Raw genomic sequence first — 229,848 nt, forward strand, 5'->3', positions numbered from 1 at the left:
CAGAAACGGTATTTAAATCAGTCGACAACTGTGGTCTTGGTGATCCTTGTTTATTAACGAGTGTATGAGGACCGCCCGTAGCATCAGTTAAAATAAGGTGGGTAACGGCTTCTGGATATAAATATGTTAAATTTAGAGAAATTTCTCCGCCCATTGAGTGGCCCAATATTGCAAACGAATCGTAACCTAGTTTTTTCATTAATTTATAATACAAATTTGCATGGGTTGGGAAAGAATAATAAAAATCCATCGGCTTAGATGAGCGCCCGAATCCTAAAGCATCTACAGAAATAATTGTATGATCTTTTGCTAAGTCTGAGTAAATCTTTTGAAAACCATCTGATGATCCTCCAAATCCATGGATCATAAGTAAAGGTGGCTTTTCGTTACCAATCTGCTTAAAGTAAATGGTTTGACCATCTACTTCCACCATCTTTTCCTCAGTAGCTAGTTTCGCTGTAAGTGTATTTTTAACTTGTTTTACTTGTTCTACTGGTTTTTCTGCTGCACTACATCCTACTAATAGTGTAAGAGTAAGACAACCTACCATAAAATAGCTAAATCGCCTCAATTAGGTGTCCCCTTTCTAACATAACGCTGTATCTATCATAGCAAATAGCATATTACGATTTCCAGGAAGTTGGCTACCATTTTTAATCATAAGAGGTGAAAGGAGCGTTTCTTGGAAATTTTCTGTTTGAAGAAATTTGCGAAATGAAAATTGTGAATGTGGGACATCAATTCTTACTGTGCCATTCCAACATTCACATATGTTTTGTAGTAATTGAATAGCATCTTCTTCTCGTTTGGCGATAAGTGGATTGATACATAATGTATTACCTTTTTGTATGCATAAGGAAAAAGCTTCTATACAGTTATGTCTCTCAATTTTAAAAGAGTGGCTTGTTCTTGGTAATAGTAATGAATACAGTAAAGAACGATCGGCACCAGTTGTAATTTGATCGAGAGAAATAAGCGATATAATGTCTTTTTCTTTTACTTGTTGTGTATGAGTGATATGTGTCTTAGTAGTTTGTTTTTCAAAACGATGAATCGTCGTTACTGTTTGAAATCCGCATGATGTATAAAGAGGCTCGCCAGCTTTTGTTGCAATAAGTGCAATTGGTTGTTTTGTAAGAGTGTGTTCTAAGCAGTGATTAAGCAAAATACGCCCGATGCCTCGGCCTTGAAAATGAGGATGGACGATTAACATACCAATAGTAGAAAACCTATCTTTAAAAGGAAATACGCCTCCAGCTGCAATCAGTTTATTTTCATGCATATAACCGACAAGTGTACCGAGAGAAAGATACATTTCGAATTGTTTTTTCATAAATGCTTTATTTTGTAACCATCCAATAGCTTTACAAAGGTCGAGTAAATCAAAAATAAAAGATTCATCAAGCTTTATTATTTTCATAAATGCTCACCACATTTCTATTAATTTTCATAAAAGTAGATGGAAAATGTTAAATAAGAGATTTACGTTAAATGAAATCCAACTTGTTTATATTTTGATTGTAAAGGAGAAGATGGTTGATATGAAAAGACAAACTTATACAAATTATAACTGATATTTACATAAGTTAACAAAAAATTTACATATAACTAATTTTCTCTTAACAGTCTTCTATTAAATTTGATAGTGGGAAATGAATAACCTAATTAGGGGGACAAGACAGTGAAAAAGTTTGTGAAAAAAGCATGGCCATTTACAGTTGTGGCATCATTAGCAGTTACTTCGGTAGCAACATGGAATTTTACACGTTCTAGTGAAGTGAGTGCAGATGAGAACGCAAGCAATGCAAAGATTAAAAATGTCATTGTATTAATTGGGGATGGTATGGGCCCTTCATATATGACAGCTCACCGTTATATGAAAGATAATCCAAAAACTTTTGAGATGGAATCTACAGAGTTTGATAAACATCTTGTAGGAACACAAAAGACATATCCAGAAGATGAACATGAAAATATCACAGACTCTGCATCTGCAGCAACAGCTATGTCAGCAGGAATTAAAACATATAATGCAGCAATTGCAGTTGATAATGATAAAGCAGAAGTGAAAACTGTTCTTGAGCAAGCGAAAGAGAAAGGGAAATCAACAGGATTAGTTGCTACTTCTGAAATTACACATGCAACACCAGCTGCTTTCGGTGCGCATGACATTAGTCGTAAAAATATGGACGCAATTGCAAATGATTATTTTGATGAGAAAATTAAAGGGAAGCATAAAGTAGATGTTATGCTTGGCGGCGGCGTAAAAAACTTTGTTAGAAAAGATCGCAATCTTACAGAAGAATTTAAGAAATCTGGTTATAGTTACGTAACAGATCGAGATCAATTGTTAAATGATAAAAATGATCAAATTCTTGGTTTATTTGCACCAGGCGGTTTAGATAAAATGATTGACCGCAATGAGAAGACACCTTCATTAGAAGAAATGACAAATGCAGCAATTGAGCGTTTGAACAAAAATAAAAAAGGTTTCTTCTTAATGGTTGAAGGAAGTCAAATTGACTGGGCTGGACACGATAATGATATCGTTGGCGCAATGAGTGAAATGGAAGACTTTGAAAAAGCATTTAAAGCAGCGATTGAGTTTGCGAAAAAAGATAAAAATACGTTAGTTATTGCAACGGCAGACCACGCTACTGGTGGATTATCTTTAGGTGCAAATGGTGAGTATAACTTTAAAGTAGATCCAATTAAAGCTGCAAAACGCACACCAGACTTTATGGCAAATGAGATTGCAAACGGTGCAAATGTAGAAGAAACATTGAAAAAATATATTGATTTACAATTAACACCTGAAGAAATTAAAGCGGTAAATGATATTGCTCCTTCAAAAGATGTAACAAAGATTGATAATGCGATTGAAGATATTTTCAATAAGCGTTCGGTTACAGGATGGACAACAGGTGGACATACAGGAGAAGATGTAAACGTATATGCATTTGGCCCTGGTAAATACTTGTTCTCTGGCGTTCAAGAGAATACAAATATCGCGAAACGTGTCTTTGATATTGTTGGCGGTGGCGACCCGAATAAAGGAAGACGCTAATTATAAACGAAAGTGAGGCGAAATGCCTCACTTTTCTTTTTAGGAGATGGGAAGATGAGAGCTTTTTTCAGGGGGATAGGACCCATTCTAATAGGTGTATTATTGCTAGTTGGATGTCAATCCAAAGAGAATCAGATAGAACAAAAAGCTACTACAAAAGCTGAAGGAAAAGTACAAATAAAGAAAGAAGAAGAGAAAACGATTCAAGGTGTGATAGAGAAATTTGTACGGACGACAAATGAAAAAAATCTTATTGAACATATGGAGTTATTTTCAAAGAACATGCCTAGTGCTGAAGACTTAAAAACGCAAAAAGAAGCAGCTTTTCAAAAGGGAAATAAAAAAATTGAATTGGAACATATAGACATAAAAGCTAGTAAACCAGGATATGTTGTTGTTGAAACAAAAGAAAAGGAAATAGAAGGAGAGGTCACTATTCAGAAGAAAGTACAGTATGCACTTGGAAAAGAAGAGGATGGGTGGAAAATTGAAGAGGTTCGCACGATAGAGAAGAAATAAAGTGAAATTTTCCGTAAATAGCGCAAAAAGGTTCTCATTGGCGAGAACCTTTTTTTATAGTGGTAACATAATTTGATCTGAGCATGCTTCGATATCATCAATATCTTGGCGAATGGTTGCCATTTTATTATCAAGATCTTCAGCTTTCATTGCGGCATCATGTAGTTCATCTTTTAAATACTCAGGTATTTTCCCTTCATATTTATAATAAAGTTTATGTTCTAAACTTGCCCAAAAGTCCATTGCGAGCGTACGTAACTGAATTTCTGCAAAGACTTCTTTTGTACCAGAATTCAGTGATAAAGGATATTTAATAATCATGTGTAAACTTTTATATCCATTTTGTTTTGGATTAGCGATATAATCTTTTACCTCTATGATTTCCATATCTTCACGCTTTTGAATGACTTCTTTCAAATGATAGATATCTTCTACGAAGCAACATGTAATACGAATGCCAATGATGTCTTGTAAATGCGTTTGCGCATTTTCAACTGTCGGTAATAAATTTTTACGCTCAAGTTTTTTAATAATACTTTCAGGTTGTTTTAATCTTGTTTTTATATGTTCAAACGGGTTGTAATCCTCTAAAAATTGGGCTTCCCGGTTCATAATTTCAAATTTAGTTTTTAACTCTTCTAAAGCAAATGTATATGGTAGTACAAAAGCTTTCCAGTAGTTAACTGTTGATTGATTATATTCCATTTATATACACACCTTTTCCTATTTACAAGTGAGGTTGTTATTATACTAAACACCAAATCATGTAGGCGCAAGCAGCAAATGATGAGATCATAAAACGATATTTAGTTTTCATACTTTCAACTCCTTTCAAATAAAATTTTATATAAATAAACGTGATTGTTAATAAGTTCACTATGTACAGTTTCTATAGTAATAGATTCGTGTGAATTTCGTATGAACTAATTGTTTCAGCTTTTTGTCTTTTTTTGCAAATCATCATTATTCTCCATAATTTAAAGTGTTTTTATTTGATTTATTCATTTGTATAAATTAATGTATATTTGAATTTATAGTTATTAAGGAGGCTATACGGTGAACTTTGAAGAATTAGCAATTGCTAGACGTTCTGCAATGAAATTTGTACAAGGAATAGAAATCCCAGATGAGGACTTTAAAAAAATATTTGAGCTTACAAAGCTTTCTCCATCTTGTTACAATTTGCAACATACACATTATGTTGTAATTCGTGATCAAGAGCGCAAAGAAAGATTAAAAGAGTTAGCCTTCGGACAATATAAAGTATCGAGTGCATCTGCGGTAATACTTGTTTGTGGTGACAAGAGAGCATACCAAAATGTCGAAAATATTTATTTCGGTATGAAGGTTTTAAAGATGATTGATGAATGTGAGTATGAAGATACAATTAGGCAAACGAAAGGGCTATATGAAGGAAAAGGAGAACGCTTCATGGAAGAGGAAGCGATAAGAAATGCTTCGTTAAGTGCGATGACTTTTATGTACGCAGCTAAATATTATGGATATGATACGTGTCCAATGATCGGTTTTGATGAGAAAGCAGTACAAAGTGAATTGAATATGCCAGAGCATGTAGTACCTGTTTTAATGATTACGATAGGAAAAAGTGATACTACTAAAATTCGCCCACGAGGATATAGAAAACCAATTAGTGAGTTTGTTACATATGAGACATTTTAATAAAAAGTATAAAGTACTAAAAATAAAAGGGGGCTGTCCCATAAGTCTCTTTCGAAGTAAGATCACATGAAATTGAAAAGGCAGAAACGTTATAAAATCAACATTTCTGCCTTTCACTTTTTATACGATTTTGGCTAAAAAGCACCTTTTGGGACAGCCTCTTTTTGTTTTGCAATTGACAAATAGAATGAAGTTATATAATATTTAAATCGTAATCATTACGTTTTAGTTTGCGATTTTTAAAAGAAAGGAGAATTACATATGCGTGTAAATATTACATTAGCTTGTACAGAGTGCGGTGATCGTAATTATATTTCTAAAAAAAATAAACGAAACAATCCAGAGCGCATCGAACTAAAAAAATATTGTCCACGATTAAAGCGAGTAACGTTACATCGTGAAACGAAGTAGAAGACTAGAGATATCTCTAGTCTTTTTTCGTTTATCCCGCTATTTGCCGGGCAGTAAGACCTTTACCTCAAAATTCAGCGAAAGCAAAGAAGGTAGGTGGGGGTCTTACTGCCCGTAAAATCCCGATTGGTGAGGGCTGATTAAAGTTTCACTTTATATTTCTTTTGTTTGTTATAATTACCTTAAATTGTAATAAAGGGAGCGGTATGATGAATCAAAAAGATAAAGAAAGAAAAGAGCAAGTGGCTCATATTATGGACATTCCAGATGATTATAGGCTTGTTGTAGATGATCAAGAAGGTGTGGATGACCCATATCATCTATTATGGTGGGAACATAAAGGGGATGGGGAGAGAACGATACAGATTACGTTGAATAGACATACTGGTAATTTAATTGACTTTAGGATAGAGGATGAAAAAGCTTTTTCGAGCGGTAAGGAAGCGATAGAAGAGAATAAAGCAAGAGAGGTTGCAAATACATTCTTAAAAAAATATACAAAAGAAGGATATGAATTTTATACATATGTAACTGTTAAGGATGATTGGCGCGGTTGGAAAGAAGTAAATTATATGCAAGAAGTGAATGGCTATCCATTGCCGAATACGGGGTGTGTTGTGCAAGTACATCCATTAGGTGATGTGATGCATTTTCATTATAATGGACAAAAAGCTATCGAGAAAAAACCGTTATGGCCAAGTGATATTGTTGAGGAGAACGTCGTCTTAGAAAATTTGAAGGCTAGACAAGATATGAGACTTGCATTTGTAGATTTAACACACTCCTCATGTGAGTATGAAAATGGAGAAGAAGTAAAAGGGTACCATCTTGTATATGAACCAGATCCTAGCCATGCGTTTATTAAAGCAAGTACAGGCAAAGATTTGTTTGGGCCAGAACATTATAAATTACCGGCAACAGTAGTTGTTGAAAAAATAGAAGAAGGTAAACGGCAAGATGACATATTTGAATTATTTGACTGGGATAAAGAAAGTTTTGCAAAAGTAGATGAGACGGAAAATGATAATGAAATAAGGATGAAATTTGTTTTGAAGGAGGAATTACAAAAACAGAAAGAAGAAAAGAATCCATATTTAATGAATGAATTCTTTAAAAAGCATTTACCGATGCTGAAATATAATAATCTAGTTAGCGTTACAATTGATAAATTAACTAATGAATTAACTGGTTTTATAAAATTGACAGATGATAAAGAAGTAAAGCAAATACTACCTAGAGAGGAATGTTTACAAAAAGCACTTCAATTTTTGGAACAAGTTATTCCAGGTATCACACAATATCTGCGTCTTTGGGAGGAACGTGAAGAAGCTGAAGATGGGATTGAAAGATTTATTTTTTCTATATATATAAATGATATTCCGGCAGAGTATAACCAATTTATGATTAACATCAATGCGGAAAACGGTGCTGTGATGCACTACTCTGGAGAGTCTAGCAATTTTATAAAAGAATTGCTCACATACGAAACAACACCAAAAGTAACAAAGGAAAAAGCGTTAGAAATATACAGAGGGGCCATGCGAGTTCATTTAGAATGGTTTTTAGAAAATGAGGTAGAGGAAACAAATTACGAACTATTGTATAAACAAACAACGGATGAAAATCATAAAGAATCCTTCGACTGTAGTCGAGAAATTCGTTATATTGATGCGCATACTGGTGAGAAAATTTGGAGCAAGTAAAATAAAAAGAGTTATTTTTCAAAGAAAATAACTCTTTTTATTTTTATAATTTGCCTGTTCGTTTTTCAAATGTAAATGTGATAGGAAGGTTGGAAGGAGAACTATCACTTTTAAATGTTACTTTCCATTCTTTAGAGTGGGCTTTAATTTCGAAATCAAGAAGATTCATTGCTCTACGTTTATCTATTTCTAAAAACATATTATGAATTTCTGGTTCCTGCTGTAAATTAAGAGCCTTTAGTGTGACTGTTAATGTGAAAAAATCTCGCCCTTCATATACTATTTTTGATATTTTTGTTTTTTGTGTATTTAACAGTATATAAAAACGGTCTGATGGAGTTAATTGTACAGAGTCATCAGTAATTTCATCCTCCATATTATGAAGTTCAACTAAGAAAGATGTACTATGGGAAGAATCTTTTTTGCTTGTAATCTGTAATTCAGTAGGAATCATCGGTATTTCATAAAAATCATTCCTTATTATGTTGTTGTAATCCTCCGAAAATTTACGGACTTCTTTTGGGAAAGAGTCTTCTTCTTGTGTATTTAAAAAAGTTTTATATTGTTTTGGAATTTTTTTACTAAACTTTAATGTTTCTTTAAAGTAATAATTGGATCCAGTTAAAAATAAAAAACTACAAATTAATAAAAAAATTCGATAGGGATTTTGAAAGTGAAAGAACAATAGTATACATGTAATAAATCCAATTACATAGAAAATAAAGATAAGTAGTTCTAATTTTGAGTGAAAGGAGAAACCATAGTTATGAAAAAATTTCATTCCAATTATAATTTGAGCTCCAAAAAACAAGGAAATTCCAAATTGAAAAAATAATAAATCAGGCCCTTTCTTAATAACAAAAGTAATGAATGAAATGAAAAGTAAAAATACCCCTAAATAAATTGTTACATTTAATAATCGATCTAATGTGAGCATGAATAGTGTCCCCTTTAATAGCATATTCATATATAAATAACAATTTTATATAATTATAATATAACAATAAAGTATTTTAAATGTTGGAATTGGTGAGTTTTATAAATAAACTGTACAGACACAAACAACCTCATGCCTACATACACTTAGTAAAGACCACTATTTTGGCGGAGGTGAAAGGTTTGAGTCTATTCGCCGCAATTGGATATATGGTTCGAGAAGTGTTTGTTTTTGTTTCTTATGTGAAGAACAATGCGTTTCCGCAGCCATTATCATCAGACGATGAGAGAAAGTACTTAGAGTTAATGGAGCAAGGTGATGCTCAAGCGAGGAATCTGTTAATTGAACATAATTTACGGCTTGTAGCTCATATCGTTAAAAAATTTGAAAATACAGGGGAAGATGCAGAAGATTTAATTTCAATTGGTACAATCGGGCTCATTAAAGCAATCGAGAGCTATTCGGCAGGAAAAGGTACAAAACTTGCGACGTACGCAGCACGCTGTATTGAAAATGAAATTTTGATGCATTTACGTGTATTAAAGAAAACGAAAAAGGACGTTTCACTTCATGATCCAATCGGGCAAGATAAAGAGGGGAATGAAATATCACTTATTGATATATTAAAATCAGAGTCTGAAGATGTAATTGATATGATCCAGCTTAGTATGGAGTTAGAAAAGATTAAAGAGTATATCGATATTTTAGACGAACGAGAGAAAGAAGTAATCGTGAAGCGTTTTGGACTGGGGCTTGATAAGGAGAAGACGCAACGAGAGATTGCGAAGGCACTTGGTATTTCCAGAAGCTATGTATCAAGAATTGAAAAGCGCGCTTTAATGAAAATGTTCCATGAATTTGTAAGAGCAGAGAAAGAGAAAAAAGCAAAAGAATAATGTACATTACAAGCAGCCGTATTTTAAAATGGGCTGCTTTTCTTTTTGGAAATAAGGAAAGAAAAAGAGTTGTGTTCAGAAGAAATCCATGTTCACTGTTGAAAATGACGGATTCTATCTGTAATATTAGAAGGTGCTAAACAATTTAAGAATGATACCGTACTTAGTTTTCTGCATGTATAATATGGCGGTTCTATATGATATGTGGGAATAAGAACTAATTTTACATATGATATAGAAGGAAAAGAAGGGGAAGCTAAAGTTATAGACTGATTAGGAGGTTCCGCAATTTGCGACGTACATTATATCGACTTATGATCGAACTTACAAATGGTCGTTTTACTTCTTATATATTACGTAAATTTGCACAATCTCGTTTGAGCTCTATCATTATTCCATCGTATGCGAAAGTATTTCAAATTAATCAAGATGAGATGGAAAAGGGTTTGAAGGAATATAGAACATTGCATGAATTATTTACACGTAAGCTAAAAGAAGGAAAGCGTAGTATTGATACAGATGCATCGAGTATCGTTAGTCCTGTTGATGGTGTTTTTGCTGATCACGGTCCTATTGAGGACACAAAAACATTTGATATTAAAGGAAAGCGTTATTCGATTGTGGATATGCTAGGTAATGAAGAACGTGCACAGCGATATGCAGGTGGTACATATATGGTTATTTATTTAAGCCCAAGTCATTATCATCGTATTCATAGTCCGCTTTCTGGTTCTGTGACTGAAAGATTTGTACTCGGTAGAAAATCATATCCGGTAAATGCAGCTGGTATGGAATACGGGAAAGAACCATTGTCAAAAAACTATCGCTCCGTTACAGAAGTGAATAGTGATGGTGAACATATGGCGCTTGTAAAAGTAGGAGCTATGTTTGTAAATAGTATTGAGCTGCTGCATGAAAGAGACACTGTTCAAAAAGGTGAAGAAATGGCATACTTTACATTCGGTTCAACAGTTGTGTTATTGTTTGAAAAAGATATGATAGAAGTAGTGCAAGAATTGAAGAGTGGACAAGAGCTTCGCCTTGGTGAAAAGATTGCTACTCGATTGGCTCATAAGTAAAAAAGATTTTATAACTGTAAGCAAGATTTATGGACAAAGATGCGTAATGATGAAATTCCCTAGATGGGAGTACTTGTTTATTCGAGAGCCATCGCAGGATGGCTCTTTTTACAAGTTAGTTACTTAAAATTTCACTTTATATGTAATCAAGACGATTTGACGAGCTTGTCCTCTAATGAGCGTCTAATAATTTCTTGTTTTATAAGTAAAATGAAGTCGGGATTTAATTTTAGTTCTTTTGCTTTATAATAAGACTCAGTGAGTAACTCAGTAGATAACTGTTCCATATGTTTTGTTTTCAAGGTGAGTCACCTCCTAATAATATAAGGATTGATTCGTTGTTGCATTTAATGTACCAAAAAAATATGACAGTCACAAACGGGTGGTTATCCACATACCTAGGTGGATAAAATGTGTATAGATTGTTAGTAAATTCCAAATTAACCGAAAAATTAATGTGGAAAATGTGTACAATTTTATCCACAGGCCATATATCGAAATATGTTGTCGAAAAATTTTTATGAAAACTCCTCAAAGAGGTGAAAGAAATTGAAACTATTTTTACCAAATGAATATGTGAAAAATGTATATCATGTTCAACCAGAAGATTTGAAGAAACGTGGAATTAAAGGTGTTATTACTGATTTAGATAACACTTTAATTGAATGGGATCGTCCAAATGCAACGCCACAACTTGAAGAATGGTTTTTGAAAATGAAAGAGCAAGGCATTCAAGTAACGGTCGTTTCAAATAATAATGAGCAACGAGTGAAAGATTTTGCTGATCCATTAGGCATTCCATTTATTCATAGTGCGCGTAAGCCATTTGTTCGTGCGTTTAAGCGTGCGATACGAGAGATGCAGTTGCAACCAGATGAAGTTGTAGTAATTGGGGATCAGTTACTGACAGATGTGCTAGGTGGAAACCGAGTTGGACTGCATACAATTTTAGTTGTACCAGTAGCACAAACAGACGGATTAGTAACGCGCTTTAATCGAAAAATTGAACGAAGAATTATGAGAAACATGAAGAAAAAAGGTTTAATTAACTGGGAGGAATAAAGTTTGACTGAAACAATTAAATGTATTGGTTGCGGTGTAGAAATTCAAACAGAAGATAAAAATGAAGTGGGATATGCTCCTGCCTCATCTTTAGAAAAAGAACAAGTAATTTGTCAACGCTGTTTTCGATTGAAACATTATAACGAAATTCAAGATGTCTCATTAACAGATGATGATTTCCTACGTATTCTAAACGGTATTGGAAAATCGGATGCGTTAGTAGTTAAAATTGTAGATATTTTCGACTTTAATGGTAGCTGGTTACCTGGCTTACATCGTTTCGTGGGAAATAATAAAGTATTACTTGTTGGGAATAAAGCTGATTTAATTCCTAAGTCAGTAAAACATGATAAAGTAAAGCATTGGATGCGCTATAGTGCAAAGCAGCTAGGATTAAAGCCAGAAGATGTCTTTTTAATTAGTGCAGCGAAGGGACAAGGGATTGCTGAGCTGGCAGATGCGATTGAGTATTACCGCGGCGGAAAAGATGTTTACGTTGTTGGATGTACAAATGTAGGGAAATCAACATTCATTAATCGGATGATTAAAGAATTTAGTGATGAGACTGAAAATGTAATTACAACATCTCATTTCCCAGGAACAACGCTTGATTTAATTGATATCCCGTTAGACGAAGAATCTTCTTTATATGATACGCCAGGTATTATTAACCACCATCAAATGGCTCATTATGTTGGAAAACAAAGCTTAAAGCTTATTACACCAACAAAAGAAATTAAGCCAATGGTATTCCAATTAAATGAAGAACAAACATTGTTCTTTAGCGGATTGGCACGTTTTGATTACGTAAGTGGCGGTCGTCGCGCATTTACTTGTCACTTCTCAAATCGTTTAACAATCCATCGTACAAAGCTTGAGAAAGCAGATGAATTGTATAAAAATCATGCAGGGGATTTACTAAGCCCGCCAACACCAGAAGAATTAGAAAATATGCCAGAGCTAGTGAAATACGAGTTTAATATTCGTGAACCAAAAACGGATGTTGTATTCTCTGGATTAGGATGGGTTACTGTGAACGAACCGGGAGCAAAAATTGTTGCACACGTACCAAAAGGAGTAAGTGTTTCATTGCGTAAATCTTTAATTTAATATGGAGAGGGATTTATGAAACAATTATATGGTGTAATCGGAAATCCAATTGGACATTCATTATCACCCGTTATGCATAACGATGCATTTGAACACTTGAATATGGATGCCCATTATCATGCCTTTCTTGTTAAAGAGGAAGAGCTAGGGGAAGCAGTAAGAGGTTTAAAAGCGTTAGGTATTTCAGGATTTAATGTAACAACTCCGCACAAAGTTGCGATTATGGATTATTTGGATGAGATTGACCCGCTAGCAAAACAAATTGGTGCAGTAAATACGGTGGTTCATAAGGATGGGAAATTGATTGGCTACAATACAGATGGAATTGGTTTTGTCCGAGCGCTACAGTCAATTAGTAGTGAACCACTTCAAGAGAAACGTATTTTATTGCTTGGCGCAGGTGGTGCTAGTCGAGCTATTTATTTTTCACTTGCTGATGTAGGTGTGAAAGAGATTGATGTAGCGAATCGTACAGTAGATAAGGCGAAAGAACTTATTACTGCATGTACGGCTACTGTTCATTCTGTTGCTTTATCGTTAGAGAAAGCAACAGAAGAACAAGAGAATTATGATATTATCATTCAGACGACAACAATAGGTATGCATCCACGTGTCGAACATACGCCGTTACAAATTTCTTCGTTGAAAAAGGGAACGATTGTATCAGATATAATTTATAATCCATTTGAAACGAAAATTTTATGTGAGGCGAAAGAGCAAGGTGCAATGATTCAAAATGGTATTGATATGTTTGTTTATCAAGGAGCGCTTGCATTTGAAATGTGGACAGGGCGCACGCCAAATATCGAACGAATGAAACAATTAGTTATAAGAAAGCTTGGAGGCTAACATATATGTTAACAGGAAAACAAAAAAGATTTTTACGTGCACAGGCACATCATTTAACACCAATTTTTCAAGTAGGAAAAGGCGGAGTAAATGAAAATATGATTAAACAAATCGCAGATACTTTAGAAGCTCGTGAGCTATTTAAAGTAAGTGTGCTACAAAACTGTGAATTCGATCGCCGTGAAGTTGCGGAAGAACTTGCAAAAGGTGCACGTGCGGAAATCGTTCAAGTAATTGGAAGCACAATCGTTTTATACAAAGAGTCAAGAGAAAATAAACAAATTAAGCTTCCTCGATAAAAAGATTAGCATGCGCTATTTTTATCGTTGATGCGTAATGATGTAGAGAGCGAAACCAATTGAACTTTTATTAATAGCAACTCTCTTCTGTTAGGAATGAAGAGAGTTGCTGTACGTAAAAGGAAGGGGCGTTTCTTTTGAGGAAAATTGGCATCATTGGCGGTACATTTGATCCACCACATTATGGACATTTGCTCATTGCAAATGAAGTATATCATGCTTTGAATTTAGAAGAAGTATGGTTCTTACCGAACCAAATTCCGCCGCATAAACAAGGGCGGAATATTACAAGTGTAGAAAGTCGCTTACAAATGTTAGAACTTGCGACTGAGGAAGAGGAACATTTTTCTATTTGTTTAGAAGAGCTAAGCAGGAAGGGCCCATCTTATACGTATGACACTATGCTACAATTAACGAAGAAGCATCCGGGTGTGCAGTTTCACTTTATTATTGGTGGAGATATGGTTGAGTATTTACCGAAGTGGTATAACATTGAAGCGTTACTTGATCTTGTAACGTTTGTTGGGGTTGCAAGACCGGGTTATACATTGCATACACCTTATCCTATCACCACTGTGGAAATTCCGGAGTTTGCAGTTTCTTCATCTTTATTACGTGAGAGATATAAAGAGAAGAAAACATGCAAATATTTACTTCCTGAAAAAGTACAGGTATATATCGAGAGGAATGGGTTGTATGAATCGTGAGGAAGCACTTCATATTGTGAAACAACAAATGCATGAAAAACGTTATATACACACAATTGGTGTAATGGAGACGGCAATTGAACTTGCTAAATTATACGGTGTGGATGAAAAAAAGGCTGAAGTTGCAGCTATATTCCATGATTATGCGAAGTGTAGAGCGATTTCAGAGATGGAAGAGATCATTAAAAGTGAAGGTTTGCCGAAAGATTTACTTTGTTATAACAAAGAGTTATGGCATGCACCTGTTGGGGCATACTTAGTAGAAAAAGAAGTAGGTATTACAGATCCTGAAATCCTGCAAGCTATTACATATCATACAAGTGGTCATGAGAAAATGACGATGTTAGATAAAGTAATTTATGTAGCTGATTACATTGAGCCTGGGCGAAAGTTTCCAGGGGTGGAGGAAGCTCGTAAACTCGCATATACGGATATAGATCAAGCTTTATTATTTGCGCTAAAGAGAACAATTCAATTTTTAATGGAAAAAGATCAAACGATTTATCCATTAACATTCCAAACATACAATGCAGTTATCAAGGAGGAAATGAGTAAATGAAAGATAAAGATTTATTAGTATTAGCAGCAAAAGCAGCTGATGATAAGAGAGCAGAAGATATGGTTGTCCTAAATATGCAAGGTATTTCACCAATTGCAGATTATTTCATTATTTGTCACGGTAACTCAGATAAGCAAGTGCAAGCAATTGCACGTGAAATTAAAGCGAAAGCACACGAGTTCCAAATCGACGTACAACGTATGGAAGGTTTTGACGAAGCTCGCTGGGTATTAGTTGACCTTGGAGATGTAGTTGCTCATGTATTCCATAAAGATGAGCGTAATCACTATAATTTAGAGCGTCTATGGGGCGATGTGCCACGTGAAGATATTACAGAAGAGTTAGGCCAATGAACTACGAGCAATTTGCGTTGCTGTACGATGAACTAATGAATGATGTCCCTTATGATAAATGGGTGGAATTCACAGAGGAAAGCTTGCAGCAAGCGGATATGAAAGAGGCGAAGATTCTTGATGTAGCATGCGGTACTGGTAATGTAACGCTTCCGCTTGTACAAAAGGGTTACGATGTAATCGGTGTCGATCTTTCGGAAGAAATGTTAGCAGTCGCACAGCAAAAACTAGGCGAGGCAGGATATTTTATTCCTTTTTACCAACAAGATATGCGGGAGCTTGATGTTCCAGGTGAGTTTGACTGTGTAACTATCTTTTGTGATTCATTAAACTATGTATTGCAAGAAGATGGAGTGCAAGAAACATTCCGAAGAGTGTTTCATCATTTACGTCAAGATGGTTTGTTTTTATTTGATGTACATTCTTTATATAAAATACATCATGTATTTCAAAATGAAACATACACAGTGAATGGAGAAGAAATATCTCTTATTTGGAATTGCTTCCCTGGTGAAGATTCAAACAGTGTAGAACATGATTTAACATTCTTTGTTCAAGACCCAGAAGAAGATGTGTACCATCGTTTTGACGAATGTCACGTACAACGTGCATATCCGGTTGAAGAGTTAACGAAATGGCTTGAAGAAGCTGGTTTTACAGTGCTTCGTGTAACTGGTGACTTTGAGCGACTTGAAGTTACAGAACAAACAGAGCGTATTTTCTTCATGGCGAAGAAAAACGGATAAAACAAAAGCAACCGAGAAGGTTGCTTTTGTTTTGTGAAGAAGCTGTAATTTTAGTTCTAGGATAATAAGAAAATGACATACGTGAATTGTGAAAATGCTAGTTTAAGTAAAAATGTAATGTGAAAAATTAAGTATTTATAAAAAGGATTTGGAATGACGATGACGTATTTATTATGTGTGTTTATTGAATTGCTGATCAATGCATTTTAAATCTTCATCAAATTTCTCGTGTGTCCGCTCGATTAATTTATGAAACATATCTCCAACATGTTCTTCTAAAACCCGAATACCTTCTCCTGTAACGCCGCCTTTCACACATACTTTTTCTTGTAAAGTAGGCAATGTGAAAATTCCTTTTTCGAGTAGTTTCCCCATTCCAACGACCATTTCACTTACTAAAGTAGTGGCTTCTTCATGTGTAATATTTGTTTTATCTACAGCAGCATTAATGAAACATTGTAATAAATAACTAAAGAATGCAGGGCCGCAGCTTGCTATATCAGATGAAACGCGCGTTATATCTTCTTCTATTACAAGGGGAGTAGAAATGTTTTTGAATAAGCGAAATAGTTTTTGTTGCCATTCTTCAGAGCAGTTACTTCCAAATGTAAATAGTGATGCGCCGGACAGGGCGCGGTTTGTAATGCTCGGAATAATACGAGCAACATGGCAAGGTACAAGTGTCTCTAATTGTGATGGAGATATTGGACTTGTGATAGAAACTAAGCACTTTTCATCAGAAAAATGTTCGGCGTATTTTTGTAAGATTGGGTATATATCTATCGGCTTTACACAAATAAAAATAAGATGCGATCGTTCGATTACCTCATCAATAGTTTTGGCTATATGAACAGAAGGGTATTTTTCCTTTATATGATATGCTTTGGCGGGCGTTCGATTAATGATCGTAAGGCACGAAGGTTTGGTAGCACGGGTTTCTAAAAATGCATCGATTAGTATATTCCCCATGTTTCCTGTCCCTATAATTCCTATGTTCAATGTTTCATCCCTCCTTCGTAACAGCTTTCTCCTAAACAATATGAATGATGTTATAAATTTATGATTAGAGGTGAAAAATGATGTGGGATTTTCCAAAGAAATGGTTAGGATTAGCAGCTATTATTGGAACTGTGCTTTTTCTTCTTTTCTGGAAAACGAACGAGCATACAGAGCGATCAGCTATTGCAACGGATGCTCAAGCGAAAGATATAGAGAAGAAAAGTAAACCGAAAATATCGGATACAAAGCAGCAGAAAAAAATAATTGTAATTGATATGAAAGGGGCTGTTGTTAAAGAGGGGGTGTATGAAATGAAAGAAGGGGACCGGGTCAAGGATGCCGTTGAAAAAGCAGGTGGTTTTTTGCCTGAGGCAGATAGGATGAAGGTAAATTTAGCGCAAATGGTACAAGACCAAATGCTTCTTTATGTACCGAATAAAAACGAACAAGTGCAAGAGGTAGCGGCTGTTTCAAAGGGAGAGGGAAAAGTTCAAATAAATGCAGCTTCTAAAGAACAACTTGAAAAAATTACAGGTATTGGTTCTCGGAAAGCAGAAAGTATTTTGAAATATCGAGAGGAACATGGTCCGTTTCAAAAAATAGAAGATTTGTTAGAGATTGATGGGATTGGTGTGAAGTCTTTGGAGAAAATAAAAGATCAAATTATTATTCCGTAAAAGATTGACGAAGTTTTTCTTCATTCGCTACACTACAAGTAGACAAAAAAGTAGGTGAAGAATATGGAACGAATTTCATGGGATCAATATTTTATGACGCAAAGCCATTTGTTATCTTTACGTAGTACATGTACAAGGCTTGCAGTAGGAGCGACAATTGTTCGTGATAAACGAATTATTGCTGGTGGATATAATGGTTCAATTAAAGGTGGCGTACATTGTATAGATGATGGATGCTACGTTATTGATAATCATTGTGTTCGTACAATTCATGCAGAAATGAATGCTTTATTACAGTGTGCAAAATTTGGCGTGAAAACGGAGGAAGCGGAAATTTATGTTACGCATTTTCCTTGTTTACAATGTTGTAAGGCGATTATTCAAAGTGGTATTACAGCAGTTTATTATGCACAGGATTATAAAAATCATCCGTATGCCGTAGAGTTATTTGAAAAAGCGAATGTAACAGTGAAACACGTTCCGCTAGAATACGATATTGCAGCATTAGAGGATCAAAAGCGTCATATGGAGTTAAAAGAACTATTTGCATCTTTAGAAAAAGAGAACTTATCAATGGAAGAATTACAGCATGTATTCACGAAAGCAAAAATGATGCTATAAGGAGTGAGTATGAGTTGCAAGGACAATGGGGCTATGTTGCAATCTCATTTATAATTGGGATTGCAATTGCCTTCTCCTCTTCAGTTGTATGGCTAATTTGTTGTCTCGTTCTAAATGTTTTCTTTTGTTTGTATCGTACTTCGCGTAAAACCTTCTTTTATTGTATGATAGCGTGTTTAAGTGGCGCTATGTACACCACGTATGTTCAAGGGCAAAACAAGCCTCTGGGAAAGTCCTACGAAGCTACAAGAGGGATGATACATAATACACCTCTTATTAATGGAGATCGCCTCTCGTTTCAAATTGAAGATCAGAATAAAAATATAGTGCAGTTAAGTTACAAAATGAAATCAGCCTTGGAAAAGAAACAGATGCGACAATTACATGCAGGAGTATCATGTGTATTCGAAGGTGAGAGGAAAGAACCACAAATAGCTCGGAATTTCCATGGGTTTAATTATCGTGATTATTTATATAAGCAAAATATTCATTTCATATTGGACGCTACATATATTTCTGAATGCCATAAAACATCGTTGTCACTCGTGCAATGGATTCTTCTTTTGAGGCAACAAGCAATCTCAGAAGTTACAGAAATGTTTCCAGAACAATCAGGTGCTTTTATGAATGCATTAGTATTTGGTGATAGACAACAAATGACATTTGAAGTTGAAGAGCAATATCAACAATTCGGTCTCGTGCATTTGTTGGCGATTTCAGGATCGCATATCGTATTGTTAATGGTAATCGTGTATTTTATTTTGCTAAGAAGCGGTGTGACAAGGGAGGTAGCAACAGTATGTCTTATCTTCTGCATTCCGCTATATATGATTTTAGCAGGAGCGTCACCATCTGTTATAAGAGCTTCTATAACAGGAATTTTCATGTTAATTGCTTTTATGTGTTCTATTCGTTTATCTAGCTTAGATGCTTTAAGTATAACAGCTATATGTATGCTTATATTTGATCCATATCTCGTGTTTAATATTGGTTTTCAGTTTTCTTTCGTCGGTAGTTTTGCTTTACTTTTATCTGCCCCGCTTTTACTAGAGAGTGGTAATGGAGTAATTCGAAATTCTATTTATATTTCTTTCATTTCACAGCTCGTTAGTACTCCGATTTTGTTATATCACTTCGGTTATTTTTCTCCATATAGTATTTTCTTAAATATCCTATACGTTCCGTTTTTATCTCTCGTTGTATTGCCGTGCAGTATTGTTATTTTGATATGTATACCGATCATTCCGTTTCTTGCAAAAAGGCTTGGGAATGTATTATCAATAGGTTTGAATCTTTCTAATGATTTTTTAAGTTATTGCGAAAACTTACCATTTACCCGTCTTAATTTCGGACCAACACCTATACTTCTTGTAGCCCTATATTGCGTGAGTATTATTAGTATATTGATGGTTTGGGAAAGGCGAATGACGAAGGGGATTCTGTTTATATCTGCGGGTGTATTTCTTTTTATTAGTACATGCCATTATGTATATCCGTATTTTCGAGAAAGTGGGAGTGTTACCTTTCTCGATGTTGGACAGGGAGATGCAATATTAATTCGCCTCCCGTATGATCAAGAGATTTACCTTATTGATACTGGTGGAACAATTCGTCCAAACAAGGAAGAATGGCAACGTAAAAAGCATGAATTTTCTGTCGGAAATGATATTTTGATTCCTTATTTACAAAAGGAAGGTATTAAAAAGATCGATAAATTAATTATAACGCATGGAGATGCGGATCATATAGGTGCTGCGCAACAGTTATTATCAAATATAACCGTAAAAGAAGTTGTATTTGGCCGAAAGGAACAAGATGCGGAATTAGAAAAAATAGTAAAGAAACAGGCTTTAGAAAAGGAAGTGAAAATAAGAGAAGTGAGAGAAGGAGAAAGTTGGAGCATAAATGGAGCGGAATTTTTCGTATTAGCGCCAACAGGGAAGGAGAGCAGTGAAAATAACGCTTCAATTGTAATGTTGGCAAAATTAGGAGGACTAACGTGGTTGTTTACAGGTGATTTAGAAGAAGAAGGTGAGAAGTTCTTAGTAGCTACGTATCCAGAGTTGCGAGCGGATGTTTTAAAGGTTGCTCATCATGGGAGTAATACGTCATCTACAACAACTTTTCTGAGCGTCGTACAGCCTAATATAGCGGTTATTTCTGCCGGTGAGCGTAATAGGTATGGGCACCCTCATAAGGACGTTATAGAGCGTTTTGAGAAGAGGGGGATTGAAATATGGCGTACGGATAAGCAAGGGGCTATCTCCTATGTTTTTAAAGGGGAAAACGGAACCTTTCGCAGCAAAATCACATATGATGAAACACATAATAGATAAAAAAGACTGCCAGTAAGCAGCAGTCTTTAAGAACCGATAAATTTAATAACAGTTGCAATGATGAAAAGTGTTGCGAAAAAACCAAATGAGACGATAAATCCTACCCCTGAATCAATAGCGTCATTGCGTTTACTTTGAACGTTTTGTTCAAAATCATTCATTTAGAATCCCTCCCCAACATTCCACTTTAGTATAAAATATTGTCAGAAAAAAATCTACAATTTCCATGTGAGGAGAAATAGAGCGTTTTTACTACTTTTAGATCATGAAGTAATGCGAATTTTTGTTTCCAAGCATGTTAACAGTTGGCACTTATACTCGAATTTTTATTGCGAATAATAAAGGGAAGGTGATTACCGCACACCAATAAGAAACCCGGGGCTTATTGCGTGGCGTTTAATATAAATAAAGGGACGGGTTATATTGCCTGTTCCTTTGTACTTGTAAAACAAAAGCTAGGGCATTAGTATAAATATATATTGCCAAGTTAGGGAGTAGGAAAAAGTATGAGTGATATACATAAAAAGATTAAAAAGAAGCAGTTTGCTCCGTTATATTTACTGTATGGAACGGAAGCGTTTTTTATAAATGAAACGATAAAGCTTATTACAACAGAAGCGCTTGAAGAGGAAGATCGCGAGTTTAATGTTGTTACATATGATTTAGAAGAAGCATATTTAGAAGATGTGGTTGAGGATGCACGTACACTTCCTTTTTTCGGAGAACGTAAAGTGTTATTAATAAAATCACCACTCTTTTTAACTTCACAAAAAGAAAAGTTAGAACAAAATATAAAAATTTTAGAAGAATATATCGGGGAACCTTCTCCCTTTTCTATTCTTGTTTTTGTTGCGCCTTACGAAAAGCTGGATGAACGAAAAAAAATTACAAAACTATTAAAGAAAACAGCGGATGTAGTAGAAGCGAATGCAATGCAAGTGCAAGATGTTCAGAAGTGGATTGTTGCTCGGGCAGATGAAGTGCATGTGCATATTGATCATGCGGCTGTTAGTTTGTTGTTAGAGCTTGTGGGAAGTAATGTAACGATGTTGGCGAAGGAAATGGACAAGTTAACGTTATATGTCGGTATGGGCGGAGACATTACACCGAAACTCGTTGCAGAGCTTGTGCCAAAATCAGTTGAACAAAATGTGTTTGCTTTGACAGAAAAAGTGGTAAAAAAAGATATCGCGGGTGCGATGCAAATTTTGGATGGATTATTTACGCAGCAGGAGGAACCTATTAAATTGCTTGCGTTATTAGTAAGTCAATTCCGTTTACTGCATCAAGTGAAAGAGTTACAGCAGCGTGGTTACGGCCAAAATCAAATCGCGTCTCATATTGGTGTGCATCCATATCGTGTAAAATTAGCGATGAATCAAACGAAGTTTTTCTCTTTTGAAGAATTAAAAAAAGTGATAATGGAATTAGCGGAAGCTGATTATAGTATGAAAACGGGAAAAATGGATAAAAAACTTGTGCTCGAGTTTTTCTTAATGCGGTTAAATCATATGTGATGAAACAAAAAAGTTCACGTGCTAAGAGCGTGAACTTTTTTGTATATAAAAAAACGATCCGAATGGATCGTTTTTTAAACGCCTTACGCGTTTACTTGTTTCGCTAAGCGAGATTTTTGACGAGCTGCAGCGTTTTGGTGGATAAGACCTTTACGAGCTGCTTTGTCAAGTTTTTTAGAAGCAGTTTTGAAAGCTTCTTTAGCATTTTCAAGATCGTTATTAGTAACTAAAGCTTCTACAGTTTTAACAGCAGAACGCATGTCAGACTTGATAGAAGCGTTATGTGCACGACGCTCTTCGCTAAGTTTAGCGCGTTTGATAGCAGATTTGATGTTTGCCATACTTTTCACCTCCCTGGTGCAATCGAATGACTCGATTCTTAACATAGAACAAGTGATATTCTATCAAACGGTGAAGAGAATTGCAATAGTATATCTATGAAATTTCACGTAAAGGAAAGAATGACCTTATATAACTTTGGGAAATCTAACGATATTTACTATGAATGACGGAGGAGATACGATGAAAGAACCATTAGATTTAAGTAAATATAGTGTTAGAACGGATCTTGCTGTAGAGGCGCATCAAATGCTGCAAGAGCGTCAAGAAGAGCAAAAAGGGATACAAGGCGTTATTGTAAAAGAGAGGGAAGAAGAAGGTATTACCATTACAAAAGTTACAATTGATGAAGCTGCCTCTGACTCGATGGGTAAAAAACCTGGAAATTATTTAACGCTTGAAGTACAAGGTATACGTCAACAAGATACGGAGCTGCAACAAAAAGTAGAGCGTATTTTTGCAAAAGAATTTTCTTATTTCTTAGAAGAGGTTGGCGTTACGAAAGAAGCGAGTTGTTTAATTGTTGGTCTTGGAAATTGGAATGTAACGCCGGATGCGCTTGGACCGATAGTTGTAGAAAATGTATTGGTAACGAGACATTTGTTTCAATTGCAGCCTGAAAGTGTAGAAGAAGGGTTTAGGCCTGTTAGTGCAATTCGGCCGGGGGTAATGGGGATTACAGGAATTGAAACGAGCGATGTTATTTATGGAATCATTGAGAAGACAAAGCCAGACTTTGTCATTGCAATTGATGCATTAGCTGCTCGTTCTATTGAAAGGGTAAATAGTACGATACAAATTTCTGATACAGGAATTCATCCAGGGTCGGGTGTTGGGAATAAACGTAAGGAACTCAGTAAAGAAACATTAGGTATTCCTGTTATCGCAATTGGTGTTCCGACTGTGGTGGATGCCGTTTCGATTACAAGCGATACAATTGATTTTATTTTGAAACATTTTGGACGGGAGATGAAAGAAGGAAATAAACCTTCCCGATCTTTGTTGCCGGCTGGTTTTACATTTGGAGAAAAGAAAAAATTAACAGAAGAAGATATGCCGGATGAAAAGAGCCGAAATATGTTTTTAGGTGCTGTAGGTACACTGGAAGATGAAGAGAAGAGAAAATTAATTTATGAAGTGTTATCGCCTCTAGGTCATAATTTAATGGTGACTCCGAAAGAAGTGGATGCCTTCATAGAGGATATGGCAAATGTAATAGCAAGTGGTTTAAATGCAGCGCTGCATCATCAAATTGACCAAGATAATACAGGAGCATATACACATTGATGGGAAGTGACGATAATCATGTAAGCCGCTTTTCGCTTTTATGTATATGTAGTGTGGCTATATGCTTACTTATGGTAATAGCAGGGGTGGCACTTGCAAATCATGGGTTGAAAAGTATGAAAGGTTATCAGCAAATGTCGTATGAACAAATCGCTCATATGACAGGAACAAAAGGTGAGGCCGCTGAATCAGAAATTTTGGAGAGTTCGTTTTCCGCTACTGAAAAACAAAAACAATTAGAAAGCTTAAAAAGTTTTAATGTTGTAGAAGGAATGGGTATGGCGATAGCAAGTGTTGCCTACGAAATAACGAAGTTTGGAACAGATATAGTTGTCGGGAAAGTAAAAGGGATTTTTAGTTAAGAGTCAAACGGAGGACGGTTGTTTTACAGATTTGTAAGACGACCGTTTTTTAATTTGAAAAAGGTTTGTCTCTTATGGTTTGTTCGCATAAGATATAGATAGAATGATTTGTATTGTAAGCAGCACGAGTTTTCATTGAATCTTTGCTGCTCTATTGATATAATCAGTGCTAGTGTATATTGGCGAGACTATTAGGAGTTGAGAACATAGATGAACAAAGAAGAAAGAGCAAAAAGACAGTCCAAAATTCGTAATTTCTCTATCATTGCTCATATTGACCACGGAAAGTCAACGTTAGCAGACCGTATTTTAGAGAAAACAAACGCGTTAACACAACGTGAAATGAAAGCTCAGTTGCTTGACTCTATGGATTTAGAGCGTGAGCGTGGTATTACAATTAAATTAAACGCAGTACAATTAAACTATAAAGCAAAAGACGGCGAAGAATATATTCTTCACTTAATTGATACACCAGGACACGTCGACTTTACGTACGAAGTATCTCGTAGTTTAGCGGCTTGTGAAGGTGCGATTCTTGTAGTAGATGCAGCGCAAGGTATTGAAGCGCAAACGTTAGCGAACGTATACTTAGCGCTTGATAACAATTTAGAAATTTTACCGGTTATTAATAAAATCGATTTACCAAGTGCAGACCCAGAGCGTGTACGCCAAGAGGTAGAAGATGTAATTGGGTTAGATGCATCAGAAGCTGTACTTGCTTCGGCAAAAGCTGGGATTGGTATCGAAGAGATTTTAGAACAAATCGTTGAAAAAGTACCAGCACCAACAGGTGATTCTGAAGAGCCATTACAATGTATGATTTTTGACTCTTTATATGATCCGTACCGCGGTGTAATTGCTTATATCCGTGTTGTAAATGGAACGGTAAAAGTTGGCGATAAAGTACGTATGATGGCAACTGGTAAAGAATTTGAAGTAACAGAAGTAGGTGTATTTACACCGAAAACTACGCAACGTGACGAGTTAACAGTAGGTGATGTAGGTTTCTTAGCAGCATCGATTAAAAATGTTGGTGATACACGCGTTGGTGATACGATTACACACGCGAAACGTCCAGCAGCTGAGCCGTTAGCAGGTTATCGTAAATTAAACCCAATGGTATTCTGTGGTTTATATCCGATTGATTCTGCACGTTACAACGACTTACGTGATGCGCTAGAGAAATTAGAATTAAACGATTCTGCTCTTGAGTTTGAGCCAGAAACATCTCAAGCGCTAGGATTTGGTTTCCGTTGTGGATTCTTAGGGCTTCTTCATATGGAAATCATTCAAGAGCGTATTGAACGTGAATTTAAAATTGATTTAATTACAACAGCGCCAAGTGTTATTTATAAAGTATTCTTAACGAATGGTGAAGACATGATTGTCGATAACCCGTCTAATATGCCGGATCCACAGACAATTGATCGTGTTGAAGAGCCATTTGTTAAAGCAGCAATTATGGTTCCGAATGACTATGTTGGAGCTGTAATGGAAATTTGCCAAGGTAAACGCGGAACGTTTATTGATATGCAATATTTAGATGAAACGCGTGTTACATTGACATATGAAATCCCATTATCAGAAATCGTATATGACTTCTTCGATCAGTTGAAATCAAATACGAAAGGATATGCATCATTTGATTATGAGTTAATTGGTTACAAGCCATCTAAACTTGTGAAAATGGATATTCTTTTAAATTCTGAGCAAGTCGATGCTCTATCATTTATCGTACACCGTGATTCAGCGTATGACCGTGGTAAAGTAATCGTAGAAAAATTAAAAGAATTAATTCCAAGACAGCAGTTCGAAGTGCCAATTCAAGCGACGATCGGAAACAAAGTTGTAGCGCGTTCTACAATTAAAGCGATGCGTAAAAACGTACTTGCGAAATGTTACGGTGGTGACATTTCTCGTAAGCGTAAACTTCTTGATAAGCAAAAAGAAGGTAAAAAACGTATGAAGTCTGTTGGTTCTGTAGAAGTACCGCAAGAAGCATTCATGGCTGTACTGAAAATGGATGACAACTAATAGTTGGAATGAAAAAAAGAAGTCGTTTATGCGGCTTCTTTTTTACGTATAACTACTTTTTAGACATCTGAGTAGCTCTCATTTACAATAGTGAGAGAGCTTTTTAGTTCATATAAAGTTAGGAGTTTGTTAATGTCCGAAAATATTCGAAAAGATATTCAAGAAAAAATACAAAATGGCAATTTTAATTGTGAAAAGGAATTGACGCTTTCTATTATTAGTGGAAAGTGGAAAGTTGTAATATTGTGGCATCTTGGTGTGGAAGGGCCTCATCGTTTTAGTGAATTACAGCGATTATTTCCGAGCATTTCTCATAAAGTTTTATCAAACCAATTAAAAGAGTTAATGGAAGATGGGATTGTTGATCGAACAGTATACCCAGAAATTCCACCGCGAGTGGAATATTATATGACGGAATTAGGCATGTCGCTTTTACCAATCGTTGAAATGATGTATGATTGGGGAAAAATGCGAATGGAACAAATTCGTAATACGTTAGAGAAGTAAAAGAAGCCTCCCGAGCGCGGAGGTTTTCTTTTTAGAAAGGTAGGAGTTATTTTTGGTGCAAGCTGCATATATTCATATTCCGTTTTGTCAGCATATTTGTCACTATTGTGATTTTAATAAAGTGTTTATTGAACGCCAGCCGGTCGATCAATATTTAGAGTATTTAGAGAAAGAAATAATAAATACAGTTCAAAAGGTACCGTTTGATAGTATGAAAACGATTTTTGTTGGCGGGGGAACTCCAACAGCATTAAATATGGAACAGACAAAGAAATTATTAAATATTATAAATCGTCGTTTACGTCCGTTTGCCCCGAATTGTGAATTAACATTTGAAGCGAATCCAGGTGATTTGCCGAAAGAGAAATTAAATGTATTGCTAGAAGGTGGAGTGAACCGAATTAGTTTTGGGGTGCAAACATTTCGAGATGAATTGCTTGAGAAAATTGGACGTAAGCATACGAGAGAAGATGCGTTTGTAGCAATTAGAGAAGCGCAGGAAGTAGGCTTTAAAAATATAAATGTAGATATTATTTATGCTCTGCCAGGACAGACGATAGAAGATGTAAAAGAAACATTAGACATTGCTTTTACGCTTGGTGTACAACATTTCTCGGCATATTCATTAATTGTGGAACCGAAAACAGTATTTTATAACTTAATGAATAAAGGGAAATTAAGACTTCCAGGTGAAGACCATGAAGCGAAAATGTACGAAATGGTAATGGATGAAATGGAGAAACATGGCTATACCCAGTATGAAATTAGTAATTTTTCAAAAGGTAATAATGAAAGTAGACATAATCTCACATACTGGAATAATGAAGAGTATTATGGATTTGGAGCTGGAGCGCATAGTTATGTAAATGGAGAACGTATCCAAAATGTAGGGCCGCTCAAGCAATATTTCAATAAAATCGATGAAACCGGATTTCCGTATTTAGATGTTCACGTGGTGACGGAGAAAGAAAAAATGGAAGAAGAGTTGTTCTTAGGACTCCGAAAAACAAAAGGTGTATCTAAAATAGCGTTTCAAAAGAAATTTAATATGGAAATGGATCAAGTTTTCGCGAAGCAGTTACAAAACAACCAAGAACAAGGATTGCTTGAAGAGAGCGATGGATATGTTCGTTTAACGCGAAAAGGAAAATTATTAGGGAATGAAGTATTCCAATCATTTTTGATTGACTAATTAAATGTTCCATTAACGTGAAAAAGTTTCATTATTTCGTGACGTTTCCGTTGACAATTGAATGTCAATTTTGGTAAGTTATTAATAGATTTAGCACTCGAAGACAAAGAGTGCTAACAGAGGTGATGATGAGATGCTTACGGAACGTCAGCTCTTAATTTTACAAACAATTATTGATGACTTTATTGGATCAGCGCAACCTGTTGGGTCAAGGACGTTGGCTAAAAAAGATGAAATTACATTTAGTTCAGCTACTATACGAAATGAAATGGCTGATTTAGAGGAACTAGGATTTATTGAGAAAACGCATAGTTCTTCTGGACGTGTTCCTTCTGAAAAAGGATACCGATTTTATGTAGACCATCTTTTAGCGCCGCAAAATTTACCGAACGATGAAATTGTACAAATTAAAGATTTATTTGCCGAAAGAATTTTTGAAGCGGAAAAGATTGCACAACAATCAGCTCAAATTTTATCAGAGCTTACAAATTATACGGCCATTGTTCTTGGACCGAAGTTAAGCACAAATAAACTTAAAAACGTACAAATTGTTCCGCTTGATCGTCAAACCGCAGTCGCTATTATTGTAACGGATACAGGGCATGTACAAAGCAAAACGATTACCGTTCCGGAATCTGTTGATTTATCAGATTTAGAAAAAATGGTTAATATTTTAAATGAAAAGCTATCGGGCGTACCAATGTCGGAACTCCATAATAAAATCTTTAAGGAGATTGTTACGGTATTGCGTGGGTATGTTCATAATTACGATAGTGCAATAAAAATATTGGATGGTACATTTCAAGTTCCGTTATCGGAAAAGATATACTTTGGAGGGAAGGCAAATATGCTTTCGCAACCAGAGTTTCATGACATTCAAAAAGTTAGATCTTTACTTACCATGATTGATAACGAAGCTGAGTTTTATGATATTTTGCGTCATAAACAAGTTGGTATTCAAGTGAAAATTGGTAGGGAAAACTCTGCGACAGCCATGGAAGATTGTAGTTTGATTTCTGCAACATATTCGATTGGAGAAGAACAACTTGGAACAATTGCAATTTTAGGTCCAACGAGAATGCAATACTCTCGTGTAATTAGTTTGTTGCAGTTATTTACAAGGCAAATTACAGATGGACTAAAAAAATAAAGAATAAAGAAGAATACATTCGCTCAAGTGATAAGCAATACATCACTGTGTGTAATATATAACTATACTTAGGTAATCATGCTATGCATGATACCTAATACCTTTTAAGGAGGTGAAAATTGTGGAAGAGCGTAACGAACAAGTTGTAGAAGAAGTGAAAGAAGAAGTAAAAGAAGCACAAGTTGAAGAAGCCGTAACATCTGAAGACAGCGAAGAAACTGTTGAAGAAAAAAGTGAGGCTGCTCTTTTACAAGAAAAAGTAGATGAATTGCAAGCGAAACTGACGGAAACGGAAGGCCGTATGCTACGTCTACAAGCTGATTTTGAAAATTATAAGCGTCGTGTTCAAATGGATAAACAGGCTGCTGAAAAATATAGAGCACAAAGTCTTGTTTCAGATATTTTGCCAGCTCTTGATAATTTTGAAAGAGCGATGCAAGTGGAAGCAACTGATGAGCAAATGAAGTCCTTATTACAAGGGATGGAAATGGTATATCGTCAATTGTTAGAAGCGATGACAAAAGAAGGTGTAGAAGCGATTGAAGCTGTTGGTAAACAGTTTGATCCTCATGAACACCAAGCTGTTATGCAAGTAGAAGACAGCGAATTTGAATCAAATGCGGTTGTGGAAGAATTCCAAAAAGGTTATAAATTAAAAGACCGTGTAATTCGCCCATCGATGGTAAAAGTAAATCAATAATTTACATAAAAGTAGGAGGATTCGCCATGAGTAAAATTATCGGTATTGACTTAGGTACAACAAACTCTTGTGTAGCTGTTATGGAAGGTGGAGAACCAAAGGTTATCCCAAATCCAGAAGGAAACCGTACAACACCTTCTGTTGTAGCTTTCAAAAATGAAGAACGTCAAGTTGGGGAAGTAGCAAAGCGTCAAGCAATTACAAACCCAAATACAATCATGTCTGTTAAACGTCATATGGGTACAGACTACAAAGTAGAAATCGAAGGTAAAGAATATACACCTCAAGAAATTTCTGCAATCATTTTACAAAACTTAAAAGCTTCTGCTGAAGCATATTTAGGTGAAACAGTAACGAAAGCTGTTATTACAGTACCTGCATACTTCAACGATGCAGAGCGTCAAGCAACGAAAGATGCTGGTCGTATCGCTGGTTTAGAAGTTGAGCGTATCATTAACGAACCAACAGCAGCAGCGCTTGCTTACGGTTTAGAAAAACAAGATGAAGAGCAAAAAATCTTAGTATATGACTTAGGTGGCGGTACATTTGACGTATCTATCCTTGAGTTAGCAGATGGAACATTTGAAGTTATTTCAACTGCTGGTGACAACCGTCTTGGTGGAGATGACTTTGACCAAGTTATCATTGATCACTTAGTAGCTGAGTTCAAAAAAGAAAATAACATTGATTTAAGCCAAGATAAAATGGCACTTCAACGTTTGAAAGATGCAGCTGAAAAAGCGAAAAAAGATCTTTCAGGTGTAACACAAACACAAATTTCATTGCCATTCATTAGTGCTGGAGCTGCTGGTCCATTACACTTAGAATTAACATTAACAAGAGCGAAATTCGAAGAGCTTTCAGCAAACCTTGTTGAAAGAACATTAGAACCAACTCGTCGTGCTTTAAAAGATGCTGGTCTATCTGCAAGTGAATTAGATCGCGTTATCCTTGTAGGTGGTTCTACTCGTATCCCAGCTGTACAAGAAGCTATTAAACGTGAAACTGGTAAAGAACCATATAAAGGTGTAAACCCGGATGAAGTTGTAGCATTAGGTGCTGCAGTTCAAGGTGGGGTACTTACTGGTGATGTAGAAGGCGTACTATTATTAGATGTAACTCCACTTTCTTTAGGTATTGAAACTATGGGTGGTGTGTTCACGAAATTAATCGAGCGTAACACTACAATTCCAACGAGTAAATCACAAGTATTCTCAACAGCTGCTGATAACCAACCAGCAGTAGACATTCACGTATTACAAGGTGAGCGTCCAATGTCAGCTGACAACAAAACGTTAGGACGTTTCCAATTAACGGATATCCCACCAGCACCACGTGGTATTCCACAAATCGAAGTAACATTCGATATTGATGCGAACGGTATCGTTAACGTACGTGCAAAAGATTTAGGAACAAGCAAAGAACAAGCTATTACAATCCAATCTTCTTCAGGTCTTTCTGATGAAGAAGTAGATCGTATGGTAAAAGAAGCAGAAGCAAACGCTGACGCTGACCAAAAACGTAAGGAAGAAGTTGAACTTCGTAACGAAGCTGACCAACTTGTATTCCAAACAGATAAAGTTGTAAAAGATTTAGAAGGTAAAGTAGATGCAGCTGAAGTTGCAAAAGCAACAGAAGCGAAAGAAGCATTACAAGCTGCGATTGAGAAGAACGAGCTTGAGGAAATCCGTGCGAAAAAAGACGCTTTACAAGAAATCGTACAACAACTAACTGTTAAACTATATGAGCAAGCTCAAGCAGCTGCAGGGCAAGCAGAAGGTGCACAAGGGGCACAAGATGCTGGCGCGAAGAAAGACAATGTAGTAGACGCTGAGTTTGAAGAAGTAAAAGAAGACAAGTAATTCAACTTTAAACATAATAAGTAAGATGACAAAAAGTCAAAGTCAAGCGTGCCTTGGCTTTGGCTTTTTTCACGAATGAGAAGGAATGTGTGAGGGTCTTAAGTTTTTTACTTTGCATACTGTAAGTGAGGAAACTTTGTTGCAAAGCACTTTCTTTCGGTGTTAAAATTACGTTTATGTGAAAGATTCGGGGGTTGTAAATTTATGAGTAAACGAGATTATTATGAGGTCCTTGGACTTAGCAAGGGTGCTTCAAAAGATGAAATAAAAAAAGCGTATCGTCGTTTGGCTAAAAAATACCATCCAGACGTAAGTAAAGAAGAAAATGCAATTGAAAAGTTTAAAGAAGTACAAGAAGCATACGAAGTATTAAGCGACGATCAAAAGCGTGCGCAATATGATCAATTTGGTCATGCTGGTGCTAATCAAGGCTTCGGTGGCTTTGGCGGCGGAGGAGACTTCGGCGGTGGCTTCGGTTTTGAAGATATCTTTAGTTCATTCTTTGGCGGCGGTGGCGGCAGACGTCGTGATCCAAATGCTCCGCGCCAAGGTGCTGACTTACAATATCAAGTCACTTTAGATTTTGAAGAAGCTATTTTTGGTAAAGAGTTAAATGTTGAGATTCCAGTAGAAGATCCATGTGATACTTGTAAAGGTAGCGGGGCAAAACCAGGAACTTCAAAAGAAACATGTAAACATTGCTCAGGATCAGGGCAAGTAAGTGTAGAACAAAATACACCATTTGGTCGTATCGTAAACCGTCAAGCTTGCGGTCATTGTTCAGGAACTGGGCAAATCATTAAAGAAAAATGTACGACATGCCACGGTTCTGGTAAAGTTCGTAAACGTAAAAAAATCAATGTTAAAATTCCAGCAGGTATCGATAATGGTCAACAAATCCGCGTATCTGGAAAAGGTGAAGCGGGCGTAAATGGCGGCCCAGCAGGAGATTTATATGTTGTTGTTCATGTAAGAAATCATGAATTCTTTGAGCGCGAAGGAGATCACATTATTTGCGAAATGCCATTAACATTTGCGCAAATGGCACTTGGTGATGAAGTAGAAGTTCCTACTGTTCATGGTAAAGTGAAGCTGAAAATTCCAGCAGGAACACAAACAGGAACAGAATTCCGCCTAAAAGGAAAGGGTGCTCCGAACGTACGTGGATACGGTCAAGGAGATCAATATGTAGTCGTGCGTGTTGTTGTACCGACGAAATTAACTTCACAGCAAAAAGATTTATTGCGTGAATTTGCAGGACAAGAAGAGCAGGATGATAGTTTATTCGGAAAGCTTAAACGTGCTTTCAAAGGGGAATAATGGAAATAAAAATTGGAGTTGGTAAATTGTGAAATGGTCAGAAATTAGTATTCATACAAAAGAAGAAGCAGTAGAAGCTGTCTCTCATATTTTACATGAAGCTGGTGCTAGTGGAGTTGCGATTGAGGATCCAGCGGAATTGACGAAAGAGCGCGAGCAACAATATGGTGAAATTTATGCATTGAACCCAGATGAGTACCCGGCGGAAGGTGTGTTAATAAAAGCCTATTTCCCACAAACGGATTCTTTACATGAAACAATTGCAAGTGTAAAGTCATCTATTGATGCTCTTCCATCTTACGGCATCGAAATTGGTACTGGAAATATTACCGTTAACGAGGTCAATGAAGAAGATTGGGCTACAGCTTGGAAAAAATATTACCATCCAGTACAAATTTCTGATACATTCACAATTGTGCCGACGTGGGAAGAATATACACCATCTTCTCCGGAAGAAAAAATTATTGAATTAGATCCAGGTATGGCATTTGGAACGGGAACTCATCCAACAACAACGATGTGTATCCGTGCTTTAGAAAAAACAGTACAGCCAGGTGATACGATCATTGATGTAGGAACAGGTTCTGGTGTACTGAGTATTGCAGCAGCAAAATTAGGTGCGTCTTCTGTTCAAGCATATGATTTAGATCCGGTTGCAGTTGAAAGTGCAGAAATGAATGTACGTTTAAATAAAACAGATGATATCGTATCTGTTGGACAAAATAGTCTTTTAGAAGGTGTTGAAGGTCCTGTTGATTTAATCGTAGCTAACTTATTAGCAGAAATTATTCTTTTATTCCCTGAAGATGCAGCGAGAGTTGTGAAGTCAGGCGGATTATTTATTACATCGGGCATTATTGCTGCGAAGGAAAAAGTAATTTCTGAAGCGCTAGAAAAATCTGGATTTACAATTGAAGAAGTGTTACGAATGGAAGATTGGGTAGCAATTATTGCACGAAATGCGTAATATAGATTTTAGTCTATAATGAAAAGGGGGAGTCTCTCACTATAGGGTGAGGGACTTGCCGTTTGTTATATGAAAAATGATAACGTTTCGTTCTTTTCGTAAGTATTGACTTACGAAAAGAACGAAACTCTACTAAGGTGATTATATGCAACGTTATTTTGTAGAAGAGAAATATGTAAATGAGACAAGTATTCGCATTGTAGGTGATGACGTACATCATATCGCAAGAGTGATGCGTATGTCAGCTGGTGATCACATTTATTGCTGTGTAAACGGAAAAACAGCCGTATGTTCAATTGATGAAATTACCAGTGAATTTATTCATACGGCTATTGTAGAATGGGTAGAGGCGTCAAGTGAACTTCCTGTTTTCGTGACGATTGCAAGTGGACTGCCGAAAGGAGACAAGCTAGAGTTAATTTTTCAAAAAGGAACTGAGCTTGGGGCAGCTGCATTCTTACCATTTCAAGCATCTCGCTCTATCGTAAAATGGGATGCGAAAAAAGCGGATAAAAAAGTTGAACGTTTAAGAAAAATTGTGAAAGAAGCTGCGGAACAATCACATAGAAGTGAAATTCCAGAAGTACACGCCCCAGCATCGTTTAAACAATTGCTGTCAATGAGTGGTGGGTATGATGTTTGCCTTGTTGCTTACGAAGAGGAAGCGAAACAAGGCGAGAAATCTAATTTTGCGAAAGCTTTAACGATGATGAAACCAGGTCAAAAGTTATTGATTGTATTTGGCCCAGAAGGCGGTTTGGCTGAGGAAGAGATTACAGCGCTTCGTGAACATAAATTTGTACCATGTAGTTTAGGACCAAGAATTTTAAGAACAGAAACGGCGCCGTTATATGCGTTAAGTGCTGCTTCGTATCATTTTGAATTGATGGGGTGATGATCAATGTCAACTGTTGCGTTCCATACGTTAGGTTGTAAAGTAAACCACTATGAAACAGAAGCCATTTGGCAATTGTTTAAACAAGGTGGATATGAAAGAACTGAATATGAAAAAAAAGCTGATGTATATGTTATTAATACATGTACAGTAACGAATACGGGGGATAAGAAAAGTCGTCAAGTTATTAGACGTGCTGTTCGTCAAAACCCAGATGCGGTTATTTGTGTAACAGGATGTTATGCACAAACATCTCCAGCGGAAATTATGGCGATTCCAGGTGTAGATATTGTAGTTGGTACACAAGATCGTGAAAAAATGTTAGGATACATCGAAGAATTCCGTAAAGAGCGTCAGCCAATTAATGCTGTACGTAACATTATGAAAACACGTGTATATGAAGAACTTGATGTACCTTACTTCACGGACCGTACACGTGCATCTTTAAAAATACAAGAAGGTTGTAATAACTTCTGTACATTCTGTATTATTCCTTGGGCACGTGGTTTAATGCGCTCTCGCGATGGGAAAGAAGTTATTAAACAAGCGCAGCAATTAGTAGATGCAGGCTATAAGGAAATCGTATTAACAGGTATTCATACAGGTGGATACGGTGAAGATATTAAAGATTATAACTTAGCTGGATTACTTCGTGATATGGAAGCGGAAGTAGACGGATTAAAACGTCTTCGTATTTCTTCTATTGAAGCGAGTCAAATTTCAGATGAAGTAATTGAAGTGTTAGATAAGTCTGAAGTAGTTGTACGTCACTTACACATTCCGTTGCAATCTGGATCTAATACTGTATTAAAGCGTATGCGTCGTAAATATACGATGGAATTTTTCCAAGAGCGCTTAGATCGTTTGAAAGAAGCGTTACCAGGTCTTGCGATTACATCAGACGTAATCGTTGGTTTCCCAGGTGAAACAGAAGAAGAATTCATGGAAACATACAATTTCATTAAAGAGAATCGCTTCTCTGAGTTGCACGTATTCCCGTACTCAAAACGTACAGGAACACCTGCAGCGCGTATGGAAGATCAAGTTCCTGAAGATGTGAAGAATGATCGTGTTCACCGTTTAATTGAACTATCTAATCAATTAGCGAAAGAGTATGCATCACAGTTTGAAGGAGAAGTACTTGAAATTATTCCAGAAGAACAATTTAAAGAGGGCGACCGTGAAGGCCTATATGTAGGTTATACAGATAACTACTTGAAAATTGTATTTGAAGGATCAGAAGAATTAATCGGTAAACTAGTGAAAGTAAAAATCACAAAAGCTGGTTATCCATATAACGAAGCGCAATTTGTTCGTGTCCTTGAAGATGATGTGAAAAAGGAATCAGCAAGCGCATAAAGTGAAACTTTAATGAGCGTGGGATTCATTCCCCGCTCATTATTAGCCCGCACCAATCGGGATAAAAAAGCATGCAAACGGAAACGATTTGCATGCTTTCTTTTTTTAGTGGAGAAGTTAAGTACTGAAAATGTACGAAATGAGTAGTTTCTCCGTACGTTTCTGCATGAAAAAAGGTATAATGACAAAAATATAGTTGCCTTCAGGGGAAAAGATAACAGCTATCTGCATAGTTTTTGAAAAAGGAAGAGCATCTCTTCTTCTTTTATTCTGTCAAATAGTTGACCTGAAGTGATAAAATGTATTATAATCGTAAAAGACATGCTGAAGAAGTGTTTCTTTTTGCATGCTGGAGTTAGTATGTAAGTGTGATGTTTCGGAGGGAGGGAAAGAGAATGTCAAAAACAGTCGTTCGTAAAAACGAGTCTTTGGAGGATGCACTTCGCCGTTTTAAAAGATCGGTTTCTAAAACTGGTACACTTGCTGAAGCAAGAAAGCGCGAGTTTTATGAAAAACCAAGTGTAAAACGTAAGAAGAAATCTGAAGCGGCAAGAAAGCGTAAATTCTAAGAGAGGGTGTAAGTTATGAGTCTTCTCGGTCGTTTAAACGATGATATGAAACAAGCGATGAAGAATAAACAAAAAGAAAAATTAACCGTCATTCGTATGGTTAAGGCTGCTTTACAAAATGAAGGTATTAAACTACAGCATACTCTTACTGAAGAAGAGGAACTAACAGTTTTAGCTCGTGAAGTAAAACAGCATAAGGACTCCCTCCTTGAATTTAAAAAAGCTGGTCGTGAAGACCTTGTTAATAAACTGCAAAGTGAAATTCAGATTTTAAGCGCATATTTGCCGGAGCAATTAACGGAAGAAGAGCTAGTTGATATAATCAAGCAAGTTATTTCTGAAGTTGGTGCGACGTCTAAAGCAGATATGGGTAAGGTGATGACTGCTGTTATGCCGAAAGTAAAAGGTAAAACAGATGGATCGCTTGTGAATAAGCTGGTTATCCAGCTATTAGCATAAAAAAACGTCTCATTTCGTATGAGACGTTTTTTTATGCTTTTTTCAGTTTGGACGTGATATTACAAGCTCTTTTTTCATACATATGGGATGAGAGGGGGTCTTTTGGGATGAAAAAATTAGAACAAATGAAGAATTGGTTAACGAAGCAAATAGACCTACCAGTGGATGTGCTAATGGATCTACCTCGGATCACGCTTGTTGGGCAAGTGCATATCTATATAGAAAATCATCGAGGTTTATTAGTGTTTTCAGATAAAGAAGTAAGATTGTTGTTAAAGCATGGTCAGTTATTAATTAAGGGGCAGTCCTTTGTTATTAAAACAATCCTTCCGGAAGAACTTTTGCTTGAAGGGATAATTGAGCAAGTGACGTTTTTAGAAGACGAACAGAAAGAGAAGTAAGGGAAACTTCCGTATGTGAAGTTTTTCTTCTTTATTCTAATGATTTGCCCCTACTATTTAAGTTTATCCCGCTTTAATGGACAGTAAGCCCCCGCCTCAAAATTCAGCGAAAGCAAAGAAGTTAGGTGGGGGTCGGGCTGTCCATTAAAGTCCAATTGGTGAGGGCTGATTAAAGTCTCACTTTATCCCGCTATTTATGGAAAATAAAACTCTTTATTTCATTTTCGTACGAGCTATTTTGCTAATTAAAGTGAAAAGTAGTGTGTCTACTTTTGGAAAGGTAGTGAAGGTAGTAGATGAAAAATAAATGGTTTATAAAGTGGCTTGGATATGTAAAGGTACGAATTGAAGGTAGAGGAGCGGAGCGGTTTGTTAACGAATGTGTGCGTAGAAAATTATTAGTTTGGGACGTTAAGAAAATCGCCGATGAAACGTTAGTCTTTTGTATGCTATTACGAGATGTGAAAAAAATAAAGCCGATTTATAGAAAAAATGAGTGTAAACTATATTTTATTGGGCGTTACGGTTTTCCATTTTGGAATAAGCGCTTAATTAAAAATAGTGGATTCTTAATTGGTTTTTTAATTTTCTTCTTTGGCATGATTGCATTATCGAATATGGTTTGGAAAATTGAAATTACGGGAGCGAAACCTGAAACAGAATATATATTGATGAAAGAATTGGATAAAATGGGTATTAAAAAAGGAAAATTACAATTCCAAATGCCTAGTGTAGAAGATGTACAACGTCATTTGACGGACAATATTAATGCGATTACTTGGGCAGGACTAGAAGTAAGGGGAACGACGTACCATTTTAAAATTGTTGAAAAAAATGAGCCGAAAAAAGAAAAAGAACAAAGGCCGCAAAATTTAGTGGCAAAAAAAGAAGCGATTGTTACAAAAACATTTGTTGAAGTTGGAAAACCAGTCGTTTTAAAAAATGATCATGTAGAAAAAGGGCAGCTTCTCGTATCAGGGATATACGGTAATGAGGAGAGTCCAACCATTGTTTCGGCGAAAGGTATTGTATATGGAGAAACGTGGTACACATCTGAGGTGAATGTACCGCTCAAGACGCAATTTCAAGTATATACTGGTAATACGTATAATGAGCATTACCTTACATTTGGGAGTACAAAAATAAAAATATGGGGATTTCAGCATGATAAGTATAAACGTTCTCGTACGGAAAGTGTAAAACATGATGTGAAATTATTTGGTTTTACACTGCCGATTGCATATGAAAAAGATGTAGTGCGAGAAGAGGAAGAGGCGAACCGAGAATATACAGAAAAACAGGCAATGAAAGTAGCAAAAGAGATGGCTGAAAAAGAACTAAAGAAAAAATTGGATGAACATGCTATGATTGTAAGTGATAAGATTTTGAGTAAAGAGGTTGAGGCGGATCAACTAAAAGTCACTTTGCATTATACTGTGATTGAAAATATTGCAGAGCCACAACCAATATCCGAATCCGATATTCAAGGAGACTGAGTAATGGCAGAACAATTAGTAGAAATGAACCAACAATTGGAAAATACTAACGAAGCAATCGCTCTTTTTGGAGTCAATGATGCTCATTTGAAAGTAATTGAACGGGAACTGAATGTATCAATCGTAACTAGAGGTGAAACTGTTCATGCATCTGGAGCAGTTGAAACTGTGACACTCGTAGAAAAAATCTTACAACAACTACTTGTTGTTATTCGAAAAGGTGTGTCAATTACAGAAAGAGATGTTGCGTATGCAATTCAGCTCGCACAACAAGGGAAAATTGCTCAATTTGAAGAGTTATATGAAGAAGAAATCTTTAAAACGGCAAAAGGTAAATCCATTCGTGTAAAAACGATGGGACAAAGAAGATATATTCATGCAATGAAGAAAAATGATATTGTATTTGGAATAGGACCTGCCGGGACTGGGAAAACATACTTAGCTGTAGTAATGGCTGTAAGAGCTTTAAAGCAAGGGTATGTAAAGAAAATCATTTTAACGAGACCGGCTGTAGAAGCTGGAGAAAGTTTAGGATTTTTACCAGGTGATTTGAAAGAGAAGGTAGATCCGTACTTACGTCCATTGTATGATGCTCTGCACGATATTCTTGGACAAGAATATACGCAGCGTATGATGGAGAGAGGTGTAATTGAAATCGCGCCTCTTGCTTATATGAGAGGACGTACGCTCGATGATTCATTTGTTATTTTAGATGAAGCGCAAAATACAACGGGTGCACAAATAAAAATGTTTTTAACTAGATTAGGTTTTAGTTCTAAAATGGTTATTACGGGGGACCCTTCACAAGTAGACTTACCAAAAGGGGTAAAATCAGGGCTTACGCTAGCCGCTAACATTTTATCTGGTGTATCAGGTCTTTCATTCATTACGTTAGAACAAACGGACGTTGTAAGGCATCCACTGGTACAACGTATTATTGAGGCATATGATAAAATGGAATGATCCTATTTGTCAGGATCATTTCTTTTTGTATTAAGGTTGGCGAACGGCATATTTTTTACTATCATAAAAGATAAGAGAAATAAACTATAGGTACTGGTGTATAAAAATGTTACCTAAAAGTATCGTTGGCTAGAAGAAATGAAAGCTATAAATAGTTTCACTTTATTTCTAGAGAGGAGAAGGTATTGAAATCATGTTAAGATCTCAAGAAATTTCTAAGTGGTTTCGTAATTTACAACATTCGAAAAAACTAAGTTGGATTTCTTACGTTTTATTAGGGGCGGTGCTGTTTTTTGCACTTATGAATAATGTGAAACCAGAGCAATTAGATGTTGATATGTATTCTATTGCGAAAAAAACAATTCATTCTCCTATTAAAATTGAAGATAAGGTTATAACGGAAAGAAAAAAACAAGAGGCCGCTCAAAAAGTCGGGGATCAATATACATATAGAAGTGAATATAAACAAAATAGAGTAGATATTGTAAATGATGTTTTTGCTAAGGTGAATGAAGTAATTCAGGAGATGAAAGCTGCTGGACCTGAAGAGCAAAAAAAGATGACCGATGCGAATAAATTAGAAAAGTTGAAGAAGAAGTTGCCATCCAATTTAACGAAGGAATTATCGGATGAGAATTTATTATACTTTATTAATGCAGAACCGGATCAATTAGAATTAGCAAAGAATGCGGCTTTAACGTCTGTTAGCGTTATCATGGGTGGAAATATTAAAATGTCCGAAGAAATGGCGGCGAAAGAGCGATTTGTTAATGAAATGAAAAGCCTGAATGTGAATAGCGGATTGAAAGAAGCTGTGAATGCACTAGGATCATATGCGATTACAGCAAATTATTTCTATGATCCGGCTGTAACGAAAGAGAAGAAGAAAGCAGAAGAAGATTTAGTTCCACCTGTTTATATTCTTCAAGGACAAGTTATTGTTAGAGAAGGTGAAACAATTTCAAGTGATATGTATAATCAGTTGAAATTAGTCGGTTTATTAGAAAAAGGTAATAGTTTTCAGCCTTATGTTGGATTAGCGGTGCTCATTGGTGTGTTACTATACTTTATGCATAAACAGTTTGAAGTATTTTTACAGCGGAAAAGAGAAGACAAACCGTACATTTTAGCGTATATTACAATTTTGTCTATCACGATTGTTTTAATGAAAATTATTAGTTTGTTTCAAAAGCTTGAATATGCAGGAATTGCGTATGTTGTCCCAGTTGCGATGGGAACGATACTTGTAAAACTAATGATTGGCGATCGATTTGTATTTTTAACAAGTATGATTTTTTCTGTGTGCGGAAGTATTATGTTTAATGAAGGAGTAACAAGTACACTAAATTATAGTGTAGGCATTTATGTGTTATTAAGTTCATTATCAGTGAGCATTTTCTTAAGAGAAAAAAATCGTCGTACGATGATTTTACAAGCTGGTATACTCGTTTCAATCTTAAATGTAGTCGTCTTGGCGGCGTTATTATTATTACGTAATGGGAATTTTTCGCCTCTTGAAATTGGTACCCAATTATTAATGGCTTCCCTTTCAGGAATTATCTCATCCGTTTTGGCTATGGGGATATTACCATATTTAGAAAGTGGACTTGGAATTGTATCAAGTATGAAGCTTATGGAATTATCAAGTCCGAATCATCCGCTGTTGCGTAGAATTTTATTAGAAGCGCCAGGGACATATCACCATAGTGTAATGGTAGCGAATCTTTCTGAGGCGGCTTGTGAAGCAGTTGGAGCAAATGGTGTATTAGCGCGTGTAGGGGCGTACTATCATGATGTAGGAAAAACAGTACAACCACAATTCTTTATTGAAAACCAGATGGGAATTGAAAATCCGCATGATAAATTAGATCCTGTGACGAGTAAAGATATTATCATTGCTCATGTAACCGATGGAGTAAAGATGCTCGAAGAATACCATATTCCGCAAGAAATTATCGATATTGCTGGACAACATCATGGTACAACGCTCCTGAAATATTTTTATTATAAGGCGATTAAAGAAGATAAAGAAAAATATACAGAAGAGATGTTCCGTTATCCGGGATCAAAAGCAACTTCTAAAGAATCGGCAATCGTTGGTATTGCGGATAGTGTTGAGGCAGCGGTACGTTCTATGAATCACCCAACGCCAGATCAAATTAATAATTTAGTACAAAGTATTATTAAAGATCGCCTGCAAGATGGGCAATTTAGTGAATGTGATTTGACATTTAAGGAACTACAAATCGTTGGAAAAACGTTATGTGAAACGTTAAATGGTATTTTCCATTCGCGTATTACATATCCGGAACCACCGGAAGATAAGGAGAAAGAATGAGTTTATTAATTGATTTCATTGATGAAACAGAAGAAGTGAAAGAAGAGTATGTGAATTTAATTCGTGAGATATTAGGAAAAGCAGCTCAAATGGAAAAAATAGAGGATGGTGCAGAGTTATCAGTAACATTTGTAGATAACGAACGCATTCGCGAGATTAATCGTGATTACCGAGATAAGGATCAGCCTACTGATGTCATTTCTTTTGCTATGGAAGAAATGGGAGAAGGAGAAATGGAAATTGTAGGTGTAGAGATGCCGCGTATGTTAGGTGATCTTATTATTTCTATTCCGAGAGCGAAAGAACAAGCTGAAGAGTATGGACATTCTTTTGATCGTGAACTTGGCTTTTTAGCGTTACATGGCTTTTTACATTTACTTGGTTATGACCACATGACAGAAGAGGATGAAAAAGAAATGTTCGGAAGACAAAAAGAAATTTTAGAAGCATTTGGATTAGGACGATGAAAAAAGGAAAACTTATAGATAGTTTTGGGTATGCTATAGTCGGTATATTCTTTTGTCTTCGTCATGAACGAAATATGAAAATTCATTATTTAGCCGCAGTTGTTGTTATATGCTGCGGCTTTTATTTCCATATTACAAAAGTAGAATGGATGGTATTACTTATTGTAATAGGAATTGTAATGAGTTTAGAGATGGTAAATACGGCTGTGGAAAAAACAGTAGATTTAGCGACTACCGATATACATCCGTTTGCGAAGGTCGCAAAGGATGTCGCAGCGGGAGCGGTTTTATTGTTTGCGATAATAGCCGTTATAATTGGTGCTATTATCTTTTTACCGTATGTGGTATAGTTGCATTCCAAAGCTTTTCTTAAGCTTTGAAGGTGCCGTAAAGGCCTTTAATAAGAGAGTGTATCTATTCACAGCTGTGAACAGGAAGGATGCGGGAATATGAATGGTCAACAATTAATTCAAGAAGCAATCGAAGCGCGTAAACAAGCGTACGTACCATATTCTAAATTTCAAGTAGGTGCAGCATTATTAACGCAGGATGGAAAAGTATATCGTGGATGTAATGTTGAGAATGCTTCATATGGCTTATGTAACTGTGCAGAAAGAACAGCTTTATTTAAGGCGGTTTCTGAAGGAGATAAAGAGTTTGTAGCTATCGCAATTGTGGCGGATACGAAGCGTCCAGTACCTCCTTGTGGAGCATGTCGACAAGTTATGGTAGAATTATGTAAACAGGATACGAAAGTATACCTATCAAATTTACATGGTGACGTTCAAGAGACAACAGTCGGGGAATTGTTACCAGGAGCATTTTTAGCGGAGGATTTACATGAATAGAAAAGGTTATAAATCAGGTTTTGTCTCTATTATTGGCAGACCGAATGTTGGGAAATCTACATTTTTAAATCGTATTATTGGTCAAAAAATTGCTATTATGAGTGACAAGCCACAAACAACTCGTAATAAAATTCAAGGTGTATATACAGAAAATGATTCACAAGTAATTTTTATTGATACACCAGGAATACATAAACCGAAACATAAACTAGGCGACTTCATGGTGAAGATGGCGCAAACGACATTAAAAGAAGTTGATATCGTTCTATTTATGGTGAATGCTGTTGAAGGCTTTGGTCGTGGTGAAGAATTCATCATCGAGAAGTTAAAAGAAACGAAACAACCAGTATTTTTAGTTATTAATAAAATTGACCAAGTTCACCCAGAACAATTATTAGAGTTAATTGATCAATATCGCAAATTACATGACTTTGCAGAAATCGTACCAATTTCTGCATTAGACGGTAATAACGTAGAGGCCCTAATTGGTACAATTAAAAAGTATTTACCGGAAGGACCACAATACTACCCAGATAATCAAGTAACGGATCATCCGGAGAGATTTATTATTGCAGAGCTTATTCGTGAGAAAGTACTACATTTAACACGTGAAGAAGTGCCGCATTCTGTAGCTGTTGTTATCGATGCAATTCAAAAACGCGAGGGCGGGGCAGTTTATATTAATGCAACGATTGTTGTGGAACGTCCGTCGCAAAAAGGGATTATTATCGGAAAACAAGGGAAGATGTTAAAAGAAGTCGGTAAGCGAGCTCGTTTTGATATTGAAGCATTACTTGGTTCTAAAGTATTTTTAGAAGTATGGGTAAAAGTGCAAAAAGATTGGCGTAATAAAATGTCTCAGCTTCGTGACCTTGGTTTCCGCGAAGACGAGTATTAAAATAGAGTAAAGCTGTAATCAGCGGATGTTTTGTTCATCCGCTGATTATTGGTTTTTACGAGTTTTGATAAATTAGGAAAAATTTTCCTCACATGAAAATGGACAAAATGGGTCAATTTAATAACAACAAAGGAAATTGGTTTATAGGCTACGCTTATTGAGAAAGGTGGATTCTTATGCTAGATTTTACCTGGAAGTTTTTCTCCAAAACAGGAAGCATTGAGACGTATTTGCTTTTGAAAGAAATGGAAAAAGACGTAAACGATGAGATGGATCAACATGAAGAGGAGCTAGCGCATCTAGACTCTCCAATTTCTTGACCCGTTTTGTTCAAACCTTGGATGGTGACGAACATGTTTCAAAAAGTTGAGGGCATCGTTATCCGTACGACAGATTACGGAGAAACGAACAAGATTGTTACAATATTCTCAAGAGAATTGGGTAAGGTAAGTCCAATGGCAAGAGGAGCGAAAAAACCGAAAAGCCGGTTAGCATCTGTTTCGCAACTTATGACACATGGTCATTTTCTTATTCAAATGGGATCTGGACTTGGAACTTTGCAACAAGGCGAGATTATTTCAACTATGAAAGAAATTCGCGAGGATATATTTTTAACTGCTTATGCATCATTTATTGTTGAGTTAACTGATAAAGCAACAGAAGATAAAAAACATAATCCATATTTATTTGAAATGTTATATCAAACGTTGCATTATATGTGTGAGGGTGTTGATCCAGAAGTATTATCATTAATTTATCAAACGAAAATGCTTCCGGTATTAGGGATGCGCCCGTACTTTGATACATGTGCGATTTGTCATCAAGAAACAGATTTTGTCGCCTTCTCTGTTAGGGAGGGCGGTTTTCTGTGCTCACGTCATGCTGAGCAAGATCAGTATCGTATACCAGTGGGGGAAGCCGTTCATAAATTATTGCGTCTTTTCTACCACTTCGATTTACATAGACTTGGCAATGTATCAGTAAAGGATAGCACAAAAAAACAAATGCGTTTAGTATTGAATACATATTATGATGAATATTGCGGGATTTATTTGAAATCAAGACGTTTCTTAGAACAACTTGATAAGTTTCAAATATAACTTGGGGCCGTATACGGTCCTTTTTACATCCTTTCTTTTTCGAATAGCATATTTAGTATATAATATTTAAGAGATAGTATAACTTTTTTCGTTGTGCATTAAAGGTGGTGATTATCATAGAGCTGAATAAACGGCAAGAACATATCATTCAGATTGTAAAAGATCACGGTCCTATTACAGGGGAGTCAATTGCTGCGCAATTGGGATTAACACGTGCAACGCTAAGACCAGACTTAGCAATTTTAACGATGGCTGGTTATTTAGAAGCACGTCCACGCGTAGGTTATTTTTATACGGGTAAAACTGGGGGGCAGTTATTATCTGAAGCTGTTAAGAAAATTAAAGTACAAGATTATCAATCTAGACCGGTTGTAATTGATAAAAATGTATCGGTATACGATGCGATTTGTACTATGTTTTTAGAGGATGTAGGTACATTATTCGTTGTAGATCAATCGACTCTATTAGTAGGCGTTGTATCTCGTAAAGATTTATTACGAGCTAGCTTAGGGAAGCAGGATTTAACCTCACTTCCGGTTAATATTATCATGACAAGGATGCCAAACATTGCGATGTGTCGTAGAGAAGATTCTTTATATGATATTGCGATGGAATTAATAGAAAGACAGATTGATGCGATGCCAGTTGTAAAAGATACGAAACAAGGTTTAGAAGTGGTTGGACGAATTACAAAAACAAATATTACACGTGCGTTTGTAAACTTAGTAAATAACGAATAAGTGTAATTTGTTTAAAGTGAGGTAATGTAATGGATAATAAAATCGTATATGTCGTATCTGACTCTGTAGGAGAAACGGCTGATTTGGTTGTTCGAGCAGCAATGGGGCAATTCCCATTTGCTCCTGATATTAGACGTGTGCCGTATGTAGAAGATACAGGGACATTAAAAGAAGTGATTTCGATTGCTAAGAGCAATCAAGCACTTATTTGTTTTACGTTAGTAAAGCCTGACATGCGCCAATATTTAGTGACAGAGGCTGCAAAAGAAGGTGTAGAGGCATATGATATTATTGGCCCTCTAATCGATCAAATTGAAGAAATTACCGGGCAAGTGCCTAGATATGAGCCTGGTGTTGTTCGTAGGTTAGATGAAGAATACTTTAAAAAGATTGAAGCGATTGAGTTTGCTGTGAAGTATGATGATGGTAGAGATGCACGTGGTATTTTAAAAGCAGATATCGTGTTAATTGGGATTTCGCGCACATCAAAAACACCACTTTCTCAATATTTAGCCCATAACAAACGTTTGAAAGTTGCAAACGTACCACTAGTACCAGAAGTAGATCCGCCTGAAGAATTATATCAAGTGGCTAAAGAAAAATGCTTCGGTTTGAAAATTACGCCAGAGAAGTTAAATCATATTCGAAAAGAGCGATTGAAATCACTTGGACTAAGTGATGGAGCAACATATGCCAATATTAATCGTATTAAAGAAGAGATTGATCACTTTGAGAATGTAGTTAGTAAAATAAATTGTCAAGTAATTGATGTATCGAACAAAGCGATTGAAGAAACAGCTAACATTATTGTGAATGCAGTGCAAAACCAAAAAATGTTTTAGCACATTTACCAAAGGTGAATGTGCTTTTTTCGCTCGTGAGAAACACAGTGCCTGCTGATTTCGTAATAGATGATAGCGAAGTGGTTATGCTTATATTTTTCGGTCTTTTTATTATGCTAAAGGTAGGGTTTCGCTATCCTGAAATAGAAGATGAAAAAATAAAGGGATATGTAGCGTAGTTGAAGAAAATATATTATAATAAAAAATTGTGATAAAAACCTATATTTTACGTTTAGACTTTAATTTTTCAGAATAAACTAGGGATAGGATTTAAGAAATGACATGTAATTACGTTAAATCGACAAAATCTATACAAGAAAACGCACATTATGGAAGGATTCGCAGAAGGGATGTAGAATACAGAAATATGCAAAACATCAATATGGTATGAGTTGATGCAGCTGCATATACTGTGAAGGCTGACAATTGTGCGAGCTGGAACGAAATTTCATGTCAAAATTTTGTTTGTCACATCGTATGCTCATCGTTTAAGGAAGCAGCGAGGGAATTTGGATCTATGTAGATGCTGAATAAGCAAAAGTTGATTTCTTTATATGTATCAACATGCAAAAAACAGATCTCGTGATCACATAGGATATGGTGCTTGCTAGTCTTCTTATGAAAAAGTGCATATGTATTGTCTCCATGAGGTACATTTGTAATAGATGAGCAAATGGATACAATTTTATATAGTAGGTACGTATCTGCGAAGTTACGCAGAAAAGGGTCTGCAAAATCGCTTGATAACGTGATCGACAACATTTTCTAATAAGTTTAGAAAAAATATTGTCGAATTATAAAGGAATTTTTTAATTTATATCGAATACAAAATACGACACGGAGATGGAGTTATGGGGAACAGAATTCCTGAAGAAGTTGTTGAACAAATTCGGACATCATCCGATATTGTCGAAGTGATTGGTGAATACGTTCAACTTAGAAAACAGGGACGTAACTATTTCGGCCTTTGTCCGTTTCATGGTGAGAATTCTCCTTCATTCTCTGTTTCATCTGACAAGCAAATTTTTCATTGCTTCGGATGTGGAGAAGGTGGAAATGTATTTTCCTTTCTAATGAAAATGGAAGGACTGGCTTTTACCGAAGCTGTTCAAAAGCTAGGTGAAAGAAATGGAATTGCGGTTGCAGAGTATACATCAGGGCAAGGACAACAAGAAGACATATCTGATGACACTGTCATCATGCAACAGGCTCATGAACTTTTGAAAAAGTATTATCATCATTTATTAGTAAATACAGAAGAAGGAAATGAAGCACTTTCGTATTTGTTAAAACGTGGTATTACAAAAGAGATGATTGAGAAGTTTGAAATTGGTTATGCGTCACCTGCTTGGGATGCAGCAACGAAAATCTTACAAAAAAGAGGTTTATCGCTATCAAGTATGGAACAAGCTGGTCTTCTCATAAGAAGCGAGAAGGATGGTAGTCATTATGATCGCTTCCGTGGAAGAGTTATGTTTCCAATCTATACGTTACAAGGTAAAGTGATAGCGTTTAGTGGAAGGGCATTAGGAGATGACACTCCGAAATATTTAAATAGCCCAGAAACACCAATTTTTCACAAAAGTAAATTGTTGTATAACTTCCACCAAGCGAGGCCGTTTATTAGAAAACGTGGGCAAGTGGTCCTTTTTGAAGGGTATGCTGACGTACTAGCTGCGGTAAAAAGTGGTGTGGAAGAAGCTGTTGCGACAATGGGAACAGCTTTAACTGAAGAACAAGCAAAACTTCTGCGACGTAACGTTGAAACTGTTGTTCTTTGCTATGATGGTGATAAAGCAGGGCGAGAAGCGACGATGAAAGCAGGGCAATTATTGTTGCAAGTTGGTTGCCAAGTGAAAGTTACATCCTTGCCAGATAAGCTTGATCCTGATGAATATGTGCAACAATATGGGACAACTGCTTTTGAAAATCTTGTGAAATCAAGTATAAGTTTTGTTGGTTTTAAAATAAATTATTTGCGTTTAGGGAAAAATTTGCAAGATGAGTCGGGCAAAGAAGAGTATGTGAAAAGTGTTTTAAAAGAGTTATCGTTGTTACAGGATGCGATGCAGGCAGAATCATATTTGAAGTCACTATCGCAAGAATTTTCGTATTCAATGGAAACACTTTTGAATCAATTGCACCAATATCGCAAAGAACAAAAGGTACAGCAAAAACAAGTAAAGCAGGTTTCTAAGCCGTCTCAAATTGTTCAAACAAAACCGAAGTTAACAGGTTTTGAAAGGGCAGAAAGAGAAATTATTTACCATATGTTGCAAAGTCCAGAAGTGGCCGTTCGTATGGAATCCCACATAGAAGATTTTCATACAGAAGAACATAAAGGGATTTTATATGAACTATACGCATATTATGAAAAGGGAAATGAACCTTCAGTCGGAACATTTTTAAGTTGGCTCTCTGATGAAAAGTTGAAAAATATTATTACTGATATTTCGACGGATGAATTTATTAATCCAGAATACACAGAAGAAGTGTTACAAGGCCATTTGGAGACGCTTAGACGTCATCAAGAAAAACTTGAAAAGATGGAAATCATCTTCAAGATAAAACAAATGGAAAAAACAGATCCTGTAGAGGCTGCTAAATATTATGTAGCATATTTACAAAATCAAAAAGCGAGAAAATAGCTTTTTTGATAAATTTTTAGTATAATGAATGTTTGTATCTCGCGTAAGGAGGGGAACAGATGGCTGACAAACCAGCTCGTTCTAAACAAATTGAAACTGAAATGACCCTTGAGCAAGTGAAAGAACAACTCACTGAGCTCGGAAAAAAACGTGGCGTTCTTACATATGAAGAGATTGCAGAACGCATGAATGGATTTGAAATTGAATCCGATCAAATGGATGAATACTATGAATATTTAGGTGAACAAGGGATTGACTTAGTTGGCGACAATGACAACGACGAAGGCCCTAATAATCGCCAAATAGCAAAATCGGAAGAAGAATTCGACCTCAATGATTTAAGTGTACCACCAGGGGTTAAAATCAACGATCCTGTTCGTATGTATTTAAAAGAAATTGGTCGTGTAGATTTACTATCTGCAGAAGAAGAAATTCGACTTGCAACGCGTATTGAAGAAGGCGATGAAGAAGCGAAACGTCGTCTTGCAGAAGCAAACTTACGTCTTGTAGTAAGTATTGCAAAGCGCTACGTGGGCCGTGGTATGCTTTTCTTAGACTTAATCCAAGAAGGGAATATGGGTCTAATTAAAGCGGTTGAAAAGTTCGATTATCGTAAAGGTTTCAAATTTAGTACGTATGCAACTTGGTGGATTCGCCAAGCAATTACACGTGCGATTGCAGACCAAGCAAGAACAATTCGTATCCCAGTTCATATGGTTGAAACGATTAATAAGTTAATTCGTGTACAACGTCAATTATTACAAGATTTAGGACGTGAACCATCTCCTGAAGAGATTGGTGAAGAAATGGATCTTGCTCCAGAAAAAGTACGTGAAATCTTGAAAATTGCACAGGAGCCAGTTTCTCTTGAAACACCGATTGGTGAAGAAGATGACTCCCATTTAGGTGATTTCATTGAAGACCAAGAAGCAACATCGCCTGCGGACCATGCAGCGTATGAATTGCTAAAAGAACAATTAGAAGATGTGTTAGATACACTAACAGATCGTGAAGAAAATGTTCTACGTCTTCGTTTTGGTTTAGATGATGGACGAACTCGTACGCTTGAAGAAGTTGGGAAAGTATTCGGCGTAACGAGAGAACGTATCCGTCAAATTGAAGCAAAAGCACTTCGTAAATTGAGACATCCAAGCCGTAGTAAGCGTCTTAAGGATTTCTTAGAATAGGCTACCTTTAAGTTTACTTCACTTTTGTGAAGTAAACTTTTTTATTTTGTTAATTTTTGTTAAACTTTAGCTGTCAGCAACGATTACAATTTCTTGTAATTTATTTTACAGAATTGTCTTTTGATTTGCAAATGCTCATTTTTCGATTTTTCGATTAATTTTGTTTATTCTATACAAAAATATATGTAGAAAAGTGAAAAATATGATGAGAAACGTTAATAATTATCGAAATAATAAGCGATATAACAATAAAAAACAATAAACTGAATTTATGGAATATTTTTAACGATTAGTAGTTTACTCTTTTCTGATAGAGCGTTTTCAAGTACAATGGAAATGACTGAATCATCTAACTATTTAGGGGTATAGAGGGGGGAGAAGAGATATGAAACGTAATCCGCTGATTCCGTTCGCTCTTATTGCAGCATTGGGTATTATCGTTATGTTTGTATTTTCATTTCAGGGGCTAAATAAATCTAAAGAGTTAGCTGATGCAAAAAATGGCGGGAAGCCAGCACAAACAGCATCCAAGCCAGAGGATATTGTGAAGCAAAGCTGTACGAGCTGCCACGGTGATCAATTACAAGGGGCGGTAGGACCTAATTTACAAAAAATTGGTGGGAAACTTTCAAAGGATGAAATTAAAGAAATTCTTTCGAAAGGAAAAGGCAATATGCCACCGAATATAGTTCCAGCTGATCAAGCCGCTAAAGTAGCTGATTGGTTATCGAAGAAAAAATAAAGTTCCGTATGACAAGCCTTTTGCTTAAGCAAAAGGCTTGTTTTTCTATATTTTCTAAAATACGATGAATGATAGAGAGGTGAATTGTTGTTATAGGCTTGCAACAACTACTATAAATTCATTATCATGGAGACAGACTGACAAGAGAAGGAGTAATGGAAATACATGAATGAAGTAAAGCTTTCAAAACGATTAGAAGAAGTTGTGCGTGAAATACCAGTAGGATCTACAGTTGCCGATATTGGATCGGATCATGCGTATTTACCGTGTTATACAATTATAAATAATATTGCTACTAAAGCAGTTGCTGGAGAGGTTGTAGATGGACCATTTCGCTCTGCGCAGGCAACTGTAGCTGAAAGTGGCTTACAAGATAAAGTAGATGTGCGTAAAGGGAATGGATTAGCTGTTATCGCGCCAGGAGAAGTAGATGTAATTACGGTTGCTGGAATGGGCGGAGCGTTAATTCGTGATATTTTAGAAAGTGGTAAAGAAAAATTAGAAGGTGTAACACGTTTAATCTTACAGCCGAATATTGCAGCGCATCACATTCGTGAATGGTTTATTGAGAATGGATGGGAGCTTATCCATGAAAAAATCGTAAAAGAAGATGGGAAAATTTACGAGATTTTAGTAGGGGAGCGAGGAAATATCACGGTTCCTTACTCTGAAAATAAACAGGCTGAATTATTTATGGGACCATTTTTAATGAAAGAAAAAAGTGAAGCTTTCGTTGAAAAGTGGGAAGGAGAATTAAAAAACTTCCAAAATATTTTAAAGCAGTTAGAACGTGCGGCTGATTCTGAAGAAACAAAAGCGAAGCGTGCGGAAGTAGAAGCGAAAATGAAAATGATAGGGGAGGTTTTATCATGAGTAAAATTCCAAATGGCCATGAAATTATTTCGTTATTTGAAAGTATGTATCCGAAGCATTTGGCGATGGAAGGAGATAAGATTGGCTTGCAGATTGGAGCGCTTAATAACCCCGTGCAACACGTATTAATTGCGTTAGATGTAACGGAAGAAGTTGTGGATGAAGCAATTCAATTAGGAGCGAATGTCATTATTGCGCATCATCCTTTAATTTTTAACCCGCTAAAAGCGATTCATACAGATAAGGCATATGGGAAAATTATTGAAAAGTGTATTAAAAATGATATTGCAATCTATGCCGCACATACAAATGTGGATGTTGCTAAGGGCGGGGTAAATGATTTACTTGCTGAGGCGTTAGGATTGCAAAATACAGAAGTTTTGGCACCGACATATGCAGAAGAAATGAAAAAAATTGTTGTGTTTGTGCCTGAAACTCATGCAGAAGAAGTACGAAAAGCATTAGGAGACGCAGGTGCTGGTCATATCGGCAATTATAGTCACTGTACGTTTAATAGCGAGGGTACAGGTACGTTTGTACCTCAAGAGGGGACAAATCCTTATATCGGGGAAACTGGACAGTTAGAGCGCGTAGAAGAAGTGCGAATCGAAACGATTATTCCAGCTTCACTACAACGAAAAGTGATTAAAGCAATGGTAACAGCACATCCATATGAAGAAGTAGCCTATGATGTGTATCCACTTGATAACAAAGGTGAAACGTTAGGGCTTGGAAAAATAGGGTATTTACAAGAAGAAATGACACTTGGACAGTTTGCGGAACATGTAAAGCAATCGTTAGATGTAAAGGGTGCGCGAGTTGTTGGGAAATTAGATGATAAAGTGCGCAAAGTAGCTGTACTTGGTGGCGATGGTAACAAATACATCAATCAAGCTAAATTTAAAGGTGCGGATGTATATGTAACAGGTGACATGTATTATCATGTTGCCCATGATGCGATGATGCTCGGTTTAAATATCGTCGACCCAGGACATAACGTTGAAAAGGTAATGAAGCAAGGTGTACAAAAGCAATTACAAGAAAAAGCAGATGCAAAGAAACTGAATGTACATATTCATGCTTCGCAGTTACATACAGATCCATTTACATTTGTATAAGAAAAATAAAAACCGTTGCTCATATAGGCAACGGTTTTTATTATTGTTCTTTTTTCACTTTTACACGAGGTAATATTTTTTGTAACGGTACTTTTCGAACTCTTTCCCATGTAGCAGGATTCATTGGGTCATATTGCTCTAAGAAAGCGATAACCTCTTTTGTAATTGGTGTTGGAGTAGAAGCGCCTGCTGTAACAGCTACGTTCTCGACACCTTGTAGCCATTCTAATTTGATTTCACTTACGTCCGCAACGCGGTATGCTTTCGTACCAGCGATTTCTTGCGATACTTGTGCTAAACGGTTTGAGTTATTACTTTTCGGGTCACCAACAACAATTGTCAAGTCGGCAACATCAGCTTGTTTGGCAACAGCTTCTTGGCGAACTTGAGTTGCTAAACAAATTTCCTTATGAAATTCTGCTGTTGGGAATTTTTTCTGAATGTCCTCCATTAAATGTTGCACATCCCATTGGCTCATCGTTGTTTGATTTGTAACTAAAATTTTATCCGTTGGAATTTCTAATGTTTTTAAATCATCGGCTCTTTCGATAAGATGAACGATGTCAGGTGCGATACCAACTGCGCCTTCTGGTTCTGGATGATTTTTTTTGCCGATATAAATGACATGGTAACCTTCAGCTTTCTTTGCTTCAATAAGGTCATGTGTTTTTGTAACATCTGGACAAGTGGCATCGATTGTTGTTAAACCTTTTTCTTTTGCACGTTGTTTAACTTCTGGAGAAACACCGTGTGCAGTGAAAATAACAGTACCAGAATCGATTTTATCTAAAATGTCTAATCGACTTGGACCATCTAGTGTGATGATGCCATCTTCTTCGAACGCATCTGTTACATGTTTGTTGTGAACAATCATACCTAAAATATAAATAGGTCTTGGTAATGATGTATCTAATGCGGCGTTACGTGCAATAACCATCGCGTCCACAACACCGTAGCAATAACCACGAGGGGAAATTTTAACAATTTTCATATGAGTAATCCTCTCCTTCTAAACAAGGGATACTTTTGTGCATAGTCTTTTACATTATAAAGGAGGAGTGGATAGAAAACAAAGGATTGTTACACATATAGTTTTGGTTTTGTTGCTATTTTTTGAACAGGCTCCTCTCGCACTTCTTTTTCTATAGCTGGCTCAATCACCATTTTTTTTCTTTTTCTTTTTTTTTGTGGAGGAGGTGGAGTTGCTACTTCAACCTTTTCTGTTACGTCTTCAGTTTGATCTTCGGCTGGATTTTCTTCCGTACTTTTTCCGGAGGTGAGGATTTTAACGATGCTTGGTAGGTTACGCATAATGGGACCGTACTGTTCGACGACAGGGCTTACAGATTGAACGACTTGTGATACTTTTTCGATATTATTTATCATATTAGTTGGATTCGAAATTAAATTCGAAAAAAAACTACCGATGCCGCTACTTGATGTGTCTGTAGTTGCTGCACCGCCGCGCGTGTCGTTTGATTCATACATTTGAGGAGGGATCATTTGCTCGGGATGCTGCTGCATGTATGGTTGATATTGCTGTTGATATTGTTGCGGGTATTGGTGTTGGTATTGTTGCTGATATTGCTGTCGATATTGAGGTGGCGGTTGCTGGTGCATCATTGGCGGTCCTTCCATTTGTCGATAAGGCGGAATCATTTGCATGAAAGCTTCGGTTGGATCGTGTTTTTTAAAGAGTTTAGCAAGAAATCCTTTCTTTTTTTGTGCCATCGGTGGTAGTTGTGGAATTGGATATGGTGTATAAGGTTGCTGCCCTGGATTCGGATACATTTGCCTCATGGGGGATTTTGGAAACATGTGAGAAATCCTCCTTTCTTCAGTTAGGTATATACACATACAATATGCAATAAGAGGGAAGAAGGTTAGTTTTTGAAGTAAAAACCTAAACTAAAGATGGATTTTACTTGTAGATTTCGATATAATGTAGACTTGACTGATTTGTGCGCGCAGTAGAAATTTAGAAAGAAGGTGTAACTTATGACACAACAAACTTTTACACAGTATGATTTTAAACCATTTTTAATAGATGCAGTTCGTGAACTACGCTTTACAGAGCCGACAGGAATTCAACAGAAAATTTTCCCGGTCGTGAAAAAAGGTGTAAGTGTAATTGGACAATCCCAAACAGGTTCTGGGAAAACACATGCATACTTACTTCCTACATTGAACAGAATTAACCCAGGTCGTGAAGAAGTACAACTTGTTATTACAGCGCCTACTCGTGAGTTAGCACAACAAATTTACGAAGAAATCGTGAAATTAACAAAGTTCTGTGCGGAAGATCAAATGATTACAGCACGTTGTTTAATTGGTGGAACTGATAAACAACGATCAATTGAAAAGTTGAAAAAACAACCTCATATTGTAGTTGGAACACCAGGACGTATTAAAGACTTAGTAGAAGCACAAGCGCTATTTGTTCATAAAGCAAATACTATTATTGTCGATGAAGCAGACTTAATGCTTGATATGGGATTCATTCATGATGTAGACAAAATTGCAGCACGCATGCCTAAAAACTTGCAAATGTTAGTTTTCTCTGCAACAATTCCTCAAAAACTAAAACCGTTTCTGAAGAAATACATGGAGAATCCAGAGCATATTCATATCAATCCAAAACAAGTTGCGGCTGGAAATATCGAGCATTATTTAGTGCCTTCTAAACATCGTAACAAAATCGATTTAGTGAAAAGAATGTTGCTACAATTTAAGCCGTATTTAGCAGTTGTTTTCACGAATACGAAGAAAATGGCAGATCAAGTTGCTGACGGATTAACGGAACGCGGCTTAAAAGTTGGACGAATTCACGGAGATTTATCACCTCGTGATCGTAAAAAAATGATGAAACAAATTCGTGACCTTGAATTCCAATATATTGTTGCAACTGATTTAGCAGCTCGTGGTATTGATATTGAAGGAATTAGTCATGTTATTAACTACGAACTTCCATCAGATTTAGATTTCTTCGTTCACCGAGTGGGAAGAACAGCACGTGCAGGCTATTCAGGTATTGCAGTGACGATTTATGATCCAGCAAACGAAGAAGCGTTAGATAGTTTAGAAAAACAACGTCATATCGAGTTTAAACATGTAGATTTACGTGGAGATGAGTGGGCGGATTTAGGTGAGCGTCGTCGTCGTAAGAGCCGTAAAAAGCCAAATGATGAACTTGACGTTATGGCAACAAAAGTTATTAAAAAGCCGAAAAAAGTAAAACCAAACTATAAACGTAAACTTGCAACGGAACGTGATAAAGTGAAAAGAAAATATAGCAATAAAAAAAGATAAGGGATTTCCCTTATCTTTTTTTATCCAGCTATTTACGAGGATAATAATCAGTGGAGAATGGAAAAACAATTCACTACATATTTCTACAAATTATGCTATCATTATATCTATTGTATATTGAAGAGGTGATTGTATGTTAAAGATTGGATCTCATGTTTCTATGAGTGGTAAGAAAATGTTATTAGCAGCAAGTGAAGAGGCTGTTTCATACGGTGCAACGACGTTTATGATTTATACAGGTGCACCGCAAAATACAAGAAGAAAACCAATTGAAGAATTGAATATAGAAGCAGGAAGAAAACATATGGAACAAAACGGTATCGAAGAGATTATCGTACATGCGCCATATATTATTAATGTTGGAAATACGACGAAGCCAGAAACATTCCAATTAGGTGTAGATTTCCTTCGTATGGAAATTGAAAGAACATCAGCATTAGGTGTGGCAAAACAAATCGTTCTTCACCCAGGTGCGCACGTTGGTGCAGGGGCAGACGCTGGTATTCAACAAATTATTAAAGGACTGAATGAAGTATTAACGCCAGATCAGACGGTGAACATTGCGTTAGAAACGATGGCAGGAAAAGGAACAGAATGCGGCCGTAGCTTTGAAGAAATTGCAAAAATTATTGATGGTGTAACATATAATGAAAAACTATCAGTATGCTTTGATACATGCCATACGCACGATGCAGGATATGACATTGTAAATGACTTTGACGGTGTATTAAACGAATTTGATAAGATTGTTGGTATCGATCGTTTACAAGTACTTCATATTAATGATAGTAAAAATGTACGCGGCGCAGGAAAGGACCGTCATGAAAATATCGGTTTCGGTCATATCGGTTATAAAGCATTGCATCATATTGTGCATCATCCGCAATTAATGCACGTACCAAAAATTCTGGAAACACCATATGTAGGTGAAGATAAAAAGGACAAGAAGCCGCCATATAAATTGGAAATCGAAATGCTGAAAAATGGTACTTTTGATGAAGGGCTTCTTGAGAAAATTAAAGCGCAATAAGCAATAAGGAGGGGAATATCCCCTCCTTATTTTAGTAGTTGTTGAAATAAAGTATTTACTTGTTGGGCAGTAGCGGGCGAGGTTACTTGAGCTATTTGTTTTAAGAGCGCTAGTCGTTCGTCATTATCGTAAATGTTAATATTCTTTCCTTTCATAAGTCCAACAATTTGATCAGCTTGTGCAGTCGTAATTGGAACATCATATTCTTTACTATATTTCAATAATTCCTTTGTAGAAATATGATTTAATTTTTTATTTACAAGTTGTTTAATGAGGTTCATCGAGTTATCCTCCTTCACACGTTCTTCTATCGAAATATATGAGTACGTAGCTTGTACATATTCATATAGAGCTTCTTTTTTCATGAGAAAAAGAAGCGTATGTTATAATATAAGGACAAAACTATAGAAAAAGAGTATAAGGGAGGACTTATGGAGCAGAAGCAACATCGAAAAGAAAGTGTTATCCATCTTATGTATCGTTTAGTTATGATTATTTTTGGAGCAGCATGCGCAGCGGTAGCGATTGAATTATTTTTAATGCCAAATAAAATTATTGATGGTGGAATTATTGGTATTTCTCTTATATTAGATTATCTTACTCCTAATATTTGGTGGTTAAGTTTCTCTACTTTGGTCGTTATTCTCAATATCCCATTTATGTATTCGGGTTATAAGCAAATTGGAAAAACGTTCATGTTATCTTCGGCGTTCGGTATTGTAGCTTTAGCGTTTATTGAATCAACGTTACATGCTGTTCCGCCATTTACAACAGAGCCAATTTTAGCTACAGTGTTTGGTGGTCTTATTTTAGGTCTTGGTGTAGGGCTCGTTATTCGTCATGGTGGATCAATGGACGGAACAGAAATTATGGGTATTTTATTAACGAAGAAATTACCTTTCTCCGTAGGCGAATTTGTAATGTTTGTGAACTTATTCATTTTTGCATGGGCAGCATTTGTATTTGGTGTTGAACAAGCGATGTATTCTGTTATGACGTACTACATTGCATTCAAAACAATTGATACAGTCATTCAAGGTTTAGATGAAACGAAAGCTGTTTTAATTGTATCAGATCAATATGAGGAAGTATCAAATGCGATTTTGCATCGTCTTGGTCGTGGAACTACAAAGCTTGTAGCGAAAGGCGGTTACACGGATAAAGAAAAAGAAGTTATTTATGCAGTGGTAACACGTCTAGAAGTGACAAAGTTAAAATCAATTGTGTATGAAATTGATGCGAATGCGTTTGTTACGATTATGAGTACACAAGAGACAAATGGTGGTAAGTTTAAATCGGCTATTCACTAAAAATTTATTATAATATCTTTTGAAAGCAGAGAATTTTTCTCTGCTTTTTGTTATAATAGTAAGGTTTCTTGAAAAAGTAGATATATTTTAGGCAGATTGGTTTACAACTATAATAAGCTGTACTATAATTCAAATAGATATAAATCGGAATCATTCTGAATTAAAATAGGTGAGATGCTATGAACAATATATTAGAAATAGAAGGATTGTCATTTCGATATGAAGATCGAAATGTGTTAGAAGATATAAATTTGCAAGTTCCGAAGGGAGCTTTTTTAGGTTTAGTTGGGCCAAATGGTTCAGGGAAATCCACTTTGCTAAAATGTTTATTAGGTGTTTTAAAGCCAAAACAGGGAAGCATTCGTTTGTTTGGTGTTGATAGTAAGAAGTTTAAAGAATGGAACAAAGTTGGTTATGTGTCGCAAAAGGCAAATAGCTTTAATTCTGGTTTTCCGGCAACTGTGTTTGAAGTTGTGTCAATGGGACTCGTTTCGAAAAAAGGGCTGTTTCGCTTTTTTACGAAAAACGATAAGAAAAAGGTAGAAAAAGCGATTGCTGATGTAGGAATGAGTGAGTTTCAAGGGCGTAATATTGGAGAACTTTCTGGTGGACAACAACAGCGCGTATTTATTGCTCGTGCGCTCGTTAGTGATCCTGAATTACTTATTTTGGACGAGCCCACTGTTGGAATTGATGTGAAGAATGTAGAAAGTTTTTATGAGATATTAGAGGATTTAAACAAAAGGCTAGGAATCACATTAATTCTCGTTACGCATGATATGGGAGCTGTTACCGAGAAAGTAACACATGTTGCATGCTTAAACAAACATTTACATTTCCATGGAAATGTAGAAAAGTTCCGAGAGTTAGAAGATGCAGAAATGTCCGTCTTATATGGACACCATGTTCATCGTTTAGAACACGAGCATGAGCATCACGGGAGGATATAATGATACAAGATTTTTTACAATATGACTTTTTACGTAACTCTTTATATGCAGGAATTTTAATAGGACTGGTTGCACCGCTTATAGGTGTATTTGTTGTCATTCGCCGCATGTCGCTTATTGCGGATGCATTAAGCCACGTGACATTATCGGGTATTGCTGCAAGTTTACTACTAGAAAAAACAATTTTCACAGGGGGATTTTTAAATCCGTTATATATGGGGATGATTTTTTCTATTGGTGGGGCGTTACTTATTGAAAAACTACGTACTGTATATAAACATTATCAAGAATTAGCAATTCCAATTATTCTTTCAGCAGGAATGGGGATTGGCGTTATTTTTATTTCACTTGCAAATGGGTTTAACACAGATTTATTTAGTTATTTATTTGGTAGTGTAAGTGCTGTAACAAGTACGGATTTAATAATTATCGGCATTGTAGCAATTGTTGTTATCGTAACGATTACTTTATTATACAAAGAGTTATTTTTACTATCGTTTGATGAAGAATACGCTGTATCAACCGGTTTGAGTGCAAAGTGGATTCATTTTATTTTCATTATATTGGTTGCGCTTGTCATTGCGGTATCAATGCGTGTAGTGGGGGTTCTTCTCGTATCATCATTAATGACGTTACCAGTTGCAGCAAGTATTCGTATTGCGAATGGATTTAAACAAACAATTTTCTTCTCCATTTTATTTGGTGAAATTGCAGTAATTGGTGGAATGTTTGCTTCGTATCAACTTGATTTAGCACCAGGTGGTACAATTGTTATGATAGCGGTTCTCATTTTAATTGGTGCGATTTTATGGAAAAAGAAAAAAACTGCATAAAGTAGGGATAGATATGAATCTAACAGAAGCTTTACGCCTAATGAAAGATAAAGGATACAAACATACTGGGAAAAGGGAAGAAATGCTCAGGTTATTTGCAGCTCACAATCGTTATTTAACGGCGAAGGACGTTTTAGAGCATATGAAGGATGATTATCCAGGTCTTAGCTTTGACACGATTTATCGTAACTTAACGGTGTTTGCTGAAATCGGTGTTTTAGAACAAACGGAATTAAACGGTGAAAAACATTTTCGTTTTACATGTTCTATTATGGAACATCATCATCATTTTATTTGTTTAGATTGCGGAGGGACGAAAGAGATTACTTCTTGCCCGATGGATTTTATGAATAAAGATTTTAATGGTTATGAAGTAACAGGTCATAAGTTTGAAATATACGGACGTTGTCCAAAATGTGCAAAGTAAAAGCTCGTTAGTTCTATAACTGACGAGCTTTTTTACGTAGAAAAGAAGGTTGCTCACAAATGTTGTGGGCAACCTTCTTTTTATTGTTCTTGTGTTTCTTTTTCTTTTTCTCGTTCAGCAGCCATTTCAGCAGCAATTACGTCGATTTCTTTTTTCAGTTCTTCTACCATTATTTCTTCTGGTACTTTACGAACGACTTGCCCTTTGCGGAATAATAGTCCTTCTCCGCGCGCGCCGGCAATACCGATATCAGCTTCACGAGCTTCACCAGGACCATTTACAGCGCAGCCAAGTACTGCAACCTTAATTGGTACTTGTAGTGTAGAAATGTACTCTTCCACTTCGTTAGCGATGCTAATTAAATCAATTTCAATACGACCGCAAGTTGGACAAGAAATAAGTGTTGCTGCATTAGATGCAAGGCCGAATGACTTTAAGAGTTCACGCGCAACTTTTACTTCTTCAACTGGGTCAGCACTTAATGAAATACGTAGTGTATTTCCGATGCCTTTACTTAAGATTGCTCCAAGACCAGCGGCACTTTTTACAGTTCCGGCAAATAACGTTCCAGATTCTGTGATACCTAAATGTAGTGGATAATCAAAAGCACGTGCAGCTTTTTCGTATGCTTCAATTGCCAAGTTAACATCAGAGGCTTTCATAGATACGATAATATCATGGAAATCTAAGTCCTCTAAAATTTTAATGTGATGCAGGGCGCTCTCAACCATACCATCTGCAGTTGGGTATCCGTACTTTTCTAAAATGTGACGCTCTAATGAACCTGCGTTTACACCGATACGGATTGGAATACCACGTTCTTTTGCTGCATTTACAACAGCTTCTACTTTATGGCGACGACCAATGTTACCTGGATTGATACGTACTTTATCAATGCCGCCTTCAATTGCTTTTAAAGCAAGGCGATAATCAAAATGAATATCAGCAACAAGTGGAATGTTGATTTGTTTTTTAATATCAGCAATAGCATTTGCTGCGCGTTCGTCTGGAACAGCAACACGCACGACTTGGCAGCCAGCTTCTTCTAAACGTTTAATTTCAGCAACTGTTGCTTCAACATCATGTGTTTTTGTTGTTGTCATACTTTGTATAATTAATTCATTATTACCGCCAATTGTTAAATTACCGACTTTAACTGGACGTGTTTTTGTACGATGAGTCATTTCATTCACGAATAGATCGCTCTCCTTATAAAAGAAGTTTCTTATTTAGTCCCTTATATCAATGATAGTATACGTGATACAGGGCTATAGAAACCGAAGTGCTCGGTTTCACTTTTACTATTGTATCAGCGCCTTTATGTAATTGACAAGGATTAAGTGATTGCTTATTGATATAACGGGAATTTATAAGACTTTCCAAGTTGTATTTTTGTAGCAGGTGTATTTTTATTTAATTGTTTAAAATCATCAATTACTTTTTCGATAGAAGGAATTTTCTTCTTATTAATCGCTTCTGTAATGGAAAGAACCGTATCACCTGTTTTGACTTCAATTGTTTTATAAGTGACATCTGTTTCTTTTTCCGCTTTGTTTTCTTTCTTTTGTTTTGTATTTGTACTTTCTTGTTTTATCGTTTCGGCCGCATTTGTCTTTTTATATGAACTTAACATCGGTAAAGTGCCGATTTTTATATCGTAATAAAATATATAACCAAGAACAAGCACGAATAAGAATATACCTAATCTCTTCATATTCTTCACTCCTTTGCTAGGAATATATGCTTGTCCAAAAAAAAAATGCCTATTTAGGCATTTTTTTCGTTCGGTTTTGGAACTTCTTTAATTGTTAAGTATAGAACAATTAAAACAACTGCGATATAAATGAATGTTGAGCCAGGTACAACGATTTTGAATAAATCCATAATCATAAAGAAGATGGTTGGAATTGTGTAGCTGTAGGCAGTTAACGTCCATACTTGCTTATAAGATAATTTACGTTGACCACTCATAGCAGAACCGATAAACGCAAGTAAAGTAATTCCTAAGAAAGTAATGAACAATTGGAATAGATATACTAACACTCCGATAACAGCTAGTAAAATTGGATAAATACTATCGAATACAGAAATGAAATCTTGCAAATCTTTTTTCTCAAGAGATGTCCCTAATAAATCATTGTAGGAGTATGTTTGCGTCTGGCCATTTCCTATAGAAACTACTTTATCTTTTAAAATAAATAAACCAGTTTTATTTTGATACTTTTCGATATCTGTTGTATTTGGATCAAATACGAAAAGAGCATCTCCCTCTTCTTTTTGAATAGGTTGTTCAATATCAGCTTTTAGTTCACCATTTTCGATTTTAAAATCAGGTAAATCTTTTTCAATTGCTTGATTTACCATAGTAACACTATCTTGGATAAAGCTACCGTAAAAGAATGTTCTTGGAATAGTAGTGATTAGACAAAGTAGCATAATATACAAAATGGTTTTTCCGATTTTTTGAAAACGGAATAGCGCCATATCTTTAGGCGAATATACGCTTTTGACTAATTGGGTAAATATGGACATAGATTCACTTCCTTTATGTATGTATAAAATCATTGTAACGTAGGAATCTAGGGAATCTCAAGATATATTATATTTACATATAGTAGAGATAACTAAATTTCTTTTTATTAATTTTCTTCTTTTAAATGAGAAAAATACAATTGACACTTTTCTTTTCTATATGGTAAATTTATCTTACCTTTCTTAAAGGGTATATCCGATAGGAATTCCTTTATTTGATGTATTGTTACATACATAATTGTGGACCCTTAGCTCAGCTGGTTAGAGCAGACGGCTCATAACCGTCCGGTCGTAGGTTCGAGTCCTACAGGGTCCATATCCATTTCACATGTTTATTATGTCAGTAGGAAGCTTCCTTGTAGAAGGGAGCTTTTTTTATGAAATATATGAGCATTTTAATTGAAAAGAAGTGGGAATTTTGCTACTTTAATGATAGCAAGACAATGTGATTTATTTGTTTGCACCCTATGGCAATTAGGGTAGAATGTAGTTGTATGTCACTTAAGTGGCAATACATAAACTGGGAGGAATATAACAATGGCAAAACACGAATTACCAAATTTACCTTATGCGTATGATGCTTTAGAGCCTCACTTTGACAAAGAAACAATGAACATCCATCATACAAAACACCATAACACGTACATCACAAACTTAAACGCTGCTTTAGAAGGTCATGCAGAATTAGCTGACAAAAGCGTAGAAGAATTAGTTGCAAACTTAAACGAAGTACCAGAAGCAATCCGTACAGCAGTACGTAACAATGGTGGCGGACATGCTAACCACACATTCTTCTGGACAATCTTATCTCCAAACGGCGGCGGACAACCAGTAGGCGAACTTGCAACTGCAATTGAAGCGAAATTCGGTAGCTTCGATGCATTCAAAGAAGAATTCGCAAAAGCTGGCGCAACTCGCTTCGGTTCTGGTTGGGCTTGGTTAGTAGTAAATAATGGTGAGTTAGAAGTAACAAGCACGCCAAACCAAGATTCTCCTCTAACTGAAGGTAAAACTCCAGTTATCGGTTTAGATGTTTGGGAACATGCTTACTACTTAAATTATCAAAACCGTCGTCCAGACTACATCGGTGCATTCTGGAACGTTGTAGATTGGAACGCTGCTGAAAAACGTTACCAAGAAGCAAAATAATTGTAATAACGATAGAAAAAGCTAGGAGAATGCTCCTAGCTTTTTTCTATGCTTTCCTTTTACATAATTGAGCTTGTCTTTGGAAGACTAGAACATGAAGTAAAGGAGAGTTGTGTATGAAGTGGAAACATATAATTGGTGACGTTGAAGTGAATCGGGATTTAGTGTTATTACTCCTTATTGGAGGTTTATACACGCTCGCAATTTCTTTATCGAATACGTTTGTTAACATTTATTTATGGAAACAAACACAAAATTATGTGAATCTCGGCTTGTATAATTTGGCCAGCGTTGTATTGCAGCCCCTCACATTTCTTATAGGTGGGAAATTAGCGAAGCGTATTGATCGCTCGATTTTGTTACGAATAGGCGTAGGCACGTTAGCGATTTTTTTTATCGTTGTTTTAGTAGCGGGAAAAAGCGCTTCTCACTATATTTTATTAATGGGGGCTCTTTTAGGAGTCGGATATGGTTTTTACTGGCTCGCGTTTAACTTATTAACATTTGAGATTACAGAACCAGAAACAAGAGATTTCTTTAACGGGTTTCTTGGGCTTCTTACATCCTTCTCTGGCATGATTGGACCGATAGCAGCTGGATACACAATTTCACGTATGGAGAAGTGGAGTGGTTATACGGTCATATTCTTCCTCTCGTTACTGTTATTTGCAATTGCTGTCGTTTTAAGCTTTTTTGTATCTAAGAGAGAATGTGAAGGGCGTTATGAGGTTACACAAGTTTTGAAAGAGCGACGGATTGATAAAAATTGGGGAAGAATTACACGCGCTCATTTTTTCCAAGGATTGAGAGAGGGAACATTCATTTTTGTTATTTCAGTATATGTGTACTTAGCAACCGATAGTGAGCTTGCATTAGGGAAATATAGCTTAGTAAATTCTGCTGTATCATTTGTATGTTACTATTTAGTCGCCCGTATGTTAAAGAAAGAGTGGCGAAAAAAAGCAATTTTACTTGGAGGCATTATTTTATATGCTGTTGTATTTTTAGTTATATTCAATGTTACATACACAAAATTACTTATTTATGCAGCATGCATTGCGATTGCATACCCTATTTTACTCGTTCCATATGGATCGATGACATATGATGTAATTGGTAGAGCGAAAAATGCGAGAGAGTGGCGTGTAGAGTATGTTGTTGTCCGAGAATTATGGTTAAATGCCGGGAGAATTTGTTCAGTTTTAAGTTTTTTATGTGCTGTATTATTCTTTCCGCCTGAAAAGAGTTTACCTGTCTTACTATGTATTTTAGGTGCTGGACATTTTCTTATTTATTTTGCAGTTAAAAATGTCAAATATGATGAAGGAAATGCAGGGAACACAAGTGTCGTAGCGCAAGGAACCACGCAGAATCAAACAGAACCAGAAGGTTAACTTATCGTTTGTTTTATGCTAGAATAGAAAAAGATGTAAGACAGCAGTGAGGACACCTGTATGAAGGTGTCCCTTTCAAATTACATAGCTGTTGGTAGAGGGGGTTTGTATGGGCAAGAAGCAGAAACAACAAAAGAAAAAGACTCACGTTCCTTTTCGGTTAAACGTGCTGTTTTTCTGCGTGTTTTTAATGTTCTCCGCGGTTATTGTAAGGCTTGGTTATGTACAAATTGTTCGCGGTGAGGAATATAAGAATGAAGTGGAGAGGAAAGAAAACTCGACGATAAGTAATCCTGTACCACGTGGGAAAATATTTGACCGTTATGGGCGAGCTGTAGTAGATAATGCAGCTGTACGTACGATTACATTTACAAAAATGAAAGGATCAACTGCAGAGGCTCGCTTAGAAACAGCGAAAAGATTAGCAGATTTGATTGAAGTACCGACAGATAAATTAACAGATCGCGATAAAAAAGATTATTGGCTTGCTATTCATAAAGAAGAAGCGCAAGAAAAAATTACGAAAAAAGATCGTCAAGAGTTTAAAGATAAAAAAATTGACGATAAAGAATTAGATGAGCGTCAACGAAATCGCGTGACGGAAGAAGAAGTGAATCAATTATCCGCAAAAGATTTAGAAGTGCTAGCGATTAAAAGCAAAATGGACGGCGGATATGCGATGACGCCACAAGTCATTAAAAAGGATGCTACAGAACAAGAATATGCGATTATTAGTGAAAATCTAGCAGCATTACCGGGTGTAGATACGAATGTTGATTGGGATCGAAAGTATATTTATGATGATTTATTCCGAAGTGTACTTGGCGGCGTGTCAACGTCTGATGAAGGTTTACCGAGAGAAAGACTAGATTACTATCTTGTTCGTGATTATAATCGAAATGACCGCGTAGGGAAAAGTTATCTTGAGCAGCAATATGAAGATAGTTTGCACGGTAATAAAGCGGAAGTGAGAAATATTACGGATAAAAACGGTAATATTTTAGAAACGATTAATGTATCAAAAGGGCAAAGTGGTAACAATCTGAATTTAACAATTGATATGGAATTACAAAAGCGTGTAGAAGAAATTATCACGAAAAATTTATTGAGATATAAAGGGGGACAACCTCTTTTAGATCGTGCATTCGTTGTAATGATGAATCCAAAAAATGGTGAAGTTTTATCTATGGCAGGGAAACAGTTAGTAGAAGAAAATGGCGAAACGAAAGTGCAAGATTTCGCATTAGGAACGATGACAAGTTCTTATCCGATGGGATCAACTGTAAAAGGTGCGACAGTACTTACTGGGTATCAGACAGGTGCCATTCAACCAGGTTCAGTTCAACTTGATGAACCAATCAGATTAAAGGGAACGCCACAAAAATCTTCTTGGAAGACGATGGGATACATTAATGATTTAACAGCATTAAAAATGTCTTCTAACGTATATATGTTTAAAACAGCGATGAATATCGCAGGTGTTCCATATGTAAGAGGTGGTACGTTAGATATACCACAAAAAGCATTTGATACGATGCGTTATTATTTCGGACAGTTTGGACTTGGTGTAAAAACAGGTATCGATTTACCAAATGAATCTGCGGGTCAAACAGGTAGAGGAAATCAGCCAGGTTTCTTATTAGATTTATCAATTGGGCAGTATGACACGTACACACCACTTCAATTAGCACAGTATGTTTCAACAATTGCAAATGGTGGTTACCGTATGCAGCCGCAAGTTGTAAAGGAAATTCGTCAACCGGAAGCGAAACAAGGCGAAGTTGGAAAAGTCGTTCATTCAATGGAACCAAAAGTACTAAACCGTATTGATATGCCTGAATCACAAATTAAACGTGTTCAGGAAGGATTTAGACAAGTATTTAATGAGTCTGGTGGTACAGCTGCGAAATACTTTACAGGCGCATCATATAAAGCTGCTGGTAAAACAGGTACAGCTCAAACTGTGTATGGCGGAGATAAAGAGATTGGTAGAAAAGCAAACGGTGAGCGTAAAGAAACATATAACTTAACATTAGTAGGTTATGCGCCACTTGAAGACCCTGAAGTAGCATTTTCTGTTGTTGTACCTTGGGTAGATGATAAATCAGGTATTAACGGTTATATTAGTCGTGACATTATGGACGCGTACTTTGATTTGAAAAAGGTAGAAAATGGCGAAGCTACACAAGAGGAAATAGATAAGAAAAATAAAAAGCAAGATGATGAATAAAAAAGTTGTAAAAAAAGCACACTATCTGAAAAGATAGTGTGCTTTTTTTTTGATTCATGCATACGTTTTAATAAAGTGGACAAGCAGATCATATCGGAATTTTAAGGGACCTCGCAAATAATACGTATGCATTCACTATGGAAGTTATGGACCAATCCTCAGTGAAGATGAACAGTGGCTACGGATTAATAGTTTACCTAATGTTGATTCTTGTGGAACTTTACAAAACTTTTACAAACAATTAAAACCGAATTAATAGTTTAGCAGTATTCTTATATCTGTAATCCTGTTATTTCCGGTTACTTCTAGGAGGAAGAACACGTGAAATGGATAAGTGCATCAATTAAAGTTTTCATACTGTCGACATGTTTCTTTTATGTTGGCACGTCTACTGCATTTGCTGTGAATGAAATGGGAGAAGTGAGAGTTGATGGATCCTCAACGGTTTTTCCTATTATAGAAGCAGTAGCGGAGGAATATACAAAGGTGCATCCAAACGTGAAAATTTCCATCAGTGTTTCTGGAACAGGAGGAGGATTTAATCGTTTCAGTAAAGGAGAAGTAGATATAAATAATGCTTCGAGAGTAATGAAACAAGTGGAAGAAAATGAAATGAAGAAAAACTCCATTCAGTTTACACCGTTTGAAGTCGCTTATGACGGCCTTACGATCGTTGTGAATCGTCAAAATACTTGGGTAGATAATATGACGGTAGACGAGTTACGTCTATTATGGAGTGAAGATGGAAGTGAAAAGCGATGGTCACAAATTCATTCATCATGGCCAAGTGAACAGGTAAAGTTTTATGCGCCAGGTGTAGACTCTGGTACGTATGATTATTTTCAAAATGTCATCTTACAAAAAAGTCGCATTGTAAAAAAAGTCTCTTTGTCTGAAGATGATCAAGTTATTATGCAAGGGGTAATGAATGATAAAAATGCCATTGGTTTTGTAGGATATGCTTATTATATGGCCAATCGAGATAAGGTGAGAGCAATAAAAGTGAATGGTGTACTTCCGACGAAAGATACCATCCAATCAGGTGAGTATAAGCCGTTATCTAGGTCGCTATTTGCTTATGTGAATCATGCATCTATCCGAAATAAAATGAATGTAGCAAATTATATTGAGTTTATGATTCAGCATGTTGGTAATCTTGCTGAAGAGGTTGGATATGTAAAATTACCAAAAGAAAAATACAATGAACAGCTGCGGATCTTAACAGAAATAAAAAGGTAATGTCAGGGTGGAAAGGGGTTTTCATCTTTGGCTTATAATGACAAAAGTCAAATTACATTTTCTGTACAACATTTGATTGAAAGAAATACAAAACATAGAAAAAAAACGCAGCGAATCAATCGAATCGTTCCATTATTACTAAAAATAATTGCTAGCGTGTCTATTGCGACGACACTTGGAATTATTTTTACGCTTTCTAATGAAACAATAATGTTTTTTAAAAAAATATCATTGCTCTCCTTTTTGACAGAGAAAGAATGGTTACCTTTTTTTGAAAATCCTAAATTCGGTATATTACCACTTATATGTGGAACGGTACTTGTAACAGCAATCGCTATGTGCGTAGCAGTTCCTATCGGTTTAGCGTGTGCCGTATTTTTAAGTGAATATGCTTCAAACAGTGTAAGAAAAGTATTAAAACCGATGTTAGAACTATTAGCAGGTATCCCGACAATTGTATATGGCTTTTTTGCATTAACAGTTGTTACACCGCTTTTACAACGGATTATACCTGATTTACAGTTTTTTAATGCGATTAGTCCAGGTATTGTTATTGGCTTTATGATGATACCTACAATTGCATCTCTGTCTGAAGATGCAATGAGAGCTGTAGCAAAAGGAATGAAAGAAGCTTCGTTGGCACTTGGAGCAACTCGGTTTGAGATGGTAAAACAAGTCGTGTTTCCTTCAGCTTTCGCAGGGATTATGGCAGCGATTATATTAGCTGCTTCAAGAGCAATCGGTGAAACGATGATCGTTGTAATTGCAGCAGGGTCCACACCGAACGTATCTCTCGATCCGACACACTCTATTCAAACGTTAACAGCTTATATTGTGCAAGTGAGTTTAGGTGATGCTCCGCATGGAACAATTACTTATTACAGCATGTACGCTGTAGGCGCAACGTTATTCTTGTTTACTTTTATAATGAACATCATTTCGCAGTTTATTATGCGCCGCTTTAGGAGGGTGACATAATATGCGCATGTTAAATCATAAAAAAATACAAGAAAATATGGCATCACGTTTTTTAAAAGATCGAATTTACAAATTGTTATTTTATATGGCAATTTTGTTTTCAATAGTAATCCTGCTTATTTTGCTTTTTCAAATTTTTGAAAAAGGTGTCAGTTACCTTTCGTTAGATTTCTTTACAAACTTCGCTTCGCGTAATCCGAAAGAAGCTGGGATTGCTGCAGCTTTGTCAGGAACAATATTATTTATGAGTATTGTTATACCACTCTCCTTTATATTTGGGGTCGGAACTGCTCTTTATTTAGAGCAATATGCGAAGGAATCTATATTTAAAAAGGTAATAGAAATTAATAATCAAACGTTAGCGGGAGTACCTTCCGTCGTATTTGGATTACTCGGCTTAACCATTTTTGTATACGCTCTTCACTTAGGTGAGAGTATTATTGCAGCGGCACTGACGATGAGCTTACTCGTCTTACCGACAGTTGTTGTAGCGAGTCAAGAAGCGATACGATCTGTACCGAGGTCATTATTAGAAGCTTCTTACGGGTTAGGTGCTACGAAGTGGCAAACGATGTATCAAGTTGTATTGCCATATGCGTTCCCAGGAATTATAACAGGTTGTACGTTAGCGATATCAAGAGCGATTGGAGAAGCGGCACCGTTATTAGTTATCGGGGCACTTGCATTTGCAAATTATGTTCCGTTTAGTATGTTTGATAGATTTACAGTTTTACCAATTCAAATTTTTAATTGGATGAGTAGACCACAGGAAGAATTTCAGTATGTAGCAGCTGCTGGGATGATTGTTTTGTTAGGTTTGTTGCTCTTGATCAATATAGTTGTCCTATGGTTACGAAATCGAAAATAAGTTGGAAATGGATGAAAGGGGAATTCAAATGGTAGCAACAGTAGTAAATGTACAGGTGAAAAACGAGGAGAAAATCGAGACTGCGCCAAAGAAAGTAGTATTTGATACGAAAAACTTAAATTTATGGTATGGAGAAGACCATGCTTTAAAAGATATCAACTTAAGTATTCATGAGAATGAAGTTACAGCAATTATCGGGCCAAGTGGTTGTGGTAAATCAACGTACTTAAAAACATTAAATCGTATGGTAGAGTTAGTACCAATCGTGCGAACTACAGGCGTAATTGAATATAGAGAGCGCAATATATTTGATAAATCATATCCAGTTGAAGAATTACGAACACATGTAGGAATGGTGTTCCAAAAACCAAATCCATTTCCAAAATCTATTTATGAAAATGTAGCATATGGCCCGAAAATTCATGGGATTAGCGACAAGAAAACGTTAGATGAAATTGTTGAAAAAAGTTTACGTGGAGCAGCGATTTGGGATGAGTTAAAAGATCGTTTGCATGATAATGCATACGGTTTATCTGGTGGACAGCAACAGCGTCTATGTATTGCACGTTGTTTAGCGATTGAACCAGACGTTATTTTAATGGATGAGCCAACATCAGCACTAGATCCAATTTCAACATTAAAAGTAGAAGAATTAATTCAAGAGTTAAAGAAAGATTTTAGTATCGTTATCGTAACGCATAACATGCAACAAGCTGCGCGTATTTCAGATAAAACCGCTTTCTTCTTAAGTGGAGAAGTTGTAGAGTATACAGATACAAATAAATTATTTACGACACCTTCAGATAAGCGTACAGAAGATTATATTACAGGCCGATTCGGTTGATGTCGCTAGCAAGGCTAAGAGCAAATACCCTCTTAACAGAGGGTATTTCTTATTTTTACCTTATTTAAGATAGGAGAAGTAATACTTCTCCTATCTTAAGGTTTATTATAAGTAGGCTAGGTAGGAGAGTTATATATAGTGGCACATAATATTGAGGGGGAAGAAACAATGGTACGAGAACAATTTCAATGTGATTTAAAAACGTTACAGCAAAAGGTGATTGAGCTTGGTGAACTAGCGAGAGAAGCTTTATTGCTTGCTATGGAAGGGCTTCATAAAAAGGATGTAGAGAAAGCGTTAGAGGTAATAGATGGTGATTATCGTATGGATAATTTAGAAGAGGAAATAAATGATCTTGCGCTTATGCTCATTACGAAGCAGCAACCTGTAGCGAGTGATTTAAGAAGGATTTTCATTTCAATTAAAACAGCGACAGATTTAGAACGGATTGCAGATCATGCTGTTAATATTGCGAAATCAACCATTCGTCTCGGGGAAAAAGACGTGTCTGTTAGTTTGCACAATCTTGATGAGATGTTTGCGATTGCAAATAAGATGTTACAGTTAGCGCTAGATGCGTATGAGCAAGAAAATTTAACTTTTGCGAAGCAAATTGCCGAAATGGATGATTCTGTTGATGAAATATATGGGAAAGCGATTCGTGAATTTATATCTTCAGTTCCAGAACAACCAGAAGCAATTACACAAATTACACAATTATCCTTTGTAGCGAGATATATAGAACGTGTAGCAAACCATATTACAAATATTGCTGAAAATGTTTTTTATTTAGTAAAGGGAAAGCATTACTTATTAAATGAATAAAGAAAAAAGCAGGTGAAACATCACCTGCTTTTTTTAGTCAAAACATGACAAAAAAAGCTCGTTGTTTCCTTTAGTTTATGATGATAAGATGTATCATAATATAATGGAAAAAATAGGGCGTATATGTTATTCGCTTATTAAGTAATATTTTAAAAGTTAATAGTAAGCGCTTTCTTCAATTGTTGAAAGGTGAATGTATATAAGGGGAACTTTACTGCCTGTCGGCCCGATTGGTCAAGGCTAATAATCAGTAGGGGATGAAGAAAACCCCCACTGATTAAAGTTTCACTTTATTTTATACTGCTAGTTAATGCTGGGTAGATAATATACATATCGTATATGAAGTTACTGAACATTATATAAGTGGAGGCTGAAGTATATGAAGGGGGTTATTTTAGCTGGAGGAAAAGGACGACGCCTTAGACCATTAACATGTAATACTCCAAAGCCGATGTTGCCATTATTAGAAAAGCCAGTTTTAGAATACAACATTGAATTATTGCGTCAGCATGGTATACGTGAGATTGCAATTACTGTTCAGTATATGAGTACGGCTATTAAGCAATATTTTGGTGACGGTAGCAAATGGGGCGTTAACTTGTACTACTTTGAAGACTCTCCACCGCTTGGAACTGCAGGGAGTATTAAACAAGCGGAAAAATTTTTGGATGAACCGTTTGTTGTCATAAGTGGGGATGCGTTAACTGATTTTCAATTATCAGAAGGAATTACGTTTCATGAACAAAAGAAAAGAATGGTAACTATGTTTGTAAAGGAAGTAGAAAATCCACTCTCATTTGGTTTAGTTGTAATGAACAAAGAACAAGAGGTTACACGATACATAGAAAAACCGAGTTGGAATGAAGTAGTCTCTAATATTGTGAATACAGGTATATATATTATGGAGCCAGAAATTTTTTCTTACATACCGACCCGAGAATTTTTTGATTTTAGTCAAGATGTGTTTCCGTTATTGGCAAATAAGAACGCATTATTTGCATATTTGTCAGAAGGTTACTGGTTAGATATCGGTACATTTGATCAATATCGACAAGCACAATTTGATTTGTTAACGAAAAAATTGCAAGTACCTATCCCATATACGGAAGTATTACCGATGGTATGGATGGGAGAAGGGGTAACGATTGGAAAAGGCACAAAAATTCACGGCCCTTCTTTTATTGGAGAGGGAGCAAAAATTGGTGCCGGGGCTGTAATTGAGCCGTACTCTATTATCGGGAAAAATAGTATTGTTTCGAGTTATTCTCATCTTCAAAAAAGTATTATTTTTGCAAATGCGCACATTGGGAAATATTGTGAGTTACTAGAAACGACAATAGGAGAACATACAATGGTGGAAGATGATGTTACATTGTTTCAAAAAAGCATTGTAGCGGACCATTGTCATATAGGGAAAAGTACGGTAATTAAGCAAAAGGGAAAACTATGGCCATATAAGGCGATTGATAGTCATTCGGTAGTAGGATCGGCTGGTGTTCAAGAAAGTGAGAAGAGTGCAGGATGGTTGCAAAAAAGCCGCATTGTAGGAAGAGGGAACGTTGAAATCACCCCTCAATTTATTGTAAAGGTTGCGATGGCGTACGGATCTCTTTTTACAAAAGGGGAAAGTATATTAATCGGGAGTCAAGAACATATAGAAACGACTTCTTATAAAAATCTTTTTCTTCATGCAATTCATGGTATTGGGATTCATACGATGGAATGCAAAGAAATGAACGAATCACTTTTTCAGTACAGCATTCAAGATTTGCAATGTGCGGGCGGGGTTTTCATTCAAGCGGAAAAAGAAAAAGAGATTGTTATAAAGTTGTATGGTAAGGATGGGGCACAGTTAACGTATAAGCAGCAAAAAGCGATAGAACAAGTGTATATGTCTGAGTCGTTTTATTACGTATGTGAGAAGGAAATGGGGCGGAATAAGCTAGTACACGTTTCTTTACATAATTATATAGAGGCTGTATTAGAGCGTATTGATATTGAGAAAATAAAAAAACAGAAGTTCCATCTTCTTATTAATAAGAGAAATGATATGTTACAACATCTGCTTATGCTCTTTTTGCAAAGGCTCGGATGCACAGTTACGTGGATTTATGCGGGCGAACAAAAGGATCATGTGAAAGCTTTGATGAAATCAAGTAAAGCAAATATGGCGCTTATGTTTTCAGAGCAAGGAAATTATTTCGAGTTATATGATAATCATAGTAATATTTACCAAGGGACGGATTTTGAAGAGATTGATATTCCAGATTTATTACTGGAATCGGCAGGAAATATTTACCCAATGTCTTTGAAATTAGGAGAATGTTATCTTCTATTTTATACGCAGGATGAAAAAAAATCGTTTCAAGCGAGATGGAAGCGAGATATTTTATATCGAATTGGAAAATTATTCGAGTTAATAGCATTGCAGGGAAAAACCTTTCTCAGCATAGTAGAGCAATCCCCGCCGCTTTATTTACTTTGTGATGAAGTTGTATGTTCGTGGAATGAAAAAGGGAAGGTGATGAGGAAATTATTGGCTGATATCGAAAGGAAGGAAGAAGGCATATTTGAAGGAGTACAGTTCAAATATACCGAAAAAGAGTGGTCTTATATCGTTTCTGACACAAAACAACCGAAATTTTTAGTGTATTCACATGCTAGAAACCCAGTAATAGCAAGGGAAAACATGAAAAATCTTATAGAAAAAATTAGACAATATCAAAAGGTGTAGAATTTTTATTTTAAAAGTGGTATTATAGTATAGTCTGATTTAAGTTATTAGTACTGGAGGGAAATAAGAATGCGTGTGAATATTACTCTAGCATGTACAGAATGCGGAGATCGTAACTATATCTCAAAGAAAAACAAACGTAACAACGCTGAGCGTATCGAGCTTAAAAAGTATTGCAAGCGTGACAAGAAGTCTTCGTTACACCGTGAAACAAAGTAAGCAGTAGGAATATTTTCCTACTGTTTCTTTTTTTATTCGGTTCCTCTCTTAAAAGTGATACACTATCATCGTAGAGCAAAGTATCACTGTGAGGGGGGAAATGTGTGAGAGAAGAGAAACTACGTTTACGTAAACAAATAATAGAGCACATGAATTCTTTATCAAAAGAACGGTATACAACTTTATCAGAGCAAATTGCATTTTCGTTGTATGCACAAAAAGAGTGGGCTGAAGCTAAAACAATTGGAATCACTCTTTCAATGGAAAATGAAGTGAATACATATCCTATTATCGAAAAAGCTTGGGAAGAAGGAAAGAAAGTTGTTGTTCCGAAGTGTAATAAAGAAACAAGAACAATGTCCTTTAGGCAAATTAGTAATTTTGATCAATTGGAAACAGTGTATATGAATTTACGTGAGCCAATTCCAGCGCTTACGGAAGAAGTGAATGCAGATGAAATTGACCTTCAAATTGTACCAGGTGTAGCTTATACAGAGCGAGGAGAACGGATTGGATATGGTGGTGGCTATTATGATCGTTATCTCATGCATTATAAAGGGAAAACGCTATCATTAGCTTATAGTTTTCAAATGGTAGACCATATTCCAATAGAGCCGTTTGATAAAAATGTAGAAAAAATTATTACAGAAAAAGGAACAATGGTTAAAAATGGGCTTGTATAGACAAATAAAAATTGACGAGACTTTTTCTTCTTGATTATAATAAAATATGTGAACGTTTTCTTATTATAATTTTTTATAGTAAGTGAGCATAGAGGGTGATGAAATGTTATCTATATATGATATTCAGCAATTGCTAAAGAAATTTGGTACGATTATTTATACGGGAGATCGAATTGCAGATTTACAATTAATGCAAGATGAATTGCGTGAATTAAATCAATCACAGCTAATCGATTCACAAGACTATCAAACAGCTTTATTTTTATTGAAGCAAGAAATTCAAAAAGAGCTAAATAAGAATTAGATAAAGGTAGGTAAGTAACATGGAAGAGAAATGGTTAGTTGGTGTTGACCTTGGTGGTACAACGATTAAATTAGCATTTATTAATGTATACGGTGAAATTTTACATAAGTGGGAAATCCCTACGAATACAAATGAGCAAGGAAAACATATTACACTTGATGTAGCGAAAGCTATTGATAAAAAGTTAGAAGAGTTAGGCGAATTAAAAAGTAAGTTAATCGGTATTGGTATGGGAGCTCCTGGCCCTGTACACGTGGCGTCTGGAATGATTTATGAAGCGGTTAACTTAGGATGGAAGAACTATCCGTTAAAAGATTTATTAGAAGTAGAAACAGGATTACCTGTTGTGATTGATAATGATGCGAACTTAGCAGCGCTTGGTGAAATGTGGAAAGGTGCTGGTGAAGGAGCAAAAGATTTAATTTGTATGACGCTTGGCACTGGTGTTGGCGGCGGTGTAATTGCCAATGGAGAGATTGTACACGGCGTAAGCGGTGCTGCTGGTGAAATCGGACACATTACAGTCGTTACAGAGAACGCTTCCCCATGTAATTGCGGGAAGTCTGGTTGCCTAGAAACTGTAGCATCTGCAACAGGTATTGTGCGTGTTGCTATGCAAAAAATACAAGAGACTGATAAAGAAAGTATTCTACGTTCTATGTTAGCAGAAGAAGGACGTATCACATCAAAAGACGTATTTGAAGCACATGGACAAGGTGATGAACTAGCAGGCGAAGTAGTAGAAAAGGTAGCTTCTTATTTAGGATTAGCTGTAGCGAACCTTTCTAGCACGTTGAACCCAGAGAAAATCGTTATTGGCGGAGGCGTTTCTAAAGCTGGAGATGCACTTTTAGAACCAATTCAACGCTATTTTGAGCAATATGCTTTCTCACGTGCTGTAAAGAGCACGAAGTTAGCTATTGCAACACTTGGTAATGATGCAGGTGTTATCGGAGGAGCTTGGCTTGTAAAAAAGCACAAATACGAAGCGAAGATGATATAAGTTGTGAAGTATGAAAAGAGGAAGGGGAAACCCTTCCTCTTTTTGTGCGAAATCTTGATGAAGACGAGCATGTAAATGAATTAAGCTGCTGGTGGGTACCCGTTATATAGAACAGTCATGATTGTAAACCATCCGAAAACGAGTACAGTTGCAATTGCAAAGCCGCCCGCGAGAAAATTCTTTTCGCGAAGTGTTCTAAGCTTAGCAAATACAGCTAACAGAGTGACAAGCGTAAAAATAATAACAAGGCCCATACAATATCCTCCTCTGTCTACCCATTCCTTAATATGAGTTTTTGGAATATTTACTCTTTTATATTGTACATGTTTTAAAAATGATTGTCGAGATAGCATCCTTTCTTTTCCTAAGAGAAAAAAATGTTGTATCATTGAAAGTAAGTTTAATAATTGGAGGAGATTTTCATATGAAATGGATACAAATGCCGTTAGGCCCATTACAAACAAATGCTTATATTTTAACGAATGAGCAAAATGAGTGTATTATCTTTGATCCTGGTCATGAAGGAGAGAAGCTCGTTACATATTTACAAGAAGAACAATTAAAGCCACTGGCTGTTTTATTAACACATGCTCACTTTGATCATATTGGTGCTGTTGATGCGGTAAGAGACGCTTTTCATATTCCTGTGTACGTACATAAAGAAGAAGCAGATTGGTTAGGCGATGCAACTGTAAATGGTTCTCAAATCTTTATGATGAATCGCAGCATTACAGCAAAAACAGCAGATCATATTATTGATGCAGAAGGTGCATTAGCAATTGGTTCATTTAACTTTGAAATTTTTGAGACACCAGGACATTCTCCAGGTAGTATTTCTTATTACTGTAAAGAGGCGAATGCTGTATTTTCTGGAGATGTATTATTCCAAATGAGTATTGGAAGAACAGATTTACCTGGTGGAAGTTTTGCAGAGTTGATTGGAAGTATTGAAGAGAAATTATTTGTATTACCTGATGAAACAGCGGTGTTATGTGGACATGGTCCAGAAACAAGCATTGGTTTTGAAAAAGAAAATAATCCATTTTTACAGTAAGGAGCTAGTATGGGGATGGAGCTCATTTTAAAAGAATGGATGGAAAAAGAAAAGGATTATTCAATTTCATACAGTACATATATGAACCTCGCATTATATGCAGAGGAACATGGATATTATATGAAAGAACGTGAAAAAATAGGAAGACAAGGGGATTTTTTTACAAGTAGCAACGTATCCTCTGTGTTTGCAAAAACTTTTGCTAAGTTTTTTATTCGTCTTGTTGAAAATGGTGAAGTTGCTCCACATATTTGTGAGATTGGTGGGGGGACAGGAAGGTTTGCCTATGATGTTTTACAAGAATGGAAGCAATTATCACCGGAAACCTTTATTGATTTAAACTATTCGATAATTGAAATGAGCCCTTTTCATAGAAAATTGCAGCAAAAGACTCTTTGTTCGTTTTCTAATGTGTCATATTATACGTCGCATAGTGAAATGGGAGAATCGTTCGAGGGGATTCTTTTTTCGAATGAGTTATTTGATGCATTTCCTGTTGAAGTAATTGAGAAGAGAAATGGAATATTGTATGAAGTACGTGTTACGTACACAGAGGAAGGGAAACTTGCAGAAGTATGTAGGCCGTTACATAAAAGAATTGGTCGATACTTATTGAAATATAATATTCATCTCGCTGAAGGCCAGCGTTTTGAAGTGCCAATTGCGATGGAAGAATATATAAAAGAAATTGCGAAATGGTTTCAACGAGGTGTATGTATTACAGTTGATTATGGATATACAAAAGAAGAATGGATGCATCCTGCACATCAAGAAGGTAGTTTACGAGGATATTACGAGCATAAGTTAATTCGTAATCCTTTAGCGTATCCAGGTGAAATGGATCTTACTACTCATATTCATTGGGACGAACTGAAAGAAATGTTTAGCCTGCAAGGTATGAATATGGTATGGCATAAGAAACAATCTGAGTTTTTGTTAGCAGCAGGAATACTAGAGCTGCTTACGAATCATCAAGATCGGGATCCTTTTTCTGAAATTCAAAAACAAAATCGTGCAGTTCATTCTATGATTTTGAGCGGAGGATTAGGGAGTGCATGTGATGTTGTTATACATACGAAACATATGCAACAGTTACACTTGGATCGGTATTTGAAAATATAAAAAACAAGACACAGCATAGTTCTGTGTCTTGTTTTTTAATACGACTTATGTAGCATCATATATTTCCTCTCATGATATATATTTATATTAAAGATATGAGATGAAAAATATAAAATACGTCCTTTTTCTCTGTCTATGAGTCCCTAACCCAATAATACGCGAACGAGTTGAATAATTGTCTCGTTTTCTACTTTGTAATAAATTTCCAATCCTTTTCTTTCACTTGAAACGATTTTAGCACTTTTTAACTTTGCTAAATGCTGTGAAATTGTAGATTGTGGCATGTTTAAGCCAGTGTACATTGTAGAAACGTTGCTTGGACCGCGTTCAATTAATCCTTTTACAATACATAAGCGAACAGGATGAGCAAGTACTTTCAATAATTCTGCATTGCTTTCATATAGTTCTATTTCTTTTTGAAAGGTTTCTAACATGTTCTTTTCCACCTCCGTGTGAGCTGTTATACCATACTATACATACCAAAAAATTAAAGAAAAGAAAACAGTTGTTGCAGAAAAACATTCCTAAAGTAAAGAAATTGTAAGAAAAGAGACCCTGATGTAAATAAAGTAGATAATTTAGCACGGTTTTGTAAAATGACATTTTTGGGTGAAAATTTCGATGCGTTTTAAAAATTGAAAGATATAGATATATTTGTAACACAATTTTATCATGATTTTCTTATTCTTTCAAATGAATATACGAAATTTTTAAAATAATATGACAAAGGAATTATAATGTTATATATAGAATATAAAACAGGTTAAAAGAAAAGAAGCCGAATGTAGTCAGCTTCTTTATGGTGAAAATGAAATGTTTGAATATAGCTGATACATCTTAGAATTACCAAGACGTTAGTTATGTATTCTAGATTTCATCTTTCATCAATTTTAAAAATCTGTGGTTCCATATATTTTCATAAAAATCAATTGTCTCTTTTGCGGACATAAATGGATTATTTAACGTAGAGGTTGCTTTCTGGAACATGAAGTTTTCGTACCCTAGTCCATGGGCAAATTTAATCGTGGTATCCATACAGTACTCTGTTTGGGCACCACAAAATTCAATACGATGTACAGATAATTGATCTAAAATCTCTTTCAAGTTTGTGTTATAAAAAGAATTGGCATGTGTTTTTCTTACAAAAAAATCTTGTTTTTGAACATCTAAATCTGAATGAATAGCCCAAAGGTCTTTTTCAGGTACTAAATCATCGTCACAATGTTGAACGAAAAGAATGGGTTTATTTGATTTTCTGTATGAAGAAATTCTTTTATTTACTTTTGTAAGTAAATTTTGTAAATTAAATAAATGCTCCTCACTATAACATACTCCATTTTGTAAATCGATAACGATTAAAACATCTGCACATGTATCCATTATTTTTGCCCCTTTTTTACTTCTTAATATATCAATTAATTCATTACTTGGAAATAGATAGTGATCTGTCATTTTTTTTATGAATTATACGAAGGGTTGACAAATATACTTATCAGCGTAAAAAAGAAGATATGATAACTTAATTTCATATCTTCTCTGCTTTCTATGCATTTACAGGCTCTTCTACATAAGAAAGGGCATTTTCAAAATCGGATATTAAATCGTCAACATTTTCAAGACCGACGGATAGCCGAAGTAATGAATTTGAAATCCCTCTTTCATCACGAGCTTCTTGCGATAGTGCTGCATGTGACATTTTAGCTGGGTAGGAAAGGATCGATTCGACAGCCCCTAAACTAACCGCAAAGACAGGTAATTTTACTTTTGATAAAAATTGGCGAAGTGCGTCTTCTGATTGTAAAGTGAAAGATAGGACAGCTCCTGCTGATGTAGCTTGAGATTGTTGAATGTTAAATCCAAGATGTGTTTGTAATCCTGGATAATAGACATTTTGAACTTTAGCGTGCTCTTGTAAATAGTGTGCAATTTTATTGGCATTAGCAGCTGAATGCTCAAGACGTACATGCAATGTTTTTAGACCACGAAGTACGAGAGAACAATCTTGCGGGCCTAGAATAGCGCCGAATGAATTTTGTAAAAAGCCAAGTTTTTGAGCGAGGTCGGTATCTTTTACAACTGCTAATCCGGCAGTAACATCACTATGACCGGCAATGAATTTTGTGGCACTATGAAGAACGACATCAGCGCCAAGGTCAAGTGGTTTCTGGAATAGTGGTGTCAAAAATGTATTATCAACAAAAGTAAGGGCGCCAATAGATTTTGCAAGTTTAGAAACAGCACGAATATCTGTCACTTTTAAAAGTGGATTGGAAGGTGTTTCTACATAAAAGAGTTTTGTATTTGGCTTAATGTTTTGCTTTATTTCTTCTAAATTGGTCATATCAACAAATGTATGTGAAACACCGTAACGGGAGAGAACTTCAGTTATCATTCGATAAGTTCCTCCGTATACGTCTTCTGAAATGAGTACGTGATCACCTTGTGAAAGGAGGAGGAATGCAGTAGAAATCGCTGCAATTCCTGATGCGAAGGCAAATCCTTTTGTTCCGCCTTCTAATAAAGCAATGATGTCTTCAAGAGCTTCACGAGTTGGATTGCCTGACCTGCTATAGTCATATTTCCCGAACGTATCTACATCAAATTGGTGAAATGTTGATGTGTTATAGATGGGAACGTTAACAGCTCCTGTTTGCGAGTCATGTTTATATTGGTTGTGCAGTAAGAGTGTATCTATAGAATAACTCATATTCTTACACCTTCTTTTACAAGTTTAATGGCTTGCTTTAAGTCTTGAATTAAATCGTTACTATTTTCAATACCAACGGAAAATCGAAGAAGACGATTACATACACCGTTTGCTGTTCTAATTTCTTCAGGAATATCAGCGTGTGTTTGTGTTGCTGGATATGTCATTAAACTTTCAACACCACCGAGACTTTCAGCAAATGTAATTAAGGATAAAGATTGTAAGAATGGATTAATCCATGTTTCATCTTTCAGACGAAACGAGATCATGCCGCCTCTTCCAGGATAAAATACATCTGTCACCCCATCCTCATCATTTAAATAAGCAACAACTGCTTTTGCATTTTCTTCATGTTGTCTCATGCGAAGCGCTAACGTTTTCATACCACGAATTAATAGCCATGAGTCAAATGGACTTAAGACTGCACCAGAGGCATTATGATAATGAGCGATTTCCTCACAAAGTTCCTTTCCTTTTGCAACGACAAGTCCGCTTAGTACATCGTTATGACCACCTAAATATTTCGTTGCACTATGAAGTACGATATCGGCACCTTCTGTTAATGGCTGCTGTATATAAGGTGTGTAGAATGTGTTGTCTACAATAAGAAGTAGTCCGTGTCTTTTCGCTACAGTTGCAACAGCGGCAATATCGGTAACTTGCATTAATGGATTAGTTGGAGTTTCTATGAAAATAGCCTTCGTTTTCGTTGTGATGGCTTGCTCAATTTGTTTAATAGATTGTGTATTTACGTATCTACATCGAACGTTCCACTTTTTTTCGTGCTCAGCAAATAATCGATAAGTGCCACCGTATAAATCTTCGGAAACAATAAGTTCGTCTCCAGAGCGGAATAGGGAAAGGACAAGAAGAACGGCTGCCATCCCTGAACTACAGGCATAACCTTGTTCACCGCATTCTAAGTCTGCGATTGCCTGTTCTAATAGGCCGCGCGTTGGATTTCCAGTTCGTGAATAATCAAATCCAGTAGATTTACCAATTCCTTCGTGACGATAAGCAGTTGAAAAATAAACAGGTGGATTAACAGTTCCTGTTGTAGTTTCACTCCGGTTTCCGATTTGCGCTAATTTTGTTTCGATAGTTGACATGTGAAAATTCCTCCTTTTTAAATTGAACCATTAGTTGAATATAAAATAAAAAAGCCTTCTAAGAAGAAGGCTTTCGGTTTGAATAGAGTCTTCTTCTCATCTGTCAAATCTTTCACAATTTGCTGGAATTAGCACCTTATTAACAAATGTTAATGGTTGCTGAGGCGTCATAGGGCCAGTCCCTCTACCTCTCTAGATAAGAATGTTCGTATGAAATTTTATTATGTTTTTAACTTTACAACAAAAGATAATTGAATTGCAACTTTATTTTAAATAATTTTTATTTTTCCGCAAGTGTCATTGACTTTTGTATTTGTGCGTGCTAAATTTATAAAAAAATTAACAAACATTGTTAAAAGGGGAACGCATTTCCTTTTAGCTACATAAATAAAATAATAAAGACAAACTCTTATTGAGAGCGGTGGAGGGAAAGGCCCTGTGAAACCCGGCAACCTTCAAACGAAATGTTTGAAACGGTGCTAATACCTGCAAAACGAATGTTTTGCATAATAAGAGGAGGATCGATTATGTCCCCCTCTTCAAAGTGAAGAGGGGGTTTTTATATTGATAGAAATGAGGGAGATTTGTGAAATTACTAGATTTATTATCAAAAGGAATTGTAATAGGTGATGGTGCGGTTGGGACGTTATTACATTCACATGGTTTGCAAAGTAGTTTTGAAGAATTGAATATATCTGATCCAGATTTAATTATATCGATTCATAAGCAATATGTAGCGGCTGGGGCAGATGTGATTCAAACAAATACGTACGGAGCAAATGAAGCGAAATTACGTATGTATGGATTAGAAAATCAAGTTACTGAAATTAATAGAGCGGCAGTAAAACTGGCGAAAGCATCTGTTACAGATAGAAATGCAATTTTAGGCACAATTGGTGGTATGAAACATATCGGGGCGGTTAAGACAACTGATATGGAGCGAGAATTTATGTTACTGGAACAGGCAAGTGCATTATTAGAAGAACAGGTTGATGGACTGCTATTAGAGACTTTTTATGATGAGTTTGAATTACTTCATGCTGTCCAGGTGTTACGAAAAGAAACAAATATTCCAATTGTAGCGCAATTGGCGTTACATGAGGCGGGTACGACTCAAAATGGAAATGATGTAAATGAAATATTAAAACAGCTTTTAGATTACGGTGCAAATGTTGTTGGATTGAACTGCCAACTAGGGCCACTTCATATGACGGAAGCTCTTAAAATGATATCGATTCCGAAAAATGGTTACTTGTCAGCATATCCAAATGCAGGTCTCCCAAATTATGTAGAGGGACGATACGTATATGAGGGAAGTCCAGCTTATTTTGAAGCGATGACACCGAAATTTATTGAGCAAGGTATTCGGTTATTGGGCGGTTGTTGTGGCACGACTCCAGAACATATTGAAAGTATGAAACGTGCTACTCTAAATGTTACGCCTGTAATAGAAAAGGATACGGTTCAAAGACCGAAAGTAGTTCATACACATGAGAAACGTTCAAAAGCTCATGTCACTTTAGCAGAGAAAGCAAAAAAACAAACGACCGTAGTAGTGGAATTAGATCCACCAAAAACGTTAGATACGCAGCGGTTTTTTGAAGGCGCAAGAGCATTGAAAAGAGCTGGAGCAGATGCTATTACTCTAGCAGATAATTCATTAGCATCGCCCCGTATCTCGAATATGGCAATGGGAGCATTATTAACGAAGCATGATATTCCGGTATTGACGCACTTAACATGTAGAGACCATAACGTCATCGGACTACAATCTCATTTACTAGGATTATCAGCGTTAGGCATGGAAGAAGTGTTAGCTTTAACTGGAGATCCAGCGCGCGTTGGTGATTTTCCAGGTGCCACTTCTGTATATGATTTGTCCTCTATCGAGCTCATTAAAATGATTAAAGAAATGAACGATGGGCGTTCCGTTTTAGGGAAATCCATTGGACCGGCAACAAGGTTTTCTGTGGGCGGTGCATTTAACCCGCATGTAAGACATTTAAAAGCAGCGGTTAAGCGAATGGAACGGAAAATAGATGCTGGAGCAGAATATTTCTTAACGCAGCCAATCTATGATATCGCGTTAATTGAAGAAGTGTATGAAGCGACAAAGCATTTAGAACAACCTATTTTTATTGGAATTATGCCATTAATAAGTAAACGGAATGCAGATTTTCTTCATTTTGAGGTGCCCGGTATTACTTTACCTGAAGCAGTAAGAGAGAGAATGGATGGACATGAAACGAAAGAGGCAGCAATTGAGGAAGGGATTCGTATTTCTCAAGAATTAATCGATGCGGCGATGAAATACTTTAACGGCATTTATCTTATTACACCATTTTTAAAATATGAAATTACAGAACATCTTGTTAAATATGTGAGAGAAAAGCAAGAAGTGAAAGAAGGTATTAATTGATGAAATGTATAGAAGAAAAATTACAAAATAACATCTTAATATTAGATGGTGCAATGGGAACAATGATCCAGCAAGAGGACTTAACTGCGGAAGATTTCGGAGGAGAGGAGTACGAAGGGTGTAATGAGTATTTAGTAGAAACAAGACCAGATGTTATTTTAAAGATTCATAAAGCCTATATTGAAGCTGGAGCGGATATTATTGAAACAAATACATTTGGGGCAACCAATATTGTACTAAGTGATTATGAGTTATCTCATTTAGACGAGGAGCTAAATGAGAAGGCAGCGCTTTTAGCGAAGCAAGCAGTCGAAGAAAGCGGGAAGGAAGTATATGTTGCGGGAGCAATGGGACCGACAACGAAAGCGATTAGTGTTACTGGTGGTGTAACGTTTGAAGAATTAATTGAAGCTTATACACGGCAGGCAAGAGGATTGTTGAAAGGAGAAGTGGATGTATTACTCGTTGAGACGAGTCAAGATATGCGTAACGTGAAGGCTGCTTATATTGGAATTCAAGCGGCTTTTGATGAACTAAATACAGTTGTACCTATCATGATTTCGGGAACGATTGAACCGATGGGGACGACTCTAGCTGGGCAAACAATTGAGGCTTTTTACTTATCGGTAGAACATATGAAGCCATTATCTGTTGGATTAAACTGTGCGACTGGTCCGGAGTTTATGAGAGACCATATTCGTTCTCTATCTGATTTATCGGAGTGTTACATTTCTTGTTATCCAAATGCAGGTCTTCCTGATGAAGATGGACATTATCATGAATCTCCATCCTCGCTTGCCGAGAAAGTGAAGCGATTTGCAGAAGAAGGATGGGTTAATATTATCGGTGGTTGTTGTGGTACAACACCAGAACATATAAAAGCAATGAAATCCGTATTAACGTCTCTTAAACCTCGTGAACAGCAAGAGAGAGCGGGACATGGGGTTAGTGGATTAGAGGCACTGCAATATGATGACTCTATGAGACCGTTATTTGTTGGTGAAAGAACAAATGTTATTGGATCACGTAAATTTAAAAGATTAGTAGCAGAAGGGAAATTTGAAGAGGCTGCTGAAATCGCTAGAGCGCAAGTGAAGAAAAATGCTCATATTATTGATATTTGTATGGCAGACCCGGACCGCGATGAAATAGAAGATATGGAAAACTTCTTGGCAGAAGTTACGAAAGTGTTAAAAGTACCGATTATGATTGACTCAACAGATGAACATGTGATGGAGCGAGCTCTTACTTATATTCAAGGGAAAGCTGTTATTAATTCAATTAATTTAGAAGATGGAGAAGAGCGATTTAAAAAAGTGACACCGCTTCTTCGTAAATATGGTGCTGCAATTGTAGTTGGAACAATCGATGAAGATGGAATGGCAGTAAGTGCGGAAAGAAAACTAGAAATTGCGAAAAGAAGTTATGAGTTATTGACGACGAAATATGGTATACGCCCATCAGATATTATTTTTGATGCACTTGTATTTCCTGTAGGGACAGGTGATGAAGAGTATATTGGCTCGGCGGCTGCGACGATAGAAGGGATTCGCCTTATTAAAGAAGCATTACCAGAGTGTTTAACGATTTTAGGTGTAAGTAACATATCATTTGGTTTACCACCAGCTGGTCGCGAAGTGTTAAATTCCGTCTTTTTATATCATGCAACGAAAGCAGGGTTAGATTACGCGATTGTAAATACGGAAAAATTAGAGCGCTATGCGTCAATTCCTGATGAAGAAAAACGCCTTGCAGATGCATTGCTTTTTGAAACGACGCAAGAGACGTTAGAAAAATTTACAAACTTCTATCGCGTGGCAAAAAAGAAAGATGTTGTTGTCCAAGAAACATTAACACTTGATGAAAGGCTCGCAAATTACATTGTAGAAGGTACGAAACAAGGTTTACACGAAGATTTAAGTCTCGCACTTACAGAAGGAAGAAAACCTTTGGATATTATTAATGGCCCACTTATGACAGGAATGGATGAGGTAGGACGATTATTTAATAATAATGAGCTTATCGTTGCTGAAGTATTGCAAAGTGCTGAAAGTATGAAAGCTGCTGTAAGTTATTTAGAGCCACATATGGAATCTAGTGATAGTGCGAAAAAAGGGAAAGTATTATTAGCAACTGTAAAAGGTGATGTGCATGATATTGGGAAAAATCTCGTTGAAATTATTTTAGCAAATAACGGATATGAGATTATTAATTTAGGAATTAATGTTCGCTCGGATCGAATTGTGCAAGAAGTACAAGAAAAGAAGCCTGATATTATAGGTCTTTCTGGTTTATTAGTAAAATCGGCTCAACAAATGGTAACGACTGCTGAAGATTTAAAAGCGGCGGATATTGATATTCCAATTGTTGTAGGTGGGGCAGCGTTAACGAGAAAGTTTACAGATAATCGCATTTCGCCATCTTATAAAGGGCTCGTATGTTATGCGAGTGATGCGATGACGGGGCTGGATATTATTAATAAGCTTCAAAAAGAAGAAGAGCGTGAGAAGATGAAGCAGGATAAAAAAGAACGTCATCTTCATATCGTAACAAAAGAAGAGAAGAAAGTAGAAATTCCAGCAGTAATTGAGCCATTGCCGAAGGCTGAGGTTATCGTGCCGGATTCAACAAAACGAATTGTATTAAGAGATGTTCCTGTTTCACATCTCGCGCCATTTCTAAATAGACAAATGCTGCTTGGACATCACCTTGGCCTAAAGGGAAGTGTGAAGAAACTTTTGCGAGAGGGAGATAAAAGAGCGCATGAATTAAATGATTTAATAGATGAATTATTGCAGGAAGGACAATCTTGGTTAAAACCGAAAGCAGTGTATCAATTTTTCCCAGCGCAAAGCGACGGACAGAATATTGTAATATATGATCCAGAAGATCATACGCGTGTTATAGAGCGTTTCACATTCCCAAGACAAGGAAAAGCACCATATCGTACTTTAGGTGACTATTTACGCCCAGTTGGAGATGAGATGGACTATGTTGCTTTCCTATCTGTTACGGTTGGAGAAGGTGTTCGTGACATTGCTGAAGAGTGGAAGGCGAAAGGTGATTATTTACGCAGTCATGCTATTCAATCGTTAGCGCTCGAACTAGCAGAAGGACTTGCTGAAAAAACACATATGCTCATTCGCGATCGCTGGGGGATTCCAGATTCGCCAGAATTGACGATGGAAGAACGCTTCCGTACGAAATATAGAGGGATACGAGTGTCCTTCGGTTATCCAGCATGTCCAGAACTCGCAGATCAAGAAAAGTTATTTCGCTTAATTCATCCAGAGGAAATAGGTATTTCAATAACGGAAGGATTTATGATGGAGCCAGAAGCGTCTGTAACGGCTATAGTATTTTCTCACCCCGAGGCAAGATATTTTAGTGTATTATAGTCTAGAAGGGGGAGACGTATGAAAAAAATAGTCTTTACAGGTGGCGGTTCGGCAGGGCATGTAACACCTAATTTAGCCATCATTCCACATTTACAAGAACAAAATTGGGATATTTCTTATATTGGTTCTCATCAAGGAATTGAGAAAACGATTATAGAAAAGGAAGGCATTCCGTACTATAGTATTGCGAGCGGAAAGCTACGCCGTTATTTTGATTTAAAAAATATAAAAGATCCTTTTCTTGTGATGAAGGGTGTTATGGACGCGTATGTAAGGATTCGAAAACTAAAACCAGATGTGATTTTTTCAAAAGGTGGTTTCGTATCTGTACCAGTCGTAATAGGCGGATGGTTAAACAGGGTACCAGTTTTATTACATGAATCTGATATGACGCCAGGACTAGCAAACAAAATTGCGCTCCGTTTCGCTTCGAAAATATTTGTTACATTTGAAGAAGCTGCGAAACATTTACCGAAAGAAAAAGTAATTTATACAGGATCTCCTGTACGTGAAGAAGTACTAAAGGGAAATCGTGAAAAAGGTTTAGCATTTTTAGGTTTTTCACGTAAAAAGCCAGTTATTACAATCATGGGAGGAAGTTTGGGCGCAAAAAAAATTAATGAAACGGTTCGAGAAGCGTTACCAGAACTTCTGAAAAAATATCAAATTGTTCACCTTTGCGGAAAAGGTAATCTTGATGATAGTTTACAAAATAAAGAAGGATATAAACAATTTGAGTATGTACACGGAGAACTGCCAGATATATTAGCCATAACAGATTTTGTTATTTCACGTGCGGGCTCTAATGCCATTTTTGAGTTTTTAACATTGCAAAAGCCGATGGTTTTAATTCCACTATCGAAATTTGCAAGTCGTGGAGATCAAATACTAAATGCAGAGTCTTTTGAGAGACAAGGATATGCTTCCGTATTGTATGAAGAAGATGTGACTGTGAAATCTCTTATAAAGCATGTCGAAGAATTAAATCAAAATAATGAAGTGTATAAAACAGTTCTAAAAAAATATAATGGAAAAGAAGCAATTCAAACAATCATTCAACATATTTCAGAGGCATGATGAAACAATCATGCCTCTTTTAGTAGGATGAAAGATTCCAAGAAACGGTGTTTTTATGTTACAATAGCAAATGGATTAGTAGGGAAATTCCAATTAATGAAGCGTGAAAATACGAATGGATTAGGAGTGACTGTGTTGGAGCTAAGTCTCTATGAAAATACTGCACTTATTATATGCTTTGTGTTGTACGTTGGTAGTGTTATTGTTTATATTTCAAGGAAATTTTCGCAAGAAAGAGAGCTTGAAAAATCAGAAATAACAGCTGAACTAGAAATGTTAGCTGATGAAAGTTATAAAAAACAAAAAATAAAAGAAGACCATGAGGCATCCCATCATTTAAACGCAAATAAGTTTTAAAGATGGGGATTTTTTTTGAAGGAGATGCAGCAGAATTTGCATCTTATGTTATGAATCATGTGAAATAATAATAACTACCTAAAAGGTTATAAAAGTGATCTTTTGGGTACAGTGATGATAAGAAACATATATAAAGGAGTACATAATATGAAATTAGAAAATGGATGGGAAACGAGCTTTTTAGAAGTCGTACAAAAAAGTGAATTTAAGAAAGAGGCACTTCTTAGCCAATTACTTTTTGCAGATAGTGAAGAAGTTGAGGAACTTGTAGATGATTATGGTTATGAAGAAATCATTGACCGCGAACATGATGATGAATTAGCTCATATTTTAGGAGAAGAACTTTTTAGTGAGATGGAACGACACGTATTCTTATCTTCACAGTCAGAAGAAAAACTTATTTCATTTGTAAATGGATTAGGTTTTCATGTGTTAGATTGGATCGTTCTTCTTGAAACAGAATTTGGCATCGATAGTGCACACTTTACGTCGGATGCTGTGAAAATGTTAGAAAAGCGTTTCAGACAATTTCCATACATAGAAGATAAAACAATTTTTGACATGACATTTGGAGAAGCAATGGATGTATTAGAGTCTATTACAGGATTACAACTGAAAGAAAAGATGAATGTATAATGTAAAAAAAGAACGTGAGACTATCACGTTCTTTTTTTACATTATAATAATTTTATCATCTAGTTTCGTTTGTCCGCTAAGAAGTGCGTTTAAATATTCCACTTTTCTTATACAGGCTTGTATATGTCTTTCAACCTCTTGTAACTCTGCTTGGTGATGCGTTTCAATAGGATGAATTTGTACGTTGAATTTTTCAAATTGACTACTATATGTTATTTCTGCATAGCCGCTCATAATATCTGTTTCGTTATGAAATAAAAATTGCTTCGTTTTGTCACAGAATGATACATCTTGAAATCCATATACTTTTAATGCTTCAATTACTTTTTTTATCATTTTTGTATTCATTTTTTTTAACCCTCTTTACGAAGTTCTACTTATACATTATAACATAAAAAATTACATAGAAAGCGCTTCCAAGTGTATTTTATTATAAACTTTACGTTTCAATCACAAAAATGAAACAAAGAAAAAATAATTGTAAAGAAGGAAGGACTCTTTTATTGTTTCGTCATATATATAGAGAAATAGTGCAATGAAAGGAAATTTTCCGAGGTGGAGATCGTATTTCCAATTTGAGCGCAGTAAAAGAGGTGAAGATCTTGAACTTTGATATTGTAGGACAAAAAGCATATATAAAAGATGGACCGCATCGGAACCGAATTGGAATTGTAAAGAAAAACGAGACAAAATTAGAATCGCAGTTTGCTATTGTAATTGGAGAACAAATCATTGATGTAGAGCTAAAGGATATCGTGTTAGTTGGAGTAGACGTAGGACAATTTCATAAATGGTGCGAACAAAATGGTTATTTGTGAAAAGGACGGGCTGTGAGATAATGAAGTATATGTGAGGAAAGAGAATATGTTATTGTATTCTCTTTTTCTATGTGTAAGGAGACGGAGATGAAGTATACAGAACGAGATTTTACATTGGAGTTAAAAGAGAACATTCAATGCATGGAGAAGGAAATAGAGAGAATAGCATTTAATCTATTTAAAGATTATTCACATTTGTACATAGAAAAAAACATGGAATTATTTATAGAACTCATCAGAGATAAAGAAAATCCTTTTGAAACAGGATATTCTTCATCAATTTCGATAGCTGTATTAGATGAAGAAGGAAAGATGATTGAATTTTATACAGTTCCTATCTGGGAATGTTGTAGTTATTTTTTAGGAGTACCGCTTCAAATAAGGTTTTGGGGAAGTAAGTTAAGTGGTGAACTTGTTGATGAATCTTATTGTGAGATAGAGGAGGAGTTAAAGGAGCGGTTGGAAGAATTTTTACAGTTTGCAGGTGAGGAATAATAGTTAATCTGTAGTTTATAATTAATAGTTATTAAAAAAATGAAAAACGGTGTAATTTCTTTATATCTGTACATAGTGTTTGAAACAATATGTTATGCCTTATGTATAAAAGATAAAGAGGAAGATGAAAAGAAATAAAAAGGGACGCTAACATTTTTGTTAGCGTCCCTTTTTATTATGAAGCAATTTCACCAGTTTTTGTATCATCTTGATTGTACGTATCTTGATCTAATTCACCAAGCCATTTACTAGAAATAAGACCTGCTGTCATAGAACCACTTACGTTAAGAGCTGTACGCCCCATATCGATTAATGGTTCAACTGAGATAACAAGAGCAACAATACCGATTGGTAAGTTCATTGTAGATAGTACGATTAACGCTGCGAATGTTGCACCGCCACCAACGCCGGCAACACCGAATGAGCTAATAGCAACGACAGCGATTAAAGTTAAAATAAATTGTGGTTGTAATGGATCAATTCCTACAGTTGGAGCGACCATCATTGCAAGCATTGCTGGATAAATACCTGCGCAACCGTTTTGTCCGATAGATACTCCAAATGATGCTGCGAAGTTTGCAATCCCTTCAGAAATACCAAGTTTTTCTTTTTGAGCTTCAATATTTAATGGCATTGCACCAGCACTAGAGCGAGATGTGAATGCAAATGTTAATACAGGGAACACCTTTTTCAAATATTGAATTGGATTTAAACCAGATAGAGCAATTAATAATAAGTGGATAACGAACATTACGATAAGTGCCACGTAAGACGCTAACACGAAGTTACCAAGTTTTAAAATAGCATTTATGTCGCTACCAGCAACTGTTTTTGCCATAAGAGCTAATACGCCGTATGGAGTAAGACGTAAAATTAATGTTACCATACGCATTACAATTGCATATACAGCATCAAGCATTTTCTTAAATAGCTCTGCTTGTTCTGGATATTTTCGTTTTACACCTATAAAGGCGATGCCGATAAAGGCTGCAAATATTACAACAGAAATTGTTGAAGTTGGACGAGCACCTGTTAAATCAAGAAATGGATTTGTAGGTAACAGCTCTAATAATTTATCTGGAATTGTTGTCTTCTCAATAGAAGTAAATCTTTCTTCAACTAGCTTCAGACGAGCAGATTCTGCATCACCTTGTTGCAGACCAGTTGCAGATACATCAAATCCTGCACTTGCAGCGATACCGACAGCTGCAGCAATTCCTGTAGTCAGAATTAAAATTCCGATAATAAGACCACTAATTTTACCAAGGTTTTTCGTTAACTGTAATTTTGTAAATGCTGAAATAATAGATACTAAAATAAGTGGCATAACGATCATTTGAAGTAACTTCACATAACCGTTACCGATTAAGCCAAACCAAGTATTTGATTCAATAATTACTTTAGAAGTTGGCTCATAAATAAATTGTAATATAAGACCGAAGATAATTCCGACTCCTAAAGCGGTAAATACACGTTTATTAAAAGATACATGCTTACGTTGCATATAATATAATACGCCAACTAAAATGAGCATGACTGCAACGTTAATTCCGACAAGCAGTGTATTCATGATGATTCCCCCTAATTCCAATCTGTTATATAGAATATAAATCAATAAAACCTATAAGTCAACTAGGGAATTCCGGAATTAAAAAAAAGATGGCAAAATGCCATCTTTTAATGTCCAGCCCCAGGGACAAGTAAAAATGTCGTGTAGTATGTAAATCCTATGAAGAAAACAGTTAAATATGCCCCAAATACGTATATATACATACGCTCTGTTAAATTTAAATAGCTTAAAAGTACGAAGAATCCTGTTTGTCCTAAAAATAGTAGTGCGGCCTGTTGCATATCCCCTACGTAAAACATAACCGAGAAAATTCCAGTCCAAAAGCCGAGAACGCGAAACATGCGCTCCATGCCATCTCCCTCCTTTTCTAAAAAAAGTAAACCTCACTTCATTATAGTTTATTTTTCTTACTATTGTAAATATTCGTTCATATAAAAAGAAGCCAATTATAATTGGCTTCTTTTTATATGAGAGATTAAATTGTTAGTTTATAATTACAAGATTTACATCCATCTAGTAAACTATCGTTTCGTGTTAATTCCGTGTTAGGGAATAGGATTTCAAAAATCCCTTTCATCATATCTCCGTGCATATTACAAATTTCAGTTGGGTGATGGACAGCAACTTCTTTAAATGGACAATTGTGTACATCATAGAAAATTTTCGTTCCATCTGCACTTAATTCAAATGCAGGTGATAAGCCAGCTGTTGAAAAGGCTTCTTTTGCAATTTGAATTTTTTGTTCAACTGTTAAGGCATCTTCACTCACATTTAAACGCTGCATATGTTGTTGCATTAATTCGGCCCCGAATTGTTTCCCTGTTTCGTAGAGCGCTTTTTCACCAGCAGCACCAAGGCTAAGTAAAGAATTAAACGCAATTCTTGCTAACAATTGATAGTCACGGAATGGGAATTGTAATTGGATAACATCTTCAGATAATACATATAATCTGCTTGGTCGTCCGCCTTTTCCAGTTTTCTTCGTTTCGGATTTCAGCATATGAACATCTTCTAATTTAGATAAATGTAAACGCGCTACGTTTGGATGAATTTCAAACTCATCTGCAATTTCTTGTACAGTTACGTAACTATGTTTTTGAGAAATATATTTATAAATGTAATAACGAGTTGGGTCAGATAATACACCAGTAATTTTTAAAGCTTGTTCCATGAGGATCTCCACCTTTATCACTTTATCCAAGATAATAACATTATAATACAGATAAACATGAGTATAGGTAATTTCAGACAATAATTCGGAAATTGTTCATAATTTCACAAACATATTTTTCCTTTTTAATCTAGTGAAAATACAAAAATACCGATTTTTCTTATGAATTTTTTCATGCTATATACATAGTGGGGAGGGAAAATGATGAATGGAATTGAAAGCTTTGCGAATACGATTTTGAAAGAAGCGTGCAGGGTACAAGCGTCGGACTTACATATTGTGCCCCGACAGAAGGATGTAGTGGTTCAACTGCGTATAGGAAAAGATTTAATGACGAAACAATGCATTGAAAAGGAGTTTGGAGAAAAACTTGTTTCACACTTTAAATTTTTAGCATCCATGGATATAGGGGAGAGGCGGAAGCCACAAAATGGTTCACTGTATTTACAAATGGATGGACAGGAAGTGTATTTACGTCTTTCCACGCTTCCAACTGTATATCAAGAAAGTCTCGTTATTCGTCTTCATTTACAAGCATCTATTCAGCCGTTATCTCATCTTTCGTTATTTCCAAGTACAGCGAAGAAACTACTTTCTTTTTTACATTATTCCCATGGGTTACTCGTATTTACTGGACCGACTGGATCGGGGAAGACAACAACAATGTATGCATTATTAGAGGTAATTAGAAAAAAGAAAACACGCCGCATCGTTACACTGGAAGATCCAGTTGAAAAAAGAAATGACGATGTATTACAAATTCAAATAAATGAAAAAGCAGGTATCACATATGAGGCGGGACTAAAGGCTATTTTGCGTCATGATCCAGATGTTATTTTAGTGGGTGAAATTCGTGATGAAGAAACAGCAAAAATCGCTATAAGAGCAAGTTTGACTGGTCATTTAGTAATGACGACACTGCATACGAATGATGCGAAAGGAGCAATACTTCGGTTTATGGACTTTGGCATAACAAGGCAAGAGATTGAACAATCTTTATTGGCTATAGCTGCACAGCGACTTGTTGAATTGAAGTGTCCGTTTTGTAAAAGAAAGTGCTCAACTGTATGTAAATCAATGAGGCAAGTAAGGCAAGCGAGTATTTATGAGTTGTTATATGGATATGAGTTAAAACAAGCGATTAAAGAAGCAAACGGGGAATGTGTCACGTACAAGCATGAGACATTAGAGTCTTCGTTGCGAAAAGGATACGCTTTAGGATTTTTAGAAGAGGATGTTTATGTTTAAGAAAATATGGAGTTTAAGTGATCAAGTAATATTACTGAAACGATTAGGAGAACTATTAGAAAAAGGATACTCTCTTTTGCAGGCACTAGAATTTTTACGGTTTCAATTACCTTTAGAAAAGAAAGTACAATTGCAGCGCATGATTGATGGATTAAAAAATGGAAAAAATCTACACGATTCTTTTCATCAATTAAAGTTTCATCAGGAGATGTTAAGCTATTTATTTTATGCCGAGCAACATGGTGATATTTCTTTTGCGTTGCAACAAGGGAGTGCACTTCTTTATAAAAAGGATAAGTATAGGAAAGATATGATGAAAATAATGCAGTATCCTATGTTTTTGGCGTTCTTTTTAATAATCATGATTTTGATTTTTAACCGCATTTTATTACCACAAGTTGACATGGTATATAGTTCATTTGGTTCTACAGCACCGTTATTCACAGAACAAATATTAAGTACAATTAAGCTACTACCCTATCTTATTTTTAGCACTATTTTTATTGTTATGGTGGGTTGTAGTGTATATATATTGTACTTTCGGAAACTCCCGCATATGAAGCAGATAAAAATTATGCTTCGTATCCCCCTTGTAAAAACATTTCTTATTTTAAAGCATTCGCATTATTTCGCTACTCAATTGAGCGGCTTATTACACGGAGGACTATCAGTACTTGAGGCTCTAACAATAATGATGGAGCAAAAGTATCAGCCGTTCTTTCAGTATGAAGCGGGCCGAGTTAAACACCAATTAATTGCGGGAGAACCGTTGCAATCTATTATTGCTAAAAGCGGATATTATGAGGAAGAACTTTCTTATATTATTACACATGGTCAAGCAAACGGTAATTTGGCGATTGAATTAGGTGATTATAGTGATCTGATTATGGAAAAGATGGAGCAAAAAATTAAACGTATGTTAGTGATTATTCAACCGATTTTATTTACGTGTATTGGAGCAATAGTTGTTCTTATGTATTTAGCGATGATTATGCCAATGTTTCAAATGATGAATTCTATATAGGAGGCATTTACATGCAGAATGAGGAAGGGTTTACCCTTTTAGAAATGTTATTAGTTATGGTCGTCATCACTGTATTATTACTATTAATTATTCCCAATGTAGTTACGCAGCGCTCATCCGTCGAAGGAAAAGGATGTAAAGCCTATGTGAAATCTATAGAAGCGCAAATACAAGTATATCAACTACAACATAATAAAATTCCCTCGCTAAAAGAGCTAATTGATGGGAAATATATTACAAAGGATGAGTGTCCGAATGGTGAAGCTATTCATATTTCCAATGATGGCACGGTAACAAGTGGGAAACTGTGAAGCAAAAAGGTTTTACACTTTTAGAAATGCTACTCGTTTTATTTGCCATTTCTGTATTAAGTACGGTCACGTATTTTCATGTACATTCATTATACGAAAAACAAAAAATCGAACAATTTTTAAGACAGTTTTCAAATGATATTTTGTATATGCAACAATTAGCTATAAACCGTCAAAAACACTATACATTACGATGGCATAAAGATAGACATATGTATTATATAGGGGAATCGAGTACGGATCATTCTATCATTAAAAGAGAATATGATAGTGATATACAATTGGATTTGAATACTTTTCCAAATCCGATGACATATAATCCGAGTGGGAATATTAATAGAGGTGGCACGATTTTACTTTCGTATCGAAGTTATAAATATGAGATTGTATTCCAGCTTGGAAGAGGGAGATTTACGTATCGTGAAATGTCAAAAAGGGTCAGTGATGGCTGAAATGCTTGTAGCATTAAGTATAGTAATGATGATGGTATCTTTACTACTTCCGCAAACAGTATTGATTATGCAAGAACGAAAAAACATACAAATTCGTTATAAGGCATTTGTATTATTAAAAAAAGAAGCAGCTTTATATATGTATGAGAATGAGGCAAAACAACAGAAAGAAAAAGTCATAAATGGAAATGTATATTACACATATTGGGGAGGAAATGAAGTTTGTGCGATGTGGAAAGATGTGAAAGGAAAAATGATGGAACAATGCTTTTATGCGGGAGAAAAAATGAATTAGAAGTTGGATTTACATTAATTGAAATGATCGTATGTTTTTTTCTGTTATCACTTTTCTTTTTACTCTTACCACGTTTAAGCTTTATTGGAATAGAAAACAAGCAATCAAAAGGGTTAAATAATTGGGAATGGGATGTGTTTGTAGGACAAGTACAGTTAGAGTTTCGTGAAGTATCATTTGTGGAAAAAATAGTTCCTGAAAATAGAGAGAGTATGTTGCGCTACCGTCTTCGCACTGGAGATGAAGTGACGTATGAAAAATTGAATAATCACCTTATAAGAAAAGTGAACATGCGCGGAAGAGAAGTTATATTACAAAATGTTGAAATGGTTTCGTATGAAGTAACACCTCATTTGCTCTTTATCAATGTGAAAGATAGGAGCGGGAAAAAATATGAAGGTGTAGCTATAAGGTATAGCGAAATGGGAATACATGTATGATAAAACAAGATGGATTTACGATGCCAGGAACAATCATTTTTCTTATATTATTAACTTCGTTCTTTATATACGAAACGAATATGTTGCTTATAGATAAAAAATTTTATATTGAAATAGAGCAAAAGTTTGTACTGGAGGAAATACTAAATCAATCTATTACAAATATAAAAAAAGACTTACGGCAAAAAGAAAAGGAAGATACTTTTTCTTTTCATATGAAAAGGGCGAAGCGAGTGGAAATTACGTATTTGAAAACGACGTTATTCTCGTTTCATTGCAGTGCAAAATAAAACAGGAAGGTTTCTATAAAGTAAGCTTTCGGTATAGAAAAAAAGATGAGAAAATATTTGATTGGATAGAAGGATAGTATGTGAAATATATGGATAAAAAACCATGATTTATCATTTGAAAATAGGCTGTTTTTTAAAAGGAAATGGATAAATAAAACAATTAAAAGTTTAAATTTTCTTAAAAAAGAGAAAGGTAGAAAGAATATGATATATTCATGCTATCCAATCATTATTTTTAGGGAGAATAGGGAAATGACAAATAACAATCAAATAGGTGAAAATAAGGAACAAACTATTTTTGATCATAAAGGAAATGCAATTATGACGGAAGATAGGGAAATACAAATTATTTCAAAATTCGAAGAACCTCTTATTGTCGTGTTAGGAAATGTATTAAGTGATGAAGAGTGCGATGAATTAATTGAATTGTCTAAAAATAAATTAGCACGTTCTAAAGTTGGTTCATCACGTGATGTAAATGATATTCGAACGAGTAGTGGTGCATTTTTAGATGATAATGAACTTACTGCGAAGATTGAAAAACGAATTTCATCTATCATGAATGTTCCTGTTTCGCATGGAGAAGGATTACACATTTTAAATTATGAAGTGGATCAACAATATAAAGCACACTATGATTATTTTGCCGAACATAGTAGATCAGCTGCTAATAATCGTATTAGTACGCTAGTCATGTACTTAAATGATGTAGAAGAAGGCGGAGAAACTTTCTTTCCGAAATTAAATCTTTCTGTGCACCCTAGAAAGGGAATGGCAGTATACTTTGAGTATTTCTATCAAGATCAATCACTAAATGAGCTTACGTTACACGGAGGGGCACCTGTAACGAAAGGTGAGAAATGGATTGCAACACAGTGGGTGAGAAGAGGTACTTATAGATAAAGCGAGTATGTTACGTTTTGTTCTTCAGTGTATAAGAAGAACAAAACGTTTTTTTATTAAATAAAGTAGCATCTTTCGTTATAATAACAAGTAATACATGACGATTGAGAGGAACGAAAATGAAATCTATATACATAACCGGCTATATGGGAGCTGGGAAAACAACAATTGGAAAAGCATTAAGTAAAGAACTTCATATGGATGTTATAGATACAGATCAAAAAATTGAAGAGAAGCAAGAGAAGGAGATTCGTGATATTTTTGCCGAAGAAGGTGAAATGGCTTTTCGGGAATATGAAAGTGAGATGTTACGTTCACTACCTGTTGAAAATGTAATCATTACAACTGGCGGCGGAATCATTGAGCGAGAGGAAAACCGAAAGTGGATGAAGGAAAATGGAACTGTCGTGTATTTATATTGTGATCCACATGTAATTGCAGAAAGGCTTCGTGAAGATACGACACGTCCACTATTTCAGAAGAAAGATATAGATGCATTTGTAATGAAATTCGAATTGCGCCGAGCTTATTATGAAGAGGCTCATATTCATATCGATACGACGAATAAGTCTGTAAAGCAAATTATGGATGAATTAAAAGAAAAGATTAATGAATAAAAAAGTGGACATACTAATCAAGTAGAGGTGATGATAATATGTCTACTAATGATTATGTTCGCTTTGTGACACAGCAGTTTGTGTCGTATATGGATGCTCCAAAAGAAGATCGTAAACAAAAGAAAGAACAACGCCGTGCTGAAAAAGAGCCATTTATGAATAAGTGGTTTGGTGTTATGCCGCTAAGTGCTGCTTTGTTTTATCAAAACGTAAAAAATAAAAGAAAAAAATCAAGTTAAAGATTTCGTAATATGTGTAGCAAAATGAAAATCCCCTAGTAGCATCATACTACTAGGGGATTTTCATTTACTGCATAGACTCTTTTTCTTCTGTAACGGCATGTATTTTATTGTTCACCCAGACAAATCCAATTCCGATACAAATGGAAATGCCCCATCCAACAGCGGTCATAATTGCTCTCATTTCACCGTAGCCATCTACACCGAAAACAGAGATGAAATAAATTTTTAAGAAGCTTTTTAATATGAATTGTAGACCGAAAAAGAGCGTTAAATATTGCAATGCTGGATAGATACGACTATCACGATACAGTTCACGACTTTTATCACGGTCATGGCCTTGCAGTGCAGCAATATCTGCTGCGAAATATAACATAAGTGGTTTTTTTATAAAAATTGTACATATAACGATAATACCGAGTACGATGTGATAATACGCATCGTTCCACAACATTCGTTCAGCTGATCCAGATAATAGATCTACCGTTGTATTAGAAATGAGTGTAATTAAAATAAAGAACCCTGTTACGTTAAACTGTTTTTCTTTTTTAAAGGTATACAGTGTATAAATAATTCCCGGAACAGAGGAAAGTAACATCGCGTAATACGGATCGATATAAGGTTTTGCGAATTTCCAAATGAGGAATGGGATTACGAGATAAAAGACAAGATCTAATATAGCTTTTTTATTTTGATTCATATACAGCCTCCTTAAGTCATACATATATTTTATAATATAATTTCTGAAAATTGTATAAGGTTTATTGAAAAAAGAAAAAGTATATGATTAGTAGATTGAAAAAATTGCCCCTAGCGTAGTAAGTTTTTTTAGTATATAATAAAGGAAACGCTTTCATTTTTAGTTTGTTCACAAAATGGACGGAAAATCACATATTTACTATCGATATGTTGTTTTATAATGAAACTAATTAAATATACATGCATACAATATTGTGAAATAAATAACATAAATAATTTATATAAATGTAAACGTTATCAAAAGAGAGAGGTGGAGGCAATGAGTAAATTTTTCTTCAATCATAATCCAGCAACAGTAGAGGATGGAAGGCTTGTTGAATATGCTGAAATTATTTATGGAGAAGGCGGCCGTTCTGTATTAGAAAATTTAATGGTGAAGGCATCTATCAGATTGCGTGATCGTTATCCGAATAAATCTGACGAGCAGATCTCGAACCTAGTAAATAAAGGCATCCATGATATGTTTCAAAAATATGTGAGTGAGTAAGAAGTAAGAGTAGCTAACGGCTGCTCTTATTTTTTTGTATAAGGATGGTGTCTCTAGCTGAAAATAAGGGTGTATTTTGAAAGATATAAAAAGGAGGGGAAATAATGAGCAATGGAATTGGTCGTTCAAAAGAAAATCTTCCAACTGATGCTAATCATGTGAGTGCAAAGGATCGTGCGCATCAAAAACGCATGGCAAAGCAAAAACAACAAGAGCGTAATGGCGATAGAGGATAACTCAAAAAAGCTCCTTCAAAAATGAAGGGGCTTTTTAAGTTAGAAAATGATTCGCCGTAACATAAAAGAGTCCACCGTTAATAATTTGTACTGTAATGCGGGGTTCATATTGTTCTTGCAGTGCTTGTTTTTCAATTTCATAGCTTTCAGGAAGTTCATCACTTTCTTCATAAAAACGATTTAAAAGGTCCAAATCGTGATTCCAGCGCACTCTTGCTTCTTTCGCCCACGTATGGTCATCTTCTGCAATAATATTTTTTAAAGCATCCTCTATACGTTGTAAACCGCTTTGCGGTTTAATAATAGGCGAGAGCGTAAAACAAAAGTCAGGTATTTTCGGTGTAAGTTTAATTTTAGTTAATGTTTCATGAAAGTTTGCAATCATTGTGCCAGAAATAAGATGAATGCCAATGGAGTGGAGGATATCTTTTTTTCGATCACATTGATAGGAAACTTTTATATTTACACCGAGCCACGGATGGAGCGGTGTATGCGTTGCTCCGCTATGCCGTACTTCCTCATATAAGCGTATGTAAGAGCCTAATTCTTTTGTCGTTTGAAAAATTTGATGAAGACGTGGTGAACCGTAGTGAATAAGTTCACCATCGTTTTCTTCATTTTCTGGATTTGTAATAAGAGTAAGGCGCATCGGATTCGGTACGCCTCCTGTCTTCTCAAGATAGTGCCAATAAAAAGGACGGTTCATTAATAATTTATCCATCTCAATTGTTAATTGCACATCCAATAGATGAGGAGAACGTTCTAAAATTTCACAGTTATTCGCCTCAAAAAAATTGTATAAGTAATTATGAATTTCATGTTGCTGCATAGCCTTGCACCTCAGCTTCATTTCGTTTCGCAAAGTCGATAATAGATGTTAAGTTTTCCATCTTAATTCGAATTTCTCCTTCACTTTTTGATTGCGCAAATATTTCTTGAATGTGTGCGTCGATGTTTTTCATATTAATTCTCGTTAAAATTTCATCAAGTTCACCAATCACACGCTCAAATAAATTAATTTTTTCATATAACAGTTTCAAAATATGTTCTTCAACAGTGTGTTTTGTAGCTAAGTTATAAATATGAACATCATTCTTTTGACCAAGGCGGTGAATACGTCCGATTCTTTGTTCAAGGCGCATTGGGTTCCATGGTAAATCGTAATTGATCATATGGCTACAAAATTGTAAGTTAATTCCTTCACCACCAGCTTCCGTTGCGATTAACACTTGCGCATGATTTTGGAAAAGTTCCTTCATCCAATCTTTCTTGCCCCGTTTAAATCCGCCGCGGAATGGGACAGAAGAAATACCGTGCTGTTGTAAAAACCATTGTAAGTACATTTGTGACGCTCGGTATTCTGTGAAAATGACGACTTTATCGTCAATTTCTTTTATAAGCTCTAGCGCTTTATTTGCTTTTGAGTTAAAAGGAATACGGTTAATTTTGTCCATTAGCACATCAATATGCGGATCTTTTACGTAATTCTCATTTTCCTTCTGTCGTTTTTCTACATGTTTTTTTAATGAATAGTAAACGGCCTCGCGACTACTACACGCTTCCCGTTTTAAAGTTAATGATGAGAAAGCAGATGTGAAGGCGTCTTGTCCTCGCCAATTTTCGATATCATTATATAGAGCTTGCTCTTCTTCATTAAACTCAACAAAAATTGTACGTACATGTCTCTTTGGCCAATCAATCCCGGTATTATGACGCCGATTTCGGACCATTACTTTGTTAATAAGAGCTTTTAAATCTTCATCAGATTCGGCTGAACGATTTTTTGAAGCATAATATTCTTCAAAATTGGATTGATTGCCTAAATGTCCTGGTTTTAATAAAGAAACCAGGTTGAAAATTTCATCAATCTTATTTTGGACAGGAGTAGCGGTTAATAATAAACAAAATTTCTTTTTTAATCGCTGTGCAAATTCATAGTTTTTTGTTTTATTATTTTTAAGTTTATGTGCTTCATCGATAATAATAAGGTCATATTCTAAGTTCAAAACGATATCACGATGTGGTGAACGTTTTGCAGTATCAATTGATGATACAATCACATCGGCTTGTTCCCACGAGTAGCTTTTCTTTTGAGCTACAGCTGGAATGAAAAACTTTGTATTTAATTCGTATGCCCATTGTGATACGAGAGAGGCTGGAACGAGTATAAGTACTTTTTTCACAAGGCCGCGGACCATATATTCTTTTAAAATAAGTCCAGCTTCAATCGTTTTTCCAAGTCCTACTTCATCTGCTAGAATCGCTTTACCATTCATTTGTTCAATAACATTTTGAGCGACTTCTAATTGATGAGGAAGTGGTGTGAAATGGGATAAATGTTTCGGTGCTTGTAATCCATCAAAAGTAGGAACAAGTAATGATTTTTCTGTTTCATAAGCTAAATGATATAAATCCCAGTTTGTCCAAGGACCATCTTCATCAATTCTATTTAAAAAATTGTTTTGCCACGTTCGATCTATGGAAATATCGACATTCATTACGACTCTCCCACCTTTTATAAACTAAAGTAATTATGAAAAAATCTTTAATATATAAGCCTTGTAATAAGGCGTTATTACACTTACTGAAAGGTAAACAATAAGTAAAGATAAAGGACTAAATCTTAAAAACTGTATGTAATAAGATTAAGCGTAAAAAATTCTAAATTATTTTTTATGCTAGAATATTGATGAAATATAGCGAATAATGTTAGGATAATGGTGTGAAATGTGTGGAATCTTTCGTATTTTATCCAAGAAAGTGATTTTTTATTTACGCTTTCATAAAAAAATATAATGAGATTCCGTATATCCTATCTTTTTAGAATGAAAATGTTTAGAAATGAGTAACAACTTTTATTGATTTGTCAGAGCATAAGGGGGAGAGATCATGATTACATTACAACGTACACCGTTATTTGATGTATACGCGAAGTATGGTGGGAAAACAATCGACTTCGGTGGTTGGGAGTTACCAGTTCAATTTTCAAGCATTAAAGAAGAACATGAAGCTGTACGTACAGCGGCAGGTTTGTTCGATGTGTCTCACATGGGAGAAGTTGAGGTAAAAGGTGTAGATAGTTTAGCATTTTTACAACGTGTTGTTACAAATGACGTATCTACCTTAAAGGTAGGGGGCGCACAATATACAGCAATGTGCTACGAAAATGGTGGTACAGTAGATGATTTATTAATCTACAAACGTGGTGAAGAAGACTATTTATTAGTTATCAACGCATCAAATATCGAGAAAGATTACGAATGGTTAGCTAGCCATGTAATTGGCGATGCGACAGTAGTCAATGTTTCTAGTGAAGTTGCACAGCTTGCAATTCAAGGACCAAAAGCAGAAGGCATTTTACAAAAAGTTGTGTCAGAAGATTTGAAAGAAATTAAGTTCTTTAAATTTAAAAACGATATTCTTGTAGATGGAATTCCAGCACTTGTATCTCGTACAGGTTATACAGGTGAAGATGGATTTGAAATTTACTGTAAGAGTGAAGATGCTGCAAAACTTTGGGAGAAACTTCTTGAAGTTGGAGCAGAAGAGGGCTTAAAACCATGTGGTTTAGGTGCTCGTGATACACTTCGTTTCGAAGCAACATTACCACTTTACGGTCAAGAATTATCAAAAGATATTACACCGGTTGAAGCTGGAATTGGCTTTGCGGTAAAACCAAATAAAGAAGCAGACTTCTTTGGGAAAGCGACTTTAAAAGAGCAAAAAGAAAACGGTGCGCCTCGTAAGTTAGTCGGCATCGAAGTAATCGAACGTGGAATTCCTCGTACGCATTACCCTGTATTTATTGGAGAAGAAAAAATCGGGGAAGTAACGAGTGGTACACAATCTCCAACGTTAAAGAAAAGCATTGGTTTAGCACTAATTGATGTAAAATACGCAGCAGTTGATACAGAAGTAGAAATTGAAATTCGTAATAAACGCGTCAAAGCAGTAGTTGTTCCAACACCATTTTATAAACGTTCAAAGTAACGGGGAGAGGGGTAGATTTCATGTTGCATCGTTATCTTCCAATGACAGAAGAAGACAAAAAAGAAATGTTACAAACGATCGGCGTTCAAACGATCGATGAGTTATTCTCTGATATTCCAGAGAGTGTTCGTTTTAAAGGGGATTTAAAAATTAAAGAAGCAAAATCAGAGCCAGAGCTTTTAAAAGAGCTATCTCAAATGGCTAGTAAAAATGCGAACTTAAAAGAGTATGCTTCTTTCTTAGGAGCAGGCGTATACGACCATTACGCTCCAGTAATCGTAGATCATGTTATCTCTCGCTCAGAATTTTATACAGCTTACACGCCATACCAACCGGAAATTTCACAAGGGGAATTACAAGCAATTTTTGAATTCCAAACAATGATTTGTGAGTTAACAGGAATGGATGTAGCAAACTCTTCTATGTACGACGGAGGTACAGCTTTAGCTGAAGCGGCAATGCTAGCAGCTGGCCATACTCGTAAAAAGAAAATTCTTGTATCTAGCGCAGTTCATCCAGAATCAAGAGCTGTACTTGAAACGTATGCAAAAGGTCAACATCTTGAAGTTGTTGAAATTAATCATAAAGATGGTGTAACAGATTTAGACGTATTACAAAGTGAAGTAGATGATACAGTTGCTTGTGTAATCGTTCAATATCCAAACTTCTTCGGACAAGTTGAAAAATTAGCTGATATTGAAAAAATCGTTCATCAACAAAAATCATTATTTATCGTTTCTTCAAATCCATTATCATTAGGCGCATTAACACCACCAGGAAAATTTGGTGCTGATATTGTAATCGGTGATGCACAGCCATTTGGTATTCCAACGCAGTTTGGTGGACCACACTGTGGTTACTTTGCAACAACGAAAGCATTCATGCGTAAAATTCCAGGACGTCTTGTTGGACAAACTGTAGATTCAGATGGTAAACGTGGATTTGTATTAACGTTACAAGCACGTGAACAGCATATTCGTCGTGATAAAGCGACATCTAACATTTGTTCAAACCAAGCGTTAAATGCATTAGCAGCTTCTGTTGCAATGACGGCACTTGGTAAACAAGGTGTGAAAGAAATGGCACGTCAAAATATTTCTAAAGCACAATATGCAAAACGTCAATTTGAAGCGAAAGGCTTCACTGTGACATTTGCTGGACCATTCTTCAATGAGTTCGTTGTAGATTGCAAGCGTCCAGTGAAAGAAGTAAACGATGCATTATTACAAAAAAATATTATCGGCGGTTACGATCTAGGCCGTGATTATAAAGAGCATGAGAACCATATGCTTGTAGCAGTAACTGAGCTTCGTACAAAAGAGGAAATTGACACACTTGTAAACGAAATGGGGGCTATCCAATGAAGAACCAAGACCAAGCACTTATCTTTGAAGTAAGTAAAGAAGGACGCATAGGATATAGCCTACCAAAATTAGATGTAGAAGAAGTGAAACTAGAAGATGTATTTGAGAGCGATTATATTCGAGTAGAAGATGCAGAGCTACCAGAAGTATCTGAACTTGATATTATGCGCCACTATACAGCACTTTCAAACCGTAACCACGGTGTTGATTCTGGTTTCTATCCACTTGGATCTTGTACGATGAAATATAATCCGAAAATTAATGAGAGTGTAGCTCGTTTCGCAGGATTTGCAAATATTCATCCGTTGCAAGATGAAAAGACAGTACAAGGTGCAATGGAATTAATGTACGATTTACAAGAGCATTTAATTGAAATTACAGGTATGGATACTGTTACATTACAACCAGCAGCTGGTGCACACGGAGAATGGACAGGCTTAATGTTAATTCGTGCATACCATGAAGCAAATGGTGACTTTAACCGTACGAAAGTAATTGTTCCTGACTCTGCTCACGGAACGAATCCAGCATCTGCAACTGTAGCTGGTTTTGAAACAATTACGGTAAAATCAAATGAACATGGTCTTGTTGACTTAGAAGACTTAAAACGTGTTGTAAATGAAGAAACAGCAGCACTTATGTTAACAAACCCTAATACATTAGGTTTATTCGAAGAAAATATTTTAGAAATGGCAGAAATCGTCCATAACGCAGGCGGTAAATTATACTATGATGGTGCAAACTTAAATGCGGTATTAAGCCAAGCGCGCCCAGGAGATATGGGATTTGACGTTGTGCATCTAAACCTTCATAAAACATTTACAGGCCCTCACGGCGGCGGTGGCCCAGGTTCTGGTCCAGTAGGTGTGAAAGCTGATTTAATTCCGTACTTACCAAAACCAATTTTAGAGAAAACGGAAGATGGCTATCGCTTTAACTATGATCGTCCAGAAGCAATTGGGCGCGTAAAACCATTCTACGGTAACTTCGGAATTAACGTTCGTGCATACACATACATTCGTTCTATGGGGCCAGATGGACTACGTGCAGTAACAGAGTATGCGGTATTAAATGCGAACTATATGATGAGAAGATTAGCACCATTCTATGATCTTCCATTCGATAGACATTGTAAGCATGAGTTTGTATTATCAGGTCGTCGTCAAAAGAAACTTGGTGTACGTACATTAGATATCGCAAAACGTCTGCTTGATTTCGGTTACCATCCACCAACAATTTACTTCCCATTAAATGTGGAAGAATGTATTATGATTGAGCCGACGGAAACAGAATCAAAAGAAACATTAGACGGTTTCATTGATAAGATGATTCAAATCGCTAAAGAAGTAGAAGAAAATCCAGAAGTTGTACAAGAAGCACCTCATACAACAGTCATTAAACGTTTAGACGAAACGATGGCTGCACGTAAACCAGTTTTACGTTATGAAAAGCCAGCTCCTGTACAAGTTTGATTAGAATAACAAAGGAAGAACTCGCTATATGCGAGTTCTTTTTTTTGTATGGAGAATTTGTTCCGCAATTTGTGGCCTGGTAATCAGTAGAGATGAACAAAAACACCCACTGATTAAAGTTTCACTTTATGCAGAAGTGGTGAAGAAAATGTTAAAAATTTATATTTTTTGTTTCATAATGGTGTAAAGAGGCAGTTTTATAGGTGATTTTGTTGAAAAAGTCAGTTTGATAAAAGTATTTATTTTTGTTAGAATTTTATTGAAATTAAGAAGATGTGATGAGGCAAAAATTACTCATTTTTATGTATATGTGAAAAAACGAGCAAGACGGGGGTGAAAGTGTGGGATATCGATGTTATAGAATGGTATACCATTTAGAAAATGGAGAAACAATTAAAGATGTAAAAGAATTTTGCTATCGAGACCAAGGAAAAGTGTTAGAAAGAGTAGCGCATCGTGTAATGGATAATAGAGAAGTGACGGCAATTGATAAGCAAGGAACGATCATTTCAATAGCATGTGAGGACATTGTAAAGGTGGAACTTGATTACATAACAGAAAGTTAACCTTGAGTCATATCGAATTATTCGATAAAATATACTGTTGAATGGTGAAGTGAGAAGAGAGGAGTTTATCATGGGTAGTACAAGACACTTTTATATGTTTATCTTAGCGTTTGTTCTTGTTGTGGCATTAACGATTTATTTAATTGTTGATAGCACTTGGTACAACACAGTTCATCCGGCGTTCCTTCTGTTTATGTATGTAGGAATTGCGGTAGTGAGTTTCGGAATGAGAGATGAGATGTTAGATCGCTTTGAAAAGTGATACATATACGAAAGACCAACAGGAAAATGTTGGTCTTTTTTTCTTGCCAAAAATAGGATAGTGTGTATATACTGTATATATAAGGTATATACAGTATATACACACTGGAGGAAAACATGAATATTATTATTTCGAATTCTTCCCAAGACCCTATTTATGTACAAATAAGAAAACAATTAAGCCAGCTTATTTTAAATGGTGGTTTAAAGGGTGGAGACCAATTACCGTCTATTCGTAGCTTAGCAAAGGAATTACAGATTAGTGTAATTACTACGAAGCGTGCGTACGAGGAGCTTGAGAAAGAAGGATATATAGAAACTGTTGCTGGGAAGGGGACTTATGTTTCACGTAAAAATAATGAACTATTAAAAGAACAAAGGCTTCGTCTATTGGAAAGTAAAGCGGAAGAGATTGTAAATGAAAGTAAAGCGTTACAGCTTTCACTTGAAGAATTACAGCAGATGATTGCGTGTTTATATGAGGGGGAATAAGAGATGTTAGAGTTAAAAAACGTATGTAAAAGCTATGAAGATTTTGCAGTAAAAAATATAAGTTTTACATTACCACGCGGATATATTATGGGATTTGTCGGACCGAACGGGGCCGGGAAAAGTACGACGATCAAAATGATTATGAATTTAATTAGAAAAGATAGCGGCGATATAAAAATTTTTGGCAAGGACAACAAGAAAGCCGAAAAGGAAATAAAGCAAAATATCGGCTTTGTATATGATGAAAATCATTATTACGAAGATTTAACGTGTGAGCAAATGAAGCGTATTATTGTACCGTTATATAAAAAGTGGGATGAAGAGCAGTATCAATCGTATATGCATAGATTGCAAGTTCCGAAGTATAAAAAAATTAAAGAATTATCAAAAGGAATGAAAATGAAATTTGCGATTGCCATCGCGCTCTCGCACCACGCAGAATTTATCATCATGGATGAACCAACAGCAGGATTAGATCCAGTTGTTCGAAGTGAATTACTTGATATGTTGCAAGAAATTGTAATGGAAGATGAAGTATCGGTATTATTCTCAACGCACATTACAACAGATTTAGAGCGCATTGCAGATTATATTACGTTTATCAACGATGGAGAAATTATATTTACTGGTGAAAAAGAAGACTTGATGGAGAACTACGTAATCGTAAAAGGAAGTAATGATTTATTAGATCGAGAAGGAAAAGAACTATTTGTTGGATTACGAAAAAATAAATTTGGTTTTGAAGGTTTAGCGAAGGATAAACAAGCAATTATTGACTGGTTTGGAAATGAGGTTGTACTAGAAAAGCCTACATTAGATGATATTATCGTTTACACCGCGAAAGGGAGAAGTGCCTATGCGTCAGCTAATCTATAAAGATTTGTTCTTTTTTCGGGTTATGTGGTTAGTGTATTTTATTATGCCCCTTGTTCTCTTTGGATTAGATCCAGATGGTGAATTGTTGTTTCCAATGAGTTGCTTACTCATAACGATATCATCTTCTATGATACTAATAGCGATGGATGAAAAAAATAAAAGTGATGTTATTATAAATAGTTTACCTGTTGGACGAAAGGATATCATTATTGCTAGATATATTTCGGGTGTAATATTTATTGTAGGTGGCATGATTTCTACTACGCTAGTTGTTTTTCTTATAAGAGGTATCGCTGTCATTGGTGATATTGGAGTTTATCATCCCAATTTATATATTGAAATTCCTTGGTATGTAGTAGTCAGAGGTGGTGTATATTCTTTAGTTTATATTACAGCATTATTCCCGAGTTATTATGGGACAAAATCAAAAATAGTACGTGGAATATTTACAGGTGGAGCCGCTGGAATAGGTGTTATTGTTGGAGTGTTTATTGGTGACGGAGAAAGCGCTACGGCATCATTCATTGAGTGGATTGTGAATCCATTACATATTGGTGTATTTGTAGTTGGATTCATTACATTAGTTAGTATTTATATCGCTTCTATGTTTCTTACAATTAAAATTTATGAAACGCGTGATTTATAGAGAGGAGAATTCATATGCAACAGTTGATTTTGAAGGAGTTTTTTTTACAGAAGAAGATGTTTCCTTTCTATTTTTTAATCCCTATTTTATCTATTTTTAAGGATTCCGTCGAACCAATGGGGATTGCAATAGGATTATTTATAACATGTAGTACGATTATATATATTTCTTTTTATTATGAAGAGAAAAGTAAAGCAGAAAAAGTATTAGTGAGTTTGCCTATAACGAGAAAAGAAATAGTTATAGCTAAATATATTTCAAGCACATTATTTATTATGGTTGGTTTGAGTGTAACTTTTATAGTCGTAATATTAGGAAATATTTTATTGGGCAGGGATATAGTCATGCCTGGATATGCAGTGTTTTCAGCGATAGTAGCAACTTTGATTTATTGTGTAGTAACGATACCGACTAATTACATTGGGGGATATAAAGTTATTACAGTCTTGAATTTGATTATGCTGTTTCCTTTAATAGGTATGATTGGTCTTATGTGCAATATTTTTGGTGATAAAACAATTATGTTAAAAGTACTTCACTCTCAAGAGGCTACACAAGCAATGAGTGTTCTTGGTATTGGAGTATTAGTGAGTATATTCATATCAATGTTCCTCTCAATGAAAATGTTTCAGCAGGCAGAGTTATAGAAGGGACATTTTCATATTAGGAGGTGCAATACATGATCAAGCAATTAGTTTTAAAAGATATGATGATGCAAAGAAAGTTAGGGTTTGTTTATCTTATATGTTTTTTGTTTCTGCTCATTGTTGATTTTAGTAGTGATAGTTTTTTGATGACATTTAGTATGTTTGTACCTGCTCTTGGCATGATACTGTCAATGAGTTATGAGGGGGAAAATAAAAGTGAACTGGTAGTAAATAGTTTACCTTTTGACCGTAAAGATCTTGTCATAGGGAAATACATATTTGTAAGTATTTTAGTTGCTCTAGGTGGATGTTTCTCACTAGTGATTGGTTTAATACAGTTGCAAAATGAGCATATGACTGGATTTATGCTGTGGGGAGAAATTCTCGGAGGTATAACAGGTGGGTTTGTTTGTAGCATAATTGTACTTCCGATTGAATTCTCAGTAGGATATAGCAGTGCCAAACAAATTGCTCCGTTTGCCGGACTTGCATTGGGATATTTGAGTGGATTGATTGTAAGTAACGTTTGGTTAGATGTAGAAAATGCTTTGAGCACGAGTCTAGTCGTAAATATTTGTTTTATAGCAGGGCTTCTTATTTTGTATGTTATGTCCATGTTACTCTCAATTAACTTATACAATGAGCGTGATTTATAAGGAGGGAGCGATTGTGAAGCAACTAATTTTAAAAGATTTCATCATTCAATGGAAGTTTTTAATTTGGTACATACTGTATCCTGTTTTCTTTTATATGGTCTTAACAGATACGGAAAATCTATTCATAATTATGTCCGTAATTATTACAATTGGAGCAACAGTAAAAACATTTGAAGCAGATAGTAAAAATGAGAGTGAAGTTATAGTAAATAGTTTACCAATATTGAAAAAACATATTGTATTTGCAAAATATATAGTAGCAATTATTATTCTTTTTATAAGTGTAATGGTCGGTTGTTTTACGATGGGAATGAAGAATGGGGTTAACCTATTTGAATTTATTGAAACGACAATGGTTGCTAGTATTAGCTTTATTTTAGTGTATTTAAGCTTTGTTTTACCGATATCGTTTTGGTTGGCCTATAAAAAAACTATTTTTATTGCGATTTTTATACTAATAGCACCTATGGCCATTTCTTCTATTTTCTTTGGAATCAACCTAGAACAAATTCAATTATATAGTAGCTTGTTATTCATTGGTTCAATATGTATGTTCATAACATCTGTCTTCGTTTCAGTGAAATTGTACGAGAAGAGAGAATTTTAAAAGGTGCCTTATGTAAGGCACCTTCTTCAATAGCGACAATAGGAAAGTAAAAGTTTATAAACAGAGAGGCTATTCGGTACAACATCTTTTGGAGTATGTAATATAAAGCTGAAAACGATAACGAGAATAAGAAAGAGGAAAAATAAAAATAGGATCTGCTTATGTACGGAATTTTGCATATTATCCACTCCTTTTTTAGGTAGTATGTCCAAAAGAAAGGAGTGTATGAAAAATTTTAGGAGGGGAGAATAATGAACAAAAGAAAATGGTTATATAGAATAGGGATATTTTTCGTTTCAATCGGTCTCATATTAGCAAATGTTTATTCAGATATACCACACCACCGTTATTTCCTAGTTTGCATAAAGGGGTTGGTATAAGTATTGCCATAGTCGGTCTGTTTTGTCTTATCACATCAAACTTTTATAGAAAGTCTGAATGAATATAAAAAAGGACAGTTACTTTTTTTCAGAAGAACTGTCCTTTTTAAATAACTTATTCCATAGCTTGGCGATACTCCATATAATGACGATTGCAATGGAGGCAATAATGGACCAGACGATTGATATTATTTCAAGTGTCATGTTAGGAAGGAATGTGAGAATGGATACTACTTTATGAAACAACCATTCTATTATGTGAAAACTTATTTGTAATAGAATGACGATACTAAGTGTGATCCATGCTAACAGTTGCTTCCCTTTTTCTTTCCACATGACATTCACCTCACGTTAGCTTAATAGTTTTAAGCCAACAGCGCCGCATAGAATGCAGCTTAAGAAAGCAAGACGACGCCAATCCGCTGATTCGCGGAAAATAAGGATGCCTAGAAGTGCACTTCCGGCAGTTCCGATTCCAGTCCAAATCGCGTAAGCAGTTCCCATCGGTAATGTGTTCATCGCAAGGGATAAGAAGAAGAAGCTTACGCCGAAGTTAGCGATTAAAATAACTTTTGGTGCCCAGCCTTTCTTTTCAGTGGCTACTTTCATAAAGAGTACACCAATAATTTCACAAATACCAGCTAGAATTAAAAATACCCAAGCCATTTTATGCGGCCTCCTTCGCTTCTTTTTCTTCTGTTACTCGCTTTAAACCAATTACGCCAAAGAAGATTAAACCAATTAATAATACTTTTACGATAGAGAATGGCTCCCCGAAAACGAAAATTTCTGTAAGAACGATTCCACCAGCTCCAATTCCAGTGAAGACTGCGTATACAGTACCAACAGGTAAATCTTTATAAGCTCTAAATAATAAGACGAAACTAATTGTAATTAATAACGCAACACCAGCCCATTCAAGTGGAGCCTCCGCGTGTTTTAATCCAATTACCCAAAAGATTTCAATAATACCAGCTAAGATTACATAAATCCATGCCATATGTCATTTCTCCTTCCTACCAGTCGTTAGGTAAAGGGCTTAAAAACGACGCATTGCAAAGGAGCAATCCGTCAGTTTGAAAGTCCACGCCAAAATACTTTCCAAGAAGCGTCTAAACGTGTCTCAAAACGATTTAAACCTGCGTATAGTAGTTCAACCATAAGACCGTCAAGTAAGCATAGAAAAGCCTCTAAGGCGTCTTTTACTTTAATGTTATGCAACTCATCTCGTTCGCTTGCTCTTTTAAATACAGGGAATAAAAGCTTTCCGACGTTTTCAATGTGTACATTTGCTTTATTAATAATTTGTTCGCGAAATGCATCAGGCGGAAAATAAGAAGTTCGTAACCAAAACATTGATTCTTCACTTTCACCAAATCGTTTTGCATAGCCCTTTAGTAGCTGTAAGAGCAATTCTTCAGTAGACGAATTGGAAAACTTTTCGATATCGCCTGTGAAGCTCTGTAAATCTTTTTGAAGAGCGGATTCTAAGCATATAAAATATAGCTCTTCTTTTCCTTTAAAGTGTGCGTAAATTGATGGTTTTTTAATCCCGACTTCTTGAGCAATATTTGCTAATGAAGTTCCTTCGTAGCCGTAGCGTGCGAAATGAGAAAGTGCTACAGCTTTAATGCGGTTTGCTGTCATTTTCATCCCCTACCTACCGTTCGTTAGGTTTATTATATGCGAGTGAAAATATAAAGTCAATAGGTGAAGAGCTGAAAAGAGCGCTATAGGTAACGCTCTTATTAGACAGTATCTCGCTCAATTAAATGGAATGAAAGCTCTTTTGCGTTCCCGATAATTTGCTCACTTTGGATTTGTTTATGGAATAAAGAAAACGCATGTGAGCCCATTTCGAGACCGGGATGTTCAATTGTTGAAATTTCTAACGCCTTTGAAATTTCATGATTATCAAATCCAAGGATAGCAAGGTCTTCGGGTACTCGAAGACCTTGTTTTCGAGCCTCTGTTAATAAACCAGCTGCAACTTGATCGTTCGCTGTAAAAATAGCGGTTGGACGATTTTTCATGTTTAAAATACGATGGAGTATTTGTGCACCGTCTTGCATTGTATAGCATTGATGAAAAATCCATTCGGGATGTAACGTTTTGCCTTCGTTGCGAAGTGTATCAGCAAACGCTTTTTCACGTTCCATGGAATTTACACTTGTTTTTCTTGCTAAACAAATCCCGATTTTTTCATGGCCTTTATTGAGTAAATAGGCGGTGCCGAGACGGAAGCCTTCATAATGATCTACGTAGACAGATGAAATGAGGGGGTGGTGCATTTTTTCGCATGAAATAATAGGAGCAAATTTTGCGAAAGGTTCAATTTGTTCCCATGAACTCGTTCGAGAGCAAATAATCATCCCGTCGAATTGTTTCATTTTCATCATTTCAAGAACACGAATTTCTTCGATACTATCGTAATTCGTTTGACATAAATTAATGTGATATCCAGCTGCTAACGCTTCGTTGCCGATTCCTTCAATAATGGTACTGAAGTATGGAAGGTTAATGAAAGGGAGCATAACACCGATCGTATATGTTTTTCCCTTTATTAAATGAATAGCATTTATATTTTTGGCATAGTTCAATTCTTCAACAGCATCTAGAACACGCTTACGTTTTTCTTCTTTTACGTAAGGATGATTATTCAGGACGCGAGAAACAGTTGATATGGATACACCAGCGGTTTTTGCAATTTGTTTTATATTGGCCATATGTATCACCTCTCTCCTTATTATAAAGGGAAAATAATAAGAATGAAAAAATCTTGACCTGAAAAGCTTTTCACAAACTATGTTATAAATATGACTTCTGTTATTCGCGTAACCTTTTTATTTGGGCGTGAGAATGATAGGGGTCTTTTTTGCGTTTATAAAAGAAGTTTTGTCAAAATGTGTGAGAATAACGTGGAAAGTTTTCAAATGAAAAAACTAGCTGAATTATTCAGCTAGTTTTTGTATGTTATTATTTCTTTTTAATTTTTCCAGTCCACGTTTTAAATCCACCTTGTAATTGGTAGAAATCTTTGTAGCCTTGTTTCTTTAAGTATTGAGCCGCACGACCAGTACGGAATCCGCTTTGGCAGTATAAGTAAACTGGTTGATCTTTACGAAGTTCTTTATGACGAAGGCGAATTTGTGATAACGGAATGTTACGTGCGCCTAAAATATGCCCTGCAGTATATTCGTCTGCTTCGCGAATATCGATAAGCTGTGCTTTACGGTAGCCAGCGCGAAACTCTTCTTCTGAAAGTGTTGTAATTAATTTTTTCTGATAGAAATACATCCATACAGTGTAACCGATGAACGCTACGATTACGGCTAATAAAATAATCCAAGTTGTTGACACGATTCTATCGCTCCCTTTTTTCTTATCCTACTTTCAATATTATAATGCCCGTATGTATTTATGCAACAGATTCATTTGTATATAAGAAGAAATTTCGTATTCTTTCACAAATTTTGTCGAATTTGGTAGACTAGAGAATGTGAAAAATAATTGGTTATATGAGGTGCAGGATGGGAAAAGAAAAATGGTGTTATATTAACTCTGGTCAATGTTCACCGGCATTTAATATGGCGTTAGATGAATGTTTATTAAATTGGCAAAGTGAAAAGAAAATGCCACCAACCATTCGTTTTTACGAATGGGAAGTACCAACATTAACAGTCGGGTATTTCCAACGTGTTGAAAAAGATATTAATATGGATGTAGTTAACGAAAAGAAATATGGATTCGTTCGTCGTCAAACAGGCGGCAGGGGTGTACTACATGATAAAGAATTAACGTACAGTGTTATTGTGTCTGAAGATCATCCAAATATGCCAAAAACAGTTACAGAAGCGTATCGTGTTATTTCGCAAGGTTTATTAGATGGTTTTAAAGCATTAGGGTTAGAAGCGTATTATGCAGTTCCAAAAACAGAAGCAGATCGTGAAAATTTGAAAAATCCACGCTCAGGCGTATGTTTTGATGCACCGTCTTGGTATGAAATTGTAGTAGAAGGAAGAAAAATCGCAGGTAGTGCGCAAACACGTCAAAAAGGTGTTATTTTACAGCACGGGTCGATTCCATTAGAAATAGATTTAGATGAGTTATATGATCTGTTTTTATTCCCGAATGAACGTGTGAAAGAACGTATGAAGAGTATGTTCTCTTCTAAAGCGGTAGCAATTAATGAATTAACAGACCGTACGTTTACAATCGAGCAGTTAATTAAAGCGTTTGAGGTTGGGTTTGAAAAAGGATTAGATGTAGAGCTTGTTCCGTATGAATTAACAGAAGAACAATTACGTGAAGTGCAAACGTTAGCAAAAGAAAAGTATGAAAGTAAAGAGTGGAATTATAAAAAATAAGAGATGGCAATTGCCACCTCTTATTTTTTTATAGTAAATTAAGTACTTTTTCTACTTTGATTCCTTTATCTTGTAAAGAACGAAGGCGATTGACAACGTCCATAATTTCTTTGTCAAATGTAACGCTAATACCTTGGCTTTGTAATTCTTCTTTTAAGCTTTCAATAGAATCATCTATGTCGATGCCAAGCTCGTAATCTTGACAAACTTCAATTGTCTTTTTCACGAGTTTCACATAATTTTCTTGTAGTTTTGAATTTGTTTCAGTCAAAGCAGGTTGCTTCGGTTTTGCAGGCGCGACCGGCGTTGTCTCTTGCTTTGTAACTGGAGTTGGTACTTCTCGTTTCACAGGTGCTGGAGTAGATAATTCCACAGCTGCTTCTACACTTACTGGCTTCGGTGCCGGAGTAGGCTTAGGTGTTGATGCTATAGCAGGTGTTTCCACACGTGTAACAGGCTTTGGAGCAGGTGTAACTGCTTTTGGAGCTTCTACAATTACTTCTTTTTTCGGAGTAGCTTCTACAACTGTTTCTTCTTGTTCAGCAGCCTCTTTATTTTCTTTACTCCACATAACGCGTTCTATTTCTAGAGAAACATTATTTTTGTTCATCGCTGTTAATGTAACTTTACCAACTTCAGCGTTTCCAGTGAAATCAACAATTTTATAAATAACACTCTTGTTCCAATCCACGTTTCCGCTCAAAAATAATTCTTCGTTACATTTCGGCGTTAAGCCCTCGATTTTAATTTCTGCGTTTACACCGTTTTCACTATATACCATAATTAGCGAAGCATTTACATCTTCGTCTGCTAACATTAGTTCACGTACCATTTTGCCGGTGCGTACTTGCGTTTTCTTCTTAACTGACATCTAATTTCTCCTCTCAAAAATTCAGTAATAATAAAAAAATCGTATAACGAAAAATAATTGCTCACGAAGATTTATGATACCGATAATAAAAGCATCACGTCAACAATTAACTTTAATTATTTTGCATTTTTCTTATTTTCTTTATGAAATTTTTCAATTTGTAAAATTAGACAGAAGAAAAACAGCCTTTTGAAGGGCTGTTAAAAATTAGATTTTTTATATAGGAATTTATATAAAGCATAAAATAGGATAGCGATTAAAGCGTTTTGCCAAAAGGTTAGATGATAAATGAGATAAGGTTGTTTTTTAAAATAAATATTTAAGAATATAGCGGAACAAAATGGGATAGCAAATGCGAATCCAAATAGAATTCTTCTTTTCCAATTCATTTTCTGATCAAAGGAGTACCGCTTTAATAAATATAAAATGAATAGTATACCTAGTATAATTATTGAAACAGACAAAGTAGTTCCAAGGATACTAAAAGGTGGACTTATTATTTCGGTATTCTTTTCAAAAAAGAAAATGAAAAGAGAAGCAATGGTGTCTATTCCAAACTGTATAGCCAGAAGTAAGCTAATAACAAAGCCAATTAAAGAAGTTTTTTCTAACATTGTTTGAACCGGCAAAGACGATATGAGTTCATCACAATAAGATTGTAAGTCATCACCAAAAATGTCATAAGCATTTTTATTTTCTGCTTGTGCTTCAATGAGATGGTCTAATATTTCTAGTAATAGTTCTTCTACTTGTTGCTCTGGCACGTTAGATAAACGAAGATAAACTAGCATATCGCTATAAGCAACTTCATTTTCAGGTGTTAGAAGTTCGCGTTGTTTGTTGTTCAATTTAATCATGTCTTGTGCATTCATCCCCATCACTCCCCCTGTAATAAATTGTTCACCGTTGTTGAAACCATTCCCCAGCTTTGTTTAAATTCTTCAAGCTGTTCTAATCCTTTATTCGTTACGTGATAATATTTTCTCTTTGGCCCAAGTGAGGAGGCTTTTAATGTTCCTTCAATCAATTTTTCTTTTTGCATACGTAACAATAACGGATATATGCTTCCTTCACTTACGAATGTAAATCCGTGTTTATTTAATTTTGTACTCAGTTCATATCCGTACACTTCTTCTTGTGAAATGATGTATAGGATGCAACCTTCGAGTACACCTTTTAACATTTGGCTGTGCATGATTTCACCACCTTTTACTCAGGTAACTTGCTGTGCAAGGTAGCTGTTATCCAAATTGTAACATTCAGTAACTTGCAACGCAAGTTACTGAGGTGGAAAACTTTAATGCGTTTTAATTTTTCCACGTTCCCCATACTAACGAGAGGAGGGAAGTATATGAAACCGTTTATGCCAAAACTCGTTTACTTTGAACCGAAGGCACTTGAATATCCACTTGGAAAAGAGCTATATGAGAAGTTTACGAAGATGGGACTAGAGATTCGTGAAACGACATCCCATAATCAAATTAGAAATTTGCCGGGTGAAAATGATTTGCAAAAGTATCGCAATGCAAAGGCGACACTTGTCGTTGGAGTGAGGAAGACATTAAAATTTGATACGTCAAAACCGTCAGCTGAATATGCAATTCCGCTTGCAACAGGGTGTATGGGACATTGTCATTATTGCTATTTGCAAACAACACTTGGGAGTAAGCCTTACGTTCGCGTGTATGTGAATCTTGATGAAATATTTGAGAAAGCAAAGCAATATATGGATGAGAGAGCACCTGAAATCACAAGGTTTGAAGCTGCTTGTACATCAGATATCGTTGGGATCGATCATTTAACACATGCATTAAAGCGCGCGATTGAATTCATTGGAGAAAGTGAGCATGGGCGTTTACGTTTCGTTACGAAATATTCGCACGTTGATCATTTGTTAGATGCAAAACATAACGGGAAAACTCGTTTCAGGTTTAGTATTAATTCACGGTATGTAATTAAAAATTTTGAGCCGGGGACGTCACCCTTTGAAGAGCGTATTGAAGCAGCACGTAAAGTAGCAGGCGCTGATTATCCACTTGGTTTTATAGTTGCGCCACTTTATATGCATGAAGGATGGGAAGAAGGATACCGTGAATTATTTGAACGACTGTACAATGCACTAAAAGATTTGTCCATACCGAATTTAACATTTGAATTAATTCAACATCGCTTTACAAAACCAGCAAAAAAGGTCATTCAGGAGCGTTATCCGAGTACGAAGCTTGAAATGGATGAAGAGAAGCGTAAATATAAATGGGGACGGTACGGCATCGGGAAATACGTATATAAAAAAGATGATGCGGAAGTATTGGAAGAAACAATAAGAGGCTATATATATGAGTTTTTTCCTGATGCAGAAATACAATACTTTACTTAAGGGGAGTCTGTATACAAATACAGATTCTTTTTTGTTTTATATATTTAGGCTTGTTTTCAACTTGTCACGTTATTCTTTCTGGTGTATCATTTTATTGATTGCTTCGTACGGAATGAGCAAAATGAAATTGGATGGAGGAAACCGATGCCTACCCCTAGTATGGAAGATTATATTGAACAAATTTATTTGTTGATTGATGAAAAGGGTTATGCCCGCGTATCTGATATTGCTGAAGCGCTTAGTGTACATCCATCCTCTGTAACAAAAATGGTGCAAAAATTAGACAAAGATGAATATCTAATTTATGAAAAATATAGAGGGCTTGTATTAACATCAAAAGGTAAAAAAATCGGAGAACGTCTCGTATATCGTCATGAATTGTTAGAGCAATTTATGCGTATTATCGGTGTGGATGAAAGTAAGATTTACAATGATGTAGAAGGAATTGAACATCATTTAAGCTGGGAAGCAATTGATCGTATTGGTGACTTAGTGCAATACTTTGAACAAGATGAGGTTCGAGTGGAAACACTTCGTGGCGTTCAAAAAGCAAATGAAGAGAAAAGTAATTAAGGGGAACGTAAGTCGTTTCCTTTTTTATTTCAATCGAAAAGGATGGGAGAATTATGAAAGCAATTATTTTTGATTTTGATGGATTAATTGTGGACACAGAAACAATATGGTTTCACTCTTTCAGAGACGCCGTTCGTGAGTACGGTGGGGAGTTACCTTTAGAAGAATTTGCAAAGTGTATTGGAACGACAGATGATGTACTGTATGCATATTTAAATGAGCAATTAAAAGAGAAGTTTAGCAAGCATGCATTAAAAGAAAAAGTAGAAATTTTACATAAAGAAAAAATGAAAACACCAGAAGCTCGTGACGGGGTAAAAGAATACTTACAAGAAGCGAAAGAAATGGGATTAAAAATCGCGTTAGCATCTAGTTCATCTAGAGAATGGGTGATTCCTTTTTTAGAAGAGCTACAAATTCGAGATTATTTTGAAGTTATTAAAACGAGAGAAGATGTTGAAAAGGTAAAACCAGATCCAGCACTTTACCGAGTTGCGATAGAAGATTTAGGGATTGATCCGTCTGAGGCTGTTGTATTTGAAGACTCGTTAAACGGATTGAAAGCAGCAATTGCGGCAGGGTTAACGTGCGTTGTTGTACCGAATGATGTGACACGTAATTTACCATTTGCAAATCATCATCTTCGAATTGAAAGTATGAAAGATAAAAGCTTGAAAGAAGTACTGCAAAATATAAAGAAAGACCGTATTTCCTAAAAGGAAGCACGGTCTTTCTTTTTGTTTTTTTTACCTTCAATGACAGTTAAATGAGATTGTTTTCTTTTTCGCTTTAAAGAAGAAAGATTCCCTTTTTTCCCTTTGTCATTAGAAGCGTTTGATTTAAAGAAAGAATTGCTTAGGGGTGCTACATTTTGTTTCCCATGCTTGCGGCTCGATTGTTTTGCAGCGCGCTTATATGAGCTTTGCGAATTTGCTGAACCGCTAGAGTTTGTAAACATTTTGTAGAGTAAATAAAAGATACCAACGACAGCCAACATGATACCAATATTTCTTAACACTCCCATTGGATCTGTAATGACAGATGAAACAAGGCCGAATATTGCTAATCCGATAATAAGCACAAATATAGCGAAAGTAAACGAACGACCGTTCATAAGGAACACCTCCTAAAAACATATATTAAAATTAGTATATTAACGATGAGGAAAGGAGTTGAACACCATTTTTAAATAATTATTGTTTGTTTTCTAAACGTAATAATTCTTCAAACGATGCAATGGCTACTTCCACTTGATCATCTGTTGGTTCTTTCGTTGTTAATAGTTGTAGCCATAATCCGGGATATCCAAGTATGCGTAATACTGGAATATCGCGTAATCGATTCGTAAATTGTAACACTTCAAAAGAAATGCCGAGCACGACTGGAATTAATAAAATTCGGTTTACCACTCTGGCCCAAAGTGGATCTGTAGGGACAAGGAAATAAACAAACATTCCAATAATGACTGTAAATATAATGAAGCTACTGCCACAACGATAATGAAGGCGAGTTTGTTTTTGAACATTTTCTACAGTCAATGAAAGATTATTCTCATAGGCATTAATTACTTTATGCTCCGCACCATGGTACTGAAATACCCGCTTAATGAGTGGCGTTAAAGAAATAAAGTATATATAGCTCAATAATAACATGAGCTTAATGACACTTTCGACAATGATTTGCCCTGTATGAGATGGGAAAATCGGTCTCGTTAATTCAGCTAGTAATGCAGGAACTGCTGTGAAAATGACTTTACCGAATATGAAAGATAAAACGCCAACTGCTGCAACTCCTAATACCATCGTTAACTTCGATTGTTCTTCTTTTTTATTTGCAATTTGTTCATCTTCTTCTGGGTGAACATCAAATCGTTCTGAAGCAAAGTTTAAATGTTTTGCCCCGTTCGCGCTTGCATCCACAATAGCGGCAATCCCTCGTAAAAATGGAATTTTTTTTAGGATAGATAATGCTTTATTACGAACGCGTGGTAATCGATAAAATTCAATCGATTTATCTTTACGACGAACCGCTGTAACAGTATATTCTCTACCGCCAAACATAACTCCTTCTATGACTGCTTGCCCGCCATATATTTGTTTTGACTCTTCTGCCATGTTAACACCAACCTGTATTTGTTTCTCTCTTATGTAGAAAAAGAGGCAATTGTCATACTGGGTTCTGTCGTTTTGAAATAAGACAATCACCGAGTTTCCTTTATTTTATCGACAAATACAAGTAGATGACAAGGAAAAATGTTACGAGAGTCGGACATTTCTTATTCTTTTTATAGACAAATTTCGCAGTATTTAAACATGGTTCAAAATAGTTTCGGGCATACTATTGAGCGGAGGTGTCGATGTGAGTCAAGAACAATTAGGAACAAGGAATTTTGTACAAATTGGTTTATTTGGTGGACTGTTTTGGGGAGGAATATGGTATTTCCTTCATATATTTTCATTTACAGAAGCGGGACCGAACTATTTACTTCTACCATTTGCCTTTGGAAACTGGAAAGAAGGGGTATGGGGCAATGTGTCAGGAATTGTTTGTATGGGACTACTTTCGATTTTAATTGCCTTTTTGTATAAAGCCTTTTTGGCAAAGTTTGAAGGAATTCTGCCAGGGATGATTTATGGTCTATTTTGGTGGGCGTTACTATTTTTCGGAATGGGGTTAATAGCGCCTGCTATTAAAAGTGCACTCCATTTACCGAAAGAAACAATTGTGACGACGATATGCATTTTTATATTGTATGGTGTATTTATAGCATACTCTGTTTCTTACGCAGTAAATACCAATAAGGCCGAGCGAGAAGGGGAAGAGAAGACAAACTATTCAAACAAGTAACTCCTATGTTAAAATGTTGTATAGACATTTAATATTAAGGAGTTTTAAGCATATGAAAAAGGTACTCCTCGTAAACGGTCCTAACCTAAATCGCCTCGGTGTCAGAGAGGTAAATGTATATGGAAAGGGCACGCTAGCGACACTTGAAGCAGATATGAAGCAAGAAGCAGAAACAATGGGAGTGGAGTTAGAATGTTTCCAATCGAATCATGAAGGTGCGATTATCGATCGTATTCATGAGGCGGAAGATATATATGAAGGGATCATTTTAAATCCTGGAGCATTTACGCATTATAGCTATGCGATTCGAGATGCAATTGCGAGCATTTCGATTCCTGTTATTGAAGTACATATTTCTAACATTCATCAGCGTGAGTCGTTCCGTCACGAATCTGTGACGGCAGCTGTTTGTGCGGGACAAATTGTTGGATTTGGTTTTTATGGCTATAAGTTAGCGTTATTTGCATTAATGGAGAAATTGAGGGAGGCATAAAGTAATGGAGAAAATCGAAAGATTAAGAAGTGCATTTGATGAGGCTGGTATTGACGGTATTTTGTTAACAAATGAACATAGTCGTAGATATATGGCTAACTTCACAGGAACAGCTGGTGTTGTACTCATTTCGAAAAACCGCGCTCAATTTATTACAGATTTCCGTTACGTAGAGCAAGCTACTAAACAAGCGGTTGGATACGAGATTGTACAGCATGCGGGATTAATTATCGATGAAGTTGCAAAGCAAGTGAAAGAATTAGGAATTCAAAAGCTTGGCTTTGAGCAAGATACTCTTACATATAGTTCTTATTCAGCTCATAAAGAAGCGATCGATGCTGAATTTATCCCAACTTCTGGGCTTGTAGAAAAGTTACGCTTGATAAAGACTGATTCAGAGATTAAGATATTAAAGGAAGCTGCACAGATTGCAGATGCTGCCTTTGAACATATTCTATCATTCATTCGCCCGGGAGTATCTGAAATTGAAGTGTCAAATGAACTTGAATTTTTCATGAGAAAACAAGGAGCAACATCTTCTTCGTTTGATATTATCGTTGCTTCAGGTCTTCGTTCGGCATTACCGCACGGCGTGGCATCTGAAAAAGTGATAGAAACAGGAGATTTCGTTACATTAGACTTCGGCGCTTATTACAAAGGATATTGCTCTGATATTACTCGTACGATTGCAGTTGGTGAACCATCTGATAAATTGAAAGAAATTTATAATATCGTTTTAGAAGCACAATTACGTGGTGTGAACGGTATTAAAGCTGGTTTAACTGGCCATGAAGCAGATGCGTTAACGCGTGATTACATAACGGAAAAAGGATACGGTGAATACTTCGGACATTCTACTGGTCATGGAATCGGTCTTGAAATCCATGAAGCACCAGGTTTAGCATTCCGTTCTGATACAGTACTTGAACCAGGTATGGCTGTAACAGTAGAGCCAGGTATTTATATTCCAGGTATTGGCGGCGTACGTATTGAAGATGATATCATTGTGACAAGTGAAGGTAATGAAGTAATTACGAAATCACCAAAAGAACTTATTATTTTGTAATACACAGGAGGATTTTTTTACATGATTTCAGTAAACGATTTTCGTACAGGTTTAACAATTGCAGTGGATAATGGCCTTTGGCAAGTACTTGATTTCCAACACGTAAAGCCAGGTAAAGGTGCTGCATTCGTTCGTTCTAAACTACGTAACCTTCGCACAGGTTCTGTTCAAGAGAAAACATTCCGTGCTGGTGAGAAAGTAGAAAAAGCACACATCGAAAACCGTCGTATGCAATACTTATACGCAAGCGGTGAGTCTCACGTATTTATGGATAACGGAACTTATGAGCAAATCGAACTTGGTGAAAAACAAATCGAGCGCGAGCTTAAATTCCTAAAAGAAAACATGGAAGTATCTATTATGACTTACCAAGGCGAAGTACTTGGTGTTGAACTTCCAAACACAGTTGAATTACAAGTTACAGAAACAGAGCCAGGTATTAAAGGTGATACTGCTTCTAACGTAACAAAACCAGCTACATTAGAAACTGGCCTTGTTGTACAAGTACCAATCTTCATTAACGAAGGCGAAACACTTATCATCAACACTGGTGAAGGTAAATACGTTTCTCGTGCATAGTAAAAAAGCACTCGTGATTATCACGAGTGCTTTTTTTATAGAAAATAGGGCAAATAATAAATAGTAGTTATTATAAAACTAAAAGCTGTAAGACTAGCAGCACCTGTTGTGTAAGGACCCCATGTCATTTGAAAAGGTTTTACTGTACCTGTTTTATATATAGTGTGATCAATGTTGTTATTTTGGCTTATATTTAAAGCAACGAGCCAAATTGCCCCGAATATCGCTAAACTACCAAGGAAAAAGGCTTCCATGAATGACCAGCCGACCAATGATGAAAAAAGATAAATAAGAGTTACTTCTACTACGACTGTTAAACTAATTTTTAATCTCTTCATATTTTTCCTCCTCATTCTGTAATTCCAACCAGTTTAAAAATTTTTCACGTGACACGACGTGCAGAGAGCAAGATGACCTTACTTCTTTCTCTAGTGCAGCGTGTTCGTCTGGAAACTTGTTTTCCACATGCAATGAAATATAAGGTAGTTTTTCTTGTGCTTTTAAAGAGCGAATATTATTCGTTTTAGCACCAGCAAATACATAGGAAAGTTGTAAGTCTAAAAAAGCAATCTTAAAAATTTCTTTTTTTGCAGCCTCATTATATCCTTTTCCCCAGTATGGATAGCCGAGCCAGCTGCCAATGTGAGATTGTTTCTTCTCGTAATTAATATGTTTAAGTGTGGTGAGACCAATTATTTCATTCTCTGCATTTACAATCACTCTCGATAAAGACTTCTTTTGGCGTTCTTCTTCTATGGCGAAAAGAAGGAATGCTTTCGTGTCTTCGATTGTTTCTACTTTTATTCCTAATGCGTTTTTTACATGTGGATCACTTGATAGCTTGAAAATCGCATTTGCATAACGGAAATCGAGTGGTAATAAAGTAACTCGTTGCATCATTTTCCCTCCTTTTCAATAAATATACCATAAAATACCATTATTATTAAGAATATTCAAATTATTATAGGCGGTAGATAAAAATTATGTTTTTAATTCTGAAATAGACAACCTCTGCATATGGTTGTACAAATATATTCTTTTTTAGCACACGCACTAGTAACCGTTATGGGAGAAGGTGGGAGAATGAAACAGTGGCTAGCGGCAATGGAAACATCTGTGCTTGTAATGGGGCTGCTTCGGTTGTTTTCAGGTAGCGCGGAAATATTCGCCGCTTTGCTTATGCTTTATGTGAATGATGCGAAGAAAGCATTGTTTATAAATGGTATGTTGGCGTTTGTTGGACCGACCGTATTAATTTTAACAATGACAATAGGCATAGCGAGTGTGGCAAGTGAGATCTCTTTCTTGAAACTCTTTTTTCTAGCGCTTGGAATTGGCTGCATTTTTATCGCGTTGTTGAAATAAGTAAGTCGAGTATAGTGGGGCGAAGCTGATGAAAGAAGTATTAGAAGTTTTACCAAAAACGATGAAGCAGTTAGTGGAAAATTGTAAGCAGTACGATGCTCTAGAGGAAATCCGTGTTCGAATTGGAAGACCGCTAGAGTGTATTGCTCAAGGTGAAGTGTTTTTTTATGACTATATCGTTACAGCAGAGGATGCTATTTACTTATTGAATAAGTTAAGTCACTTCTCAATTTATACAATGGAAGAAGAATTAAAGCGTGGGTATGTGACACTCCGAGGTGGGCATAGAATAGGCTTAGCAGGAAAAGTTATTACAGAAAAAAGCACAGTGAAAATGATTCGAGATGTCTCTTCTTTTAATATTCGTATTGCTCGTCAAAAAATAGGCATTGCTGAACCACTTTTACCGTATTTGTATGAATCACGATGGTTAAACACGATGGTAATTGGCCCGCCACAAACGGGAAAAACAACACTTTTAAGAGATGTAGCGCGTTGCATGAGTCAAGGTGTAAGTACTTCGAAAATTCCTTCTTGTAAAGTCGGGATTGTTGATGAACGGTCAGAAATTGCTGGCTGTGTGAAAGGCATCCCGCAATATGACTTTGGCACACGAGTAGATGTGTTAGATGCATGTCCAAAAGCTGAAGGAATGATGATGATGATCCGTTCTATGAGCCCAGATATATTAATTGTGGATGAAATTGGTCGTAAAGAAGATAGTGAAGCAATTATGGAGGCTGTACATGCAGGGGTTCAGCTTTTTATAAGTGCACATGGATTTTCCTATGATGATGTTGTGAAACGCCCATCATTAAAGGCAGTGCTAGAGCTCGGCATTTTTGATAGGTTTGTGGAATTGTCAAAAGCAAGAGGGCCAGGAACAGTTATGCAAGTGAAAGATAAATATGGAAAACCGGTATTACCTCATAGAAAGGCTGAGGGCGTATGGTGAAAATATTTGGTGCAGTGTTAATCGTTGCGGTCAGCACCTTTTTCGGGTTTTCATACGCCAAAAGATACAGTGAGAGACCGAGGCAACTTAGATTATTAAAAGCGGCACTGCAATCATTAGAGGCAGAAATTATGTATGGGCATACACCATTGTCTGAAGCCGCTGAGCGATTAGTGAAACAAATGCCGAAGCCGTTAAATTGGATATTTCAAAGTTTCGCTAGCAGGCTAGAAAGTGGAGAACAAACAGTTAGAGAAGCTTGGATAGATAGTTTGAAAGAAAATTGGAAGCTAACAGCATTTCAACAAACTGAGTATGAGATTTTGCAGCAATTTGGTGAAACGCTCGGACAACATGATCGTGAATCACAACAAAAACATATTCGGTTATGTATTACACATTTAGAGAGAGAAGAAGAAGAAGCGAAAGCATTACAGCTGCAATATGAAAAGATGATTAAGAGCTTAGGAGTACTAGCGGGGCTACTTATCGTAATTTTACTGCTATAGGGGGGAGAAAGGCGATGTCCATTGATGTTGGATTAATATTTCAAATCGCCGGAATCGGCATTGTTTTAGCTTTCATTCATACTGTACTAAAAGAATTAAAGCGTGAGGATATTGCAAATTGGGTTATCCTCGTCGGTTTTGTCGTTATTTTATTTCATGTCGCATTTTTAATTAATACACTATTCGACAAGATTAAAAGTGTCTTTCTCTTCCAGTAAAGGGGGCGGTTCGAATCGAAATTATACAAATTGTCGGATTAGGCCTCGTTGCTACGTTTTTAGCAGCTGTATTGAATCAGCATAAATCTAGCATTACGTCATTATTTATTGTGTTCGTAGGTAGCGTAATGTTCCTTCTTTTAATCGATCAAATTCACGCTATTTTACAAATGATTGAGAGAGTAGCGAGTGAAGCGAAAGTTAGTAACGTATATGTAGAAACGTTGCTAAAAATTATTGGGATTGCTTATATCGCTGAGTTTGGAGCGCAAATTACAAAGGATGCAGGGCAGGGGGCAATCGCTTCGAAAATTGAATTGGCTGGAAAGATTTTAATTCTCGTTATGGCGATCCCTATTTTGACGGTTGTAATTGAAACTATTCTCGGATTTTTACCGACGGGATAAGGGGGAGTGAATGTTGAGGGGGTTTGGAGCTAAGCTGCTATTTGCTTGCTTCCTTTTCTTTTCTTTACCGGTTGTTGTACAAGCTTCTCCTGTAGAGACAAACGTCGTTGATCAACAATTGGATAAGCTCGGAATTGAAGATGTGAAGCAATTTTGGGACGGGCTTGTTACAAAATATGGAGGTTACTTACCAGAGAGTCAAAAAGGTAGCTTTATGGAGTTTGTAAAGGGAGAAAAAGAAATCTCTATAAAAGAGTGGATGCTAGGTTTATTAAAGTACTTATTTCACGAACTTGTTGCAAATGGGAAACTACTCGGAACGCTCATTATGCTCACAATTTTTAGTGCATTGTTGCAATCACTGCAATCTGCATTTTCAAAGAGTAGCGTAAGCAAAATAGCCGATGCAGTTGTATATATGGTACTAATTATTTTCGCTTTAAATAGCTTTTATGTCGTTATGACATATGCAAGAGAAACGATACAAACAATGGTAGATTTCATATTAGCGTTATTGCCTATCTTGCTTGCACTCATAGCGACAGGTGGTGGTGTTGTATCCGTATCGTTTTTTCATCCGATTATCATCTTCTTAATGAATACGAGTGGGCTTTTGATGAATTATATCGTTCTACCACTTTTATTACTTGCAACGATATTAAGTATTGTAAGTACGATGAGTGATCAATATAAAGTTACGAAATTGTCCAAGCTTCTGCAAAACGTTAGCGTCGGGATTATCGGTATCTTTTTAACGATTTTTTTAGGCGTATTATCTGTACAAGGAACAGCGACAGCTGTTGCGGATGGAATCGCTGTGAAAACAGCTAAATTTGTAACAGGAAACTTTATTCCTGTAGTAGGAAGAATGTTTACAGAGGCGGCGGATACAGTTATTAGTGCGTCGGGATTATTAAAAAACACAGTCGGAATTATCGGACTCGTCATTCTATGTTTAATTGTCGCTTTTCCAGCGATTCAAATTTTTTGCATTGCATTTATTTATAAGTTCGCAGCAGCAGTATTGCAACCAGTTGGCGGCGGAGCAATTATTCAATGTTTAGATATCATTGGACGGAGCATCATTTATGTATTTGCTTGCTTAGCTATCGTATCGTTTATGTTCTTTTTAAGTATCACAATTATTATTGCTGCGGGGAACATTACACTTATGATGCGGTAGGAGGTGAAGGGTATGCAATTTGTTACAGAGTGGATTAGAAATATTATCGTTTTTTTACTCTTAGCGACAATGCTTCATCTTATTCTTCCAAATTCCAATTTGCAAAAGTACGTTAAATTCGTTGTAAGTCTATTATTAGTTGTTTTAATTTTAACGCCCCTTTTTAAACTATTGCAAACAGATGTAAATGAAGTAATCGCAAATTTTAATGAAGAGAAGTACGTAGCAGAAGGATCTGTAAAAAATTCAATAGATTCGAAGAAAAAAGAAATACAAGCTCTAACACGTGCATATAGTTTAGAAGAGATGGCTACCAAAATGAAAAAAGAAGTAGGAAAAGAGTTTGAGAAACAGTATGGTATGTCAGTCTCTGAAATACAAATAGTCGCAGCGGAAAGCACAGCGGAAGTAAAGTCAGCGAAAGATATTCAATCTGTTGTTGTGACGTTGAAAGAAAAAGAACGTAGTAAAAATGATGCAATCGAAACAGTAAAACCAGTTGAAATTAATACGAAAGAACCACCGAAAAAAGTAGAGGAAACGAATGGAGAAATGAAAGACTTCTTTTCAAGCAGGTGGCAACTAGAGAATAAACAAATCCAAGTTCAAATGGAAGGGAGGACAGGTAGAGTAAATGGACAATAAAGATAAAAATTCGAAGTTCTCATTTTTTCGAAACTTATTGAATGGAGATGAAAAAGAAAGTAATGAGAAGGGAAAAAAGGTAACACCTAAGTTCTTACTTGTCCTACTCATACTTGGAATGTTGCTTATGTTTTCTAGTAGTTTCTTTTCAAGTAAAAAAGAAGAAGTACCTGTATTTAAAGAACAAAAAACTCAAAACCAAGAAAAAGACGTACCAACTTTTGGACAAAAAAATAATGATAATATGTCAAATGTAGAAAAATATGAAAAAGCGTATGAACAAGAATTAAAAGCAGCCTTAGAAGAAATAGCAGGAGTAAAAGATGTAACGATTAATGTAAATTTAGACTCATCAGAGGAAAAAATATTAGAAAAAAATACAGTGAAACGTTCACAAACAACAGGTGAAACAGATAAAACAGGTGGCAAGAGGGAAGTAGAAGATGAGTCTCTTGATGAAAAGACAGTCATTATACGTGAAGGGGATAAAGAAACTCCCGTTGTTTTACGAACAGAGAAACCGAAAGTGCGAGGTGTTCTTGTCGTAGCAAAGGGAGTGGATAATATACAAGTTAAAGCGATGGTAAAAGAAGCTGTCATACGGCTACTAGATGTACCAGCCCATCGCGTTTCAGTTTCACCGAAAAATTGATAGGGAGGAAATAAAGTGTTAAAAAAACAAACGGTTTGGCTATTAACGATGTTAAGTTTAGTTGTTGTACTATCTGTGTATTACGTAACAACTCCAGACAAAATGAATACAGCATCGCCGGCAACAGGTGAAAAGATTGGACAAGAAAAACAAGGTACTGATAAAGCAGTAACAAACGAAGCACCTAAAGAAACGCCTAAAAAAGAAAATACAAACAAGGAAACATCAAATAAAGAAACAAACAAAGAAACAGATAAAAAAGAGAGTGCTACAAAAGAAACAAGCAAAAAAGAAGCTAACGTAACAGTTCAATCAAGTGATGAAAATTTCACAGCATTACGTATGCAAATGGAAGATCAGCGAAGTGAACAAAAAGCAAAATTACAAGAAGTGATGAGTTCAACAAAAGCTTCAGCAACAGAAAAGAATAAAGCGAAAGAAAATTTTGATGCAATCACTACAATGGAAACGAAGCAAGAATTACTTGAGACAGTAATTAAATCTCAAGGAGGATATAAAGATGCCCTTGTAAGAGCTGATGGAACTGACATTAAAGTAACTGTAAAAGCAGCAAAACATTCACAAAAAGAAGCGAATAAAATTATACAACTTGTAAGAAGTGAAGGCGGATCAAAAGATGTAGGTGTAAAATTTGATCCACCAACAAAATAAAACGAATAATCCGCGGGGAATTCCTCCGCGGATTATTCGTTTTTAGTAATCGGATTGTTTGAAAATAGTTAGATAAAAATAATAATAGAAAAAAGCTATCATTTTCGATAGCTTTTTTCTGTTTCGTCTTTGTTTTTACTATGTTCAACTCGGAACGGAGAAATACGTTGTGAGTAAAAGATTAGCGGTTCATGGTAGTGATGATTACTTTTTCCGGATTTGACGTGGATGAAGAGAACGAATGCCCAGACCATTACGGCAGGTAAGAAGAGAATGAGCCATATCATATGTCCACACCTCGATACGATATATTTTCTACACTTTGAACATACTATTCTTATATGAAGGAATGATGAACGACGTGTAAACAAAAAAATAATATTTGGTAAAAATATGTTATTGACTATAGATGAGGTGACGAGTAAAGCGGTAATGGTAGGTTTACTTTATAGTATTTTGAAAAGTAAGGAATGTTTTTTCGGAAGTGGTCTTGCCAATTTTGTGTGAAACTTGGTATTATTACTAGGTAATAAATTTTTATTGGAATAATATTTTTACAGGAGTTTCGATTTATTATAAAGAAATATAAATTGGAATGTTTAAAAAATTTATCGTAAGATGGAAATAGTAACTATTTCTATTAGTAAATGAAATACATTTTCTAATAGAGTACATCGTATTTTTACAGTCAATCTAGTTTTAGTGAAGAGAAATCTGTAAAAACGGGACAAACAAGAGTATGGGAGTGGATTTTACATGTTTAAAATTCAAGAAGTTCGTGAATTAATTAAATTAATTGATAGCTCTAATATTGATGAATTTGAATACAAAAAAGATGGTACGACAATCAAAATGAAAAAGCGTGGTAATGAAGTTGTTGCGGTGCAAGCACCTGTAGCAAAACAAGCCGTGCAACCAGTAGCACCTGTTGAAGTTGAAACGACAGTAGCGGCAGCACAAGTGGAAGTGCCAAAACAAGAAGAGAAAAAAGCTGTTCAGAATGAAAACCTACATAAAATTACATCACCAATGGTAGGTACATTCTATTCTTCTTCTTCTCCTGATACGCCTCCTTATGTAAGTGTAGGAGATAGAGTATCGAAAGATTCTATCGTATGTATTGTCGAGGCTATGAAGTTATTTAACGAAATCGATGCAGATGTAGATGGAGAAATTGTTGAGATTCTTGTTAATAACGGACAGCTTGTTGAGTATGGACAACCGCTATTTCTTGTAAAAGCGTAATAAGGGAGTCTTTGTGATGATAAAAAAAGTATTAATAGCCAATCGTGGGGAAATTGCTGTACGAATTATTCGTGCTTGTAAAGAAATGGATATTGAAACAGTCGCAATTTATTCAGAAGCAGATAAAGAGTCACTTCACGTACAAATTGCTGATGAGGCGTATTGTGTAGGACCAACGATTTCGAAAGAAAGCTATTTAAATTTAACGAACATTATTAGTGTTGCGAAGTTAACAGGCTGCGATGCAATTCATCCAGGATACGGATTTTTAGCAGAGAATGCAGATTTTGCAGAGTTATGCCGTGAGTGTAACTTAATTTTTATCGGTCCAAGTCCAGAAGCTATTTCAAAGATGGGCACAAAAGACGTTGCTCGTGATACAATGAAAGAAGCAGGGGTTCCGATTGTACCAGGTTCACAAGGAATTATTAAAAATACCGAAGAAGCGATCGAACTTGCGAATCAAATTGGATATCCTGTTATTATTAAAGCGACTGCAGGTGGCGGCGGAAAAGGTATTCGTGTTGCGCGCCATGAAGAAGAGCTTGTAAAAGGAATTCAAATTACACAGCAAGAAGCTAGTACCGCTTTTGGGAACCCTGGTGTATACTTAGAAAAGTACGTTGAAGATTTCCGCCATGTTGAGATTCAAATAATGGCAGATACACACGGAAATGCCATTCATTTAGGAGAGCGTGATTGTACGATTCAGCGCCGCTTGCAAAAACTACTAGAAGAAAGTCCATCACCAGCACTTGATGAAAATGTGCGTAAGCAGATGGGTGAGGCGGCAGTTAAAGCGGCGGTAGCGGTTGATTATACAGGTGCTGGTACGGTTGAGTTTATTTATGAATATAAAACGAAAAGCTTTTATTTCATGGAGATGAATACGAGAATCCAAGTTGAGCATCCAGTTACTGAAATGGTAACAGGGGTAGACTTAATTAAAGAACAAATTCTTGTTGCTTCTGGAGAAAAGTTATCGTTACAGCAAGAAGAAGTACAATTTAATGGTTGGGCAATTGAATGCCGAATTAATGCGGAAAACCCTGCCAAAAAATTTATGCCATCTCCAGGTAAAGTAGAAATGTACTTGCCACCAGGCGGATTTGGTATTCGCGTCGATTCAGCTGTATATCCGGGATATTCAATCCCACCTTTCTATGATTCGATGGTTGCTAAATTAATTGTTCACGGAAAAACACGTGAAGAGGCAATTGCAAAAATGAAGCGTGCACTCAGTGAGTTTGTCGTTGAAGGCGTACATACAACAATCCCGTTCCATTTGCAATTGTTAGATCATCCTGATTTTGTAAAAGGTGAGTTTAATACGAAATTTTTGGAAGAGCATGAACTTGTGACGCAGTGATACATTAAAGGAGGTTTTTTTCATGGCTGAACATATGTTAGATATGGGTCAAGATACAACTCTTGGTAAAGTAGAAATTGCACCAGAAGTAATTGAAGTAATCGCAGGTATTGCAGCTGCTGAGGTAGAAGGCGTAGCGGCAATGCGTGGTAATTTTGCTACAGATGTTGTTGAGAAGTTAGGTAAGAAAAATCATGGTAAAGGTGTAAAGGTTGAACTAGCAAACGAAGATATTATCGTTGACCTTTATGTTGTAATGTATTTTGGCGTAGCAATTCCAGTTGTTGCACAAAAGATTCAAGACAACATTCGCCAAGCACTCTTTACAATGACAGGGCTTGAGCCAAAAGAAGTGAATGTTCACATCGTTGGCGTAACATTCGAAACACAAAAAACAGAAATCGAACCAGTGTAAGAATGAAAAAGGTGCCTAGTAACATAGGCATCTTTTTTATCGTTTCATTTCTTCACAAATTACAACCCTCTAATTATTATACTATTTCAAAAAATGAGAAATAAAAAAGAAAATGTTTCGTTTTACCAAAAAACGTACATTGTGATAAGATATGGAACTTGAAGTTAATCTTTTTATTATTTTTCAGCCTTGTAACCCGTGTGTGAAACGATAAATTGTGTTATTATCATTGTATTATAAGGTTGGAAAATCAATGAAAACTGTAAGAGTAAGTGAATTGACGGCTTATAAATTATAATAATATAACAAAGCATAAGGAAAGACTTGAAGCATAAAGGAGAGTTACAATGAAACGTAGGACGGCTAGAGAAAGAGCTATGCAAGCATTATATCAAATGGATATTACAGGTGAATTAGAACCGAAAGTAGCAGTGGAAAACACGCTAGATGAAGGTGAAGAAACAAATGAGTTTCTAGAATCACTTGTTGTAGGTTTTGTAGAAAATAAAGAAGTAATTGATGAAGCGATTCGTCAAAATTTAAAAAAGTGGAAGCTTGAGCGTATTAGTATTGTTGATCGCAGTATTTTACGTGTAGCTGTGTATGAAATGAAATACATGGAAGAAATTCCACACAACGTAACAATTAACGAGGCAATTGAAATTGCTAAAACATTTGGGGATGAGGAATCTCGTCGTTTTATTAACGGCGTTTTATCTAATATAAAAGATACACTGTAATTTCTTTAAGGGGGAATCTTAAAATGGTAGCAGTAATCATCAAAGGAAATGAAGTTGCGGAGAAAAAACGAGCACAATTAACAGAAGAAGTTGTGAAGTTGAAAGAGCAAGGGATTGTACCAGGATTAGCAGTTATTTTAGTTGGAGAAGATCCAGCATCTCGTTCTTATGTAAAAGGAAAAGAAAAGGGCTGTGAACAAGTAGGAATCTATTCAGAGCTAATTGAATTTCCTGAAACAATTACGGAGGAGCGTTTGCTTGCTGAAATCGATCGCTTAAATGGCGATGACCGCATTAATGGCATATTAGTGCAATTACCTTTACCAAAACATATTGAAGAAAAAGCTATCATTGAAAGAATTTCACCAGAAAAAGATGTAGATGGATTTCACCCAATCAGCGTAGGACGTATGATGACGGGACAAGATACATTCCTTCCATGTACACCGCATGGTATTGTAGAGTTAGTAAAAGAAACAAATCTTGATATCTCAGGAAAACATGTTGTAGTAATTGGAAGAAGTAATATTGTCGGCAAGCCAGTGGGACAATTGTTCTTAAATGAAAATGCAACTGTCACATACTGTCATTCAAAGACGCAAAATATGAAAGAGTTAACGAAATTAGCTGATATTTTAATCGTAGCAGTAGGACGACCTAAAATGGTAACAGCTGATTATATGAAAGAAGGAGCAGTTGTAATCGACGTTGGTGTAAACCGTTTAGAAACAGGAAAACTTTGTGGTGATGTTGACTTTGACAATGTGTTAGATGTTGCAGGTTACATTACACCTGTGCCAAAGGGTGTTGGTCCAATGACGATCACAATGCTTCTTCATAATACTGTTGAATCGGCTAAGCGTGCAGGTGTCGTTTGTAAATAATTTGAGTCGGCTATGAGGAGAGAGAAATGGAGAAACAATATTTAACCGTTACAGCGTTAACACGCTATATAAAAACAAAAATAGAATATGATCCGCATTTACAGTCTGTTTGGTTAAAAGGTGAAATTTCCAACTTTAAAAATCATAGCCGTGGCCACATGTATTTTACATTGAAAGATGAAAATGCAAGAATCGCAGCGGTTATGTTTGCGGGTCATAATCGTAATATTAAATTCAGACCTGAAAATGGGATGAAGGTACTCGTGAAAGGGAAAATTTCTGTTTACGAGGCGAGTGGTTCTTATCAAATTTATATTCAAGACATGCAGCCTGACGGAGTCGGAAACCTGCATTTAGCTTACGAACAATTAAAGGTTCGTTTAGAGGAAGAAGGATTGTTTTCTCAAGTTTATAAAAAAACAATCCCTCCTTATGCGAAAACAATAGGTGTGATTACGTCACCAACAGGAGCAGCGATTCGTGATATTATAACAACGATTAAACGTCGTTATCCAATTGGAAATGTTATTGTGTTTCCAGTACTTGTACAGGGGGAGTCAGCAGCTCCCTCAATTGTACAAGCGATCCGTACAGCGAATGAAATGGAAGGGATAGATGTCCTAATCGTTGGGCGCGGTGGAGGTTCTATTGAGGAATTGTGGGCGTTTAACGAAGAAATGGTTGCAAGAGCTATTTTCAAGAGTGAGATCCCTATTATTTCAGCAGTAGGCCATGAAACAGACTTTACAATTGCGGATTTTGTTGCCGATTTAAGAGCACCAACACCAACTGCAGCGGCTGAGCTGGCAGCGCCTAATATTATCGAGTTACAAGAAAAGGTATTACAAAGAACTCTAAGGTTGCAAAGAGCAATGAGAGAGTTAGTACATAAAAAAGAAGAAAAACTACAAGTATTGCAAAAATCTTATGCGTTCCGTTATCCAAGACAAGTATATGAGCAAAAAGAAGAGCAATTGGATAGAGCGTTAGAACAGCTTGTGTTAGCGAAAGAGCGCTATATTGATAAAAAGGTAAATCAGTTAAAACAGCTTTCATTTTATTTAGAGAAGCACCACCCATCTCAAAAAATTATGCAAACAAAGGTAGCAGTTGAAACATTGCAAAAGCAATTGCAACGTGAAATGCAAACGTTACTCCAAACGAAAGAATTTGCCTTTGTAAGAGCTGCTCAAAAACTTGAAGCGCTAAGTCCGCTTAAAGTAATGATGAGAGGGTACGGGCTTGTATATGATGAAGAGAAGCAAGTGTTAAAAAGTGTGAAAGATGTTAGCCTTGGAGATGCTGTTTCAGTTCAATTACAAGATGGAATATTAGATTGTAGCGTATCAGGAATAGAGGAGCGTGAATTGAATAATGGAAAATAAATTAAGCTTTGAAGAGGCAATTTCGCAACTTGAGCACCTCGTTTCTAAATTAGAGCAAGGTGACGTACCTTTAGAAGAAGCAATTTCTTATTTTAAAGAGGGTATGGAATTATCTAAGCTTTGTGATGAGAAGTTGAAGAACGTACAAGAACAAATGGCAGTTATTCTTGGGGAAGATGGAGAGCTTGAACCGTTTACTGCTTTAGGAGATGAAGCATAGTGACAATTGCTTTTGATACTTTTTTGAAAGAAAGTAAAACTTTCGTAGAAGAGAAGCTTGTAAGCTATGCAAATGAATTACAATGTCCAAATGTACTTCGTGAAGCGATGGCATATTCTTTGGAAGCGGGTGGAAAGCGTCTCCGCCCGTTACTTTTATTTGCAACATTACAAGCGTTTGGTAAAGAAAAAAATCTTGGTGTAGGTGCAGCTTGTGCTCTTGAAATGATACATACATACTCGTTAGTTCATGATGATTTACCTTGTATGGATGATGATGATTTAAGAAGAGGGAAGCCCACAAATCATAAAGTATTTGGTGAAGCGATGGCAGTTTTAGCAGGAGATGGTTTGTTGACATATGCTTTTCAAGTTATTATGGCATATGAGCAAAAGGAAATCTCTGCTGAGAAAAAAGTAAGACTTGTACTTGAGCTTGCAAAGGCGGCAGGGCCAGAGGGAATGGTTGGCGGACAAGTAGCAGATATGGAAGCGGAAGGGAAACAGCTTACGATTGATGAGCTAGAGTATATTCATAAGCATAAGACTGGGAAACTACTTGAATTCGCTGTACTTGCAGGGTCGATACTTTCTAATGCCACAGAAGAACAGGAAGAAAAATTACTTGAGTTTGCAAAATATATCGGCCTAGCTTTCCAAATTCGAGATGATATTTTAGATGTGGAAGGAACTGAAGAAGAGATTGGAAAACCGATTGGTAGTGATGTTTCCAACGAAAAGAGCACATATACGACGTTATTTACTGTAGATAGAGCAAAGGATATTTTAGAAGAAACGATTGCAAAAGCAAAAGATGCTATTAGTTCCTTGCAATTACAAGATGAATATTTACTATCTATTTGCGATTTGATTGCAAAACGTAATAACTAATATAACAGCGTTTTCATTTGTTGAGTCATTCATCATTTTATGATATAAATGTAGGAAAAGGTTTTTCTTTTCTTGTTATTGGCAAAAATATATGTAGATTACATTGCCGTTATCACTTCGTGTTAGCGGCTATTTTTTTCATCGCCTAAAGAAATATGGTTTATAATAAGATTAGGGCGCAATAGACTGGTTAATAGCAGGACAAGGTGAAAAATAAAAAAAGAGAATTTCTTGTTTTGTGTAAATGTTTTTTATAATATTTGACATGTTGACAGATTATGAAATGAAAGTGAGTGATCCATGTGGATCTAACGCAAATTCAAAACCCTAGTTTTTTGAAAGAGATGTCTATCAGTGAACTAGAGGGATTGAGTGAGGATATTCGTAAGTTTTTAATTGAAGAGCTCTCTCAAACAGGTGGACATATTGCGCCTAATTTAGGTGTAGTAGAACTCACAATTGCTCTGCATAAATTATTTGATAGTCCGAAAGATAAATTTTTATGGGATGTAGGACATCAATCCTATGTACATAAAATTTTAACTGGACGTGCAAAAGAATTCGGCACATTAAGGCAATATCAAGGTCTATGTGGTTTCCCAAAACGTTGTGAGAGTGAGCACGATGTATGGGAAACTGGCCATAGCTCGACATCATTATCTGCTGCAATGGGAATGGCTCTAGCACGTGATTTAAAGAAAACGAAAGAATATGTTATACCAATCATTGGTGATGGCGCTTTAACGGGCGGAATGGCTTTAGAGGCATTGAACCATATTGGACATGAAAAAACAGACATGATTGTTATTTTGAATGATAATGAAATGTCAATTGCGCCAAACGTTGGTGCGCTTCATAATGTGCTTGGACGTCTACGTACCGCAGGAAAATACCATTGGGTAAAAGATGAGCTAGAGTATATTTTGAAGAAAATCCCAGCTGTCGGTGGGAAAGTTGCTGCGACAGCAGAGAAAATAAAAGATAGTCTTAAATATTTACTAGTATCTGGTGTCTTTTTCGAAGAGTTAGGCTTTACATATTTAGGTCCAGTCGATGGACATGATTATGAAAAGTTATTCGAAACGTTGCAATATGCAAAGAAAACAAAAGGCCCAGTGCTTGTTCATGTTATTACGAAAAAAGGAAAAGGTTACAAACCAGCTGAGAGTGATGTTATTGGCACTTGGCATGGAACAGGACCTTATAAAATTGAATCAGGTGACTTCGTTAAACCGAAAGAAGTTGCACCAGCATGGAGTGCTGTTGTTAGTGAAACAGTACTTAAGTTAGCGAGAACGGATGAGCGTATCGTTGCAATTACACCTGCAATGCCTGTTGGATCGAAACTTGAGAAATTCCAAAAAGAATTCCCAGATCGTATGATTGATGTAGGTATTGCAGAACAGCATGCTACAACAATGGCAGCGGGTATGGCAACGCAAGGTATGAAACCATTCTTAGCGATTTATTCAACATTTTTACAAAGAGCTTATGACCAAGTTGTTCATGATATATGCCGCCAAAATTTAAATGTTTTCATCGGAATTGATCGCTCTGGTTTAGTAGGAGCAGATGGGGAAACGCATCAAGGTGTATTTGATATCTCATTCTTACGCCACTTGCCGAATATGGTACTTATGATGCCAAAAGATGAAAATGAAGGGCAACATTTAGTATACACGGCGATGCAATATGAAGATGGACCAATCGCATTACGTTATGCGCGAGGTAATGGACTTGGCGTTCATATGGATGAAGAATTAAAGGCGATTCCAATCGGTTCATGGGAAACGTTAAAAGAAGGTACACAAGCAGCTATTTTAACATTTGGTACGACAATACCAATGGCAATGGAAGCGGCTGAGCGTCTTGAAAAGGCTGGAGTTTCAGTGAAAGTAGTGAACGCTCGCTTCATTAAACCAATGGATGAAGCATATTTACATGATCTCTTAGGAAAAAACATACCAATTTTAACGATTGAAGAAGCTTGCTTAATTGGTGGTTTTGGAACAGGAGTAGTTGAATTTGCGTCTGAGAACGGGTACCATAGTGCGTTAGTTGAACGAATGGGTATTCCAGATCGTTTCATAGAGCACGGTAGTGTAACAAAATTATTAGAAGAAATCGGTTTAACGACAGATGCTGTTGTAGACCGTATTCATACAATGATTCCATCAAAACAAAAAAGGGCGTAACAAATGAGTGCGAAAAAAGAAAGAGTAGATGTACTATTAGTAGAGCGAGGGCTTATAGAAACACGTGAGAAAGCAAAACGCGCCATTATGGCCGGCCTTGTATATGCGAATGAGATGAGATTGGATAAGCCAGGGGAGAAAATCCCACAAGATACAGAGATTACGGTGAAGGGGCAAGTTATGCCGTATGTAAGCCGTGGTGGTTATAAACTTGAAAAGGCATTAGAGACATTTCATCTTGATTTACAAGATAAAGTTATGATAGATATTGGTTCATCAACTGGTGGCTTTACCGATTGCGCGCTTCAAAATGGAGCGAAATTATCTTATGCATTAGATGTAGGGTACAATCAACTTGCGTGGAAATTGCGTCAAGATGAGCGTGTTGTCGTAATGGAACGAACGAACTTCCGTTACGTAACACCAGCAGACTTAGAACGTGGTTTACCGCAATTTGCTAGTATCGATGTTTCGTTTATATCATTAAAACTTATATTGCCAGTTTTAAAAACAATGCTTATGCCGAATGGGGATGTAGCAGCGTTAATTAAACCGCAGTTTGAAGCTGGAAGAGAGCAAGTTGGTAAAAAGGGTATCGTTCGCGATCGAAAAGTACATGAGGCTGTCGTAGAAATGATTGTCGACTTTGCTATAAAAGAAGGATACGACGTAGAAGGCTTAACATTCTCACCGATTACGGGCGGGGATGGTAATATTGAATTTTTAATTCATCTGAAATGGCATGGTGAACGTGAGAAGGGCGAAAATCATTCTCCAATTTCTGTTGAGCAAGTAGTTACAGAGGCACATGATGTCCTAAAACAAAAAGGGAAAGGGGAATAACATATGTTGTTCCTCTTTTTGTTGTAATTGTATAATGATTGTAAAAACAATTGTGTACAAGTAACGAATTATAAGTTAACATAAATAAGTGAAGTATACCAATGTTTAAACTATGGTAAGAGATAGTGTGAGGTGCAAATGTATGAATAAAGGTCAGCGCCATATTAAAATCAGGGAAATTATTGCGAACAAAGAAATTGAAACACAAGATGAATTAGTTGATATTCTACGTAATGAGGGATTTAATGTAACGCAAGCGACAGTATCGCGCGATATTAAAGAATTGCACTTAGTGAAAGTGCCATTACATGATGGTCGCTATAAATATAGCTTGCCAGCAGATCAACGATTTAACCCGTTACAAAAATTAAAACGCAATCTAGTGGATTCATTTGTAAAATTAGACACGGCAGGACATATGCTTGTGCTAAAAACATTGCCTGGTAACGCTCATTCACTTGGAGCACTTATTGATCATTTAGAGTGGGATGAGATTATCGGAACCATTTGTGGTGATGATACTTGCTTAATTATTTGCCGTACACCTGAAGATACAGGTGTTGTCTCTGATCGTTTCTTAAATATGTTGTAACAAAAAATCTTGTTTGCTTTCCTCTGTAAAGTGGAAAGTGAACAGGATATTTTTATTGGTTAAAAACGTGAATTCTTAATTGTAATATAATATTTTCTTTGAATAAAATTAGGAAATAGGTGGATTGACCCGTAAAACAAATGTTTGGTACAATGGAGCGGTTAGAAAAGTAATTTATACATACAAACATATAGTATGACTATTTGAATAAAGAACTGAGAAAAGCCCTTCATAGGGGATTAGTTTATAACGAGGTGAATGGGGCATTGTTATCGGAATTATCGATTAGAAACTTTGCTATTATTGAGGCATTAAATATTTCTTTTCAAAAAGGATTAACGGTTTTAAGTGGTGAAACAGGGGCCGGAAAATCGATTATTATTGATGCGATTAGTTTACTTGTAGGTGGCCGTGGTTCAGCAGAATTTGTTCGATACGGAACAGAAAAAGCTGAGATAGAGGGGCTATTTTATGTGGAAGATGATAAACATCCATGTATTGAAAAAGCAGAAGAGTTGGATATAGAAATAGAAGACGGCATGATTATTTTGAAGCGTGATATCGCTGCAAACGGAAAAAGTGTATGTCGTGTAAATGGAAAACTAGTTACCCTTAGTGTATTAAAAGAAATTGGAAAAACACTTGTTGATATTCATGGACAACACGAAACACAAGACTTAATGAATGAAGAACGTCATCTATTTATGCTCGATCATTTTGATGGAGAGCGTATCGTTAAACAATTAGATATATACCAAAACGTATATGCTGACTATGAGAAATTAAAAAAACAGTTGAAATCGTTAAGTGAAAATGAACAACAAATGGCGCATCGCTTAGATTTAATCCAATTTCAGCATGAAGAAATCCGTAAAGCGGATTTAAAGATAGATGAAGAAAATGACTTAACTGAAGAACGATTGCAAATTTCTAATTTCGAAAAGATTTATAAAGCATTAGGTGACGCGTATCGCTCGTTAAGTGCTGACGGACAAGGGTTAGATAATGTACGAAGCGCAATGGGACAAATGGAGAGTATTACACATTTAGATGAAGTGTATCAAGAAAATCATGATTCCATTGCCAATAGTTATTATTTATTAGAAGAAGTTGCCTATCAACTAAGAGAAAAGCTCGATATGATGGAATATGATCCGAATCGCTTAGATGAAATTGAAACGCGTTTAAATGAAATTCGTATGCTAAAGAGAAAATATGGAAATACTGTAGAAGAGATTTTAGCGTATGCTGATAAAATTGAACAAGAAATTTTTACGATTGAAAATAAAGACGTTCATATTGAAACGACGAAGAAACAGTTGAAGGAATTAGAAAGTGTTATTCTGAAAGAAGCAACGTTGTTAAGTAATATGCGTCATGAACTTGCAGAGCATCTTACAAATGCCATTCATCAGGAATTAAAAGAATTATATATGGAAAAAACAAAATTTGAAGTGAGAATTATGAAGCGAGAAGGAAATGCAGAAGAGCCTCTCGTGGAGGGAGCACCGGTAAGACTTACAGCGGATGGTTACGATCATGTGGAATTTTATATTTCAACAAATCCGGGTGAGCCGCTAAAACCACTTTCAAAGGTTGCTTCTGGCGGAGAGTTATCCCGTATTATTTTAGCTTTAAAAAGCATTTTTTCTAAGCATCAAGGTGTTGCATCTGTTATTTTTGATGAAGTGGATACTGGTGTAAGTGGCCGGGTCGCACAGGCTATTGCGGAAAAGATTTATCGAGTATCAGTAAACTCACAAGTACTTTGTATTACGCACTTACCTCAAGTAGCTTCAATGGCGGATTCGCATTTATTTATTCGAAAACAAGTAGCAAATGATCGAACAATTACATCAGTTACCGTTTTAACTATGGAGGATAAAGTAACAGAAATAGCTCGAATGATTTCTGGTGTGGAAATTACAGATTTAACGACAGAACATGCGAAAGAATTACTTACGCAAGCGCATCATTTTAAACAGACAGCAGAGGCTATCCAGTAATGGATAGCTTTTTTTCTCAAATGATGATTTCTTAATTCTTCCGGTTATAAATAAAGCATTGCAAGGAGAGATTAAAAAGTGAAGCCAAAAGGCTGAATGTGGGGTAGGAGCGAGGAGAGTGAACAAATTGAAATTAGAAAGATTTCGCAAAATAATAGGTATTTTTCTCCTTGTTTCTTTAGTTTTTATTGGGTGTTTTAAACCGCTTCGGACGTTTATTTCATCTCCGAAGCAACTTGTTGTTTTTGAAGGACAACAATCAGAAATAGCTTCATTACCAGTATTTAAAGCTTCATCTACAGATCGTCATGTGTTTACAGTAAGTTCAAATGAACAAAAACAAGGACTTATGGTAAATTCTCATCAAAATGGTGAAGCAGATATGGTGTTTCAGCTTGCTGGTTTTCCAGTGAAAAAAGTAAATGTGAGAGTATTAAAAGATTTCAAAGTTATTCCAGGTGGACAATCAATTGGTGTAAAGTTAAACACAAAAGGGGTACTTGTTGTAGGCCATCATTTAATTCAAACTGAAAAAGGGAAAGTATCTCCTGGTGAAACAGCTAGTGTGCAAATTGGAGATATGATTACTGAAATTAATGGTAAAACAATTGAAAGAATGAGTGATGTAGCACCATTTGTTCATAATAGTGGGGAAACAGGCGAACCGCTTAATCTCGTTTTGCTAAGGGATGGAAAGCATATCCGCACTAAATTAACACCACAAAAAGACAGTGGAGAATCGTCTTATCGCATTGGTTTATATATTCGTGATTCGGCAGCTGGAATCGGAACAATGACATTTGTTCATCCTGATTCTATGAAATATGGGGCACTTGGTCATGTTATTTCTGATAATGATACGAAAAAGCCGATTCAAGTCGAAGATGGACAAATTATGCGTTCGACAGTTACATCAATTGAAAGAGGTAGTCATGGGAATCCAGGGGAGAAATTAGCGAGGTTCTCACCTGATCGTGAAGTGATTGGCAATATTACAATAAATAGTCCATTTGGTATTTTTGGCAAATTGAATACAAATATGACAAATGGCGTAATGGATAAAGCAATGCCTATTGCACTATCTCATCAAGTAAAAGAAGGACCAGCAAAAATATTAACGGTTATTGATCAAGATAAAGTGGAAGCGTTTGATATTGAAGTTGTGAGTACAGTACCGCAAAAGTTTCCGGCAACAAAAGGCATGGTAATAAAAGTAACAGATAAACGTTTATTAGCGAAAACAGGTGGTATCGTACAGGGGATGAGCGGAAGTCCAATTGTACAAAATGGAAAGGTAATTGGCGCTGTTACACATGTATTTGTAAATGATCCAACATCAGGATATGGTGTTCATATTGAATGGATGTTACATGAGGCTGGAATTAACATTTATGATCAAGAAAGAAAAGCGAGCTAATTAATAATTAGCTCGTTTTTCTATTGAAAAATTCGTTGAAATTTTGTAAAAGCTCCGCAAGAGGTGTTTTTTGTTGTAAAATAAAAGGAAAGGGTTGAACGTTTCGTTGTTTTTCTATGATGGAATGTGTTGCGAAAAGGAATAAATAAACGATAAACATATTTTTTTGTGATTTTATCGGAAAGTAACAAACTTTAAAAGGGAATTTTCACACAATTGTCGAACAATTCATGTAGCCTAGAAGGATACACATGTCGGAGAATCGATTCGGTAAGGGAGGAAAAGCTGTGGAGAAAATTAAAGTATGTCTTGTGGATGATAATAAAGAATTAGTATCAATGCTAGAGAGTTATGTAGCTGCTCAAGAGGATATGGAAGTAATTGGTACTGCTTATAATGGTCAAGAGTGTTTAAATTTATTAAAAGATAAGCAGCCGGATGTACTTGTATTAGATATTATTATGCCACATTTAGATGGGTTAGCTGTACTAGAGAAAATGCGCCATATTGAAAGGTTAAGACAGCCTAGCGTAATTATGTTGACAGCGTTTGGACAAGAAGATGTGACGAAAAAAGCAGTTGACTTGGGTGCGTCATATTTCATATTAAAACCATTTGATATGGAGAATTTAACGAGTCATATTCGTCAAGTGAGCGGTAAAGCGAACGCTACTATTAAACGTCCACTGCCATCTTTCCGATCAGCAACAACAGTAGATGGAAAACCGAAAAACTTAGATGCAAGCATTACGAGTATCATTCATGAAATTGGTGTGCCTGCTCATATTAAAGGGTACATGTACTTAAGGGAAGCAATTTCTATGGTGTACAATGACATCGAATTACTGGGATCTATTACGAAAGTATTGTATCCAGATATCGCGAAAAAATATAATACAACAGCGAGCCGCGTTGAGCGTGCAATCCGTCACGCAATTGAAGTAGCATGGAGTCGTGGGAATATCGATTCTATTTCGTCCTTATTCGGTTATACAGTATCTATGTCAAAAGCAAAACCTACGAACTCTGAGTTTATCGCGATGGTTGCGGATAAGCTGAGACTTGAACATAAAGCTTCGTAAACACTGTAGTATCAAGGTGTTAAGTGTATTTCATAATAAAATTTAATAACCAACGAATTACGTATGTAGGCAATAAAGTACCTAGGTAATTGGCGGTTAATTTAAAAACCTTCTATTTATTGGATTGAAATTTTGATTCCAATAGCTAGGAGGTTTTTTTGTTGTATGAATAACTTTCAGATGAACGTTGAAAACTTTTTGCTTCATTGTGATGCAAAGCATTTAAGTAGGAAAACAATTCGGTCATATGACCAAACGTTGAAGTTATTTGCTTCATATTTAGAAAGGGAATTAAAGATTACGGATGTTGATAAGGTAAAACCTCTTCATATTCGGACGTATATTAAATATTTAAGGGAACGTGGTAAATACACATTTACATCTAATACAGCTAGTGAACAAATTAATTATCCAACACGTAGAACTGATTACGGAAAGACCATTAGCGAAACAACAATTGCTAATTACCTTCGTAATATTAAGGTGTTTTTCAACTTTTTAGAAGCCGAAGAGGATATTGCTAAGAATCCAATATCTAATATTGAATCAATAAAGCCGCAACGGAAACAAAAGATATTGTTATCAGTAGATGAAATAAAGAAAGTGTTGTATTCAATTGATATAAGTACATTCCATGGGTTTAGAAGTTACGTCATGATTAAACTTATTTTAGATACAGGCATACGTGCAGGAGAATGTTGTAGTATGCAAGCCGAAGACCTAGATATAAAAAATAAAAGTATCTTAATTACGAATCCGAAAAATAAGAAACAACGATATGTTTATTTTTCTAATATCATGGCTAACGATTTAAAACGTTGGTTGAAGTATAGGGATAGATTTAGTGATGCAGAGTATTTGTTTCCTACGATAAGAGGGACAATGTTGAACGTCAATAATTTTGAGGCGAGTATTAGAAGTATTGGTAAAAAGGTAGGTGTACATTTCACACCTCACCAATTAAGAAATAACTTTGCAAAGTATTACATTCTTAATGGTGGTGATTGGTTTAGCTTGTCTAGGGTATTAGGTCATTCATCGGTAGAAGTAACTCAAAGGGCGTATTTAGACTTTACTGATGATGAGATTAAAAATAAATATCAACGTCATTCACCATTAGCAAGTATGAAATTTTAAGTGAAAGAAAAAAGTCACCTACTGCAATAGGCGACTCAAAGTTAAAAGTTGTGTATTAAAACTAAATACCGGATATTCCGTACATTTAGCACTTGTATTATACCATTTTTGAAAAATGGATAGCAAGGGGCTTAGTTAGTTATTGTCTTCTTGTGGGTGTATGTATAGGGATTTCCGAACGTGGGAATGACCTAACACCACGATAAATACATTGAACAGGTGAGAACCAGCCAACGTCAGAAAATGGGTTCGTAGGCACGTTAGAAGCTTTCCTCGTTTGCTTGTGTCTAGTCTATGTGGAGAACGCACATAATCAGTTTGGTAGTTGCTTGGTGTACTACGGTACAGGTAGCGACGAATAAGAAAGATAACATTAGGTTACGAGTAATTAAGGATACGTCAGCAGTACAATTCCTTTCCTAAGTTTTTCAGCATGTTGGACAAGCATGACATGTTAAAAGTTCGTTGTAGGTGAAAATCTAGTGTTCAAACGAGGTGTTACTATACGGATTCCTTAACCCGATAGACCATGAGAAGTGACAATGAACGTCTGCTTTATATCGCATTAACCTTCTTACTTATGCGATATAAGGTAGTCATTCTATGCCCTAGCCGTTGTCCTGTATCCTCATCCCATGATGAAGGACAGACCACCAAAGTCAATGTGTCTAATTAATGTTTTAAAAAATATAAGGAATGAATAAAAAGTAAAATATGGTAAAATTAAAGGAGGTTAATGTATAGGGGGATTGGAAGATAATTATGAAGAATAATACGGTTTCAATATTGGCTAATTGTAAAGATGCATTAATTAATACATATGAAGAGTATATTGATTTTGAGTACGAGGATTATGATTTTAATTTTAATGGATATTTAACTGATGAGGAATATAGAGAGGCTAGAATAATAGTGGGTAGGGTATACAAAGAGTTAAAATTGAATTTGCCCCAAGAATTTACTGATAGCCGGAGTGTTAGAGAGTTTATATATTCTGTGTGGCAGAATCCTAAGTATTCTAATTACAAGGTTCATCAAGTATTTGGAGAGATAGCAAATATGTTTAATCCTGTATTAGACCATTTAGAAGAACAATGCTTAGAAGTTCAGATAATAAAAATTGAATGTGATATTCCTAATGAATTAACGTATGAACACATAGTAGAGGATTTAAAACAATGTGATAAAAGAATAGACGACGGAGATTATTCAGGTGCTATAACAAGGGCACGAAGATTAATTGAAGGCGTCTTTAAAGAAATTATATTTAATATTACCGGTGAAGAAGTAGTTGGTAATGAAAGTTTGCCGAATTTATTAAAGAAAGTACAAAAATGTTTAAATCTAGACCCCAGTGATGAAAAACTAGCGAAACCATTAAAAGAAGTGATAAGTGGACTGGTTAGTGTGGTTACTGGATTAAATATGATTCGAAATAAAGTAGGGGACGCCCATTCAAATAATTCAAACTTGAGTCTACATCATGCGTTATTAGTCGTTAATGCTACTAAGACGTTGGTTGCTTTTTTATTTGATACATTTGAGTACCAGCGAGAGAAAGGAAAAATAGTTGCCAGTTTGTAAAAGGTGAATTAAAATTCGAAATTTGATATGAGGTGGGAGAATTATGGCAGGGAAAGAGATATCTCTACAATATGCAAGGAATATCGTTGCTTTAAAAGTGATTCCTGAAATGGAAGAAGGTAGTCAATACTACGAATATATGATAAAGCAAACGTTACAAGAATTACTAAGTTATATAGAAGAGGTGGAGGGTACATTCAAGAATAAATTAAATGGCGGGGGATTTATTGAAGAAAGACGAATGTCGACAGGAGAACGTATCGAACACCTTAAACCCGAAAAATTTGAAGAATACCGGAAATACGAACAGGTATTTCCACAAATAGCTAGATATTCATTGCTTACAAGTATATATAGTTATACGGAAGAATGGTCTCTTGATGCTTGTAGAAAAGCTGAAGCTGCATTAGGATTATCTCCTACAAAGCTGGACTATATCCAATCAGCCAAGGAGGATGGTCTAGAGTCTTCTGTAAAAATAGATTTTTCTGGTTTACAACAAGAATGGCAAATAATCAATGATTTTCGTGAAGTTCGAAATTGTATCATTCATAGCCGTGGAAACATTAATAATCAATATTACAAAAAAGGAAATAAACTTCAGTCATTACAAGCAGCTGTGGGACGCCTAACTAGCGAGGGTGTTAGTCTTCAACAAGACGATATATATCTTGAAGAAAAAGTTTGTGCTGAATTTATTAAGGCGGTTTCTAGGTTTTTTGAGGAGATATATTTACAAATTGAACGAAAAGTGAAGGCTAAAAATGCACCAAAAAAGTAAGAAAGGTGTGGAGAGGGAGGATTGCTTTTGAAAAGAAAGGAAAACGAAGATTTAGATTTGGTAGAAAATAAAAATAGAATTTTAACACGTGTCATTTAAGGAGTAAGGTAGTTAGCATGGATATAAATATCCATGCTTTTTTGTTTATTTCAAGTATTAATTAAAGCATATTCAAATCGTAAATATATGATTAAACATGCTGTTTTATACTCAGTAATAGATGCTGAACTTAGTGTAAAAGTATAGTTGTAATTATACAGGAAAAATAATTTTTAATTTGCTATTAATTAATGTGACAAACTAACGAAAAATATTGTATTTATTACTGTATAAGAAGGAAAAGAAGGTAATACTACGCAACAATATATTATGAAACCTTACGTAATATTAACTATTAGCATTTAGTATCTTCTAAAATTAATAAACCTTGCATCAAAGAAAGCCTACGGTACGTAAAACCTAATAACGATGACAACCAAGAAATTAATGGAAAAGAGTGGGGGCGAAATAAGACATGGTTGTACGACTGAAGTTAATCAGTTACTCGTAAGCGGCGATATGCTATAGACGAATAGTATAGTAGTTGTCCTAGCTATAACTGGACGTAGCCAATGCAACCAATCTCAATTCGAGACCTCGGCATCTAAGCCAGTATGAAAAGCGTAAGACCTAAAAATCAAGACCTTTTTAATGGGTTTTAAAAGATTAAAAGAGATTGAAAATGAAATATAGATGATGTTAATTAGAATGGTGGAGGACGTAGACACTTGAGTATTCAGGGGGGTGGAACGTAGTGGAAAACGCATGAAACAGAAAGGGTTCAGCAAACGAAACGAAGTGAAGTGCGGTAGTAATTATACGAAATGAAGAGTGAGAACCATATAGGGGAAACGAAAAAAGGACGCTTAGTTTTAAAGAACCAAACGTCAAAATGAATAGATAAATAAAATAAGTACATAGAAGGGGAGTTATTCCCTAACTTATAATGAGTATATCATAGAATTAGGTTATGAAGAAAACTAGATTGGAAATGAGGGGAATAATTTTGATAAAGATTGATATTCCTAAGAGTTCTTTAAGTATTCCTGTATCAGGCATTCATAAAGTAAACTCGGATTCAGGGGTTTATTTCATGAGGGATTCAAGTGGGAGAATTGTTTACATTGGAGAGGCTTTGTATTTAAGGAAAAGGCTTACTGAACATATGGCTGGTAAAAGTGGTACTACAAAGAGGTTTTGTCATGTATTTCATTCTATTGATGTGTTTTATTGTGATAGAAAAGACCGAAAAATTTATGAAATATACGCTATTAACTTATATAACCCAATTGGAAATGTTGAGGGGAATGAGTCAGCTAGTAAAGTGGAATTGAAAAAGAGACGAGAGGATTGGATAAGGAGTTTATAACGAGAGATAAAAAGAGAAAAAGCGTCAAGACCAAAAGGCAAGAAGCAAACGGTAGTAAAGAGAAGGGGGAGTCTGTTCATCTTACGATAAACCGTTATTAAAGATAAAAGATACAATTCGACCTAAAGGTCTCATTGGGACTATCGTCCTTGACGTTGTTAAAAAGAAGATTAATTAACTCTTTTTTCAACAAACTATACGATAAATGATAAGAGTTGCTTCCTCTTTTGCTGCTGTTAGTTAAATAGTTTCCTTCTTTTGCCCGCGGCTTTTTGTCGTGGGTTTCTTTTTTGAAAATAAATATCCCAATCTGTCTAATTCCTTTGGTAAAACACTGGTTTAGAAGGGTATAAGGTTAGGGAAAGTTTTCTAGCTTCCCTTACTTTGCCAATCTTTTCAGATACAGCTATCAAGTTGTGTTCCTACCTAAAAGTGGGCGTCGATATTCGGCGTCCTTTTTCTATTTCAAACAACAATCAAATTAAATTTCACATACACATTGGAGGTCATATCATGGAAAAAAATAAAACGTTAGATATTATGTTACACGGCAAATCAATCAGATTCTTCCGTTCTTTAAAAGGTGTGTCTTGTAGAGAACTAGCCGAAATCAGTGGGGTTAAACAATCCTCATTACATAAATTCGAGACAGGTCGCCGTAGAATCACTAAACTAGCCAATTTCCGCATCATACGGGCATTGCAAAGCATGCACTTGGATTTAGACGAAATACTCGTAATTAACTTGTATGTAGTCCAAAAACACGGGGGTATCACATCAAATGAGTAAACAATTAACACAGCAACAAAAGGACTTTGTGACAGAAGCCTTTTACAGAAAGCGAAGTGGCGAAAGCTATTCTAGGATTGCCGAATCGCTTGGTATTAATCGTCGTACCTTGTTCGCGTATAGAGATTGTGAAGAAGGTCGTCAAATTGAAAAGGAATTGCGTCAGAAACTCATTGACCAAGCGTATGAAGAAATAATGGAAACGGTCATTGATAAAGCAAATAAAGGGTCGTTCCAACACGCAAAATTGTTTATGCAGGTTACTGGAAAATTGAAGAATGAAGAAGTTAACGTGAAACAAGAATTGAACGTTACGAAAGAAATAACGCCGGATATCTACGCACAAATAGACGCGGCACTAAATTTATAGGGGGACATGGAATTATGGGAATTAAAACAACATTAGAACAAGCAAATGAGATTATTGAGAAGTACGAAGGTAAACGATTGGAGTTACAAAACCAACTTGTGAAATTGGATGAGGATATCCGTTACATGCAGGGCGAAGTAGAAGCCGATTTTCAGAACGCTGTAATGAATGATGGCAGCGTTAACACACGATTAAAGAACGACCTTGATGCATTACTCGTTACACGCGACCAAGTGGTGACCATGCTTCGTGATTTTGATGGGTTATTACAAAATGCTTTAACTGGACTTCGTGATGAAGTACAAAAGGAAACACAATCTATTGTAAATGGTATCCGCAATAGAGAAGCGGAACTAGAGAAAGAATTGAAAGGTGCAAAATTAGCATACTTACAAAAGGTAATTCAGTACCATGATGAATTTGGCAAAGCTTCATCCGAATTATTGAAATACCGTCAGCTTAACGAACGTCTAGGTCTTCGTGAGGTCGATATCCGCGGTAATCATATTATTGATTTAGATAGTAGTATTCAGCGTGGTAATCACTTCAAGGCGTTATTTGACCCTACCGTTAATGAAGTAGGCGATTCGTTGTATATGGGGACACTCTCTTATCCGGCACAACAATACGCAAGTACAATCAAATAAGTATCACAGCGAAGCCCTATGACGTTTAAATACGTTGTAGGGCTTCTTTTTCTTAATTTACTTGGGTGGTTTTACAACACGCACACAGACGCCCTAGACGCTTTAAAACACTTGTACAAGTCCACGTAACCGCCCAAATACGCACTAAATATAGTTACGAAAAATGAGAACAAATCCCACAATAACCCGCGTCATTGCTGGCTTTATCCGTCATTCAGCTATCAATGGAAATATAATGTTGGGAATATATTCTATTGAATTATGGTGTCGTGAAGGCATTACAAATTGGACATAAAAAAAGAATCCTGTTCACAGAATCCCTCTTTCCTTTGCGATTGCATATAGTGATGAACGAGTTACGTTATTCTCTTCGCATATTTGTTTAACCGTCTTCCCATTTGTTTTGCGGTTTGCTAGTTTCTCCAATGCTTCATTTAATCCTGGATTGTTATCATGGTATTTTTTCGGCTTCGTCTTATATTTGCCGTTTGCCTTCGCAATTGCAATGCCCTCACGTTGACGTTCTAGCATTATCTCACGTTCGAATTCAGCAACAGATAGTAAAACATTCATGATTAGTTTGGACGTAGGAGAACCGTCGAATAAGCCCATATTAAGAATGTGTAATTTGATTCCTTTCGAAGTTAATTCTTCGATTAATTCAATGCCACCTTTAATTGTTCTAGCGATTCTATCAATCTTTGTAATGACCAAAGTGTCCCCCGCTTTTAACGTAGAAAGCATTTCTTGTAATCCTTCACGGTGCATATCTTTTCCTGACTTCTTATCTTGGTATATTTTCGTAGCCCCTGCTTCTTCCAGTGCTTTTAATTGTGCGTCCAAATTCTGTTCTACCGTACTAACCCTTGCGTATCCAATAATCATATGTAATGTCCTCCCGATGTCCTTTATTCTGTCCTAATTGTACGATAAGAAAATGGACATGTCAAATGGACGTTGCAAACCGCATGGAATCAACAAAGGACAAAGTGTCCGAAATCTCCTGCCCTAATGGACGTTCGGTAAATTAAAAGGGGCGGTGTTTTATATCCTTCTATGTTCTTGCAAGTTTGTGCGGCTACCTTTATTTTGAAGACGGGCTATTTTAAACAAGGGGCTACCGTTTCGAAGGGCGGTACTTATTTAATAGGGGGCATTTCTTTTAAGGGGACATAGAGGATAACGCCACACATCCATGACACGCACGTTATTGTTAAACGACAGGTATTGTATTAGGTAACATGAACACGTATGGCACAGATACGCTTCACACATTCCTATTCACTGTTGTATACAATCCTTGTAGTACCAATATGAATGGATATGTATGTTGGTGTTACACGACACAGCACCACCATACGATGTAATCACACGCATCTAACGTATGTATCGTTACCTCTATTACTTAACATGATTAGCACAATGAATCTTACGAACTGATAATGAATGTTTGTTCATTGCTAGAAATGTTTTCAATTTGTATTAAGAATTTATCTTCATTCAAACCTTTCATCATTTCATCTATTTGAATTACTTTGTTTTGAATATTAATTTTCAATTTCTTCTTTCATTTTTCTTGATTCACGAATCTTCCTCAATCGATTAATTCAACAAAATATATTTGTAAATTTATAAGAAAATGAAAAGTCGATGGGGTATACGGGAGACGGGAGGTATATAGTGGGGGATACTAGCTGTCGAAAATACACAAAATAAAATACGCCCAAGTTAGGAAGCCGATAGCTGGTAAAAAAATTTACAACAAAAAATTATGCCGAAATGAGAATCTGTATCTTCATAGTTTTTTCCTATATTTTGGGGAGTGTTTTTGTTTTCTTGTATATAACGAATAAAGGGAAGCCTGTTGGAATCGTTTTTTTTCTACTTTTTACGAATCACGATATGCCTTACAAAAATGAACCGAAAGAAATTTCTTTGGATTGAAAAAAGTAACACCACCAACACAAGCTTATCGAGTTGTCATTGACGATTTTAACAGTGAAGTGTGTTTAAATGAAACGTTGACAAAGGCAAAAGAAAACTTCTCGAATTATGGTGCTTGGGTTAAAAAAGTTTAATGAATAGGTAACACCCACCGTCACTAGTTGAAATTTAATAGGTAACAGGTGGAGTGACTTGGACACCTTGAAATAGGTAACGGGCGGGGTGCTACTAAAAGAACTTAATAATTTAAAAGAATTTAAAGTAATAAAAGAATTAATTAAAAGAGGAAACATACTCATGATTGAATTAGGAGTTATTGCGGCTTTAATTGTCGGCGTCAATGAAATGATAAAACACTTTTTACCGATATCTTCTGTTTTACTTGGTATTTTAGTAATGCTATTAATACACTGGTACCCTATTTCAGATTGTATTTTCATTCCGAAACTTTTAAAACGAACACTAGACACCTTAAAATAAAAATCTAAAATAATCATAATTTATATGTCACAAAACGTGGGACAACGGACCAATAGAAAGTGTAAATAAAAAATTAAACACTTTCGGAGGAATTTTATTATGACAAATTTAATCAAAAATGAAGAAACATTTATTCTTGACGCTAACGTTCGTGAATCTCATATGAACCGTGTGGACGTATTGGAAAAGGTGAAAGGTTTGCTATTATTACCTAATCTAGAAATGGCGACTACTCGACAGGTTGCGAATTTTTACGAAGTGGATAGTCAAACGATTAAAAATATAGTTTTCGACCACAAGGACGAACTTGATGCAGACGGCTTAAAGGCGTATAAACGTAAAGAAATTAAGGAGTTTCTCAAAGAAACCCCTAATGATTACCAAATGTTACGAGGATATGGTGTAGGAATGAACAAAACAAACCTTTTCCCACGTCGTGCAATCTTACGTGTTGGAATGTTGCTTCGCGATTCAGCTATTGCGAAAGAAGTTCGCACCCAACTTTTAAACATCGAAGAGAAAACGACGCAAGAAGTTAAAGTCGCGGACATTAACGAAGAACAAGCGTTAAAAATTGCTGTGGAAAAAGCCCTAATGATGGGGGATATAAACGGATTGGCACATGCTTCTGAAAAGTTAATTGAGTTTAAAAATCGTCATATTACTGAGATGGAGAACAAGCTACAAGAACAACAAACGGTAATTAAAGTATTAGGGAAAGAGGAAGTGTATTATAAAGACCCTAGAACATTTCTTCGTAAACTTGTTAACCATTATTCTGAAGTGGTTTACGGTACAATTAGTACAAATAAGGGGTGGATAGACCTTCGCCGTCATCTTGTAAACAAGTTGGAGAAAGGGATTAATTTAAAGTCTCGAAGAACTAACGCAAGAAAAAGTAATCCTAGGGCTTCATATATAAGTGTTATTAAGTATGAAGAATTTAATATAATCATTCCTGCAATGGTAGGGATATGTGTGAATAGTGGGGTTGACGTTTCTGCTATTATGAAAGATGCCCAAGAAGTATTACAAGAAGCTGCAATTTAATTCGTGGATTTTATTACTTTTGGATATTATCCACCCAAAAAATATTTTGCTTTTTATATTTCGATATTTTCAATGGGCGAATTCAAGGGGAAATATATATGCAAACTTCATTAAAGTGAATCTTTAAGGATAAGGTAGAATAAAGTAAATATTTAAGCTTAATATGGAGATGTATATACTATAAAAATATAAAAGTTGGTGGAGGTTAATTATGGAGAAAGTAATATATTGTAAGGTTGATTTTGAAAGCTTAGGAATAACACAAAAGGAGTTTTATGAATGCATGATTAAAGAAGGACTAGGGACAGAACGGGAAACAATTGCATACATAATAAAAGATGATAACCCTAAAATTGTAGAGAGATATATTCTAGGTGGGAATAATGCTTATATGATGAACTTTTTAGTAGATGAGGATTTAGTGGGTTTGTTATCAGGGTATAGCTTGAAAGGGGTAGAAGCGGGGTTAACAACAATTGATGCATTTTCAAATAAGCTAAGAGAATTTATAAAATGTTGGTTAGAAGTAGAAGAACAGAATAGAGGAAGGTAAAAAGACGAGGACATTGTTCCTTGTCTTTTTTATTTCAGTGCCGTCCGTCCATATAAATAATGATTTTTTAAGGTTTAGTGTCACGTTTTATGTGTGTAGAGACCAATAGAAAGGGAAGAGGTAGTTCCTTTCTCCTCTTAGACATTCATAAATACAACATTTTTTATGATTTTGTCACAGTAAACTTTTAAAATTATAAAAATCAGTGAGGGACGGCAACATGGGATTGTACACAAGAGAAAAGAAAACACACATTCAAATACAGCAGGAAGATAAGCTAGAACGAATAAAGCGAATTTATGATGATAAAAAAGTAAAGCAGGTGCTTGCAGTAGAAAAGACATGGAATAAGTATGCTTTACTTCGATTGGAAGAAGGAGAGGATGCCTTCCATATCATTTTTAATGATTATTTAATAGGATGGTTCATTCAAACAACTCTCAATAAATTTGAAAATGCATGGAAAAATAAGCGGATTTCCCGAGATGACTTTGAAAGTGTATTTTGGGAGAAGCTATGGCATGTGTGTCGAGAACATTCATGGAATGATGAGTATTATCTGTATGAAAAAATCAGAAAGTCATTAGAATGTACAGGTTGCAACCTAGTAAAATCGAAATTGACGACGGATAAGCGAAAGGCTAATCATCAAAATGTTGTCCTTATGGCAGATTTAGAAAAGATTGATTCACCGTTTCGTATTGAGAGTGATATAGAAATTAAACTATTAATTAAACAGTATTGTAATGGTATTGAAGTGGATTTAATAACAACGTATATAGAAAGCCCTTATTTATCATATAGAGACTTAGGGCGTTTACATGGGATAAATCATCCTGAAAGAGTGAGACGGATACTTGATTCTGCAAAGGGGAAGTTAAGAGAGGTGAAATTAGATGTTTTTTAATAGGGATAAATCGATGATTTTTTGTTTACATGCTATATTAAGTTTAGGAATATTTTTACATAGAGGGGAGTAAAGGTAATCGTGTCAGTTAGTAAACATCAATTTTTTGAAATGTATGGAACAGGAAGAGAAGATGACAGATGGGATTTTAAAGAGGATTTACATGTAAAATCAAAGGAGAATTTTTATTCGTTTGTAAAAGATGTACTAGCTTTTTCTAATAGTGGTGGTGGGTATTTACTTTTGGGGGTAAAGGATAGGTCAATTGAATTGGTGGGCGTAAAAGAAGAGATAGATGAAGCAAATCTAGGCGAAAAAATTGAATCGACATTAGGTTATTCAATAAGGTTTAGTCTATTCTATTTTGAGTATGAACAAAAGGACAAAGTAGTGTCACTTGGAATTATGTATATTCATGAGGGTGAAAAAATAAATGTATCACCAAGAACTTTAAATGGACCAAAAAAAGCAATTGTACAAGAAAATACAATATATGTGAGGAGAAATACGAGAAGTGTAAATGCCAATAGAGAAGATTTTGAAAGAATTGGGCATCGAATAAAAAGTGCGGATGAATATGAGTTTAAAGAACGAGATTTAATGATATTGGAACGTAATAGGATGGATGAGGATTCATTATCAGCAAAGCTTGATAAGTATATGAAAGGAGAGTTTGTTTTTACATCAAATGAATTTGCATACAAAATAAATGAAATTTATAGATATCAAGATAAGTATAATAAGTTGGAATTTGCTAGACTATTAGGATTTGACACGCATAAAATAGATGATTACTTTGAGGGAAAGGCATTTCCGACATTAGAACATATTTTAAGGGCAACAACAATATTTGATTTACCGCCAGATTACTTTTTCACTCCTACGTTATACATGGAATATCCTCTATGGTTAGACCCATTGGTTAATTACTGTATTATTGAAAAAGTGTTGCAGAAGGATGAGTTATTTCATAGGGATAATAAGCGTTTCTTCAGAGAGGTTTTCCAACAATTAGCAATGGGGATGAGAGTGTTTAATGAATGGGTATATTCTCAAAGACCAAAAGGACATGATACAACTAATGATGAGGTGAAATATAAGTATATTGATGCACGATATCTATATACCTGTGTAGCACATATGAATGACATAGAGTTATACAACTTCAAGATGTTTTTAGCACAAATGTATTATAAGGTGCTAGAATATTGTCCTGAGAATATTAGAAGTGAAGGTTTGACGGTTGATGAACAAATATTGAACAACCTTATTCAGGTTAATAATCAACTTGTTTGCCGAATTATTACCGAAAGTATTAAAGAAATACAGGTGAATAACGGTGAAATTGAGGTTAAATTACATTTCTTTGAAGACATCATAAATGGAAAAGTTGTAGGGCGTAATTATTTACCAGATACTCTTACTTTGGAGTTTATATAAATAGTAAAGTGCATGTGTAAGTATATAGATTTTTAAATTTAATGCTTTTAAAAATAATATCTTCCTTATAATATAGGTTTTAGATATTATATATGGGAGATGAAGGATTTGAGTAACAGAAAAAAAAGAATCGACGAACACTTTGGACTTTTATGCCAAGAAATCAATTAGGTCAAGCAATAATAGCTGTTATGGCATTGTTAGTTTCCATTAGTGCAGTAGCAATAACATATACTACAAATGAAATTATGAAACAACAGATGGAAATTACAAAAGCTGAAAAAAGACCTCTTATTAATTTTAAAAGGGATTATGCAAACGATGAAAATGGTTTTGCAATTAGAGAGAGTTTAGCTGTCCACAATGAAGGTGGATTAATGGAAGATTTTGATTCAAAGATGATTACTTTCTTTGATTTTGGTATATGGGATTATAGTAAGGATGAGGCAGAAAAGCATATTATAGTTCCTATAAAAAATTATTACATTGGATTCACAACAGGGGCTTTGCAAAAGGAAATAGTTACGTATGATAATAAATTCTTCAAAGAAGGAAACAACAAGAAGATAATAGAGGTAACAAGAGAATTTTCGAAACTGAAGGAACCCCTTGAACAAAAACAAAAAGAAAAAAGTGATTACCACTTCGAGATAGGTGAAGGTGAATTTAAAACGTATTGTAAAGTGGAATATAAAGATATTTATGGTGAGAAACAAGAATTATATTATGATGTTAGTGCTTCCGGTGCTAAAAAGATAAGTGCAAAACAAGGTAAGAGTACTTTTGAGAAAATTGAATCGCTTAGTAAAGGGTTTTATATTGAAGAAGTCAGTGCAAGTAAACTATTAGATTATGTGGAAAAGGAAATGAAGGATTAACTATACAAAAAATAACATTTGTTAGGAAGGCTGATTCTTGGTTTAGTATTGAAGGTATTTTGGATAGATGATACAATTAAATTGAGATAAGCGATAAATTCCACACTTCTAACCAATAAATAGAAGTTTTTAATAATTGTTATGAAATATACAATGCCTTGATATAGTGATGGTTATACAGTATCTATGTCAAAAGCAAAACCTACGAACTCTGAGTTTATCGCAATGGTTGCGGATAAGCTGAGACTTGAACATAAGGCTAGCTGAGAATAGAAGAAGTAAGGGATTTAAGTTTTTAATAATTCTTGAAATATATACTTGATAGTAAATTTAAAACCAATGAACTTTTTAATTAATGACCAATGAATGTTAGAATTCGTTGGTCTTTTTATTGTACATGTTCGAAGTGAAGGTTAAATTGAATCACGGTATATCCGATGAGGGATTTTAGCAAGCAAGTCATCCGTGATATAATAGAAAATAATAAAAAGTCCTGTGAAACAGGACTGTATTATTCTTCGTCTTTATTTTGTTTTTCTAATTCAACTAACTTTTGAATTAAAATGTGCTGCGGCATATGCATAAGTTGTTCAAGTGGAACACCTAGTGCTTTTGATAGGCGGACTGCAGTGTCTGGAGAAATTTGTAATGGTCTCATAGAAGTACCTCCTTTTTCGTATAGTATAGCATAAGATTGGGGGAGTGAGGATGACTCTTATATTTGCACATCGTGGTGCAGCGGGAACGTACCCAGAAAATACGATGATTTCATTTGAAGCAGCTGAATCTTTTAAGGCAAATGGAATTGAGCTTGATGTTCAATTAACGAAAGACGGAAAGGTTGTCGTCATTCATGATGAAACAGTGAACCGGACAACGAATGGAAAAGGTGCGGTTCGAAATTATTTATATGAGGATTTATGTAAATTAGATGCGAGCTATAAATTTGGTGATAAAGTAGGATTTTGTAAAATACCTCTTTTAGAAGAAGTGTTACAATGGATTGAAAAAACAGAGTTGCTACTTAATATTGAACTTAAAAACAATAAAATTCCATACAGAGGTTTAGAAGAAGAAGTTATAACGCTTGTACGGAAATTTAATCTAGAAGATCGTGTTATATTTTCTTCATTTAATCATTACAGTATGAAAAGGTGTCATATGATGGCTCCAGATATTCAAACAGCGATTTTATATCGTGAAGGTTTGCATAGTCCGTGGGCATATGCAAAAAAAATGGGGGCTACAGCAGTGCATCCTAATTATCGTTATCTTCAAGATGCTGTTGCCGAACTAACGATGGAAAGTGATGTAGAGGTTCGGCCCTATACAATTAATGAAGAAACACTTATGCGTAAATATTTTGATATGAATATTTCGGCGATTATTACGGATTACCCTGAAACGGCAAGAACATTATTGCAAATAAAAAAATGAGACCGCTTGTAACGGTCTCATTTTTTTATTTGTAAATAGTAGAGATTTCCTATCCTATCTTCGAAAGCGAGCTTGTACTTTATTTCGTTTACGATCTCGGTGTAAGACGAAACCACCAAAGATATAAAATCCGAGCGCGAAGCAGAGAGCCCCGATTAAAAATTGTAACCATAGTATTGAGAGTGGAGGAAATAAAATCCCGAATACGGTATCTCTCATTAACTTAATGCCAAACACAGCTAATGAAATAGGGATGAGTGCTAATAATAGAGCAAGGTAACGCTGCATATAAACGCTCCTTTTCAGATTATTTTGTTTATTTTAATGATGTTATATGAAAAGGGGGTTTGTCAAGAGGGAGCTGAACGAGTAAGATAAGGGTGTGAAAAATTTTGCAGAGATACTCCGAGAGGAAGTGTAATATATGAAACAAAAAGTTTTAATTGTTGGTGCAGGTGAAGGTGGTAGTACACTGCTGCGTCTGTTACAGAGTTCGAATATATTTCAAATTATAGGGATTATTGATATAAATCCGATAGCAAAAGGGTTACAGATGGCAAAGGAATACGGGATTGCAATTGGAGAGAGTGTGACTCCGTTTCTTTCTATGCACATTGATGTAATGTTTGATATGACAGGTGACGATGATTTACATAAAGATTTATTAAAGAGAAAGCATAAAGATACTCTTCTTATACCAGGTGATATTGCAAAGATTGTTACGAGATTAGCACATGAGAAGGAAAATTTAATTGGAAAGTTAGAAGAGCAAACGCAGCAAGGGGATTTGATTTTAAATTCTACGCATGACGGTATGATTGTGATTGATCGAGAGGGACAAGTTCGCCTATTTAATAAAAGTGCAGAGCGTATTATCGGGTATAAAAAAGAAGATGCGGTAGGGAAATATATTTTAGAAGTTATTCCGACTAGTAAGTTGCTTCGTATTATACGTACGAAACAAATAGAAGTAAATTATGAATTGACGCTTGAGAATGGAAAGAAAATTATTACAACCCGTATTCCAATATTAAAAGAGGGAGGAGAAGTGCAAGGGGCATTTGCGATTTTTAAAGATATAACAGAGGTTGTAGATCTTGCGGAAGAAGTTACAGATTTAAAGGAGATTCAAACGTTACTTGAGGCGATTATTAACTCGTCTGAGGAAGCTATTTCGGTCGTGGATGAAAAAGGTCGAGGATTAGTAATTAACCCTGCATATACGAAATTAACAGGTTTAACAGAAGAGGACATTATTGGAAAGCCGGCTACAACCGATATTGTAGAAGGTGAAAGTATGCATATGAAAGTTCTTCGAACACGTAGGGCGGTACGAGGAATACATATGAAGATTGGCCAAAAAAAGCGAGACGTAATTGTAAACGTAGCACCGGTCATTGTAGATGGAATATTAAAAGGAAGCGTTGGTGTAATTCGTGATGTATCAGAAATTCAAAAGTTAACAAATGAATTGAATCGAGCGAGGCAAATTATTCGAACGTTAGAAGCAAAATATTCATTTGATGACATTGTCGGAAATTCAGATGAAACAACGGCTGCTATTGAACAGGCGAAACTGGGGGCGAATACACCAGCAACAGTGTTGTTACGCGGGGAGTCGGGGACAGGTAAAGAATTGTTTGCGCATGCTATCCATAATGGAAGTAATCGGAAATATAATAAGTTTGTTCGTGTAAACTGTGCGGCTATTTCGGAGACGTTGTTAGAAAGTGAATTGTTTGGTTATGAGGAAGGGGCATTTTCTGGCGCGAAAAGAGGGGGAAAACGTGGATTCTTTGAGGAAGCGAATAACGGCAGCATCTTTTTAGATGAAATAGGGGAACTATCTGCAAATACGCAAGCGAAACTCCTTCGCGTTTTGCAAGAGAAAGAAATTGTAAAAGTTGGTGGAACGAAGGCAATTCCTATCAATGTCAGAGTAATTGCAGCGACGCACGTGAATTTAGAAAAAGCCATTCTAGAAGGGAAGTTTAGGGAGGATTTATATTATCGATTAAATAAAATTCCAATTCAAATCCCATCTCTTCGTCAGCGTAAAGGGGATATACCGGCAATCGCAGACAGGTTAATTCAAAAAATTAACCAAGATTATGGCCGAAATATAGAGGGGCTCACTAATTCTGCTATTTCATATTTACAATCATATGAATGGCCAGGGAATGTGAGGGAACTTGAAAATATTTTGGGGAGAGCTATTATCTTTATGAATTATAACGAGACCTATATTGATGTACAACATTTACCACCATTACATAACGAAGAGCAAGTGGAGTCAAAGCAAGCTCATTTATTGCCTGAGTTAGAAGAAAAGCCACTTGAGCATTTAGTGACGGAGTTTGAAGGGAATATCATTCATGAATATTTAGAGAGATTTGGTGGAAATAAAACACAAACAGCCAGAGCGTTAGGGATTTCGGTTCGAAATTTATATTACAAGCTAGAAAAATATGAGTGTGCAAAAAATAGCATGCAATAAATTGCGTACCATGCAATTTATTGCATGGTATACAAAAAGCGACAAAATAAGACAGAATCTTTTGTTATTTCCTAAAGTATTGATTTCACTGTGTTTTGAATGCGTTTTCATTATTGGTAAGACCACTTTTAAAAGTTGGCACGGTATTTGCTTAATAAAAAGACGAGGGACGACGGAAAGGGTTGATTACAAAATATGAAGTTAGAACACTTAATTGATCAAGCGGCAGGCCAGCCTAAAAAAACTGTGGCTGTAGCAGTAGCTGAAGATCATGAAGTAATTGAAGCTGTAGCGAAAGCAATTACATTACAGCTAGCTCAATTTCGTCTATATGGAAATCAAGAAAAAATAATGGGGATGCTACAAGAACATAGTTTACAAACTTCAGAACATATTGAAGTGATTGCAACACAGTCAAGTGCTGAGGCTGCAGAACTTTCTGTTAAAGCTGTAAGAAATGGCGAAGCAGATGTGCTTATGAAGGGGAACATCCCAACAGCAAATATTTTGAAAGCTGTATTAAATAAAGAGTGGGGACTTCGTAAAGGTAGCGTACTTTCACACGTTGCAGCATTTGAAGTTCCAAACTACAATCGTCTCATTTTTGTTACAGATGCAGCGATGAACATTGCACCTGATGTAACACAAAAAGCTGCTATTATACAAAATACTGTAGAAGTTGCCCGGGCAATAGGAATTGATTTGCCGAAGGTAGCACCAATTGCAGCGGTAGAGGTTGTGAATCCCGCGATGCAAGCGACAATTGATGCAGCGATGTTAACTCAAATGAATCGCCGCGGACAAATTAAAAATTGTGTCGTTGATGGACCACTTGCTTTAGATAATGCAGTATCACAAATTGCAGCAGAACATAAAGGCATAGTAAGTGATGTAGCAGGTAAGGCAGACATTTTACTCGTCCCAACAATTGAAGCTGGAAATGTACTATATAAATCACTCGTATACTTTGCGGATGCAAAAGTAGGAGCAATGATTGCTGGCGCAAAAGCACCGATTGTTTTAACATCTCGTGCTGATTCAGCAGAAACAAAAGTATATTCATTAGCATTGGCAGTTGCCACTGCTTCAAAATAAACCAAATAGGGTAAAACATTAGGGGGAAACGACAATGGCATTAGAAATCTTCGAATACTTAGAAAAATATGATTATGAACAAGTAGTATTTTGTCAAGATAAAGAATCAGGTTTAAAAGCAATCATTGCAATTCATGATACAACACTTGGACCTGCTCTTGGTGGAACAAGAATGTGGACATATGATTCTGAAGAAGCGGCGATTGAAGATGCATTGCGTCTTGCAAAAGGGATGACATACAAAAACGCAGCAGCTGGTTTAAACTTAGGTGGTGCGAAAACAGTAATTATCGGTGATCCACGTAAAGATAAGAGCGAAGCAATGTTCCGTGCATTAGGACGTTACATTCAAGGACTAAACGGACGTTACATTACAGCTGAAGATGTTGGTACAACAGTAGATGATATGGATATTATCCACGAAGAAACTGACTTTGTAACAGGTATTTCACCATCATTCGGTTCTTCTGGTAACCCATCTCCAGTAACTGCATACGGTGTTTATCGTGGTATGAAAGCTGCTGCGAAAGAGGCTTTCGGTACTGATAATTTAGAAGGAAAAGTAATTGCTGTTCAAGGTGTTGGTAACGTAGCATATCACCTATGCAAACATTTACACGCTGAAGGCGCAAAACTAATCGTTACAGATATTAATAAAGAAGCTGTACAACGTGCAGTAGAAGAATTCGGTGCAACAGCAGTTGAGCCAAATGAAATTTACGGTGTTGAATGTGATATTTACGCACCATGTGCATTAGGCGCAACAGTTAATGACGAAACTATTCCACAACTTAAAGCAAAAGTAATTGCAGGTTCTGCAAATAACCAATTAAAAGAAGATCGTCACGGCGACATCATTCATGAAATGGGTATTGTATACGCACCAGACTATGTAATTAATGCAGGTGGCGTAATTAACGTAGCAGACGAGTTATATGGATACAATAGAGAACGTGCATTAAAACGCGTAGAATCAATTTATGACACAATTGCAAAAGTAATCGAAATTTCAAAACGCGATGGCATTGCAACTTATGTAGCAGCTGATCGTCTAGCTGAAGAGCGCATTGCAAGCTTGAAAAACTCTCGTAGCACATACTTACGCAACGGTCACGACATTATTAGCCGTCGCTAATCATTCATATATTACTTTTACAAAAGGTGTGGTTACCTCTTATGAGGTTTCCACCTCCTTTTGAATTTATTAGTGGAGGTAGCAACAGTGTCTGTAAATCGAATTCTTGTTATTAATCCGGGTAGTACATCCACAAAAATTGGTGTTTTTGATAATGAAAGACCCGTTTTAGAAGAAACTATTCGTCATGACGAAGAACAGATTGGAAAATATAAGCGAATTATCGACCAATATGAGTTTCGTAAAGAAACGATCTTAGAAGTTCTACATTCTCACGGTATTAACATTTCAAAATTAAACGCAGTTTGTGGCCGTGGGGGATTACTTCGTCCAATCGAAGGCGGAACATACACAGTAAACGATGCGATGTTAGAAGATTTAAAAAATGGTTTTAGCGGTCATCACGCTTCAAACCTTGGGGGCATTTTAGCATATGAAATAGCTTCTGGATTAAATATTCCGGCATTCATTGTAGACCCTGTCGTTGTAGATGAAATGGAGCCTATTGCTCGTATAAGTGGTATTGCTGGTATGGAACGCAAAAGTATTTTCCATGCATTAAATCAAAAAGCAGTTGCTCGTAAAGTAGCTGAACAGTTAAATCACAAATATGAGGATTTAAATTTATTAGTTACACATATGGGCGGCGGTATTACAGTTGGTGCTCATAAAAAAGGAAGAGTAATCGATGTAAATAACGGTTTAAACGGAGAAGGCCCATTTAGTCCAGAGCGCGCTGGTACAGTACCAGTAGGGCAACTAGTAGAAATGTGTTTCTCTGGTGAGTATTACCGAGATGAAATGATTAAAAAACTTGTCGGACAAGGTGGACTTGTAAGTCTTATCGGTACAAATGATGCGATTAAAGTAGAACAAATGGTTGAAAAAGGTGATCCTGAAGCAACTCTTATTTATAAAGCTATGGCATATCAAGTTGCAAAAGAGATTGGCGGAGCTAGCGCTGTACTTCACGGGAAAATCGATGCAATCGTATTAACTGGTGGACTTGCTTACAGTAAAATCCTTGTTGATGAAATAAAAGAACGAGTAGACTGGATTGCAGATGTTATCGTACATCCAGGAGAAGATGAATTACAAGCATTAGCAGAAGGGGCACTTCGTGTACTACGTGAAGAAGAAGCTTCAAAAGAATATATTGTACGTGAAAAAGAAACGGTAGCTAGGGGTTGAGATAATGGCAAAAGAATATGATTTAGTCATCGTTGGCGGCGGTACTGGTGGATATGTTGCTGCAATTCGTGCATCACAACTAGGGTTAAAAACTGCACTTGTTGAAAAAGAAAATCTTGGTGGTACTTGTTTACACAAAGGATGTATTCCTAGTAAAGCCCTTTTACGTAGTGCGGAAGTATACGCAACTGCTAAAAAAAGCGAAGAGTTCGGAGTTATTGCAAGTAATGTAGAACTAAACTTTGCGAAAGTACAAGAGCGTAAAGAGAAGATTGTAACGCAACTTCATAAAGGTGTTCAGCACTTAATGAAACAAGGTAAAATTGATGTGTTTGAAGGTATTGGCCGTATTCTTGGCCCATCTATTTTCTCTCCGATGCCAGGGACAATTTCAGTTGAACTTGCAAGTGGAGAAGAGAATGAAATGTTAATTCCAAAAAATGTACTTATTGCAACAGGTTCTCGTCCGAATTCATTACCAGGTTTAGAATTAGACGGAGAGTATGTAATGTCTTCCGATCATGCCCTAAAAATGGAAACGCTTCCTAGCTCGATTATTATCGTTGGTGGCGGTGTAATTGGTATTGAGTGGGCATCTATGCTTGCTGACTTCGGTGTAGAAGTTACAGTATTAGAGTATGCGAAAACGATACTACCACTAGAAGACCAAGACGTTTCAAAAGAAATGCAACGTCTATTCAAGAAAAAAGGTATTAAAGTGGTAACTGGTGCAAAAGTATTACCAGAAACATTGGTAAAAGATAATGGAGTAACAATTCAAGCTGAACATAACGGTGAGAATAAAGAATTTAAAGCAGAAAAAATGCTTGTATCTGTAGGACGACAAGCCAATACGCAAAATATTGGTTTAGAGAATACGGATATCGTTGTGGAAAAAGGATACATTCAAACAAATGAGTTTTATCAAACGAAAGAATCTCATATTTACGCAATCGGTGATGTAATCGGTGGCTTACAGCTTGCTCACGTTGCTTCTCATGAAGGAATTGTTGCAGTAGAACATATTGCTGGTAAAGAAGTTACACCAATTGATTATTCTATGGTATCAAAATGCGTATATAGCAGTCCGGAAGTTGCTTCTGTCGGTTTAACAGAACAAGAAGCGAAAGAAAAAGGCTATAAGCTAAAAGTAGGTAAGTTCTCATTCCGTGCAATCGGAAAAGCGCTTGTATACGGCGAATCAGATGGTTTCGTAAAACTTGTAGTTGATGAAGAAACAAATGATATTCTCGGTGTTCATATGATTGGACCGCATGTAACAGATATGATTTCTGAAGCGGGTCTTGCAAGAGTACTTGATGCAACACCTTGGGAAGTAGCACATACAATTCATCCGCATCCATCATTATCTGAGGCGATTGGTGAAGCAGCATTAGCTGTAGATGGAAAAGCGTTACACGCATAAAAATGTGGATTTAGGAGGTTATGAAAAATGGCAGAAGTAAAAGAAAAGCGCCATGAAGAGCTTGGCTTAAGTGATGAGCAAGTATTAGAAATGTTCCGTACGATGTTACTTGCACGTAAAATCGACGAACGTATGTGGTTATTAAACCGTGCTGGTAAAATTCCATTCGTAATTTCTTGTCAAGGACAAGAGGCAGCACAAGTTGGAGCAGCATTTGCTCTTGATAGAGAGAAAGATTATGCATTACCATACTACCGTGATATGGGTGTTGTACTAGCGTTTGGTATGACAGCGAAAGAACTGATGCTATCTGGTTTCGCGAAAGCTGGAGATCCAAACTCTGGTGGTCGTCAAATGCCTGGTCACTTCGGTCAAAAGAAAAATCGTATTGTGACAGGTTCATCTCCAGTAACAACGCAAGTACCACATGCAGTTGGTATTGCATTAGCTGGAAAAATGGAAAAGAAAGATTTAGTAACGTTTGTTACATTCGGTGAAGGTTCTTCCAACCAAGGTGATTTCCATGAAGGTGCAAACTTTGCTGGCGTACACAAGTTACCTGTTATTTTTATGTGTGAAAATAATAAATACGCGATCTCTATTCCAGTTGAAAAACAATTAGCATGTAAAAATGTATCCGACCGTGCAATTGGATACGGTATGCCTGGATATACAGTAGACGGAAACGATCCGCTTGCAGTATATAAAGCTGTAAAAGAAGCAGCAGACCGTGGCCGCCGTGGTGAAGGTCCAACTTTAATTGAAACAGTATCATATCGTTTAACAGCACATTCAAGTGACGACGATGATCGTGTTTATCGTGATAAAGAAGAAGTAGAAGAAGCGAAGAAAAATGATTCAATTGTAACATTTGCTGCTTATTTAAAAGAGGTTGGCGTGTTAACTGAGGAATCTGAAAAACAAATGTTAGACGAAATTATGCATATCGTAAACGAAGCAACAGAATATGCAGAAAATGCTCCGTATGCAGCACCTGAAGATGCATTGAAGCACGTATACGCAGAATAGGGGGGAACGTTTCATGGCTGTAATGTCTTATATTGATGCTATTACATTAGCAATGCGCGAGGAAATGGAACGCGATGAGAAAGTATTCGTTTTAGGTGAAGATGTTGGTAAAAAAGGTGGCGTATTTAAAGCGACACACGGATTATATGATCAATTTGGTGAAGATCGTGCGCTAGATACACCACTTGCAGAATCTGCAATCGCTGGGGTCGCAATTGGTGCAGCAATGTATGGAATGCGTCCAATCGCTGAAATGCAGTTTGCGGATTTCATCATGCCAGCAGTAAACCAAATTGTTTCTGAGGCAGCAAAAATTCGTTACCGTTCTAATAATGATTGGACTTGTCCAATTACAGTTCGTGCGCCATTTGGCGGCGGTGTTCACGGTGCATTGTATCATTCGCAATCTGTAGAAGCGATGTTTGCAAACCAACCTGGTTTAAAAATCGTTATCCCTTCTACACCATATGATGCAAAAGGCTTACTAAAAGCTGCAATTCGTGATGAAGATCCAGTATTATTTTTTGAGCATAAACGTGCATATCGCTTAATTAAAGGTGAAGTGCCAGAAGATGATTACGTATTACCAATCGGAAAAGCAGATGTAAAACGTGAAGGTGATGATATTACTGTTATCACATACGGATTATGTGTTCATTTTGCTCTTCAAGCAGCTGAAAAGTTAGCACAAGATGGCATCTCTGCACACATTCTTGATTTACGTACTGTATATCCATTAGATAAAGAAGCAATCATTGAAGCAGCTTCTAAAACAGGTAAAGTTCTTCTTGTAACAGAAGACAATAAAGAAGGAAGTATTATGAGTGAAGTGGCAGCAATTATTGCTGAAAACTGTCTGTTTGATTTAGATGCACCAATCGCACGTCTTGCAGGTCCAGACGTTCCAGCAATGCCATATGCACCAACAATGGAAAAATTCTTTATGGTAAATCCAGATAAAGTTGAAAAAGCAATGCGCGAGCTTGCGGAATTTTAATCGGGGGGACTATACATGGCTGTAGAAAATATTACAATGCCTCAGCTCGGGGAGAGCGTTACAGAGGGTACAATTAGTAAATGGCTTGTTAATGTTGGCGATCACGTAAACAAATATGATCCGCTTGCAGAAGTAATGACTGATAAAGTAAACGCTGAAGTACCATCTTCTTTCACTGGTATTGTGAAAGAGTTAATTGCTGCTGAAGGTGATACGTTAGCTGTAGGTGAAGTAGTTTGTGTAATTCAAGTAGAAGGCGCAGATGAAGTAGCAGCAACAGCTGTTGAGGAAAAAACAAAAGAAGAATCAAAGGCAGAAGTAGCTACGCCTGAAAAAGCACCGAAAGCAAAACAACCAACTGATGGAAAACCTCGTTTTTCACCAGCTGTGTTAAAACTTGCAGGTGAGCATAACGTTGATTTAGATCTAGTAGAAGGTACGGGAGCAAACGGCCGTATCACTCGTAAAGATATTTTAAAGCTAGTGGAATCTGGAAATATTCCGCAAGCAGGTGCGGCGAAGAAAGAGGAAACGGTAGCAGCTGTAGTAGAAGCGCGTCCAGAAGCACCAAAAGCAGCGCCAGTAGCGCAAAAAGTAGAATCTGCGAAACCAGTTTCTGTACCAACAATGCCTGGCGATATCGAAATTCCAGTAACAGGTGTGCGTAAAGCAATCGCAGCGAACATGTTACGTAGTAAACACGAAGCGCCACACGCTTGGATGATGATTGAAGTAGATGTGACAAACCTTGTGTCATACCGTAATTCAATTAAAGGTGATTTCAAAAAGCGTGAAGGCTTTAACTTAACGTTCTTTGCTTTCTTCGTAAAAGCAGTAGCACAAGCGTTAAAAGAATACCCTCAAATTAATTCAATGTGGGCTGGCGATAAAATTGTTCAGAAGAAAGATATTAACCTTTCTATCGCTGTTGCAACAGAGGACGAACTATTTGTACCAGTAATTAAACACGCGGACGAGAAGACAATTAAAGGTATCGCTCGTGAAATTACAGAGCTTGCAGGAAAAGTACGTACGAAATCGTTAAAAGCGGACGAAATGCAAGGCGGAACGTTTACAATTAATAACACAGGATCATTCGGTTCTGTTCAATCTATGGGTATTATTAATTACCCACAAGCGGCTATTTTACAAGTTGAATCAATTGTAAAACGCCCAGTAATCATGGAAAATGGTATGTTCGGTGCTCGCGACATGGTTAACTTATGTTTATCACTTGATCACCGTGTACTAGATGGCTTAATTTGTGGTAAGTTCTTAGGGCGTGTAAAAGAAATTTTAGAAAATACGTCAGAACATAATACATCTGTATACTAATAAAAAGCTCGCTTATGGCGAGCTTTTTATTATCTTATTTCTTCATTTGCATCCTACTATATGTATAATACCTTTCCCAGTAATCTTACAATGAACGATTATGTATTAGGAATTTATGAAAATACATTGCTGATATATGGTATATGGATATAAAATAAGAAAAGAATAATTTTTTTGGCAAATCTTACTGATGAAACTGTAGTATAATATATTGTATTGTATGAAAAAGAGAGTTATTCTATATAAGTGTTTTATAGATAATGTGTAATCAGTCGTCAAAACATGAAGAATGTTGACTCCTGGTTTTTTATTTTGCTGTAACAATGTTTCAGGAGGATGTCATGAAAAGAAGTACCGAGTTTTTAAAAAGTTTAGATGTAAAATTAATTTTAATTTTGTGTGCATTATGTGTTACGAGTATAGCTGCTATATATAGCAGTCAGCAAACAGGACAATATGGAGATGCAAACTTTGCGATGAAACAAGGTTTGAACTACATAATTGGAGCTGTCTTGTTATTACTTGTTGCAAGCATCGACTTAGATCAATTGCAAAAATTGTCTTGGCCACTTTATATCGTTGGGTTTGCCTCACTTATTCTTTTGAAAATACTACCGGTTTCCACTTTCACACCTGAAAAATTAGGTGCAAAAAGATGGTTTGTATTTCCGCTAGTTGGACAAATTCAGCCGTCTGAGTTTTTCAAAATTTCATTGCTTCTCGTAGTAGCAAGTATAGCAGTGAAACATAATGCGCAGTATATGGCAAGGACATTCCAAACGGATTTAAAACTAGTAGGTAAAATTATGCTAGTATCCCTTCCGCCTATGGCTGTTGTATATAGCCAACCGGATACAGGTATGGTGTTCTTATACGCTGCTGCCATTGCATGTATTTTATTTATGTCAGGTATTCAGAAGAAATTGATAGCGTTATGTACAGTTATTCCAGTCACCATATTATCTACGTTAATATTTATTTACGTAAGGTATGAAGATTTCTTCTTTAATAAGTTAGTTACGTTACTAAAACCTCACCAACAATCACGTATTTTAGGTTGGTTAGATCCATTCGAACATACAGATCAAGGTTATCAAACACAGCAATCGATTTTAGCTGTAGGTAGTGGAGGCATGGAAGGTAAAGGGTTCCGGGAAGGAAGCGTCTATATTCCAGAGAAACACACTGACTTTATTTTCGCTACAATTGCTGAAGAAGGTGGATTTATCGTAGCAGCGTTAGTTGTATTCTTGTTCCTATTACTACTATATAGAACAATTATTATCGGTTATTCTGCTGATAATTTATTCGGTACATTATTATGTGCTGGATCAATTGGGATATTAACGGTTCAAATATTCCAAAACATCGGTATGATCGTTGGATTAATGCCTGTAAAAGGGATTGCATTACCTTTCTTATCGTATGGGGGAAGTTCCTTGTTCTCGAATATGATTATGATGGGTCTCATATTATCGGTACGAAAAACGTATAAAAAGTATATGTTTTCCGTTAAGTAAAAAAAGCTGGTTCGTTTTTAAACGAACCAGCTTTTTTACATATATACTCATAAACGTTGCAAACTAAAACAGACTAGCAGTTTAGGATGTAAGGAGTGCAAAGTGATGCATATGCATATTTTTGAGGGAGCACGGCATCTTTCTAATAGTGAATGGGTTATTCGGGCTATTATAGCATACATATTTTTAATATTAGTTGCGAAAGCAATGGGGCAAAGGTCCATCGCACAACTTCGCTTTTTAGATGTTGTATTGGTGTTATTGCTTGGCGGGAATATTTCTAACGCATTGTCTGATGAAAAAGTAGGATTAATGGGCTCGATGATTACAACGTTTATACTCGTTGTACTTCATATTATAAGTTCAGTTTTAATGTTGAAATGGGATAGATGGAGACGCTTTTTAGAGCCAGCACCTATCATTCTTATACACAACGGCTCCATTGATTTTAGCAATTTGAAAAAAGCGAGAATTACCGTGGAATATTTATTTTCAGAACTTCGTATGCGAAATGTGAGCGATATTCAAACAATCAAATTAGCATTATGGGAAGCGAACGGTGTCGTTTCTATATTTCGGTATCCAGAATATGAGGCAGTTTCCCGACTTGATCTAAAAGTGGCGGGAAAAAAATCTCCAGTTTCTTTTGTATTAGTAAAGGATGGGAGCATTCAGCAAGATGTTCTTGCTTTATTAGGGAAAACAGAAGAATGGGCGAGAGAATTTCTAGAGAAAAACGCAGAAGTTGAATCCATTTTGTTAGCTACAGTAGATGAAACACATAAAATAAATATTTTGTTAAAAAAATGAAAAATATACGCATTTTGTCGTTTCATACATATGATACAATAGTGTGGACAACGAAAAAGGAGGGATACGATGGGATATGTAGAAGAATTACGGAAAATAGTTGGTCATCGCCCTTTAATTTTAGTTGGTGCTGTTGTACTCGTTATAAATGAAAATAGATATGTATTATTACAACAAAGAACAGAGCCTTACGGAAAATGGGGGCTGCCTGGCGGATTAATGGAGCTTAGTGAATCACCAGAAGAAACTGCTTTTCGTGAAGTATACGAAGAAACAGGAATAAAGGTGAAGAACCTACGATTAATCAATGTGTTTTCTGGAGCGAACTATTTTACAAAATTAGCCAACGGTGATGAATTTCAATCTGTAACGACTGCTTATTATACGGACGAATACGATGGAGATTTTGTTATGAACAAAGAAGAAGCGGTTCAGCTTAAATTCTTCCCTCTAACAGAACTACCTGACTATATTGTTGGGTCGCATAAAAAAATGATTAGTGAATATATGAAGATTATGGAAAAAAAGATATAATAATAGTGAAAGAAATACAAAAACACAGTTCTGGTTGGTAGTCCAGACGCATGATTTCATGTCAGTAACCTTCCCCTCCGGGATGTCCCGTATTTCTAATTTTTTTAGGGGGGGCTGTCAATGGATTTGACAGTATATCACGATGGCCAATTTTTTGTTGGAATCATTACATGTAAAGAAAAAGGGAAGTTGTATGGAGCGAGGTATATTTTTGGAACGGAACCTTCAGACGAAGAAGTGCTTATATTTGTGAACGGTTCAATGTTAGCGTATTTTCAGCACTTTGCAAAATGTGGCGTGGAAGTGAAAGAAAAACAGCGTCCCAAAAATATAAAGCGGATCATACGACAAGCTGCAAAAGAAGTAAATGTAAACCGCTTTACTAAGGCGCAAGAGGCAATTAGCTTATCTTATGAACTGCATAAACAAGAAAAGAAAGTGCAATCTAAGGAGAAGCGAGAGGCTGAAAAACAAAGAAGACGTTTAATCAAAGTACAAAAAGTAAAGCAAAAACATCGTGGTCATTAAGAAAAGGTGTTAGAGCAAGAGCTCTAACACCTTTTCTATGCTGAAATACAAGTAAACTTACTTGTATTTCATAAACATTAACTGGTAAGATACAAATAGGTAGTTTTAGAGGAGGGAAAAGATTGATTAATTTTAACTTTTTTATGAATGATGTTGTCCGCCAAGCGCGTGAAGAGATTGTCTCTGCTGGATATACAGAATTGACGACGCCAGAAGCAGTAGACGAAGCGTTTAAAAGAAATGGAACAACACTTGTAATGGTAAACTCTGTATGTGGTTGTGCAGGCGGTATTGCTCGTCCTGCTGCTGCGCATTCTGTACATTATGATAAACGTCCTAACCACCTTGTAACGGTGTTTGCAGGTCAAGATAAAGAAGCGACAGCAAGAGCTCGTGAATATTTCGAAGGGTATCCACCATCTTCTCCATCATTTGCTTTATTAAAAGATGGAAAAATTGTAACGATGGTAGAGCGTCATGAAATTGAAGGTCATGAACCGATGCAAGTTATTGCAAAACTACAATCGTATTTCGAAGAGAATTGCGAAGAACTATAATCAGTGGAGGTGGTTCATCCCAACTGATTATAAGTCCTTATAAAAATAAATGAAAAGGCGGTACGTCCACACTCAAGTGGATGTACCGCCTTTTTTTATTTCGTATTAAAATTTGTGGGATATGCATAGTTTTGTTATTTTTATGCATCTTTTTATACATGTATAACTGTATTTTAACTTGTTTTATATTTATTTTTATTTTATATATTGCATAAAAATAAAAGTGCTGATACAATACAAACATCGAATAAATATTCTATTAAACTTTTAAATATACATTATTAGGGGGAAGAAAGATGAAGAAGTTATTATCGATATCGTTTGCACTTATTTTAATTGTAAGTATGTTCAGTGCTTGTAGTAATGGGGAAGAAAAGGCTACTGGAAAAAATAAAAAAGTACTGGTTATGGGGACTTCAGCAGATTATAAACCATATGAATACGTAGAAGCTTCAAAGAGTGATGAAATTATCGGCTTTGATGTTGATGTTGCTAAATATATCGGAAAAGAACTTGGTTATGAAGTGAAAGTGAAAGATATGGATTTTGGTGGTTTATTAGCATCTCTTAGCTCAGGAAAAGTTGATTTCGTAATGGCAGGTATGACGCCAACTGCAGAGCGTAAAAATAATGTTGATTTCACAGATATTTACTTTGTTGCGAAAAACATGATTGTTTCTAAAAAGGACTCTAACATTCAATCTGTAGAGGATTTAAAAGGGAAAAAAGTAGGGGTACAAACAGGGTCTATTCAAGAAGAGAAAGCAGCAGAATTTAAAAAACAAGTAGATTTCAAAGTTGAGGGACGTGACCGTATACCAGAAATCGTACAAGAAATTAAAGCTGGTCGTTTTGACGCTGCAATTATAGAAGACACAGTTGCTAAAAATTATGTAGAGAAAATGAAAGATTTACAAGGAATTGAAATTAAAGAAGCGCCAGAAGAAGTTGGAGCAGCAATTGCCCTTCCGAAAAACAGTGACAAAACAGCTGAATTTAATAAAGTAATTAAAAAAATGCAAGAAAATGGAGAAATGGATAAATTAGTGAAGAAATGGTTTGGCAGCGAAAAATAAGCTGCTTTTCACTTTTCTGTGAGGGGAATGAAAAGAATGAACTTAGATTTTTCGGCGATTACGCCTTCGATACCATATATATTAAAAGGTCTAGAAGTTACTTTGAAAATTGTAGCAGTATCAGCTTTAGCAGGGTTTCTTTTAGGGACGTTATTAGCACTTTGCAAAATTGCTAGAATACGAGCATTAAATATAGCGGCAGATCTTTATACATCAATTTTCCGTGGTACACCACTTGTATTGCAATTAATGATTATTTATTTCGGTGTCCCGCAAATAATTGGTTATGAAATACCGGCATTCTTAGCAGCTGTACTTGCATTTAGCTTAAATTCAGGTGCATATATGTCAGAAGTAATCCGTGCCGGCATTCAAGCGGTTGATAAAGGACAAACAGAAGCGGCGATGGCTTTAGGAATTCCATACGGAAAAATGATGCGAAATATCATTTTTCCTCAAGCTTTAAAAAATATATTACCGGCACTTGTAAACGAGTTTGCGACACTTACGAAAGAATCGGCTGTAGTAACAGTAATAGGCGCAACGGATTTAATGCGCCGTGCTTACATCGTAGGCGGGGAGACATTTAAATATCTTGAACCATTACTTTTTGTTGGACTCATTTATTATATGCTAGTCATTATTCTTACATTAGTCGGGAAGGCAATTGAAGGGAGAATGAAGAAAAGTGATTAAAATTGAAAACCTTCATAAATCATTTGGAAAAAACGAAGTATTAAAAGGAATTACAACAACGATTGGAAAAGGGGAAGTAGTAGCAATTATTGGACCGTCTGGATCAGGGAAATCAACATTTTTACGTTGTATGAATGTGTTAGAAGCACCGACAAATGGTCACATATGGATTGGAACGGAAGAAGTAACGAATCCGAAAACGAATATTATGCACGTCCGTGAAAATGTCGGAATGGTATTTCAGCATTTCCACCTATTTCCTCATATGACTGTATTAGAAAATATTACGTATGCTCCTATCAATGTAAAAGGAGTAACGAAACAAGAAGCTGAAAAGAAAGCCGAAAAACTTTTAGAAAAGGTTGGCTTATTAGATAAAAAAGATACGTATCCGAATCGTCTTTCTGGCGGACAAAAGCAACGTGTAGCAATTGCAAGAGCGTTAGCAATGGAACCAGAAGTAATGTTATTTGATGAACCGACATCAGCACTAGATCCAGAGATGGTAAAAGAAGTGTTAGAAGTTATGAAATCATTAGTTACGACAGGAATGACAATGGCAATTGTTACACATGAAATGGGATTTGCAAAAGAAGTAGCAGATCGTGTTCTCTTTTTAGATGGTGGAAAACTTGTAGAAGATAGTGCGCCAGCAGAATTTTTTGCAGCACCGAAAAGTGAGCGTGCGCAACAATTTTTACAAAAAATATTGTAATATGTAAAGGATACGTGAATAATAAGTAGAAAAGGATGACATTGTGTCATCCTTTTTTTATACTAACTGTAAATACGTTTATACATATAGGAGCAATGCTATGTTCAAAATTGGATACCGTACAGTAAAAACAGCAATAGGGACAGGCGCAGCCGTTTTTATTGCTCAGTTATTAGGATTAGAATTTTATAGTTCAGCGGGTATTTTAGTTATATTATGTGTACAAAATACGAAACGTAAATCACTTCAAGTATCGTTACATCGTTTTTTAGCTTGTGTATTATCAATGGTGTTCGCATTTTGTATTTTTGAAACAATTGGATATACACCACTAGCAATTAGCCTATTATTACTTACATTTATTCCGACTGCAGTTATGCTTAAAATTCAAGAAGGTATTGTCACGAGTTCAGTTATTGTGATGCATCTATATTCATTGAAACAAATTACATGGCTTATTGTTGGAAATGAAATTGCGATATTAACGATAGGGATTAGCGTGGCTCTCTTAGTGAATATGTATATGCCAAGTAGTGAAAATAAGCTAAAAGAGTATCAAGGTAAAATAGAAAGTAATTTTAAAACGATTTTGTTTGAAATGGTTGTGTATTTACGAAATCGAGAAAGTAGTTGGAGCGGGGCAGAACTTATTGAAACTGAACAGATGCTAAATGAAGCTAGAGATTTATCGTTTAAGAAACTTGAGAATGCATTTATGCGAGAAGATGACTATTACTATCGTTATTTTAATATGCGCATGCAACAATTCGAAATTTTAGAGCGAATGATTCCGTTAGCAGCTTCTTTATCGTGGACATATGAACAAGCTGACATGATTGCGGATGTGGTTGAAAACATTAGTAATGCTATTAGCCCTCAGAGTACCGGGGTTATTTCTTTAAGACAGCTTCAAGAAATGAGAGAATTATTTAGAGAGATGCCATTGCCGGCTACACGTGAAGAATTTGAGATACGTGCGAAACTTGTTCAACTTGTATACGAAATGGAACAATATTTACTCATTAAAAGTCGTTTTAAGGGAAAGGATAATATAAAAGAACTTATATAGAAGGTAGGAATTATTTATGCCGTATCTTCTCTCTTTCCTATTATGTCTTTCTTTATCGCCTATTTGGCCCCTTGGTGATAATCCACGTGCCGGTGATCCGTTTATTATTGTAAATAAAGCGACGAATAAACTAGCTTATATTGACGATGGGAAGATTCAAAAGGTTTTTCCAGTCGCGACAGGAAAAACAAATGAATTAACCCCAGAGGGAACTTTTGATATTGTAATGAAAGCAAAGGATCCGTATTATATTGCAAAAGATATTCCAGGGGGATCACCGAAAAATCCACTTGGATCTAGGTGGATGGGATTCAATGCACGAGGAACTGATGGGAGTAAATATGGAATACATGGAACAAACCAACCGAGTTCAATTGGAAAGTATATTTCACAAGGGTGTATAAGAATGAAGAAAAATGATGTGGAGTATTTATTTGATCGTATTCCAATTGGAACGAAAGTGTGGATTGTAAAATCGAAAAAGTCATTTCAGCAATTGGCAAAAGAAAAAGGAGCCATTGCATATGAAAAAGCCAACGAAAAAGTTGGTTTTTTCTATTGTAATAAGTTGTCTTGACATGTGTACATAACCATGCGTTAATGAGAGTATAGAAAGATCAAATTAGATAAAGGAGTTGCTCATATGTACTTGAATCCAAAACTTTCGTATATGCAGTTTTTTATGGGATTTCTATTTATTATTACATTCATATTGGCAACTTTTAATATATGTTCTTATCTTGTAGCGATTGTATGTATGGCATTACTTAATCTTACTTTTGTTATTGGGGCATTTCAGCAGAAACAATATACAAGTTTTGTGATAGCACTTGTAATGTCATTTTTCTTTAGTATTGTAGCGATTGTGCTTTACATAAAATAAACCATCTCGATTTCGAGATGGTTTATTTTATTATGTGTAAAAAGTAAAAAAAGGACGAACAGATCGTCCTTTTTACCAAAACATACTTGCGCCAGCAAGTAATGTTGTTACAAGCATAGAAATTAGCATTACATAAATCATAACTTTTTGAGCTTTTTTATGCATCGTTAAACCTCCTTGCAAATCAGTACAATATCATTGTAACGAGAAATGATATTGTGGACAAGGGGGAGAGAAATGACAAAATTCGAGAAGTGTGTGTAAAGTATAACAGGAAATTTGTATGTACGTAGAGAATATATAAGAATGATAGGGTATAAGTTTTTTGTTATGCAAGCTGAAGAATGGAGATACGATGATGAAAATATATGAAACAAATCGTTTACATTTAAGGGAAATTGATGAGTCGTATGCTGAAAAAGTTCTTCAATATTACGACAGAAATCGTGAATTTTTAAAAGCCTGGGAAGAGTATAGACCGGATGATTTTTTTACGTTAGATTATCAAAAGAAAAAGTTACAAAAGGATAGAAAAGAGATCGCAGAAGGTAAAATCATCAGGCTTTGGATTTTTAAAAAAGGTGATGATACGAAAATAATTGGATGTATTTCATTTAATTTAATTGTGCGTGGAATTTACCAATCTTGTGTACTCGGCTATAAATTAGATAAGGAAGAGTTAAACAAAGGTTATACGACAGAAGCGCTTAGAAAAGCGATTCAAGTTGCTTTTGAGGAATTTCAATTACATCGTATAGAAGCACCGATTATGCCACGAAATTTAGCATCTATACAAGTCGTGACGAAGATAGGTTTTCAGTATGAGGGCGTGTCTAGGAAGATGTTAATGGTTAATGGAGTGTGGGAAGATCATATGCGCTGGGTATTGTTAAATGAGTAATAGAAAGCAGATGGTTATCTAGACATATAAACCGTCTGTTTTTTGTCTTGTATTTCGAAACTTTTGCGAAATTCTGTTATAATTAATAGTGTTACATACATAATGGTAGTGCAGGAGGCGCAGTCTTATGATTAATCAAGAACGTTTAGTAAATGAATTTATGGAGTTAGTACAAGTAGATTCTGAAACGAAATTTGAAGCAGAAATTTGCAAAGTATTAACAAAGAAATTTACAGATTTAGGTGTAGAAGTATTTGAAGATGACACAATGGCTGTTACTGGGCATGGTGCAGGTAACTTAATTTGTACATTACCAGCAACAAAAGATGGTGTTGATACAATTTACTTTACTTCTCATATGGATACAGTAGTTCCTGGTAATGGAATTAAGCCTTCTATTAAAGATGGATATATCTTATCAGATGGTACTACGATTTTAGGTGCAGATGATAAAGCAGGATTAGCATCCATGTTCGAAGCAATCCGTGTTTTAAAAGAGAAAAATATCCCTCATGGTACAATTGAATTTATTATTACAGTTGGAGAAGAATCTGGTCTTGTTGGTGCAAAAGCATTAGATCGTGAGCGCATTACTGCGAAATACGGTTACGCATTAGATAGCGATGGAAAAGTTGGTGAAATCGTTGTTGCAGCTCCAACACAAGCGAAAGTGAATGCGATTATTCGCGGGAAAACAGCGCATGCTGGTGTAGCACCAGAAAAAGGTGTATCTGCAATTACTATCGCAGCGAAAGCAATTGCGAAAATGCCACTTGGCCGTATTGATTCTGAAACAACTGCAAATATTGGACGTTTTGAAGGTGGTACACAAACGAATATCGTTTGCGATCACGTACAAATCTTTGCAGAAGCGCGTTCTTTAATCAATGAAAAAATGGAAGCGCAAGTTGCGAAAATGAAAGAAGCATTTGAAACAACTGCAAAAGAAATGGGCGGTCATGCAGACGTTGAAGTAAACGTTATGTATCCAGGATTTAAATTTGCTGATGGCGATCACGTTGTAGAAGTTGCAAAACGTGCAGCTGAAAAAATTGGTCGTACACCTTCTCTTCACCAAAGTGGTGGCGGAAGTGATGCAAACGTAATTGCAGGACACTGCATTCCAACAGTTAACTTAGCAGTTGGTTATGAAGAAATTCATACAACAAATGAAAAGATTCCTGTTGAAGAATTAGCGAAAACAGCAGAATTAGTTGTTGCAATTATTGAAGAAGTAGCGAAGTAATGTAATAGAAAAAGCGTGTAAATCACAACTGATTTACACGCTTTTTATTTTGATTCGATTGCTTTTACAAGGCGGATAAGCCAATACAAGAAAATCCATGGCAGTATGTAAGTTGTTACTACATGGACTAGGCGAGGGAGAAAACCAGCTATGTTCATATCAAAAATAGGAAGAAGTAAATAATTGATTGCGACGATTAGTATAATTACGAGAAACGTATAATTGAGTTTATCAGTCGATTTCATAATAATCACCCCTTTTTTTGAAATACAAATATATCCACTTTATTTAAATTATAGCAATAAATATGATAGAAAAGAACAAGTAATGATTATAATTATTGTGCAAAATTTGATATAATAAAAGAACGAACGTTCTGATTAGGGGGTGAGTACTATGCGAGAAATGTATCCCAAAAAAGGTCGTGTTATTTTACATGTAGATATGAATTGTTTTTTCGCATCTGTTGAAATTGCTCATGACCCATCATTACAGGGGAAGCCGTTAGCGGTTGCTGGAAATGAAAAAGAAAGAAAAGGAATTATCATCACATGTAGTTATGAGGCGAGAGAATATGGAATACGTACAACGATGCCACTTTGGGAAGCGAAAAGGTTATGTCCACAATTAGTTGTAAGGCGTCCTAATTTTACATTATATCGTGAAGCTTCATTTCAAATGTTTCAAATCCTTTCCCGCTTTACGGAAAAAATACAACCAGTCTCAATAGATGAAGGATATTTAGATATTACAGATTGTTACACACTCGGTTCGCCTCTTGAAATAGCAAAGATGATTCAGCAAGCGTTATTAACAGAGTTACAGTTGCCGTGTAGCATCGGAATTGCTCCAAACCTTTTCCTAGCAAAAACAGCTTCTGATATGAAAAAGCCTCTCGGTATTACCGTGCTCCGAAAACGAGATATTCCAGAAATGATTTGGCCGCTTCCGGTTGGAGCGATGCATGGAATTGGAGAAAAAACAGCTGAGAAATTAAAAGATATTCATATACAAACAATTGAACAGTTAGCAAAAGGAAATGAACATATCATTCGCGCTAAAATTGGAAAGCATGGTGTTGATTTACAAAGAAGGGCAAAAGGTGTGGATGATAGAGAAGTTGATCCGAGTCAAATGGGACAACATAAAAGCGTTGGTAATTCGATGACTTTTTCAAAGGATATGGATGAAGAAAAAGAATTACTTGATATGTTAGAAAGGCTATCAAAATCAGTGAGTAAAAGATTACAAAAGCGAACTCTTGTCAGCTATAATATTCAGATTATGATTAAATATCATGATAGGCGGACAGTAACGAGGAGTAAGCAATTGAAAAATGCCATTTGGGAAGAACGAGATATTTTTCAAGCGGCCTCTCGTTTATGGAAGCAACATTGGGATGGCGATTCCGTTCGTTTATTAGGTGTTACAGCTACTGAAATAGAGTGGAAGACTGAATCGGTGAAGCAATTAGATTTGTTTTCATTTGAAGAAGATGCGAAAGAAGAGCCGCTACTTGCTGTCATTGATCAAATTAATGATAAGTATGGAATGCCGCTTTTACAACGAGGTAGTCAATTATTACGTAAGCAAGAAAAGTCTTTTCAGCAAAAATTAGAAAATAAGTTTATGTAGAAGGTGTCATGAAGCTGTAAATATCATGACACCTTTTATGTTCAACTTGCTTCTAAATCTAATGAAGTTTTCCAACCAGCTGCAGTAACGCCAGATTCTAATAGCATTCTGCTCACTATTTTTTCAATTAAGACTGCTGTATTTGTGTTGCAGTGTAATGTCGCTTGTATACACACTTTTTGATTAGAATCTACGTCTTCACTATACAATTCTTTTAAACCAATGCCTTCAGAACTTACCATATGCATAAGTAAAAAATGAATATGGGCTTCATGTTCTTCTGAACAAGTGAGAGAAAGTAAGTAGTTCGTTTGTTCAGGTGATTCTTCTTTTGATTTCTGATTCATAAAGAGAGCGATTGGGCGAAGTAGTATGTTTGCTAGTAAAACACCAGCTGCACCTAATATAGCTGCAATGAGGAAACCAGCGCCTGTAAGAGTACCAACAGCAGCTGCGCACCATAGGGTAGCCGCAGTATTAAGCCCCCTAATACTAAAACCATCGCGGATAATAACGCCGCCTCCTAAAAAACCAATCCCACTGACGACTTGAGAGGCAATACGTGAAGGGCTAGCATCGTGATCAATCATGACGGATAATAAAACAAATATACAGGCACCAAGTGATACGAGAGCATTTGTCCGTAGCCCAGCCATCCTATGTCTCCATTGTCGTTCCATTCCGATGCAAGCACCTACAATAATTGCAATAAATAATCTTAGTACAATGTCATACCATACCATCATGGTCACCTCCATACATATAAGTCCAAGTTATGTTTTGAGAATGAGCGGGAAGCACCCGCTCATTCTCATTTTTATAACCAGCTATGAAACTTTTTAATATAAAGATTTTTCAGGAATTGTGTTAAGAAAGCATAGCCTAATAGTATTCCTACTAACCAAGGGAAATAGCTAAGTGGTAATGCTTGTAATCCAACGGCTGCTCCAAGTGGCGAGAATGGAATATAAATTCCGATTGCCATAATACAAGCGGTTAATAAAAGAACCGGTACTGATGCGGTACTTTGAATAAATGGAATCTTCTGTGTTCTTATCATGTGAACAATTAAAGTTTGTGTTAGCAATCCAACGACAAACCAACCAGATTGGAATAATGATTGTTCGCTAGCTGTATTTGCACCGAAGACATTCCACATGACCACATAGGTGATGATATCAAATATGGAACTAATGGGACCGATGCAAATAATGAAGTTCCGTAAATTTGCAGTATCCCATTTTCTTGGTTTTTCTAAAAACTCTTTATCCATTTTGTCCCATGGGATAGACAGTTGTGAAATATCATAAAGTAAGTTTTGAATTAAAAGGTGAATGGCAAGCATCGGTAAGAAAGGAATGAAGGCACTTGCTACTAACACACTAAATACATTTCCGAAGTTAGAGCTCGCTGTCATTTTAATGTATTTCAAAATATTACCGAATGTAGTGCGTCCTTCTAAAATACCTGCTTCTAATATCATTAAACTTTTTTCAAGTAGAATAATGTCGGAAGACTCTTTTGCAATATCAGTTGCAGTATCAACACATATGCCAACGTCAGCTTCCCGTAACGCTACGGCGTCGTTAATGCCATCTCCCATATAACCTACAGTGTGTCCGTTTCCTTGTAATACTCGTATAATGCGGGATTTTTGCATTGGATTTAGTTTAGCAAAAACAGTTGTTTCTTCGGCTAGCTTTGCTAATGCTTTATCAGGTAAAGCATCGATTTCGTAACCAAGGATAGGCTCGCCAATATTTAATCCAACTTCTTTACATACCTTTTTTGTCACGATTTCGTTATCACCAGTTAAAATTTTTACTTGTACACCATGTTTTTGTAATGCTTGAATGGCAGTAGCGGCAGATGGTTTCGGCGGATCTAAAAAGCCAATATATCCAGCGAGAATCATATCATTTTCATCTTGTACGGCGTACTCTTTATTATTTGTTGGTCTATTTTTTTTATAAGCTACAGCAATAACGCGCATACCTTCACTATTCAAAGTTTCACTTAGTTGTTTTACATGTAAGCGCATGTCATCGGTAAGAGAAGCAATTTTGCCATCTATTTCAGTGTAGTTGCAAATAGATAAAATTTCTTCTACAGCCCCTTTACAGACCATTGTATATTCACCTGAATTGTTTTTTACAATGACGGACATACGCCGACGAGCAAAGTCAAATGGAATTTCATCTAGCTTTTGAAAAACAGATGGATCAAATTTTTGATTTTCTTCTGTATGTTTTATAACGGCTTTATCTATTAAATTTTTCAATCCTGTTTGATAGAAGCTATTTAAATAGGCAAAGTGTAATACACGATTACATGTATTACCATTAGGATCTAAGTGGCGAACAAGTACAACTTTATCTTCTGTTAAAGTTCCTGTTTTATCGGTACAAAGAATGTTCATAGCACCTAAGTTTTGAATAGAATTCAGCTGTTTTACAATTACTTTCTGTTTAGACATGTTAACGGCACCTTTAGCTAAATTAGCAGTCACAATCATTGGTAACATTTCAGGTGTTAGACCAACTGCGATTGCAATAGCGAAGAAGAAAGCTTCTTGCCAATCCCCTTTTGTGAATCCGTTAATGAGAAGAACGATAGGTGCCATAATAAGCATGAATGTAATTAAAAGCCAGCTTACTTTGTTTACACCTTTATCAAAGCTTGTTTCTACGCGCTTACCGATTACTTTATTTGCTAAAGAGCCAAAATACGTATCGGTACTTGTGGAGATGACAACCGCTCTTGCGCTACCACTTACAATATTTGTCCCCATGAAGCAAAGATTTTCCATATCGAGTGGATTGTAATTTTTTTTCGTGCTTTGCGGTAATAGATGTTTATTTTCAGTATGGTAGCAGTTTTCGTATTTTTCTACAGGAAGTGCTTCTCCTGTTAAAGAAGATTGGTTCACAAATAAATCTTTAGCCGATAAAATACGCACATCAGCTGGAACAATGTCTCCGGCTGAAAGTGAAATAATATCGCCAGGTACAAGTTCCTCAATTGGAATTTCCGTTGTATCAGTTTGCTTTAAAATTTTTACATTTTTTGTTTCGTGTACAAATCCATCTATTCTAAAGACACTCGCCGTTGTTCGAACCATAGCCTTTAACTGCTCTGCAGCTTTTTGAGAACGAAATTCTTGTAAAAAGCGAATCGTTGCACTTAGCATTACCATTACAGATACGACAATCGTTCCTTGTATGTCATCTGTGAAAAAAGAAAGTGCGCCGAGGGCTAATAAAACAAAAATAAATGGATTTTTAAATGCCAGCAGAAATTGAATGTACCACGGTGATGTTTTATTATGAGCTATTTCATTAAGGCCATATAAAGAAAGTCTACGAGACGCTTCTAGTTTAGAGAGCCCATCTTCTGTTGTTTCTAAAAGGCGTAACGCATTGTTTACATCTTGTGTTGCGACTTCCACTAATAATTCGTTATTTGTTTGCATGCTCTCTTGATTGTAAGCATGCTTTGTTTCTTGTCTTTGTATATTTAACATTGGTAGTTCCTCCTTTTTCATGAAGGAGGAAACAAGCTGTTACTCGACTATTTGAAATTAGGAGGAACAGTTTCTTTCCTACCTACATGATGAAATATTAACGTAAAACATATGGGTATCTGGGCCGAATCATCAATTGCCAACTGTTCCTCACCTCCGTACAATTTAGTAGTTTCTGAATATGCTATGTTTGTTTCATAGTAAGGTGCATATATACGTAAAAAGACCTTTACTCAAAACGAGTAAAGGTCTGAATTCGCAGTTAAAAGAGTACACAACAAAGACTGTTAGTAAATATAGATCAAAACAGTTTTGTGTATGACAAAATACATGCACCTCTCCCTCGTTGAGTTTTAGCACTGTATAGCATAGGTACTGAAACCAGCTACGTTAAAAAAGGCCTTCATTCCGACCTTTCCTGTTGACCCATTGGCGTCTCTCGACATTTTTGGGCAGCAGCGTTTCTCTATACAGGAGCCTCACCTAACAGAGACCATATTCAATTACACGTTGAATGTTAGCACTGAAATTTTGTAGTGTCAATATATTTTTTTGAAAACTCAAATAGATTCATCTTAGCTATATAGTAGGAAATAAGAGGGGGTTTTTGGAAATAAGTTTGGAAAATAAATACCGTAATAAACATAAAAAAAGCACTGATTACAGTGCTTTTTTTATAGATTATGAGATTGTAACATTTTCAAAAATAACAATTTCTGAACGATTTGTTGTTGAAACACGTTGTGCATAATATGTTAAAGCTGAAGAAATATATGTTGGTAACGAATCATTTGTATGTGTTGTTGTATATTCATGGATTAATTCTTTCAAAGTCGTCCATTCTAATTGTGCTGGGTGATCAGACACGAAAGAACTTACCCAGCGATCAAATGAAGATGAAAAATCAGTTTGTAAACGAAATGCTTCTTTCATAATAAAACGCTCCCTTAAAATGTAGTATAATCATTTTAACATAAAACACGAACGATATCCAAACTTTTTGAGTATAACGTTCGTGTTATATAGTTGTCTAGATGATTGGTTATGTAAATTCGATTTGCCATTTGAAATAACATTCCGTAAGATGAAAGATAGATTATATAAAGAGCTGGAGGAAAGAAAGTGGAATTTGTATTTTTAGGAACTGGTGCAGGTGTTCCTTCGAAAGGAAGGAACGTTTCAGCAATTGCTTTGCAATTGTTAGAAGAACGAGGACAAACTTGGTTATTTGATTGTGGCGAGGCGACGCAACATCAAATATTACATACATCTGTACGTCCACGCCGCATTGAAAAAATATTTATTACGCATTTACATGGTGATCATATTTTTGGATTGCCTGGTTTATTAGGAAGCCGTTCGTTCCAAGGAGGGACTACACCTTTAACAGTGTATGGACCAAAAGGAATTAAACAATTTATTGAAGTCGCATTATCAGTAAGTACGACACATGTAAAATACCCACTTGAAATTGTTGAGATAACAGAAGAAGGTACTGTGTTTGAAGATAATGAATTTCATGTGGAAACGAAAAGATTGTCACACGGTATTGAATGTTTTGGGTATCGTATTATAGAGAAAGATATACAAGGCGCCCTTTTAGTCGATAAATTGCTGGAGATGGGCGTGAAACCAGGTCCACTCTTTAAACATTTAAAAGATGGAGAAGTAGTTGAATTGGAAAATGGTACGATATTAAACGGAAAAGATTTTATCGGCCCACCTCAAAAGGGAAGAATTATTACCATTTTAGGTGATACGAGATATTGTGAAGCGAGTAGAGAGCTAGCACAAGACGCTGACGTACTTGTTCATGAAGCAACTTTTGCAGCAGAAGATGAACAACAAGCATATGATTATTTTCATTCCACATCTAAGCAAGCTGCAAGTATTGCACTTCAGGCAAATGCAAAACGATTAATATTGACTCATATTAGTTCTCGTTATCAAGGAGATACATATAAGGAATTATTGAAAGAGGCAAGAGAGCTATTTTCTAATACAGAAATAGCTACAGATTTAAAATCATTTCCAGTGGACAGATAATAATGTTGTGAAAAAAATGGTGACGAAAGGTTGCCATTTTTTTATTTCTAAAAAAAAATAAAAATAAAACTGTTATCATTTTATGCTTATATAGGATGAAACAGAAAATTTTAATGATGTAAAGATATAAGATGAAACTACATAGTATCGAGTATTTAGAAAAACTGTTATATAAGTCGGACGACATACAAGTAGTACAAATAGCAAAAATGGATTGTTATTCAGAACTTTTAAAATTCATCAAAAGTAAGCGTTTTATTAAAAACAAGCTATAATGAGGACAGATTATAATTTACTGTAGGCTACATGTGTTTGAGACGTTTATCATAACAAGTGAAGTTGAATAAATTGTGAGAGGGCAACATGGAAATTATAATAGGAAGGACATTACTATTATTTGTATGAAGCCTTTTTCACTTTTTAGCTTTAAGGCATCAAAAGGTATGAAAGCAATGGGCGTTTCACTTGTTTATGCTATGCTTGTAAGGGGTTCTGTGTTAAACTTTGGATTGCTACAAGACTTTACTGTAGATTATCTTATATTATGTGTAAATGAAGGTAATGCTAAGTTTTTTATTTCATATTATAACTGGTATTATTTCAGGATATATCGCTTCACTGTTATTCAAAAACGATCCAATTCGTATAGCGGAACAAATTCGTAGTACAACTGGAAAAGCAACCGATTTGGTAGCTTAATAGAATAGTAAAAAATTTTTTCATAGAGGTTTAGGGGGAGTTATGATGAAGTATCGCTCAGTATTTGATATTATCGGTCCAGTTATGATTGGTCCATCAAGTTCACATACAGCAGGCGCAGCAAGAATGGGGCAAGTTGCTCGCCAGCTGTTTCGTCATGAACCAGAAAGAGTAAGCATTTCATTATATGGATCATTTGCAAAGACGTATCGTGGGCATGGTACAGATGTAGCGCTAATAGGTGGGATATTAGGGTTTGAAACAGATGACTTACGTATTCCAGAGGCGCTAGAGATAGCAAAAGAGCGCGAAATTGAAGTGGAATTTATTGAAGAGGATGCCAATGCACCTCACCCAAATACAGCGAGAATTCGTTTGTATAAAGGTGAAGAAGAAATTGAAGTTGTTGCTTGCTCAATTGGTGGCGGTAAAATTGAAGTTGTAGAATTAAACGGATTCGATCTTCAATTATCAGGCACGAGTCCAGCACTACTTATTGTAAATAACGATCGCTTCGGTGCTATTGCAGCAGTAGCTTCAATCCTTGCGAAACACGAGATTAACATTAGTACAATGAGTGTTTCTCGTAAGGAAAAAGGAAGAAGAGCGCTTATGGTCATCGAAACAGATGAAATATTAGCAGATGAAGTGATTGAAGAAATAAAAGCGCAACAAAATATTTGTCAAGTAACTATTATGGAATAATTGCAGGGGGGACACACCATGTTTCGGAACGCAGCGGAACTAGTGGCGCAAGCTAAAGAACAAAATGTAAAAATCGCAGAAATTATGATTCAATGTGAAATGGAAACAAGAAGTATTTCACGTGAAGAAGTAATTGCTGGTATGGAAAAGAACTTAGTCGTGATGGAGCAAGCGGTAGAACGTGGTATTCGCGGAGTGAAATCACCAACTGGTTTAACTGGTGGAGATGCTGTAAAAGTTCAGGCGTATATGAAGAGTGGAAAAGGCTTATCTGGAGATACGATTTTGGACGCAGTGAGTAAAGCTGTTGCAACAAATGAAGTAAACGCAGCGATGGGAATTATTTGTGCAACACCAACAGCAGGGTCTGCTGGAACAGTGCCAGGTGTACTATTTGCACTAAGAGAAAAATTGCAGCCTACACGTGAAGAAATGATTGAATTCTTATTTACAGCGGGAGCTTTCGGTATGGTTGTTGCGAATAACGCTTGTATTTCTGGTGCAGCGGGAGGATGCCAAGCTGAAGTTGGTTCAGCAAGTGGAATGGCAGCTGCAGCTGCAGTTGAAATGGCTGGTGGAACACAAGAGCAAGCAGCTACAGCGATGGCAATTTCATTAAAGAACATGCTTGGTTTAGTATGCGATCCTGTTGCAGGGCTTGTAGAAGTACCTTGCGTAAAACGTAATGCAGCAGGAGCTGCAAATGCGATGATTTCAGCTGATTTAGCATTAGCTGGTGTAACGAGTACTATTCCATGTGATGAAGTAATTGAGGCGATGTTTAGAATCGGACAAACGATGCCAGTAGCACTTCGTGAAACAGCTGAAGGTGGACTTGCAGCAACACCGACTGGTCGTCGTCTACAAGAAGAGATTTTTGGGAAGACGAATAACTAAAAATATATGTTTATAAAAAATGGAGCTCAAGTAAGATTGAGCTCCATTTTTTATTTTTCTTTTGTTAATTGTTCTAACGTTTTCCCAAGATTATGTGATCGTTGCGCTGCCTGTGTAATACAGGAAATAAGCGCTTGTTGAAATTGGTGTTCTTGTAATACTTCAATGCCCGCTTCGGTCGTTCCACCAGGAGAGGTAATTTCCTTTCGCAAAATAGACGGGTGTTTTTCACTTGCTTTTAGCATTTCAGCAGCACCAATCATCGTTTGGAGAATAAGTGACTTTGCAACATCTTCTTTTAAACCGATTTTTTTTGCAGCTTCTTCTATCGCTTCTACTACGTAATAAATATAAGCAGGCCCGCTTCCGGATAATGCAGTGACAGCATGCATATCTTCTTCCTCTACAACAGAGACGAGACCAATCGTTTCAAATAAAGCTATGGCAGTTTGAATATGTTCTTTTGTTGCATGTTTAGAAGGCGAGATAGCAGTAGCTGATTTTAAAATAGCTGCAGATGTATTTGGCATGGCACGAATAATCGGAACGTCTTTTTGAAGTAGATTTCTAATTGAATGAGTAGAAACACCTGCTAATAACGAAATAATAAGCAGGTTATTATGTATGTCTTCTTTAAAAGGGGTAAGCGCTTCTGCAACATCTTTTGGCTTCATTGCTAGAAAAAGAATATTTGTATTAGTAAGTAGTTCTTTTTTATTATGTGTACCTTTGACACCGTATTTGTTATGTAGCTCCTGTAACCTTGTCTCATTAGAACGATTACTTACAGTAATTTGTTCGCCTTTCACAACATTTGCATGTAACAAGCCACCAATAATCGCTTCAGCAATAGAGCCCGCACCGAGAAAGGAAATGTTTTGAATAGACATGATGTTCCTCCTTTAATTTTGGTTAGAAATTCTTATAAATGTACATACATTCGTTTTTTTCTAGGAAACACCTCTTTTTATCTGAAAATAATGACAAAAATATAAGGAAGTTGTAAACTGAAGAAGTATTCATTTTTGAACCGGAAAGAGACAGGGGGGCTAAGCATGACGGCGATTCACCGAATGGAGATTCCTGTGCCATTTGCAGTTGAAACTGTGAATGTGTTTTTAGTTGAGGGGGAGACATTAACATTAATTGATACAGGGACGAATACAGAAGAGGCAAGAAATGCGTTAGAAAGTCAGTTAGGTACATTAGGATATACGATAGAAGATATTAAAACAGTAGTTATTACGCATCATCATGCGGATCATTGTGGGCTTTTAAATATATTTTCTGAGAAGACGAACATTATTGGACACCCTTGGAATGAGCCGTGGATCACGCAAAATCCAGAATTTTTAAAGCGATATCATGATTTTTTTAGAGAGACGGCTTTACAATTTGGTGTTCCAGCAGCATTTTTGAAAGACGAGGCGTTATTGACGACAAGGACACTGAAATATTCTTGTAATAGATCGTTAACGCATACTGTGAGAGAGGGAGATCGTATTGATTCAATGCCTGGTTTTACAGTAATTGAAACACCGGGTCATGCTTCCACTCATATTTCATTATATAGAGAATCTGATGGAATACTAATTGGAGGGGATGCTCTCATTAGTCATATTTCTTCGAATCCAATATTAGAACCACCATATGAAGGACAAACAGAAAGGGCGCGCCCGTTATTACAATATAATCAAACGTTAAAGCGTTTAAGTGAAATGAATATTTCACGCATTTTATCAGGACATGGAGAAGATGTTCTAAATGTGAAACAACTTATTGAAACGAGATTACAAAAGCAAGAAACACGTGCATTTAAAGTGCTTGAGTTATTAAAGGAAAAACCAATGACAGCATTTGAAGTATGTGTAAAACTATTTCCGGTATTGTATAAGGAACAATTGCCACTTACTATTTCAGAAACGGTTGGACAATTAGACTTTTTAGCATATAATCAACAAGTGATGATTGATGAATCTTCGCAACAATTGATTTATTATGCAAAGTAGGTGACAGCAATGACGGGACGTTTACAAAATAAAGTAATCGTCATTACAGGTGCTTCTAGTGGAATTGGAGAGCAAGTTGCAATGCAAGTTGCAGAGCAGGGGGCGACTCCAGTATTAATGGCTAGAACAGAAGAGAAATTAAAAGCGCTAGCAGACAAAATTAAAGAAACTTATAATACGCCTTGCTATTATTATGTATTAGATGTAAGTGAAGAGATGGGGGTAAAATCTGTTTTTTCAAAAGTATTACAAGAGGTAGGACGTATTGATATATTAGTAAACAATGCAGGATTTGGTATTTTTAAAACGTTTGAAGATGCGTCAATGGATGAAGTGAAAGATATGTTCCAAGTAAATGTATTTGGATTAGTAGCTTGTACGAAAGCGGTACTACCTTATATGGTGAAAAGAAACGAAGGGCATATTATTAATATTGCTTCACTTGCTGGGAAAATTGCAACGCCGAAATCGAGTGCGTATGCAGCGACGAAACATGCAGTATTAGGATTTACGAATAGTTTACGCATGGAGTTGTCTAGTACGAATGTTTTCGTAACAGCGATTAATCCAGGTCCGATAGATACAAACTTTTTTGAAATAGCTGATCAATCCGGTACATATGTGAAAAATATGGGACGATACATGTTAAAACCAACATATGTAGCAGAGCAAATTGTAAAATCGATGCAAACGAAAAAGCGTGAAGTAAACTTACCGAAATGGATGGGCATTGGTCCGAAACTGTATGCTTTATTCCCAGGTTTATTTGAGCGCGTAGCAGGTAAATCATTAAGTAAAAAATAGGAGATTTCCATATGGAAATCTCCTATTTTTTTATCCCGCTTTAATGGGCAGTAAGACCCCCACCTCAAAATGCAGCGAAAGCAAAGAAGTTAGGTGGGGGATCAACTGCCCATAAAAGTCCGATTGGTGAGGGCTGATTAAAGTTTCACTTTATTTTCCAGTCACATAATCGTAAACGATATCCTCAACTGCCTCGTATACATCAATTTTAGTATTTGAATGAATAATCGTTTGAATATGTTTAACAAGCATTTCCTGATCCTCATTTGACATAGGATTACATTGATATTGCTGAAAACTTTTTATAATCATTTTCTCAATTAATTTTTCATTCATGTTTTCCCCGCCTGTATGTACGTATGTATTGTTTTATTGTACTTGAAGTGAAATAAAAAAACTACTATGCAATATTTATGTATAAAAATTCTGTTGTGTATATTGTTTTTCTAGTAAAATTAAGTTTTTTAAGTTTTTAAAATTAATAAATATTTAATTGACTCTATAAATATACAATATTATAATCATACTTAATTTAAAGAATCGATATGAGGAGGAGCATATGAAGGTCGCGATTATTGGAGCAACTGGGTATGGAGGTATTGAATTAATTCGGTTATTAGAGCAACATCCATATTTTTCGATAGCATCTCTCCATTCTTTTTCACAAGTTGGCGAGTGTATAACAAATGTATATCCGCATTTTCAAAATGTTCTTGTTCATACGTTACAAGAAATTGATGTGGAGGAAATAGAGAAGGATGCAGAAATTGTATTTTTGGCAACCCCGGCAGGAGTATCAGCAGAGCTAACTCCAAAATTATTAGCAGTAGGTTTAAAAGTAATTGATTTATCTGGAGACTTTCGTATGAAAGATCCTTTCATATATGAACAGTGGTATAAAAGGACAGCTGCAAAAGAAGGAGTCCTTAGGCAAGCAGTATATGGGTTAAGTGAATGGAAAAGGTCCGAAATTCAAAAGGCAAATTTAATTGCAAACCCAGGATGTTTTGCTACAGCTGCATTATTAGCGACATTGCCATTAGTTCGTAGCGGCATAATTGAAGAAGATTCGATTATTATTGATGCGAAATCAGGAGTATCTGGAGCAGGAAAAACGCCAACAACGATGACTCACTTTCCTGAGTTATACGATAACTTGCGTATTTATAAAGTAAATGAGCATCAACACGTTCCTGAGATTGAGCAAATGCTTGCGGAGTGGAATAGGGAAACGAAGCCAATCACGTTTAGTACACATTTAATACCGATATCACGGGGAATTATGGTTACACTTTATGCGAAAGTAAAACGAGAAATGGAAATAGAACAACTTCAAAAATTATATGAAGAAACGTATGAACAAGCGTCTTTCATTCGAATTTGTACGCAAGGAGAGTTTCCAAGTCCGAAAGAAGTGAGGGGCTCAAATTATTGTGATATGGGGATAGCTTACGATGAAAGAACAGGAAGAGTGACAGTCGTTTCTGTTATAGACAATATGATGAAAGGTGCGGCTGGGCAAGCAATTCAAAATGCAAACATAATAGCGGGACTAGAAGAAACAACAGGTTTACAACATATGCCGCTTTATCTATAAGGGGGGACATGATGATTAAAGTAGCGTCTATTACAAAAGTAGAAAATGGTTCGATTGTAACTCCAAAAGGTTTCTCGGCCATTGGCACTGCAATTGGTTTGAAAAAAGAGAAAAAGGATTTAGGGGCAATCGTTTGTGATACACCAGCATCATGTGCTGCTGTTTATACAACAAATCAAATACAAGCAGCTCCCTTGCAAGTAACGAAGGATAGTATAACGACTGAGGGGAAATTACAAGCTATTATTGTCAATAGTGGAAATGCAAATGCTTGTACGGGAATGAAAGGATTACAAGATGCTTATGAGATGCGTGCATTAGGGGCGAAACATTTTGGAATGAAAGAAAATTACGTTGCAGTAGCTTCAACAGGTGTAATTGGTGTTCCGCTGCCGATGGATATAATTCGAAATGGGATTGCTACTCTTATCCCGGCGAAGGAAGAAAGGGAAGCTCATTCTTTTTCTGAAGCGATCTTAACGACGGATCTTATAACGAAAGAAACTTGTTATGAAATGGTGATTGATGGGAAGAAAGTGCTGATTGCTGGTGTTGCGAAAGGTTCAGGGATGATTCATCCAAATATGGCAACGATGCTAAGTTTTATTACGACAGACGCTCATATAGAGCATGACGTATTGCAAACCGCATTATCACAAATAACGAATCATACATTTAATCAAATTACGGTGGATGGCGATACTTCTACGAATGATATGGTCATCGCTATGGCAAGTGGATTATCAGAAACGAAACCAATCGATATGGAACATGCAGATTGGGAAACTTTCGTATTTGCCTTACAGAAGGTATGTGAAGATTTAGCAAAAAAAATTGCACAAGATGGTGAAGGCGCTACGAAGTTAATAGAAGTAAATGTGCTAGGAGCTCAAACGAATGAAGAGGCAAAGAAAATCGCAAAACAAATAGTCGGTTCGAGTCTTGTGAAAACAGCAATACATGGTGAAGACCCAAACTGGGGGCGAATTATTAGCAGCATTGGACAAAGTGAAGTAGCGATTAATCCAAATACAATTGATATTACTCTTCAATCTATCGTTGTGCTGAAAAATAGTGAACCTCAAATGTTTTCTGAAGAGGAAATGAAAATGAAATTACAAGAACATGAAATTATGATTGATGTGTATTTACATTTAGGAGAAGAGACCGGATCAGCTTGGGGCTGTGACTTAAGTTATGAATATGTGAAAATAAACGCTTGTTATCGTACATAAGGAGAGGGAAGATGAGCGATTATATTGTAGTGAAATGCGGCGGTAGTATGTTGGATCAATTAAATGATGTGTTTTTTGATTGCATAAAGAAATTACAACAGAAGTATAAAGTAGTGATTGTTCATGGTGGTGGCCCAGAAATTGATGCCCAATTAAAAGATTGTAACATCAACGTAGAAAAAAGAGATGGATTACGGGTAACACCAAAAGAAGTTATGGATGTTGTTCAAATGGTGTTATGTGGAAGTACGAATAAAAAACTCGTAATGAATTTACAAAAGCATAATTTACGAGCGGTAGGTTGTTCAGGATGTGACGGCAATCTACTGCAAGTTCAACCTGTCAGTGAGGAGATAGGATATGTGGGAAAAGTAAGGTATGTCGAAACGGCCTTACTAAAAGGATTAATAAATATGAATTATATTCCTGTTATTGCTCCGGTCGGCATAAATGATAATGAGATTTATAACATAAATGCGGATACCGCTGCAGCTGGGATTGCGGCCGCATTATCTGCAAAAGAACTCATTTTTATTACGGATGTAGATGGGATATTACGTGAAGGGAAATTGGTAAAGAAAACAGATGAGCCTGAAATTGCAACTCTTATAGAAAAAGGAGTTATTACAGGCGGGATGATTCCGAAAGTACAGGCAGCACTAGCATCATTAAAAATGGGAGTGCCAAAGATAAGTATCGTAAATGGTACAAAAGATTTTACGGAAGATACAGGAGAATGTATCGGAACGACGGTAACGAGGGGCGTGAGTATTGCATGACAAGTCATCTTTTTCAAACGTATGGGAGAAGAAAGATTGAGTTTGTAAAGGGAAAAGGAACGAAAGTCATTGATAATAACAGTAAGCAATATTTAGATTTCACATCAGGAATCGGTGTATGTAATTTAGGACATTGTCATTCTACTGTTATGAAAGCTGTACAAGAGCAACTGCATGAAATATGGCATATATCTAACCTGTTTACAAACAGCTTACAAGAAGAAGTCGCGTCATTATTAACAGAAAACATAGCATTAGACTATGTGTTCTTCTGTAATAGCGGGGCAGAGGCGAATGAAGCTGCTTTGAAGCTAGCCCGTAAGCATACTGAAAAATCTCTCGTCGTAACATGCGAGCAATCTTTTCACGGTAGAACATTCGGAACGATGAGTGCGACGGGACAAAATAAAGTGAAAGAAGGATTTGGTCCGCTCCTTCCCTCTTTTTTACATACGCCTTTTAACGATATAAAGGCATTAGAGGAAGTAATGAATGAAGAAGTTGCGGCAGTAATGATAGAAGTTGTTCAAGGAGAGGGAGGAGTCATACCTGCTGATCTATCTTTTTTGAAAGCGATTGAAGCATTATGTAAGAAGTTCGGGTCCTTATTTATTATAGACGAAGTCCAAACAGGAATCGGAAGAACAGGGACATTATTTGCTTACGAACAAATGGGAATAACACCTCATATCGTTACTACTGCTAAGGCGCTTGGAAATGGCATTCCAGTTGGAGCAATGATTGGCCGGAAAGAACTTGGAATATCGTTTCCTGCAGGGTCACATGGTTCAACGTTTGGTGGAAATTATATTGCAATGGCTGCGGCGAAAGAAGTATTGCAAATAACTAAGAAACCATCGTTTTTAAAAGAAGTAAAGGAAAAGGGCGAGTACGTATTACAGAAGTTGCAAGAGGAATTACGACATGTCGAATGTATTCAAAATATACGTGGTAAGGGGCTTATGGTTGGAATTGAATGTACGCATGAAGTTGCAAGTTTTATAGAACAACTAGAAGAAGAAGGACTTCTCGTATTACAAGCAGGACCTAATGTTATAAGACTATTACCGCCACTTATTGTAACGAATGAAGAACTAGAACAGGCAGTATATATGATAAAAAAAGTAGTTTGTACAAAAAACGTATCAATCATATAAGGGGGAATTTTCATGTCAACTGTACAAGTACCGAAATTAAATACGAAAGACCTTTTAACACTAGAAGAATTAACGAAAGAAGAAATTATTTCTTTAATTGAGTTCGCAATATATTTAAAAAAGAATAAGCAAGAGCCTTTACTGCAAGGCAAAATATTAGGTCTTATATTTGATAAGCATTCAACTCGTACTCGTGTATCTTTTGAAGCAGGAATGGTACAGCTCGGGGGACATGGTATGTTTTTAAGTGGAAAAGAGATGCAAATGGGAAGAGGAGAAACCGTTCCAGATACTGCGAAAGTATTATCGCAGTATATTGACGGGATTATGATACGTACATTCTCACATGCGGATGTAGAAGAGCTTGCAAAAGAATCGAGCATACCTGTTATTAATGGATTAACGGATGACCATCATCCTTGTCAAGCATTGGCAGACTTAATGACAATATATGAAGAAACAAATACATTTAAAGGAATAAAATTGGCTTACGTAGGTGACGGAAATAATGTATGTCATTCATTGTTGTTAGCGAGTGCAAAAGTCGGAATGCATATGGCTGTTGCAACACCTGTAGGGTATGAACCGAATGAGGAAATCGTAAAAAAAGCATTAGCGATTGCTGAAGAAACAGGGGCGAAAATTGAAATTTTGCATAATCCTGAACTAGCGGTGAGTGAGGCAGATTTCATTTATACTGACGTTTGGATGAGCATGGGGCAAGAGGGAGAAGAAGAGAAATATACTTTATTTCAACCATACCAAATTAATAAAGAACTTGTTAAGCATGCGAAGCAAACGTATCGTTTCTTACACTGTTTACCTGCCCATCGTGAAGAAGAAGTAACAGGCGAAATTATTGATGGACCAAAATCTATCGTATTTGAGCAAGCCGGTAATCGATTGCATGCGCAAAAAGCATTATTAGTAAGTTTATTTAAAAATGTAGAAGAGCTTTCCTAAATGATGTACACCTCCAGTTGTTAGATATAAATAACTGGAGGTGTGCTTTTTTATATTGAAATGTCGTATGTATATTTGGTTAACCATCTTTATATCATTTATAATAAAAAGAGTAAACTAAATTTGTTTTTCATATCATGTAAGGACATACTAGATAAAAAAATATAGTTAAAGAGATGATGAATTTGAAAACAACTAAGAAAACATATTCGTTTTTTCAGCGGATGTGGAGAATATTAAAGTTTCAATATTATAAGTTGCTTCGATCGCCAGAAGGAGCGAAGAAAGTATCGTTAGGTTTTGCGATTGGTTTTGGTTTAGAGATGTTGGTTATATATACAGCATCACTCGTCTATTTAATATTTTATCCAATCGTCAGGTTAGCAAAGGGATCTTTTCCTGCCGCGGTGATTGGCAATATTATTGGAAAAATATCGTTTCTCCCAGTAGTTTTATTTCCGCTTGCGTATGCGCTAGGGAAAATGATTTATCCATTTCATGTGCAAAAAATACATCATGAACCCTTTACGATATCGGACTTGTTTTCAAGTCACATTTTTACGATATTAAAGAGCTTATTACAGAGTGAAGTGTATGTATTAATTGGAATGACGATTTTAGGGGTTGTGTTTGGTGTAGTTTCATATTTCGTTGTGCATTATTTATATGAAAAGAACCGTAAGTTACGTTTGAAGAACAGAAAGAAAAGAGTGAGAGAACCACTCATGCAAATATAAAGAGTGTCACACTCATTTTCTCCTTTGAATATGTTTAAGAAAAAGGAGGAGAGAATGAATGTATTATTATTACGTACCGCAAGTATATCCATATGTAAATTATTATCCGGTTTATGATACGAGTAGGCAATATGAATTATATCGACAACAACAACTACCGCAAATACCATCGCAACAACCTACGCAAGATCAAAAACCATATTTAACGACATGGCCATATTCAAATGTATACTATGGTAATTATTACGAATCATAAAGCTGCTTCTATTTAGAAGCAGCTTTATGCGTTTGTTTTCAAAATTAAATTTTGAATGGTTTGAAGAGAGTGAATGAGTTTTTCACGTTCTTCCTCAGATAACGTTTGGAAATTTTCTTTTAATTTGTCTAAAATGAATTGTTGATACTGATTTACTAACAATTTCCCTTCAGCTGTCAGGGAAATTAAAATGACCCGTCGATCTTTTTCGCTATAATGACGCTCAATTAGTTCTTCTTGGATCAGTTTGTTTAATAGAGGTGTCATGTTAGGCCGTGAAATCGCTAGCCGCTTGCCGATTTCGGAAACTGCTAATGTGTCATTTTCATGCAGAAGCAGTAATACTTGTGTATGTGATGGCGGCATATGTCTTTGAGAAGAAAATTCTCCAGGAAGCATAAATTTGCGATAAAAAAGAGGCACTAGCGAAAGAAGATGATCAACAATACGTTCCCACTCGCGTGATTCCATATAAAGGCCCCCTTCCACTCTCATTGTAACAAAAAAGACATGTTATAAAAATAGAATTGTTTCATGTGAATTTTAATATTTGTAGGCCAACACTTTTTTTGTAAAGGAATCGGCAATAATTGAATAGCCTTTATCATTAGGGTGTACTTGGTCAAAGAGTAATTCTTTCTTATCATTTGATATTAATTTGCGAATTGGTAAAACGATAGATGGTTGATTTGCTTTTGCAATGGAATAAACAGATTCATTCCAGCCGTCTAAAAACATATCTGCATAACTTGCGATGGAGTCATCGAGTTGTAACGGGTTATAGAGTTCAGAAAGAATGAGTAAAGCATCCGGATTTTGATCTCGGACTGTCTTTACAATATTTTTTACATCCGCTTCAAAATGAGCTTTTTCTTTATTTAACATTTTAATACCGTCTATAACACCGACATCACGATTTAAGCGAAACAAATTATTTCCCCCAATATTAATTGTAATAATATTGGCTGCTCTAATTTTTTGCTTTACATCTTCTGATTCAACCTTTTTAGCGAGACGATCTGTTGTAAGACCGTTTATCCCAAGGTTTTCTACAGTAATTGGTTTATGAATTTGTGCTTCTATTTGTTTAGAGGCTAATTCAGCAAATCCACCTTGTGTCGATCCATATCCTTTGGCGAGCGAATCACCTAGTACGAGATGATAAAAGGAATCGTTTGTTTGCTTATCAATCCAACTTGGAGTAGATGTTTTTTCTGTTTTTTCTTCGGGTTCATTTTGTTTTGTCTCATCGTTCTTTTCAAAATAAGAATAAGAAATGATTAGAAGGAGGAGACAAACAATTGTTAAGATGACTTTTTTCATAAATTCATCCTCCTTGTAATTGGTAATTGTATCATATTCAGCAGTATTAACAATGTAAGGGCATATTATATGTTTATGAAAAGTTTACAATAACTTTACAGAAAATTTGTAGAAGTATGTCAAAAAATATTGACGATATGAAAGTACATTATATATGATAATGTCAGATAAGATGAAATTTTAATTAGTAGGGCTTTATTTCCCGATGAGTAAAATCTCACTAATCTAGCGTTTAAGAGGACTACTCATTAGCGCAGGATGAAATGAAAATCGTGTATCTAATAGAAGAAAAAAGGTATGTGGTTAGAGACTGATAGAAATTCATTTCATTATTCTTTGGTAATTGTATAAGGGGGATTTTTTGTGAAAAAGTCAAAAAAAATGCTAGCTGGAGCAACTCTTGCTATTGGTGTAATAGCGCCGCAAGTATTGCCAACAACAGCTCATGCGGATGAGAAAGCTGGGGAGAGTACAGTTAACTTACGAATTCTAGAAACATCAGATATTCACGTTAACTTAATGAATTATGATTATTATCAAACGAAAACAGATAATAAGGTAGGTCTCGTGCAAACTGCAACACTTGTTAATAAAGCGCGTGACGAAGCGAAGAACTCTGTCCTATTTGATGATGGGGATGCATTACAAGGGACACCGCTTGGAGATTATGTAGCGAATAAAATAAATGATCCGAAGAAGCCTGTGGATCCTAGCTATACACATCCATTATATCGTTTAATGAATTTAATGAAGTATGACGTCATCTCTCTTGGGAATCATGAATTTAACTACGGTTTAGACTATTTAAACAAAGTAATTAGTAAAACAGAGTTCCCGGTTATTAACTCAAACGTCTATAAAGATGATAAAGATAATAATGAAGAGAACGATCAAAACTACTTTAAACCATATCATGTTTTTGAAAAAGAAGTAGAAGATGAATCAGGTCAAAAACAAAAAGTGAAAATTGGCGTAATGGGATTTGTTCCACCTCAAGTTATGAACTGGGATAAAGCAAATCTAGAAGGAAAAGTGAAAGCAAAAGATATAGTTGAAACAGCGAAAAAAATGGTGCCCAAAATGAAAGCAGAAGGTGCCGATGTTATCGTTGCACTAGCGCATTCAGGTGTTGATAAGAGTGGATACAACGTTGGCATGGAAAACGCATCGTATTATTTAACAGAAGTTCCTGGTGTAGATGCGGTATTAATGGGACATTCACATACTGAAGTGAAGGACGTATTTAATGGTGTTCCAGTTGTAATGCCTGGTGTCTTTGGAAGTAACTTAGGTATTATAGATATGCAATTGAAAAAAGTAAATGGAAAATGGGAAGTACAAAAAGAGCAATCGAAGCCGCAACTTCGTCCGATTGCTGATAGTAAAGGAAACCCACTCGTACAATCTGATCAAAATTTAGTTAATGAAATTAAAGATGATCACCAAGCGACAATTGATTATGTGAATACTGCTGTAGGAAAAACGACAGCGCCAATTAATAGTTATTTCTCATTAGTACAAGATGATCCTTCTGTACAACTTGTGACAAATGCACAAAAATGGTATGTAGAAAAGTTATTTGCTGAAAATGGGCAGTACAGCAAATATAAAGGAATTCCAGTTTTATCTGCAGGAGCACCATTTAAAGCAGGTGGCCGAAACGGTGCTACATATTATACCGATATTCCAGCTGGAACGTTAGCAATTAAAAACGTGGCAGATTTATATGTATATCCAAATACGTTATATGCTGTAAAAGTAAATGGGGCACAAGTAAAAGAATGGCTTGAAATGTCTGCAGGTCAGTTTAATCAAATTGATCCAAAGAAAACAGAAGAACAGCCGTTAGTAAATATAGGTTATCCTACATATAATTTCGATATTTTAGATGGCTTAAAATACGAAATTGATGTAACACAACCGGCGAAATACGATAAAGATGGAAAAGTTGTAAATGCAAATACGAATCGTATTGTAAATATGACATATGAAGGGAAGCCAGTAGCTGACAATCAAGAATTCATCGTCGCTACAAATAACTATCGCGGAAGCAGCCAAACGTTCCCGGGTGTAAGCAAAGGGGAGGTTGTATATCAATCACAAGATGAAACGCGTCAAATCATTGTGAAGTATATGCAAGAAACGCCAGTTATTGATCCAGCAGCAGATAAAAATTGGACGTTTAAACCGATTGTTGCCGATAAATTACATACAACATTCGATTCTTCACCAAATGCACAAAAGTATATAAAGAAAGATGGAAAAATATCATATGTTGGACCATCTGAAAATGAATTTGCTAAATATGCAATTGATATAACGAAGAAGAACGATGATGATAAAGAAACTGGTGGAGAGAATCCAACAACACCGCCAACAGGTGAAGGAAATAATGGAGAGAATCCAACAACACCGCCAACAGGTGGAGGAAATAATGGAGGAAATCCAACGACACCACCAACAAGTGAAGGAAATAATGGAGAAAATCCAACGACACCACCAACAGGTGAAGGAAATAATGGAGGAAATCCAACAACACCGTCAACAGATGAAGGTAATAATGCTGGATCTGGACAAACTACAACAGATAATCAAAGCGCAAAAGAAACAACAACTGTAAGTGAGAACAAAGAAGAACGTGATTTACCGAAAACAGGTACAAGTGTTGCTTCTACAATTGGAGCTGGGTTGGCGTTTATTGGAGCGGGATTCCTTCTGTTATTTAGAAGAAAAAAAGCAAATAAATAATCGAGAAATATAAAAAGGATTACCAGTTAAGGTAATCCTTTTTCGTATATTATGAAATTGTTACTGCTTTTTCTTTCTTCCATGACAGGCCAAATCCAGTAAAGCCGACGATAATCGTTACGACTGGACAAGCTAAACAGAAGATTGCGAATGGAACGTAATCAAAAGTTGGAACGCCAAGGACGTTCGATAAGAACACGCCACTTACTCCCCATGGTACGAGCGGGTTAATAACTGTACCTGCATCTTCTAATACACGTGATAAATTACGACGTTCTAAACCGACTTCATCATATTTATTAGCGAATGCTTGTCCTGTTAAAACGATAGATAAGTACTGCTCACCAAGTAAGAAGTTCACACCGATTGCAGTTGAAGCAGTAGAAATAATTAAGCGTGTGCTAGTTTTTACGAAGCTAGAGATGATATTCATTAGCTGCGTAATAATACCCATTCCTTGTAATAATCCTCCCATACAAAGAGCTAGGAAAATAAGAGCGATTGACATCATCATACTTTGCAGGCCACCGCGAGATAATAAGCTATCAATATCTTTCATACCCGTTTTAGAAACGTAACCGTCTTGCATAATTTTCATTAAATCAGTTAAAGAAGTACTAGGTTTAAATATAAATAGGATAATGATCCCTACTATAATTCCAGCAAGTAATGTTGGAACTGCTGGAACTTTTTTAAATGCGAATAGGAACAGTAATAAAATTGGAATAAGTGTAAAGATAGAAATCGTTGCATTTTTCTCTAATGTGCTAATGAAGTTTGTGAAGTCAACGTCTCCACTAGTACCGCTTCCTAAAATGAAAAATGCGATAAAAGCAATAATGAAAGCTGGAACTGTTGTCCAAAGCATGTTACGAATATGCTCAAATAAATCTACACCCGTTACAGCTGGCGCTAAATTTGTTGTATCAGATAAAGGAGACATTTTATCTCCAAAGAATGCACCAGAAATAATTGCACCAGCGATTAGAGCAGGATCGTATCCGAGAGCACTACCCATGCCCATAAAGGCAAGTCCTACAGTTGCGGCAGTTGTAAAGGCACTACCGATACTTGTTCCAACAATTGCACAAACTACAAAAACAGTTGGAATGAAAATTTTTGGGGATACAAGCTGGAAGCCGTATACCATTAAAGTTGGAATTGTTCCAGCAGCGATCCAAACACTAATTAATACGCCTACAAGTAAGAATATAAAAATAGATGGAATACCAGCTGAAATACTACTTATCATTCCTTTTTCCATCGTAGACCAATCAATTTTTTTCATAAATCCAAATGCTAATAAAAAAACGATACCAAATAAAATTGGGATGTGTGGTGAAACTTCTAATTGAATAACACTAAAGCCAATGCAGAAAAAGATAAATACTGTTAAAAGAACAGATTCAATTTTTGAAACCATTGTTTTCCCCTCCTAAGTAATCTAAAATAGCTCTTTTTTATATAAAATTCGCCAATATTGTTTATTTCCTTCTAAAATTTAGAATTTTGTGACAAATTACCGGTAATTGTCCATATTTCAATATGATGCGGAAATGATTGGATAAAAAAACGCCCCTGCATATAATTATGCAGGGACGAAGAAATCGCGGTACCACCCTAGCTTGTGAAATGAATGTATCACAAAATAAAGGGTCGTATGATATACGTTAATAAAATAAAAACGCCCCTGCAATATATGCAGGGACGAAAAATTCGCGGTACCACCCTAAATTGTGAAACAGTTTCGTTTCACCACTCTTTAGACATAACGGTCTATAACCGTCTTTCACTACTCCTTACGTTTCGTAAAAGAAGCTCCAGGGGGTAATTCATAATTCGCTCTGTACTGGTTCGCACCGACCACCAGCTCTCTGAAATCAGAAATCGAAATACTACTAAATCCTATCAACGCCGATTCATATGATGTTAGTTAAATTTTTATCATATATTCATCATACATGTCAATAAAAATATGTGATATTTTTTTAGGGAAATAAAGGAGATAGGTTTTAACACTGAAAAATGTGCGTTATAATGAATTTGAAAGGGGAGGAAAGAGTGAAGAAAAAAATAATTCTTTTTACCACCTTACTAGTCATTGGCGGAAGTGCTGGCATTTACACAGCTTTTGCAGCTGAATCAGAGCAAGCGAAGCAAAAGCAAATGCAGCAGTCAGAAGTGAAGAAAGCGAAAGAAGCTGAAGAGAAGAAGTCGATGGAAAAAGCAGCTGATAAACTAGGGGTTTCTACGGAAGGAAAAACAAAAGAAGAGGTTGCGAAAGAAGTAAATACCGCAAGATTTGAGAAGCGCCATGATCTATTGATTGAACATGCAAAACAACTTGGAATTGAAACAGAAGGAAAAAAAGACGAAGAGATTATTTTAGAAATCGGAAAGATACAACATGGAAAGTAGAACAACTTATCTTATGATAAGTTGTTCTTTTTTTAGAACTACTTGATTTAAAAATAATTGACAGTCATTTAGATTTAATGTTAACTATATTTATAAACTAGTTAACATTAGGGGTGACAATTGTGACTTTTAGTAAGAGTACGACTGACAAACCATCATATACATATGAAGAGTTATCGGAGAAAAATAAAGCCTATGTATGGCATCCATTTACACAAATGAAGGATTATTTAGAAGAAGATCCTGTCATTATTGAACGGGGAGAGGGAAGAAAGCTATACGATGTAAATGGAAATGAATATTGGGACGGTGTTTCGTCTATTTGGTTAAATGTTCATGGACATCAAGTGCCAGAACTAGATGAGGCAATTCGTGAGCAATTAAATAAAATTTCCCATTCTACTATGTTAGGGCTTGCTAACGTTCCATCTATTTTATTAGCCGAAAAAATAATTGAAGTTGTACCAGAAGGTTTGAAGAAAGTGTTTTATTCAGACTCCGGTTCTAGCGCTGTTGAAATTGCAATTAAGATGGCCTTTCAATATTGGCAGCATAAAGGAAAACCGAAGAAACAAAGATTTGTTACATTAAAAGAAGCGTATCATGGTGACACAATTGGAGCTGTTTCAGTGGGAGCAATAGACTTGTTTCACCAAGTGTATAGTTCGCTTTTATTTGAAGCAATTAAAATGCCTTATCCATATACATATCGTTCTCCTTATGGAAATAATAAGGAGGAAATTGTAAAAAAACATTTAGAAGAAATGGAAGAGCTGCTGAAAGATAAACATGAAGAGATTGCGGCGATTATTGTAGAACCTTTAATGCAAGGTGCTGGCGGTATGATTACAATGCCAAAAGGATACTTAAAAGGGCTACGTAATTTATGTACAAAATATAATGTTCTATTTATTACAGACGAGGTAGCGACTGGATTTGGGCGTACTGGAAAAATGTTTGCATGTGAACATGAAAATGTAACACCGGATATTTTGACAGCCGGAAAAGGTTTAACAGGCGGATATTTACCAGTTGCAATTACTGTAACGACAGATGAAATTTATAATGCCTTTTTAGGAGGCTATGAAGAACAAAAAACATTTTTCCACGGACATAGTTATACAGGGAATCCGTTAGGGTGTGCGGTAGCAATTGCAAATCTAGAACTATACGAGAAAACAAATTTAATAGAAGAGGTGGCACGTAAAACAGAATATGTGGCGACGCAATTAGAAGACCTCTTTGCATATAAACATGTAGGGGACATTCGTCAATGCGGGTTAATGGTTGGAATTGAACTTGTGAAGAATAAGGAAACGAAAGAAGCGTTTGAATGGACAGAGAGAGTCGGTGTTCAAGTATGTAAACGCTCAAGAGAACTAGGTATGATTTTGCGCCCGCTCGGTAATACGATTGTATTTATGCCCCCTCTTGCTTCTACAATTGATGAGATTGATGATATGTTACGTATTTTGTATAAAGCAATCTCGGATGTTACGGAGGGAGAATAATGAGTGGCTTTTTTATAACAGCAACGGATACTGAAGTGGGGAAAACTGTAGTCGCCGGTGCATTAGCAGGTGTATTTAGAGAACTGGGATATAACATCGGGGTATATAAACCGTTGCAAAGTGGACATATTGCATCAAATCCAGAAGGAGATGCAGCAAGGCTAAAGGCATTATCAGGTGTACCGACAAAAGAAGATGAAATTTGCCCTTACTCTATTGAAGAGCCGCTTGCCCCGAGACTTGCCATGAAAAGAGCTGGAAGGACAGTAACGTTAAAAGACATTATTCATCACTATAATGAACGATTGAAAGATTTTAATAGTCTACTTGTAGAAGGAGCAGGTGGATTAGCTGTTCCATATACAGAGGACGCTTTAGTAATTGATTTCGCAAAAGAATTACAACTTCCACTTATTGTAGTAGCACGCCCTACATTAGGAACAGTAAATCATACAGTTTTAACGATCGCTTACGCAAAGGCATATGGTTTAACAGTAGCAGGTGTCATTTTATCTGGCTGCAAAGAATGCGAAATGGAAAGAGTGCAAGAAAATAAAGAAATGATTGAAGAGTTAAGTGGGGTACCGGTTTTAGGTTTATTACCATTCTTTGCAGGTGAGTTTACAAGAGAAGAAGTCTTGGAATCTGCTAAAGAATATATAATGATTTCAAAATTAGAGGAGCTTATCCGAAATGAATCAAACGTGGCGCACACATCTTCAATCTAAATTGCAACAATTACATGAGCGAGAGCAGTATCGTAATTTGCATGTAACAGAACAAGCAGAAGAGACATGGCTTATTCGAGATGAGAAAAGGATGCTAAATTTAGCGTCAAATAATTATTTAGGGTTAGCTGGAGATGAAAGGTTAAAAGAAGCTGCTATCGCATGTACAAGAAAATATGGAACTGGGGCGACAGCATCAAGGCTCGTGGTAGGAAACTATTCACTGTATGAAGAGGTTGAGAGAAGTATATGCGATTGGAAAGGCACTGAAAAAGCCTTAGTTGTGAATAGTGGATATACCGCAAATATTGGAGTGATCTCTTCATTAGTGAGTCGTCACGATATTGTGTTTAGTGACAAATTAAATCACGCAAGCATTGTTGATGGAATTATATTAAGTGGGGCAGAGTATAAAAGGTATCGTCATAATGATTTAGATCATTTAGAGAAGTTATTGAAAACAGCGTCACCTGAAAAGCGGAAATTAATCGTAACAGATACTGTTTTTAGTATGGATGGTGATACTGCGTATTTAAGGGAGTTAGTAGAGCTGAAAGAGAAATGCGGGGCAATTCTTATAGTTGATGAAGCACATGCGAGTGGAATATATGGAATTGGCGGAGCTGGATTATCTCATATAGAAGAAAATCTTGCTCGAAAAATAGATATACATATGGGGACGTTTAGTAAGGCTTTAGGGTGTTATGGTGCGTATTTGACAGGCGATGCAATTTATATAGAGTATTTACACAATATGATGAGAAGTTTTATTTTTACTACTGCATTACCGCCTGGAACGTTAGGAGCAGTACAAAAAGCAATTGAAATTGTGAAAGAAGATAATGAAAGAAGAGAGAGACTTATAGAGAATGGAGCATATTTCAGAAACCATTTACGAGAAGCTGGTTTTGATATTGGAAATAGCTCAACTCATATTGTACCGATTGTAGTCGGTTCAAATGAAACAGCTTTACGGTTTAGTAAAAGGTTGCAACAGGTAGGGATTGCTGCAATTGCAATTCGTCCACCAACGGTTCCAGTTAATAGTTCACGAGTCCGTTTTGCAGTTACGTCCCAACATACAATAGCTGATTTGCAATGGGCTATTCACCATATTATACGTATTGGTAAAGAAGAGAGGTTTTTCGTATGAAAGAGCTAAAGATTATTTTTATTCCTGGGTGGGGAATGGAAGAAGGTGTTTGGACTTTAGTTCTTTCGTATTTTAAAGAATATTCTGTTCAATGTATCAATTGGCGTAATGTGAAAGAACAAAGTGAGTTTGCAGGTCGAGTAATAGATGTAGCAAAGGATGAAAATGTCATTTTAGTTGGATGGTCATTAGGGGCGTTAGCAGCAGTTCAAGCACATAAAAAGATTCAGACAAAAGGTATTGTACTAATTGGTGGTACTGCCAAATTTACAAATTCGAGCGACTATATGAGTGGATGGAATGCTTTGCATGTAGAGCGGATGAAAAAGAATGTGGCGAGAAAGAAAGAAGATACGCTCAAGCGGTTTTATGAAAATATGTTTACAAAAGATGAACTGAAAGAGAATACGAGTTTTGAAGAGATTGCGCTGAATTTTAAAGGAGACTCGATTCAGTCATTACAATTAGGCTTAGATTATTTAATAGAAACAGATATGAGAAACGAATTAATAGATGTCAAAGTCCCGCTGTTACTTCTTCATGGAGAACAGGATGTGATATGTCCATTATCTGCAGCTCATAGTATGACAGAGAATGCGAATGCTAAGTTAAAAGTAGTAAGTGAGGCTGGACATGCATTATGCGTAACGAATTTCGAATATTGCGCAAATGAAATCATTCAATTTGTAGAGGGGATACGACATGATCAACAAAACGTTACTACAAAAACGATTTAACGTGGCAGCTGTATCCTACGATCAATATGCAAATGTACAAAAAAAGATGGCGCATTCATTACTTTCTACATTGAATCGGCGATATAGTGCAAATTCATCGATACGTATTTTAGAACTTGGATGCGGGACAGGATATGTTACAGAGCAATTATCAAACTTATTTCCGAAAGCACAAATTACAGCTATTGATTTTGCCGAAAGTATGATTGCAGTTGCGAGAACTAGACAAAATGTAAACAATGTAACATTTTATTGTGAGGATATCGAAAGATTACGACTAGAAGAAACGTATGATGTCATTATTTCAAATGCCACATTTCAATGGCTAAATGATTTAAAACAAGTGATAAGAAATTTATTTCGTCATTTATCTATAGAGGGGATATTACTCTTTTCAACATTTGGACAGGAAACATTTCAAGAATTGCATGCTTCGTTCCAGCGGGCGAAAGAAGAAAAAAATATACAAAATGAAACATCGATTGGGCAACGTTTTTATTCGAAAAATCAGTTGCGCCATATATGTGAGATAGAAACAGGGGATGTACATGTTTCTGAAACGTGTTACATAGAGAGATTTACAGAAGTTAGGGAGTTTCTACATTCTATTCGTAAAGTAGGAGCGACCAATAGTAATGAAGAATCATATTGTCAAAGTCCCTCACTCTTTCGTGCGATGCTTCGCATATACGAAAGAGACTTCACGGGAAATGAAGGGATAATGGCAACGTATCATGCTTTATTTGTGCATATAACAAAAGAGGGGAAGAGATGAAATGAAACAAGTACAAACAAAAAGGGATTGGAAAAAACTTGCATACGACGTAGTAGAAGAGAAAGTGATTACGAAAGAAGATGCAATAGCGATATTAGAGGCTGACGATACAGAGATTTTAGAAATTATGAATGCTGCGTATATCATTCGCCACCATCACTTTGGTAAGAAAGTAAAATTAAATATGATTATTAATACGAAGTCTGGATTATGCCCTGAAGATTGCGGATATTGTTCACAGTCTATTATTTCAGAAGCACCGATTGATAAATATGCATGGCTAACGCAGGAAAAGATTGTAGAAGGAGCACACGAAGCAATTCGCCGTAAAGCGGGTACGTATTGTATTGTGGCATCTGGTCGTCGTCCGACTGATAAAGAGGTAAATCACGTAATTGGAGCAGTTAAAGAGATTCGTGAAACGACAGATTTAAAGATTTGTTGTTGTTTAGGTTTCTTAAACGAAGATCAAGCAGGACGTTTAGCGGAAGCGGGTGTACACCGTTATAACCACAACTTAAATACACATGCGAATAATTACGAAAGTATTTGCTCCACTCATACGTATGACGATCGTGTTGATACAGTTCAAAAAGCGAAACAAGCGGGTATTTCACCATGTTCAGGAGCGATCTTTGGAATGGGGGAGACAATAGAGGAGCGTGCTGAAATTGCATTCGAATTACAACGTATAGATGCCGATTCCATTCCATGTAATTTCCTTGTTGCTGTGAAGGGTACACCGCTTGAAGGACAAAAGGAGTTAACACCGGTAGAATGTTTAAAAGTGCTGGCGATGATGCGGTTTGTAAACCCAACGAAGGAAATTCGCATTTCAGGAGGGCGTGAAATTAATTTACGTTCTGTACAGCCAATCGGTTTATTTGCAGCAAACTCTATTTTTGTTGGAGACTACTTAACGACAGCTGGACAAGAACCGACTGCAGACTGGGGTATGATTGAAGATTTAGGATTTGAGATTGAGGAATGTGCATTATAAGATAGAAAAAAGCAAACTTATAAAAGAGTTTGCTTTTTTTGTAAATAAAATGTAATAAATAATTGTGAACGCTTGATACTATTGGCTTTTGAGCGAAAAAAAGAATTTTGGTGGACGAATTTTCCAAGCCCCAATTGTACATAGTAAATATGTAATTTATCCGACTTTAATGGGCAGTAAGACCCACACCTCAAAAAGCAGCGAAAGCAAAGAAGTTAGGTGGGGGTCGGGCTGCCCATAAAAGTCCGATTGGTTCAACTAATAATCAGTGGGGGATGAAGACCCCCCACTGATTAAAGTTTCACTTTACATTGGGTTGGAGGATTTTACATGCACAAATATATATTAGCGATTATGACTTGTCTCATTTTACTAAAAGCGATAAGTGCTGATCCAGTTAAGGCCGCCGAAAATCCTGAACAAAAAGAGATGCAACAACGAATTGAACAACATTTTCGAACGAAAGCTGAACATTTTGGATTGAAAACAGAAGGGAAAGATTTAAAGGAAGTACGAAAAGAAATTACTATTATAGAAGAGGCGAAGAAAAGAGAGAATGTATGGAAAACAGCACAGACGCTTCGTATACAAACAGAAGGAAAGACAATGGATGAATTAATAAAAGATGTACGGAGAAAAGTGAAGAAATAAAAAAAGAGGCCGCAGCCTCTTTTTTTATGCCCATTGTTTTGATAAGTGAGCCATTTCAATTGCAGCGACGGCGGATTCATAGCCTTTATTACCAGCTTTCGTGCCCGCGCGTTCAATCGCTTGCTCGATCGTTTCAGTCGTCAATACACCGAAAATAACGGGGATGTCTGTTTGTAGTGATAAAGATGCAACACCTTTTGCTACTTCATTACAAACGTAATCGTAATGTGTTGTAGCACCACGAATGACAGTGCCTAACGTAATAACAGCATCATATTTCCCGCTGTTCGCCATCTTTTTAGCGATTAAAGGAATTTCAAATGCACCAGGAACCCAAGCAACATCGATATCAGCTTCTTCTACACCGTGACGCTTTAATCCGTCTAAAGCGCCGCCAAGTAATTTACTTGTAATAAATTCATTAAAACGTCCAACAACAACCCCAACTTTTAATCCTGTACCAACTAAATGACCTTCGAATACCATAATAAATCTCTCCTTTAATTATAAGTTTAGTAAATGTCCTAATTTGTTTACTTTCGTTTGTAAATACGTTTTATTCTCTTCTTTTGCTGGCATTTGTAACGGTACACGCTCGATTACTTCTAAATCATAACCTTGTAAGCCAGCAATTTTTCTTGGGTTATTCGTTAATAATCGTAAATGTTGTAATCCTAAATCTTTTAATATTTGAGCGCCAATACCGTAATCCCGCAAATCAGCAGGGAAGCCAAGCTTTTCATTTGCTTCTACAGTATCGAATCCTTCTTCTTGTAACTTATAAGCGCGAAGCTTATTCAGAAGCCCAATGCCTCGTCCTTCTTGTCTCATATAAAGAAGAACGCCCTTTCCTTCACGCTCAATTTGAGCAAGTGCAGCATGGAGTTGTGGTCCGCAATCACATCGGCACGAGCCAAATACATCTCCTGTTAAGCACTCTGAATGAACGCGTACAAGTACAGGATCACCTGTTGAAATATCACCTTTTACGAGTGCGATATGCTCTTTCGAATCTAAGGAATTAGAATAGCCAATTGCATGGAAAGTACCGAAATCTGTAGGTAATGTAATTTCCACTTTTCGCGTCACTAATGTTTCATGGTGGCGGCGATAAGCAATTAAATCTTCTATTGTAATCATTTTTATATCAAATTGTTTTGCGCACTGTAGTAAATCAGGTACCCGTGCCATCGTACCGTCCTCATTAATAATTTCACAAATGACGCCAGCTGGTTCTGCTCCGCAGAGCTGTGCTAAATCGACAGCAGCTTCTGTATGACCAGCCCGGCGCAAGACACCACCTTCTTTCGCAATTAATGGAAAGATATGTCCGGGACGATTGAAATCAGCACCTTTTGATGCAGGATTTAACATTTCTCGTATCGTAGTTGCACGTTCGTGGGCACTAATCCCAGTTGTTGTAGAAACATGATCAATGCTCACTGTAAATGCAGTATGATGCGAATCTGTATTATGAGCTACCATTGGTTCTAATTGTAGACGTTCTGCGTACCCTTCTGTAATTGGTACACAAACGAGACCGCGTCCATGTGTAATCATAAAGTTAATTGTTTCTGGCGTAATATACTCTGCTAAAGCGATAAAATCGCCTTCATTTTCACGGTTTTCATCATCACATACGATCACGACTTTTCCTTGTTTTAAATCTTCTAGAGCTTCTTCAATACGATGAAACATAATGCTTCCCCCTTATAGAAATCCGTTTTCTTGTAAAAAGCTTTCGGTCATTGAACCTGTTCGTTTTACTGGTTTAGAAATAAAGCGTTCGATATATTTACCAATCATGTCACACTCAATGTTTACGATGTCACCGGCATTCTTTTCTCCGATAACAGATTCACTTACTGTGTGCGGGATGAGTGAAATTGTAATGGAAGATTCGTCTATATCAAATATTGTTAAACTCGTTCCATCAACAGCAACGGACCCTTTATGCAAACAATAGCGTAGCAATTCATCAGAAATAGCTATTTTGTAATAGACGGCATTATAGTGTTGTTTTTTGTTTAATATCGTTCCGATGCCATCGATATGTCCTGAAACGAAATGTCCACCGAATCGTCCGTTTGCAGCCATTGCACGTTCTAAATTTACTTTGCATTGCGGTTTAAGCATGCGAAGTGATGTTGATTGCATCGTTTCAGGCATTGCGTCTACTGTGAATGAAGTTGTTGTGAAACTCGTTACAGTTAAGCAAATACCGTTAACCGCGATGCTATCACCTAAGTGAACATCTGATAAAATTTTATTGGCATGAATCGTTAACTTCATCGCTTCGCCGCTTTGTTGCATGTTTGCAATCGTTCCTAATTCTTCTACAATTCCTGTAAACATTCCATCACCTCACTTCGGGCATGCGCAACAATTTTTATATCGCCGCCAATTTGTTTCATCTCTTGAATTTCCAAGGAAAGTGCATCTTGTAATGTTGAAAAACCATTGCCGCCAAATAAAGTAGGGGCATTTTTTCCACCAATTAATTTTGGACTTATATAAGTTACAATTTCATTGAAATACTTTGTTTGTAAGAAACTTGCATGAACGGTTTGACCACCTTCGACGAAAAGAGAAAGAATTTGTTTTTCGCCGAGTAGGTGTAAAACATCCTGTATTTCAATCTGTTTCGTTTTCATTTGGAATATAGCTATATTTTCAGATTCATAAGAAGCTATTTTCTCTGGATTTACATCCGTACCAACTATAATCCATGTCGGTGCTAAACTATCTGTTATGACATGAGAAGATGGTGGCGTTCGTAAATGGGTATCTAAAATAACGCGTATAGGATTTTGCCCCCCGTTAGGAATTCTTGTTGTTAAATGCGGATTATCAGCTATAACTGTATTCACTCCAACAAGAATTGCATCGTGTGTATGACGATATTGATGAACATCAGCTCGTGCATCTTCACTTGTAATCCACTTACTTTCACCGGTTACGGTTGCTGTTTTTCCGTCTAAGCTCATCGCTGTTTTTATTGTTACAAATGGACGTTTCGTTTTCATGTAGTGAAAAAAGTAGCGATTTAATAAAACTGCTTCTGCTTCCAGAACACCGGTAGTTACTTCGATGCCAGCTTCCTCTAATCTTTTTTTTCCATTACCAGAAACGAGAGGATTGCAATCAAGAGTAGCAATTACAACCCGTTTGACTTCTTTTTTGATGAGCAATTCACAGCAAGGTGGTGTTTTTCCAAAATGGCTACACGGTTCAAGTGTTACATACACGGTGGCTCCTTTTGCTTTGTCACCAGCCATATGAAGAGCATGAACTTCTGCGTGTTCTTCACCAGCACGTAAATGAGCCCCCATACCGACGATGTTTCCGTCTTTTACAACAACAGCACCAACCATAGGATTTGGACTTGTTTGCCCAGATGTTCCTTCTGCTAATTGCAGAGCAATCCTCATATATTCTTGATCTGTCATTTTCTTCACCTCTCCTAAAAAAATCAAAAAACCCCAAGGATTTTATATCCTTGGGGTTTGGGAGACGTGATTTCTAGAAATATAGTTCGAATACGAAAGTATAGGAAAGAAACCTAACGATGATTGATATTTTGGCATAAGGAAGAAACCTAGCAAAAATATCAAATTTTTCAAACGCTAGTCGTATCTTTTTATTTCAGCATAGAAAGATAAGTATACAAAATAAAACATATATATAGATTTGAATTGAATCTATAAAAATATGCATACTGAAATAAAAGTGTATTCGCTATATAAAATTACTAGAAAACATATCCTTCTCCCATCCAGACTATACTGTCGGCCCTAGAGTTTCACTAGATCCACCGTTTTCGAGTTGAAAACGGGTCACGGACTTAGAAGTTTGCACTTCATCACCGCCGGTTGGGAATTTCACCCGACCCCGAAGGATGTTGTTTGCTCAAATTATAGCACAAAAAAAATAAAAGGCTAGTAAAAAGTATTAGAATGTGAAGAATTGTGTGAAAATATATGTAGGCTGAGATGGAGACAAAAGTATTAGAAATGTTGTAAGGAGAAGGGATATAACGGTGTTGCTAAAAAGAAAAAACATGCACAAAAAAATGTGCATGTCACATGTGAAATTATTCTGCCTCTGGTGCTCTAACAACAGATTCAAATTTTCCTTTATGCGAAGCATCGCAATAAGGCATATTTTTTGATAAACCACAACGGCATAAAGAAAATGCCGGTTTTGCTGGGAATACATTCCCTTGTGAATCAACTAATTCCACGTCCCCTGTAACGCGAAAAGAGCCATTATCATTTACTTTAATTTGTACTTTAGCCAACGCTATCCCTCCTTCCAAAACGCTTAATTTCATCATATAATCAAGAGAAGTACTTGACAATATGAAAAGAGCACTTTCTTTGGAAGAGAAGAGAGTGTTATAATGTTTTTTATAACTGACTAGAGTAAGGTGACGAAAGATGGATAAACAATTACGTACATTACGAAATATTGCAAATGAGCGCACGTGGGCATCATTTTTGAATGATAATCATCCATATAGTTTGTTGCACTGGTCCATTGCTGGTGTAGGACAAGAGTCAAAGGATGTTTGGTTACTGCAAGATGAGGTAACATTTCAAACGACAGAATTTCCAACGTTAGATGATGCAATAAAGTGGATTTCTGAAAATATGGAACAAGTTACAGACGTTTTAGCGCAATAAAAAAACAGGCTTATGCAAGCCTGTTTTTTGTTTCTTTTACATATGAGTTTAAAAATTGATCAATGGCTGCTTCATAATCTTCTTTATTTTCGTTATAAGAGCAAGCGTGTGCGCCGTTTTCTGCAATATAAAGTTGTTTATTGTTTTCCTTTGCTTCATAGAGTGCTTTCGTCATATCAGCTAAAATATAATCATCATCTTTACTATGAATAAAGAGGACGGGATTGTTAATGTTTTTTATACAATCGATTGGTGAAACTTCACGAATCGTATAACCGTCACGCACTTTTAAGAAAGCATTTGCTAAAGGTAATAAAGGCCATTTTGGTAAATGGAATTCAACCTTTAAACGGTGCTGTAATTGTCCGTAGAAATCAGAGAAAGGACAATCTGCAATATAGAAGTCAGCACCATCTTCTACAAGTCCTGCGTACTGAAGAAGTGTTGCAGCGCCCATCGATTCACCATGAATACCGAGTGTTATATTTGTTCCAAAACGACCTTTTAGCCAGTCAACTACAGATTTTAAATCATGCTTTTCATAGTATCCATAGCTTGTTGTTTTTCCCCCAGTCTTACCATGACGACGATGATCATAAATAACGACATTATATCCTCTGTTTAAAAATAACCTTGCATATTTTACAGAGTTCATTTTATTTACAGTTACGCCGTGACAGAAAATCATAAACTTATTGGAATGACCGGCAGGAATGTAATATCCGTGAAGATCATATCCGAATTGCGAAGGAATATGAATTTCTTCTTTATGAAGAGCTTCAAAATCCTCTATACGAAAATGTTTTTTCGTTTCTCTTTCGAGTATTTCTTCCTCTGTTTTTTTCTTTAAGTACATCACCTTATTTGTAAAGAAAATCCCAAGGGCAGTTATCGCACCTAGTATAGTAAACAATGCTGCAAAAAAACGTTTCATACTTTACCTCATCCTCCAAATACCGTTACATGTGATACACTTATATTGTATCACAAGGATAGAAAAGGGGAGAAATAGGAAATGGTGCATATACAAAAAATTACGCCAGCGATGAAAGAAACAATTCGAATGTTCATGTGTGAGAACTGGGGGAGTTCATTGATGGTTTCACGTGGTAAGGGACATCAGTTAGAAGAGTTGCCAGGATTTGTTGCGCTCTCAGAAGACAGAATAATCGGAATTGTAACGTATGAATTGATCGGAAATATGTGCGAAATTGTATCGTTAGATAGCTTTGAAGAAAGAAAAGGAATAGGGACAAAACTTGTGGATTGTGTATTACGAGTTGCAGAAGAAGAACGGTGCAGGAAGGTTTGGCTTATAACAACAAATGATAATATGAATGCGTTACGTTTTTACCAAAAACGTAATTTTTTGATGACGAATTTATATGTAAATGCGGTGGAAGAGGCACGAAAAATAAAGAAAGAAATTCCGCGCATTGGGTATGATAATATCCCGATTTTACATGAAATTCAATTAGAATATAGTTTAGTGTAATGATGTAACAATTTTCAGAAATATAAATTATTAACCTTGACGAATATTGTAATTTAGGTTACCGTAAAATTGTAATCTATTACCATATTAAGGGGTGACGATGTGGCAACTATACGTGATGTTGCAAAATTGGCAGGTGTTTCAGTCGCAACCGTTTCACGAGTTATAAATGAAAAAGGATACGTTCATGAGGACACAGTAAAACAAGTAAAGGAAGCAATTGAGGAATTACGTTATAGGCCAAATAGTGCAGCAAAGCCACTATTTAAAGAGAATTCAACGATAATTGCATTACTTGTAGATAATCTATATGACTCATCAAACATCACTTTGCTACATTGTATTGAGGAAATAGCGTATAAAGAAGGATATCAAATTATTGTTTGTAATATAGAGAATAAAGATAGATACATACATATGTTGAAGGAAAATAACGTTGCAGGTGTTATTTTGACAAGATCCGTTTTTAAAAGTATAGGAGAAATCCCACTTCCGTTTGTTGTGATTGATGAAAAAAAATCTCATGCAAATTATTATGAAAGTGGCCAAAGAGCGGTCTCTTTATTAAAAGAAAAAGGTTGTCACTTTCTTGCTTATTTCGGTGAGGGCGAAGATAGTGAAGAAATGGAAGAGTACATATCAGGATTTTTAGACGCTGTTTGGGAGGAAGGAATCTCTTATCGAGAAGAATGTGTACAAGGGTATACGAATAAACAGTTTGTTACATTATTGCAAACTTATCCGTATATAGATGGAATTGTAACTTCAAGTGATAAGATTACCTTTGAGTTAATTCGAGCAGCAAAAAAATTAAATATCCGTATACCGGATAAATTGAAAATTATTGGACTGAACGGGAGTATAGACAGTGAGTGGGCAGGTCCGTCATTTATACAAATGGAAAGTTGTATCGAAGAAAATGGGAAAATAGCGATGCAACAATTAAAAGGAAAAATAAAAAAGTAAAAGGTGCGTATAAAACGCACCTTTTTATAATGTAATGGCGGCAATAAAGCCGAATATAAGTAACGGTATATTATAATGCAGAAAAGTTGGTACACATGTATCCCATATATGATGGTGTTGACCATCAGCATTTAAACCGGATGTTGGTCCAAGTGTACTATCTGATGCTGGAGATCCTGCATCGCCTAGCGCTCCGGCTGTACCGATAATTGCAATGGTGGCCATTGGACTAAATCCAAGCTGCATGCAAAGAGGTACAAAAATTGTTGTTAAAATAGGGATGGTTGAAAAAGATGAACCAATTCCCATCGTAACAAGAAGTCCAATCACAAGCATAAGAAAGGCTGCGAGTGGTTTATTATTTCCAATTATATGTGCACTTGTTTGTACAAGAGATTCAACATGTCCTGTTTTTCGAAGAACAGCACCAAATCCAGCGGCTGCAATCATAACAAAACCGATAAAGGACATCATGCGCATTCCACTTGTTAATATCGCATCTGCTTCTTTAAGAGGTAGACTACCACTTACTGATAAGACGATAATCCCCGCTAAAGCACCGAAAATCATGGATTCTGTTGCTAATTGAACAGTTAATGTGGCAATGATAGATAATAATCCGAAAGTAATGCTACGCTTTGTATAGGGAACGATTTCATTTTCGGTAGTATGAATTTGTTCTGTTTCATACGTACGAGGCTTTCGGTATGTAATGAAAACCGCTACACATAATCCGATAATCATACCGATTGCTGGAATAGTCATTGCTTTTGGAATAAGCGCGACATCAAATGTAAGACCGCTTTGCGCAGCATTTGTTTGCAATACATCATGATAAATTTTTCCGAACCCTGCTGGAATCCACATATAAGGAGTAATCAATCCGAATGTAATAATACATGTAACAAGTCTGCGATCCACTTTCAGCTCATTTAATACTTTTAAAAGTGCTGGAATTAAGATGGGGATGAAAGCGATGTGAACAGGAATCACATTTTGTGAGAAACAAGCCATCGTTAAAATGATAAATAGAATAAGTATTTTAGAGTAAACTTGTTTTTTCGTGTCTTGTTCATTGCCAATCCACTTTAATGCAGTTTGAATCATAGCATCTGGAAGTCCGGTTTTGGAAAGAGAAATAGCGAAACCACCAAGCATTGCATAACTTAAAGCGATTGGAGCACTGTTTCCAAGACCAGTTGTAAAAGTGTTAATCGTTTCTGAAATACCGAGTCCACCGATAAGTCCGCCTGTTAAAGCTCCAACAATGATGGCGACAATGACCTGGACACGTAACAGACTAAGCAATAGCATAACTGCTACTGCAATGAGTACAGCATTCATAATAAATGTAATCTCCCCAAAATTTTATTGTGTTAAGGCAAGGAAATATGAATCACCTTGCTAGATTTATACATAGTTGCGACATATTATTATAAATTGTTTTTTATGAAATGTAAAAGAGCCTTTTGTTACTAATGGTGAAAAGCTAGCTCTTGTTTAATGGATTGTAAAGAACGAGCGAATAATTCTGGCTCTTCTAAATCGGGAGAATGTGCTGAATTTGGGAACCAAATCATCTTTTTTATCGGTGCTTCTATTACATCACAATATTCCTGAACGAGTGCATAAGGAGTTTGATAATCATAGCGACCAGAACAAAAATAAACTGGAATAGATAAACTCGTAATAGAAGAAAAGAAATCGATTGTCAACATTTCTTCCCATAAAACGCCAGATTTTAAATTTCCTGCGAGAAACTTGAACCAATCTAATAGTGTATATTCGGGAGAAAAGAAGCCTTTTCGTATGAAAGAAAAGGAAGATCCGTTTTGGATTGCACCTCCGAATGTGCCAAGCCATTTTCTTTGAATAATAAGGCGTCTCGTATCTAAAAATGGCGGTTTTCCTAATTTTAAAAGGGACGCTAATGCTTTTTTATGATTATATTTTTTTGCAGAACGAATTAAATGCTGATATAGTAATTCCTCGTTTTGTTTCATATGTACAATTTGCCCAATACCGATATAAGCCTCGATATATTGTGGATAATAGTGTGCTATGTTAAGCCCGATAATACTTCCCCAAGAATGACCAGCGAGAAATAGTTTCTGTTTATTGAACTTTTTAAGTACATATTGAATCACTTCTTTTGCATCGGAAATGAATTGTTCGATTGTAAAATTTGCTCCGAAATCTTTCATTGAAAAGGATTTACCTGCCCCGCGCTGATCCCAATTAATTACGATGAAGTGTTTCTCCAATTCTTTTTGAAAATGACGAATAAATCCGATTTGTGCCATGCCTGGTCCACCGTGACAGCATAATAAAATAGGCTGCTCTACGTTTTGCCCGCGCATAAGGAGAGTTTGTTTTCGGTTGTTAATCATAACGCTTTCCATCGTAGCGATACTATTAGGAATGAGTTTTTTATTTTCATTATAGAACTGCGGGGTATTGCTACGAAAAAGCATATTGAAAACCTCCTTTTCTAAAATCGTATGAATCGCACAGGCTATTCGTTTTGCATATACTGTTAGAAAATCATTGTAACATACCATACTAGTGTCATTTCAATATGGGAGGAGGGAAATTGTGACGATTGGAGAAATTATCGATTGTTTAAATAGGCGTGAATCCATCGCTATTATAGCAAAACGTCTTGAAATAAGCCCGTATACATTATCGAAGAAATTAAGATTGATTGGATACGAATATGATGGAGAACAGAAAAAGCGTATTTTTGTAGGAGATGGAGAAGAACCGCGTCACTTACAACTCCAAGAAGCGACAGCCCTTCAATATGCGAAAACGGATTATCAACTATTAATTTATGAACAATTACAAAGTATTTATGAGTTATTAAGAAAGAAAGAAGAAGTAATTGCGCCCATGATGAATATAAGTACAGAAAAAAAGAAACGTACCTTTTCTATTAATAAAGAAATATTAGCAAAACTAGACGTTATATCAGAATCGAAAGGAATTCAAAAATCTAAACTTGTAGAAGAGGCGTTACAACAATTTTTACAACAATATGATTTTAACAACACATCACATATTGATA

At 36.0% G+C, this 229,848-nt stretch carries 255 protein-coding genes, 1 tRNA gene, 3 pseudogenes, 4 riboswitches and 1 other annotated feature (2 of these 264 cut by a window edge); of the genes and pseudogenes, 197 read left to right on the forward strand and 62 right to left on the reverse strand.

Annotated features, from left to right (window positions below):
- On the reverse strand, positions 1–571 hold the 5' portion of the coding sequence (locus QCI73_RS05840; RefSeq protein WP_327922475.1) for an alpha/beta fold hydrolase. Its footprint begins 314 nt before the window's first position; the window shows 571 of its 885 coding nt (coding positions 1–571); its start codon is at positions 569–571; its stop codon lies beyond the left edge, outside the window.
- 15 nt (positions 572–586) lie between these two features.
- Positions 587–1,420, reverse strand: a complete 834-nt coding sequence (locus QCI73_RS05845; RefSeq protein WP_353822636.1) for a GNAT family N-acetyltransferase — start codon at positions 1,418–1,420, stop codon at positions 587–589.
- Between the two features lie 261 nt (positions 1,421–1,681).
- Between QCI73_RS05845 and QCI73_RS05850 the strand changes: the two genes are divergently transcribed.
- Positions 1,682–3,067, forward strand: coding sequence for an alkaline phosphatase (locus QCI73_RS05850; protein WP_353822637.1), 1,386 nt, complete (start codon positions 1,682–1,684; stop codon positions 3,065–3,067).
- Between the two features lie 54 nt (positions 3,068–3,121).
- Positions 3,122–3,586 carry a hypothetical protein gene (locus tag QCI73_RS05855; RefSeq protein WP_353822638.1) on the forward strand — a complete coding sequence of 155 codons (465 nt, stop codon included), beginning with the start codon at positions 3,122–3,124 and terminating at the stop codon, positions 3,584–3,586.
- Between the two features lie 54 nt (positions 3,587–3,640).
- Here QCI73_RS05855 and QCI73_RS05860 read toward each other — a convergent pair whose 3' ends face one another.
- Positions 3,641–4,291 (reverse strand): GTP pyrophosphokinase, encoded by a 651-nt coding sequence (locus QCI73_RS05860; protein WP_000456217.1) that lies wholly within the window; start codon positions 4,289–4,291, stop codon positions 3,641–3,643.
- Positions 4,292–4,642: 351 nt separating this feature from the next.
- Here QCI73_RS05860 and QCI73_RS05865 point away from each other — a divergent pair, with 351 nt between their 5' ends.
- From QCI73_RS05865 to QCI73_RS05875, 3 genes are all read left to right on the forward strand, one after another.
- On the forward strand, positions 4,643–5,266 hold the full coding sequence (locus QCI73_RS05865) for a nitroreductase family protein (protein WP_327922478.1): 624 nt from the start codon (positions 4,643–4,645) through the stop codon (positions 5,264–5,266).
- Between the two features lie 261 nt (positions 5,267–5,527).
- On the forward strand, positions 5,528–5,677 hold the full coding sequence (gene rpmG / locus QCI73_RS05870; RefSeq protein WP_001265617.1) for a 50S ribosomal protein L33: 150 nt from the start codon (positions 5,528–5,530) through the stop codon (positions 5,675–5,677).
- Positions 5,678–5,886: 209 nt separating this feature from the next.
- Positions 5,887–7,380 carry a YcdB/YcdC domain-containing protein gene (locus tag QCI73_RS05875; protein WP_353822639.1) on the forward strand — a complete coding sequence of 498 codons (1,494 nt, stop codon included), beginning with the start codon at positions 5,887–5,889 and terminating at the stop codon, positions 7,378–7,380.
- Positions 7,381–7,423: 43 nt separating this feature from the next.
- On the opposite strand, the gene QCI73_RS05880 is transcribed toward QCI73_RS05875, so the two are convergent.
- Positions 7,424–8,317, reverse strand: a complete 894-nt coding sequence (locus QCI73_RS05880) for a hypothetical protein (RefSeq protein WP_327922480.1) — start codon at positions 8,315–8,317, stop codon at positions 7,424–7,426.
- Between the two features lie 182 nt (positions 8,318–8,499).
- On the opposite strand from QCI73_RS05880, the gene sigK reads away from it, so the two are divergent.
- Positions 8,500–9,213, forward strand: coding sequence for an RNA polymerase sporulation sigma factor SigK (sigK, locus tag QCI73_RS05885; RefSeq protein WP_000051382.1), 714 nt, complete (start codon positions 8,500–8,502; stop codon positions 9,211–9,213).
- 290 nt (positions 9,214–9,503) lie between these two features.
- The gene (locus QCI73_RS05890; RefSeq protein WP_001254997.1) at positions 9,504–10,292 is read left to right on the forward strand and encodes a phosphatidylserine decarboxylase; all 789 of its coding nucleotides are present in this window, start codon (positions 9,504–9,506) and stop codon (positions 10,290–10,292) included.
- A 146-nt stretch (positions 10,293–10,438) separates the two neighbouring features.
- Here the strand turns inward: QCI73_RS05890 and sda are convergent, their stop codons facing one another.
- Positions 10,439–10,594, reverse strand: a complete 156-nt coding sequence (gene sda, locus QCI73_RS05895) for a sporulation histidine kinase inhibitor Sda (protein ID WP_000850094.1) — start codon at positions 10,592–10,594, stop codon at positions 10,439–10,441.
- 247 nt (positions 10,595–10,841) lie between these two features.
- Between sda and QCI73_RS05900 the strand changes: the two genes are divergently transcribed.
- The 8 genes from QCI73_RS05900 (at position 10,842) to QCI73_RS05935 (ending at position 15,977) form a co-directional block, all read left to right on the forward strand.
- A complete protein-coding gene (locus QCI73_RS05900) occupies positions 10,842–11,354 on the forward strand; it encodes a YqeG family HAD IIIA-type phosphatase (RefSeq protein WP_000765311.1) in 513 nt (170 codons plus the stop codon).
- Positions 11,355–11,357: 3 nt separating this feature from the next.
- Positions 11,358–12,464, forward strand: coding sequence for a ribosome biogenesis GTPase YqeH (gene yqeH, locus QCI73_RS05905; protein ID WP_000140795.1), 1,107 nt, complete (start codon positions 11,358–11,360; stop codon positions 12,462–12,464).
- A 15-nt stretch (positions 12,465–12,479) separates the two neighbouring features.
- Positions 12,480–13,313: a shikimate dehydrogenase gene (gene aroE / locus QCI73_RS05910; RefSeq protein WP_353822640.1), complete on the forward strand. Its 834-nt coding sequence runs from the start codon at positions 12,480–12,482 to the stop codon at positions 13,311–13,313.
- Positions 13,314–13,318: 5 nt separating this feature from the next.
- Positions 13,319–13,612, forward strand: coding sequence for a ribosome assembly RNA-binding protein YhbY (gene yhbY, locus QCI73_RS05915; protein WP_000955224.1), 294 nt, complete (start codon positions 13,319–13,321; stop codon positions 13,610–13,612).
- 137 nt (positions 13,613–13,749) lie between these two features.
- The gene (nadD, locus tag QCI73_RS05920) at positions 13,750–14,319 is read left to right on the forward strand and encodes a nicotinate-nucleotide adenylyltransferase (RefSeq protein WP_353822641.1); all 570 of its coding nucleotides are present in this window, start codon (positions 13,750–13,752) and stop codon (positions 14,317–14,319) included.
- On the forward strand, positions 14,309–14,878 hold the full coding sequence (gene yqeK, locus QCI73_RS05925; protein WP_001078246.1) for a bis(5'-nucleosyl)-tetraphosphatase (symmetrical) YqeK: 570 nt from the start codon (positions 14,309–14,311) through the stop codon (positions 14,876–14,878). Before nadD ends, yqeK begins: the two co-directional genes overlap by 11 nt.
- On the forward strand, positions 14,875–15,231 hold the full coding sequence (rsfS, locus tag QCI73_RS05930) for a ribosome silencing factor (protein ID WP_000653200.1): 357 nt from the start codon (positions 14,875–14,877) through the stop codon (positions 15,229–15,231). Before yqeK ends, rsfS begins: the two co-directional genes overlap by 4 nt.
- Positions 15,228–15,977, forward strand: a complete 750-nt coding sequence (locus QCI73_RS05935; protein ID WP_001105568.1) for a class I SAM-dependent DNA methyltransferase — start codon at positions 15,228–15,230, stop codon at positions 15,975–15,977. The genes rsfS and QCI73_RS05935 overlap by 4 nt, the downstream gene beginning before the upstream one ends.
- A 171-nt stretch (positions 15,978–16,148) precedes the next feature.
- Here the strand turns inward: QCI73_RS05935 and comER are convergent, their stop codons facing one another.
- Complete coding sequence (gene comER, locus QCI73_RS05940; RefSeq protein ID WP_353822642.1) at positions 16,149–16,976, reverse strand: late competence protein ComER; 828 nt, start codon at positions 16,974–16,976, stop codon at positions 16,149–16,151.
- Positions 16,977–17,053: 77 nt separating this feature from the next.
- Here comER and QCI73_RS05945 point away from each other — a divergent pair, with 77 nt between their 5' ends.
- From QCI73_RS05945 to QCI73_RS05955, 3 genes are all read left to right on the forward strand, one after another.
- Positions 17,054–17,653: a helix-hairpin-helix domain-containing protein gene (locus QCI73_RS05945; RefSeq protein ID WP_353822643.1), complete on the forward strand. Its 600-nt coding sequence runs from the start codon at positions 17,054–17,056 to the stop codon at positions 17,651–17,653.
- A gap of 63 nt (positions 17,654–17,716) precedes the next feature.
- Positions 17,717–18,274, forward strand: a complete 558-nt coding sequence (locus QCI73_RS05950; RefSeq protein ID WP_000439783.1) for a ComE operon protein 2 — start codon at positions 17,717–17,719, stop codon at positions 18,272–18,274.
- A 14-nt stretch (positions 18,275–18,288) separates the two neighbouring features.
- Positions 18,289–20,610 (forward strand): DNA internalization-related competence protein ComEC/Rec2, encoded by a 2,322-nt coding sequence (locus QCI73_RS05955; protein WP_353822644.1) that lies wholly within the window; start codon positions 18,289–18,291, stop codon positions 20,608–20,610.
- Positions 20,611–20,636: 26 nt separating this feature from the next.
- On the opposite strand, the gene QCI73_RS05960 is transcribed toward QCI73_RS05955, so the two are convergent.
- On the reverse strand, positions 20,637–20,771 hold the full coding sequence (locus QCI73_RS05960) for a YqzM family protein (RefSeq protein WP_000997609.1): 135 nt from the start codon (positions 20,769–20,771) through the stop codon (positions 20,637–20,639).
- A gap of 345 nt (positions 20,772–21,116) precedes the next feature.
- Here QCI73_RS05960 and holA point away from each other — a divergent pair, with 345 nt between their 5' ends.
- Positions 21,117–22,127 (forward strand): DNA polymerase III subunit delta, encoded by a 1,011-nt coding sequence (gene holA, locus QCI73_RS05965; RefSeq protein WP_001279918.1) that lies wholly within the window; start codon positions 21,117–21,119, stop codon positions 22,125–22,127.
- An 83-nt stretch (positions 22,128–22,210) separates the two neighbouring features.
- Here holA and rpsT read toward each other — a convergent pair whose 3' ends face one another.
- Positions 22,211–22,468: a 30S ribosomal protein S20 gene (gene rpsT, locus QCI73_RS05970; protein WP_001274011.1), complete on the reverse strand. Its 258-nt coding sequence runs from the start codon at positions 22,466–22,468 to the stop codon at positions 22,211–22,213.
- Positions 22,469–22,649: 181 nt separating this feature from the next.
- On the opposite strand from rpsT, the gene gpr reads away from it, so the two are divergent.
- The 31 genes from gpr to QCI73_RS06125 all read left to right on the forward strand — a co-directional run bounded on the left by gpr (position 22,650) and on the right by QCI73_RS06125 (position 53,790).
- Positions 22,650–23,753 (forward strand): GPR endopeptidase, encoded by a 1,104-nt coding sequence (gene gpr, locus QCI73_RS05975; RefSeq protein WP_000662632.1) that lies wholly within the window; start codon positions 22,650–22,652, stop codon positions 23,751–23,753.
- Positions 23,753–24,115 (forward strand): YqxA family protein, encoded by a 363-nt coding sequence (locus QCI73_RS05980; RefSeq protein WP_353824091.1) that lies wholly within the window; start codon positions 23,753–23,755, stop codon positions 24,113–24,115. Before gpr ends, QCI73_RS05980 begins: the two co-directional genes overlap by 1 nt.
- A gap of 210 nt (positions 24,116–24,325) precedes the next feature.
- Positions 24,326–26,149, forward strand: a complete 1,824-nt coding sequence (gene lepA / locus QCI73_RS05985; RefSeq protein WP_001030953.1) for an elongation factor 4 — start codon at positions 24,326–24,328, stop codon at positions 26,147–26,149.
- A 132-nt stretch (positions 26,150–26,281) separates the two neighbouring features.
- Positions 26,282–26,656: a winged helix-turn-helix transcriptional regulator gene (locus tag QCI73_RS05990; protein WP_001293546.1), complete on the forward strand. Its 375-nt coding sequence runs from the start codon at positions 26,282–26,284 to the stop codon at positions 26,654–26,656.
- A gap of 52 nt (positions 26,657–26,708) precedes the next feature.
- Entirely contained in the window at positions 26,709–27,848 is a 1,140-nt protein-coding gene (gene hemW / locus QCI73_RS05995) for a radical SAM family heme chaperone HemW (RefSeq protein ID WP_025991619.1), read from the forward strand.
- Positions 27,849–27,981: 133 nt separating this feature from the next.
- Positions 27,982–28,998, forward strand: a complete 1,017-nt coding sequence (gene hrcA / locus QCI73_RS06000; RefSeq protein ID WP_000954950.1) for a heat-inducible transcriptional repressor HrcA — start codon at positions 27,982–27,984, stop codon at positions 28,996–28,998.
- A gap of 121 nt (positions 28,999–29,119) precedes the next feature.
- Positions 29,120–29,698 (forward strand): nucleotide exchange factor GrpE, encoded by a 579-nt coding sequence (gene grpE / locus QCI73_RS06005; RefSeq protein WP_000392720.1) that lies wholly within the window; start codon positions 29,120–29,122, stop codon positions 29,696–29,698.
- A gap of 26 nt (positions 29,699–29,724) precedes the next feature.
- A complete protein-coding gene (gene dnaK / locus QCI73_RS06010; protein WP_000034690.1) occupies positions 29,725–31,560 on the forward strand; it encodes a chaperone protein DnaK in 1,836 nt (611 codons plus the stop codon).
- Between the two features lie 204 nt (positions 31,561–31,764).
- Entirely contained in the window at positions 31,765–32,880 is a 1,116-nt protein-coding gene (gene dnaJ, locus QCI73_RS06015) for a chaperone protein DnaJ (RefSeq protein ID WP_000043935.1), read from the forward strand.
- A 28-nt stretch (positions 32,881–32,908) separates the two neighbouring features.
- Positions 32,909–33,847: a 50S ribosomal protein L11 methyltransferase gene (gene prmA, locus QCI73_RS06020; RefSeq protein ID WP_353822645.1), complete on the forward strand. Its 939-nt coding sequence runs from the start codon at positions 32,909–32,911 to the stop codon at positions 33,845–33,847.
- Between the two features lie 145 nt (positions 33,848–33,992).
- Positions 33,993–34,742: a 16S rRNA (uracil(1498)-N(3))-methyltransferase gene (locus QCI73_RS06025; protein ID WP_327922486.1), complete on the forward strand. Its 750-nt coding sequence runs from the start codon at positions 33,993–33,995 to the stop codon at positions 34,740–34,742.
- Between the two features lie 6 nt (positions 34,743–34,748).
- The gene (gene mtaB, locus QCI73_RS06030) at positions 34,749–36,101 is read left to right on the forward strand and encodes a tRNA (N(6)-L-threonylcarbamoyladenosine(37)-C(2))-methylthiotransferase MtaB (RefSeq protein ID WP_000108677.1); all 1,353 of its coding nucleotides are present in this window, start codon (positions 34,749–34,751) and stop codon (positions 36,099–36,101) included.
- A 395-nt stretch (positions 36,102–36,496) separates the two neighbouring features.
- On the forward strand, positions 36,497–36,670 hold the full coding sequence (gene rpsU, locus QCI73_RS06035) for a 30S ribosomal protein S21 (RefSeq protein WP_000048061.1): 174 nt from the start codon (positions 36,497–36,499) through the stop codon (positions 36,668–36,670).
- 15 nt (positions 36,671–36,685) lie between these two features.
- A complete protein-coding gene (locus tag QCI73_RS06040) occupies positions 36,686–37,129 on the forward strand; it encodes a GatB/YqeY domain-containing protein (RefSeq protein WP_000054571.1) in 444 nt (147 codons plus the stop codon).
- Between the two features lie 107 nt (positions 37,130–37,236).
- The gene (gene yqfC / locus QCI73_RS06045; protein WP_000732266.1) at positions 37,237–37,530 is read left to right on the forward strand and encodes a sporulation protein YqfC; all 294 of its coding nucleotides are present in this window, start codon (positions 37,237–37,239) and stop codon (positions 37,528–37,530) included.
- Between the two features lie 296 nt (positions 37,531–37,826).
- Positions 37,827–39,026: a sporulation protein YqfD gene (gene yqfD / locus QCI73_RS06050; RefSeq protein WP_000792485.1), complete on the forward strand. Its 1,200-nt coding sequence runs from the start codon at positions 37,827–37,829 to the stop codon at positions 39,024–39,026.
- A 3-nt stretch (positions 39,027–39,029) separates the two neighbouring features.
- Entirely contained in the window at positions 39,030–39,989 is a 960-nt protein-coding gene (locus tag QCI73_RS06055) for a PhoH family protein (protein WP_000840516.1), read from the forward strand.
- Positions 39,990–40,182: 193 nt separating this feature from the next.
- Positions 40,183–42,327 (forward strand): HD family phosphohydrolase, encoded by a 2,145-nt coding sequence (locus tag QCI73_RS06060; protein ID WP_000946450.1) that lies wholly within the window; start codon positions 40,183–40,185, stop codon positions 42,325–42,327.
- Complete coding sequence (ybeY, locus tag QCI73_RS06065; protein ID WP_000054692.1) at positions 42,324–42,794, forward strand: rRNA maturation RNase YbeY; 471 nt, start codon at positions 42,324–42,326, stop codon at positions 42,792–42,794. Before QCI73_RS06060 ends, ybeY begins: the two co-directional genes overlap by 4 nt.
- Entirely contained in the window at positions 42,791–43,144 is a 354-nt protein-coding gene (locus QCI73_RS06070) for a diacylglycerol kinase family protein (RefSeq protein ID WP_000715482.1), read from the forward strand. Before ybeY ends, QCI73_RS06070 begins: the two co-directional genes overlap by 4 nt.
- A 99-nt stretch (positions 43,145–43,243) precedes the next feature.
- On the forward strand, positions 43,244–43,642 hold the full coding sequence (locus tag QCI73_RS06075; protein WP_001014347.1) for a cytidine deaminase: 399 nt from the start codon (positions 43,244–43,246) through the stop codon (positions 43,640–43,642).
- Positions 43,635–44,540, forward strand: a complete 906-nt coding sequence (era, locus tag QCI73_RS06080; protein WP_001080241.1) for a GTPase Era — start codon at positions 43,635–43,637, stop codon at positions 44,538–44,540. Before QCI73_RS06075 ends, era begins: the two co-directional genes overlap by 8 nt.
- A 176-nt stretch (positions 44,541–44,716) precedes the next feature.
- Positions 44,717–44,860 carry a YqzL family protein gene (locus QCI73_RS06085; RefSeq protein ID WP_000883924.1) on the forward strand — a complete coding sequence of 48 codons (144 nt, stop codon included), beginning with the start codon at positions 44,717–44,719 and terminating at the stop codon, positions 44,858–44,860.
- A 33-nt stretch (positions 44,861–44,893) separates the two neighbouring features.
- Positions 44,894–45,640 carry a DNA repair protein RecO gene (gene recO, locus QCI73_RS06090; RefSeq protein WP_353822646.1) on the forward strand — a complete coding sequence of 249 codons (747 nt, stop codon included), beginning with the start codon at positions 44,894–44,896 and terminating at the stop codon, positions 45,638–45,640.
- A gap of 107 nt (positions 45,641–45,747) precedes the next feature.
- Positions 45,748–46,380, forward strand: a complete 633-nt coding sequence (ccpN, locus tag QCI73_RS06095) for a transcriptional regulator CcpN (RefSeq protein WP_000583759.1) — start codon at positions 45,748–45,750, stop codon at positions 46,378–46,380.
- 29 nt (positions 46,381–46,409) lie between these two features.
- Positions 46,410–47,222, forward strand: a complete 813-nt coding sequence (locus tag QCI73_RS06100; protein ID WP_000368943.1) for a pyruvate, water dikinase regulatory protein — start codon at positions 46,410–46,412, stop codon at positions 47,220–47,222.
- Positions 47,223–48,073: 851 nt separating this feature from the next.
- On the forward strand, positions 48,074–49,870 hold the full coding sequence (dnaG, locus tag QCI73_RS06105; RefSeq protein WP_000528216.1) for a DNA primase: 1,797 nt from the start codon (positions 48,074–48,076) through the stop codon (positions 49,868–49,870).
- Between the two features lie 59 nt (positions 49,871–49,929).
- On the forward strand, positions 49,930–51,057 hold the full coding sequence (gene rpoD / locus QCI73_RS06110) for an RNA polymerase sigma factor RpoD (protein ID WP_000764060.1): 1,128 nt from the start codon (positions 49,930–49,932) through the stop codon (positions 51,055–51,057).
- 385 nt (positions 51,058–51,442) lie between these two features.
- On the forward strand, positions 51,443–51,799 hold the full coding sequence (gene cccA / locus QCI73_RS06115; RefSeq protein ID WP_000828145.1) for a cytochrome c550: 357 nt from the start codon (positions 51,443–51,445) through the stop codon (positions 51,797–51,799).
- Positions 51,800–51,964: 165 nt separating this feature from the next.
- Complete coding sequence (locus QCI73_RS06120) at positions 51,965–52,672, forward strand: tRNA (adenine(22)-N(1))-methyltransferase (RefSeq protein WP_001006540.1); 708 nt, start codon at positions 51,965–51,967, stop codon at positions 52,670–52,672.
- On the forward strand, positions 52,669–53,790 hold the full coding sequence (locus QCI73_RS06125; RefSeq protein ID WP_353822647.1) for a Nif3-like dinuclear metal center hexameric protein: 1,122 nt from the start codon (positions 52,669–52,671) through the stop codon (positions 53,788–53,790). The genes QCI73_RS06120 and QCI73_RS06125 overlap by 4 nt, the downstream gene beginning before the upstream one ends.
- 40 nt (positions 53,791–53,830) lie before the next feature.
- Here the strand turns inward: QCI73_RS06125 and QCI73_RS06130 are convergent, their stop codons facing one another.
- Both QCI73_RS06130 and vrrA read right to left on the reverse strand, forming a co-directional pair.
- Positions 53,831–54,781 (reverse strand): 4-hydroxy-3-methylbut-2-enyl diphosphate reductase, encoded by a 951-nt coding sequence (locus tag QCI73_RS06130; protein WP_000706669.1) that lies wholly within the window; start codon positions 54,779–54,781, stop codon positions 53,831–53,833.
- A gap of 89 nt (positions 54,782–54,870) precedes the next feature.
- Entirely contained in the window at positions 54,871–55,608 is a 738-nt protein-coding gene (vrrA, locus tag QCI73_RS06135) for a VrrA/YqfQ family protein (RefSeq protein WP_353822648.1), read from the reverse strand.
- Positions 55,609–55,788: 180 nt separating this feature from the next.
- On the opposite strand from vrrA, the gene QCI73_RS06140 reads away from it, so the two are divergent.
- Positions 55,789–57,099 (forward strand): DEAD/DEAH box helicase, encoded by a 1,311-nt coding sequence (locus QCI73_RS06140; RefSeq protein ID WP_353822649.1) that lies wholly within the window; start codon positions 55,789–55,791, stop codon positions 57,097–57,099.
- A gap of 133 nt (positions 57,100–57,232) precedes the next feature.
- Positions 57,233–58,129, forward strand: a complete 897-nt coding sequence (locus QCI73_RS06145) for a deoxyribonuclease IV (protein WP_000912469.1) — start codon at positions 57,233–57,235, stop codon at positions 58,127–58,129.
- Positions 58,130–58,155: 26 nt separating this feature from the next.
- On the opposite strand, the gene QCI73_RS06150 is transcribed toward QCI73_RS06145, so the two are convergent.
- The gene (locus QCI73_RS06150; RefSeq protein ID WP_001048963.1) at positions 58,156–58,410 is read right to left on the reverse strand and encodes a DUF2624 domain-containing protein; all 255 of its coding nucleotides are present in this window, start codon (positions 58,408–58,410) and stop codon (positions 58,156–58,158) included.
- Between the two features lie 150 nt (positions 58,411–58,560).
- On the opposite strand from QCI73_RS06150, the gene QCI73_RS06155 reads away from it, so the two are divergent.
- The 4 genes from QCI73_RS06155 to QCI73_RS06170 all read left to right on the forward strand — a co-directional run bounded on the left by QCI73_RS06155 (position 58,561) and on the right by QCI73_RS06170 (position 61,649).
- Positions 58,561–59,439 (forward strand): YitT family protein, encoded by an 879-nt coding sequence (locus tag QCI73_RS06155; protein WP_000435966.1) that lies wholly within the window; start codon positions 58,561–58,563, stop codon positions 59,437–59,439.
- Between the two features lie 179 nt (positions 59,440–59,618).
- Positions 59,619–60,389 (forward strand): metal ABC transporter ATP-binding protein, encoded by a 771-nt coding sequence (locus QCI73_RS06160; protein WP_001059652.1) that lies wholly within the window; start codon positions 59,619–59,621, stop codon positions 60,387–60,389.
- Entirely contained in the window at positions 60,389–61,222 is an 834-nt protein-coding gene (locus tag QCI73_RS06165; protein WP_000613823.1) for a metal ABC transporter permease, read from the forward strand. Before QCI73_RS06160 ends, QCI73_RS06165 begins: the two co-directional genes overlap by 1 nt.
- Positions 61,223–61,235: 13 nt before the next feature.
- Positions 61,236–61,649, forward strand: coding sequence for a Fur family transcriptional regulator (locus QCI73_RS06170; protein ID WP_001054512.1), 414 nt, complete (start codon positions 61,236–61,238; stop codon positions 61,647–61,649).
- A gap of 80 nt (positions 61,650–61,729) precedes the next feature.
- Here QCI73_RS06170 and ispG read toward each other — a convergent pair whose 3' ends face one another.
- From ispG to QCI73_RS06185, 3 genes are all read right to left on the reverse strand, one after another.
- The gene (gene ispG, locus QCI73_RS06175) at positions 61,730–62,833 is read right to left on the reverse strand and encodes a flavodoxin-dependent (E)-4-hydroxy-3-methylbut-2-enyl-diphosphate synthase (RefSeq protein ID WP_011040674.1); all 1,104 of its coding nucleotides are present in this window, start codon (positions 62,831–62,833) and stop codon (positions 61,730–61,732) included.
- Positions 62,834–62,997: 164 nt separating this feature from the next.
- A complete protein-coding gene (locus QCI73_RS06180; RefSeq protein ID WP_000825406.1) occupies positions 62,998–63,363 on the reverse strand; it encodes a hypothetical protein in 366 nt (121 codons plus the stop codon).
- 53 nt (positions 63,364–63,416) lie between these two features.
- The gene (locus QCI73_RS06185; RefSeq protein ID WP_000021910.1) at positions 63,417–64,181 is read right to left on the reverse strand and encodes a DUF1189 domain-containing protein; all 765 of its coding nucleotides are present in this window, start codon (positions 64,179–64,181) and stop codon (positions 63,417–63,419) included.
- A gap of 242 nt (positions 64,182–64,423) precedes the next feature.
- Between QCI73_RS06185 and QCI73_RS06190 the strand changes: the two genes are divergently transcribed.
- The 14 genes from QCI73_RS06190 (at position 64,424) to glcK (ending at position 78,651) form a co-directional block, all read left to right on the forward strand.
- Positions 64,424–64,497: transfer RNA gene (locus QCI73_RS06190), tRNA-Ile, on the forward strand.
- Positions 64,498–64,718: 221 nt separating this feature from the next.
- Entirely contained in the window at positions 64,719–65,330 is a 612-nt protein-coding gene (gene sodA, locus QCI73_RS06195) for a superoxide dismutase [Mn] (RefSeq protein ID WP_001052031.1), read from the forward strand.
- A 116-nt stretch (positions 65,331–65,446) separates the two neighbouring features.
- On the forward strand, positions 65,447–66,724 hold the full coding sequence (locus QCI73_RS06200) for an MFS transporter (RefSeq protein WP_000871368.1): 1,278 nt from the start codon (positions 65,447–65,449) through the stop codon (positions 66,722–66,724).
- Positions 66,725–66,833: 109 nt separating this feature from the next.
- The gene (locus tag QCI73_RS06205; RefSeq protein ID WP_353822650.1) at positions 66,834–68,954 is read left to right on the forward strand and encodes a peptidoglycan D,D-transpeptidase FtsI family protein; all 2,121 of its coding nucleotides are present in this window, start codon (positions 66,834–66,836) and stop codon (positions 68,952–68,954) included.
- A 321-nt stretch (positions 68,955–69,275) separates the two neighbouring features.
- Positions 69,276–70,193: a phosphate ABC transporter substrate-binding protein PhoX gene (gene phoX, locus QCI73_RS06210; protein ID WP_353822651.1), complete on the forward strand. Its 918-nt coding sequence runs from the start codon at positions 69,276–69,278 to the stop codon at positions 70,191–70,193.
- A 27-nt stretch (positions 70,194–70,220) separates the two neighbouring features.
- Complete coding sequence (pstC, locus tag QCI73_RS06215) at positions 70,221–71,171, forward strand: phosphate ABC transporter permease subunit PstC (RefSeq protein WP_327922493.1); 951 nt, start codon at positions 70,221–70,223, stop codon at positions 71,169–71,171.
- A 1-nt stretch (position 71,172) separates the two neighbouring features.
- Complete coding sequence (gene pstA, locus QCI73_RS06220; RefSeq protein WP_001242545.1) at positions 71,173–72,039, forward strand: phosphate ABC transporter permease PstA; 867 nt, start codon at positions 71,173–71,175, stop codon at positions 72,037–72,039.
- A 28-nt stretch (positions 72,040–72,067) separates the two neighbouring features.
- Entirely contained in the window at positions 72,068–72,883 is an 816-nt protein-coding gene (pstB, locus tag QCI73_RS06225) for a phosphate ABC transporter ATP-binding protein (RefSeq protein ID WP_000226683.1), read from the forward strand.
- A 168-nt stretch (positions 72,884–73,051) separates the two neighbouring features.
- Positions 73,052–73,708: a phosphate signaling complex protein PhoU gene (gene phoU, locus QCI73_RS06230; protein WP_353822652.1), complete on the forward strand. Its 657-nt coding sequence runs from the start codon at positions 73,052–73,054 to the stop codon at positions 73,706–73,708.
- A gap of 379 nt (positions 73,709–74,087) precedes the next feature.
- Complete coding sequence (locus QCI73_RS06235) at positions 74,088–76,442, forward strand: sugar phosphate nucleotidyltransferase (RefSeq protein WP_327922494.1); 2,355 nt, start codon at positions 74,088–74,090, stop codon at positions 76,440–76,442.
- Positions 76,443–76,511: 69 nt separating this feature from the next.
- Positions 76,512–76,661: a 50S ribosomal protein L33 gene (gene rpmG / locus QCI73_RS06240; protein ID WP_353822653.1), complete on the forward strand. Its 150-nt coding sequence runs from the start codon at positions 76,512–76,514 to the stop codon at positions 76,659–76,661.
- 104 nt (positions 76,662–76,765) lie between these two features.
- Positions 76,766–77,344: a 5-formyltetrahydrofolate cyclo-ligase gene (locus tag QCI73_RS06245; protein ID WP_046197825.1), complete on the forward strand. Its 579-nt coding sequence runs from the start codon at positions 76,766–76,768 to the stop codon at positions 77,342–77,344.
- A gap of 103 nt (positions 77,345–77,447) precedes the next feature.
- On the forward strand, positions 77,448–77,648 hold the full coding sequence (locus tag QCI73_RS06250) for a YqgQ family protein (RefSeq protein ID WP_000949156.1): 201 nt from the start codon (positions 77,448–77,450) through the stop codon (positions 77,646–77,648).
- 19 nt (positions 77,649–77,667) lie between these two features.
- Positions 77,668–78,651 carry a glucokinase gene (glcK, locus tag QCI73_RS06255; protein ID WP_353822654.1) on the forward strand — a complete coding sequence of 328 codons (984 nt, stop codon included), beginning with the start codon at positions 77,668–77,670 and terminating at the stop codon, positions 78,649–78,651.
- Between the two features lie 80 nt (positions 78,652–78,731).
- Here glcK and QCI73_RS06260 read toward each other — a convergent pair whose 3' ends face one another.
- On the reverse strand, positions 78,732–78,905 hold the full coding sequence (locus QCI73_RS06260; protein WP_353822655.1) for a DUF2759 domain-containing protein: 174 nt from the start codon (positions 78,903–78,905) through the stop codon (positions 78,732–78,734).
- Between the two features lie 170 nt (positions 78,906–79,075).
- Here QCI73_RS06260 and QCI73_RS06265 point away from each other — a divergent pair, with 170 nt between their 5' ends.
- Both QCI73_RS06265 and QCI73_RS06270 read left to right on the forward strand, forming a co-directional pair.
- Positions 79,076–79,705 (forward strand): MBL fold metallo-hydrolase, encoded by a 630-nt coding sequence (locus QCI73_RS06265; protein ID WP_353822656.1) that lies wholly within the window; start codon positions 79,076–79,078, stop codon positions 79,703–79,705.
- A gap of 9 nt (positions 79,706–79,714) precedes the next feature.
- Positions 79,715–80,827 carry a class I SAM-dependent methyltransferase gene (locus QCI73_RS06270; protein ID WP_000525121.1) on the forward strand — a complete coding sequence of 371 codons (1,113 nt, stop codon included), beginning with the start codon at positions 79,715–79,717 and terminating at the stop codon, positions 80,825–80,827.
- A 143-nt stretch (positions 80,828–80,970) separates the two neighbouring features.
- On the opposite strand, the gene QCI73_RS06275 is transcribed toward QCI73_RS06270, so the two are convergent.
- The 4 genes from QCI73_RS06275 to metI all read right to left on the reverse strand — a co-directional run bounded on the left by QCI73_RS06275 (position 80,971) and on the right by metI (position 84,643).
- Entirely contained in the window at positions 80,971–81,261 is a 291-nt protein-coding gene (locus QCI73_RS06275) for an ArsR/SmtB family transcription factor (RefSeq protein WP_000894375.1), read from the reverse strand.
- A gap of 433 nt (positions 81,262–81,694) precedes the next feature.
- Positions 81,695–82,207 carry a cysteine hydrolase family protein gene (locus QCI73_RS06280; RefSeq protein WP_316149253.1) on the reverse strand — a complete coding sequence of 171 codons (513 nt, stop codon included), beginning with the start codon at positions 82,205–82,207 and terminating at the stop codon, positions 81,695–81,697.
- A gap of 163 nt (positions 82,208–82,370) precedes the next feature.
- Positions 82,371–83,534, reverse strand: a complete 1,164-nt coding sequence (metC, locus tag QCI73_RS06285; protein WP_000122291.1) for a cystathionine beta-lyase — start codon at positions 83,532–83,534, stop codon at positions 82,371–82,373.
- Entirely contained in the window at positions 83,531–84,643 is a 1,113-nt protein-coding gene (metI, locus tag QCI73_RS06290) for a cystathionine gamma-synthase/O-acetylhomoserine thiolyase (RefSeq protein WP_327922496.1), read from the reverse strand. The genes metC and metI overlap by 4 nt, the downstream gene beginning before the upstream one ends.
- A 93-nt stretch (positions 84,644–84,736) precedes the next feature.
- Positions 84,737–84,846: riboswitch (SAM riboswitch) on the reverse strand.
- A 203-nt stretch (positions 84,847–85,049) separates the two neighbouring features.
- A riboswitch (SAM riboswitch) is annotated at positions 85,050–85,159 on the forward strand.
- Between the two features lie 70 nt (positions 85,160–85,229).
- Here metI and QCI73_RS06295 point away from each other — a divergent pair.
- From QCI73_RS06295 to QCI73_RS06315, 5 genes are all read left to right on the forward strand, one after another.
- On the forward strand, positions 85,230–87,062 hold the full coding sequence (locus QCI73_RS06295) for a bifunctional homocysteine S-methyltransferase/methylenetetrahydrofolate reductase (RefSeq protein ID WP_353822657.1): 1,833 nt from the start codon (positions 85,230–85,232) through the stop codon (positions 87,060–87,062).
- Complete coding sequence (metH, locus tag QCI73_RS06300) at positions 87,062–90,460, forward strand: methionine synthase (protein WP_353822658.1); 3,399 nt, start codon at positions 87,062–87,064, stop codon at positions 90,458–90,460. Before QCI73_RS06295 ends, metH begins: the two co-directional genes overlap by 1 nt.
- An 18-nt stretch (positions 90,461–90,478) precedes the next feature.
- Entirely contained in the window at positions 90,479–91,537 is a 1,059-nt protein-coding gene (murG, locus tag QCI73_RS06305) for an undecaprenyldiphospho-muramoylpentapeptide beta-N-acetylglucosaminyltransferase (RefSeq protein WP_353822659.1), read from the forward strand.
- 96 nt (positions 91,538–91,633) lie between these two features.
- Positions 91,634–91,894, forward strand: coding sequence for a DUF3966 domain-containing protein (locus tag QCI73_RS06310; protein ID WP_000817964.1), 261 nt, complete (start codon positions 91,634–91,636; stop codon positions 91,892–91,894).
- 147 nt (positions 91,895–92,041) lie between these two features.
- Positions 92,042–92,530: a hypothetical protein gene (locus QCI73_RS06315; RefSeq protein WP_353822660.1), complete on the forward strand. Its 489-nt coding sequence runs from the start codon at positions 92,042–92,044 to the stop codon at positions 92,528–92,530.
- A gap of 36 nt (positions 92,531–92,566) precedes the next feature.
- Here QCI73_RS06315 and QCI73_RS06320 read toward each other — a convergent pair whose 3' ends face one another.
- Entirely contained in the window at positions 92,567–92,878 is a 312-nt protein-coding gene (locus tag QCI73_RS06320) for a hypothetical protein (protein WP_001093238.1), read from the reverse strand.
- A 254-nt stretch (positions 92,879–93,132) separates the two neighbouring features.
- Here QCI73_RS06320 and QCI73_RS06325 point away from each other — a divergent pair, with 254 nt between their 5' ends.
- Both QCI73_RS06325 and QCI73_RS06330 read left to right on the forward strand, forming a co-directional pair.
- Positions 93,133–93,348 carry a DUF3912 family protein gene (locus QCI73_RS06325; RefSeq protein WP_001008330.1) on the forward strand — a complete coding sequence of 72 codons (216 nt, stop codon included), beginning with the start codon at positions 93,133–93,135 and terminating at the stop codon, positions 93,346–93,348.
- An 87-nt stretch (positions 93,349–93,435) separates the two neighbouring features.
- Positions 93,436–93,843, forward strand: a complete 408-nt coding sequence (locus QCI73_RS06330; protein WP_353822661.1) for a hypothetical protein — start codon at positions 93,436–93,438, stop codon at positions 93,841–93,843.
- Positions 93,844–94,018: 175 nt separating this feature from the next.
- On the opposite strand, the gene QCI73_RS06335 is transcribed toward QCI73_RS06330, so the two are convergent.
- The 3 genes from QCI73_RS06335 to QCI73_RS06345 form a co-directional block, all read right to left on the reverse strand.
- Entirely contained in the window at positions 94,019–95,413 is a 1,395-nt protein-coding gene (locus tag QCI73_RS06335) for an L-cystine transporter (RefSeq protein WP_001094339.1), read from the reverse strand.
- 107 nt (positions 95,414–95,520) lie between these two features.
- Positions 95,521–95,763, reverse strand: coding sequence for a DUF2626 domain-containing protein (locus tag QCI73_RS06340; protein ID WP_000440719.1), 243 nt, complete (start codon positions 95,761–95,763; stop codon positions 95,521–95,523).
- A gap of 125 nt (positions 95,764–95,888) precedes the next feature.
- The gene (locus QCI73_RS06345) at positions 95,889–96,584 is read right to left on the reverse strand and encodes a helix-turn-helix transcriptional regulator (protein ID WP_029439920.1); all 696 of its coding nucleotides are present in this window, start codon (positions 96,582–96,584) and stop codon (positions 95,889–95,891) included.
- 204 nt (positions 96,585–96,788) lie between these two features.
- Here QCI73_RS06345 and comGA point away from each other — a divergent pair, with 204 nt between their 5' ends.
- The 10 genes and pseudogenes from comGA (at position 96,789) to QCI73_RS06395 (ending at position 102,403) form a co-directional block, all read left to right on the forward strand.
- Positions 96,789–97,832 (forward strand): competence protein ComGA, encoded by a 1,044-nt coding sequence (comGA, locus tag QCI73_RS06350; protein WP_316149267.1) that lies wholly within the window; start codon positions 96,789–96,791, stop codon positions 97,830–97,832.
- Positions 97,825–98,856: a competence type IV pilus assembly protein ComGB gene (gene comGB, locus QCI73_RS06355; RefSeq protein WP_353822662.1), complete on the forward strand. Its 1,032-nt coding sequence runs from the start codon at positions 97,825–97,827 to the stop codon at positions 98,854–98,856. The genes comGA and comGB overlap by 8 nt, the downstream gene beginning before the upstream one ends.
- A gap of 11 nt (positions 98,857–98,867) precedes the next feature.
- The gene (comGC, locus tag QCI73_RS06360) at positions 98,868–99,167 is read left to right on the forward strand and encodes a competence type IV pilus major pilin ComGC (RefSeq protein WP_001178694.1); all 300 of its coding nucleotides are present in this window, start codon (positions 98,868–98,870) and stop codon (positions 99,165–99,167) included.
- Entirely contained in the window at positions 99,164–99,619 is a 456-nt protein-coding gene (gene comGD / locus QCI73_RS06365; RefSeq protein WP_327922502.1) for a comG operon protein ComGD, read from the forward strand. Before comGC ends, comGD begins: the two co-directional genes overlap by 4 nt.
- On the forward strand, positions 99,612–99,914 hold the full coding sequence (gene comGE, locus QCI73_RS06370) for a competence type IV pilus minor pilin ComGE (protein WP_000829518.1): 303 nt from the start codon (positions 99,612–99,614) through the stop codon (positions 99,912–99,914). Before comGD ends, comGE begins: the two co-directional genes overlap by 8 nt.
- A complete protein-coding gene (gene comGF / locus QCI73_RS06375) occupies positions 99,884–100,354 on the forward strand; it encodes a competence type IV pilus minor pilin ComGF (RefSeq protein WP_353824092.1) in 471 nt (156 codons plus the stop codon). The genes comGE and comGF overlap by 31 nt, the downstream gene beginning before the upstream one ends.
- A pseudogene (gene comGG / locus QCI73_RS06380) lies at positions 100,351–100,721 on the forward strand (competence type IV pilus minor pilin ComGG). The gene comGF and the pseudogene comGG overlap by 4 nt, the downstream one beginning before the upstream one ends.
- A gap of 175 nt (positions 100,722–100,896) precedes the next feature.
- Positions 100,897–101,547 (forward strand): 2OG-Fe(II) oxygenase, encoded by a 651-nt coding sequence (locus QCI73_RS06385; RefSeq protein ID WP_061132206.1) that lies wholly within the window; start codon positions 100,897–100,899, stop codon positions 101,545–101,547.
- 119 nt (positions 101,548–101,666) lie between these two features.
- A complete protein-coding gene (gene aroK / locus QCI73_RS06390; protein ID WP_000836625.1) occupies positions 101,667–102,164 on the forward strand; it encodes a shikimate kinase AroK in 498 nt (165 codons plus the stop codon).
- Between the two features lie 38 nt (positions 102,165–102,202).
- Complete coding sequence (locus QCI73_RS06395) at positions 102,203–102,403, forward strand: YqzE family protein (protein ID WP_000106079.1); 201 nt, start codon at positions 102,203–102,205, stop codon at positions 102,401–102,403.
- 67 nt (positions 102,404–102,470) lie between these two features.
- Here the strand turns inward: QCI73_RS06395 and QCI73_RS06400 are convergent, their stop codons facing one another.
- Both QCI73_RS06400 and QCI73_RS06405 read right to left on the reverse strand, forming a co-directional pair.
- Positions 102,471–103,103: a VC0807 family protein gene (locus tag QCI73_RS06400; RefSeq protein WP_001073109.1), complete on the reverse strand. Its 633-nt coding sequence runs from the start codon at positions 103,101–103,103 to the stop codon at positions 102,471–102,473.
- 128 nt (positions 103,104–103,231) lie between these two features.
- Positions 103,232–103,348: a hypothetical protein gene (locus tag QCI73_RS06405; RefSeq protein WP_003279814.1), complete on the reverse strand. Its 117-nt coding sequence runs from the start codon at positions 103,346–103,348 to the stop codon at positions 103,232–103,234.
- A gap of 73 nt (positions 103,349–103,421) precedes the next feature.
- Here QCI73_RS06405 and QCI73_RS06410 point away from each other — a divergent pair, with 73 nt between their 5' ends.
- Positions 103,422–103,649: a hypothetical protein gene (locus QCI73_RS06410; protein ID WP_000032699.1), complete on the forward strand. Its 228-nt coding sequence runs from the start codon at positions 103,422–103,424 to the stop codon at positions 103,647–103,649.
- 104 nt (positions 103,650–103,753) lie between these two features.
- Positions 103,754–103,885: a hypothetical protein gene (locus QCI73_RS06415; RefSeq protein ID WP_000064661.1), complete on the forward strand. Its 132-nt coding sequence runs from the start codon at positions 103,754–103,756 to the stop codon at positions 103,883–103,885.
- Between the two features lie 34 nt (positions 103,886–103,919).
- On the opposite strand, the gene QCI73_RS06420 is transcribed toward QCI73_RS06415, so the two are convergent.
- Positions 103,920–104,714, reverse strand: a complete 795-nt coding sequence (locus tag QCI73_RS06420; RefSeq protein ID WP_001183969.1) for a YqhG family protein — start codon at positions 104,712–104,714, stop codon at positions 103,920–103,922.
- Positions 104,701–106,383 (reverse strand): DEAD/DEAH box helicase, encoded by a 1,683-nt coding sequence (locus QCI73_RS06425; RefSeq protein WP_001100019.1) that lies wholly within the window; start codon positions 106,381–106,383, stop codon positions 104,701–104,703. Before QCI73_RS06425 ends, QCI73_RS06420 begins: the two co-directional genes overlap by 14 nt.
- A 391-nt stretch (positions 106,384–106,774) precedes the next feature.
- On the opposite strand from QCI73_RS06425, the gene gcvT reads away from it, so the two are divergent.
- The 12 genes and pseudogenes from gcvT to QCI73_RS06485 all read left to right on the forward strand — a co-directional run bounded on the left by gcvT (position 106,775) and on the right by QCI73_RS06485 (position 115,904).
- Positions 106,775–107,875 carry a glycine cleavage system aminomethyltransferase GcvT gene (gcvT, locus tag QCI73_RS06430; RefSeq protein ID WP_000631772.1) on the forward strand — a complete coding sequence of 367 codons (1,101 nt, stop codon included), beginning with the start codon at positions 106,775–106,777 and terminating at the stop codon, positions 107,873–107,875.
- A gap of 20 nt (positions 107,876–107,895) precedes the next feature.
- On the forward strand, positions 107,896–109,239 hold the full coding sequence (gene gcvPA / locus QCI73_RS06435; RefSeq protein ID WP_000903231.1) for an aminomethyl-transferring glycine dehydrogenase subunit 1: 1,344 nt from the start codon (positions 107,896–107,898) through the stop codon (positions 109,237–109,239).
- On the forward strand, positions 109,236–110,711 hold the full coding sequence (gcvPB, locus tag QCI73_RS06440; protein WP_000795696.1) for an aminomethyl-transferring glycine dehydrogenase subunit 2: 1,476 nt from the start codon (positions 109,236–109,238) through the stop codon (positions 110,709–110,711). The genes gcvPA and gcvPB overlap by 4 nt, the downstream gene beginning before the upstream one ends.
- A 362-nt stretch (positions 110,712–111,073) precedes the next feature.
- Entirely contained in the window at positions 111,074–111,277 is a 204-nt protein-coding gene (locus tag QCI73_RS06445) for a DUF3929 family protein (protein ID WP_000262495.1), read from the forward strand.
- A gap of 70 nt (positions 111,278–111,347) precedes the next feature.
- A complete protein-coding gene (locus QCI73_RS06450) occupies positions 111,348–111,539 on the forward strand; it encodes a hypothetical protein (RefSeq protein ID WP_000535935.1) in 192 nt (63 codons plus the stop codon).
- 116 nt (positions 111,540–111,655) lie between these two features.
- Positions 111,656–112,030, forward strand: a complete 375-nt coding sequence (locus tag QCI73_RS06455; protein WP_001021352.1) for a GntR family transcriptional regulator — start codon at positions 111,656–111,658, stop codon at positions 112,028–112,030.
- 3 nt (positions 112,031–112,033) lie between these two features.
- The gene (locus QCI73_RS06460) at positions 112,034–112,906 is read left to right on the forward strand and encodes an ABC transporter ATP-binding protein (protein WP_353822663.1); all 873 of its coding nucleotides are present in this window, start codon (positions 112,034–112,036) and stop codon (positions 112,904–112,906) included.
- Positions 112,887–113,552: an ABC-2 transporter permease gene (locus QCI73_RS06465; protein WP_353822664.1), complete on the forward strand. Its 666-nt coding sequence runs from the start codon at positions 112,887–112,889 to the stop codon at positions 113,550–113,552. Before QCI73_RS06460 ends, QCI73_RS06465 begins: the two co-directional genes overlap by 20 nt.
- A gap of 14 nt (positions 113,553–113,566) precedes the next feature.
- Positions 113,567–114,199, forward strand: coding sequence for an ABC-2 transporter permease (locus tag QCI73_RS06470; RefSeq protein ID WP_353822665.1), 633 nt, complete (start codon positions 113,567–113,569; stop codon positions 114,197–114,199).
- 32 nt (positions 114,200–114,231) lie between these two features.
- Positions 114,232–114,855, forward strand: a complete 624-nt coding sequence (locus QCI73_RS06475) for an ABC-2 transporter permease (RefSeq protein WP_353822666.1) — start codon at positions 114,232–114,234, stop codon at positions 114,853–114,855.
- A gap of 10 nt (positions 114,856–114,865) precedes the next feature.
- The gene (locus tag QCI73_RS06480; protein ID WP_353824093.1) at positions 114,866–115,462 is read left to right on the forward strand and encodes an ABC-2 transporter permease; all 597 of its coding nucleotides are present in this window, start codon (positions 114,866–114,868) and stop codon (positions 115,460–115,462) included.
- 251 nt (positions 115,463–115,713) lie between these two features.
- A pseudogene (locus QCI73_RS06485) lies at positions 115,714–115,904 on the forward strand (hypothetical protein).
- A gap of 16 nt (positions 115,905–115,920) precedes the next feature.
- Here QCI73_RS06485 and QCI73_RS06490 read toward each other — a convergent pair.
- The 6 genes from QCI73_RS06490 to QCI73_RS06515 form a co-directional block, all read right to left on the reverse strand.
- Positions 115,921–116,178, reverse strand: coding sequence for a DUF3975 family protein (locus QCI73_RS06490; RefSeq protein WP_353822667.1), 258 nt, complete (start codon positions 116,176–116,178; stop codon positions 115,921–115,923).
- A 15-nt stretch (positions 116,179–116,193) separates the two neighbouring features.
- Entirely contained in the window at positions 116,194–116,508 is a 315-nt protein-coding gene (locus QCI73_RS06495) for a DMT family transporter (protein ID WP_000312623.1), read from the reverse strand.
- A gap of 1 nt (position 116,509) precedes the next feature.
- Complete coding sequence (locus QCI73_RS06500) at positions 116,510–116,842, reverse strand: DMT family transporter (RefSeq protein WP_000312349.1); 333 nt, start codon at positions 116,840–116,842, stop codon at positions 116,510–116,512.
- Between the two features lie 71 nt (positions 116,843–116,913).
- Positions 116,914–117,495: a TetR/AcrR family transcriptional regulator gene (locus QCI73_RS06505; RefSeq protein WP_353822668.1), complete on the reverse strand. Its 582-nt coding sequence runs from the start codon at positions 117,493–117,495 to the stop codon at positions 116,914–116,916.
- 95 nt (positions 117,496–117,590) lie between these two features.
- On the reverse strand, positions 117,591–118,568 hold the full coding sequence (locus tag QCI73_RS06510; RefSeq protein WP_001273958.1) for a LacI family DNA-binding transcriptional regulator: 978 nt from the start codon (positions 118,566–118,568) through the stop codon (positions 117,591–117,593).
- A 250-nt stretch (positions 118,569–118,818) separates the two neighbouring features.
- The gene (locus tag QCI73_RS06515; protein ID WP_000108655.1) at positions 118,819–119,202 is read right to left on the reverse strand and encodes a rhodanese-like domain-containing protein; all 384 of its coding nucleotides are present in this window, start codon (positions 119,200–119,202) and stop codon (positions 118,819–118,821) included.
- A gap of 170 nt (positions 119,203–119,372) precedes the next feature.
- Here QCI73_RS06515 and QCI73_RS06520 point away from each other — a divergent pair, with 170 nt between their 5' ends.
- Positions 119,373–120,209 carry a lipoate--protein ligase family protein gene (locus tag QCI73_RS06520; RefSeq protein ID WP_000514083.1) on the forward strand — a complete coding sequence of 279 codons (837 nt, stop codon included), beginning with the start codon at positions 119,373–119,375 and terminating at the stop codon, positions 120,207–120,209.
- Between the two features lie 28 nt (positions 120,210–120,237).
- Here QCI73_RS06520 and QCI73_RS06525 read toward each other — a convergent pair whose 3' ends face one another.
- The 3 genes from QCI73_RS06525 to QCI73_RS06535 form a co-directional block, all read right to left on the reverse strand.
- Entirely contained in the window at positions 120,238–121,080 is an 843-nt protein-coding gene (locus tag QCI73_RS06525) for a hypothetical protein (RefSeq protein ID WP_353822669.1), read from the reverse strand.
- 200 nt (positions 121,081–121,280) lie between these two features.
- Positions 121,281–121,952 carry a DUF1129 domain-containing protein gene (locus QCI73_RS06530; protein WP_327922506.1) on the reverse strand — a complete coding sequence of 224 codons (672 nt, stop codon included), beginning with the start codon at positions 121,950–121,952 and terminating at the stop codon, positions 121,281–121,283.
- 5 nt (positions 121,953–121,957) lie between these two features.
- Positions 121,958–122,275 carry a PadR family transcriptional regulator gene (locus QCI73_RS06535; protein WP_000556087.1) on the reverse strand — a complete coding sequence of 106 codons (318 nt, stop codon included), beginning with the start codon at positions 122,273–122,275 and terminating at the stop codon, positions 121,958–121,960.
- Positions 122,276–122,431: 156 nt separating this feature from the next.
- Here QCI73_RS06535 and splB point away from each other — a divergent pair, with 156 nt between their 5' ends.
- From splB to QCI73_RS06550, 3 genes are all read left to right on the forward strand, one after another.
- The gene (gene splB, locus QCI73_RS06540) at positions 122,432–123,457 is read left to right on the forward strand and encodes a spore photoproduct lyase (protein ID WP_353822670.1); all 1,026 of its coding nucleotides are present in this window, start codon (positions 122,432–122,434) and stop codon (positions 123,455–123,457) included.
- A 144-nt stretch (positions 123,458–123,601) separates the two neighbouring features.
- Positions 123,602–124,030: a transcriptional regulator MntR gene (gene mntR, locus QCI73_RS06545; protein WP_001143076.1), complete on the forward strand. Its 429-nt coding sequence runs from the start codon at positions 123,602–123,604 to the stop codon at positions 124,028–124,030.
- A gap of 53 nt (positions 124,031–124,083) precedes the next feature.
- Entirely contained in the window at positions 124,084–124,746 is a 663-nt protein-coding gene (locus QCI73_RS06550; protein WP_353822671.1) for an HAD family hydrolase, read from the forward strand.
- Here QCI73_RS06550 and QCI73_RS06555 read toward each other — a convergent pair.
- Positions 124,743–125,144, reverse strand: a complete 402-nt coding sequence (locus tag QCI73_RS06555; RefSeq protein ID WP_001014446.1) for an SA1362 family protein — start codon at positions 125,142–125,144, stop codon at positions 124,743–124,745. The two genes, QCI73_RS06550 and QCI73_RS06555, sit on opposite strands and share 4 nt — an antisense overlap.
- 79 nt (positions 125,145–125,223) lie before the next feature.
- The gene (locus QCI73_RS06560; protein WP_000807112.1) at positions 125,224–126,144 is read right to left on the reverse strand and encodes a DUF1385 domain-containing protein; all 921 of its coding nucleotides are present in this window, start codon (positions 126,142–126,144) and stop codon (positions 125,224–125,226) included.
- A gap of 244 nt (positions 126,145–126,388) precedes the next feature.
- Here QCI73_RS06560 and QCI73_RS06565 point away from each other — a divergent pair, with 244 nt between their 5' ends.
- From QCI73_RS06565 to efp, 4 genes are read left to right on the forward strand one after another with little or no spacing between them, the layout of a single operon-like run.
- Positions 126,389–126,877, forward strand: coding sequence for a YqhR family membrane protein (locus QCI73_RS06565; protein ID WP_029439894.1), 489 nt, complete (start codon positions 126,389–126,391; stop codon positions 126,875–126,877).
- 52 nt (positions 126,878–126,929) lie between these two features.
- Positions 126,930–127,370 carry a type II 3-dehydroquinate dehydratase gene (gene aroQ, locus QCI73_RS06570; RefSeq protein WP_000757087.1) on the forward strand — a complete coding sequence of 147 codons (441 nt, stop codon included), beginning with the start codon at positions 126,930–126,932 and terminating at the stop codon, positions 127,368–127,370.
- A gap of 4 nt (positions 127,371–127,374) precedes the next feature.
- Entirely contained in the window at positions 127,375–128,436 is a 1,062-nt protein-coding gene (gene pepQ / locus QCI73_RS06575; protein WP_353822672.1) for a Xaa-Pro dipeptidase, read from the forward strand.
- Positions 128,437–128,457: 21 nt separating this feature from the next.
- On the forward strand, positions 128,458–129,015 hold the full coding sequence (efp, locus tag QCI73_RS06580) for an elongation factor P (RefSeq protein ID WP_000626512.1): 558 nt from the start codon (positions 128,458–128,460) through the stop codon (positions 129,013–129,015).
- 35 nt (positions 129,016–129,050) lie between these two features.
- Here efp and QCI73_RS06585 read toward each other — a convergent pair whose 3' ends face one another.
- Positions 129,051–129,353, reverse strand: a complete 303-nt coding sequence (locus QCI73_RS06585) for a hypothetical protein (protein WP_000825748.1) — start codon at positions 129,351–129,353, stop codon at positions 129,051–129,053.
- Entirely contained in the window at positions 129,334–129,912 is a 579-nt protein-coding gene (locus QCI73_RS06590) for a GNAT family N-acetyltransferase (protein WP_353822673.1), read from the reverse strand. The genes QCI73_RS06585 and QCI73_RS06590 overlap by 20 nt, the downstream gene beginning before the upstream one ends.
- A gap of 186 nt (positions 129,913–130,098) precedes the next feature.
- Between QCI73_RS06590 and QCI73_RS06595 the strand changes: the two genes are divergently transcribed.
- The 9 genes from QCI73_RS06595 to QCI73_RS06635 are packed head-to-tail and all read left to right on the forward strand — an operon-like array spanning position 130,099 to position 135,621.
- The gene (locus QCI73_RS06595; RefSeq protein WP_000816054.1) at positions 130,099–130,380 is read left to right on the forward strand and encodes a YqhV family protein; all 282 of its coding nucleotides are present in this window, start codon (positions 130,099–130,101) and stop codon (positions 130,378–130,380) included.
- A 28-nt stretch (positions 130,381–130,408) separates the two neighbouring features.
- Positions 130,409–131,335, forward strand: a complete 927-nt coding sequence (gene spoIIIAA, locus QCI73_RS06600) for a stage III sporulation protein AA (protein WP_000665886.1) — start codon at positions 130,409–130,411, stop codon at positions 131,333–131,335.
- On the forward strand, positions 131,329–131,844 hold the full coding sequence (gene spoIIIAB / locus QCI73_RS06605; protein ID WP_000238697.1) for a stage III sporulation protein SpoIIIAB: 516 nt from the start codon (positions 131,329–131,331) through the stop codon (positions 131,842–131,844). The genes spoIIIAA and spoIIIAB overlap by 7 nt, the downstream gene beginning before the upstream one ends.
- A 14-nt stretch (positions 131,845–131,858) precedes the next feature.
- Positions 131,859–132,062 carry a stage III sporulation protein AC gene (gene spoIIIAC, locus QCI73_RS06610; protein WP_000020914.1) on the forward strand — a complete coding sequence of 68 codons (204 nt, stop codon included), beginning with the start codon at positions 131,859–131,861 and terminating at the stop codon, positions 132,060–132,062.
- 23 nt (positions 132,063–132,085) lie between these two features.
- Positions 132,086–132,469, forward strand: a complete 384-nt coding sequence (gene spoIIIAD / locus QCI73_RS06615; protein ID WP_077317075.1) for a stage III sporulation protein AD — start codon at positions 132,086–132,088, stop codon at positions 132,467–132,469.
- A 10-nt stretch (positions 132,470–132,479) separates the two neighbouring features.
- Positions 132,480–133,652: a stage III sporulation protein AE gene (gene spoIIIAE / locus QCI73_RS06620; protein ID WP_000943695.1), complete on the forward strand. Its 1,173-nt coding sequence runs from the start codon at positions 132,480–132,482 to the stop codon at positions 133,650–133,652.
- A 12-nt stretch (positions 133,653–133,664) separates the two neighbouring features.
- Entirely contained in the window at positions 133,665–134,297 is a 633-nt protein-coding gene (gene spoIIIAF / locus QCI73_RS06625; RefSeq protein WP_001161050.1) for a stage III sporulation protein AF, read from the forward strand.
- Positions 134,287–134,949, forward strand: a complete 663-nt coding sequence (gene spoIIIAG, locus QCI73_RS06630; protein ID WP_000368876.1) for a stage III sporulation protein AG — start codon at positions 134,287–134,289, stop codon at positions 134,947–134,949. Before spoIIIAF ends, spoIIIAG begins: the two co-directional genes overlap by 11 nt.
- Before the next feature lie 15 nt (positions 134,950–134,964).
- Entirely contained in the window at positions 134,965–135,621 is a 657-nt protein-coding gene (locus QCI73_RS06635) for a SpoIIIAH-like family protein (protein ID WP_000914701.1), read from the forward strand.
- Between the two features lie 98 nt (positions 135,622–135,719).
- On the opposite strand, the gene QCI73_RS06640 is transcribed toward QCI73_RS06635, so the two are convergent.
- Positions 135,720–135,908 (reverse strand): hypothetical protein, encoded by a 189-nt coding sequence (locus QCI73_RS06640; protein WP_002081027.1) that lies wholly within the window; start codon positions 135,906–135,908, stop codon positions 135,720–135,722.
- Between the two features lie 469 nt (positions 135,909–136,377).
- Here QCI73_RS06640 and accB point away from each other — a divergent pair, with 469 nt between their 5' ends.
- The 21 genes from accB to QCI73_RS06745 all read left to right on the forward strand — a co-directional run bounded on the left by accB (position 136,378) and on the right by QCI73_RS06745 (position 157,620).
- On the forward strand, positions 136,378–136,866 hold the full coding sequence (accB, locus tag QCI73_RS06645; protein WP_000472870.1) for an acetyl-CoA carboxylase biotin carboxyl carrier protein: 489 nt from the start codon (positions 136,378–136,380) through the stop codon (positions 136,864–136,866).
- A gap of 16 nt (positions 136,867–136,882) precedes the next feature.
- Positions 136,883–138,235, forward strand: a complete 1,353-nt coding sequence (accC, locus tag QCI73_RS06650) for an acetyl-CoA carboxylase biotin carboxylase subunit (protein ID WP_000592876.1) — start codon at positions 136,883–136,885, stop codon at positions 138,233–138,235.
- Positions 138,236–138,257: 22 nt separating this feature from the next.
- On the forward strand, positions 138,258–138,650 hold the full coding sequence (locus QCI73_RS06655; protein ID WP_000807630.1) for an Asp23/Gls24 family envelope stress response protein: 393 nt from the start codon (positions 138,258–138,260) through the stop codon (positions 138,648–138,650).
- A 347-nt stretch (positions 138,651–138,997) separates the two neighbouring features.
- The gene (gene nusB / locus QCI73_RS06660) at positions 138,998–139,390 is read left to right on the forward strand and encodes a N utilization substance protein NusB (RefSeq protein ID WP_000830249.1); all 393 of its coding nucleotides are present in this window, start codon (positions 138,998–139,000) and stop codon (positions 139,388–139,390) included.
- A 23-nt stretch (positions 139,391–139,413) separates the two neighbouring features.
- The gene (folD, locus tag QCI73_RS06665) at positions 139,414–140,274 is read left to right on the forward strand and encodes a bifunctional methylenetetrahydrofolate dehydrogenase/methenyltetrahydrofolate cyclohydrolase FolD (protein ID WP_000226728.1); all 861 of its coding nucleotides are present in this window, start codon (positions 139,414–139,416) and stop codon (positions 140,272–140,274) included.
- A gap of 26 nt (positions 140,275–140,300) precedes the next feature.
- Positions 140,301–141,659 (forward strand): exodeoxyribonuclease VII large subunit, encoded by a 1,359-nt coding sequence (gene xseA, locus QCI73_RS06670; RefSeq protein ID WP_000415266.1) that lies wholly within the window; start codon positions 140,301–140,303, stop codon positions 141,657–141,659.
- Positions 141,649–141,879 (forward strand): exodeoxyribonuclease VII small subunit, encoded by a 231-nt coding sequence (gene xseB / locus QCI73_RS06675; RefSeq protein WP_000428423.1) that lies wholly within the window; start codon positions 141,649–141,651, stop codon positions 141,877–141,879. The genes xseA and xseB overlap by 11 nt, the downstream gene beginning before the upstream one ends.
- Positions 141,879–142,769 (forward strand): (2E,6E)-farnesyl diphosphate synthase, encoded by an 891-nt coding sequence (ispA, locus tag QCI73_RS06680; protein WP_000150362.1) that lies wholly within the window; start codon positions 141,879–141,881, stop codon positions 142,767–142,769. The genes xseB and ispA overlap by 1 nt, the downstream gene beginning before the upstream one ends.
- A gap of 302 nt (positions 142,770–143,071) precedes the next feature.
- Positions 143,072–144,964, forward strand: a complete 1,893-nt coding sequence (gene dxs, locus QCI73_RS06685) for a 1-deoxy-D-xylulose-5-phosphate synthase (protein ID WP_000366459.1) — start codon at positions 143,072–143,074, stop codon at positions 144,962–144,964.
- A gap of 3 nt (positions 144,965–144,967) precedes the next feature.
- Positions 144,968–145,807: a TlyA family RNA methyltransferase gene (locus tag QCI73_RS06690; RefSeq protein ID WP_001274741.1), complete on the forward strand. Its 840-nt coding sequence runs from the start codon at positions 144,968–144,970 to the stop codon at positions 145,805–145,807.
- A 142-nt stretch (positions 145,808–145,949) separates the two neighbouring features.
- Entirely contained in the window at positions 145,950–146,399 is a 450-nt protein-coding gene (gene argR, locus QCI73_RS06695) for an arginine repressor ArgR (protein ID WP_001032581.1), read from the forward strand.
- Positions 146,400–146,665: 266 nt separating this feature from the next.
- Positions 146,666–148,405: a DNA repair protein RecN gene (gene recN, locus QCI73_RS06700; RefSeq protein WP_000947749.1), complete on the forward strand. Its 1,740-nt coding sequence runs from the start codon at positions 146,666–146,668 to the stop codon at positions 148,403–148,405.
- 118 nt (positions 148,406–148,523) lie between these two features.
- A complete protein-coding gene (gene spoIVB, locus QCI73_RS06705) occupies positions 148,524–149,822 on the forward strand; it encodes a SpoIVB peptidase (protein ID WP_353822674.1) in 1,299 nt (432 codons plus the stop codon).
- A 287-nt stretch (positions 149,823–150,109) separates the two neighbouring features.
- The gene (gene spo0A, locus QCI73_RS06710; RefSeq protein WP_014297988.1) at positions 150,110–150,904 is read left to right on the forward strand and encodes a sporulation transcription factor Spo0A; all 795 of its coding nucleotides are present in this window, start codon (positions 150,110–150,112) and stop codon (positions 150,902–150,904) included.
- 165 nt (positions 150,905–151,069) lie between these two features.
- On the forward strand, positions 151,070–152,041 hold the full coding sequence (locus QCI73_RS06715) for a tyrosine-type recombinase/integrase (protein WP_254979683.1): 972 nt from the start codon (positions 151,070–151,072) through the stop codon (positions 152,039–152,041).
- 762 nt (positions 152,042–152,803) lie between these two features.
- Positions 152,804–153,625 carry an abortive infection family protein gene (locus tag QCI73_RS06720; protein WP_061535591.1) on the forward strand — a complete coding sequence of 274 codons (822 nt, stop codon included), beginning with the start codon at positions 152,804–152,806 and terminating at the stop codon, positions 153,623–153,625.
- A gap of 43 nt (positions 153,626–153,668) precedes the next feature.
- Positions 153,669–154,406 carry a hypothetical protein gene (locus QCI73_RS06725; protein WP_061535590.1) on the forward strand — a complete coding sequence of 246 codons (738 nt, stop codon included), beginning with the start codon at positions 153,669–153,671 and terminating at the stop codon, positions 154,404–154,406.
- Between the two features lie 1,045 nt (positions 154,407–155,451).
- Positions 155,452–155,814, forward strand: coding sequence for a GIY-YIG nuclease family protein (locus QCI73_RS06730; protein ID WP_353822675.1), 363 nt, complete (start codon positions 155,452–155,454; stop codon positions 155,812–155,814).
- A gap of 513 nt (positions 155,815–156,327) precedes the next feature.
- A complete protein-coding gene (locus tag QCI73_RS06735; protein WP_353822676.1) occupies positions 156,328–156,603 on the forward strand; it encodes a helix-turn-helix domain-containing protein in 276 nt (91 codons plus the stop codon).
- Positions 156,596–156,973, forward strand: coding sequence for a phBC6A51 family helix-turn-helix protein (locus QCI73_RS06740; protein ID WP_353822677.1), 378 nt, complete (start codon positions 156,596–156,598; stop codon positions 156,971–156,973). Before QCI73_RS06735 ends, QCI73_RS06740 begins: the two co-directional genes overlap by 8 nt.
- A gap of 14 nt (positions 156,974–156,987) precedes the next feature.
- Positions 156,988–157,620, forward strand: coding sequence for a hypothetical protein (locus QCI73_RS06745; RefSeq protein ID WP_353822678.1), 633 nt, complete (start codon positions 156,988–156,990; stop codon positions 157,618–157,620).
- 309 nt (positions 157,621–157,929) lie between these two features.
- Here the strand turns inward: QCI73_RS06745 and QCI73_RS06750 are convergent, their stop codons facing one another.
- Positions 157,930–158,505: a recombinase family protein gene (locus QCI73_RS06750; protein WP_353822679.1), complete on the reverse strand. Its 576-nt coding sequence runs from the start codon at positions 158,503–158,505 to the stop codon at positions 157,930–157,932.
- Positions 158,506–159,861: 1,356 nt separating this feature from the next.
- Here QCI73_RS06750 and QCI73_RS06755 point away from each other — a divergent pair.
- The 7 genes and pseudogenes from QCI73_RS06755 to QCI73_RS06785 form a co-directional block, all read left to right on the forward strand.
- Entirely contained in the window at positions 159,862–160,044 is a 183-nt protein-coding gene (locus QCI73_RS06755; protein WP_353822680.1) for a hypothetical protein, read from the forward strand.
- A 99-nt stretch (positions 160,045–160,143) separates the two neighbouring features.
- Complete coding sequence (locus tag QCI73_RS06760) at positions 160,144–161,094, forward strand: hypothetical protein (protein WP_175251386.1); 951 nt, start codon at positions 160,144–160,146, stop codon at positions 161,092–161,094.
- Positions 161,095–161,305: 211 nt separating this feature from the next.
- Positions 161,306–161,647, forward strand: coding sequence for a hypothetical protein (locus tag QCI73_RS06765; protein ID WP_353822681.1), 342 nt, complete (start codon positions 161,306–161,308; stop codon positions 161,645–161,647).
- Between the two features lie 220 nt (positions 161,648–161,867).
- The gene (locus QCI73_RS06770) at positions 161,868–162,554 is read left to right on the forward strand and encodes a sigma-70 family RNA polymerase sigma factor (RefSeq protein WP_353822682.1); all 687 of its coding nucleotides are present in this window, start codon (positions 161,868–161,870) and stop codon (positions 162,552–162,554) included.
- Positions 162,555–162,635: 81 nt separating this feature from the next.
- Positions 162,636–163,994: an ATP-binding protein gene (locus tag QCI73_RS06775; RefSeq protein WP_353822683.1), complete on the forward strand. Its 1,359-nt coding sequence runs from the start codon at positions 162,636–162,638 to the stop codon at positions 163,992–163,994.
- Positions 163,995–164,146: 152 nt separating this feature from the next.
- Positions 164,147–164,872 (forward strand): hypothetical protein, encoded by a 726-nt coding sequence (locus QCI73_RS06780; protein ID WP_230305641.1) that lies wholly within the window; start codon positions 164,147–164,149, stop codon positions 164,870–164,872.
- Positions 164,873–165,043: 171 nt separating this feature from the next.
- Positions 165,044–165,139 (forward strand): annotated as a pseudogene (locus QCI73_RS06785) (sporulation initiation factor Spo0A C-terminal domain-containing protein); the annotation flags it as partial.
- A gap of 244 nt (positions 165,140–165,383) precedes the next feature.
- On the opposite strand, the gene QCI73_RS06790 reads toward QCI73_RS06785, so the two are convergent.
- Positions 165,384–165,530, reverse strand: a complete 147-nt coding sequence (locus QCI73_RS06790) for a YycC family protein (RefSeq protein WP_001247671.1) — start codon at positions 165,528–165,530, stop codon at positions 165,384–165,386.
- A 50-nt stretch (positions 165,531–165,580) separates the two neighbouring features.
- Here QCI73_RS06790 and QCI73_RS06795 point away from each other — a divergent pair, with 50 nt between their 5' ends.
- Positions 165,581–166,309 carry a glycerophosphodiester phosphodiesterase gene (locus QCI73_RS06795; protein ID WP_353822684.1) on the forward strand — a complete coding sequence of 243 codons (729 nt, stop codon included), beginning with the start codon at positions 165,581–165,583 and terminating at the stop codon, positions 166,307–166,309.
- 54 nt (positions 166,310–166,363) lie between these two features.
- Here the strand turns inward: QCI73_RS06795 and QCI73_RS06800 are convergent, their stop codons facing one another.
- Complete coding sequence (locus QCI73_RS06800; RefSeq protein WP_001190187.1) at positions 166,364–166,597, reverse strand: DUF2627 domain-containing protein; 234 nt, start codon at positions 166,595–166,597, stop codon at positions 166,364–166,366.
- Between the two features lie 136 nt (positions 166,598–166,733).
- Here QCI73_RS06800 and QCI73_RS06805 point away from each other — a divergent pair, with 136 nt between their 5' ends.
- The 19 genes from QCI73_RS06805 to QCI73_RS06895 all read left to right on the forward strand — a co-directional run bounded on the left by QCI73_RS06805 (position 166,734) and on the right by QCI73_RS06895 (position 185,402).
- On the forward strand, positions 166,734–168,806 hold the full coding sequence (locus tag QCI73_RS06805) for a sigma-54 interaction domain-containing protein (RefSeq protein ID WP_353822685.1): 2,073 nt from the start codon (positions 166,734–166,736) through the stop codon (positions 168,804–168,806).
- 195 nt (positions 168,807–169,001) lie between these two features.
- Positions 169,002–169,901 carry a phosphate butyryltransferase gene (gene yqiS, locus QCI73_RS06810; protein WP_000763079.1) on the forward strand — a complete coding sequence of 300 codons (900 nt, stop codon included), beginning with the start codon at positions 169,002–169,004 and terminating at the stop codon, positions 169,899–169,901.
- Between the two features lie 34 nt (positions 169,902–169,935).
- A complete protein-coding gene (locus tag QCI73_RS06815) occupies positions 169,936–171,036 on the forward strand; it encodes a leucine dehydrogenase (RefSeq protein WP_001162675.1) in 1,101 nt (366 codons plus the stop codon).
- An 87-nt stretch (positions 171,037–171,123) separates the two neighbouring features.
- Positions 171,124–172,227, forward strand: a complete 1,104-nt coding sequence (gene buk, locus QCI73_RS06820) for a butyrate kinase (protein ID WP_353822686.1) — start codon at positions 171,124–171,126, stop codon at positions 172,225–172,227.
- Positions 172,228–172,231: 4 nt separating this feature from the next.
- A complete protein-coding gene (gene lpdA, locus QCI73_RS06825; RefSeq protein WP_001051291.1) occupies positions 172,232–173,653 on the forward strand; it encodes a dihydrolipoyl dehydrogenase in 1,422 nt (473 codons plus the stop codon).
- Between the two features lie 27 nt (positions 173,654–173,680).
- The gene (gene bfmBAA, locus QCI73_RS06830; RefSeq protein WP_000852555.1) at positions 173,681–174,682 is read left to right on the forward strand and encodes a 3-methyl-2-oxobutanoate dehydrogenase subunit alpha; all 1,002 of its coding nucleotides are present in this window, start codon (positions 173,681–173,683) and stop codon (positions 174,680–174,682) included.
- 13 nt (positions 174,683–174,695) lie between these two features.
- The gene (gene bfmBAB / locus QCI73_RS06835) at positions 174,696–175,679 is read left to right on the forward strand and encodes a 3-methyl-2-oxobutanoate dehydrogenase subunit beta (RefSeq protein WP_000290076.1); all 984 of its coding nucleotides are present in this window, start codon (positions 174,696–174,698) and stop codon (positions 175,677–175,679) included.
- 15 nt (positions 175,680–175,694) lie between these two features.
- The gene (locus QCI73_RS06840; RefSeq protein ID WP_353822687.1) at positions 175,695–177,014 is read left to right on the forward strand and encodes a dihydrolipoamide acetyltransferase family protein; all 1,320 of its coding nucleotides are present in this window, start codon (positions 175,695–175,697) and stop codon (positions 177,012–177,014) included.
- Between the two features lie 341 nt (positions 177,015–177,355).
- Complete coding sequence (locus QCI73_RS06845) at positions 177,356–178,534, forward strand: FtsW/RodA/SpoVE family cell cycle protein (protein WP_000831185.1); 1,179 nt, start codon at positions 177,356–177,358, stop codon at positions 178,532–178,534.
- A 105-nt stretch (positions 178,535–178,639) separates the two neighbouring features.
- A complete protein-coding gene (locus QCI73_RS06850) occupies positions 178,640–179,344 on the forward strand; it encodes a DUF421 domain-containing protein (RefSeq protein ID WP_000550968.1) in 705 nt (234 codons plus the stop codon).
- Positions 179,345–179,413: 69 nt separating this feature from the next.
- Positions 179,414–179,878, forward strand: a complete 465-nt coding sequence (locus QCI73_RS06855) for an NUDIX hydrolase (protein WP_014481752.1) — start codon at positions 179,414–179,416, stop codon at positions 179,876–179,878.
- 120 nt (positions 179,879–179,998) lie between these two features.
- The gene (locus tag QCI73_RS06860; protein WP_353822688.1) at positions 179,999–180,406 is read left to right on the forward strand and encodes a YjdF family protein; all 408 of its coding nucleotides are present in this window, start codon (positions 179,999–180,001) and stop codon (positions 180,404–180,406) included.
- A 143-nt stretch (positions 180,407–180,549) separates the two neighbouring features.
- Positions 180,550–180,963: a BrxA/BrxB family bacilliredoxin gene (locus tag QCI73_RS06865; protein ID WP_001998211.1), complete on the forward strand. Its 414-nt coding sequence runs from the start codon at positions 180,550–180,552 to the stop codon at positions 180,961–180,963.
- Between the two features lie 296 nt (positions 180,964–181,259).
- Complete coding sequence (locus QCI73_RS06870; protein WP_098924625.1) at positions 181,260–182,039, forward strand: transporter substrate-binding domain-containing protein; 780 nt, start codon at positions 181,260–181,262, stop codon at positions 182,037–182,039.
- A 36-nt stretch (positions 182,040–182,075) separates the two neighbouring features.
- Positions 182,076–182,735, forward strand: a complete 660-nt coding sequence (locus QCI73_RS06875) for an amino acid ABC transporter permease (RefSeq protein WP_001046921.1) — start codon at positions 182,076–182,078, stop codon at positions 182,733–182,735.
- On the forward strand, positions 182,728–183,450 hold the full coding sequence (locus QCI73_RS06880; protein WP_000590225.1) for an amino acid ABC transporter ATP-binding protein: 723 nt from the start codon (positions 182,728–182,730) through the stop codon (positions 183,448–183,450). Before QCI73_RS06875 ends, QCI73_RS06880 begins: the two co-directional genes overlap by 8 nt.
- A gap of 100 nt (positions 183,451–183,550) precedes the next feature.
- Positions 183,551–184,519 carry an aromatic acid exporter family protein gene (locus QCI73_RS06885; RefSeq protein WP_000472677.1) on the forward strand — a complete coding sequence of 323 codons (969 nt, stop codon included), beginning with the start codon at positions 183,551–183,553 and terminating at the stop codon, positions 184,517–184,519.
- Positions 184,520–184,535: 16 nt separating this feature from the next.
- Positions 184,536–185,096: a L,D-transpeptidase gene (locus tag QCI73_RS06890; protein WP_001146556.1), complete on the forward strand. Its 561-nt coding sequence runs from the start codon at positions 184,536–184,538 to the stop codon at positions 185,094–185,096.
- A gap of 66 nt (positions 185,097–185,162) precedes the next feature.
- Complete coding sequence (locus QCI73_RS06895; protein WP_000281163.1) at positions 185,163–185,402, forward strand: DUF3894 domain-containing protein; 240 nt, start codon at positions 185,163–185,165, stop codon at positions 185,400–185,402.
- A gap of 72 nt (positions 185,403–185,474) precedes the next feature.
- On the opposite strand, the gene prli42 is transcribed toward QCI73_RS06895, so the two are convergent.
- The gene (gene prli42 / locus QCI73_RS06900) at positions 185,475–185,567 is read right to left on the reverse strand and encodes a stressosome-associated protein Prli42 (protein WP_000549038.1); all 93 of its coding nucleotides are present in this window, start codon (positions 185,565–185,567) and stop codon (positions 185,475–185,477) included.
- Between the two features lie 190 nt (positions 185,568–185,757).
- Between prli42 and QCI73_RS06905 the strand changes: the two genes are divergently transcribed.
- Both QCI73_RS06905 and QCI73_RS06910 read left to right on the forward strand, forming a co-directional pair.
- Complete coding sequence (locus tag QCI73_RS06905; protein ID WP_001993297.1) at positions 185,758–186,303, forward strand: GNAT family N-acetyltransferase; 546 nt, start codon at positions 185,758–185,760, stop codon at positions 186,301–186,303.
- Between the two features lie 127 nt (positions 186,304–186,430).
- Entirely contained in the window at positions 186,431–187,549 is a 1,119-nt protein-coding gene (locus tag QCI73_RS06910) for a tripeptidase T (RefSeq protein WP_353822689.1), read from the forward strand.
- 44 nt (positions 187,550–187,593) lie between these two features.
- Here QCI73_RS06910 and QCI73_RS06915 read toward each other — a convergent pair whose 3' ends face one another.
- A complete protein-coding gene (locus QCI73_RS06915; RefSeq protein ID WP_000842873.1) occupies positions 187,594–187,794 on the reverse strand; it encodes a hypothetical protein in 201 nt (66 codons plus the stop codon).
- Between the two features lie 151 nt (positions 187,795–187,945).
- On the opposite strand from QCI73_RS06915, the gene QCI73_RS06920 reads away from it, so the two are divergent.
- Positions 187,946–189,184, forward strand: a complete 1,239-nt coding sequence (locus QCI73_RS06920; RefSeq protein ID WP_070806811.1) for a DNA polymerase IV — start codon at positions 187,946–187,948, stop codon at positions 189,182–189,184.
- 41 nt (positions 189,185–189,225) lie between these two features.
- On the opposite strand, the gene QCI73_RS06925 is transcribed toward QCI73_RS06920, so the two are convergent.
- The 3 genes from QCI73_RS06925 to QCI73_RS06935 form a co-directional block, all read right to left on the reverse strand.
- Entirely contained in the window at positions 189,226–189,927 is a 702-nt protein-coding gene (locus QCI73_RS06925; protein ID WP_353822690.1) for an MgtC/SapB family protein, read from the reverse strand.
- A gap of 74 nt (positions 189,928–190,001) precedes the next feature.
- A complete protein-coding gene (gene mgtA, locus QCI73_RS06930; RefSeq protein WP_353822691.1) occupies positions 190,002–192,707 on the reverse strand; it encodes a magnesium-translocating P-type ATPase in 2,706 nt (901 codons plus the stop codon).
- 330 nt (positions 192,708–193,037) lie between these two features.
- A riboswitch (M-box (ykoK) riboswitch) is annotated at positions 193,038–193,205 on the reverse strand.
- A 183-nt stretch (positions 193,206–193,388) separates the two neighbouring features.
- Entirely contained in the window at positions 193,389–193,640 is a 252-nt protein-coding gene (locus QCI73_RS06935) for a DUF3932 family protein (protein ID WP_000656494.1), read from the reverse strand.
- A gap of 189 nt (positions 193,641–193,829) precedes the next feature.
- Here QCI73_RS06935 and rnz point away from each other — a divergent pair, with 189 nt between their 5' ends.
- The 4 genes from rnz to sdaAA all read left to right on the forward strand — a co-directional run bounded on the left by rnz (position 193,830) and on the right by sdaAA (position 197,054).
- Positions 193,830–194,753, forward strand: coding sequence for a ribonuclease Z (gene rnz, locus QCI73_RS06940; protein ID WP_353822692.1), 924 nt, complete (start codon positions 193,830–193,832; stop codon positions 194,751–194,753).
- 561 nt (positions 194,754–195,314) lie between these two features.
- Positions 195,315–195,452, forward strand: coding sequence for a hypothetical protein (locus tag QCI73_RS06945; protein ID WP_154214285.1), 138 nt, complete (start codon positions 195,315–195,317; stop codon positions 195,450–195,452).
- A gap of 45 nt (positions 195,453–195,497) precedes the next feature.
- On the forward strand, positions 195,498–196,157 hold the full coding sequence (gene sdaAB, locus QCI73_RS06950; protein ID WP_000877446.1) for an L-serine ammonia-lyase, iron-sulfur-dependent subunit beta: 660 nt from the start codon (positions 195,498–195,500) through the stop codon (positions 196,155–196,157).
- Between the two features lie 18 nt (positions 196,158–196,175).
- Complete coding sequence (sdaAA, locus tag QCI73_RS06955) at positions 196,176–197,054, forward strand: L-serine ammonia-lyase, iron-sulfur-dependent, subunit alpha (protein ID WP_000489463.1); 879 nt, start codon at positions 196,176–196,178, stop codon at positions 197,052–197,054.
- A gap of 50 nt (positions 197,055–197,104) precedes the next feature.
- Here sdaAA and proI read toward each other — a convergent pair whose 3' ends face one another.
- The gene (gene proI / locus QCI73_RS06960) at positions 197,105–197,944 is read right to left on the reverse strand and encodes a pyrroline-5-carboxylate reductase ProI (protein ID WP_353822693.1); all 840 of its coding nucleotides are present in this window, start codon (positions 197,942–197,944) and stop codon (positions 197,105–197,107) included.
- Positions 197,945–198,109: 165 nt separating this feature from the next.
- On the opposite strand from proI, the gene QCI73_RS06965 reads away from it, so the two are divergent.
- Positions 198,110–199,063, forward strand: a complete 954-nt coding sequence (locus tag QCI73_RS06965) for an MBL fold metallo-hydrolase (RefSeq protein ID WP_000125138.1) — start codon at positions 198,110–198,112, stop codon at positions 199,061–199,063.
- 9 nt (positions 199,064–199,072) lie between these two features.
- Positions 199,073–199,867 (forward strand): SDR family NAD(P)-dependent oxidoreductase, encoded by a 795-nt coding sequence (locus QCI73_RS06970; protein ID WP_000147803.1) that lies wholly within the window; start codon positions 199,073–199,075, stop codon positions 199,865–199,867.
- 150 nt (positions 199,868–200,017) lie between these two features.
- Here the strand turns inward: QCI73_RS06970 and QCI73_RS06975 are convergent, their stop codons facing one another.
- Positions 200,018–200,203 (reverse strand): YqzH family protein, encoded by a 186-nt coding sequence (locus tag QCI73_RS06975; protein ID WP_046197857.1) that lies wholly within the window; start codon positions 200,201–200,203, stop codon positions 200,018–200,020.
- A gap of 223 nt (positions 200,204–200,426) precedes the next feature.
- Here QCI73_RS06975 and argC point away from each other — a divergent pair, with 223 nt between their 5' ends.
- The 7 genes from argC to QCI73_RS07010 all read left to right on the forward strand — a co-directional run bounded on the left by argC (position 200,427) and on the right by QCI73_RS07010 (position 206,591).
- Positions 200,427–201,464, forward strand: a complete 1,038-nt coding sequence (argC, locus tag QCI73_RS06980; protein ID WP_353822694.1) for an N-acetyl-gamma-glutamyl-phosphate reductase — start codon at positions 200,427–200,429, stop codon at positions 201,462–201,464.
- Between the two features lie 11 nt (positions 201,465–201,475).
- Positions 201,476–202,699: a bifunctional glutamate N-acetyltransferase/amino-acid acetyltransferase ArgJ gene (gene argJ, locus QCI73_RS06985; protein WP_327922523.1), complete on the forward strand. Its 1,224-nt coding sequence runs from the start codon at positions 201,476–201,478 to the stop codon at positions 202,697–202,699.
- A gap of 11 nt (positions 202,700–202,710) precedes the next feature.
- Positions 202,711–203,478 carry an acetylglutamate kinase gene (gene argB, locus QCI73_RS06990; protein WP_353822695.1) on the forward strand — a complete coding sequence of 256 codons (768 nt, stop codon included), beginning with the start codon at positions 202,711–202,713 and terminating at the stop codon, positions 203,476–203,478.
- On the forward strand, positions 203,475–204,635 hold the full coding sequence (locus QCI73_RS06995) for an acetylornithine transaminase (protein ID WP_353822696.1): 1,161 nt from the start codon (positions 203,475–203,477) through the stop codon (positions 204,633–204,635). Before argB ends, QCI73_RS06995 begins: the two co-directional genes overlap by 4 nt.
- Before the next feature lie 12 nt (positions 204,636–204,647).
- The gene (gene argF / locus QCI73_RS07000; RefSeq protein WP_327922525.1) at positions 204,648–205,598 is read left to right on the forward strand and encodes an ornithine carbamoyltransferase; all 951 of its coding nucleotides are present in this window, start codon (positions 204,648–204,650) and stop codon (positions 205,596–205,598) included.
- A gap of 176 nt (positions 205,599–205,774) precedes the next feature.
- Complete coding sequence (locus QCI73_RS07005; protein ID WP_014893525.1) at positions 205,775–206,335, forward strand: DUF2062 domain-containing protein; 561 nt, start codon at positions 205,775–205,777, stop codon at positions 206,333–206,335.
- A 58-nt stretch (positions 206,336–206,393) separates the two neighbouring features.
- The gene (locus QCI73_RS07010) at positions 206,394–206,591 is read left to right on the forward strand and encodes a hypothetical protein (protein WP_000291952.1); all 198 of its coding nucleotides are present in this window, start codon (positions 206,394–206,396) and stop codon (positions 206,589–206,591) included.
- Positions 206,592–206,615: 24 nt separating this feature from the next.
- On the opposite strand, the gene QCI73_RS07015 is transcribed toward QCI73_RS07010, so the two are convergent.
- Positions 206,616–207,062 carry a MarR family winged helix-turn-helix transcriptional regulator gene (locus QCI73_RS07015; protein ID WP_353822697.1) on the reverse strand — a complete coding sequence of 149 codons (447 nt, stop codon included), beginning with the start codon at positions 207,060–207,062 and terminating at the stop codon, positions 206,616–206,618.
- A gap of 72 nt (positions 207,063–207,134) precedes the next feature.
- Positions 207,135–207,914: a GDSL-type esterase/lipase family protein gene (locus tag QCI73_RS07020; RefSeq protein ID WP_000755837.1), complete on the reverse strand. Its 780-nt coding sequence runs from the start codon at positions 207,912–207,914 to the stop codon at positions 207,135–207,137.
- A gap of 363 nt (positions 207,915–208,277) precedes the next feature.
- Here QCI73_RS07020 and cpdB point away from each other — a divergent pair, with 363 nt between their 5' ends.
- A complete protein-coding gene (gene cpdB, locus QCI73_RS07025; protein ID WP_483299574.1) occupies positions 208,278–210,662 on the forward strand; it encodes a bifunctional 2',3'-cyclic-nucleotide 2'-phosphodiesterase/3'-nucleotidase in 2,385 nt (794 codons plus the stop codon).
- 49 nt (positions 210,663–210,711) lie between these two features.
- Here cpdB and nhaC read toward each other — a convergent pair whose 3' ends face one another.
- A complete protein-coding gene (gene nhaC / locus QCI73_RS07030; protein ID WP_327922527.1) occupies positions 210,712–212,085 on the reverse strand; it encodes a Na+/H+ antiporter NhaC in 1,374 nt (457 codons plus the stop codon).
- 277 nt (positions 212,086–212,362) lie between these two features.
- Positions 212,363–212,583 (reverse strand) — a binding site (T-box leader).
- A gap of 140 nt (positions 212,584–212,723) precedes the next feature.
- Here nhaC and QCI73_RS07035 point away from each other — a divergent pair.
- The 8 genes from QCI73_RS07035 (at position 212,724) to QCI73_RS07070 (ending at position 219,635) form a co-directional block, all read left to right on the forward strand.
- Positions 212,724–213,080: a hypothetical protein gene (locus tag QCI73_RS07035; protein WP_327922528.1), complete on the forward strand. Its 357-nt coding sequence runs from the start codon at positions 212,724–212,726 to the stop codon at positions 213,078–213,080.
- Positions 213,081–213,202: 122 nt separating this feature from the next.
- Entirely contained in the window at positions 213,203–214,591 is a 1,389-nt protein-coding gene (bioA, locus tag QCI73_RS07040) for an adenosylmethionine--8-amino-7-oxononanoate transaminase (protein ID WP_000144318.1), read from the forward strand.
- Positions 214,591–215,319: an ATP-dependent dethiobiotin synthetase BioD gene (bioD, locus tag QCI73_RS07045; RefSeq protein WP_353822698.1), complete on the forward strand. Its 729-nt coding sequence runs from the start codon at positions 214,591–214,593 to the stop codon at positions 215,317–215,319. The genes bioA and bioD overlap by 1 nt, the downstream gene beginning before the upstream one ends.
- Positions 215,285–216,472, forward strand: coding sequence for an 8-amino-7-oxononanoate synthase (gene bioF, locus QCI73_RS07050; protein ID WP_327922530.1), 1,188 nt, complete (start codon positions 215,285–215,287; stop codon positions 216,470–216,472). Before bioD ends, bioF begins: the two co-directional genes overlap by 35 nt.
- Entirely contained in the window at positions 216,469–217,209 is a 741-nt protein-coding gene (locus tag QCI73_RS07055; protein WP_327922531.1) for an alpha/beta fold hydrolase, read from the forward strand. The genes bioF and QCI73_RS07055 overlap by 4 nt, the downstream gene beginning before the upstream one ends.
- Positions 217,175–217,984: a malonyl-ACP O-methyltransferase BioC gene (gene bioC / locus QCI73_RS07060; RefSeq protein ID WP_000608933.1), complete on the forward strand. Its 810-nt coding sequence runs from the start codon at positions 217,175–217,177 to the stop codon at positions 217,982–217,984. The genes QCI73_RS07055 and bioC overlap by 35 nt, the downstream gene beginning before the upstream one ends.
- Before the next feature lies 1 nt (position 217,985).
- A complete protein-coding gene (bioB, locus tag QCI73_RS07065; RefSeq protein ID WP_000815866.1) occupies positions 217,986–218,984 on the forward strand; it encodes a biotin synthase in 999 nt (332 codons plus the stop codon).
- Between the two features lie 330 nt (positions 218,985–219,314).
- Entirely contained in the window at positions 219,315–219,635 is a 321-nt protein-coding gene (locus tag QCI73_RS07070) for a hypothetical protein (protein ID WP_000549777.1), read from the forward strand.
- Between the two features lie 24 nt (positions 219,636–219,659).
- Here QCI73_RS07070 and ribH read toward each other — a convergent pair whose 3' ends face one another.
- The 5 genes from ribH to QCI73_RS07095 all read right to left on the reverse strand — a co-directional run bounded on the left by ribH (position 219,660) and on the right by QCI73_RS07095 (position 223,935).
- A complete protein-coding gene (gene ribH, locus QCI73_RS07075) occupies positions 219,660–220,121 on the reverse strand; it encodes a 6,7-dimethyl-8-ribityllumazine synthase (RefSeq protein WP_000230889.1) in 462 nt (153 codons plus the stop codon).
- A gap of 18 nt (positions 220,122–220,139) precedes the next feature.
- Positions 220,140–221,333: a bifunctional 3,4-dihydroxy-2-butanone 4-phosphate synthase/GTP cyclohydrolase II gene (ribBA, locus tag QCI73_RS07080; RefSeq protein WP_353822699.1), complete on the reverse strand. Its 1,194-nt coding sequence runs from the start codon at positions 221,331–221,333 to the stop codon at positions 220,140–220,142.
- Positions 221,334–221,345: 12 nt separating this feature from the next.
- Positions 221,346–221,990, reverse strand: a complete 645-nt coding sequence (ribE, locus tag QCI73_RS07085; protein WP_000493918.1) for a riboflavin synthase subunit alpha — start codon at positions 221,988–221,990, stop codon at positions 221,346–221,348.
- A complete protein-coding gene (ribD, locus tag QCI73_RS07090) occupies positions 221,972–223,084 on the reverse strand; it encodes a bifunctional diaminohydroxyphosphoribosylaminopyrimidine deaminase/5-amino-6-(5-phosphoribosylamino)uracil reductase RibD (protein ID WP_353822700.1) in 1,113 nt (370 codons plus the stop codon). Before ribD ends, ribE begins: the two co-directional genes overlap by 19 nt.
- 310 nt (positions 223,085–223,394) lie before the next feature.
- A riboswitch (FMN riboswitch) is annotated at positions 223,395–223,538 on the reverse strand.
- A gap of 190 nt (positions 223,539–223,728) precedes the next feature.
- On the reverse strand, positions 223,729–223,935 hold the full coding sequence (locus QCI73_RS07095) for a CDGSH iron-sulfur domain-containing protein (RefSeq protein WP_001151582.1): 207 nt from the start codon (positions 223,933–223,935) through the stop codon (positions 223,729–223,731).
- A 139-nt stretch (positions 223,936–224,074) separates the two neighbouring features.
- On the opposite strand from QCI73_RS07095, the gene QCI73_RS07100 reads away from it, so the two are divergent.
- A complete protein-coding gene (locus QCI73_RS07100; protein WP_000360809.1) occupies positions 224,075–224,320 on the forward strand; it encodes a YqkC family protein in 246 nt (81 codons plus the stop codon).
- 10 nt (positions 224,321–224,330) lie between these two features.
- On the opposite strand, the gene QCI73_RS07105 is transcribed toward QCI73_RS07100, so the two are convergent.
- Positions 224,331–225,254 carry an alpha/beta hydrolase gene (locus QCI73_RS07105; protein WP_014893526.1) on the reverse strand — a complete coding sequence of 308 codons (924 nt, stop codon included), beginning with the start codon at positions 225,252–225,254 and terminating at the stop codon, positions 224,331–224,333.
- Between the two features lie 81 nt (positions 225,255–225,335).
- Between QCI73_RS07105 and QCI73_RS07110 the strand changes: the two genes are divergently transcribed.
- On the forward strand, positions 225,336–225,815 hold the full coding sequence (locus QCI73_RS07110; protein WP_000233414.1) for a GNAT family N-acetyltransferase: 480 nt from the start codon (positions 225,336–225,338) through the stop codon (positions 225,813–225,815).
- A gap of 102 nt (positions 225,816–225,917) precedes the next feature.
- Positions 225,918–226,781, forward strand: coding sequence for a LacI family DNA-binding transcriptional regulator (locus tag QCI73_RS07115; protein WP_353822701.1), 864 nt, complete (start codon positions 225,918–225,920; stop codon positions 226,779–226,781).
- Between the two features lie 24 nt (positions 226,782–226,805).
- Here QCI73_RS07115 and QCI73_RS07120 read toward each other — a convergent pair whose 3' ends face one another.
- Positions 226,806–228,125 carry a Na+/H+ antiporter family protein gene (locus tag QCI73_RS07120; RefSeq protein ID WP_327922534.1) on the reverse strand — a complete coding sequence of 440 codons (1,320 nt, stop codon included), beginning with the start codon at positions 228,123–228,125 and terminating at the stop codon, positions 226,806–226,808.
- A gap of 131 nt (positions 228,126–228,256) precedes the next feature.
- Positions 228,257–229,255: an alpha/beta fold hydrolase gene (locus tag QCI73_RS07125; protein ID WP_000898953.1), complete on the reverse strand. Its 999-nt coding sequence runs from the start codon at positions 229,253–229,255 to the stop codon at positions 228,257–228,259.
- A gap of 121 nt (positions 229,256–229,376) precedes the next feature.
- On the opposite strand from QCI73_RS07125, the gene QCI73_RS07130 reads away from it, so the two are divergent.
- Positions 229,377–229,848, forward strand: the 5' portion of a protein-coding gene (locus tag QCI73_RS07130; RefSeq protein WP_000151910.1) for a ribbon-helix-helix domain-containing protein. The gene runs 5 nt beyond the window's last position; only the first 472 of its 477 coding nucleotides appear in the window; its start codon is at positions 229,377–229,379; its stop codon lies off the right edge, out of view.

The sequence above is a fragment of the Bacillus cereus group sp. MG16 genome (genome assembly GCF_040459875.1).
Lineage (GTDB): Bacteria > Bacillota > Bacilli > Bacillales > Bacillaceae_G > Bacillus_A > Bacillus_A paranthracis.

Excerpts from the sequence above, each read along its gene's own strand:
- QCI73_RS05845 (WP_353822636.1), bottom strand. The coding sequence starts at position 1,420 with ATGAAAATAATAAAGCTTGATGAATCTTTTATTTTTGATTTACTCGAC.
- QCI73_RS05855 (WP_353822638.1), top strand. The coding sequence starts at position 3,122 with ATGAGAGCTTTTTTCAGGGGGATAGGACCCATTCTAATAGGTGTATTA.
- QCI73_RS05860 (WP_000456217.1), bottom strand. The coding sequence starts at position 4,291 with ATGGAATATAATCAATCAACAGTTAACTACTGGAAAGCTTTTGTACTA.
- rpmG (WP_001265617.1), top strand. The coding sequence starts at position 5,528 with ATGCGTGTAAATATTACATTAGCTTGTACAGAGTGCGGTGATCGTAAT.
- QCI73_RS05875 (WP_353822639.1), top strand. The coding sequence starts at position 5,887 with ATGAATCAAAAAGATAAAGAAAGAAAAGAGCAAGTGGCTCATATTATG.
- QCI73_RS05880 (WP_327922480.1), bottom strand. The coding sequence starts at position 8,317 with ATGCTCACATTAGATCGATTATTAAATGTAACAATTTATTTAGGGGTA.
- aroE (WP_353822640.1), top strand. The coding sequence starts at position 12,480 with ATGAAACAATTATATGGTGTAATCGGAAATCCAATTGGACATTCATTA.
- yhbY (WP_000955224.1), top strand. The coding sequence starts at position 13,319 with ATGTTAACAGGAAAACAAAAAAGATTTTTACGTGCACAGGCACATCAT.
- yqeK (WP_001078246.1), top strand. The coding sequence starts at position 14,309 with ATGAATCGTGAGGAAGCACTTCATATTGTGAAACAACAAATGCATGAA.
- rsfS (WP_000653200.1), top strand. The coding sequence starts at position 14,875 with ATGAAAGATAAAGATTTATTAGTATTAGCAGCAAAAGCAGCTGATGAT.
- QCI73_RS05935 (WP_001105568.1), top strand. The coding sequence starts at position 15,228 with ATGAACTACGAGCAATTTGCGTTGCTGTACGATGAACTAATGAATGAT.
- QCI73_RS05945 (WP_353822643.1), top strand. The coding sequence starts at position 17,054 with ATGATGTGGGATTTTCCAAAGAAATGGTTAGGATTAGCAGCTATTATT.
- QCI73_RS05950 (WP_000439783.1), top strand. The coding sequence starts at position 17,717 with ATGGAACGAATTTCATGGGATCAATATTTTATGACGCAAAGCCATTTG.
- QCI73_RS05960 (WP_000997609.1), bottom strand. The coding sequence starts at position 20,771 with ATGAATGATTTTGAACAAAACGTTCAAAGTAAACGCAATGACGCTATT.
- holA (WP_001279918.1), top strand. The coding sequence starts at position 21,117 with ATGAGTGATATACATAAAAAGATTAAAAAGAAGCAGTTTGCTCCGTTA.
- rpsT (WP_001274011.1), bottom strand. The coding sequence starts at position 22,468 with ATGGCAAACATCAAATCTGCTATCAAACGCGCTAAACTTAGCGAAGAG.
- gpr (WP_000662632.1), top strand. The coding sequence starts at position 22,650 with ATGAAAGAACCATTAGATTTAAGTAAATATAGTGTTAGAACGGATCTT.
- QCI73_RS05980 (WP_353824091.1), top strand. The coding sequence starts at position 23,753 with ATGGGAAGTGACGATAATCATGTAAGCCGCTTTTCGCTTTTATGTATA.
- lepA (WP_001030953.1), top strand. The coding sequence starts at position 24,326 with ATGAACAAAGAAGAAAGAGCAAAAAGACAGTCCAAAATTCGTAATTTC.
- QCI73_RS05990 (WP_001293546.1), top strand. The coding sequence starts at position 26,282 with ATGTCCGAAAATATTCGAAAAGATATTCAAGAAAAAATACAAAATGGC.
- hrcA (WP_000954950.1), top strand. The coding sequence starts at position 27,982 with ATGCTTACGGAACGTCAGCTCTTAATTTTACAAACAATTATTGATGAC.
- dnaK (WP_000034690.1), top strand. The coding sequence starts at position 29,725 with ATGAGTAAAATTATCGGTATTGACTTAGGTACAACAAACTCTTGTGTA.
- dnaJ (WP_000043935.1), top strand. The coding sequence starts at position 31,765 with ATGAGTAAACGAGATTATTATGAGGTCCTTGGACTTAGCAAGGGTGCT.
- QCI73_RS06025 (WP_327922486.1), top strand. The coding sequence starts at position 33,993 with ATGCAACGTTATTTTGTAGAAGAGAAATATGTAAATGAGACAAGTATT.
- mtaB (WP_000108677.1), top strand. The coding sequence starts at position 34,749 with ATGTCAACTGTTGCGTTCCATACGTTAGGTTGTAAAGTAAACCACTAT.
- rpsU (WP_000048061.1), top strand. The coding sequence starts at position 36,497 with ATGTCAAAAACAGTCGTTCGTAAAAACGAGTCTTTGGAGGATGCACTT.
- QCI73_RS06040 (WP_000054571.1), top strand. The coding sequence starts at position 36,686 with ATGAGTCTTCTCGGTCGTTTAAACGATGATATGAAACAAGCGATGAAG.
- yqfC (WP_000732266.1), top strand. The coding sequence starts at position 37,237 with ATGAAAAAATTAGAACAAATGAAGAATTGGTTAACGAAGCAAATAGAC.
- yqfD (WP_000792485.1), top strand. The coding sequence starts at position 37,827 with ATGAAAAATAAATGGTTTATAAAGTGGCTTGGATATGTAAAGGTACGA.
- QCI73_RS06055 (WP_000840516.1), top strand. The coding sequence starts at position 39,030 with ATGGCAGAACAATTAGTAGAAATGAACCAACAATTGGAAAATACTAAC.
- QCI73_RS06060 (WP_000946450.1), top strand. The coding sequence starts at position 40,183 with ATGTTAAGATCTCAAGAAATTTCTAAGTGGTTTCGTAATTTACAACAT.
- ybeY (WP_000054692.1), top strand. The coding sequence starts at position 42,324 with ATGAGTTTATTAATTGATTTCATTGATGAAACAGAAGAAGTGAAAGAA.
- QCI73_RS06070 (WP_000715482.1), top strand. The coding sequence starts at position 42,791 with ATGAAAAAAGGAAAACTTATAGATAGTTTTGGGTATGCTATAGTCGGT.
- QCI73_RS06075 (WP_001014347.1), top strand. The coding sequence starts at position 43,244 with ATGAATGGTCAACAATTAATTCAAGAAGCAATCGAAGCGCGTAAACAA.
- era (WP_001080241.1), top strand. The coding sequence starts at position 43,635 with ATGAATAGAAAAGGTTATAAATCAGGTTTTGTCTCTATTATTGGCAGA.
- QCI73_RS06085 (WP_000883924.1), top strand. The coding sequence starts at position 44,717 with ATGCTAGATTTTACCTGGAAGTTTTTCTCCAAAACAGGAAGCATTGAG.
- recO (WP_353822646.1), top strand. The coding sequence starts at position 44,894 with ATGTTTCAAAAAGTTGAGGGCATCGTTATCCGTACGACAGATTACGGA.
- QCI73_RS06100 (WP_000368943.1), top strand. The coding sequence starts at position 46,410 with ATGGATAATAAAATCGTATATGTCGTATCTGACTCTGTAGGAGAAACG.
- dnaG (WP_000528216.1), top strand. The coding sequence starts at position 48,074 with ATGGGGAACAGAATTCCTGAAGAAGTTGTTGAACAAATTCGGACATCA.
- rpoD (WP_000764060.1), top strand. The coding sequence starts at position 49,930 with ATGGCTGACAAACCAGCTCGTTCTAAACAAATTGAAACTGAAATGACC.
- cccA (WP_000828145.1), top strand. The coding sequence starts at position 51,443 with ATGAAACGTAATCCGCTGATTCCGTTCGCTCTTATTGCAGCATTGGGT.
- QCI73_RS06120 (WP_001006540.1), top strand. The coding sequence starts at position 51,965 with ATGAATGAAGTAAAGCTTTCAAAACGATTAGAAGAAGTTGTGCGTGAA.
- QCI73_RS06125 (WP_353822647.1), top strand. The coding sequence starts at position 52,669 with ATGAGTAAAATTCCAAATGGCCATGAAATTATTTCGTTATTTGAAAGT.
- QCI73_RS06130 (WP_000706669.1), bottom strand. The coding sequence starts at position 54,781 with ATGAAAATTGTTAAAATTTCCCCTCGTGGTTATTGCTACGGTGTTGTG.
- vrrA (WP_353822648.1), bottom strand. The coding sequence starts at position 55,608 with ATGTTTCCAAAATCCCCCATGAGGCAAATGTATCCGAATCCAGGGCAG.
- QCI73_RS06140 (WP_353822649.1), top strand. The coding sequence starts at position 55,789 with ATGACACAACAAACTTTTACACAGTATGATTTTAAACCATTTTTAATA.
- QCI73_RS06145 (WP_000912469.1), top strand. The coding sequence starts at position 57,233 with ATGTTAAAGATTGGATCTCATGTTTCTATGAGTGGTAAGAAAATGTTA.
- QCI73_RS06150 (WP_001048963.1), bottom strand. The coding sequence starts at position 58,410 with ATGAACCTCATTAAACAACTTGTAAATAAAAAATTAAATCATATTTCT.
- QCI73_RS06155 (WP_000435966.1), top strand. The coding sequence starts at position 58,561 with ATGGAGCAGAAGCAACATCGAAAAGAAAGTGTTATCCATCTTATGTAT.
- QCI73_RS06160 (WP_001059652.1), top strand. The coding sequence starts at position 59,619 with ATGAACAATATATTAGAAATAGAAGGATTGTCATTTCGATATGAAGAT.
- QCI73_RS06165 (WP_000613823.1), top strand. The coding sequence starts at position 60,389 with ATGATACAAGATTTTTTACAATATGACTTTTTACGTAACTCTTTATAT.
- QCI73_RS06170 (WP_001054512.1), top strand. The coding sequence starts at position 61,236 with ATGAATCTAACAGAAGCTTTACGCCTAATGAAAGATAAAGGATACAAA.
- ispG (WP_011040674.1), bottom strand. The coding sequence starts at position 62,833 with ATGACTCATCGTACAAAAACACGTCCAGTTAAAGTCGGTAATTTAACA.
- QCI73_RS06180 (WP_000825406.1), bottom strand. The coding sequence starts at position 63,363 with ATGAAGAGATTAGGTATATTCTTATTCGTGCTTGTTCTTGGTTATATA.
- QCI73_RS06185 (WP_000021910.1), bottom strand. The coding sequence starts at position 64,181 with ATGTCCATATTTACCCAATTAGTCAAAAGCGTATATTCGCCTAAAGAT.
- sodA (WP_001052031.1), top strand. The coding sequence starts at position 64,719 with ATGGCAAAACACGAATTACCAAATTTACCTTATGCGTATGATGCTTTA.
- QCI73_RS06200 (WP_000871368.1), top strand. The coding sequence starts at position 65,447 with ATGAAGTGGAAACATATAATTGGTGACGTTGAAGTGAATCGGGATTTA.
- QCI73_RS06205 (WP_353822650.1), top strand. The coding sequence starts at position 66,834 with ATGGGCAAGAAGCAGAAACAACAAAAGAAAAAGACTCACGTTCCTTTT.
- pstA (WP_001242545.1), top strand. The coding sequence starts at position 71,173 with ATGCGCATGTTAAATCATAAAAAAATACAAGAAAATATGGCATCACGT.
- pstB (WP_000226683.1), top strand. The coding sequence starts at position 72,068 with ATGGTAGCAACAGTAGTAAATGTACAGGTGAAAAACGAGGAGAAAATC.
- phoU (WP_353822652.1), top strand. The coding sequence starts at position 73,052 with ATGGTACGAGAACAATTTCAATGTGATTTAAAAACGTTACAGCAAAAG.
- QCI73_RS06235 (WP_327922494.1), top strand. The coding sequence starts at position 74,088 with ATGAAGGGGGTTATTTTAGCTGGAGGAAAAGGACGACGCCTTAGACCA.
- rpmG (WP_353822653.1), top strand. The coding sequence starts at position 76,512 with ATGCGTGTGAATATTACTCTAGCATGTACAGAATGCGGAGATCGTAAC.
- QCI73_RS06250 (WP_000949156.1), top strand. The coding sequence starts at position 77,448 with ATGTTATCTATATATGATATTCAGCAATTGCTAAAGAAATTTGGTACG.
- glcK (WP_353822654.1), top strand. The coding sequence starts at position 77,668 with ATGGAAGAGAAATGGTTAGTTGGTGTTGACCTTGGTGGTACAACGATT.
- QCI73_RS06260 (WP_353822655.1), bottom strand. The coding sequence starts at position 78,905 with ATGGGCCTTGTTATTATTTTTACGCTTGTCACTCTGTTAGCTGTATTT.
- QCI73_RS06265 (WP_353822656.1), top strand. The coding sequence starts at position 79,076 with ATGAAATGGATACAAATGCCGTTAGGCCCATTACAAACAAATGCTTAT.
- QCI73_RS06270 (WP_000525121.1), top strand. The coding sequence starts at position 79,715 with ATGGGGATGGAGCTCATTTTAAAAGAATGGATGGAAAAAGAAAAGGAT.
- QCI73_RS06275 (WP_000894375.1), bottom strand. The coding sequence starts at position 81,261 with ATGTTAGAAACCTTTCAAAAAGAAATAGAACTATATGAAAGCAATGCA.
- QCI73_RS06280 (WP_316149253.1), bottom strand. The coding sequence starts at position 82,207 with ATGGATACATGTGCAGATGTTTTAATCGTTATCGATTTACAAAATGGA.
- metC (WP_000122291.1), bottom strand. The coding sequence starts at position 83,534 with ATGAGTTATTCTATAGATACACTCTTACTGCACAACCAATATAAACAT.
- metI (WP_327922496.1), bottom strand. The coding sequence starts at position 84,643 with ATGTCAACTATCGAAACAAAATTAGCGCAAATCGGAAACCGGAGTGAA.
- metH (WP_353822658.1), top strand. The coding sequence starts at position 87,062 with ATGAAATGTATAGAAGAAAAATTACAAAATAACATCTTAATATTAGAT.
- murG (WP_353822659.1), top strand. The coding sequence starts at position 90,479 with ATGAAAAAAATAGTCTTTACAGGTGGCGGTTCGGCAGGGCATGTAACA.
- QCI73_RS06310 (WP_000817964.1), top strand. The coding sequence starts at position 91,634 with ATGAAGCGTGAAAATACGAATGGATTAGGAGTGACTGTGTTGGAGCTA.
- QCI73_RS06315 (WP_353822660.1), top strand. The coding sequence starts at position 92,042 with ATGAAATTAGAAAATGGATGGGAAACGAGCTTTTTAGAAGTCGTACAA.
- QCI73_RS06320 (WP_001093238.1), bottom strand. The coding sequence starts at position 92,878 with ATGAATACAAAAATGATAAAAAAAGTAATTGAAGCATTAAAAGTATAT.
- QCI73_RS06330 (WP_353822661.1), top strand. The coding sequence starts at position 93,436 with ATGAAGTATACAGAACGAGATTTTACATTGGAGTTAAAAGAGAACATT.
- QCI73_RS06335 (WP_001094339.1), bottom strand. The coding sequence starts at position 95,413 with ATGAATACACTGCTTGTCGGAATTAACGTTGCAGTCATGCTCATTTTA.
- QCI73_RS06340 (WP_000440719.1), bottom strand. The coding sequence starts at position 95,763 with ATGGAGCGCATGTTTCGCGTTCTCGGCTTTTGGACTGGAATTTTCTCG.
- QCI73_RS06345 (WP_029439920.1), bottom strand. The coding sequence starts at position 96,584 with ATGGAACAAGCTTTAAAAATTACTGGTGTATTATCTGACCCAACTCGT.
- comGA (WP_316149267.1), top strand. The coding sequence starts at position 96,789 with ATGAATGGAATTGAAAGCTTTGCGAATACGATTTTGAAAGAAGCGTGC.
- comGB (WP_353822662.1), top strand. The coding sequence starts at position 97,825 with ATGTTTAAGAAAATATGGAGTTTAAGTGATCAAGTAATATTACTGAAA.
- comGC (WP_001178694.1), top strand. The coding sequence starts at position 98,868 with ATGCAGAATGAGGAAGGGTTTACCCTTTTAGAAATGTTATTAGTTATG.
- comGE (WP_000829518.1), top strand. The coding sequence starts at position 99,612 with ATGGCTGAAATGCTTGTAGCATTAAGTATAGTAATGATGATGGTATCT.
- comGF (WP_353824092.1), top strand. The coding sequence starts at position 99,884 with ATGCTTTTATGCGGGAGAAAAAATGAATTAGAAGTTGGATTTACATTA.
- QCI73_RS06385 (WP_061132206.1), top strand. The coding sequence starts at position 100,897 with ATGACAAATAACAATCAAATAGGTGAAAATAAGGAACAAACTATTTTT.
- aroK (WP_000836625.1), top strand. The coding sequence starts at position 101,667 with ATGAAATCTATATACATAACCGGCTATATGGGAGCTGGGAAAACAACA.
- QCI73_RS06395 (WP_000106079.1), top strand. The coding sequence starts at position 102,203 with ATGTCTACTAATGATTATGTTCGCTTTGTGACACAGCAGTTTGTGTCG.
- QCI73_RS06400 (WP_001073109.1), bottom strand. The coding sequence starts at position 103,103 with ATGAATCAAAATAAAAAAGCTATATTAGATCTTGTCTTTTATCTCGTA.
- QCI73_RS06405 (WP_003279814.1), bottom strand. The coding sequence starts at position 103,348 with ATGCATGTATATTTAATTAGTTTCATTATAAAACAACATATCGATAGT.
- QCI73_RS06410 (WP_000032699.1), top strand. The coding sequence starts at position 103,422 with ATGAGTAAATTTTTCTTCAATCATAATCCAGCAACAGTAGAGGATGGA.
- QCI73_RS06415 (WP_000064661.1), top strand. The coding sequence starts at position 103,754 with ATGAGCAATGGAATTGGTCGTTCAAAAGAAAATCTTCCAACTGATGCT.
- QCI73_RS06420 (WP_001183969.1), bottom strand. The coding sequence starts at position 104,714 with ATGCAGCAACATGAAATTCATAATTACTTATACAATTTTTTTGAGGCG.
- QCI73_RS06425 (WP_001100019.1), bottom strand. The coding sequence starts at position 106,383 with ATGAATGTCGATATTTCCATAGATCGAACGTGGCAAAACAATTTTTTA.
- gcvT (WP_000631772.1), top strand. The coding sequence starts at position 106,775 with ATGATTACATTACAACGTACACCGTTATTTGATGTATACGCGAAGTAT.
- gcvPA (WP_000903231.1), top strand. The coding sequence starts at position 107,896 with ATGTTGCATCGTTATCTTCCAATGACAGAAGAAGACAAAAAAGAAATG.
- gcvPB (WP_000795696.1), top strand. The coding sequence starts at position 109,236 with ATGAAGAACCAAGACCAAGCACTTATCTTTGAAGTAAGTAAAGAAGGA.
- QCI73_RS06445 (WP_000262495.1), top strand. The coding sequence starts at position 111,074 with ATGGTATACCATTTAGAAAATGGAGAAACAATTAAAGATGTAAAAGAA.
- QCI73_RS06450 (WP_000535935.1), top strand. The coding sequence starts at position 111,348 with ATGGGTAGTACAAGACACTTTTATATGTTTATCTTAGCGTTTGTTCTT.
- QCI73_RS06455 (WP_001021352.1), top strand. The coding sequence starts at position 111,656 with ATGAATATTATTATTTCGAATTCTTCCCAAGACCCTATTTATGTACAA.
- QCI73_RS06460 (WP_353822663.1), top strand. The coding sequence starts at position 112,034 with ATGTTAGAGTTAAAAAACGTATGTAAAAGCTATGAAGATTTTGCAGTA.
- QCI73_RS06465 (WP_353822664.1), top strand. The coding sequence starts at position 112,887 with ATGCGTCAGCTAATCTATAAAGATTTGTTCTTTTTTCGGGTTATGTGG.
- QCI73_RS06470 (WP_353822665.1), top strand. The coding sequence starts at position 113,567 with ATGCAACAGTTGATTTTGAAGGAGTTTTTTTTACAGAAGAAGATGTTT.
- QCI73_RS06475 (WP_353822666.1), top strand. The coding sequence starts at position 114,232 with ATGATCAAGCAATTAGTTTTAAAAGATATGATGATGCAAAGAAAGTTA.
- QCI73_RS06490 (WP_353822667.1), bottom strand. The coding sequence starts at position 116,178 with ATGTGGAAAGAAAAAGGGAAGCAACTGTTAGCATGGATCACACTTAGT.
- QCI73_RS06495 (WP_000312623.1), bottom strand. The coding sequence starts at position 116,508 with ATGGCTTGGGTATTTTTAATTCTAGCTGGTATTTGTGAAATTATTGGT.
- QCI73_RS06500 (WP_000312349.1), bottom strand. The coding sequence starts at position 116,842 with ATGGCATGGATTTATGTAATCTTAGCTGGTATTATTGAAATCTTTTGG.
- QCI73_RS06505 (WP_353822668.1), bottom strand. The coding sequence starts at position 117,495 with ATGAAAATGACAGCAAACCGCATTAAAGCTGTAGCACTTTCTCATTTC.
- QCI73_RS06510 (WP_001273958.1), bottom strand. The coding sequence starts at position 118,568 with ATGGCCAATATAAAACAAATTGCAAAAACCGCTGGTGTATCCATATCA.
- QCI73_RS06520 (WP_000514083.1), top strand. The coding sequence starts at position 119,373 with ATGGGAAAAGAAAAATGGTGTTATATTAACTCTGGTCAATGTTCACCG.
- QCI73_RS06525 (WP_353822669.1), bottom strand. The coding sequence starts at position 121,080 with ATGTCAGTTAAGAAGAAAACGCAAGTACGCACCGGCAAAATGGTACGT.
- QCI73_RS06530 (WP_327922506.1), bottom strand. The coding sequence starts at position 121,952 with ATGAATGCACAAGACATGATTAAATTGAACAACAAACAACGCGAACTT.
- QCI73_RS06535 (WP_000556087.1), bottom strand. The coding sequence starts at position 122,275 with ATGCACAGCCAAATGTTAAAAGGTGTACTCGAAGGTTGCATCCTATAC.
- splB (WP_353822670.1), top strand. The coding sequence starts at position 122,432 with ATGAAACCGTTTATGCCAAAACTCGTTTACTTTGAACCGAAGGCACTT.
- mntR (WP_001143076.1), top strand. The coding sequence starts at position 123,602 with ATGCCTACCCCTAGTATGGAAGATTATATTGAACAAATTTATTTGTTG.
- QCI73_RS06550 (WP_353822671.1), top strand. The coding sequence starts at position 124,084 with ATGAAAGCAATTATTTTTGATTTTGATGGATTAATTGTGGACACAGAA.
- QCI73_RS06555 (WP_001014446.1), bottom strand. The coding sequence starts at position 125,144 with ATGAACGGTCGTTCGTTTACTTTCGCTATATTTGTGCTTATTATCGGA.
- QCI73_RS06560 (WP_000807112.1), bottom strand. The coding sequence starts at position 126,144 with ATGGCAGAAGAGTCAAAACAAATATATGGCGGGCAAGCAGTCATAGAA.
- aroQ (WP_000757087.1), top strand. The coding sequence starts at position 126,930 with ATGAAAAAGGTACTCCTCGTAAACGGTCCTAACCTAAATCGCCTCGGT.
- pepQ (WP_353822672.1), top strand. The coding sequence starts at position 127,375 with ATGGAGAAAATCGAAAGATTAAGAAGTGCATTTGATGAGGCTGGTATT.
- efp (WP_000626512.1), top strand. The coding sequence starts at position 128,458 with ATGATTTCAGTAAACGATTTTCGTACAGGTTTAACAATTGCAGTGGAT.
- QCI73_RS06585 (WP_000825748.1), bottom strand. The coding sequence starts at position 129,353 with ATGAAGAGATTAAAAATTAGTTTAACAGTCGTAGTAGAAGTAACTCTT.
- QCI73_RS06590 (WP_353822673.1), bottom strand. The coding sequence starts at position 129,912 with ATGCAACGAGTTACTTTATTACCACTCGATTTCCGTTATGCAAATGCG.
- QCI73_RS06595 (WP_000816054.1), top strand. The coding sequence starts at position 130,099 with ATGAAACAGTGGCTAGCGGCAATGGAAACATCTGTGCTTGTAATGGGG.
- spoIIIAA (WP_000665886.1), top strand. The coding sequence starts at position 130,409 with ATGAAAGAAGTATTAGAAGTTTTACCAAAAACGATGAAGCAGTTAGTG.
- spoIIIAB (WP_000238697.1), top strand. The coding sequence starts at position 131,329 with ATGGTGAAAATATTTGGTGCAGTGTTAATCGTTGCGGTCAGCACCTTT.
- spoIIIAC (WP_000020914.1), top strand. The coding sequence starts at position 131,859 with ATGTCCATTGATGTTGGATTAATATTTCAAATCGCCGGAATCGGCATT.
- spoIIIAE (WP_000943695.1), top strand. The coding sequence starts at position 132,480 with ATGTTGAGGGGGTTTGGAGCTAAGCTGCTATTTGCTTGCTTCCTTTTC.
- spoIIIAF (WP_001161050.1), top strand. The coding sequence starts at position 133,665 with ATGCAATTTGTTACAGAGTGGATTAGAAATATTATCGTTTTTTTACTC.
- spoIIIAG (WP_000368876.1), top strand. The coding sequence starts at position 134,287 with ATGGACAATAAAGATAAAAATTCGAAGTTCTCATTTTTTCGAAACTTA.
- QCI73_RS06640 (WP_002081027.1), bottom strand. The coding sequence starts at position 135,908 with ATGATATGGCTCATTCTCTTCTTACCTGCCGTAATGGTCTGGGCATTC.
- accB (WP_000472870.1), top strand. The coding sequence starts at position 136,378 with ATGTTTAAAATTCAAGAAGTTCGTGAATTAATTAAATTAATTGATAGC.
- accC (WP_000592876.1), top strand. The coding sequence starts at position 136,883 with ATGATAAAAAAAGTATTAATAGCCAATCGTGGGGAAATTGCTGTACGA.
- QCI73_RS06655 (WP_000807630.1), top strand. The coding sequence starts at position 138,258 with ATGGCTGAACATATGTTAGATATGGGTCAAGATACAACTCTTGGTAAA.
- nusB (WP_000830249.1), top strand. The coding sequence starts at position 138,998 with ATGAAACGTAGGACGGCTAGAGAAAGAGCTATGCAAGCATTATATCAA.
- folD (WP_000226728.1), top strand. The coding sequence starts at position 139,414 with ATGGTAGCAGTAATCATCAAAGGAAATGAAGTTGCGGAGAAAAAACGA.
- xseA (WP_000415266.1), top strand. The coding sequence starts at position 140,301 with ATGGAGAAACAATATTTAACCGTTACAGCGTTAACACGCTATATAAAA.
- xseB (WP_000428423.1), top strand. The coding sequence starts at position 141,649 with ATGGAAAATAAATTAAGCTTTGAAGAGGCAATTTCGCAACTTGAGCAC.
- QCI73_RS06690 (WP_001274741.1), top strand. The coding sequence starts at position 144,968 with ATGAGTGCGAAAAAAGAAAGAGTAGATGTACTATTAGTAGAGCGAGGG.
- argR (WP_001032581.1), top strand. The coding sequence starts at position 145,950 with ATGAATAAAGGTCAGCGCCATATTAAAATCAGGGAAATTATTGCGAAC.
- QCI73_RS06715 (WP_254979683.1), top strand. The coding sequence starts at position 151,070 with ATGAATAACTTTCAGATGAACGTTGAAAACTTTTTGCTTCATTGTGAT.
- QCI73_RS06720 (WP_061535591.1), top strand. The coding sequence starts at position 152,804 with ATGAAGAATAATACGGTTTCAATATTGGCTAATTGTAAAGATGCATTA.
- QCI73_RS06725 (WP_061535590.1), top strand. The coding sequence starts at position 153,669 with ATGGCAGGGAAAGAGATATCTCTACAATATGCAAGGAATATCGTTGCT.
- QCI73_RS06735 (WP_353822676.1), top strand. The coding sequence starts at position 156,328 with ATGGAAAAAAATAAAACGTTAGATATTATGTTACACGGCAAATCAATC.
- QCI73_RS06740 (WP_353822677.1), top strand. The coding sequence starts at position 156,596 with ATGAGTAAACAATTAACACAGCAACAAAAGGACTTTGTGACAGAAGCC.
- QCI73_RS06745 (WP_353822678.1), top strand. The coding sequence starts at position 156,988 with ATGGGAATTAAAACAACATTAGAACAAGCAAATGAGATTATTGAGAAG.
- QCI73_RS06750 (WP_353822679.1), bottom strand. The coding sequence starts at position 158,505 with ATGATTATTGGATACGCAAGGGTTAGTACGGTAGAACAGAATTTGGAC.
- QCI73_RS06755 (WP_353822680.1), top strand. The coding sequence starts at position 159,862 with ATGATTGAATTAGGAGTTATTGCGGCTTTAATTGTCGGCGTCAATGAA.
- QCI73_RS06760 (WP_175251386.1), top strand. The coding sequence starts at position 160,144 with ATGACAAATTTAATCAAAAATGAAGAAACATTTATTCTTGACGCTAAC.
- QCI73_RS06765 (WP_353822681.1), top strand. The coding sequence starts at position 161,306 with ATGGAGAAAGTAATATATTGTAAGGTTGATTTTGAAAGCTTAGGAATA.
- QCI73_RS06770 (WP_353822682.1), top strand. The coding sequence starts at position 161,868 with ATGGGATTGTACACAAGAGAAAAGAAAACACACATTCAAATACAGCAG.
- QCI73_RS06780 (WP_230305641.1), top strand. The coding sequence starts at position 164,147 with ATGCCAAGAAATCAATTAGGTCAAGCAATAATAGCTGTTATGGCATTG.
- QCI73_RS06790 (WP_001247671.1), bottom strand. The coding sequence starts at position 165,530 with ATGAGACCATTACAAATTTCTCCAGACACTGCAGTCCGCCTATCAAAA.
- QCI73_RS06795 (WP_353822684.1), top strand. The coding sequence starts at position 165,581 with ATGACTCTTATATTTGCACATCGTGGTGCAGCGGGAACGTACCCAGAA.
- QCI73_RS06800 (WP_001190187.1), bottom strand. The coding sequence starts at position 166,597 with ATGCAGCGTTACCTTGCTCTATTATTAGCACTCATCCCTATTTCATTA.
- QCI73_RS06805 (WP_353822685.1), top strand. The coding sequence starts at position 166,734 with ATGAAACAAAAAGTTTTAATTGTTGGTGCAGGTGAAGGTGGTAGTACA.
- yqiS (WP_000763079.1), top strand. The coding sequence starts at position 169,002 with ATGAAGTTAGAACACTTAATTGATCAAGCGGCAGGCCAGCCTAAAAAA.
- QCI73_RS06815 (WP_001162675.1), top strand. The coding sequence starts at position 169,936 with ATGGCATTAGAAATCTTCGAATACTTAGAAAAATATGATTATGAACAA.
- lpdA (WP_001051291.1), top strand. The coding sequence starts at position 172,232 with ATGGCAAAAGAATATGATTTAGTCATCGTTGGCGGCGGTACTGGTGGA.
- bfmBAA (WP_000852555.1), top strand. The coding sequence starts at position 173,681 with ATGGCAGAAGTAAAAGAAAAGCGCCATGAAGAGCTTGGCTTAAGTGAT.
- bfmBAB (WP_000290076.1), top strand. The coding sequence starts at position 174,696 with ATGGCTGTAATGTCTTATATTGATGCTATTACATTAGCAATGCGCGAG.
- QCI73_RS06840 (WP_353822687.1), top strand. The coding sequence starts at position 175,695 with ATGGCTGTAGAAAATATTACAATGCCTCAGCTCGGGGAGAGCGTTACA.
- QCI73_RS06845 (WP_000831185.1), top strand. The coding sequence starts at position 177,356 with ATGAAAAGAAGTACCGAGTTTTTAAAAAGTTTAGATGTAAAATTAATT.
- QCI73_RS06850 (WP_000550968.1), top strand. The coding sequence starts at position 178,640 with ATGCATATGCATATTTTTGAGGGAGCACGGCATCTTTCTAATAGTGAA.
- QCI73_RS06855 (WP_014481752.1), top strand. The coding sequence starts at position 179,414 with ATGGGATATGTAGAAGAATTACGGAAAATAGTTGGTCATCGCCCTTTA.
- QCI73_RS06860 (WP_353822688.1), top strand. The coding sequence starts at position 179,999 with ATGGATTTGACAGTATATCACGATGGCCAATTTTTTGTTGGAATCATT.
- QCI73_RS06865 (WP_001998211.1), top strand. The coding sequence starts at position 180,550 with ATGAATGATGTTGTCCGCCAAGCGCGTGAAGAGATTGTCTCTGCTGGA.
- QCI73_RS06870 (WP_098924625.1), top strand. The coding sequence starts at position 181,260 with ATGAAGAAGTTATTATCGATATCGTTTGCACTTATTTTAATTGTAAGT.
- QCI73_RS06875 (WP_001046921.1), top strand. The coding sequence starts at position 182,076 with ATGAACTTAGATTTTTCGGCGATTACGCCTTCGATACCATATATATTA.
- QCI73_RS06885 (WP_000472677.1), top strand. The coding sequence starts at position 183,551 with ATGTTCAAAATTGGATACCGTACAGTAAAAACAGCAATAGGGACAGGC.
- QCI73_RS06890 (WP_001146556.1), top strand. The coding sequence starts at position 184,536 with ATGCCGTATCTTCTCTCTTTCCTATTATGTCTTTCTTTATCGCCTATT.
- QCI73_RS06895 (WP_000281163.1), top strand. The coding sequence starts at position 185,163 with ATGTACTTGAATCCAAAACTTTCGTATATGCAGTTTTTTATGGGATTT.
- prli42 (WP_000549038.1), bottom strand. The coding sequence starts at position 185,567 with ATGCATAAAAAAGCTCAAAAAGTTATGATTTATGTAATGCTAATTTCT.
- QCI73_RS06905 (WP_001993297.1), top strand. The coding sequence starts at position 185,758 with ATGATGAAAATATATGAAACAAATCGTTTACATTTAAGGGAAATTGAT.
- QCI73_RS06910 (WP_353822689.1), top strand. The coding sequence starts at position 186,431 with ATGATTAATCAAGAACGTTTAGTAAATGAATTTATGGAGTTAGTACAA.
- QCI73_RS06915 (WP_000842873.1), bottom strand. The coding sequence starts at position 187,794 with ATGAAATCGACTGATAAACTCAATTATACGTTTCTCGTAATTATACTA.
- QCI73_RS06920 (WP_070806811.1), top strand. The coding sequence starts at position 187,946 with ATGCGAGAAATGTATCCCAAAAAAGGTCGTGTTATTTTACATGTAGAT.
- QCI73_RS06925 (WP_353822690.1), bottom strand. The coding sequence starts at position 189,927 with ATGGTATGGTATGACATTGTACTAAGATTATTTATTGCAATTATTGTA.
- mgtA (WP_353822691.1), bottom strand. The coding sequence starts at position 192,707 with ATGTTAAATATACAAAGACAAGAAACAAAGCATGCTTACAATCAAGAG.
- QCI73_RS06935 (WP_000656494.1), bottom strand. The coding sequence starts at position 193,640 with ATGAAAGAAGCATTTCGTTTACAAACTGATTTTTCATCTTCATTTGAT.
- QCI73_RS06945 (WP_154214285.1), top strand. The coding sequence starts at position 195,315 with ATGCTAAGTTTTTTATTTCATATTATAACTGGTATTATTTCAGGATAT.
- sdaAB (WP_000877446.1), top strand. The coding sequence starts at position 195,498 with ATGAAGTATCGCTCAGTATTTGATATTATCGGTCCAGTTATGATTGGT.
- sdaAA (WP_000489463.1), top strand. The coding sequence starts at position 196,176 with ATGTTTCGGAACGCAGCGGAACTAGTGGCGCAAGCTAAAGAACAAAAT.
- proI (WP_353822693.1), bottom strand. The coding sequence starts at position 197,944 with ATGTCTATTCAAAACATTTCCTTTCTCGGTGCGGGCTCTATTGCTGAA.
- QCI73_RS06965 (WP_000125138.1), top strand. The coding sequence starts at position 198,110 with ATGACGGCGATTCACCGAATGGAGATTCCTGTGCCATTTGCAGTTGAA.
- QCI73_RS06970 (WP_000147803.1), top strand. The coding sequence starts at position 199,073 with ATGACGGGACGTTTACAAAATAAAGTAATCGTCATTACAGGTGCTTCT.
- QCI73_RS06975 (WP_046197857.1), bottom strand. The coding sequence starts at position 200,203 with ATGAATGAAAAATTAATTGAGAAAATGATTATAAAAAGTTTTCAGCAA.
- argC (WP_353822694.1), top strand. The coding sequence starts at position 200,427 with ATGAAGGTCGCGATTATTGGAGCAACTGGGTATGGAGGTATTGAATTA.
- argJ (WP_327922523.1), top strand. The coding sequence starts at position 201,476 with ATGATTAAAGTAGCGTCTATTACAAAAGTAGAAAATGGTTCGATTGTA.
- argB (WP_353822695.1), top strand. The coding sequence starts at position 202,711 with ATGAGCGATTATATTGTAGTGAAATGCGGCGGTAGTATGTTGGATCAA.
- QCI73_RS06995 (WP_353822696.1), top strand. The coding sequence starts at position 203,475 with ATGACAAGTCATCTTTTTCAAACGTATGGGAGAAGAAAGATTGAGTTT.
- argF (WP_327922525.1), top strand. The coding sequence starts at position 204,648 with ATGTCAACTGTACAAGTACCGAAATTAAATACGAAAGACCTTTTAACA.
- QCI73_RS07005 (WP_014893525.1), top strand. The coding sequence starts at position 205,775 with ATGATGAATTTGAAAACAACTAAGAAAACATATTCGTTTTTTCAGCGG.
- QCI73_RS07010 (WP_000291952.1), top strand. The coding sequence starts at position 206,394 with ATGTATTATTATTACGTACCGCAAGTATATCCATATGTAAATTATTAT.
- QCI73_RS07015 (WP_353822697.1), bottom strand. The coding sequence starts at position 207,062 with ATGGAATCACGCGAGTGGGAACGTATTGTTGATCATCTTCTTTCGCTA.
- QCI73_RS07020 (WP_000755837.1), bottom strand. The coding sequence starts at position 207,914 with ATGAAAAAAGTCATCTTAACAATTGTTTGTCTCCTCCTTCTAATCATT.
- nhaC (WP_327922527.1), bottom strand. The coding sequence starts at position 212,085 with ATGGTTTCAAAAATTGAATCTGTTCTTTTAACAGTATTTATCTTTTTC.
- bioD (WP_353822698.1), top strand. The coding sequence starts at position 214,591 with ATGAGTGGCTTTTTTATAACAGCAACGGATACTGAAGTGGGGAAAACT.
- bioF (WP_327922530.1), top strand. The coding sequence starts at position 215,285 with ATGAATCAAACGTGGCGCACACATCTTCAATCTAAATTGCAACAATTA.
- QCI73_RS07055 (WP_327922531.1), top strand. The coding sequence starts at position 216,469 with ATGAAAGAGCTAAAGATTATTTTTATTCCTGGGTGGGGAATGGAAGAA.
- bioC (WP_000608933.1), top strand. The coding sequence starts at position 217,175 with ATGATCAACAAAACGTTACTACAAAAACGATTTAACGTGGCAGCTGTA.
- bioB (WP_000815866.1), top strand. The coding sequence starts at position 217,986 with ATGAAACAAGTACAAACAAAAAGGGATTGGAAAAAACTTGCATACGAC.
- QCI73_RS07070 (WP_000549777.1), top strand. The coding sequence starts at position 219,315 with ATGCACAAATATATATTAGCGATTATGACTTGTCTCATTTTACTAAAA.
- ribH (WP_000230889.1), bottom strand. The coding sequence starts at position 220,121 with ATGGTATTCGAAGGTCATTTAGTTGGTACAGGATTAAAAGTTGGGGTT.
- ribBA (WP_353822699.1), bottom strand. The coding sequence starts at position 221,333 with ATGTTTCATCGTATTGAAGAAGCTCTAGAAGATTTAAAACAAGGAAAA.
- ribE (WP_000493918.1), bottom strand. The coding sequence starts at position 221,990 with ATGTTTACAGGAATTGTAGAAGAATTAGGAACGATTGCAAACATGCAA.
- ribD (WP_353822700.1), bottom strand. The coding sequence starts at position 223,084 with ATGACAGATCAAGAATATATGAGGATTGCTCTGCAATTAGCAGAAGGA.
- QCI73_RS07100 (WP_000360809.1), top strand. The coding sequence starts at position 224,075 with ATGGATAAACAATTACGTACATTACGAAATATTGCAAATGAGCGCACG.
- QCI73_RS07105 (WP_014893526.1), bottom strand. The coding sequence starts at position 225,254 with ATGAAACGTTTTTTTGCAGCATTGTTTACTATACTAGGTGCGATAACT.
- QCI73_RS07110 (WP_000233414.1), top strand. The coding sequence starts at position 225,336 with ATGGTGCATATACAAAAAATTACGCCAGCGATGAAAGAAACAATTCGA.
- QCI73_RS07120 (WP_327922534.1), bottom strand. The coding sequence starts at position 228,125 with ATGAATGCTGTACTCATTGCAGTAGCAGTTATGCTATTGCTTAGTCTG.
- QCI73_RS07125 (WP_000898953.1), bottom strand. The coding sequence starts at position 229,255 with ATGCTTTTTCGTAGCAATACCCCGCAGTTCTATAATGAAAATAAAAAA.